This is a genomic window from Asticcacaulis aquaticus (assembly GCF_028550415.1).
GTDB lineage: Bacteria > Pseudomonadota > Alphaproteobacteria > Caulobacterales > Caulobacteraceae > Asticcacaulis > Asticcacaulis aquaticus.
On record NZ_JAQQKX010000002.1, the window covers coordinates 1 to 220,184 of the forward strand.

The 220,184-nt window shown below is 60.7% G+C and carries 234 protein-coding genes, 3 tRNA genes, 1 other RNA gene and 1 riboswitch (1 of these 239 running past the window's edge); of the genes, 93 read left to right on the plus strand and 145 right to left on the minus strand.

The genetic code is table 11. From position 1 onward, the window contains the following. Nucleotides 1–51: 51 nt before the first annotated feature. Entirely contained in the window at nt 52–363 is a 312-nt protein-coding gene (locus PQU92_RS02985) for an Arm DNA-binding domain-containing protein (protein ID WP_272746736.1), read from the minus strand. 161 nt (nt 364–524) lie between these two features. Next, nucleotides 525–601 (minus strand) — tRNA-Arg (locus PQU92_RS02990). 392 nt (nt 602–993) lie between these two features. Between PQU92_RS02990 and PQU92_RS02995 the strand changes: the two genes are divergently transcribed. The 3 genes from PQU92_RS02995 to PQU92_RS03005 are packed head-to-tail and all read left to right on the plus strand — an operon-like array spanning nt 994 to nt 4,027. Further along, nucleotides 994–3,429, plus strand: coding sequence for a helicase-related protein (locus PQU92_RS02995; protein WP_272746737.1), 2,436 nt, complete (start codon nt 994–996; stop codon nt 3,427–3,429). Nucleotides 3,430–3,482: 53 nt separating this feature from the next. Further along, nucleotides 3,483–3,734 carry a type II toxin-antitoxin system ParD family antitoxin gene (locus PQU92_RS03000; RefSeq protein ID WP_272746738.1) on the plus strand — a complete coding sequence of 84 codons (252 nt, stop codon included), beginning with the start codon at nt 3,483–3,485 and terminating at the stop codon, nt 3,732–3,734. Further along, on the plus strand, nt 3,731–4,027 hold the full coding sequence (locus tag PQU92_RS03005) for a type II toxin-antitoxin system RelE/ParE family toxin (RefSeq protein ID WP_272746739.1): 297 nt from the start codon (nt 3,731–3,733) through the stop codon (nt 4,025–4,027). The genes PQU92_RS03000 and PQU92_RS03005 overlap by 4 nt, the downstream gene beginning before the upstream one ends. On the opposite strand, the gene PQU92_RS03010 is transcribed toward PQU92_RS03005, so the two are convergent. Beyond that, nucleotides 4,022–5,098: a calcium:cation antiporter gene (locus PQU92_RS03010; protein WP_272746740.1), complete on the minus strand. Its 1,077-nt coding sequence runs from the start codon at nt 5,096–5,098 to the stop codon at nt 4,022–4,024. The two genes, PQU92_RS03005 and PQU92_RS03010, sit on opposite strands and share 6 nt — an antisense overlap. A gap of 136 nt (nt 5,099–5,234) precedes the next feature. Between PQU92_RS03010 and PQU92_RS03015 the strand changes: the two genes are divergently transcribed. The 4 genes from PQU92_RS03015 to PQU92_RS03030 all read left to right on the plus strand — a co-directional run bounded on the left by PQU92_RS03015 (nt 5,235) and on the right by PQU92_RS03030 (nt 7,994). Further along, nucleotides 5,235–5,528, plus strand: coding sequence for an RNA-binding S4 domain-containing protein (locus PQU92_RS03015; RefSeq protein WP_272746741.1), 294 nt, complete (start codon nt 5,235–5,237; stop codon nt 5,526–5,528). 238 nt (nt 5,529–5,766) lie between these two features. Then, nucleotides 5,767–6,108: a ferredoxin FdxA gene (gene fdxA, locus PQU92_RS03020; protein ID WP_272746742.1), complete on the plus strand. Its 342-nt coding sequence runs from the start codon at nt 5,767–5,769 to the stop codon at nt 6,106–6,108. Nucleotides 6,109–6,123: 15 nt separating this feature from the next. Beyond that, on the plus strand, nt 6,124–6,795 hold the full coding sequence (locus PQU92_RS03025; protein ID WP_272746743.1) for a trimeric intracellular cation channel family protein: 672 nt from the start codon (nt 6,124–6,126) through the stop codon (nt 6,793–6,795). Between the two features lie 686 nt (nt 6,796–7,481). Next, on the plus strand, nt 7,482–7,994 hold the full coding sequence (locus PQU92_RS03030; protein ID WP_023461325.1) for a CarD family transcriptional regulator: 513 nt from the start codon (nt 7,482–7,484) through the stop codon (nt 7,992–7,994). 55 nt (nt 7,995–8,049) lie between these two features. Here PQU92_RS03030 and PQU92_RS03035 read toward each other — a convergent pair whose 3' ends face one another. Continuing rightward, nucleotides 8,050–10,143, minus strand: coding sequence for a catalase (locus tag PQU92_RS03035; protein ID WP_272746744.1), 2,094 nt, complete (start codon nt 10,141–10,143; stop codon nt 8,050–8,052). A 219-nt stretch (nt 10,144–10,362) separates the two neighbouring features. Here PQU92_RS03035 and rpmB point away from each other — a divergent pair, with 219 nt between their 5' ends. Beyond that, nucleotides 10,363–10,659, plus strand: coding sequence for a 50S ribosomal protein L28 (rpmB, locus tag PQU92_RS03040; protein ID WP_272746745.1), 297 nt, complete (start codon nt 10,363–10,365; stop codon nt 10,657–10,659). A gap of 61 nt (nt 10,660–10,720) precedes the next feature. On the opposite strand, the gene PQU92_RS03045 is transcribed toward rpmB, so the two are convergent. The 3 genes from PQU92_RS03045 to cobS form a co-directional block, all read right to left on the minus strand. Then, complete coding sequence (locus PQU92_RS03045; RefSeq protein WP_272746746.1) at nt 10,721–11,674, minus strand: esterase-like activity of phytase family protein; 954 nt, start codon at nt 11,672–11,674, stop codon at nt 10,721–10,723. A 137-nt stretch (nt 11,675–11,811) separates the two neighbouring features. After that, nucleotides 11,812–13,680 (minus strand): cobaltochelatase subunit CobT, encoded by a 1,869-nt coding sequence (gene cobT / locus PQU92_RS03050; RefSeq protein ID WP_272747066.1) that lies wholly within the window; start codon nt 13,678–13,680, stop codon nt 11,812–11,814. A 142-nt stretch (nt 13,681–13,822) separates the two neighbouring features. After that, nucleotides 13,823–14,830: a cobaltochelatase subunit CobS gene (gene cobS / locus PQU92_RS03055; RefSeq protein ID WP_272746747.1), complete on the minus strand. Its 1,008-nt coding sequence runs from the start codon at nt 14,828–14,830 to the stop codon at nt 13,823–13,825. Between the two features lie 167 nt (nt 14,831–14,997). Here cobS and PQU92_RS03060 point away from each other — a divergent pair, with 167 nt between their 5' ends. Next, on the plus strand, nt 14,998–15,309 hold the full coding sequence (locus PQU92_RS03060) for a hypothetical protein (RefSeq protein ID WP_272746748.1): 312 nt from the start codon (nt 14,998–15,000) through the stop codon (nt 15,307–15,309). Here the strand turns inward: PQU92_RS03060 and PQU92_RS03065 are convergent. Further along, nucleotides 15,306–15,755, minus strand: a complete 450-nt coding sequence (locus PQU92_RS03065; protein WP_272746749.1) for a GFA family protein — start codon at nt 15,753–15,755, stop codon at nt 15,306–15,308. The genes PQU92_RS03060 and PQU92_RS03065 overlap by 4 nt on opposite strands. Before the next feature lie 52 nt (nt 15,756–15,807). Next, nucleotides 15,808–16,473: a J domain-containing protein gene (locus PQU92_RS03070; RefSeq protein ID WP_272746750.1), complete on the minus strand. Its 666-nt coding sequence runs from the start codon at nt 16,471–16,473 to the stop codon at nt 15,808–15,810. Nucleotides 16,474–16,559: 86 nt separating this feature from the next. Here PQU92_RS03070 and PQU92_RS03075 point away from each other — a divergent pair, with 86 nt between their 5' ends. Further along, the gene (locus PQU92_RS03075; protein ID WP_272746751.1) at nt 16,560–16,841 is read left to right on the plus strand and encodes a BolA family protein; all 282 of its coding nucleotides are present in this window, start codon (nt 16,560–16,562) and stop codon (nt 16,839–16,841) included. 63 nt (nt 16,842–16,904) lie between these two features. On the opposite strand, the gene PQU92_RS03080 is transcribed toward PQU92_RS03075, so the two are convergent. Both PQU92_RS03080 and PQU92_RS03085 read right to left on the minus strand, forming a co-directional pair. Beyond that, a complete protein-coding gene (locus tag PQU92_RS03080; protein WP_272746752.1) occupies nt 16,905–17,294 on the minus strand; it encodes a hypothetical protein in 390 nt (129 codons plus the stop codon). Nucleotides 17,295–17,388: 94 nt separating this feature from the next. Continuing rightward, nucleotides 17,389–18,006: an alpha/beta hydrolase gene (locus PQU92_RS03085; RefSeq protein WP_272746753.1), complete on the minus strand. Its 618-nt coding sequence runs from the start codon at nt 18,004–18,006 to the stop codon at nt 17,389–17,391. A gap of 84 nt (nt 18,007–18,090) precedes the next feature. On the opposite strand from PQU92_RS03085, the gene PQU92_RS03090 reads away from it, so the two are divergent. Continuing rightward, the gene (locus tag PQU92_RS03090) at nt 18,091–19,029 is read left to right on the plus strand and encodes a DMT family transporter (RefSeq protein ID WP_272746754.1); all 939 of its coding nucleotides are present in this window, start codon (nt 18,091–18,093) and stop codon (nt 19,027–19,029) included. Here PQU92_RS03090 and PQU92_RS03095 read toward each other — a convergent pair whose 3' ends face one another. From PQU92_RS03095 to PQU92_RS03110, 4 genes are all read right to left on the minus strand, one after another. Next, a complete protein-coding gene (locus PQU92_RS03095) occupies nt 19,030–19,425 on the minus strand; it encodes a hypothetical protein (protein WP_272746755.1) in 396 nt (131 codons plus the stop codon). A 60-nt stretch (nt 19,426–19,485) separates the two neighbouring features. Next, nucleotides 19,486–20,274, minus strand: a complete 789-nt coding sequence (locus PQU92_RS03100) for a site-2 protease family protein (RefSeq protein WP_272746756.1) — start codon at nt 20,272–20,274, stop codon at nt 19,486–19,488. A gap of 70 nt (nt 20,275–20,344) precedes the next feature. Then, nucleotides 20,345–22,564 carry a 3-hydroxyacyl-CoA dehydrogenase NAD-binding domain-containing protein gene (locus PQU92_RS03105; RefSeq protein WP_272746757.1) on the minus strand — a complete coding sequence of 740 codons (2,220 nt, stop codon included), beginning with the start codon at nt 22,562–22,564 and terminating at the stop codon, nt 20,345–20,347. Between the two features lie 22 nt (nt 22,565–22,586). After that, the gene (locus PQU92_RS03110; protein ID WP_272746758.1) at nt 22,587–23,804 is read right to left on the minus strand and encodes an acetyl-CoA C-acetyltransferase; all 1,218 of its coding nucleotides are present in this window, start codon (nt 23,802–23,804) and stop codon (nt 22,587–22,589) included. A 304-nt stretch (nt 23,805–24,108) separates the two neighbouring features. Here PQU92_RS03110 and PQU92_RS03115 point away from each other — a divergent pair, with 304 nt between their 5' ends. From PQU92_RS03115 to PQU92_RS03125, 3 genes are all read left to right on the plus strand, one after another. Then, nucleotides 24,109–24,984: an SMP-30/gluconolactonase/LRE family protein gene (locus PQU92_RS03115; RefSeq protein ID WP_272746759.1), complete on the plus strand. Its 876-nt coding sequence runs from the start codon at nt 24,109–24,111 to the stop codon at nt 24,982–24,984. Nucleotides 24,985–25,134: 150 nt separating this feature from the next. After that, entirely contained in the window at nt 25,135–26,046 is a 912-nt protein-coding gene (locus PQU92_RS03120; RefSeq protein ID WP_272746760.1) for a 2-dehydro-3-deoxygalactonokinase, read from the plus strand. Between the two features lie 11 nt (nt 26,047–26,057). After that, a complete protein-coding gene (locus tag PQU92_RS03125) occupies nt 26,058–26,696 on the plus strand; it encodes a 2-dehydro-3-deoxy-6-phosphogalactonate aldolase (protein ID WP_272746761.1) in 639 nt (212 codons plus the stop codon). 65 nt (nt 26,697–26,761) lie between these two features. Here the strand turns inward: PQU92_RS03125 and PQU92_RS03130 are convergent, their stop codons facing one another. Beyond that, nucleotides 26,762–27,175, minus strand: coding sequence for a winged helix-turn-helix transcriptional regulator (locus PQU92_RS03130; RefSeq protein WP_272746762.1), 414 nt, complete (start codon nt 27,173–27,175; stop codon nt 26,762–26,764). A 100-nt stretch (nt 27,176–27,275) separates the two neighbouring features. On the opposite strand from PQU92_RS03130, the gene PQU92_RS03135 reads away from it, so the two are divergent. Both PQU92_RS03135 and PQU92_RS03140 read left to right on the plus strand, forming a co-directional pair. After that, nucleotides 27,276–28,121 (plus strand): SDR family oxidoreductase, encoded by an 846-nt coding sequence (locus PQU92_RS03135; protein WP_272746763.1) that lies wholly within the window; start codon nt 27,276–27,278, stop codon nt 28,119–28,121. Nucleotides 28,122–28,173: 52 nt separating this feature from the next. Continuing rightward, a complete protein-coding gene (locus PQU92_RS03140; RefSeq protein ID WP_272746764.1) occupies nt 28,174–28,686 on the plus strand; it encodes a GNAT family N-acetyltransferase in 513 nt (170 codons plus the stop codon). Here PQU92_RS03140 and PQU92_RS03145 read toward each other — a convergent pair whose 3' ends face one another. The 4 genes from PQU92_RS03145 to PQU92_RS03160 all read right to left on the minus strand — a co-directional run bounded on the left by PQU92_RS03145 (nt 28,687) and on the right by PQU92_RS03160 (nt 31,024). Next, nucleotides 28,687–29,154 carry an NUDIX domain-containing protein gene (locus tag PQU92_RS03145; RefSeq protein ID WP_272746765.1) on the minus strand — a complete coding sequence of 156 codons (468 nt, stop codon included), beginning with the start codon at nt 29,152–29,154 and terminating at the stop codon, nt 28,687–28,689. A 16-nt stretch (nt 29,155–29,170) separates the two neighbouring features. Next, complete coding sequence (locus PQU92_RS03150; protein WP_272746766.1) at nt 29,171–30,202, minus strand: phospholipase C/P1 nuclease family protein; 1,032 nt, start codon at nt 30,200–30,202, stop codon at nt 29,171–29,173. Nucleotides 30,203–30,232: 30 nt separating this feature from the next. Then, nucleotides 30,233–30,559, minus strand: a complete 327-nt coding sequence (locus tag PQU92_RS03155; protein WP_272746767.1) for a 2Fe-2S iron-sulfur cluster-binding protein — start codon at nt 30,557–30,559, stop codon at nt 30,233–30,235. 111 nt (nt 30,560–30,670) lie between these two features. Then, nucleotides 30,671–31,024 carry an Hpt domain-containing protein gene (locus PQU92_RS03160; RefSeq protein ID WP_272746768.1) on the minus strand — a complete coding sequence of 118 codons (354 nt, stop codon included), beginning with the start codon at nt 31,022–31,024 and terminating at the stop codon, nt 30,671–30,673. Between the two features lie 260 nt (nt 31,025–31,284). Between PQU92_RS03160 and PQU92_RS03165 the strand changes: the two genes are divergently transcribed. Then, nucleotides 31,285–31,360, plus strand: a tRNA-Lys gene (locus tag PQU92_RS03165). 78 nt (nt 31,361–31,438) lie between these two features. Here PQU92_RS03165 and PQU92_RS03170 read toward each other — a convergent pair. Continuing rightward, nucleotides 31,439–32,962, minus strand: a complete 1,524-nt coding sequence (locus tag PQU92_RS03170; RefSeq protein WP_272746769.1) for a PAS domain-containing hybrid sensor histidine kinase/response regulator — start codon at nt 32,960–32,962, stop codon at nt 31,439–31,441. A gap of 636 nt (nt 32,963–33,598) precedes the next feature. Here PQU92_RS03170 and PQU92_RS03175 point away from each other — a divergent pair. After that, a complete protein-coding gene (locus tag PQU92_RS03175; RefSeq protein ID WP_272746770.1) occupies nt 33,599–34,180 on the plus strand; it encodes a DUF4142 domain-containing protein in 582 nt (193 codons plus the stop codon). Between the two features lie 57 nt (nt 34,181–34,237). Here the strand turns inward: PQU92_RS03175 and PQU92_RS03180 are convergent, their stop codons facing one another. From PQU92_RS03180 to PQU92_RS03200, 5 genes are all read right to left on the minus strand, one after another. Further along, on the minus strand, nt 34,238–34,693 hold the full coding sequence (locus PQU92_RS03180; RefSeq protein ID WP_272746771.1) for a low affinity iron permease family protein: 456 nt from the start codon (nt 34,691–34,693) through the stop codon (nt 34,238–34,240). 125 nt (nt 34,694–34,818) lie between these two features. Then, nucleotides 34,819–36,270, minus strand: coding sequence for a bifunctional 2-methylcitrate dehydratase/aconitate hydratase (locus PQU92_RS03185; protein WP_272746772.1), 1,452 nt, complete (start codon nt 36,268–36,270; stop codon nt 34,819–34,821). 120 nt (nt 36,271–36,390) lie between these two features. Further along, the gene (prpC, locus tag PQU92_RS03190) at nt 36,391–37,566 is read right to left on the minus strand and encodes a bifunctional 2-methylcitrate synthase/citrate synthase (RefSeq protein ID WP_272746773.1); all 1,176 of its coding nucleotides are present in this window, start codon (nt 37,564–37,566) and stop codon (nt 36,391–36,393) included. 12 nt (nt 37,567–37,578) lie between these two features. Further along, nucleotides 37,579–38,457, minus strand: coding sequence for a methylisocitrate lyase (gene prpB, locus PQU92_RS03195; RefSeq protein WP_272746774.1), 879 nt, complete (start codon nt 38,455–38,457; stop codon nt 37,579–37,581). Nucleotides 38,458–38,499: 42 nt separating this feature from the next. Next, nucleotides 38,500–39,663, minus strand: a complete 1,164-nt coding sequence (locus PQU92_RS03200) for a thiolase domain-containing protein (protein ID WP_272746775.1) — start codon at nt 39,661–39,663, stop codon at nt 38,500–38,502. A 180-nt stretch (nt 39,664–39,843) separates the two neighbouring features. Between PQU92_RS03200 and PQU92_RS03205 the strand changes: the two genes are divergently transcribed. Next, nucleotides 39,844–41,370 carry a hypothetical protein gene (locus PQU92_RS03205; RefSeq protein WP_272746776.1) on the plus strand — a complete coding sequence of 509 codons (1,527 nt, stop codon included), beginning with the start codon at nt 39,844–39,846 and terminating at the stop codon, nt 41,368–41,370. A gap of 20 nt (nt 41,371–41,390) precedes the next feature. Here the strand turns inward: PQU92_RS03205 and PQU92_RS03210 are convergent, their stop codons facing one another. From PQU92_RS03210 to PQU92_RS03220, 3 genes are read right to left on the minus strand one after another with little or no spacing between them, the layout of a single operon-like run. Beyond that, nucleotides 41,391–42,320, minus strand: a complete 930-nt coding sequence (locus PQU92_RS03210) for a hypothetical protein (RefSeq protein WP_272746777.1) — start codon at nt 42,318–42,320, stop codon at nt 41,391–41,393. A 33-nt stretch (nt 42,321–42,353) separates the two neighbouring features. Further along, on the minus strand, nt 42,354–43,118 hold the full coding sequence (locus PQU92_RS03215) for a TrmH family RNA methyltransferase (protein ID WP_272746778.1): 765 nt from the start codon (nt 43,116–43,118) through the stop codon (nt 42,354–42,356). After that, entirely contained in the window at nt 43,108–44,250 is a 1,143-nt protein-coding gene (locus PQU92_RS03220; protein WP_272746779.1) for a mechanosensitive ion channel family protein, read from the minus strand. The genes PQU92_RS03215 and PQU92_RS03220 overlap by 11 nt, the downstream gene beginning before the upstream one ends. Nucleotides 44,251–44,387: 137 nt before the next feature. On the opposite strand from PQU92_RS03220, the gene PQU92_RS03225 reads away from it, so the two are divergent. The 4 genes from PQU92_RS03225 to PQU92_RS03240 all read left to right on the plus strand — a co-directional run bounded on the left by PQU92_RS03225 (nt 44,388) and on the right by PQU92_RS03240 (nt 49,841). Then, nucleotides 44,388–45,791 (plus strand): glutamine synthetase family protein, encoded by a 1,404-nt coding sequence (locus PQU92_RS03225; RefSeq protein ID WP_272746780.1) that lies wholly within the window; start codon nt 44,388–44,390, stop codon nt 45,789–45,791. Between the two features lie 140 nt (nt 45,792–45,931). Continuing rightward, nucleotides 45,932–47,221 (plus strand): NAD(P)/FAD-dependent oxidoreductase, encoded by a 1,290-nt coding sequence (locus PQU92_RS03230; RefSeq protein ID WP_272746781.1) that lies wholly within the window; start codon nt 45,932–45,934, stop codon nt 47,219–47,221. 318 nt (nt 47,222–47,539) lie between these two features. After that, nucleotides 47,540–48,580: a methyl-accepting chemotaxis protein gene (locus PQU92_RS03235; RefSeq protein ID WP_272746782.1), complete on the plus strand. Its 1,041-nt coding sequence runs from the start codon at nt 47,540–47,542 to the stop codon at nt 48,578–48,580. Nucleotides 48,581–48,635: 55 nt separating this feature from the next. Continuing rightward, entirely contained in the window at nt 48,636–49,841 is a 1,206-nt protein-coding gene (locus PQU92_RS03240) for an NAD(P)/FAD-dependent oxidoreductase (RefSeq protein ID WP_272746783.1), read from the plus strand. Here the strand turns inward: PQU92_RS03240 and PQU92_RS03245 are convergent. After that, a complete protein-coding gene (locus tag PQU92_RS03245) occupies nt 49,838–50,941 on the minus strand; it encodes a hypothetical protein (RefSeq protein ID WP_272746784.1) in 1,104 nt (367 codons plus the stop codon). The genes PQU92_RS03240 and PQU92_RS03245 overlap by 4 nt on opposite strands. A 155-nt stretch (nt 50,942–51,096) precedes the next feature. On the opposite strand from PQU92_RS03245, the gene PQU92_RS03250 reads away from it, so the two are divergent. After that, entirely contained in the window at nt 51,097–51,888 is a 792-nt protein-coding gene (locus tag PQU92_RS03250; protein WP_272746785.1) for a DUF3313 family protein, read from the plus strand. Here PQU92_RS03250 and PQU92_RS03255 read toward each other — a convergent pair. The 11 genes from PQU92_RS03255 to PQU92_RS03305 form a co-directional block, all read right to left on the minus strand. Then, nucleotides 51,885–53,276 (minus strand): aminotransferase, encoded by a 1,392-nt coding sequence (locus tag PQU92_RS03255; RefSeq protein WP_272746786.1) that lies wholly within the window; start codon nt 53,274–53,276, stop codon nt 51,885–51,887. The two genes, PQU92_RS03250 and PQU92_RS03255, sit on opposite strands and share 4 nt — an antisense overlap. Before the next feature lie 113 nt (nt 53,277–53,389). Then, nucleotides 53,390–54,142 carry a gamma-glutamyl-gamma-aminobutyrate hydrolase family protein gene (locus tag PQU92_RS03260; protein ID WP_272746787.1) on the minus strand — a complete coding sequence of 251 codons (753 nt, stop codon included), beginning with the start codon at nt 54,140–54,142 and terminating at the stop codon, nt 53,390–53,392. Nucleotides 54,143–54,145: 3 nt separating this feature from the next. Beyond that, nucleotides 54,146–55,264 (minus strand): ABC transporter ATP-binding protein, encoded by a 1,119-nt coding sequence (locus PQU92_RS03265; RefSeq protein WP_272746788.1) that lies wholly within the window; start codon nt 55,262–55,264, stop codon nt 54,146–54,148. After that, on the minus strand, nt 55,265–56,134 hold the full coding sequence (locus tag PQU92_RS03270; RefSeq protein WP_272746789.1) for an ABC transporter permease: 870 nt from the start codon (nt 56,132–56,134) through the stop codon (nt 55,265–55,267). It lies immediately after the preceding gene. Next, entirely contained in the window at nt 56,131–57,027 is an 897-nt protein-coding gene (locus tag PQU92_RS03275; RefSeq protein WP_272746790.1) for an ABC transporter permease, read from the minus strand. Before PQU92_RS03275 ends, PQU92_RS03270 begins: the two co-directional genes overlap by 4 nt. Nucleotides 57,028–57,221: 194 nt before the next feature. Beyond that, on the minus strand, nt 57,222–58,334 hold the full coding sequence (locus tag PQU92_RS03280; RefSeq protein WP_272746791.1) for an ABC transporter substrate-binding protein: 1,113 nt from the start codon (nt 58,332–58,334) through the stop codon (nt 57,222–57,224). A gap of 177 nt (nt 58,335–58,511) precedes the next feature. Beyond that, nucleotides 58,512–59,882 (minus strand): glutamine synthetase family protein, encoded by a 1,371-nt coding sequence (locus tag PQU92_RS03285; RefSeq protein ID WP_272747067.1) that lies wholly within the window; start codon nt 59,880–59,882, stop codon nt 58,512–58,514. A 44-nt stretch (nt 59,883–59,926) separates the two neighbouring features. Further along, entirely contained in the window at nt 59,927–61,279 is a 1,353-nt protein-coding gene (locus tag PQU92_RS03290; RefSeq protein WP_272746792.1) for a transaminase, read from the minus strand. A 147-nt stretch (nt 61,280–61,426) separates the two neighbouring features. Next, a complete protein-coding gene (locus PQU92_RS03295; RefSeq protein ID WP_272746793.1) occupies nt 61,427–62,875 on the minus strand; it encodes an NAD-dependent succinate-semialdehyde dehydrogenase in 1,449 nt (482 codons plus the stop codon). Nucleotides 62,876–62,879: 4 nt separating this feature from the next. Next, the gene (locus PQU92_RS03300; protein WP_272746794.1) at nt 62,880–64,400 is read right to left on the minus strand and encodes an aldehyde dehydrogenase; all 1,521 of its coding nucleotides are present in this window, start codon (nt 64,398–64,400) and stop codon (nt 62,880–62,882) included. Nucleotides 64,401–64,621: 221 nt separating this feature from the next. After that, nucleotides 64,622–65,269, minus strand: a complete 648-nt coding sequence (locus tag PQU92_RS03305) for a GntR family transcriptional regulator (RefSeq protein ID WP_272747068.1) — start codon at nt 65,267–65,269, stop codon at nt 64,622–64,624. A 159-nt stretch (nt 65,270–65,428) separates the two neighbouring features. Between PQU92_RS03305 and aptA the strand changes: the two genes are divergently transcribed. Further along, nucleotides 65,429–66,754 (plus strand): omega-aminotransferase AptA, encoded by a 1,326-nt coding sequence (gene aptA, locus PQU92_RS03310; RefSeq protein WP_272746795.1) that lies wholly within the window; start codon nt 65,429–65,431, stop codon nt 66,752–66,754. Here aptA and PQU92_RS03315 read toward each other — a convergent pair. Continuing rightward, a complete protein-coding gene (locus PQU92_RS03315; RefSeq protein ID WP_272746796.1) occupies nt 66,744–67,007 on the minus strand; it encodes a hypothetical protein in 264 nt (87 codons plus the stop codon). The two genes, aptA and PQU92_RS03315, sit on opposite strands and share 11 nt — an antisense overlap. 113 nt (nt 67,008–67,120) lie before the next feature. Between PQU92_RS03315 and PQU92_RS03320 the strand changes: the two genes are divergently transcribed. The 3 genes from PQU92_RS03320 to PQU92_RS03330 all read left to right on the plus strand — a co-directional run bounded on the left by PQU92_RS03320 (nt 67,121) and on the right by PQU92_RS03330 (nt 68,523). Beyond that, entirely contained in the window at nt 67,121–67,585 is a 465-nt protein-coding gene (locus PQU92_RS03320) for a hypothetical protein (protein WP_272746797.1), read from the plus strand. A 96-nt stretch (nt 67,586–67,681) separates the two neighbouring features. Next, nucleotides 67,682–67,766: transfer RNA gene (locus tag PQU92_RS03325), tRNA-Leu, on the plus strand. A gap of 169 nt (nt 67,767–67,935) precedes the next feature. Continuing rightward, nucleotides 67,936–68,523: a thymidine kinase gene (locus tag PQU92_RS03330; RefSeq protein ID WP_272746798.1), complete on the plus strand. Its 588-nt coding sequence runs from the start codon at nt 67,936–67,938 to the stop codon at nt 68,521–68,523. A gap of 21 nt (nt 68,524–68,544) precedes the next feature. Here PQU92_RS03330 and PQU92_RS03335 read toward each other — a convergent pair whose 3' ends face one another. The 3 genes from PQU92_RS03335 to PQU92_RS03345 all read right to left on the minus strand — a co-directional run bounded on the left by PQU92_RS03335 (nt 68,545) and on the right by PQU92_RS03345 (nt 70,733). Beyond that, nucleotides 68,545–69,339 carry a hypothetical protein gene (locus PQU92_RS03335; protein WP_272746799.1) on the minus strand — a complete coding sequence of 265 codons (795 nt, stop codon included), beginning with the start codon at nt 69,337–69,339 and terminating at the stop codon, nt 68,545–68,547. Then, nucleotides 69,336–70,103, minus strand: a complete 768-nt coding sequence (locus PQU92_RS03340) for a hypothetical protein (protein WP_272746800.1) — start codon at nt 70,101–70,103, stop codon at nt 69,336–69,338. Before PQU92_RS03340 ends, PQU92_RS03335 begins: the two co-directional genes overlap by 4 nt. Nucleotides 70,104–70,271: 168 nt before the next feature. Further along, complete coding sequence (locus PQU92_RS03345) at nt 70,272–70,733, minus strand: MarR family winged helix-turn-helix transcriptional regulator (RefSeq protein ID WP_272746801.1); 462 nt, start codon at nt 70,731–70,733, stop codon at nt 70,272–70,274. A gap of 269 nt (nt 70,734–71,002) precedes the next feature. Between PQU92_RS03345 and PQU92_RS03350 the strand changes: the two genes are divergently transcribed. The 4 genes from PQU92_RS03350 to PQU92_RS03365 all read left to right on the plus strand — a co-directional run bounded on the left by PQU92_RS03350 (nt 71,003) and on the right by PQU92_RS03365 (nt 73,204). Beyond that, nucleotides 71,003–71,578 (plus strand): YqaA family protein, encoded by a 576-nt coding sequence (locus PQU92_RS03350; protein WP_272746802.1) that lies wholly within the window; start codon nt 71,003–71,005, stop codon nt 71,576–71,578. A gap of 64 nt (nt 71,579–71,642) precedes the next feature. After that, a complete protein-coding gene (locus PQU92_RS03355; protein ID WP_272746803.1) occupies nt 71,643–72,182 on the plus strand; it encodes a disulfide bond formation protein B in 540 nt (179 codons plus the stop codon). A gap of 12 nt (nt 72,183–72,194) precedes the next feature. Then, nucleotides 72,195–72,758: a demethoxyubiquinone hydroxylase family protein gene (locus PQU92_RS03360; protein ID WP_272746804.1), complete on the plus strand. Its 564-nt coding sequence runs from the start codon at nt 72,195–72,197 to the stop codon at nt 72,756–72,758. Beyond that, nucleotides 72,755–73,204 (plus strand): DUF1003 domain-containing protein, encoded by a 450-nt coding sequence (locus PQU92_RS03365; protein WP_272746805.1) that lies wholly within the window; start codon nt 72,755–72,757, stop codon nt 73,202–73,204. The genes PQU92_RS03360 and PQU92_RS03365 overlap by 4 nt, the downstream gene beginning before the upstream one ends. 120 nt (nt 73,205–73,324) lie before the next feature. Here the strand turns inward: PQU92_RS03365 and PQU92_RS03370 are convergent, their stop codons facing one another. The 34 genes from PQU92_RS03370 to PQU92_RS03535 form a co-directional block, all read right to left on the minus strand. After that, entirely contained in the window at nt 73,325–74,737 is a 1,413-nt protein-coding gene (locus PQU92_RS03370) for a Do family serine endopeptidase (protein WP_272746806.1), read from the minus strand. Nucleotides 74,738–74,815: 78 nt separating this feature from the next. After that, nucleotides 74,816–75,541 carry a hypothetical protein gene (locus PQU92_RS03375; RefSeq protein WP_272746807.1) on the minus strand — a complete coding sequence of 242 codons (726 nt, stop codon included), beginning with the start codon at nt 75,539–75,541 and terminating at the stop codon, nt 74,816–74,818. Between the two features lie 9 nt (nt 75,542–75,550). Further along, a complete protein-coding gene (locus PQU92_RS03380; protein ID WP_272746808.1) occupies nt 75,551–76,825 on the minus strand; it encodes an MFS transporter in 1,275 nt (424 codons plus the stop codon). Nucleotides 76,826–76,832: 7 nt separating this feature from the next. After that, nucleotides 76,833–78,092, minus strand: a complete 1,260-nt coding sequence (locus PQU92_RS03385; RefSeq protein WP_272746809.1) for a TCR/Tet family MFS transporter — start codon at nt 78,090–78,092, stop codon at nt 76,833–76,835. Between the two features lie 61 nt (nt 78,093–78,153). After that, the gene (locus tag PQU92_RS03390; RefSeq protein ID WP_272746810.1) at nt 78,154–79,389 is read right to left on the minus strand and encodes an alkaline phosphatase family protein; all 1,236 of its coding nucleotides are present in this window, start codon (nt 79,387–79,389) and stop codon (nt 78,154–78,156) included. Nucleotides 79,390–79,527: 138 nt separating this feature from the next. Beyond that, a complete protein-coding gene (locus PQU92_RS03395) occupies nt 79,528–79,683 on the minus strand; it encodes a hypothetical protein (protein WP_272746811.1) in 156 nt (51 codons plus the stop codon). Between the two features lie 206 nt (nt 79,684–79,889). Then, nucleotides 79,890–80,309: a 50S ribosomal protein L17 gene (rplQ, locus tag PQU92_RS03400; protein ID WP_023463836.1), complete on the minus strand. Its 420-nt coding sequence runs from the start codon at nt 80,307–80,309 to the stop codon at nt 79,890–79,892. 236 nt (nt 80,310–80,545) lie between these two features. Continuing rightward, nucleotides 80,546–81,562 carry a DNA-directed RNA polymerase subunit alpha gene (locus tag PQU92_RS03405; protein ID WP_023463837.1) on the minus strand — a complete coding sequence of 339 codons (1,017 nt, stop codon included), beginning with the start codon at nt 81,560–81,562 and terminating at the stop codon, nt 80,546–80,548. A 72-nt stretch (nt 81,563–81,634) separates the two neighbouring features. After that, nucleotides 81,635–82,024, minus strand: coding sequence for a 30S ribosomal protein S11 (gene rpsK / locus PQU92_RS03410; RefSeq protein WP_013478481.1), 390 nt, complete (start codon nt 82,022–82,024; stop codon nt 81,635–81,637). Between the two features lie 15 nt (nt 82,025–82,039). Next, nucleotides 82,040–82,408, minus strand: a complete 369-nt coding sequence (rpsM, locus tag PQU92_RS03415) for a 30S ribosomal protein S13 (RefSeq protein WP_272746812.1) — start codon at nt 82,406–82,408, stop codon at nt 82,040–82,042. A 399-nt stretch (nt 82,409–82,807) separates the two neighbouring features. Continuing rightward, nucleotides 82,808–83,380, minus strand: a complete 573-nt coding sequence (locus tag PQU92_RS03420) for an adenylate kinase (protein WP_272746813.1) — start codon at nt 83,378–83,380, stop codon at nt 82,808–82,810. Continuing rightward, nucleotides 83,377–84,729: a preprotein translocase subunit SecY gene (gene secY, locus PQU92_RS03425; RefSeq protein WP_272746814.1), complete on the minus strand. Its 1,353-nt coding sequence runs from the start codon at nt 84,727–84,729 to the stop codon at nt 83,377–83,379. Before secY ends, PQU92_RS03420 begins: the two co-directional genes overlap by 4 nt. 192 nt (nt 84,730–84,921) lie before the next feature. Next, nucleotides 84,922–85,404, minus strand: a complete 483-nt coding sequence (gene rplO, locus PQU92_RS03430; RefSeq protein WP_272746815.1) for a 50S ribosomal protein L15 — start codon at nt 85,402–85,404, stop codon at nt 84,922–84,924. 147 nt (nt 85,405–85,551) lie between these two features. After that, nucleotides 85,552–85,728, minus strand: a complete 177-nt coding sequence (gene rpmD, locus PQU92_RS03435) for a 50S ribosomal protein L30 (protein ID WP_013478476.1) — start codon at nt 85,726–85,728, stop codon at nt 85,552–85,554. A 5-nt stretch (nt 85,729–85,733) separates the two neighbouring features. After that, nucleotides 85,734–86,309, minus strand: a complete 576-nt coding sequence (rpsE, locus tag PQU92_RS03440; protein ID WP_023463843.1) for a 30S ribosomal protein S5 — start codon at nt 86,307–86,309, stop codon at nt 85,734–85,736. Nucleotides 86,310–86,321: 12 nt separating this feature from the next. Then, the gene (gene rplR, locus PQU92_RS03445) at nt 86,322–86,675 is read right to left on the minus strand and encodes a 50S ribosomal protein L18 (protein WP_272746816.1); all 354 of its coding nucleotides are present in this window, start codon (nt 86,673–86,675) and stop codon (nt 86,322–86,324) included. Nucleotides 86,676–86,678: 3 nt separating this feature from the next. Continuing rightward, nucleotides 86,679–87,212 carry a 50S ribosomal protein L6 gene (gene rplF / locus PQU92_RS03450; RefSeq protein ID WP_272746817.1) on the minus strand — a complete coding sequence of 178 codons (534 nt, stop codon included), beginning with the start codon at nt 87,210–87,212 and terminating at the stop codon, nt 86,679–86,681. A 27-nt stretch (nt 87,213–87,239) separates the two neighbouring features. After that, nucleotides 87,240–87,638 carry a 30S ribosomal protein S8 gene (gene rpsH / locus PQU92_RS03455; RefSeq protein WP_023463846.1) on the minus strand — a complete coding sequence of 133 codons (399 nt, stop codon included), beginning with the start codon at nt 87,636–87,638 and terminating at the stop codon, nt 87,240–87,242. Between the two features lie 14 nt (nt 87,639–87,652). Next, complete coding sequence (gene rpsN / locus PQU92_RS03460) at nt 87,653–87,958, minus strand: 30S ribosomal protein S14 (protein ID WP_272746818.1); 306 nt, start codon at nt 87,956–87,958, stop codon at nt 87,653–87,655. A 17-nt stretch (nt 87,959–87,975) separates the two neighbouring features. Next, nucleotides 87,976–88,533, minus strand: a complete 558-nt coding sequence (gene rplE / locus PQU92_RS03465; protein ID WP_272746819.1) for a 50S ribosomal protein L5 — start codon at nt 88,531–88,533, stop codon at nt 87,976–87,978. Further along, nucleotides 88,526–88,840, minus strand: a complete 315-nt coding sequence (rplX, locus tag PQU92_RS03470; RefSeq protein WP_272746820.1) for a 50S ribosomal protein L24 — start codon at nt 88,838–88,840, stop codon at nt 88,526–88,528. Before rplX ends, rplE begins: the two co-directional genes overlap by 8 nt. A 3-nt stretch (nt 88,841–88,843) precedes the next feature. Next, nucleotides 88,844–89,212: a 50S ribosomal protein L14 gene (rplN, locus tag PQU92_RS03475; protein ID WP_192619727.1), complete on the minus strand. Its 369-nt coding sequence runs from the start codon at nt 89,210–89,212 to the stop codon at nt 88,844–88,846. Between the two features lie 247 nt (nt 89,213–89,459). Further along, nucleotides 89,460–89,699 carry a 30S ribosomal protein S17 gene (gene rpsQ, locus PQU92_RS03480; protein WP_272746821.1) on the minus strand — a complete coding sequence of 80 codons (240 nt, stop codon included), beginning with the start codon at nt 89,697–89,699 and terminating at the stop codon, nt 89,460–89,462. A gap of 12 nt (nt 89,700–89,711) precedes the next feature. Next, nucleotides 89,712–89,906, minus strand: coding sequence for a 50S ribosomal protein L29 (gene rpmC, locus PQU92_RS03485; protein WP_023463852.1), 195 nt, complete (start codon nt 89,904–89,906; stop codon nt 89,712–89,714). A gap of 4 nt (nt 89,907–89,910) precedes the next feature. Continuing rightward, nucleotides 89,911–90,345 carry a 50S ribosomal protein L16 gene (gene rplP / locus PQU92_RS03490; protein WP_272746822.1) on the minus strand — a complete coding sequence of 145 codons (435 nt, stop codon included), beginning with the start codon at nt 90,343–90,345 and terminating at the stop codon, nt 89,911–89,913. A gap of 5 nt (nt 90,346–90,350) precedes the next feature. Next, entirely contained in the window at nt 90,351–91,106 is a 756-nt protein-coding gene (gene rpsC, locus PQU92_RS03495) for a 30S ribosomal protein S3 (protein WP_272746823.1), read from the minus strand. Between the two features lies 1 nt (nt 91,107). Further along, on the minus strand, nt 91,108–91,491 hold the full coding sequence (gene rplV, locus PQU92_RS03500) for a 50S ribosomal protein L22 (protein WP_023463855.1): 384 nt from the start codon (nt 91,489–91,491) through the stop codon (nt 91,108–91,110). Between the two features lie 2 nt (nt 91,492–91,493). Next, on the minus strand, nt 91,494–91,772 hold the full coding sequence (gene rpsS, locus PQU92_RS03505; protein ID WP_023463856.1) for a 30S ribosomal protein S19: 279 nt from the start codon (nt 91,770–91,772) through the stop codon (nt 91,494–91,496). Between the two features lie 3 nt (nt 91,773–91,775). Continuing rightward, nucleotides 91,776–92,612 (minus strand): 50S ribosomal protein L2, encoded by an 837-nt coding sequence (gene rplB / locus PQU92_RS03510; RefSeq protein ID WP_272746824.1) that lies wholly within the window; start codon nt 92,610–92,612, stop codon nt 91,776–91,778. A 15-nt stretch (nt 92,613–92,627) separates the two neighbouring features. Then, nucleotides 92,628–92,924: a 50S ribosomal protein L23 gene (locus PQU92_RS03515; RefSeq protein ID WP_023463858.1), complete on the minus strand. Its 297-nt coding sequence runs from the start codon at nt 92,922–92,924 to the stop codon at nt 92,628–92,630. A gap of 5 nt (nt 92,925–92,929) precedes the next feature. After that, the gene (rplD, locus tag PQU92_RS03520; RefSeq protein ID WP_272746825.1) at nt 92,930–93,562 is read right to left on the minus strand and encodes a 50S ribosomal protein L4; all 633 of its coding nucleotides are present in this window, start codon (nt 93,560–93,562) and stop codon (nt 92,930–92,932) included. A gap of 2 nt (nt 93,563–93,564) precedes the next feature. Next, a complete protein-coding gene (rplC, locus tag PQU92_RS03525; RefSeq protein WP_023463860.1) occupies nt 93,565–94,308 on the minus strand; it encodes a 50S ribosomal protein L3 in 744 nt (247 codons plus the stop codon). Nucleotides 94,309–94,319: 11 nt separating this feature from the next. Next, nucleotides 94,320–94,628: a 30S ribosomal protein S10 gene (gene rpsJ, locus PQU92_RS03530; RefSeq protein ID WP_006273890.1), complete on the minus strand. Its 309-nt coding sequence runs from the start codon at nt 94,626–94,628 to the stop codon at nt 94,320–94,322. A gap of 399 nt (nt 94,629–95,027) precedes the next feature. Further along, entirely contained in the window at nt 95,028–96,209 is a 1,182-nt protein-coding gene (locus PQU92_RS03535; protein ID WP_272746826.1) for a GNAT family N-acetyltransferase, read from the minus strand. A 205-nt stretch (nt 96,210–96,414) separates the two neighbouring features. On the opposite strand from PQU92_RS03535, the gene PQU92_RS03540 reads away from it, so the two are divergent. Next, nucleotides 96,415–97,251, plus strand: coding sequence for a hypothetical protein (locus PQU92_RS03540; RefSeq protein WP_272746827.1), 837 nt, complete (start codon nt 96,415–96,417; stop codon nt 97,249–97,251). A gap of 124 nt (nt 97,252–97,375) precedes the next feature. Here the strand turns inward: PQU92_RS03540 and tuf are convergent, their stop codons facing one another. The 4 genes from tuf to rpsL form a co-directional block, all read right to left on the minus strand. Then, the gene (tuf, locus tag PQU92_RS03545) at nt 97,376–98,566 is read right to left on the minus strand and encodes an elongation factor Tu (RefSeq protein WP_272746491.1); all 1,191 of its coding nucleotides are present in this window, start codon (nt 98,564–98,566) and stop codon (nt 97,376–97,378) included. Nucleotides 98,567–98,659: 93 nt separating this feature from the next. Beyond that, nucleotides 98,660–100,738, minus strand: a complete 2,079-nt coding sequence (fusA, locus tag PQU92_RS03550; protein WP_272746828.1) for an elongation factor G — start codon at nt 100,736–100,738, stop codon at nt 98,660–98,662. Nucleotides 100,739–100,858: 120 nt separating this feature from the next. Continuing rightward, the gene (gene rpsG / locus PQU92_RS03555) at nt 100,859–101,332 is read right to left on the minus strand and encodes a 30S ribosomal protein S7 (RefSeq protein WP_272746829.1); all 474 of its coding nucleotides are present in this window, start codon (nt 101,330–101,332) and stop codon (nt 100,859–100,861) included. A 12-nt stretch (nt 101,333–101,344) separates the two neighbouring features. Next, complete coding sequence (gene rpsL, locus PQU92_RS03560) at nt 101,345–101,716, minus strand: 30S ribosomal protein S12 (RefSeq protein WP_023462129.1); 372 nt, start codon at nt 101,714–101,716, stop codon at nt 101,345–101,347. A gap of 325 nt (nt 101,717–102,041) precedes the next feature. Between rpsL and PQU92_RS03565 the strand changes: the two genes are divergently transcribed. Continuing rightward, nucleotides 102,042–102,515, plus strand: coding sequence for a hypothetical protein (locus PQU92_RS03565; protein WP_272746830.1), 474 nt, complete (start codon nt 102,042–102,044; stop codon nt 102,513–102,515). Nucleotides 102,516–102,608: 93 nt separating this feature from the next. On the opposite strand, the gene thiC is transcribed toward PQU92_RS03565, so the two are convergent. Further along, nucleotides 102,609–104,477, minus strand: a complete 1,869-nt coding sequence (gene thiC / locus PQU92_RS03570; protein ID WP_272746831.1) for a phosphomethylpyrimidine synthase ThiC — start codon at nt 104,475–104,477, stop codon at nt 102,609–102,611. Between the two features lie 78 nt (nt 104,478–104,555). Next, a riboswitch (TPP riboswitch) is annotated at nt 104,556–104,670 on the minus strand. Nucleotides 104,671–104,810: 140 nt separating this feature from the next. Here thiC and PQU92_RS03575 point away from each other — a divergent pair. The 8 genes from PQU92_RS03575 (at nt 104,811) to PQU92_RS03610 (ending at nt 110,796) form a co-directional block, all read left to right on the plus strand. Then, nucleotides 104,811–105,299, plus strand: coding sequence for a hypothetical protein (locus PQU92_RS03575; RefSeq protein WP_272746832.1), 489 nt, complete (start codon nt 104,811–104,813; stop codon nt 105,297–105,299). Between the two features lie 116 nt (nt 105,300–105,415). Then, nucleotides 105,416–106,255 (plus strand): TIGR00266 family protein, encoded by an 840-nt coding sequence (locus PQU92_RS03580; RefSeq protein WP_272746833.1) that lies wholly within the window; start codon nt 105,416–105,418, stop codon nt 106,253–106,255. Nucleotides 106,256–106,260: 5 nt separating this feature from the next. Then, complete coding sequence (gene cytX / locus PQU92_RS03585) at nt 106,261–107,556, plus strand: putative hydroxymethylpyrimidine transporter CytX (protein WP_272746834.1); 1,296 nt, start codon at nt 106,261–106,263, stop codon at nt 107,554–107,556. A 214-nt stretch (nt 107,557–107,770) separates the two neighbouring features. After that, entirely contained in the window at nt 107,771–108,016 is a 246-nt protein-coding gene (locus PQU92_RS03590; protein WP_272746835.1) for a hypothetical protein, read from the plus strand. A gap of 249 nt (nt 108,017–108,265) precedes the next feature. Continuing rightward, a complete protein-coding gene (locus PQU92_RS03595) occupies nt 108,266–108,409 on the plus strand; it encodes a hypothetical protein (protein ID WP_272746836.1) in 144 nt (47 codons plus the stop codon). Between the two features lie 186 nt (nt 108,410–108,595). Continuing rightward, nucleotides 108,596–108,949 carry a hypothetical protein gene (locus PQU92_RS03600; protein WP_272746837.1) on the plus strand — a complete coding sequence of 118 codons (354 nt, stop codon included), beginning with the start codon at nt 108,596–108,598 and terminating at the stop codon, nt 108,947–108,949. Nucleotides 108,950–108,996: 47 nt separating this feature from the next. Continuing rightward, nucleotides 108,997–109,521: a helix-turn-helix domain-containing protein gene (locus PQU92_RS03605; protein WP_272746838.1), complete on the plus strand. Its 525-nt coding sequence runs from the start codon at nt 108,997–108,999 to the stop codon at nt 109,519–109,521. 117 nt (nt 109,522–109,638) lie between these two features. Further along, on the plus strand, nt 109,639–110,796 hold the full coding sequence (locus tag PQU92_RS03610; RefSeq protein ID WP_272746839.1) for an MFS transporter: 1,158 nt from the start codon (nt 109,639–109,641) through the stop codon (nt 110,794–110,796). A 112-nt stretch (nt 110,797–110,908) separates the two neighbouring features. On the opposite strand, the gene PQU92_RS03615 is transcribed toward PQU92_RS03610, so the two are convergent. Further along, nucleotides 110,909–111,685, minus strand: coding sequence for an endonuclease/exonuclease/phosphatase family protein (locus tag PQU92_RS03615; RefSeq protein WP_272746840.1), 777 nt, complete (start codon nt 111,683–111,685; stop codon nt 110,909–110,911). Continuing rightward, the gene (locus PQU92_RS03620; RefSeq protein ID WP_272746841.1) at nt 111,685–112,701 is read right to left on the minus strand and encodes a phospholipase D-like domain-containing protein; all 1,017 of its coding nucleotides are present in this window, start codon (nt 112,699–112,701) and stop codon (nt 111,685–111,687) included. Before PQU92_RS03620 ends, PQU92_RS03615 begins: the two co-directional genes overlap by 1 nt. Before the next feature lie 141 nt (nt 112,702–112,842). Here PQU92_RS03620 and PQU92_RS03625 point away from each other — a divergent pair, with 141 nt between their 5' ends. Beyond that, complete coding sequence (locus tag PQU92_RS03625; protein ID WP_272746842.1) at nt 112,843–113,211, plus strand: hypothetical protein; 369 nt, start codon at nt 112,843–112,845, stop codon at nt 113,209–113,211. On the opposite strand, the gene PQU92_RS03630 is transcribed toward PQU92_RS03625, so the two are convergent. After that, nucleotides 113,208–114,002: a M12 family metallopeptidase gene (locus PQU92_RS03630; protein WP_272746843.1), complete on the minus strand. Its 795-nt coding sequence runs from the start codon at nt 114,000–114,002 to the stop codon at nt 113,208–113,210. The genes PQU92_RS03625 and PQU92_RS03630 overlap by 4 nt on opposite strands. A gap of 63 nt (nt 114,003–114,065) precedes the next feature. Between PQU92_RS03630 and PQU92_RS03635 the strand changes: the two genes are divergently transcribed. After that, the gene (locus PQU92_RS03635; protein ID WP_272746844.1) at nt 114,066–114,581 is read left to right on the plus strand and encodes a hypothetical protein; all 516 of its coding nucleotides are present in this window, start codon (nt 114,066–114,068) and stop codon (nt 114,579–114,581) included. A 165-nt stretch (nt 114,582–114,746) separates the two neighbouring features. Next, the gene (locus PQU92_RS03640; RefSeq protein WP_272746845.1) at nt 114,747–116,558 is read left to right on the plus strand and encodes a long-chain-acyl-CoA synthetase; all 1,812 of its coding nucleotides are present in this window, start codon (nt 114,747–114,749) and stop codon (nt 116,556–116,558) included. Between the two features lies 1 nt (nt 116,559). On the opposite strand, the gene PQU92_RS03645 is transcribed toward PQU92_RS03640, so the two are convergent. Together PQU92_RS03645 and PQU92_RS03650 are read right to left on the minus strand one after the other, a co-directional pair. Further along, entirely contained in the window at nt 116,560–116,814 is a 255-nt protein-coding gene (locus tag PQU92_RS03645; RefSeq protein WP_272746846.1) for a hypothetical protein, read from the minus strand. Between the two features lie 57 nt (nt 116,815–116,871). Then, entirely contained in the window at nt 116,872–117,168 is a 297-nt protein-coding gene (locus PQU92_RS03650) for a hypothetical protein (RefSeq protein WP_272746847.1), read from the minus strand. Nucleotides 117,169–117,317: 149 nt separating this feature from the next. On the opposite strand from PQU92_RS03650, the gene PQU92_RS03655 reads away from it, so the two are divergent. Together PQU92_RS03655 and PQU92_RS03660 are read left to right on the plus strand one after the other, a co-directional pair. Further along, on the plus strand, nt 117,318–118,550 hold the full coding sequence (locus PQU92_RS03655; RefSeq protein WP_272746848.1) for a tetratricopeptide repeat protein: 1,233 nt from the start codon (nt 117,318–117,320) through the stop codon (nt 118,548–118,550). 20 nt (nt 118,551–118,570) lie between these two features. Continuing rightward, the gene (locus PQU92_RS03660; protein WP_272746849.1) at nt 118,571–118,930 is read left to right on the plus strand and encodes a hypothetical protein; all 360 of its coding nucleotides are present in this window, start codon (nt 118,571–118,573) and stop codon (nt 118,928–118,930) included. A gap of 70 nt (nt 118,931–119,000) precedes the next feature. On the opposite strand, the gene PQU92_RS03665 is transcribed toward PQU92_RS03660, so the two are convergent. Next, nucleotides 119,001–121,523: a TonB-dependent receptor gene (locus tag PQU92_RS03665; protein ID WP_272746850.1), complete on the minus strand. Its 2,523-nt coding sequence runs from the start codon at nt 121,521–121,523 to the stop codon at nt 119,001–119,003. 344 nt (nt 121,524–121,867) lie between these two features. Continuing rightward, complete coding sequence (gene nhaA / locus PQU92_RS03670) at nt 121,868–123,049, minus strand: Na+/H+ antiporter NhaA (RefSeq protein WP_272746851.1); 1,182 nt, start codon at nt 123,047–123,049, stop codon at nt 121,868–121,870. 83 nt (nt 123,050–123,132) lie between these two features. On the opposite strand from nhaA, the gene PQU92_RS03675 reads away from it, so the two are divergent. Continuing rightward, entirely contained in the window at nt 123,133–124,560 is a 1,428-nt protein-coding gene (locus PQU92_RS03675) for a protein adenylyltransferase SelO family protein (RefSeq protein ID WP_272746852.1), read from the plus strand. Here the strand turns inward: PQU92_RS03675 and PQU92_RS03680 are convergent. The 6 genes from PQU92_RS03680 to PQU92_RS03705 all read right to left on the minus strand — a co-directional run bounded on the left by PQU92_RS03680 (nt 124,550) and on the right by PQU92_RS03705 (nt 130,202). Next, nucleotides 124,550–124,840: a type II toxin-antitoxin system RelE/ParE family toxin gene (locus PQU92_RS03680; protein WP_272746853.1), complete on the minus strand. Its 291-nt coding sequence runs from the start codon at nt 124,838–124,840 to the stop codon at nt 124,550–124,552. The genes PQU92_RS03675 and PQU92_RS03680 overlap by 11 nt on opposite strands. After that, a complete protein-coding gene (locus tag PQU92_RS03685; RefSeq protein ID WP_272746854.1) occupies nt 124,837–125,127 on the minus strand; it encodes a type II toxin-antitoxin system ParD family antitoxin in 291 nt (96 codons plus the stop codon). Before PQU92_RS03685 ends, PQU92_RS03680 begins: the two co-directional genes overlap by 4 nt. Before the next feature lie 42 nt (nt 125,128–125,169). Then, nucleotides 125,170–126,093, minus strand: coding sequence for a glutaminase (locus PQU92_RS03690; RefSeq protein ID WP_272746855.1), 924 nt, complete (start codon nt 126,091–126,093; stop codon nt 125,170–125,172). Nucleotides 126,094–126,221: 128 nt separating this feature from the next. After that, on the minus strand, nt 126,222–127,154 hold the full coding sequence (gene bla, locus PQU92_RS03695; protein WP_272746856.1) for a class A beta-lactamase: 933 nt from the start codon (nt 127,152–127,154) through the stop codon (nt 126,222–126,224). Then, nucleotides 127,155–129,227: a S9 family peptidase gene (locus PQU92_RS03700; protein WP_272746857.1), complete on the minus strand. Its 2,073-nt coding sequence runs from the start codon at nt 129,225–129,227 to the stop codon at nt 127,155–127,157. Between the two features lie 99 nt (nt 129,228–129,326). Further along, nucleotides 129,327–130,202, minus strand: a complete 876-nt coding sequence (locus PQU92_RS03705) for a rhamnogalacturonan acetylesterase (protein WP_272746858.1) — start codon at nt 130,200–130,202, stop codon at nt 129,327–129,329. A 186-nt stretch (nt 130,203–130,388) separates the two neighbouring features. On the opposite strand from PQU92_RS03705, the gene PQU92_RS03710 reads away from it, so the two are divergent. The 3 genes from PQU92_RS03710 (at nt 130,389) to PQU92_RS03720 (ending at nt 139,221) form a co-directional block, all read left to right on the plus strand. Continuing rightward, on the plus strand, nt 130,389–132,617 hold the full coding sequence (locus PQU92_RS03710; RefSeq protein WP_272747069.1) for an autotransporter assembly complex protein TamA: 2,229 nt from the start codon (nt 130,389–130,391) through the stop codon (nt 132,615–132,617). Further along, on the plus strand, nt 132,617–136,882 hold the full coding sequence (locus tag PQU92_RS03715; protein WP_272746859.1) for a translocation/assembly module TamB domain-containing protein: 4,266 nt from the start codon (nt 132,617–132,619) through the stop codon (nt 136,880–136,882). Before PQU92_RS03710 ends, PQU92_RS03715 begins: the two co-directional genes overlap by 1 nt. A 101-nt stretch (nt 136,883–136,983) precedes the next feature. Further along, nucleotides 136,984–139,221 (plus strand): bifunctional diguanylate cyclase/phosphodiesterase, encoded by a 2,238-nt coding sequence (locus tag PQU92_RS03720; RefSeq protein ID WP_272746860.1) that lies wholly within the window; start codon nt 136,984–136,986, stop codon nt 139,219–139,221. On the opposite strand, the gene PQU92_RS03725 is transcribed toward PQU92_RS03720, so the two are convergent. From PQU92_RS03725 to PQU92_RS03735, 3 genes are read right to left on the minus strand one after another with little or no spacing between them, the layout of a single operon-like run. Further along, a complete protein-coding gene (locus tag PQU92_RS03725; RefSeq protein WP_272746861.1) occupies nt 139,218–139,571 on the minus strand; it encodes a hypothetical protein in 354 nt (117 codons plus the stop codon). The two genes, PQU92_RS03720 and PQU92_RS03725, sit on opposite strands and share 4 nt — an antisense overlap. Continuing rightward, nucleotides 139,571–140,407 (minus strand): protein phosphatase 2C domain-containing protein, encoded by an 837-nt coding sequence (locus PQU92_RS03730; RefSeq protein WP_272746862.1) that lies wholly within the window; start codon nt 140,405–140,407, stop codon nt 139,571–139,573. Before PQU92_RS03730 ends, PQU92_RS03725 begins: the two co-directional genes overlap by 1 nt. Further along, nucleotides 140,404–140,811: an acyl-CoA thioesterase gene (locus tag PQU92_RS03735; protein WP_272746863.1), complete on the minus strand. Its 408-nt coding sequence runs from the start codon at nt 140,809–140,811 to the stop codon at nt 140,404–140,406. Before PQU92_RS03735 ends, PQU92_RS03730 begins: the two co-directional genes overlap by 4 nt. A 239-nt stretch (nt 140,812–141,050) precedes the next feature. Here PQU92_RS03735 and PQU92_RS03740 point away from each other — a divergent pair, with 239 nt between their 5' ends. After that, nucleotides 141,051–141,929 (plus strand): hypothetical protein, encoded by an 879-nt coding sequence (locus PQU92_RS03740; RefSeq protein WP_272746864.1) that lies wholly within the window; start codon nt 141,051–141,053, stop codon nt 141,927–141,929. 38 nt (nt 141,930–141,967) lie between these two features. Here PQU92_RS03740 and PQU92_RS03745 read toward each other — a convergent pair whose 3' ends face one another. The 3 genes from PQU92_RS03745 to PQU92_RS03755 form a co-directional block, all read right to left on the minus strand. After that, complete coding sequence (locus PQU92_RS03745) at nt 141,968–142,396, minus strand: YdcH family protein (protein ID WP_272746865.1); 429 nt, start codon at nt 142,394–142,396, stop codon at nt 141,968–141,970. 84 nt (nt 142,397–142,480) lie between these two features. Beyond that, nucleotides 142,481–142,981 carry a TIGR02444 family protein gene (locus tag PQU92_RS03750; protein WP_272746866.1) on the minus strand — a complete coding sequence of 167 codons (501 nt, stop codon included), beginning with the start codon at nt 142,979–142,981 and terminating at the stop codon, nt 142,481–142,483. Next, nucleotides 142,974–143,558 carry a UbiX family flavin prenyltransferase gene (locus PQU92_RS03755; protein ID WP_272746867.1) on the minus strand — a complete coding sequence of 195 codons (585 nt, stop codon included), beginning with the start codon at nt 143,556–143,558 and terminating at the stop codon, nt 142,974–142,976. The genes PQU92_RS03750 and PQU92_RS03755 overlap by 8 nt, the downstream gene beginning before the upstream one ends. Nucleotides 143,559–143,731: 173 nt before the next feature. Between PQU92_RS03755 and PQU92_RS03760 the strand changes: the two genes are divergently transcribed. After that, nucleotides 143,732–143,932, plus strand: a complete 201-nt coding sequence (locus PQU92_RS03760; RefSeq protein ID WP_023462083.1) for a DUF465 domain-containing protein — start codon at nt 143,732–143,734, stop codon at nt 143,930–143,932. Nucleotides 143,933–143,995: 63 nt separating this feature from the next. Here PQU92_RS03760 and PQU92_RS03765 read toward each other — a convergent pair whose 3' ends face one another. The 4 genes from PQU92_RS03765 to PQU92_RS03780 form a co-directional block, all read right to left on the minus strand. Next, nucleotides 143,996–144,697: a DUF1013 domain-containing protein gene (locus tag PQU92_RS03765; protein ID WP_272746868.1), complete on the minus strand. Its 702-nt coding sequence runs from the start codon at nt 144,695–144,697 to the stop codon at nt 143,996–143,998. A gap of 143 nt (nt 144,698–144,840) precedes the next feature. Continuing rightward, a complete protein-coding gene (locus tag PQU92_RS03770; protein WP_272746869.1) occupies nt 144,841–145,359 on the minus strand; it encodes a hypothetical protein in 519 nt (172 codons plus the stop codon). A 106-nt stretch (nt 145,360–145,465) separates the two neighbouring features. Continuing rightward, nucleotides 145,466–146,035: a hypothetical protein gene (locus PQU92_RS03775; protein ID WP_272746870.1), complete on the minus strand. Its 570-nt coding sequence runs from the start codon at nt 146,033–146,035 to the stop codon at nt 145,466–145,468. A 63-nt stretch (nt 146,036–146,098) separates the two neighbouring features. Beyond that, nucleotides 146,099–147,085, minus strand: coding sequence for an NAD(P)H-quinone oxidoreductase (locus tag PQU92_RS03780; protein WP_272746871.1), 987 nt, complete (start codon nt 147,083–147,085; stop codon nt 146,099–146,101). A gap of 109 nt (nt 147,086–147,194) precedes the next feature. Between PQU92_RS03780 and PQU92_RS03785 the strand changes: the two genes are divergently transcribed. The 3 genes from PQU92_RS03785 to thiE all read left to right on the plus strand — a co-directional run bounded on the left by PQU92_RS03785 (nt 147,195) and on the right by thiE (nt 148,736). Continuing rightward, nucleotides 147,195–147,416, plus strand: a complete 222-nt coding sequence (locus PQU92_RS03785) for a DUF1192 domain-containing protein (protein WP_272746872.1) — start codon at nt 147,195–147,197, stop codon at nt 147,414–147,416. A gap of 136 nt (nt 147,417–147,552) precedes the next feature. Then, entirely contained in the window at nt 147,553–148,071 is a 519-nt protein-coding gene (gene rcdA, locus PQU92_RS03790; protein WP_272746873.1) for a protease adaptor protein RcdA, read from the plus strand. Between the two features lie 41 nt (nt 148,072–148,112). Further along, complete coding sequence (gene thiE / locus PQU92_RS03795; protein WP_272746874.1) at nt 148,113–148,736, plus strand: thiamine phosphate synthase; 624 nt, start codon at nt 148,113–148,115, stop codon at nt 148,734–148,736. On the opposite strand, the gene PQU92_RS03800 is transcribed toward thiE, so the two are convergent. Beyond that, nucleotides 148,723–149,409 (minus strand): hypothetical protein, encoded by a 687-nt coding sequence (locus tag PQU92_RS03800; protein ID WP_272746875.1) that lies wholly within the window; start codon nt 149,407–149,409, stop codon nt 148,723–148,725. The two genes, thiE and PQU92_RS03800, sit on opposite strands and share 14 nt — an antisense overlap. A gap of 168 nt (nt 149,410–149,577) precedes the next feature. Between PQU92_RS03800 and efp the strand changes: the two genes are divergently transcribed. Together efp and PQU92_RS03810 are read left to right on the plus strand one after the other, a co-directional pair. Beyond that, nucleotides 149,578–150,147 carry an elongation factor P gene (efp, locus tag PQU92_RS03805; RefSeq protein WP_272746876.1) on the plus strand — a complete coding sequence of 190 codons (570 nt, stop codon included), beginning with the start codon at nt 149,578–149,580 and terminating at the stop codon, nt 150,145–150,147. A 180-nt stretch (nt 150,148–150,327) separates the two neighbouring features. Beyond that, on the plus strand, nt 150,328–151,122 hold the full coding sequence (locus tag PQU92_RS03810) for an inositol monophosphatase family protein (RefSeq protein WP_272746877.1): 795 nt from the start codon (nt 150,328–150,330) through the stop codon (nt 151,120–151,122). A 59-nt stretch (nt 151,123–151,181) separates the two neighbouring features. On the opposite strand, the gene PQU92_RS03815 is transcribed toward PQU92_RS03810, so the two are convergent. The 3 genes from PQU92_RS03815 to PQU92_RS03825 form a co-directional block, all read right to left on the minus strand. Then, a complete protein-coding gene (locus PQU92_RS03815) occupies nt 151,182–151,850 on the minus strand; it encodes a TetR/AcrR family transcriptional regulator (RefSeq protein WP_272746878.1) in 669 nt (222 codons plus the stop codon). A gap of 2 nt (nt 151,851–151,852) precedes the next feature. Beyond that, on the minus strand, nt 151,853–152,719 hold the full coding sequence (locus PQU92_RS03820) for an oxidoreductase (RefSeq protein WP_272746879.1): 867 nt from the start codon (nt 152,717–152,719) through the stop codon (nt 151,853–151,855). A 296-nt stretch (nt 152,720–153,015) separates the two neighbouring features. Further along, nucleotides 153,016–154,863 (minus strand): ABC transporter transmembrane domain-containing protein, encoded by a 1,848-nt coding sequence (locus tag PQU92_RS03825; protein WP_272746880.1) that lies wholly within the window; start codon nt 154,861–154,863, stop codon nt 153,016–153,018. A 133-nt stretch (nt 154,864–154,996) separates the two neighbouring features. Here PQU92_RS03825 and rpmE point away from each other — a divergent pair, with 133 nt between their 5' ends. Beyond that, nucleotides 154,997–155,221, plus strand: coding sequence for a 50S ribosomal protein L31 (gene rpmE, locus PQU92_RS03830; RefSeq protein ID WP_023462067.1), 225 nt, complete (start codon nt 154,997–154,999; stop codon nt 155,219–155,221). 67 nt (nt 155,222–155,288) lie between these two features. On the opposite strand, the gene PQU92_RS03835 is transcribed toward rpmE, so the two are convergent. Next, nucleotides 155,289–155,699, minus strand: a complete 411-nt coding sequence (locus PQU92_RS03835; protein ID WP_272746881.1) for a cupin domain-containing protein — start codon at nt 155,697–155,699, stop codon at nt 155,289–155,291. Between the two features lie 170 nt (nt 155,700–155,869). On the opposite strand from PQU92_RS03835, the gene argB reads away from it, so the two are divergent. The 5 genes from argB to dapD all read left to right on the plus strand — a co-directional run bounded on the left by argB (nt 155,870) and on the right by dapD (nt 159,875). Beyond that, complete coding sequence (gene argB, locus PQU92_RS03840) at nt 155,870–156,808, plus strand: acetylglutamate kinase (protein WP_272746882.1); 939 nt, start codon at nt 155,870–155,872, stop codon at nt 156,806–156,808. A gap of 239 nt (nt 156,809–157,047) precedes the next feature. Beyond that, complete coding sequence (locus PQU92_RS03845; protein WP_272746883.1) at nt 157,048–157,704, plus strand: pyrimidine 5'-nucleotidase; 657 nt, start codon at nt 157,048–157,050, stop codon at nt 157,702–157,704. An 82-nt stretch (nt 157,705–157,786) separates the two neighbouring features. Beyond that, nucleotides 157,787–158,152, plus strand: coding sequence for a hypothetical protein (locus tag PQU92_RS03850; RefSeq protein WP_272746884.1), 366 nt, complete (start codon nt 157,787–157,789; stop codon nt 158,150–158,152). After that, nucleotides 158,149–158,952 carry a DUF2145 domain-containing protein gene (locus PQU92_RS03855; RefSeq protein WP_272746885.1) on the plus strand — a complete coding sequence of 268 codons (804 nt, stop codon included), beginning with the start codon at nt 158,149–158,151 and terminating at the stop codon, nt 158,950–158,952. Before PQU92_RS03850 ends, PQU92_RS03855 begins: the two co-directional genes overlap by 4 nt. Before the next feature lie 62 nt (nt 158,953–159,014). Further along, nucleotides 159,015–159,875, plus strand: coding sequence for a 2,3,4,5-tetrahydropyridine-2,6-dicarboxylate N-succinyltransferase (dapD, locus tag PQU92_RS03860; RefSeq protein ID WP_272746886.1), 861 nt, complete (start codon nt 159,015–159,017; stop codon nt 159,873–159,875). A 38-nt stretch (nt 159,876–159,913) separates the two neighbouring features. Here the strand turns inward: dapD and PQU92_RS03865 are convergent, their stop codons facing one another. Continuing rightward, a complete protein-coding gene (locus tag PQU92_RS03865) occupies nt 159,914–160,573 on the minus strand; it encodes a YiiX/YebB-like N1pC/P60 family cysteine hydrolase (protein WP_272746887.1) in 660 nt (219 codons plus the stop codon). An 18-nt stretch (nt 160,574–160,591) separates the two neighbouring features. Continuing rightward, nucleotides 160,592–161,590: a ketol-acid reductoisomerase gene (gene ilvC / locus PQU92_RS03870; RefSeq protein ID WP_272746888.1), complete on the minus strand. Its 999-nt coding sequence runs from the start codon at nt 161,588–161,590 to the stop codon at nt 160,592–160,594. Nucleotides 161,591–161,648: 58 nt separating this feature from the next. On the opposite strand from ilvC, the gene PQU92_RS03875 reads away from it, so the two are divergent. Together PQU92_RS03875 and PQU92_RS03880 are read left to right on the plus strand one after the other, a co-directional pair. After that, the gene (locus PQU92_RS03875; protein ID WP_272746889.1) at nt 161,649–162,455 is read left to right on the plus strand and encodes a thymidylate synthase; all 807 of its coding nucleotides are present in this window, start codon (nt 161,649–161,651) and stop codon (nt 162,453–162,455) included. Between the two features lie 122 nt (nt 162,456–162,577). Further along, complete coding sequence (locus PQU92_RS03880; protein WP_272746890.1) at nt 162,578–163,096, plus strand: dihydrofolate reductase; 519 nt, start codon at nt 162,578–162,580, stop codon at nt 163,094–163,096. Nucleotides 163,097–163,130: 34 nt separating this feature from the next. Here the strand turns inward: PQU92_RS03880 and PQU92_RS03885 are convergent, their stop codons facing one another. The 4 genes from PQU92_RS03885 to PQU92_RS03900 all read right to left on the minus strand — a co-directional run bounded on the left by PQU92_RS03885 (nt 163,131) and on the right by PQU92_RS03900 (nt 168,183). Beyond that, a complete protein-coding gene (locus PQU92_RS03885) occupies nt 163,131–164,408 on the minus strand; it encodes a hypothetical protein (RefSeq protein ID WP_272746891.1) in 1,278 nt (425 codons plus the stop codon). 82 nt (nt 164,409–164,490) lie between these two features. Further along, complete coding sequence (locus tag PQU92_RS03890) at nt 164,491–165,582, minus strand: NADH:flavin oxidoreductase (RefSeq protein ID WP_272746892.1); 1,092 nt, start codon at nt 165,580–165,582, stop codon at nt 164,491–164,493. A 93-nt stretch (nt 165,583–165,675) separates the two neighbouring features. Further along, entirely contained in the window at nt 165,676–167,022 is a 1,347-nt protein-coding gene (locus PQU92_RS03895) for a tetratricopeptide repeat protein (RefSeq protein ID WP_272746893.1), read from the minus strand. 63 nt (nt 167,023–167,085) lie between these two features. Beyond that, complete coding sequence (locus PQU92_RS03900; RefSeq protein WP_272746894.1) at nt 167,086–168,183, minus strand: Mrp/NBP35 family ATP-binding protein; 1,098 nt, start codon at nt 168,181–168,183, stop codon at nt 167,086–167,088. A gap of 72 nt (nt 168,184–168,255) precedes the next feature. On the opposite strand from PQU92_RS03900, the gene miaA reads away from it, so the two are divergent. The 4 genes from miaA (at nt 168,256) to PQU92_RS03920 (ending at nt 173,333) form a co-directional block, all read left to right on the plus strand. Then, nucleotides 168,256–169,122: a tRNA (adenosine(37)-N6)-dimethylallyltransferase MiaA gene (miaA, locus tag PQU92_RS03905; protein ID WP_272746895.1), complete on the plus strand. Its 867-nt coding sequence runs from the start codon at nt 168,256–168,258 to the stop codon at nt 169,120–169,122. Between the two features lie 160 nt (nt 169,123–169,282). Then, nucleotides 169,283–170,440, plus strand: a complete 1,158-nt coding sequence (locus PQU92_RS03910) for an aldose epimerase family protein (RefSeq protein WP_272746896.1) — start codon at nt 169,283–169,285, stop codon at nt 170,438–170,440. 36 nt (nt 170,441–170,476) lie between these two features. Beyond that, complete coding sequence (locus PQU92_RS03915; RefSeq protein WP_272746897.1) at nt 170,477–172,288, plus strand: IlvD/Edd family dehydratase; 1,812 nt, start codon at nt 170,477–170,479, stop codon at nt 172,286–172,288. 223 nt (nt 172,289–172,511) lie between these two features. Further along, nucleotides 172,512–173,333, plus strand: a complete 822-nt coding sequence (locus tag PQU92_RS03920) for a HAMP domain-containing protein (RefSeq protein ID WP_272746898.1) — start codon at nt 172,512–172,514, stop codon at nt 173,331–173,333. Here the strand turns inward: PQU92_RS03920 and PQU92_RS03925 are convergent. Next, entirely contained in the window at nt 173,330–174,361 is a 1,032-nt protein-coding gene (locus PQU92_RS03925; RefSeq protein WP_272746899.1) for a sigma-54-dependent Fis family transcriptional regulator, read from the minus strand. The genes PQU92_RS03920 and PQU92_RS03925 overlap by 4 nt on opposite strands. Nucleotides 174,362–174,619: 258 nt before the next feature. Between PQU92_RS03925 and exaC the strand changes: the two genes are divergently transcribed. Continuing rightward, nucleotides 174,620–176,137 carry an acetaldehyde dehydrogenase ExaC gene (gene exaC / locus PQU92_RS03930; RefSeq protein ID WP_272746900.1) on the plus strand — a complete coding sequence of 506 codons (1,518 nt, stop codon included), beginning with the start codon at nt 174,620–174,622 and terminating at the stop codon, nt 176,135–176,137. Nucleotides 176,138–176,383: 246 nt separating this feature from the next. Beyond that, nucleotides 176,384–176,734: a transfer-messenger RNA gene (gene ssrA / locus PQU92_RS03935) on the plus strand. Nucleotides 176,735–176,977: 243 nt separating this feature from the next. Here the strand turns inward: ssrA and PQU92_RS03940 are convergent. Continuing rightward, entirely contained in the window at nt 176,978–178,333 is a 1,356-nt protein-coding gene (locus PQU92_RS03940; RefSeq protein WP_272746901.1) for a globin-coupled sensor protein, read from the minus strand. A gap of 219 nt (nt 178,334–178,552) precedes the next feature. On the opposite strand from PQU92_RS03940, the gene PQU92_RS03945 reads away from it, so the two are divergent. Continuing rightward, on the plus strand, nt 178,553–179,047 hold the full coding sequence (locus PQU92_RS03945; RefSeq protein ID WP_272746902.1) for an SspB family protein: 495 nt from the start codon (nt 178,553–178,555) through the stop codon (nt 179,045–179,047). A 70-nt stretch (nt 179,048–179,117) separates the two neighbouring features. Further along, nucleotides 179,118–181,259 carry a serine hydrolase domain-containing protein gene (locus PQU92_RS03950; RefSeq protein WP_272746903.1) on the plus strand — a complete coding sequence of 714 codons (2,142 nt, stop codon included), beginning with the start codon at nt 179,118–179,120 and terminating at the stop codon, nt 181,257–181,259. Nucleotides 181,260–181,360: 101 nt separating this feature from the next. Here PQU92_RS03950 and PQU92_RS03955 read toward each other — a convergent pair whose 3' ends face one another. The 4 genes from PQU92_RS03955 to PQU92_RS03970 form a co-directional block, all read right to left on the minus strand. Then, nucleotides 181,361–181,720 (minus strand): RusA family crossover junction endodeoxyribonuclease, encoded by a 360-nt coding sequence (locus tag PQU92_RS03955; protein ID WP_272746904.1) that lies wholly within the window; start codon nt 181,718–181,720, stop codon nt 181,361–181,363. Next, the gene (locus PQU92_RS03960) at nt 181,720–184,038 is read right to left on the minus strand and encodes an ATP-dependent helicase (RefSeq protein WP_272746905.1); all 2,319 of its coding nucleotides are present in this window, start codon (nt 184,036–184,038) and stop codon (nt 181,720–181,722) included. Before PQU92_RS03960 ends, PQU92_RS03955 begins: the two co-directional genes overlap by 1 nt. Before the next feature lie 87 nt (nt 184,039–184,125). Continuing rightward, nucleotides 184,126–184,365, minus strand: coding sequence for a ribbon-helix-helix domain-containing protein (locus PQU92_RS03965; RefSeq protein ID WP_272746906.1), 240 nt, complete (start codon nt 184,363–184,365; stop codon nt 184,126–184,128). A 162-nt stretch (nt 184,366–184,527) separates the two neighbouring features. After that, nucleotides 184,528–184,725: a DUF4169 family protein gene (locus PQU92_RS03970; RefSeq protein ID WP_272746907.1), complete on the minus strand. Its 198-nt coding sequence runs from the start codon at nt 184,723–184,725 to the stop codon at nt 184,528–184,530. 244 nt (nt 184,726–184,969) lie between these two features. Between PQU92_RS03970 and PQU92_RS03975 the strand changes: the two genes are divergently transcribed. From PQU92_RS03975 to PQU92_RS03985, 3 genes are all read left to right on the plus strand, one after another. Beyond that, nucleotides 184,970–185,368, plus strand: coding sequence for a YccF domain-containing protein (locus PQU92_RS03975; RefSeq protein WP_272746908.1), 399 nt, complete (start codon nt 184,970–184,972; stop codon nt 185,366–185,368). A 137-nt stretch (nt 185,369–185,505) separates the two neighbouring features. Further along, nucleotides 185,506–186,480, plus strand: coding sequence for an alpha/beta hydrolase (locus PQU92_RS03980; RefSeq protein WP_272746909.1), 975 nt, complete (start codon nt 185,506–185,508; stop codon nt 186,478–186,480). A gap of 169 nt (nt 186,481–186,649) precedes the next feature. Continuing rightward, nucleotides 186,650–187,585 (plus strand): GIN domain-containing protein, encoded by a 936-nt coding sequence (locus PQU92_RS03985; protein ID WP_272746910.1) that lies wholly within the window; start codon nt 186,650–186,652, stop codon nt 187,583–187,585. 25 nt (nt 187,586–187,610) lie between these two features. Here PQU92_RS03985 and PQU92_RS03990 read toward each other — a convergent pair whose 3' ends face one another. From PQU92_RS03990 to yidD, 3 genes are all read right to left on the minus strand, one after another. Then, a complete protein-coding gene (locus PQU92_RS03990) occupies nt 187,611–188,609 on the minus strand; it encodes a glycosyltransferase family 2 protein (protein WP_272746911.1) in 999 nt (332 codons plus the stop codon). 27 nt (nt 188,610–188,636) lie between these two features. Next, the gene (gene thrS / locus PQU92_RS03995; protein ID WP_272746912.1) at nt 188,637–190,562 is read right to left on the minus strand and encodes a threonine--tRNA ligase; all 1,926 of its coding nucleotides are present in this window, start codon (nt 190,560–190,562) and stop codon (nt 188,637–188,639) included. Between the two features lie 82 nt (nt 190,563–190,644). Continuing rightward, nucleotides 190,645–190,881 carry a membrane protein insertion efficiency factor YidD gene (gene yidD / locus PQU92_RS04000; protein ID WP_272746913.1) on the minus strand — a complete coding sequence of 79 codons (237 nt, stop codon included), beginning with the start codon at nt 190,879–190,881 and terminating at the stop codon, nt 190,645–190,647. A gap of 233 nt (nt 190,882–191,114) precedes the next feature. On the opposite strand from yidD, the gene PQU92_RS04005 reads away from it, so the two are divergent. Further along, nucleotides 191,115–191,837 (plus strand): hypothetical protein, encoded by a 723-nt coding sequence (locus tag PQU92_RS04005; RefSeq protein WP_272746914.1) that lies wholly within the window; start codon nt 191,115–191,117, stop codon nt 191,835–191,837. Nucleotides 191,838–191,888: 51 nt separating this feature from the next. Here PQU92_RS04005 and PQU92_RS04010 read toward each other — a convergent pair whose 3' ends face one another. From PQU92_RS04010 to cysS, 4 genes are all read right to left on the minus strand, one after another. Then, nucleotides 191,889–192,416 (minus strand): porin family protein, encoded by a 528-nt coding sequence (locus PQU92_RS04010; RefSeq protein ID WP_272746915.1) that lies wholly within the window; start codon nt 192,414–192,416, stop codon nt 191,889–191,891. Between the two features lie 148 nt (nt 192,417–192,564). Continuing rightward, nucleotides 192,565–192,993, minus strand: a complete 429-nt coding sequence (locus PQU92_RS04015) for an iron-sulfur cluster assembly scaffold protein (protein WP_272746916.1) — start codon at nt 192,991–192,993, stop codon at nt 192,565–192,567. 149 nt (nt 192,994–193,142) lie between these two features. Beyond that, complete coding sequence (locus PQU92_RS04020) at nt 193,143–193,580, minus strand: SRPBCC domain-containing protein (protein ID WP_272746917.1); 438 nt, start codon at nt 193,578–193,580, stop codon at nt 193,143–193,145. Nucleotides 193,581–193,583: 3 nt separating this feature from the next. Beyond that, nucleotides 193,584–194,981, minus strand: a complete 1,398-nt coding sequence (gene cysS, locus PQU92_RS04025) for a cysteine--tRNA ligase (RefSeq protein WP_272746918.1) — start codon at nt 194,979–194,981, stop codon at nt 193,584–193,586. Nucleotides 194,982–195,209: 228 nt separating this feature from the next. On the opposite strand from cysS, the gene folE reads away from it, so the two are divergent. The 4 genes from folE to rpoH all read left to right on the plus strand — a co-directional run bounded on the left by folE (nt 195,210) and on the right by rpoH (nt 198,770). Then, entirely contained in the window at nt 195,210–195,875 is a 666-nt protein-coding gene (gene folE / locus PQU92_RS04030) for a GTP cyclohydrolase I FolE (protein WP_272746919.1), read from the plus strand. Between the two features lie 175 nt (nt 195,876–196,050). After that, nucleotides 196,051–196,485, plus strand: coding sequence for a biopolymer transporter ExbD (locus PQU92_RS04035; protein ID WP_272746920.1), 435 nt, complete (start codon nt 196,051–196,053; stop codon nt 196,483–196,485). A gap of 202 nt (nt 196,486–196,687) precedes the next feature. Beyond that, complete coding sequence (locus tag PQU92_RS04040) at nt 196,688–197,686, plus strand: RluA family pseudouridine synthase (RefSeq protein WP_272746921.1); 999 nt, start codon at nt 196,688–196,690, stop codon at nt 197,684–197,686. 196 nt (nt 197,687–197,882) lie between these two features. After that, nucleotides 197,883–198,770, plus strand: a complete 888-nt coding sequence (gene rpoH / locus PQU92_RS04045) for an RNA polymerase sigma factor RpoH (RefSeq protein ID WP_438263801.1) — start codon at nt 197,883–197,885, stop codon at nt 198,768–198,770. A 46-nt stretch (nt 198,771–198,816) separates the two neighbouring features. Here the strand turns inward: rpoH and PQU92_RS04050 are convergent, their stop codons facing one another. From PQU92_RS04050 to PQU92_RS04065, 4 genes are all read right to left on the minus strand, one after another. Next, nucleotides 198,817–200,574 (minus strand): aspartyl protease family protein, encoded by a 1,758-nt coding sequence (locus PQU92_RS04050; RefSeq protein ID WP_272746923.1) that lies wholly within the window; start codon nt 200,572–200,574, stop codon nt 198,817–198,819. Nucleotides 200,575–200,646: 72 nt separating this feature from the next. Then, nucleotides 200,647–201,447: a response regulator gene (locus tag PQU92_RS04055; protein WP_272746924.1), complete on the minus strand. Its 801-nt coding sequence runs from the start codon at nt 201,445–201,447 to the stop codon at nt 200,647–200,649. Nucleotides 201,448–201,656: 209 nt separating this feature from the next. Next, nucleotides 201,657–202,946 (minus strand): adenylosuccinate synthase, encoded by a 1,290-nt coding sequence (locus PQU92_RS04060; RefSeq protein WP_272746925.1) that lies wholly within the window; start codon nt 202,944–202,946, stop codon nt 201,657–201,659. Between the two features lie 204 nt (nt 202,947–203,150). Then, complete coding sequence (locus PQU92_RS04065) at nt 203,151–204,323, minus strand: phosphoserine transaminase (protein WP_272746926.1); 1,173 nt, start codon at nt 204,321–204,323, stop codon at nt 203,151–203,153. A gap of 262 nt (nt 204,324–204,585) precedes the next feature. On the opposite strand from PQU92_RS04065, the gene PQU92_RS04070 reads away from it, so the two are divergent. Continuing rightward, complete coding sequence (locus PQU92_RS04070) at nt 204,586–204,984, plus strand: hypothetical protein (RefSeq protein ID WP_272746927.1); 399 nt, start codon at nt 204,586–204,588, stop codon at nt 204,982–204,984. A gap of 99 nt (nt 204,985–205,083) precedes the next feature. Here PQU92_RS04070 and PQU92_RS04075 read toward each other — a convergent pair whose 3' ends face one another. Both PQU92_RS04075 and thiD read right to left on the minus strand, forming a co-directional pair. Next, the gene (locus tag PQU92_RS04075) at nt 205,084–205,554 is read right to left on the minus strand and encodes a hypothetical protein (RefSeq protein WP_272746928.1); all 471 of its coding nucleotides are present in this window, start codon (nt 205,552–205,554) and stop codon (nt 205,084–205,086) included. Nucleotides 205,555–205,598: 44 nt separating this feature from the next. Beyond that, nucleotides 205,599–206,381 (minus strand): bifunctional hydroxymethylpyrimidine kinase/phosphomethylpyrimidine kinase, encoded by a 783-nt coding sequence (thiD, locus tag PQU92_RS04080; protein ID WP_272746929.1) that lies wholly within the window; start codon nt 206,379–206,381, stop codon nt 205,599–205,601. Between the two features lie 78 nt (nt 206,382–206,459). Between thiD and PQU92_RS04085 the strand changes: the two genes are divergently transcribed. Next, nucleotides 206,460–206,699, plus strand: a complete 240-nt coding sequence (locus PQU92_RS04085) for a DUF1653 domain-containing protein (protein ID WP_272746930.1) — start codon at nt 206,460–206,462, stop codon at nt 206,697–206,699. Nucleotides 206,700–206,741: 42 nt separating this feature from the next. Further along, nucleotides 206,742–207,107 carry a hypothetical protein gene (locus tag PQU92_RS04090; RefSeq protein ID WP_272746931.1) on the plus strand — a complete coding sequence of 122 codons (366 nt, stop codon included), beginning with the start codon at nt 206,742–206,744 and terminating at the stop codon, nt 207,105–207,107. On the opposite strand, the gene PQU92_RS04095 is transcribed toward PQU92_RS04090, so the two are convergent. From PQU92_RS04095 to murC, 5 genes are all read right to left on the minus strand, one after another. Further along, nucleotides 207,104–207,472 carry a hypothetical protein gene (locus PQU92_RS04095; protein WP_272746932.1) on the minus strand — a complete coding sequence of 123 codons (369 nt, stop codon included), beginning with the start codon at nt 207,470–207,472 and terminating at the stop codon, nt 207,104–207,106. The two genes, PQU92_RS04090 and PQU92_RS04095, sit on opposite strands and share 4 nt — an antisense overlap. A 162-nt stretch (nt 207,473–207,634) precedes the next feature. Further along, nucleotides 207,635–208,450 carry a dihydropteroate synthase gene (folP, locus tag PQU92_RS04100; protein ID WP_272746933.1) on the minus strand — a complete coding sequence of 272 codons (816 nt, stop codon included), beginning with the start codon at nt 208,448–208,450 and terminating at the stop codon, nt 207,635–207,637. Nucleotides 208,451–208,578: 128 nt separating this feature from the next. After that, nucleotides 208,579–209,481 carry a UDP-N-acetylmuramate dehydrogenase gene (gene murB, locus PQU92_RS04105; protein WP_438263802.1) on the minus strand — a complete coding sequence of 301 codons (903 nt, stop codon included), beginning with the start codon at nt 209,479–209,481 and terminating at the stop codon, nt 208,579–208,581. Between the two features lie 2 nt (nt 209,482–209,483). After that, the gene (locus PQU92_RS04110; RefSeq protein ID WP_272746934.1) at nt 209,484–209,927 is read right to left on the minus strand and encodes a GFA family protein; all 444 of its coding nucleotides are present in this window, start codon (nt 209,925–209,927) and stop codon (nt 209,484–209,486) included. Beyond that, the gene (gene murC / locus PQU92_RS04115; RefSeq protein ID WP_272746935.1) at nt 209,924–211,351 is read right to left on the minus strand and encodes a UDP-N-acetylmuramate--L-alanine ligase; all 1,428 of its coding nucleotides are present in this window, start codon (nt 211,349–211,351) and stop codon (nt 209,924–209,926) included. The genes PQU92_RS04110 and murC overlap by 4 nt, the downstream gene beginning before the upstream one ends. 150 nt (nt 211,352–211,501) lie before the next feature. Between murC and PQU92_RS04120 the strand changes: the two genes are divergently transcribed. Then, complete coding sequence (locus PQU92_RS04120; RefSeq protein WP_023462012.1) at nt 211,502–211,765, plus strand: ribbon-helix-helix domain-containing protein; 264 nt, start codon at nt 211,502–211,504, stop codon at nt 211,763–211,765. Further along, nucleotides 211,758–212,048, plus strand: coding sequence for a type II toxin-antitoxin system RelE/ParE family toxin (locus PQU92_RS04125; protein WP_272746936.1), 291 nt, complete (start codon nt 211,758–211,760; stop codon nt 212,046–212,048). Before PQU92_RS04120 ends, PQU92_RS04125 begins: the two co-directional genes overlap by 8 nt. Here the strand turns inward: PQU92_RS04125 and PQU92_RS04130 are convergent. The 3 genes from PQU92_RS04130 to PQU92_RS04140 form a co-directional block, all read right to left on the minus strand. Then, nucleotides 212,045–213,106: an AI-2E family transporter gene (locus PQU92_RS04130; protein WP_272746937.1), complete on the minus strand. Its 1,062-nt coding sequence runs from the start codon at nt 213,104–213,106 to the stop codon at nt 212,045–212,047. The genes PQU92_RS04125 and PQU92_RS04130 overlap by 4 nt on opposite strands. Before the next feature lie 70 nt (nt 213,107–213,176). Then, nucleotides 213,177–214,313 (minus strand): undecaprenyldiphospho-muramoylpentapeptide beta-N-acetylglucosaminyltransferase, encoded by a 1,137-nt coding sequence (murG, locus tag PQU92_RS04135; RefSeq protein ID WP_272746938.1) that lies wholly within the window; start codon nt 214,311–214,313, stop codon nt 213,177–213,179. 142 nt (nt 214,314–214,455) lie between these two features. Then, nucleotides 214,456–215,610: an FtsW/RodA/SpoVE family cell cycle protein gene (locus PQU92_RS04140; RefSeq protein ID WP_272746939.1), complete on the minus strand. Its 1,155-nt coding sequence runs from the start codon at nt 215,608–215,610 to the stop codon at nt 214,456–214,458. 188 nt (nt 215,611–215,798) lie between these two features. Here PQU92_RS04140 and PQU92_RS04145 point away from each other — a divergent pair, with 188 nt between their 5' ends. The 6 genes from PQU92_RS04145 to pheT form a co-directional block, all read left to right on the plus strand. Next, entirely contained in the window at nt 215,799–216,899 is a 1,101-nt protein-coding gene (locus PQU92_RS04145; protein ID WP_272746940.1) for a hypothetical protein, read from the plus strand. 144 nt (nt 216,900–217,043) lie between these two features. Then, nucleotides 217,044–217,241 carry a 50S ribosomal protein L35 gene (gene rpmI / locus PQU92_RS04150; RefSeq protein WP_023462006.1) on the plus strand — a complete coding sequence of 66 codons (198 nt, stop codon included), beginning with the start codon at nt 217,044–217,046 and terminating at the stop codon, nt 217,239–217,241. 18 nt (nt 217,242–217,259) lie between these two features. Beyond that, the gene (gene rplT, locus PQU92_RS04155) at nt 217,260–217,634 is read left to right on the plus strand and encodes a 50S ribosomal protein L20 (RefSeq protein ID WP_272746941.1); all 375 of its coding nucleotides are present in this window, start codon (nt 217,260–217,262) and stop codon (nt 217,632–217,634) included. 156 nt (nt 217,635–217,790) lie between these two features. Further along, nucleotides 217,791–218,864: a phenylalanine--tRNA ligase subunit alpha gene (gene pheS, locus PQU92_RS04160; protein ID WP_272746942.1), complete on the plus strand. Its 1,074-nt coding sequence runs from the start codon at nt 217,791–217,793 to the stop codon at nt 218,862–218,864. Further along, nucleotides 218,864–219,280 (plus strand): hypothetical protein, encoded by a 417-nt coding sequence (locus PQU92_RS04165; protein ID WP_272746943.1) that lies wholly within the window; start codon nt 218,864–218,866, stop codon nt 219,278–219,280. The genes pheS and PQU92_RS04165 overlap by 1 nt, the downstream gene beginning before the upstream one ends. Before the next feature lie 4 nt (nt 219,281–219,284). After that, nucleotides 219,285–220,184: the 5' portion of a phenylalanine--tRNA ligase subunit beta gene (gene pheT, locus PQU92_RS04170; RefSeq protein ID WP_272746944.1), read on the plus strand. 1,521 nt of this gene lie beyond the right edge of the window; the window shows 900 of its 2,421 coding nt (coding positions 1–900); it begins with the start codon at nt 219,285–219,287; the stop codon falls past the right edge of the window.

A 220,184-nucleotide genomic window follows, 5' to 3' on the forward strand; every position in this document is an offset into this window, starting at 1 on the left:
GCTTCTTGAACCCATTGGCAACATCCCACCAGCCGAGGCCGAACAACTCTACTACGCTGCCCTCGACACTTTAGAATTGGCCGCGTAACTTAAACCAATGAGCCTCCGGCAAAGCCGGGGCGGTTCAATACCCTGTATCTTCTGACGCTTGGCTTCATCACGCATCAGCCGTGCGTCACGTAACGAAACCAACGGATATGCACCAAAGGTCAAAAGCTGCTCTTTCCCAAGGTGATAATATTTATACCTCCAGATACGAGAGCCATTGCGCTTGATGAGAAGGTAAAGCCCCTCTCCATCAAAAACCTTTTGGTCCCTGTCGGTAGGTTTGAGACCACGAATCGCAATGTCCGTTAATGCCATGTGCCAATTTCCTGCCCATACCCCTACCCGCACCCCTAAAAATGAGCGGATTGAGGCGAACTAAAGCGAACTAAGGCGAACCACCCCAGCCTTTGAAAGGCATAACTTACTAAATTTTCTGATTTTTTTCAAGCCACGGCGAACCGTTGCGTGCCTTGCGATGGTGACCCCTGAGGGACTCGAACCCCCGACCTCTGCTTTAGGAAAGCCTTGCTCTATCCGGCTGAGCTAAGGGGCCACTTCAGTCGGTCCTAGCACAGGCCGCGCGGGCTTGAGAAGCCTTTGAACGTCCGGCACGCAAATTTCCGGGGACATATGCACCCCCGATTACTGACTCGACTCTCCGCACGACTCATCTCATAAAGTTAGCATAGCGATATGGTTAAGGCCGTTGCCACATACCATATATGGTATAGAACGAATCAGGCATCTGACGATGTCACTGATTCGGTCATGATTCGTTTCCCTGCTGTTCAGGGTGAACGCGACCTTGCGTTAACCTTCGCAAATCCCCATCTCCCGGCCTCATTTCCGCCTTCCCAAAGCCTCCGTGCGTGGGTTTCTTTCTGATCGCCTATTTGAATCCGAAAACCGTTGCACAGTTTTCGGAATAGGCTCTAAAACAGTGCCGTGCCCGATCTTTCGCATCCCCCTTCCGATCTGTTCGCCCGCGAAGAACGCGACCACCGCCTCGTTGCGGTGCTGGGACCCACCAATACCGGCAAGACCCACTACGCGCTTGAACGCATGATGGCACACGGCACCGGCATGATCGGCCTGCCCCTGCGCTTGCTGGCGCGCGAAATCTACGACCGGGTGGTCAAGGAAAAGGGCGTCAACGCCGTCGCCCTGATCACCGGCGAAGAAAAGATCATTCCTCGCCTGCCTGCCTATTTCATCTGCACGGTCGAGGCCATGCCGCTGGAGCGCCGCGTCGATTTTCTCGCCGTCGACGAAATCCAGCTCTGTGCCGATACTGAACGCGGGCACGTCTTTACCGACCGGTTGCTGCACGCGCGCGGCTATCAGGAAACCCTGTTCATGGGGGCCAAGACCTTTGCGCCCTTGTTCCGATCTCTGTTTCCGCACGCCGAAATCCTGTTCCGCGAGCGCCTGTCGCAGCTTAAATACGCCGGGCCGAAGAAGCTGACACGCCTGCCGCCGCGCACGGCCATCGTCGCCTTTTCGACCGAGCAGGTCTATGCCATCGCCGAGCTGATCCGCCGTCAGCGCGGCGGCGCGGCGGTGGTCATGGGCTCCTTGAGTCCCAAGACGCGCAACGCTCAGGTCGACCTTTTCCAGCGCGGCGAGGTCGATTTTCTGGTGGCTACCGATGCCATCGGCATGGGCCTGAACATGGATATCGACCATGTCGCGTTCGCAGGCCTCTCGAAGTTCGACGGCAAACGCACCCGCCCCCTCACCGCGCAGGAAGCCGCGCAGATCGCCGGTCGTGCCGGGCGATTCAAGAAAGAAGGCACGTTTGGGGTCACCGGCGATGCACCGGAAATGGACGAGGATCTGGTCGAGGCCATCGAGCACCACCGCTTCCTCAGCCTGACCGCCGCGCAGTGGCGGAACCACAAACTCGACTTTTCCTCGCTGGATCATCTGCTGAAAAGCCTGACCGCGCCGTCGCCCCTGCCCGCCCTGCATCTGGCCAAGGAGGCGCTGGACGAAAAGGCGCTGCGCCATCTGTCGCAGGACGAGGACATCGCGCTCAAGGCCCGCAACCCGGTATCTTTGCGCATCCTGTGGGAAGTCTGCCAGTTGCCGGACTTCCGTAAGGTGTCGCTGGACGAGCATCTGAAGATGGTCAGCTTCCTGTTCTGGTCGCGGATGCGGCCGGACGGCTTCGTGCAGGCGGACTGGTTCGATGAGCAACTGAGCCACCTCGACCGGCTTGAGGGCGATATCGATACCCTGTCCGGGCGGTTGTCGGGCGTGCGTACCCTGTCCTATATCGCCAACCGCACTAACTGGCTGAAAAACGCCGACCACTGGCGCGGGGCGACGCGCGACCTTGAGGCGCGCCTGTCAGACAAGCTGCACGAAGCCCTGATGAAGCGCTTCGTCGATCAGCGGACCAGCGCCCTGCTCAAGGCGCTCAACGCTTTCGAAACACCGAAGCCCGAGGTCACGGCGGCGGGCGAGGTCATCCTCGAAGGTCACACGGTCGGGCATTTGCGCGGCCTGAATTTCGTGCAGTCGTCCGGTGAAACCCTTGTCGAGGACAAGGCCCTGCGTCAGGCGGCCCATCGCGCGGTGACGCCGATCCTCAAGGACCGTCTGAATGAACTCAGTCAGGCACCGACAAAAACGCTGAGGCTGCACGGCGCGAATATATTGTGGCGGGGCGAGGTTGTCGGCCAGATCGAGCCATCGGACTACTTTAATCCAAAGGTTCGGCTGGAGTGTCAGACCGACCATGCCGCCTTGCAACAGCGCGTGGCCAAACGTCTGGTCGATTTCGTACGCCAGCAGGCCTTGCAGCAGTTGAAGCCCCTGCATCGCGTCTATCAGGCGTCCCGCGACGAGTCCCTGCCCGCCGCCGTGCGCGCCGTCGCCTATCAGCTCTATGAAAATGGCGGCATAGTCCTGCGCAGGGACGACAAACTAACGCCGGAGGAGCGCAAGGCGCTCCGCGATCTGGGCGTGCAGGCCAACCGCTTCGTGTGGACCCTGCCGCGCCTGCCGCATCACCTGATGCAAGCTTTCGGTGGCGCCCGCGATCATCCGCAACGGGCGCTTAGCCTGAAAGGTCTGGTGGCGGTGGCCGACCATAAGCCGGTGAAGTTGAAAACGCTGGCAGCCATCGACAAGGCTCTCTCGGAGTGCCAGTTTCACAAGGGCGCGGTCTATCTTAAACCCGACGCTCTAAAAGACATTGCCAATGACCGCCTGATGCAGGCGCTGGGCTTTGCCAAGACCGGGACGCACAGCTTCGGCGAAGGCGACGAACGGACCGGCTGGCGAACCAAATCCGCCGCCGCACCCAAAAAAGCAAAGCCGGAACCGGCCTACGTCAATCCATATTCGCCGTTCGCCGTCCTGCGCGCAAAGTGATTTGACAAAGTTTGCCATGAATTGCACGCTTCGTTGAAACGAAGGAGCGCACTATGGCCACGATGAACATTTCTTTGCCCGAACAGATGAAGGCCTGGGCCGAAGCGCAGGCCGAAACGGGTCGTTACAGCAATACCAGCGATTATGTGCGCGACCTGATCCGTCGGGATCAGGAGCGCTGGGAAAAAACAGCTGAACTTCAGAGCATTGTTGACCGCAGTCTGGCCAGCGGGATCAGCACGAAATCCATCAGCGAAATATGGGACGAAGCCAAAAAACGCTTTGAGCAAAGCGCCGCTCAATGAGTTACTGCCTTACCGAAACCGCTCGTGACGACATCGACAGACTTCTGTTCGACGGGATGACCCGTTTCGGTCTGCGCCAAGCCGAATCTTACTATCGTAATTTGGTTGAGCGGTTTGAGTTTCTTTCAAACAATCCACGGGCAGCGCCTGAACGAAAGGACGTTGAACCGCATGTTCACGTCCATCCTTTCGTCTCCCATGTTATCATCTACAAGATAGACGGTGATGACATAGTCATACTGAGCATTCGCAATGCTCGCGAAAACTGGCACGATCTGAACTGGTTATTATAACCCCAAAAACGACAGCATCAGGAACGCGCAGAACAACACAAAATGCGTCGTGCCTTCGATGGCGTTGGTCTGGCCGTCGTTGAGGTTTATGGCCGCGACCAGAAGCGTCAGGGCCGTCATGATGCTTTGCGCGGGCGTCAGGGCCATATGGATCTGCTGATTGTTGAATAGCGCCAGAAGCTCGATCACCGGCACGGTCAGGACCACGGTCGACAGCGATGCCCCCAGCGCGATATTGATCACGGGCTGCATCCGGTTGGCGAGCGCCGCGCGCATCGCCGTCAGGATTTCAGGGCTGGCCGAAATGGTCGCCACCGTCAGGGCCGAGAAAATCGGCGGGATGCCCGAGCCTTCAAGCCCGACATCCAGCGTCTTCGACATGACCTCGGCCAGCAAGCCGATCAGGATCAGTCCCGCTACCAGAATGATCGCCGAATGCGCTGTCTTGCCACCGTGGACGTGGCCTTCCTCGCCCGACGCCGCATAGGTATAGGAAAAGAAGTAGCTGTGCTTCGTCGTCTGGAGACGCAGGAACATGGCATACAGGAAGATCATGATGCCGATGGAGAACATCGAATAGACCTTCCAGTGGGCGACCGGCACGAACTCCGGCACCAGCATGGATACGCCCATTCCGGTCATGATCATGACGATATAGGTCTTGCCCGAGGCGTCGTTGTAGGGCTGCTCGCCGTGCTTGAGACCGCCCATGATGGCCGCGATGCCGATGATGCCGTTCATATCCAGCATTACCGCCGAATAGATGGTGTCGCGCGCCAGCGTCGGATTGTGCGCGTTCGATAGCATGATGGCCAGGATCACCACCTCGACCAGCACCGCCGAAAGAGTCAGGATCATGGTGCCGTAGGGCTCACCCACCTTTTCGGCGAGAATTTCTGCGTGGTGCGCTACCCGCAACGAGGCCATGATGATCACCGCGATCAGGGCCAGCGCCGCGATCAACGACACGGTTTGCCCCGCATGGATGATCGAATGCTCAAGCCACATGGCCACGACCGCGACGATCAGCGCGATCAGCAGGAAGGTTTCTTTCTTAAGCGCGGCCCACATGACGAATCCTCAACACCTCAAACTTGCAATCGGTTCCACGACTGCGGTATCGCGCCGCAAGAATCAATCTTTTTCGAGCTCGCTTTTGCATCCTTGTTTGATTTGACAATCCGGCGGCACCTTACATTATCGCCGCATGACCGAACCTGTTGAAACCTGTCGCATCGATGTCTGGTTATGGCGGGCGCGCTTTTTCAAGACCCGCGCCCTGTCGGCAAAATTCATCGAAGGCGGCACAATCCGACAGGACCGTTTCGGTCAGACGACGCGCCTGTCAAAACCCGGCCACGCCATCCGCCCCGGCGACCGCCTGATCTTCGCCGTGGGGGCCCGGCTGATCGACATCCGCATCCTCGATACCGGCGAGCGTCGCGGTCCGGCCAGCGAGGCCCAGACCCTTTATGAGCGGCTAGACGCCCCTACCGATTAGTCGCCGCAAGAACCGCGCCAAATCTCGCGAATGTCTTGCAGTCGCAAAGCCATGGCCCAGCTTAGTAAAATCCATGGCGCGGTTTAGTAAAAATCGAGCCCTGCCGAGGCCTTAAGCCTTGACACTGTGACGTGCAAAAGTCATGACGCCACTGTCCGGCGTATCGACTTTGCACCGGCGTCGCACCGTCTTTGTCCATCCCCCGGGGATGGGCCCTATTAAGGCCTCAAGAGTTCCGATGACCTATATCGTCACTGACCCCTGCGTGAAATGCAAGTTCATGGATTGCGTCGAAGTCTGTCCGGTGGACTGCTTCTACGAAGGCGAGAACTTCCTCGTCATCAATCCGGACGAATGCATCGACTGCGGCGTGTGCGAGCCGGAATGCCCCGTGGACGCCATCAAGCCGGACACCGAGGACGAGCCCGACGGCAAGTGGCTTGAGGTCAACTCGCAATATTCGCGCGTCTGGCCGAACATTTCGGTCAAGGGCACGCCGCCCGCCGATCGTGAAGAGTTCGAGCGCGAAACCGGCAAGTTTGAGAAGTACTTCTCGGAAAAGCCCGGCGACGGCAAGTAAGATCACGGGAACGCCATGCCGGTTCCCGATTCTCCCATCGACGCCCTGAACACGGCCCTCTACGGGCTCGATTACGCCGCCGTGGCTGTTTTCGGCGCGTCCGGCGCCATTGCCGCGGCAAGGGCCAAGCAGGACATCATTACCTTCGGTTTTTTCGCCGCCATCACCGGTGTCGGTGGCGGCACGCTGCGCGACGTCCTGATCGGTGCGCCGGTCTTCTGGGTACAGCGCCCCAGTTATATCATCATCTGTTTACTGGCGGCAGTGGCGGTCTGGGGACTTGCCCCGAAGAACGCCTCACCTCATCCCGACGGCAAGCCCGGCAAACGCCTGATGGCCATGATGTGGCTCGACGCACTGGGCATGGCCGCCTATGCGGTCGTCGGTGCAGCCAAGGCGCTTAATCTGGGGGTTGCGCCGTTTTCGGCCATCGTCATGGGGGTGCTGACGGCCGCCTTCGGCGGCGTCATTCGCGACGTTCTGGCCGGAGCACCGAATCTGCTGCTACGGCGCGACATCTATATTACCGCCGCGCTTCTGGGGGCGTGCGTGTTTGTCGGACTGCACCTGCTGGGCTTCAGCTTCTGGCCGGCAGGCCTGAGCGGATTCGCCGCCGCCTTTGCGCTGAGGGCCGCCGCGATTCACTGGTCGCTGTCCCTGCCCGCGTTCGGTTCGACCCGCCAATAGGCCACTCCATATGAAAAATTTATTTTCAGCGCCATCTCGCCCGACGACGCGCTGACGCTTCGCACCTTAATCACTATACTTTCATCCACAGAGTTTTTTGCCGATAACCGCTCCTACCGCAGGGTTAGAGTCGGCGTTGCCTAGGGATAGAGGCCTCCCATGGGCCGTTAACCCTCTTTTTACGCTTGGCTTATCTCGTTCCTGACGCCCCCAAGTTGTCCGTGTGAGTTTTCGCAGGACTCTATGCTTATATTTCAAAGTTTATGATCCCGCCCTCCGAACGGATTGCTTTATATACCGTCGTCGGACAGCGGTATCGTGGTAAATGCGCCTGTGACGGATACATGAAGTCCGCACCCTTTATTTTTGCGTATTTTTGTGATACACAGGACAGGTTCGATACGAGGACGCACCGACGTGACGTACCCCGCATCATCTTTCTTCACCTAAACGCCATGCGGGCGACCCCGCGCCGTGGCGTCTTCGACAAAGGTCGGATGACAGGCTTGTCTTAGCAGTATTCAATCCCGAAACAGACGGTGCGCTTCGCTTACGCGGGACATCGTTTTTTTGTGTGCGTGTGTACCCTCCTGGCTCTCCCCAGTCGCCGGGCCTACGGTCTCGACACGCTGAATACTACTGAGACGGACTGATATTCGCCCTCCTTACCAAGCGAGAGGACCGCAATGTCGACTTTAGCAGCAGAACTCGATTTCAACGTGGGCGACAAGGTCGTTTATCCGGCGCACGGCGTGGGCCAGGTGGCCGCCGTCGAAAGCCAGGAAGTGGCTGGTTACACCCTCGAAGTGTACGTCGTGACCTTCGACCACGAAAAAATGACCCTGCGCGTCCCGACCAAGAAAGCCAAGACCGCCGGCCTGCGCCATCTGGCCGCCGAAGCCGTCATGTCGCAGGCACTGGTGACCCTCAAGGGTCGCGCGCGCATCAAGCGCACCATGTGGTCGCGCCGCGCTCAGGAGTACGAAGCGAAGATCAACTCCGGCGACCTCGTCTCGATCGCCGAAGTGGTCCGCGACCTGCACCGCGCCGAAAACCAGCCGGAACAGTCCTATTCGGAGCGTCAGCTCTATGAATCGGCCCTGGACCGCATGGCCCGCGAAGTCGCCGCGATCGAAAAGATCGACCGCGACGCCGCCGTTGCCATCCTGAACAAGTCGCTGCAAAAAGCCGCCGCTTAAGTTTCTGTAGAACGAACAAAAAAGCCCCCGGAGACATCCGGGGGCTTTTTTGCTTTTAAGCCAGCGTCCGCACCTTCGGCTCGCGCGCCCAGTAGCGCTTTTTCGCTGCGTCGATGAAGTCGTCGATCAGCACCACACCCTCGTCATGCACCACCCCGGCCTTTTCGAGCAGCGGATGGGTTTCCGGGGTGTGGCCGATGGCCTTCAGGTGGCCGTAAGCGTTCATGATCCATTCGATCGTCGCGCCTTCGTTCATATGCCGCTTCACGCCTGCCTCCGACAGCAGCAGGAACACCGCGTCGAAGATCTGCGACGGCGTGCCCAGAAGCTGCCCATCGGCATCGGTCAGCGAGCCGTCCGACAGCGGGATATTGTGCAGCCGGACGCCGACCACAACCGGTTTGGCGCCCGCCGCCACGATATCGGCCTTGAGCCTGTCCAGCAGCCCCGCATCGGTTTCCTTGCAGATCAGGATGCCGACCGTGCGGCCTTCCAGCGTGTCTTTCATATTACGGTGGATGCTGAGCGCGGGGGACGGCTCAAGCTCTACCACCGCCCGCGCTGCCTCAGCTTTTGCGGGCAGTTCGATCCCCAGCCCTTCGGCGACGCGCTTAGCCAGACCTTCGTCGACATTACGTAGATTGGCAACCATCCGGCCCGGCACCTGCGCCAAGCCGACCTTCGACAGTTCGAACACAAAGGACGAGGCGATATGGGCCTGCTCCACCTCCGTCTGCGACACCCAGAACAGGCGCGCCTGCGAATAGTGGTCGGCGAAGAGTTCCGGACGAACACGCAGCTTGTCGCCCTGCTCGTCGCGGTCGTCGCGTCCGGGCGCAGTCCTGAACCCCGTCATTGGACATTCGCGCGGCCCGCCTTCTTCGCCGTGCGCCGCCAGGCTATTGGGCTCGTAATTGGCGCGGCCCTTGGGGACGTTCATCTGCATAAGGCCGTCGCGCTGGAAGTTCATCACCGGGCATTTCGGCGCATTAATCGGGATCTGGTGGAAATTGGCCGTCCCCAGCCGCGACTTCTGCGTATCGAGATAGGAGAACAGCCGCCCTTGCAGCAGCGGATCGTTGGTAAAGTCGATCCCGTCGACGATATTGGCCGGGCAATAGGCGACCTGTTCGGTCTCGGCGAAGAAGTTGTCCGGATTGCGGTCCAGCACCATCCGCCCGACAAGCTTCACCGGCACCAGTTCTTCGGGGATGATCTTGGTCGGGTCGAGTACGTCGTACGGCAGGCCGTCGGCCAGGTCCTGATCGAACAGTTGCAGGCCCAGCTCCCATTCCGGGAAGACGCCGGTGTCGATGGCCTCATAAAGATCGCGGCGGTGATAGTCGTTATCGGCGGCCTGAAGCTTCACCGCCTCATCCCACACTGTCGATTGCAGGCCGAGCTTCGGCTTCCAGTGGAACTTGACGAAGGTCGACTTTCCCTCAGCATTGATCAGCCGGAAGGTATGGATGCCGAAGCCTTCCATGGTGCGAAGACTGCGCGGGATCGTCCGGTCGGACATGGCCCACATCAGCATGTGTGTCGTTTCGGACATCAGCGACGCCCAGTCCCAGAAGGTGTCGTGTGCCGATCCGGCCTGCGGATAGCCCGAATTGGCTTCCATCTTCACGGCGTGGACCAGATCGGGGAACTTCATGGCATCCTGAATGAAGAAGATCGGGATATTGTTGCCGACCAGATCCCAGTTGCCTTCCTTGGTATAGAATTTCACCGCGAAGCCGCGCACGTCGCGGGGCGTGTCTACGCTGCCCGCGCCACCAGCGACGGTCGAAAAGCGCACGAAGACGGGGGTGCGCTCGCCCTTGCGCTGGAACAGGTCAGCGCGAGTGATGTCCGACAGCGACTCATAAAGCTCGAAATAGCCGTGCGCCGCCGAACCGCGCGCGTGGACGATTCGCTCCGGGATACGCTCGTGATCGAAATGGAATATCTTTTCGCGCAGAACGAAGTCTTCGAGCAGGGTCGGGCCGCGCGCCCCGGCCTTAAGGCTGTTCTGATTATCCGAAACGCGAATCCCCTGATTGGTCGTCAGGTGCCCGTCGGGCGTATGCGGGCCGGAATGATGGATTTGCTGATGGGTTTCGCCACCTGCCCCTGTCTTGGTATCGAATTTTGCCTTATCGTCCATGGTCTGTCGCCTCGGTGAAGTGGTTATGACCCGCCGCCGGGTGCAGCTTTCCGTCCTGCGCGATAAAGAATCACTGCGGTTTCATTTTTCCGTACCGGGACAGGCCGCACCGGGCTTTTCCCCTTGACGGCCCGACAGGCTTTGCCTATAGAACGCCCCTCTTAAGGCCGCAGTCCGCTGTGAGCCGTTGTCATTTTGTTTCTAGCCAAGGTGGATCCTATGTCGCGTCGTTGCGAACTCACCGGTGTCGGCCCGATGGTCGGCCACTCCGTGAGCCACTCAAACATCAAGACGAAGCGTCGCTTCCTGCCCTCGCTTCGTGAAACCGCGCTTCAATCCGAAGCCCTGAACCAGTCGTTCCGTCTGAAGATCAGCAATGCCGCTCTGCGCACGCTGGACTTCAAGGGCGGCCTCGACGCCTTCCTCGTCAAGGCTGACGACGCCGAGCTGTCGCTCCGCGCCCGTCGCCTGAAGAAGCAGATCAAGGCGAAGCTGGCTGAGAAAGCCGCGGCTTAAGATTTGGCTTTGAGCCGAACACGTAAAAAGGCCTCGAAGGTTCGCCTTCGGGGCCTTTTTATTATTTGTAGTCAAAGACTAGTAACCGCGTCGGATCATTGTCGCCGATGGGATCGCTGATCAGATATAGGCTGTAGCCTCCTCCGGGCTTGCGGACCGCCGAGACGCCTTCGTAATTGTCGTTAGGCATCGGCGGCTTGACTTCGAGAATCGTATCGACCAGCGTCAGGCGCGTGCCCTCAAGTTTCAAAAGCCGCAGCACGGTGCGTGCGCCGCTCCACGGCGTATAGTAGCGGTAAAGCGCCAAAATCTGATCCGGTTTGTCCACGTCCAGCGGCGCAATTGATACCAGCGCATAGCCGAACCCCGGCGTCGTCGGACCCACCAGCGTCGTGCATTTATAATCCTCCAGCCGGCAACGCCAGAAGCCGCCGGCCTCGGCCCCCAGAATCAGCGAGGTCTCACCGGGGAACTCCCGCACGAAGGTCACCGCCTCAAGCCCCTGATTGCCCGGCAATAGCGGCAAACCGTCCAGCGGCAGCCGTTCACCCTTGCCGCTCAAACCACCCGTCTCGGTGCTGTAAAGCAGCACACGGGCGTCGCCCTCGAACGAGACGTAATGATCGCCCGTCATCGGATCGAGCGCCATGTCTTCCGAATCGGACAGGGTCTTGTTGCCGAAGGGCTTGCCGTCCGCGCCTTTGAGCGCGTCGATGCTCAGGGGCCCGGCGCGTCCATTGGCAGGCATGATCATCCGCACATGGTCGCCGTAATCGCTGACGGCGTCGATCATAAGGCCATCCTTGCCCGGCGTCACGATCAGGTCCGACAGGCCCATCAGGCGCGACGTGCCCTGCCCCTTGGCCTCGTAACCGCCGACATAGCGTGCCTTCATGGACGGCGCGGCAACCTTGGGCAAAGGCGTAAAGGTGACGCTCGTCCCACCTTGGTAAGGGACAGGATTGGCGATGGCGGCGGTTACGATACCGAGCGTAAGAAAAGCTATCAGGCGCATGATATCTCCGACAAACCCCCTCTCCCTGCGGGGAGAGGGTTGGGGTGAGGGGGAAATGTTGAAGCTGAGCGCGCGGTTGACAGTTCCCCCTCACCTGCCCTGCGGGCATCCTCTCCCTCAGGGAGAGGAAAAACCGCTTACCGCCGTCCCGGCCCTGCCGTCTTTTCGTCGAACAGCTCGGCCAGCTTTTCGATCAGCGCCCCGCCCAGATGCTCGGCGTCGATCAGGGTCAGCGCCCGGCGATACCAGCGCGTCACGTCGTGCCCGATGCCGATGGCGGCCAGTTCGACCCGGCCCGAGCCCTCGATTTCGGCGATCACCTTACGCAGGTGGTTTTCCAGATAATGCCCCGTATTGACGCTCAGGGTCGAGTCGTCGACCGGCGCGCCATCGGAAATGACCATCAGAATCTTGCGCGACTCGCTGCGCGCCAACAGGCGTCCATAGGCCCATTGCAGGGCTTCGCCGTCGATATTTTCCTTGAGCAACCCCTCGCGCATCATCAGGCCGAGGTTCTTGTTGGCCCGGCGCCACGGATTGTCGGCGGCCTTGTAGATGATATGGCGCAGGTCGTTGAGCCGCCCCGGCGCCGCGGGCTTGCCTTCACGCACCCACTGCTCGCGCGATTGCCCGCCCTTCCACGCCTTGGTAGTAAAGCCCAAAATCTCGACCTTGACCCCGCAACGCTCCAGAGTCCGCGCCAGCACGTCGGCGCAGATTGCCGCGACCATGATCGGCCGCCCGCGCATCGACCCCGAATTGTCGAGCAGAAGCGTTACCACCGTGTCGCGGAACTCGGTGTCCTTTTCCTGCTTGAACGACAGGGGCGCCGAGGGGTCGATGATGACCCGCGTCAGCTTCGAGGCGTCAAGCACGCCCTCTTCGAGGTCGAAACTCCACGAGCGCGACTGCTGCGCCATCAGGCGGCGCTGCAAGCGGTTGGCCAGACGTGACACGACGTTCGACAGATTGGCTAGTTGCTGATTGAGGAACCCGCGCAGGCGCTCCAGCTCCTCAGGGTCGCATAAATCCTCGGCGGCGATCACCTCGTCGAAGGCCCGCGTGAAAACGTCGTAATCCTTGCGCTCACCCTTTTGCGGCGGCATCTGCTGCTGGCTCGCCTCGGCGGCCTCGCCGTCCACGACCTCGTCGGCGGAACCGTCCGCCAGAGACTGAGGATCGCCCGACATCTGGGTATAGTCGTCTTCGCCCTGCTGGGACTGATCGTCGCCGCCGGTCGGCTGCTCCTCGGTTTCGGGCTGAGACTCCCCCTCATCGTCCGAGTCGTCCTCGGCATCCGGTTCCGGCTCGCTGCCCTCGGCCTGCTCATCGTCGCCCTGGTCGTTCTTTTCTTCCTCGGCAGCGTCCTGAGAATCATCGGTCAGGTCGAGCGCGCGCAGCACCTCGCGCGCCTTCTGCGTAAAGGCCTTCTGGTCGTGGATCAGCTCGCCAAGTTCGCTCAGGCTCTGGCCGGTCTTGTCCTCGATTTCTTCGCGCAGCAGGTTGACTACGCGCTGCACGGGCTCCGGCACCGGATCGCCGATCAGCACTTCGCGTGCGATCAGGCCCAGTATGTCGCCCAGATTGAGGTCGTTGCGGTCTTCCTTGCGCGCAATGCCGCTGCGGTCGAGATCGGCCTCCAGCGCCGCGCGCAGGTTCTTGCGCACCCCGCCCATGGCGCGCGAGCCCACGGCTTCTAAGCGTACTTCTTCGAGGATATCGAAGGCTTCGGCACTGACGGTTTCGATGGGTCGAGCGCGCGAATGGACAATATTGTCGTGGTGCGCGACCTTGAGCGCCAGCCGGTCAGCCTGACCGCGCACGGTCGCCGATTGCCGCGCATTGAGGTCGCGCGGCGGATTGGGCAGGATCAGTTTCTGACCGTCATAACGCGGCCCGTCCGGCCCGAAGACGACTTCGAGTTCGGGATTTTCCGCCAGAGCGCGCGTCGAATGGATCAGCGCCTTGCGGAAGGGATCGGACAGAACGGTAACGGGTTTGGCCATTGTATCCTTCATCAAACCACCTCACCCGCAGGAGAGGGCTGGGCGCGGGCCTGCGAGGCTGAGGGGGAAAGTTCCGGTGTTAGGAAGCCCCCTCACCCGTCAGCTTCGCTGCCTCCCTCTCCCCAAAGGGGCGAGGGAAGTTCTATATAACCTTCACCTTCAGCGCGCTTTCCTTCACATCCGCACCGAAGCTACGCTGATAGAACTCCGCCAGCGTCGGGCGCTCCAGCTCATCGCACTTGTTGAGGAAGGTCAGGCGGAAGGCCAGTTCGGTGTCGTTGCCGAAGATCAGCGTGTTCTGCGCCCAGGTGATCACCGTCCGCGGCGACATGATCGTCGAGATATCGCCATTGGCAAAGGCCGAACGCGTCAGGTCGGCGACGCGCACCATGGCGTCGATCAAAGCGCGACGTTCCGGCGTGTCGAATTCCGGCAGCTTGGCCAGAACGATGCCCACCTCGGCCTCATGGCTGAGATAGTTGAGCGTCGTCACGATCGACCAGCGGTCCATCTGGCCCTGATTGATCTGCTGGGTGCCGTGATAAAGCCCCGTCGTGTCCCCCAGACCGATGGTGTTGGTCGTCGAAAACAGACGGAAATATTTATTCGGGCGGATGACCTTGTTCTGATCCAGCAGGGTCAGACGCCCCTGCGCTTCCAGCACGCGCTGGATGACGAACATCACGTCCGGACGCCCGGCGTCGTACTCGTCGAAGACCAGCGCCACGGGGCGTTGCAGCGACCACGGCAGGATGCCTTCCTTGAATTCGGTGACCTGCTGACCGTCCTTGAGCACGATGGCGTCCTTACCGATCAGGTCGATCCGCGAGACGTGGCTGTCGAGGTTGACGCGGACCAGCGGCCAGTTCAGGCGCGCGGCGATCTGCTCGATGTGGGTGGATTTGCCGGTGCCGTGGAAGCCCTGCACCATGACGCGGCGGTCATAGGCAAAGCCGGCGCAGATGGCGATGGTCGTTTGCGGATCGAATTTGTACGACTCGTCGATTTCGGGGACGTGTTCGTCGCGCGTCGAGAACGCCGGGACCTGCATATCCGAATCGACGCCAAATACGTCGCGGAGCGAGACCATCTTGTCCGGCGCAAAGCCCAGCAAGGGATCATTCAGGGTTTCAGGCGTGATGAGGGACATGATCGGCGGTCTTCCGGAAACAAACAATATAGTCGATTTTCAGCTAAGACCTCAGGCCTCAAGACACAACACCTAATGTCGGATTTCAGGCACTTTTTTGGCTGGCATGCCGAATTGCCTCTCTTATGCCAAACATATAGATTTATCGCCAATAACGGGGCGCGCGGATGAAGAACGACAGGTTTATTAATTATGCTATCTGGGGATTAATAGGGTGTGGCTACGCTTTTGCCACCCTGTTTCTTAAAACAAATGCCGAAGCCCTAGGTTGGCATACCATCCCGGTCAAACTCAAAAGTGAGTTGCCGTTTATCATCGTAATCCTATCGATTCCGCTGCTCATAGTCGCTTTTATAAAGCCGAAACGCCTTTGGTTTGCCGCTCCGTTGCTTGTATTAGCCGCATGGTTAACCGTGGAGCATATGACAAAGGCTGAATGCGGTGGGACGAATGACGACATTTGCGTTGTCGCCTACTAATCCCGGTCCGGGTGCTGATAGCTGATCAGCTTGTCAAGGAACGGCGCGGCGTCGATATCCTCCAGCGTCGTGCGCTCCGGTAGGGTGCGCAGACCGTCGACCCACGGCAACTTGCCCTCGGTACCGAACTGGATGACCGGGGCGATATCGCTGGGGTCGTCAAAGGCGGCGATGGACACCGCCACACCGTCGGGCGCTTCGTAGGTCAGGGGCGTGCCGCAGTCGGGGCAGAAGCCGCGCTGAACCAGATTAGAACTCTGGAAGCGTTTCGGCGCAGCTTTGGTCCAGATGAGCGTGGCTTCACGGGCGCTGACCAGCGGCGCGAAGACATTGCCATAGGCCTTCTGACACATGCGGCAATGACAGATCGAGGCGTGGCCAAGCTCGCCTTCGACACGGAAACGGACGGCTCCGCACTGGCATCCACCGGTTCTTGTGGCTGGCATTTCCCCCTCACCCGGCCCTTTGGGCCACCCTCTCCCTCAGGGAGAGGGGATTTTACGCCAAGCCCATCTTTTTCAAGACCTTGTAGGCTTTAATGACCCGTTGCAGCTTCTCTTCCGCCGAGCGGTCGCCGCCGTTATTATCCGGGTGGCAGCGCTTGAGCAGTTCCGTATAGGCGGCACGCACCACCTCGGGCGCCGCACCGGCCTCAAGGTCGAGATCGGCATAGGCGCCGCGTTCGATCTTGCCGTACTGACGCTGAACCGGCTCGCTGCCGGGCTTTTGCGGCGCGGCACCGGCGCCGAAGACGCTATGCGGGTCGTACATGCCCGCACCTTTGGTACGACCGGCGGTAAAGGCGGCGGCTTCTCGGCTGGCGGCCGAGGCGCGGAAAGCCCAGGTCGGACGGCCGCCGGTCATGGTCGCTTCGCGGTGCGACTTGGCCTCGCCTTCGCTCATCCCGGCGAAGAAGTTCCAGCTCTTGTTGTACTCGCCCGCATGGGCCTGACAGAAGTTATAGTATTCGTTCATCATTTCGCGCGATTTCGGCGCGCGCGCGGTGGCGGCCTTATGGCATTCCGGCCATTCGCAGCGAATCTGACCCGGCTTGAGCGACAGGACATCGTCCTCCGGACGCTTGCCATCCACTTCGCCTTCCTTCGGCGGGCGGATACGCATATCCAGACCAAATTTCGGTTTGTACTTATAACCTTCGCTCATAATGCCGAACGCAGCCCTTTAACTTTATACAGTGGTCCCATATAGGTCTCTGGAAGAGAACTATAAAGCCCCTTCGAGGTTAAATTATGGGTAAAACCAGTGACCGAATGATGGTCAAACTCACCGAGGCCTTATCGCCTGCACGCCTTGAAATACAGGACGACAGCGACAAGCATAAAGGTCATTCGGGCGCGCGTGAAGGGGGCGAAAGTCACTTTTCGCTCACGATCGTTTCCGAAGCGTTCGAAGGCCTCAACCGCGTGGCGCGTCAGCGGCTGGTCAATGCCGCCCTACGTGAAGAACTGGCCGGACCGGTCCATGCGCTGAGCATGACCACCCTCACCCCGGCGGAAGACACCCGAATCTGACACAAAAAGACCTCCGGCATTCGATGCCGGAGGTCTTTTTGTGTTTCGCGAAGACAGATATGCTTACAGCTTTTCGGTCTCCTCAAGGCAGTAACCTATATAGAAGACGCGCACATCTTCCGGCAGGCCCTGCACCGAATTGATGTCGTCGGTCAGCGGCTTGGTGATATAGGCATCCGACGTGACGCTGTTCTTTTCGGCTGCCTTGGCGATCCAGGCGACCGCGATGGTTTTCAGCAGTTCGACCTTCTTGGCCTTGTCCGGCCCTTCAGCCAGATTGCTCGAATTGACGAAGGCCAGGCCCATCACCCCGGCGCAGACCTCATACATTTCTTTCGAATTCTCGACCGGTTTGGTCTTGGCCCGCATTTTGGTGAGGTCGAGTGCCGAGGCCTGACCGGCGGCCAGAAGCGCGGCAGTAGCCGTAACGCTGATGATGATTTTCCTGAACATGACGGTGAAGCCCCTATGAATTTTGCCAAAAACCCTTGGATGTTCAGAGGCTAACCGATCGGGACGAACCGCACAAGCACTTCGCGTAACATGACTATATTTGTAATCCCGCGGTCCAGGCACGGACCAGAAACGCGGACGCCAGACGCGAACCGGATGCGTTGATCGAATGGGTCAGGCCATCGAGGATGTGGGCCTCGACCATGAGCCCCGCATCCGAAAGTCTGTGCGCGGCCCCTTCGGTCTCATTGTACGGAATGACATCGTCGTCACGCCCGTGGATCAGCAAAACCGGCGTGGGGGATGGCGTCAGCGGATCGGGCGTCGATAAACGTCCGGAAAACGCGACCACCGCCGCCACCGGCCAGCGCCCCGTCGCGATCGCATCCAGCGCCATGATCGAGCCCTGCGAAAAGCCGACCAGCGCCACCTGCGCCGGATCGTCGATGCCGTGTTTCGCCATGAGCGTCGTGATCGTTGCATCGAACGCCGGACGCGCCGCAGCCACACGCGCCGCCCGGTTTTCTGCCGTGACGCCCTTGACCGAGAACCACTGATGACCCGACACATGCGGCGACATATCGAAAGGTTCCGGCCCGTCCGGCGCTTCGAACACCGCATCCGGCAAAGTCTGCGCCCAATGTCGCGCCAAACCGATCAGGGCGGCACCTTCGGAACCCACCCCATGCAGAAAGATAACCAAGGTTTTCATTGCACACACACCATCGCTTTTCCCCCCTAAACCGTATAGACCGGCCACAGGCCGTTGCCAAAGCCTGTTTGTCGAGCAAAGCGCATGAATTTCAGCACGTTAAACGTCAAAACGTTTTTTCAGGACCGGACAACCGTCTTCCTCAGCGCTGTTCTGTGCTGTCTTTTGTGGGGTAGCGCCTTTCCGGCGATCAAGGTCGGCTATCAGCTTTTGTCGATCACCCGGGATCAAGTGCCGTCGCAACTGCTGTTCGCGGGCTGGCGCTTCGTCATTGCGGGACTGTTGTTACTGATCTTCGCGCAACTGACCGGACGTCCGGTATTTCGCCTGACGCGGCAACAGGCGTTCGATATCACCGTGCTGGGCCTTATCCAGACCGCCATTCAGTACGTCTTTTTTTACATAGGGCTGGCCCATGCCACCGGGGTGAAGTCGTCGATCATGAACGCCACCGGTGCGTTTTTCAGCGTCGTGCTGGCGCACGTCCTCTACCGTAACGACCGCCTGACGCCGCTGCGGACCTTAGGCTGTCTGATCGGTTTTGCCGGGGTGATGGTGGTCAATTTCAAGCCCGGCGCACTCGATATGGAGTTTTCGTTGCTGGGCGAAGGCTTCGTCGTCATCGCCGCCTTTATTCTGTCGGCGGCGTCGATCTACGGCAAGAAACTGTCGCAGACGGTCGACGCCGTGGTCATGACCGGCTGGCAACTGGGGATAGGTGGCGCGATTCTGGCTATAACGGGCGCAGGCTTCGGCGGTCATATGGACGGCATGGGCCTGCCCGCGATGGGCCTGCTGGTCTATATGGGGATATTGTCCGCCGTCGCCTTCTGTCTGTGGGGTATATTGCTCAAATACAACCCCGTCGGCCTTGTGGCGGCGTTTCAGTTCCTGATCCCGGTCTTCGGCGTGACCCTGTCGGCGCTGTTCCTGGGCGAAAGTATCTGGGCCTGGAAAAACGCCTTGTCGCTGGTGCTGGTCTGCGCCGGGATCTGGCTGGTGACGCGGTCGAAACCGGCGTGACTATTTGCTGAACCGCTGAACCATGCCTTCGGTGCGTTCAAGGCACTGCTGCACGTAGAAGGTCCGCGTATCGCTTTCGAGCGCCCCGAAATCGGCAACATCCTTCATCAGATAGGTTTCCATATAGGCCTTCATCTCGATGCCCTTGTTCTTGCCGGCCATGAAGGCCCACAGGGCACCGATCTTCAGAACGCCTTCGGCGCGCTCCTTGTCTTCGGCCGTCTGGGCAGACGACTGCGCCAGTTGCCCCAGCCACAGGGTCGTGGCGCTGCATACCGCGTATTCCTCCGTCGAATTGACCGGCGGCATGACCTTGTTCTTGAGCGCGGCGGTATCCAGTGCCAGAACAGGACCACTAAGGGCCGTCAGAGCGGCGGCAAGCATGACGATACGCATGGGCGTCTCCTAAGATATGATATTACCGACAGGTAGCATATGAAAGCCTCATCGGTTCCATTACAAACCCTGAGACCAGAAACGAAACTGCTCCATCGCGCCGTCAAGATCGGCCTCATTGACCCCCGCCCCCACCATGATCACGTGCGTCAACGGTGCAAATACCGCAATGGCTAGTACGACCACGACGATCAATACCAATGTGGACACCAGAGGTTTCTGCGACAACCGCCGAATACGATGATGCCAGCGCCCGGTCAGATAAGGCTCTATCGCCATATAACCATCCAGTCCCGGTATAGGCGTAATATTGATAAAGAAAGCGATCAGATTGAAAAAACCCAGCAAACCGATTGCCTGACGAAGAGGTGCCACGAAGGGACCGCCGATGCTTAACAGGGCATAGAGGGCAAACAGCGAGATCGACACTGCCAGCGTCGTACATGGACCGGCCAGAGCGACAATCGTCTGGGAGCGCGAACCTTTCAGAGCATTGAGATCGATCCTGACCGCGGCGCCCGGCAGGGGAATGCCGCCGAGGACCAGAATCACCAGGGGCAGGAAAAAACTCATCCGCTTTGATATGTAGCGCAGCGGATCGAGCGTCAGATATCCCCTGATCCGGGTCATATAGTCGCCTTCGCGGAAGGCCGACACAGCATGTGCATATTCATGCAGACAAACGCCGACGATCCATCCCACGACAACAAATCCGAAGGTCAATGGCCCCGCCGCGATGAAAGCCGGCGACGCGGGATTCGTCAGATACAACACAGGCAATACCGCCAGTCCGCAGGCAAAAAAGCCCCACAGGCCTAGCAACCACCAGAATCGAAAATGAACCTTCACCTTCCCCCCAATTGAAAAGGCGGACAGTCGCCTGCCCGCCTTTCCGGTTTAATGCCTCAAATCAACCGCTTCAAGCCGCCTTGGCTTCCTTTTTGCCGAACCGGCCATAGAAGGTCTCACCCTTGGTCGCCATGTCGCGCAGCAATTGCGGCGGCGTGAAGCGGTCGCCGTGTTTGGCCGCCAACGCGTCCAGTTCCTCGACGAATTTCGCCGCGCCGATGGCGTCGATCAGCGACACGATCCCGCCCGACCACGGCGCGAAGCCCCAGCCGAGGATCGAGCCGACATCGGCTTCGCGCGGATCGGTGATGACACCCTCCTCGAAGCAGCGCGCCGCCGTTACCGCCTGAATGTAGAGCAGACGCTTCTTGATCTCTTCGACCAGTTCCGGCTCAGCCTCAGCGGTCGTCACAGTGAACTTGTCGCTCAGGCCCGACCACAGGCTCTTGTTGCCACCCGCTTCGGGGTAGTCGTAGAAACCCTTGCCGTTCTTGCGGCCCAGACGCCCGTCGGCGACCATATCGGCCACCTCCTTCTCGCCGGGGATGGGCACATAGGCGTCGCCCATGGCTTTCGCCGTTTCCGACGTGATCTTGACCAGCAGATCGAGCGCCACATCGTCCATCATCTCCAGCGGCCCGCGCGGCATACCGGTCATGCGCCCGACATTGTCGATCAGCGCCGGGGCATAGCCTTCGGACCACAGATGCAGGCCTTCGGCGGTGAACGGAATGAAGCAGCGGTTGGCGAAGAAGAAGCGCGAATCGTTGACCACGATCGGCGTCTTCTTGATCTTCAGTACGTAATCCATCGCCTTGGCCAGAGTCGCATCCGACGTCTTATCCGTCGTGATGATCTCGACCAGCAGCATCTTGTCGACCGGCGAGAAAAAGTGGATGCCGATGAAGTTTTCCGGCTTGCCCGACGCCTTGCCCAGCAGCGAAATCGGAATGGTCGAGGTGTTGGAGCCGAAGATGGCGGTGTCGGCCTTGTCGCCTGCATAGAGTTTGGCCTCGGCGTCCTTGGTGACCGTGGCTTTCAGTTCGGCGTTTTCGAACACCGCTTCGATGACGAGGTCTGAGCCCGTGATTTGACCGTAATCCGGCGTCGGCACAATCAGGTCGAGGATGCCCTGCCCCTTTTCCGGCGTCATCTTGCCGCGCGACACGGCCTTCTTGATCAGGCCTTCGCAGTGCGCCTTGCCCTTGTCGGCAGCGGCCTGATCGCGGTCGATCAGGATAACCCTGATACCGGCCAGAGCCGAGACATAGGCGATACCCGCGCCCATCATCCCGGCGCCCAGCACCGCGACCTGCTGCGGATCGGTTTTCGGCTGACCCGCCGGACGACCGCCGCCCTTGCCAAGCGCCTGCATATTGAAGAAGAAGGTGCGGATCATCGCCTTGGCCTGCGGCGTTTGCAGGGTGTTGACGAAGTAACGGCTCTCGACGCGGATGGCCGTATCGAACGGCAGTTGCAGGCCCTCATAGACCGCGCGCATCAGGTTTACCACCGCCGGGTAATTGCCGTAAGATTGCTTGCGCAGCAAGGCGTTACCCATGATGAAGACCTGAGACCCCGCCGGATGATAGGGGCCACCGCCGGGGATTTTGTAGTCCTTCTTGTCCCACAGGGCGACGGCGTCACCTTTAGTCTTGATCCAGGTTTTCGCGGCCTCGACTTCTTGGCCGACCGGCACGACTTCATGGACGATACCGGCTTGCAGGGCCTCCTTCGGCTTGAAGCTCTTGCCTTCTGACATAGCCATCAACGCGGCCTGAGCGCCGATCAGGCGCGGCAGGCGCTGCGAGCCACCACCGCCGGGGAACAGGCCTATCTTGATTTCGGGCAGGCCGACCTGAGTCTTCGGGCCGTCGTTCAACACGCGGTAATGACAGGCCAGCGACAGCTCCAGACCACCGCCCAGCGCCAGACCGTTGATGGCCACCGCCACCGGCTTGCCGCAGGTTTCCAACTGACGATAGACACGATTCATCTCGAATGCCGCAGTAAAGCCCGCCTTAAGCGCGCCTTCCGGATCGTTAGGGTCCGATTTGGCTTCCCACGCTCCGCCCAGCATTTCTTCGAGGTCGGCACCGGCGCAGAAGCCGGTTGTCTTGCCCGAGGTGATAACCACGCCCTTGACCTCGACGTCGGTTTTGGCGCGTTCGGCGATAGCCGACAGGTCAGCGAGCGCCGACTTGGTGAAGGTATTCATCGACTTGCCCGGCACATCGAAAGTGGCCAGCAGGATGCCATCGGCGTCGAGTTCGGTTTTGAAGTTTTCCATTTTGTTTCTCCCTCGACCTTTCTTAAATCCGCTCGATAACCGTGGCCGTGGCCATGCCGCCGCCGACGCACAGCGTCACCAGCGCGGTCTGCTTGCCGGTGCGCTCAAGCTCGTCCAGCACCGTGCCGAGGATCATGGCACCCGTTGCGCCGAGCGGGTGGCCCATGGCGATGGCGCCGCCGCAGACATTGATCTTGTCATGCGGGATATCGAGGGTCTGCATGTAACGCAGAACGACTGAAGCGAAAGCTTCGTTCAGTTCGTAAAGGTCGATGTCCGACACGCTCATACCGAGACGTTTGAGCAACTTTTCGGTGACATAAGACGGCCCAGTCAGCATGATCGAGGGCTCCGAGCCGATCGATGCCATGCCCTTGATGCGGGCGCGGGGCTTGAGGCCTGTTTTCGCCGCCGACCCCGCCGAACCGATCAGCACTGCCGCCGAGCCATCGACGATGGCCGAAGAATTGCCGGGGGTATGGACGTGGTTGATGCGCTCCAGCTCCGGATAGCGCTGATTGATCACCGCATCGAAGGCCATTTCGCCCATCATGGCGAACGACGGATTGAGCCCGCCAAGGGTCTGCATGTCGGTATTCGGGCGGATGGTTTCGTCGCGATCCAGAAGCGTCACGCCCATCTGGTCCTTTACGGCCAGCACGGATTTGGCGAAGCGCTGGTCGGCCCAGCTTTGCGCCGAACGTTTGTGGCTTTCCACCGCATAGGCATCGACGTCATCGCGCGAAAAGCCCCACTTGGTGGCAATGGTATCCGCCGAGACGCCCTGCGGCACGAAATAGGACGGAAACGCGGCATTGACGTCGATAGCCCAGGCCCCGCCGTCCGAGCCCATCGGGATGCGGCTCATCGATTCGACGCCGCCACCGATGGCCATCTCGGCCTCGCCGGAAATGACCTTGGCCGCCGCCATGTTAATGGCTTCGAGGCCCGACGCGCAGAAACGGTTGATCTGTACGCCGCCGGTCGTCTGAGCATAACCCGCCGCCAGCACCGCCGCGCGGGCGATATCGCCGCCCTGTTCGCCGACCGGCGTCACGCAGCCGAATACCACGTCGTCGACCAGCGACGTATCGAGATTGTTGCGGTCTTTCAACCCTTTCAGCACCTGCCGCGACAGCTCCAGCGCCGTCACTTCGTGCAGTTTGCCGTCCTTCTTGCCCTTGCCGCGCGGCGTGCGCACCGCGTCATAAATATAAGCTCCCGGCGCCAGATCTGGCATGGACATCCTCCTGAGAATAATTTTTGCTGTCGCACATCCGGTCCAAAAACCGCCTCACACCTTTTAGGATGCGCTTTGGTGCCATTAGTTGCGCGCTCTTTACGCAAACGTCAAGATAGACGTAAGGTAACATTCCCGAGACTTTTTATTATCTCATTGAAAGAAATATGAATTATTTCCATTTAAAGCCCAGCAGCGTACGCAATTGCGCCACGTCCTTAATTATCATACAAACTTGACCCCTTGCGAGCTTTCCTATAGTCGGACAAAAAAGGCCAACCGTACAAAAACAAGGGAACGCTTAATGTCCAGTCCGCTCGATACCATCCTCCGCCGTACCCCGCCGGGCGCGGCTCTGGGCGAAGGCCTGTTATGGTCGCGCCGCGACGCCTGCGTCTATTGGGTCGATATTCTCGGCAACAAGCTGCATGCTTATTATCTGGCCGATGGATCGTCGAAGACCTGGTATTTTCCCGAGCATATCGGTTGGGTCATCGAGCGCCAGCAGGGCGGCTTCATCGCGGGCCTGATGAGCGGTTTTTACGAACTGCGCCTCGATCCGTTCATCCTGAAACACATCGCCAACCCCTTCCCGCATGAGCCCGGCAACCGCCTCAACGACGCCAAGGCCGACGATCAGGGCCGCATTTGGGCCGGTTCGATGCACAAACCGCAAACGCAGAAGTCCGGCGCGCTGTACCGCCTCGATACCGACCTGACACACCGCGAAATCGACGGCCCCTATCAGGTCGCCAATGGCCCCACCTTCTCACCCGATCACTCGAAAATCTATCATACGGACTCAGGCGAAAACGACGTCTTCGTCTTCGATATCGAGGGCGGCGAAGCCGTCAACAAGCGCCTGTTCGTCCACTTCCCCGACGAATGGGGTTCGCCCGACGGCATGACTACCGACGCGCAGGGCGGCATCTGGATCGCCCATTGGGGCGGCGGCAAGGTTAGCCGCTTCCGTCCCGATGCCTCGCTCGACTTCTCGGTCGAACTCCCCGCAAAGCAAATCACCAATATCTGTTTCGCAGGCGATAAGCTCGACCGTGTCTTCGTGACCTCGGCTGCCGTCGATCAGCCCGCCGATCGTGAAGCAGGGACTTTGTTTGAAATCCCAAGTGAACTCCTGCGCGGCCATACCGGCCTTGAACCGCAGAAGTTTGGGGGGTAGGAACGCCCATGCCTTCTCCCCGTAACGGGGAGAAGGTGGCGCAAAGACGAACGTCTTTGGGCCGGATGAGGGGCTTCCCCCTCTGACTTTTGCCCCTCACCCCAGCCCTCTCCCCGTAAACGGGGCGAGGGGGCAAACGGAGCCTCGCCCATGACCACACCTTCGCTGATCGCCGCCGACTGGGGCACCACCAATTTCCGCCTGTTCCTCTACGACGAAGCGGGCAAGGTCATTGCGCGCCACGCCGCCAATATCGGCCTGAAGAACCTTGGCGTCCTGACCTTCGAACAGGCGCTGCTCAGCGTCCTGAAAGACGAGTTCGCCGGTCTGGAACACCTGCCTTTCCTGCTGTCGGGCATGGTTGGCTCGCGTCAGGGCTGGGTCGAAGCGCCCTATGCCGCCTGCCCAGCCGATCTCCAGACCCTCGTTGACGGCCTTGTCCGCGCCCCGTCGGAAAAGCTCGACGTCTCCATCGTCCCCGGCCTGTTCGCCGAAAGCCCCGGCACGGGCCTTCTCAACGTCATGCGCGGTGAGGAAACCCAGATTTTCGGACTGTTGAAAAGCGATCCGACCGACGGTTTCATGGTCCTGCCGGGTACGCACTCCAAATGGGCCCTGATCCGCGACGGTCAGGTGCAGTCCTTCTCGACGCACATGACCGGTGAAATGTTCCAGGTCCTCAAGGCGCATTCGATCCTCGGCGTGCTTATGGAAAACAGCACTGACAATGAGGAGGCCTTCCTCAAAGGTATCGAGCGCGGCATGTACAACCGCGCCTTCCTGTCGGTCATCTTCTCGGTCCGCACCGAAGCCCTGTTCAACAATATCGCGCCCGCGCACCTGTCGGCCTATCTGTCGGGCATCCTGATCGGCTCGGAAATCATCGCCGAGCTGGAGCGCCACGGCCCCTCGCCCGTGCGCCTGGTCGGCGACGGCGCACTGGTCGATCTCTACGAAAAGGCCCTCGCCTTTGCCGGCTTCAAGGACGTGACGCGCTTCGACGGCAATGCCGCCTCCGAGGCCGGCCTGTGGGCCATCCATAAACTGCGCACCGCGCAATAAGGAACTACGACATGACTCTCATCGAACAATGGCGGGATATCCTGAAAACCCTGCCGCTCGTCGCCATCCTGCGTGGCCTGACGCCCGAAGAGGCCCTGCCGGTCGGTGACGCCCTGATCGACGCCGGGTTCAAGATCGTCGAGGTGCCGCTCAATTCGCCGCAGCCATTCGACTCGATCGCCAAGCTGGCGACGCATCTGGGCTCGAAGGCCATCGTCGGCGCGGGCACGGTGCTCAAGCTCGACGACGTGCAGAAGCTGAAGGACGTCGGCGGTCAGATTTGTATCTCGCCCAACACCAATGTCGAGGTCATCCGCTACGCCAAGGCGCTGGGCCTGATCTCCTTCCCGGCCTTTTTCACCGCGACCGAAGCGTTTCAGGCCATCGACGCCGGGGCCGACGCGCTGAAACTGTTCCCTGCCGAACTGGCCGGCACCAAGGGCCTCAAGGCGCTGAAAGCCGTCCTGCCGCGCACCCTGCCGGTCTTCCCGGTCGGCGGTGTCGAGCCCGGCAATATGAAGGAATTCCTCGACGCGGGCGCCGCCGGTTTCGGCATCGGTTCCAGCGTCTATAAGCCCGGCGACACGCCCGAAATCGTCCACGCCAAGGCCACGGCCTTCGTCGAAGGCTGGAAAGCATTGCGGGGGTAATAAAAATCCTTCCCCGTTCACGGGGAAGGATGTTTGAGAACCTTGGCCCCGTTAACGGGGAAAGATTATTCCGCCCCCTCCTCATACACCTTTCGCGCCTCGACGATCTTAGGGTGATTGTCGACCGCCCAAGCGACGAGCGCGCTCAAAGGCGGCATGATCGACTCACCCAACTCTGTCAGGCGGTATTCGACGCTCGGCGGCACCGTCGGAAAAACATGGCGGCTGATATAACCGTCACGTTGCAGGTCGCGCAAAGTCTGGGTCAGCATCCGCTGCGAAATATCCGGCACGGCGCGTTTCAACTCTCCGAAACGATGCGGCTTGGTCGACAGGGTTAGCAGCATCAGGCTCGACCACTTGCCACCGATATGGTCCATCACGTCGCGCACCGGACAATTGGCCATATCGAACCCCGCGTTCAGCACGGCTTCGGCGACGCTAGGGGCCTCTCCGTCCGCCAATAGTTCCCTTTTCATCCCTATCTCCCGAAATAGTGCCGTCTTTACACCCCAACATAGCTTCTTATTTTATACCTGATCTCAAATTGAGACTATAGGAAAATTCAAGGAGCTTAACATGTCCACCCTGCTCGTCACCGGCGCATCCGGCCAACTCGGTCAACTGGTCCTCAAGGCCCTCGAAGGCACGTCCCACACGGTCATCGCCGGGTCGCGCGATCCGTCGAAACTTACCACGACCTTTACCACGCGCACCGTCGATTTCGACGCGCCCGACACCCTGACCGAAGCCTTCGCAGGCGTCGACCACCTGCTGTTGATCTCGACCGACGCACTTGCCGTGCCGGGCCAGCGCCTCAAACAGCACACCGCCGCCGTCGAGGCCGCCAAGGCCGCAGGCGTCAAACACATCGTCTATACCTCGCTGCCGAATGCCGAGCCGGGCAACAAGATCACCTTCGCGCCCGATCACTACGGCACCGAACAGGCCATCAAGGCGTCAGGCATCGCCCATACGATCCTGCGTAACGATTGGTACATCGAGAACCTGTTGATGAGTCTGCCGCACGCGCTGGACACCGGCGCGTTCTACACCTCGGCGCCCGACGGCCGTGTGGCCTATGTGGCGCGCGAAGACGCCGCCCGCGCGGCGGCTGCGGCGCTCACCGACGCCCTAGAAGGCACCTTCACCATCACCGGCCCGGAAGCCCTGACCTATGGCGAGGTTGTTGCCCTCGCCTCCGACATTACCGGCAAACCCGTCAATGTCATCGCGGTCACCGACGAACAATATAAGGGTGGCCTGCAACAGGCGGGCCTGCCCGGCTTCGTCGCCGACATGCTGACCTCTGCCGAAGCCGCTATCCGCGCGGGCCAGCTCGACGGCGTTACCCATGCCGTGCAGACCCTGACCGGTCAGGCACCAAAGACCGTCAAGGACGTGCTGTCAGCCCTGCTGAAATAACGGCCACACATGAGCATGGTGAAGCTTTTCGCTTTGGTGTAAGAGCCTCACCATGCTGATTCATTCCGTTCAGGCCTCCGACATCCCCGCCCTGTCCGCGCTCGCCAAGGCGACGTTCACGGACACGTTCGGCCACCTCTATCCGACGGACGACCTGAACGCCTATCTCGATAAGGCCTACGCGCCGGACGTGCTACTCAGGGAAATCGACGAAGCCGATCAGTTCTGGCGCATCGTCTATGACGAGGCCCACATGGCTATCGCCTATATTCAGGCGGGTCCGGTCGGTCTGCCCCACATCGAAGCCGACAAACATACGCAGGGTGAAATCAAACGCCTTTACGTGGCCACCTCGGCGCAGGGGCGCGGTCTGGGCAAAAGGCTGCTGGAACTGGGGCTCGATTATCTTAAAGCCCGTTACGACGACGCCCCGCAATGGGTCGGCGTATGGAGCGAAAACCACCGGGCGCAGAAGCTCTATCTCGGTTACGGCTTCAAGCGCGTTGGCGATTACGGCTTCAAGGTCGGGCGCACGACGGATTTCGAATTTATCCTACGGCGCTAACTATCCGCGACCCCGTAGCCACATCAGCAAGGCCCAGGCATAGCCGTCCTTCTCCAGCCGCTTGAGCGCCTCCAGCGGTCGCATCCAGACCAACTCGTGATCGGCCTCGGTCTTGGCTTCCGGCTTATCGCCGACGATCACCGCCTCGTAGAAATGGGCGTGGTTGGCGAAGGCGTAACCTTCGGCATTGACAAAATACTGCAACACCTCGCCCGCCGCCGCACCGGGAGCGATCTCGACCCCGGCTTCTTCGAGAAATTCGCGTTTCAACGCCTCGGCGTGGGATTCCCCCGCCTCGATCGCGCCGCCGGGGAAGTCGTATTTGAAATGACTGTAGCCCTGCTGAACCAGGGCGATATAGCCGTCACGCAGGACTATGCCATAGGCGGCGGCGCGGGGTTTGTAATCCAGCCCCGCCCGCCGGTCGCCGAAGGCCCGCAGCGCCCCAGATATCCGACTTTCAGACATCCTACTTTTAGGCATCCTACTTGTTGTCTTCGCCGCGCAGCGACTGCCAGAAGTCGCCCTTGTTGGCCAACAGGTCTTCGTAGGTCATGGTCGGATAGCCGAAGGTCATGGTCTTGGAATCGCGCCACGCATCCGTCAGCACGTCGCGCAGGTCCGATGCGCCCTGCGCGATACGACCCTTCATGAAGTCGATGCCGCGCTTGTCGCCCTCGGCAAAACCGCCGTCCTTGTAGAGCTGATACATCGGAACGACATAGGTCCAGTTGCGGTCCAGCTTGGCGTCGAAGCAGCGCTCGGTCTTGAGCGTACACGATTCCGGCGCCACTAGTGCCCCGCGGATCATCTCGTTGGTGATCCCGGCGCTGACGAAGGCGCTTTCCAGCGGCCCGTGGATCTTCTCCAGTGTGAAGCCCTGCGGGTTGGGATATTCCTCGCCCCAGCCGTTATAGTGGATCGACAGGTGCAGCGGCTGCGAGGCATCGCCGACATAGTGCGACAGGATGCCGATATCACGCAAGGTCAGGGCCTCACGACGACGAATGGCGGTGCGCAGCCATTCCTTTTTTGCCGCGTCGGTTTCCTTGGCTTCGACATGGGTCAGGGCGCGCCAGTAGGCGAAATCCTTGACCACCTGCTGATAGGCATCGACCAGCGCATAGTTCAGATAGCCCGACTTCCACGGCATGACATTCTTCGTCCGCAGAAGCGCGTCGAAATCGGAACGCGATTGCGGCACCTCCTGAAGCTTCACGCCCGCCAGAGTCTTGCCTTCGTCATCGAGGTCGATGAAGTGTGCGGAATCGCGCTCGAAGTCGTGGACCTTACCCGCGCCCTTCCAGTTGTCGGGCTCGTTCGAATAGGCACCGATATCGCCGATGCCTTCGGGTGAGCGCAGAAAGGCCGGCATATAGGCCGGTAACGCGCGCGCCGCCTCTTCGCCGACGATGCGGTGACCCGTCGGCCCCCAGGCCTGCGCCCCCGACGAAATCGATGTGGCACACAGCAGGGCCGCACCGGCCATCAGGATCGAACGAACGGTATTACGCATGAAAGCACCTTGCACTTGCGGGGATTTGACTTAGCCTTCGGGCGCGAGCGTGACCTCAAGCCCGTCGAGGTCATCGCGCATCAGGATCTGGCACGACAGACGCGAATTACGCTTGACGACAAAGGCTTCGTCAAGCTTTTCCTCTTCCTCGTCGCTCTTTTCGATCAGCTTGTCCGTCCATTTCGGATCGACATAGACGTGGCAGGTGGCGCATTCCAGCGCCCCGCCGCACTCGGCCTTGATCGGCAGGCCGTTGTCGCGGATGATTTCCATGATCCGCCAGCCTTCAATTGCCGGCAGGTTATGCACGACACCGTCGCGGTCGGTACACAGGATATGGAGTTCGTCGTCGCTCATCTTGGCCTCGGCTTAGAGCGCATCCCGAAAAGTGTTCGCGGTTTTTCGGATTAAGATGCGCGGCAGAAATGCCAAGGCTTTAATGCGCACACCGCCGATTGCCAAGCGTTTTTAGACCCGCAGAGCCTTGAGTTGCAGGCCGTGCACATAGGCGGCCACGTCGATCAGGGCCGCGTCAAGCGCCGTTTTCAGCTTTTCAAGTCGCCCCTGCGCCCCTTCGAGGTCGCCCTTCTCCACCGCCTCGGCGGCTGCCGACAGGGCATTGGCGCCGATCCCGGCCGCCGCCCCTTTCAGGGTGTGGGCGGCGTCGCGCCACCCGGCGTGAGAGGTGTTCAGCAGGGGCGCCCAGATCTCGGCCTGTTGCTGAAACAGGCGCAGCACCTCTTCCATCACTTCGATATCGTTACGCGTATAGGACTCCAGATAGGAAAAATCCACTGCGCCGCTCAAATCCCTGAAAGCCATGCCTACCCCTTACTCATAAAGCTACGAGTTGTATAAAATACGCGCAAAGGTTTAACGAATTCCAACGTTCTGCGACTCTTTTTCATCCATATGAAGATTCGTTAGGAATTTCATCCGCATCTTGCCTAGAAACCAGCCATCCACAGGTCAAACGCAAAATAATTCAAATAACGCTTGAAACCGCCGAAAAAATTCGTATGTTCCGCCCCTCACCGCCGGGGATCACCAAGTCTCCAGTCACGGCGGTTCTGAAATAGTGTGGGTGTGTAGCTCAGTTGGTAGAGCAGCTGACTCTTAATCAGCGGGTCCACGGTTCGAGTCCGTGCCCACCCACCATTTCAATTCCTTACACTGTAAGGTTTTTCACGACTTTCCCAATTAGAACAAAACCGCCAACTGTGACCGAAACGCGGATCACAGCGCCTGTGGAATCGTGGGGCGAATGAGGTCACCCAGCAGGGTCTGGAATTGCGTCGGCTCGAACGGCTTCGGGATAAAGCCGGTCATGCCGGCATCGTAGCATTTCTGACGATCAGAATCGCCCACATGGGCCGTCATGGCGATGATAGGCGTTGGTCGCAATCCGCGCATGTCTTCGATTTCACGGATGCGCCGCGTACTTTCATAGCCGTCCATACCGGGCATCTGGACGTCCATCAGGATCACGTCATAGTCGCACTGTTCACTGCGGCGTACGGCTTCCATGCCGTTGCGCGCTACGTCGTAGCCGAAACCGAGCCGGTCGAGCAACGTCGTCACCACCAGAATATTGGGTTCGTAATCATCGACGACCAGCGCATTCCTGTGGGCGCGAACAACGCTGACATCGGGCCGGCGCGCCAGTGCCGCCCGCAACGGGTCGTGCTGGATCAACAGGTCGACGGAAAAGCTAGACCCCAGACCCAGCGTGCTTTTGACGCGGATCAGCCCGCCCATCTGCCGGGCGATGGCCTGACTGATCGACAGGCCCAGCCCCGATCCCCCGTAACGGCGGGTCATGGAGGCGTCGGCCTGTATGAACTTGTCGAAAATCAGCGGCAATACCTCGTCGCTGATGCCGATGCCCGTGTCGATAACCTCGAACAGGAGCCGCGACGCGTTAGCGCCCACATCCACAGCGGTCACCCGCAGATCGACCGACCCGCTTTCGGTGAATTTCAGCGCGTTGGACACCAGATTGGTGAGAATTTGCTGAAGCCGCAAGGCATCGCCCCGGTAAAACTCGCGGACGGGACCGCTGAGCGACACATTCAGCGCGACACCTTTTTGCGTAGCGGACAAGCGCTGCGGGCCAACCGTATGTTCGATTAGTTCGGGCAGGTTGAAATCGTTGATTTCAAGCTCCATCGCGCCGTTTTCCAACCGGGAAAAGTCGAGCAGATTGTTGATCAGCCCCAGCAGATTATCGCCGCTTTGCTTTAAAACCGCGATATATTCCTGTTGCTTCGGCGTCAGATTGTCCGACATGGCCAGGATATGCGTCAGGCCGATAACCGCATTCATCGGGGTTCTGAGTTCGTGGCTCATATTGGCCATGAATTCTTCGCGGCGGCGGCCGACCTCGGCCAGCAGGGCCTCGGTCGCCTTTTGCTGGCTGATATCGCGGGCGACCTTGGACGCCCCGATGACGCGTCCCGTAGAGTCGCGGATCGGCGACACGGTCAGCGACAGATGGACCAGCTGACCGAACTTGCCAACGCGGATGGTTTCGAAATGATCGATACGTTCGCCCCGGCGCACCTGACCGATGATGTGGGTTTCTTCGTCGCGCTTGTCGTGCGGAATAATAAGGGTGATGTGCTGGCCGATGGCTTCTTCGGCGGTATAGCCAAAAATGCGGTGAGCCGAGTCGTTCCACGCGGTAATGATGCCATCCAGCGTCTTGCCGATAATCGCATCGTCGGAAGACGCCACGATCGCGGCCAGATAGCTGCGCATATGTTCAAGATCGGGCTCTCCCCGGAGGCCTGAGTCCGATACTGGCTCACCCATATAGTCACCCCACCTGTACGCACAGCGCGTCGATTTTTATAAAAAACGCGCTTTACATCTATATATTGCCCTTTGAAATCCGACAAGAAATTAACCTTTAAAGAATTGATTTTATAAGATTATTTATAAAATCCTTATTTTTCACAACTACGGCATTACGCTCTCTTTTCAATGAAGAAAAAGAAATGCAACCCTTGCGATAATTTTCCACTGAAACAATCGATCGCATGCCCATCGGTGCGCCCTGGCATCATTAACCTGCCCGAACCTGTGATCCGTTAGATCCCTGCGTCATATTCACGTCGATCTCAGTTAGGAAGCGCACAGTCTTCGGGTGCTCGTGGACAGCATGACCATCGCCCCGCAGCTAATCAATTGCTATTTATGGCTTTTTCACGAAACCCAACAGGAAGGACGGGGCCTTCTTATGCGACGCCCACTAGGTTGCCCGTGCTGTTCGTTATCCCGCATCAGAGGCGTTACCCTGCCCTTAACGGCAACGACACCCGTCATAGCGGCATTAAAACGATAAATATCGCGCGTTTATCCGCCCCGGATAGTGCCCTATTGGAGAGAAACATAATGATCCTGAAGAAAACCCTGCTGACCGCCTCGCTCGCCGGTTTCCTGGCCGTCGCCGCCTGCTCCTCGCCCAAGGAAGAGGCCGCCGAAGAGGCGTCTGAGAGCGCATCGGAAAGCGTCACTTCGGTCTATGACAGCGCCTCGTCCTCGGCGTCCGAAAACGTCGATTTCGCCGGTCGTGCCACGGTCGCGGGCCTGTTCGAGATCGAGTCGAGCAAGCTGGCCATCGAACGTACGAAGAATGCCGACCTAAAGGCCTTCGCCCAGCGCATGGTCACCGACCAAACCAAGGCCGCAACCGAACTCAAGACCGCCATTACGGCTGCCGGTCTGACCCCGCCGAAGGAAGGCCTCGACGAGGAGCATGCCAACCTGCTCAACGATCTGAAAAACGCCAAACCGGAAGAGTTCGACGCCAAATATATCGATGCCCAGCAAAAGGCGCACGACAAGACGGTCGATCTGTTCGAAAAGGAATCGAAGGACGGTCAGGCGGGACCGGTAAAGGATTTCGCCACCAAGACCATGCCGACGCTTCAGTCGCACCACGACGCCATCAAGGCGATCGACGAAAAGTACTAAACCGCGATAAAATGAGAGAGAAGCGCCGTCCCGTCATGGGGCGGCGTTTTTATGTGATCAGCCCAGTGCCTTCGCCGCTTTCTCGCTGGCCTCCTTATGCGCAGCGGCCTCCTTTTCATCGCCTCCCTCGCGCGCCTTGGCGGCCAGACGCTCATAATGTTTTTGCAGGTCTGCCAGTTCCTTCTCGCTCATGTTTTCCATGTCGATATAGGCCGTATTGGCGTTTTTCGCCGCCCGGATCAGTTCGTCGAGCTTCAACTGCATGATCTTGGAATCGCGGTTCTGGGTATTCTGGATCAGAAACACCATCAGAAAGGTGACGATGGTCGTGCCCGTATTAATGACCAGTTGCCAGGTATCGGAGAACCCGAATAGCGGCCCGGTGACGACCCACAGGATCACCACCCCCGCCGCCAGACCGAAGGCCGCGGGGCTGCCGGTGGCGACCGCTGCGGCTTGCGCAAAACAAACGAACCAACCCTTCTTTTCTGTCTTTTCAGTCTCTTGTGCCATGATGTCTCACCTTGGAATGTGAGCCAAGGCTGGCCGTCGGAGCGTAAGAAAGCAATGACGTGCCAAAGCATTTTCAGGCAAAGTGGACACCGGTTTGCCGTAAGGAAATGCGATAAAACAAAAACTTAGATTACATACAGATCGACATACTCATGCACAGGTGTGTTTTCGAGCCGCGTCTGGTCGAGACTGAGGGCATAGATTGCGTCCTGCTGCTTCTTCGGAAAACGGCGGGCGAGATTGGTTCTGAACTTGGCCTCAAGCAGCGGGATGCCTTCCTCGCGGCGACGCTTGTGGCCGATAGGGTATTCAACGACGATTTCGTCCATCGTCGTGCCATCGGTGAATTCGACAGTCAGACCATTGGCGATCGAGCGCTTTTTCGGGTCGTGATAGTCGGCGGTAAAGGCCGGGTCTTCATGACAGACGATCCTGTCACGCAAGACGTCGATACGGGGATCGAAGGCGACATCGTCCTCGTAATCCGCCGCCGTCAGCCGCCCGAAAATCAGCGGCACAGCGACCATATACTGGATGCAGTGATCGCGGTCGGCAGGGTTGTTGAGCGGACCTTTCTTGTCGATTATGCGGACGCACGCCTCGTGTGTGCGGATCGAAACGCGAGCGATGTCATCAATCGTTTTCCCGCGCGCCTTAAGGTCGAAATGCAGGCGCATGGCCGCTTCGACGGCGGTCTGGGAATGGAATTCCGCCGGATAGCTGATCTTGAACAGAATGTGTTCCATGACGTAGTGGCCATAGGGTCGCTGGAATGAAAACGCCTGGCCTTTAAAGGAAACATCGTAGAAGCCCCAGGTCTTCGCGGTCAGAGCCGAGGGATAGCCCATCTCGCCCTTCTGCACCATCAGGGCCAGCCGCACCGCGCGTGAGGTGGCATCCCCCGCCGCCCACGACTTGCGCGACCCGGTATTGGGGGCGTGACGATAGGTACGCAAGGCCTGTCCATCGACGAAGGCCAGCGACACGGCGTCTATGATCTCATCACGCGTCAGGCCCAGCATCTGCGCCACCACCGCCGTCGAGGCGACCTTTACGAGGATGACGTGGTCGAGGCCGACACGATTGAAACTGTTATCGAGCGCCAGCACCCCCTGAATCTCATGTGCTTTGATCATGGCGCGAAGGACGTCCTTCATCAGCAGCGGCTTTTTACCCTTCGCCACGTTGTTGCGCGATATCCAGTCGGCCACGGCAAGGATGCCGCCGAGATTATCCGACGGATGCCCCCACTCCGCCGCCAGCCAGGTGTCGTTGAAGTCGAGCCAGCGGATCATGGCACCGATGTTGAATGCCGCCTGAATGGGATCGAGCTGGAACTGCGTACCCGGCACCTTTGCGCCGTGCGGCACGACGGTGCCCGGCACGATCGGGCCGAGCAGCTTGGTGCAGGCGGGATAGTCGAGCGCCTCCAGCCCGCAACCCAGCGTGTCGATCAGACAGTTGCGTGCGGTCTCGAACGCCAGACCGGAGTCGATATTGTAATCGAGCACGTAGTCGGCGATGTCGACGAAAACGCGGTCGGATTCGGGGCGGATATTTGAGATATGTGTGGACATGAGATTCTCCTGCATCCCTCCCTGTTTACGGGGAGGGGGGACCGCGAAGCGGTGGGTGGGGGAAGCCCCCTTCCGTCAGCGCTGCGCGCTGCCACCTTCCCTGTGAACGGGGAAGGATGTTTAATCGCGTTCCTCGATCTTCACGAACGCCCGATCCTCAGGACCGGTATAGTTCGCGCTCGGGCGAATGATCTTGCCGTCGATGCGCTGCTCGATCACGTGCGCCGACCAGCCGGCCGTCCGCGCAATGGCAAACAGAGGCGTGAACATCGCCGTCGGCACGCCCATCCGGTGATAGGAGACCGCCGAAAACCAGTCGAGATTGGGGAACATTGTCTTGGCGTCCCACATCACGCTTTCCAGTCGCTCGGCGATCGAGAACATCTTCATCGAATTTTGCTCGGCGCTCAGGTCGCGCGCCACGGTCTTGATCACCTCATTGCGCGGGTCCGACACCGTATAGACCGGATGCCCGAAGCCGATCACGACCTCTTTGTTGGCGACCCGCTGACGAATATCCGCTTCCGCTGCATCGGCGTTGTCGTAACGCTTCTGGATCTCGAAGGCGACTTCATTGGCACCGCCGTGCTTCGGCCCACGCAGCGCCCCGATCGCCCCGGCGATGCACGAATACATGTCAGACCCCGTCCCGGCGATAACCCGCCCGGCAAACGTCGAGGCGTTGAATTCGTGCTCGGCATAGAGGATCAGCGAGACGTGCATGGCCTTCACCCAGCTTGCGCGCGGCGTTTGCCCGTGCAGCAGGTGCAGGAAATGCCCGCCGATCGAGTCATCGTCGGTCTCGACTTCGATGCGCTTACCGTTGTGACTGTAGTGGTACCAGTAGAGCAGCATCGACCCCAGCGAGGCCATTAGCTTGTCGGCGATATCGCGTGCCGAGGGGGCATTATGGTCGTCCTTTTCCGGCGCCAGACAGCCCAACAGCGACACCCCGGTGCGCATCACGTCCATCGGGTGCGCCGAAGGTGGGATGTTCTCCAGCACCGACTTCAGGCTGACCGGCAGCCCCCGTAAGGCCTTCAGCTTGGTCTTGTAGGCGTCCAGTTCGGACTGCGTCGGCAAGGCCCCGTGGACCAGCAGATAGGCCACCTCCTCGAACTCGCACCCTTGCGCTAGGTCGAGGATATCGTAGCCGCGATAGGCCAGATCGTTGCCGGTGCGCCCGACGGTACACAGGGCGGTATTGCCCGCCGCCATGCCCGACAGGGCGACAGATTTCTTGGGCTTGAAGGCCGTCGTCGCCTCCCCCTTGGGCAGCTCAGTCACTGCGCTCATAAACGTCTCCACCTATTTGTTTTTATTGAACATCGCATCAAGGCGATCTTCGAAGTCGTAGTAGCCGATGCGCTGATAAAGCTCGTCGCGCGTCTGCATAGTGTCGAGCACGGCCTTCTGATGACCGTCGCGACGGATGGCCTCATAGACGGCCTGGGCGGCCTTGTTCATCGCCCGGAATGCCGACAGGGGGTAAAGCTGGATCGCCACACCGGCAGACGCCAGTTCTTCGCGGGTAAACAAAGGCGTCCTGCCGAATTCGGTGATATTGGCCAGCACCGGCACCTTCACGGCGTCTGCGAATTTACGATAGGTCTCAAGGTCGTAGGCCGCTTCGGCGAAAATGCCGTCGGCCCCGGCTTCGACGCACCTGATGGCCCGCTCGATGGCCGCATCGACGCCGTCCACCGCAATCGCATCGGTGCGAGCGATCAGGAAAAAGTCCGGATCGGTCTTCGCATTGGCCGCCGCCTTGACGCGATCAACCATTTCATCTGTGGAGACAATCTCCTTCCCCGGACGATGGCCACAGCGCTTGGCGCCCACCTGATCCTCGATATGGCACGCCGCAGCCCCGGCCTTGATCAGCGCCTTGACCGTGCGTTCGATGTTAAACGCCGACGGCCCGAAGCCGGTGTCGATATCGACCAGCAGCGGCAGGTCGCAGACATCGGTGATACGCCTGACGTCGATCAGCACGTCCTCAAGGCCGCTGATACCGAGGTCGGGCATTCCCAGCGAGCCCGCCGCGACCCCGCCTCCGGACAGGTAGATGGCCTTATACCCGGCCCTTTTGGCTAACAAGGCATGGTTGGCATTGATCGCGCCGATGACCTGCAAGGGCTGTTCGGCGTTGAGCGCGTTTCGAAATTTCGTACCGGGTGATGTCATAAAATCCTCATCTGCCCTCCACCTCGCACGCGGGGAGAGGGGTTAGTTCAAACGCTCCAGAATACTCGCATAATTGGCTACCGCACCGCCGCCCATATTGAACACAGCCCCAAGTTCGGTGCCCGGCACCTGCATCTCACCCGCTTCACCGGTCAGTTGCCGCGCCGCCATCACATGCATCGACACGCCCGTCGCCCCGACCGGATGCCCCTTGGCTTTCAGGCCACCGGACATATTGGTCGGCAACACGCCCTGTCGCCCCGTGCCACCGGCGACGATGAACTCCGCCCCCTGCCCCCTGGCCGCCAGCCCCATGGCCTCGGCCACCAGCACCTCGGCGATGGTGAAACAATCGTGGACCTCGGCAAAGCCCAGTTCCGACACCGTCACACCTGCCTGTTCGTAGGCTTTCGCAAAGGCCAGACGCGGACCGGTGAAATCGAGGAGATCCTTTTGCGACAAGGGCAGCAGATCATTGATCTGTACCGCCGCGCGGAAACCGACCGCGCGCTTGAACTCTTCCGCCCGATCGGTGCGCACAAGCACCACCGCTGCCGCGCCGTCCGAGACCAGCGAACAATCGGTCATCTTCAACGGATCGGAAATCAGCGGGTTTTTGTCGGAAACGGTATGGCAGAACTCGACCGACAGCGGTTTGCGCAACTGCGCCAGAGGATTATGCAGCGCCGCCGCGTGGTTCTTGGCCGCCACATGCGCCATGGCCAGGGTCGGATCGCCGTATCTTTCTGCATAAGCTTTGGCATAGCGCGCAAAGATATCCGGAAACGACAGCCCCGCCTCTTCCTTCTGATAGCTGGCCATGCCCAGCGACCGCGTCACGCCCGCGCCATCGAGGTCGGTCATTTTCTCGGCCCCGACGACCAGCGCCACGTCAATACGGCCTGAGGCTATGGCATCCATCGCCGCATACAGCGCCGCCGATCCCGAGGCACAGGCATTTTCATAACGCGTCGCGGGCTTGTAGCGCAGGCCGTTATCGGCGCCCAAAACCATCGACGAACAAAATCCGTCCGGTGTCAGCCCGGCATTGTAGAGCCCGAGAAACACGGCATCGACATCGTTGCCCGCGATTCCGGCATCGCTCAGCGCCTCACGCGCCGCCGCCTGAATCAGGTCTTCCAGCGACTGGCCGGTGAGCCGTCCGAACGGCGTGTGGCCCCATCCGACCATAGCGGCCTTAGGCATACCCACTCCTGTGTTTTCGCCGGATCAATCCGGCATCCCTGCCGTGCCACACAACTTATATTGTTGCATTTGCCACTAAATTAGACACCCTGCCCTTGCGTCAGTCAAGCCCATGCGCTGGCACAACTGCGTGACCGCCCGCACTGCATTTTTATTTCGCATCTGCGAAGGTCAGCTACCATGCGCAAACCCTTTTCCATTCCGCTGAACCAGACCGCCTTCGCGGCCGGCCTGATACTGCTCGCCTTCGGGCTGGTGGCGTGGATCGTATTGTCACCCGCCGCAGTGCATGGCCTCTATAATTCCGATATCCTCCTACCCGCCGCCCTGCACGACAACGCCTTTACACGCCCCAACGGCTATATGGGGTTTCAGCAGGCGCGCATCCTCAGCTTCTTTCCCGATCAGGCCGTCTATCATCCTATGGCCCTTCTGACCGGCGATCCGCGCGCGGCTTTTTTCGGCTATGCGGTGATCTCGTTCCTCGCCCTGACCTGGGTCGGCGCCACCGCCATTCATCAACTCGATCCCAACATCAGGGTGCCCACAGCGGCGCTTGCCTTCGCACTGGTGTTCACGCTGCTGACCTTTGGCTTGAAGCAGGTGCCCGGCCTCAGCCCGCCCTACGACGCCCTGCTGTTCCCGGTCAATCATTCCGGTCCGCTGATCGTGTCGATCTGGCTGTTCACGCGCTTGAAGGCACCCCTGAAACCGCAAATGCTTCTGTTGTCGGCGATAATCTTTCTGACCAGCCTGTCGGATGCGCTATTCCTGCTGTTCGCCGTCGCGCCTTTAGGGCTCGCCGCTCTGACACGGCTGGATTTCGTCAGCCCGCGCGCGCTCCTGCGCTCGCTATGGCGCGAAAAGACCTATGCCGGTCTGATGGCATTCGGCCTGTGCGGCGTCGGCGCGTCCAGCCTCTTCTTTTCACAGGGCGCGCCGCCCCTGACGGTTCAGGCCGTCGTCGACGCATTGCGCCTCCTCCGCCACGACCTTCTGTCGCTCAATCCGTTCAATCTGTATTATCTGATCGGACTTGTTGTGCTTGTCGGCGTGGTGACGGAAGTTGTCAAACGGTCCGGCGATGCCCGCCGCCAGATGATCTATGTCGCTGCCGCCATGAGCCTGCCGATCGGGTTTTTTGTCGTCTACTACGGCGGTCAGGGTGCCTCGCGCTACCTGATGGCCCTGTTTGTCTGGCCGCTGATCCTGCTGAGCGGCGCTTTGGCAAGGCACCTGCGCAAAGGCCGCCGGGTCATCCTCGCGGGCAGCCTTGTCGGGCTGGCCGCCGGAACCGCGGCCCATGGCAGCGCTATCCCCGCACTCAACTGGCGCGACCCGGTCGAGACCTGCCTGAGCCGGTATCCATCCCTCACACGCGGGTTAGCCGCCTTCTGGGTGGCGCGGCCGATCTCGGTATCCAGCGACTTCCGCCTGCGCACCGAGCAAATTAGTCCCGACGGCCAGCCCTATGTCTGGGGCAACGACCCGTGGTGGTACTGGCATGGCGCCGACGGTACGCCTGCGCGGTTCGACTTCATCGTCATGAAGGACCTTGACGAGGCCGCTATCCGTGCGAAGTACGGCGATCCGGCCCGCGTCATTCAGTGCCCGACGACGGCGGTCTGGATGTACGACGATCCCGCCCGCGTGGCGGAAACTCTGGTACGCGACGCAACGCGCTTGAAACGTCAGATCAGGCTATGATTTATTCCACCCGCGTCACCTTAGGCCGCACCGTTTAACTTCGCTCTCGCCGCGTCTCTCTCTGCCTTGGACACCCCCCAAATATCTCGGCCCCTTTCAATCTCCTGCATGATCTCGGGGGTAGCACAATACGCTCGGTCAAAAGCATTCAGTGCCTCCGGATTTTCCCTCTTATAGAAACATATCCGTGCCGCATCCCATGGCCGCATCATATCCAGCGGCTCAGACCGGCGGTCACCCCGCACCAAAACCACATGCAGACGCTTAAGATAGTCAACCAAAGCCCAGCGATTGCGCTTCTTTTCGTCACGCAACTCAAAGGCTTCTTCGCGTGTCACCGGCAATCCCTTCGACAAAGCTTCGACATTCAACGCATCGTAAACAGCCTGTGCCTTGTCGAATTCACCCAGTTCCCGGTAGGCGTTCATTACCCGCAACCGGATCGCCAGCCATGTCTCGTCCTCCGGTTTGGCCGGAAGAGTTTCGGCCAAATTTAAGAAAGCCCGCTGATACCTCATCTTGAGAACAGCATCGTCATCGGCTTCCCAACTTGCATTCAGCAAATACCAGACGATCTTTTCCGATTTCGGATTCAGAGCCTTCTCGATCCACGCCACACGAAAGAACGGCGTATCGGTCTCACGCAGAGCCTGATATTCAGCCGACGCCAGAAGCCCTTCAAGCGCCTTGATTTCGGCCTTGGTAAATTCACGATACATGATGAGCCCATTGTCGGGACAGATCGGCGGCGTTACCGGAAACTCACCGGACCCGTAGGGTTTGCCGTCCGGACGCTGCCCCCATGTCGAATAGGACATGTAGAACGAATGCTCGAACGACTTTCCACCGACGGGACATTTGAGCTCCTGGGGCGGCGCAATAGTGCTCGCGGTGGTAGACGCCGCGCTCGCCAGCAAAGCCACCGCAGCCGTTAAAATCCATGTGCGCATAATCCCCCCCCGAACCTGAAACTTCGCGGCACACTATAGGCGCGAAAAATAATACAGTACAATCCCGCTGGTGGTCGCGACATTAAGGCTGTCGAAACCACCGTGCATGTCGATGCGCACCGTTTCGCACGCGGCCATGATGTCGGCGCTCAGCCCCGGGCCTTCGGCACCGAACAGTACCGCCGAGCGGGCGGCAGGCACCACCGTCTCCAGCGTCATCGCCCCCGAGGGCGTCAGGGCATAGGGCGTCAGGTCCAGCGCTTTCAGCGTCCCAACTACGTCATCGACGCGATAGTGCGGCACTTCGAGCACGCCGCCGACGCTAACGCGGATCGCCTTGCGGTACAAAGGATCGCAGCAGGTCTCATCCAGCACCACGGCATCGACGCCGAAAGCCGCCGCGTTACGCATCAGCCCGCCCATATTATCGGTATTGCTGATCCCGCAAAGGACCAGAACCCGCGCCCGGTTGCCACTCACGCGTTGGGTCAAGGTCTGTTTGGGCGCATATCGCCCCAGTGCCAGATAGCCACGATGGATCGGAAACCCGGCCACAGCGTCCATGACAGCTTGCGGCACGACATAGACCGGCGCATCAGGCAAATGCGCCAATCCCGGCAATCGCTCCGGCGTTGTCAAAACGCTGACCGTTTCTGCCACCGGCGAGGTAAACAACCGCTCCAGCACGACCTTGCCTTCGGCCATGAACAGGCCGTTCCTCCCCGTAAGGTCACGGTCTTTCACATCGCGATAGAGCACAAGACGGGTGTCGTCAGGGTCGGTGATTTCAAACAGCATTCGTCACGGTGGCGGCGGAATCGGCGGGGTCGGATATATCCGCCTTTAACCGCTTCCGCCCCGCATCGCCAGCCTCTTCGACCACGGCTCGCGTTTTCGGCAAGGCTTCGGGGTAGCGGGCATTGATAAAGGCCACCATGTTTTCGCGCACATAGCACCTCAGGTCAAAGGCCGTCGGCGAGTCGGCGGCGCTGACCAGAATGCGGATCTTCACCACATCGGGATAGGTCTCGGTCATCTGCACGACCTGCACCTGCTGATCCCACAGGTCGGTTTTCGCCAGAAGTTCCAGCAGGTGTGCCCGCAGAGGCTCGACCGGCAGGCTGTAGTCGGCATAGAGCTCGACGGTGCCGATGATGCTGGCCGAGGTCCGCGTCCAGTTCTGAAATGGCTTCTCGATAAAATAGCCGATGGGCAGGACCAGCCGCCGTAGGTCCCATATGCGCACCACGACATAGGTCAGGGTGATCTCCTCGACCCAGCCCCACTCGCCCTCAACCACGACGGCGTCCTCCAGCCGGATCGGCTGGGTGATGGCGATCTGAATACCCGCCAGCAGATTGCCGAGCGTCTTTTGCGCCGCGAAGCCGATGACAATGCCCGCCACCCCCGCCGAGGCCAGCAGACTGACGCCCAGCCCGCGCAGTTCGTCGAACAGCAGGAAGATCGCCGCCAGCGTCAGCACCACCAGCAGGAAGGTCGCCAGCCGCCGCGCCAGCATGATCTGGGTATGGACGCGCCGCGCTTTCAGATTGTCACGCACCGTAATATCGTGACGGCGCGAGATCGAGACACTGACGATATCGATGGCGCACAGGGCCAGCCAGTAGATCAGGACGATGGTCAGGAACTTGGTGACCGTTATCACCACGTCTCCATCCATGAGCTCGGGCCAGAATATGCGGATCGCGACAAATACGGCCAGCACCGGCATGGCCGTATAGAGCGGGCGCTTCAACCTCTCGACATCGAAGCGGTACAGTGCCGTCGCATGGCGCTTCGCCCGCCAGCGCGCAAAAGCCATGACCAGCCACGCCACCAGAAACGCCGCCGCATAGGTCATGACGACCATGGCCGACACGGCAACCCACAGTGGCAGGCCTTCGAAATAGTGAGTTAGAAGCAAACGCATCGGCACACGCCCTCGACAACGGCCGCAAATTGTGATCACACTAGAGGACTGATTGCGGGGTTGGAATCTGGGGTGCCACGCGCCATCATCCAACTTAGAATCCTGCCGCATCAAAAATCCATATTCCTGTGTGACTCATGAAATCGAAGTCCAAACGCCCGCAGACCGGCTTTTCCAAGCGCGGGGCAGCGAACGTCTCCGAAGCCGGTGCCTGGCTGGCCGAGCAGAATATCGAAGAGATCGAGTGCATGGTGCCTGACCTTGCCGGGGTGGCGCGCGGCAAGATCATGCCCGTGCGCAAATTCTTGACCACGGCGGCGATGAACCTGCCGCTGTCGATCTTCTATCAGGATATTACCGGCGACTTCCCCGACCTCGAAGGCATTGTCGGCACGGTGCAGTCCGACACCGACATCTTCCTGCAGCCCGATTTCAATACGCTGGCTACCGTGCCGTGGGCGACCGACCCCACCGCGCAGATCATCCACGACGCCTATCACCCGGATGGCCGTCCGGTCGAGGAAAGCCCGCGTCAGGTCCTGCGCAAGGTGCTGGCTCTGTATCACGAACGCGGCTGGAAACCGATCATCGCGCCGGAGCTGGAATTCTATCTGGTCGAAAAGAATATCGATCCCGACTATGCCCTAAAACCCCCTATCGGACGGTCGGGGCGGCCGGAAACCGGGCGTCAGGGCTATTCGATTTCCGCGGTCAACGAGTTCGACAGCCTGTTCGAGGACATGTACGAATATTCGGAGTCGCAGGGCCTTGAGATCGACACCCTGATCCACGAATCCGGCGTGGCCCAGATGGAAATCAACCTGCGCCACGGCGATCCGCTCGAACTGGCCGATCAGGTCTTCATGTTCAAGCGCACGATCAAGGAAACGGCGCTGGAGCACGACATCTACGCCACCTTCATGGCCAAGCCGATGGCGCTGGAACCGGGCTCGGCCATGCACATCCACCAGTCGATCGTCGATATGAAGACCGGCCAGAACCTGTTTTCCGACCCGAAGACGGGCGAGCCGACACCCTTGTTTTTCAGCTTTATCGCCGGTCATCAGGTCCACCTGCCCGCCGCGACCTCGCTGCTGGCGCCCTATGTCAATTCGTACCGCCGCCTGTCCAAGGGATCGGGCGCACCGGTCAATACACACTGGGGCTTCGACAACCGCACGGCGGGCCTGCGCGTGCCGCCATCGGACGCCGATAACCGCCGCCTGGAGTGTCGTATTCCATCGTCGGACGCCAATCCGTACCTGGCCATCGCCGCGACGCTGGCCTGCGGGTATCTGGGGATGATCAAGGCGATGACGCCCGACGCACCGGTCGATAGCGACGTATCGAACGATCCGTCCGCCGACCTGCCCTACTCGCTGATTCAGGCGGTCATCAAACTGGAGCGCAGCGAAGAATTGCGCGAGATTTTAGGCGCGCAGTTCGTCACGGCCTATGCGCGGGTCAAGCACCACGAGTACGAAACCTTCATGCGCACCATCAGCCCGTGGGAACGCGAGTTTTTGTTGTTGAATGTGTAAGTATTCCCTTCTCCCCGTTTACGGGGAGAAGGTGGCCCGATAGGGCCGGATGAGGGGCATAACCCCTTTTCATTGTAAGCCACCGTTAGAAGCCCTCACCCCAACCCTCTCCCCGCATGCGGGGAGAGGGGGTAAGTCATATGACCCAGACCGCCAAAAATACCGGACATCCTGACAATTCGTGGTACGCCGACACCGCGCTCATTACGGCATTCCCGGCATTCGGCGGCACGCAGACCACGGACATCGCCATTATCGGCGGCGGCTATACCGGCCTCGGCGCAGCGCTGGAACTGGCCCAGCGTGGCGTCTCGGTCACCCTCCTCGAAGGCGCCCAGATCGGCTCCGGCGCTTCGGGACGTAACGGCGGGCAGATTCACACCGGTCAGCGCGTCGATCCGCAAACCCTCGTGTCGCAACTGGGTTCGGACGCCGCCCGCGAACTGTGGGACATGGCCGAAGCCGCCAAGGCGCACCTGTTCGACCTGATCAATAGGCATGATATCGACTGCGACCTCCGCCACGGTCTGATCCATAGCTGGCACAAGCCGCGCTTTGCCGATGACGACCACGCCTATGCCGATTTCGTCAGCCAGACTTACGGTTACGACAAGTTGTCCCTGATGAACCGCGAAGCCGTCGCGGTCGAGCTAGGCACCGACGTCTATCACGGCGGGCTGTTCGACGCGGGTGCCGGCCATCTGCACCCGCTTAAATTCGCTCTCGGCATGGCCCGCACCGCGCAAGCCGCGGGGGCGGCACTCTACGAACATAGCCGCGTCCACAGCTATCATCGTTCAGGCGACGACTATGACCTGCACATTGGCGACGGTCACCGCCTGAGATGCCGTAAGCTCCTGATCTGCGGCAATGGCTACATGCAGGGGCTGGACCGTGAGATCGACCGCCATGTCGTACCGATCAATAATTTCATCCTGACGACCGAACCCCTGCCGGACCGGACGATCCTGCCGCACGACTATGCGGCAGCGGATTCGCGCTTCGTCGTCAATTACTGGCGACGGACCGCCGATAACCGGTTGCTGTTCGGCGGCGGCGAAAACTACACGCCGTGGTTCCCCAAGGATATAAAGGCCTTCGTCCGCCGCAACCTGCTGAAAATCTATCCGCAACTGGACACGGTCAAAGTCACTCACGCCTGGGGGGGGACGCTGGCCATAACGCTTAGCCGCGCGCCCTTCGTTCGCGCCCTGTCGCCCGACTGTCTGGTCAGCGCCGGCTACAGCGGTCAGGGCGTCGTCCTGGCCCCCTATTTCGGCAAATTGCTCGCACATGCAGCATTGGGCGACCACCATGATATCAAGCTTTTGTCGCAACTCAGACCGCCCGCCTTCCCCGGTGGGCCTCTCCTGAGAACACCCGCCCTGATAGCGGGCCTCAGCTGGTACGCGCTGCGCGATCGCCTGTAATCCTTATGGTACAAGGGCGTATCAAAGTTTCCATCGCAACGCTTTCCGTTGCGTAAGATATCATTATGTGACTTCTTTGCGACAATTTAAGAACGAATATCCATTTTACGTGTAAAAACAAAACGCACCCCCCCAATCACTTAACCCGTTGTTAACCGCCCTGCGCGCCATGCTTCTATTGCGCCGCAACAGGTCAACGAGGATCTCAGGCGTACTGTCTGAGTGGCTTAAAGTTTACATCCTGCACCTCCCACCTCTCTGTGTGTCCGGCCCCGTTGCCGCACCGCATGACCTTGCTTGCAACGAAGGAAGCTGTTCATGTCCGCCTTTTCTCAGCCCGCTGCGGCTGTCACCCTGTCCGACATTCTGGCCCAGACCTCCAAGGCCAAGACGATCACCAGCAACAAGGTCAAGGACATCCGCGCCGTAACCGGCAAACTGCGTATTCTGGCGCTCAACGCCCTGATCGAAGCCAAGCATGCGGGGGAAAAAGGCGCCGGGTTTTCCGTGGTCGCCGACGAGGTCCGCGCCATCTCGACCGAGGTCGAAGGGCTGGCCAAGGATCTGGGGAATGAAATCGTGACGCTGGAATCTCTGACTCAGGACATGGCTCACGCCAGTCAGGGCGCGCGCCTGATGGATCTGGCGCTCAATGCCATCGAACTGATCGACCGCAACCTTTATGAGCGCACCTGCGACGTGCGCTGGTGGGCGACCGACTCGGCGCTTTGTCAGGCCGCCGCCGAACCCGTCGTCGCGCGTACTGACTACGCTAGCCAGCGCCTCGGCGTCATTCTCGATTCCTACACCGTCTATATCGATCTGTGGCTGTGCGACCTCGATGGCAATATCATCGCCAACGGCCGCCCCGACACCCACCGCGTCATCGGTCAGAACGTGAAAAGCCGCCCGTGGTTTGCCCGCGCCGCGAGCTTACGCAGCGGACAGGACTTCGCCGTCGCCGATATCACAACCGAACCCCTCCTCAACGGCGCTCAGGTCGCCACCTACGCCACCGGGGTGCGCCGCGACGGCGATGTCAATGGCGAGTTGCTGGGCGTTCTGGGCATCCAGTTCGACTGGCAGCCTCAGGCCGCCTCGATCACCCAGGGGGTACGCCTGTCTGACGAAGAACGTCGTAACACCCGTGTCCTGCTGATCGATGGCGATGGCGTGGTTATTGCGGCGTCGGACGGCAAGGGCATACTGAACGAACGTATCCGCCTGAAAACCGAGGGCAAGGGCTTCGGCCACTATATCGATCCCGTATCGCGCGCCATGGTCGCCTTTCACAAGACCCCTGGCTACGAAACCTATTCCGGGTTGGGCTGGTACGGCGTTATCATTCAGGAATCCTAGAATCCCGACGGCGATTCTGATCGATCCCTGATGCGGCCCCCGCCAATGTGGGGGCATGAACGCATCCAAAGATCTGCGCACCGGCGATCCGGTGTGGCTCTCGCATCCCGTACCGCGACTGGGCACCGGCGCGCTGAAACGTGACCGCAGGACCGATATTGTCATCATCGGCGCGGGCGTCACCGGGGCCATGGCCGCCGAAGCCCTCACCGACGAAGGCTTCCGTGTCATCGTACTGGACCGCCGGCCGCCGCTGAAAGGCTCGACGGCGGCGACCACGGCGCTGTTGCAGTACGAGATCGACAACCCCTTGACCGAACTGACCCGGCAGATCGGTCACGACAAGGCTTGCCGGGCGTGGCGACGCTCAAAACTGGCACTGGACAGTCTGGCCGCGCGGGTCGAGCTTCTTGGCATCCCTTGCGCCATGAAGCGCAGCGCCTCGCTCTACCTCAGTGGCAATGTCCTCGATCCGGGCGGCTTGAAACGCGAAGGCGAGATGCGCCGGGCTATCGGCCTGCCCAACGACTATCTGACGCGGAAGGGATTGGCCGAGCGTTTCGGCATCGACCGCGCCGCCGCCCTTCTGACGACGCAGAATCTGACGGTTCAGCCTTTGCGCATGGCCGCGGGGTTCCATCGCGCCGCGATGTCACGCGGTGCCGAAATTCTTTGTCCGGTCGAGGTTGCAGCCGTGGAAACCCATCGCGATGGCGTGACCCTGCGCACCCGAAACGGCCCTGTTATCGAAGCGCGTTACCTGATCTATGCCACAGGCTATGAGACCCCGACGGCAATCCGCCAGAGCCGCCATTCGATCCATTCGACCTATGCCATCGCCACCAAACCGCAGCCGGACAAGCTGTGGCCGGAACAGGTCATGATCTGGGAGGCGTCCGATCCCTACCTCTATATGCGCACAACATCCGACGGACGCGTCATTTGCGGCGGCGAGGACGAAGCCTTTTCCAATGCCGATCACCGCGATAGCCTGTTAACCGGAAAAACGAAGCGGCTGGAAGAAAAGCTGAAGACGATGTTCCCTCAGCTGGATACCCGCGCCGATTTCGCGTGGTGCGGCTCGTTCGGCGCCAGCCTCACCGGACTGCCGACCATCGGCGCGGTGCCGGGCATGAAGAATGTCTTCGCCATCCTCGCCTATGGCGGCAACGGTATTACCTTTTCACGGCTGGCGGCTGAAATCCTCAGTGCCGCTTTGTCCGGGCACGAAGACCCGGACGCCGAACTGTTCAGGTTCTAACGGTTTTTCCCGCCCGGCTCTGAAGGCAGGGCCGTGAAGCGCTTCACCAGACCGGCCGTAAGACCGCCCAGCGTCTGTTCCATCGCTTTCGGCAACACCACCGGATCCAGCGTGATCTCATAGGTCTTGGTCGAATAGGAGCCGCCGGTGCCCGTCGCAAAGCCGATCATCATACCCGCCGCATCCCCCAGCTTGGCCTTCTTGGACGTCACGTCCTTAAAGGCCAATACCGGGTTTTCGGCGGGCAGGACCGTCGTATTGAGCACCAGTTGCTGCTTGGTGCCGTCGACCTGAGGGAACGGCATGAACCACAGGCGCGAGCGTTCGGGGATGACCTGCATGGCCGCATCCCCCTTGATATTGACCACCCCGTCGCCAAAGATATTGGAGTATTTGCCGCCGCCTTCGCCCTTGATCTGGACGAAGCCCACCGCCAGTTCGATGCCGACCACCCCGGCTTTCAATTGCGTCGGCAGGGCGTATTCCTGCGTCGCGCGGCCCATGGCGTCGCCTACCTGGGCAAAGGCCGCAAACCCGCCCTTGCCGCTGAATCGGATATCGTCGGCAGCGATATAGACCCCCTTGCCGCTGGGGCCATAGAAGGTTGATTTACCGCGCTTGCCCGTATCGGCGACCATCGGCGTGGGCTTCATATTGGCGCTCAATTTGCGCCAGGCCTCGGCCTGCCCCACCTCAGCGTCGGTGACGATGACAAAACCGGCCGCCGTCAGGGCATCGATATATTGTTTGTACAATGTATCCACCGCCGCCTGTACCGCGGCCTGATCGATTCCGGCCACCTTGAAGGTTGAATCGGCAGTCGCATTGGCGTGGTACTTGCGGTCTTCCTCGTGCGCGCCGTCCTCTTCCAGAAGCTCGACCTGAAACACCGGCAGGACGCGGCTGCCCGCCGCAATCGAAGCCTTGCCGTAGCGCGTAAAGAGGGTCGCCGCCTTGGCTTCACCTTCCGCTACGGTGGACAGGGTCGTGACCGCCGCCTTCTTGTCCTTGGCGGCCCAGGCGGGCGAACCCGCGGCAAGGGCAAGCGTCCCGGCAATACCGGTAAGCGTGGCGCGGCGAGAGATAGATGATTGGTTCAACGTCAATTCCCCTGATCGCATTTCAATAAATATCAGCGTTCGACGAAATACCGTCTCAGTTCAAATGACAAACTCTGTAATCCGGATACGTACCGGCACGTATTGATCCTTTAGCTGCCTGATTACAGGGTCGGCGCACATATAGAGGATCGCTCATGCCACTGAAATTCATCGCCACGCTAATCGGCGCCCTCTCACTATCCGCCTGTGCCAGCGCGCCCCTGACCGATGCCTCAAGCTTGTCGGCGACGGACAATCTGAAGCCGGGCAAAACAGGACGCACGACGACGAAAGAGTATCGCGACACAACGGCATTGAACGGCGTCAAGCGTGTCTATCTGCACCCCACACGTCTGATGACGGGATCGAGTACGCGCTACACTTTGAAAGATAACGAGCGGCTTCTGGTGCTGACCGAAGTCGAAGCGCAACTGTGTTTCGAACTGGCCGAACGCTACGAGATCGTGGCCGATGCCGCATTAAGCGATGCTCAGGTCCATTCGGCAGTCACGTGGTTTGAGCCGACCGGCACCGCAGGATCAGGGGCCGCAGCCGCCCTCAATTTCTTTATCCCCGGTCCGCTGGGCTTGCGCGTCCCCGGTTCTCTGGGCGGGCTGGCGGCGGAGGCTGAACTGAAGCAAGGCAAGACGCAGGTCGCCGCCGTCGTCTGGGCGCGTCAGGCACAGGCGCTGGGGACCGACTCGCCGTCCCTGTCGCGGCTGGGAGATGCTTTGCAATTCGCCGAACCGTTCGGCGACGATGCGGCGCGGGTCATGTCGCCGGAGCCCCTGCCTGCCAAACGCACCTATACTACGACCAATGATCCGTGCCTGAAATACGGCGGTCGCATCAATGAAACAGGGTTTGTGCTGGACCGGGTGACCGGCGTCTATATCCCGACCGACCGCACCAAGGCCATGGAAAAAACCAAGTTTCAGAAGAACTAAAGCGCCCGCAATTGCGGCTCGGCTTCGTTGAGCGAGGCCTCGATAGTCGACACCAGTTGATCGATCTCGGCCTCGCTGATGATCAGCGGCGGGCACATGACGATCGAGTCGCGGATGCCGCGCACCATCAACCCGTTCTTGATGCAGATGTCGCGGACCAGCGGCCCGGCGGTGCCCTCAGTTCCTTTGAAACGTGTATTGGTACCTTTTTCAGCGACGATTTCCACCGCCCCGATCAGGCCGAGAGAGCGCACTTCGCCGACCAGCGGATGGGCGGCGAGGCGTTGCAATGCCTGAGCCAGATAGGGTCCGGTGACCTCACGCGTGCGAGCGATCAGGTCTTCGCGCTCCATGATCTCGATATTGCGCAGCGCCACGGCAGCCGCCGTCGGGTGGCCGGAATAGGTATAGCCGTGGACGAAATCGCCGCCGGTTTTCAGCACCTCCACAATCGCGCCCGATACGCCGACCGCCGAGATCGGCAGATAGCCCGACGACAGGCCCTTGGCCATGGCGATGATATCGGGTTTGACGCCGTAATGCTGATGGCCGAACCACTGCCCCAGACGCCCGAAGCCGCAGATGACCTCGTCGCAGATGAGTAGAATACCGTATTTGCGGCACAGGGCCTCAACCTTCGGCCAGTAGGTTTCCGGAGGGATGATCACGCCACCCGCGCCCTGCACCGGCTCGCCGATAAAGGCGGCGATCTTATCCGGCCCGACGCTGAGGATGCGATCCTCGATATCCTTGACACAGGCGTCGGCAAAGGCGATCGGGTCTTCGCCAAAGCCTTCGTTGAACATGTAGGGCTGACGGACGTGCTCGATCCCCGGCACCAGTGGCCCGCCCTGAGTGTGCATGAAGCTCATACCGCCCAGCGACATGCCGGCCACTGTCGAACCATGATAGGCGTTGCGGCGGCTGATGATGACATTACGTTCCGGCTCGCCTTTCAGCGTCCAGTAGTGACGGACCAGACGCAATACCGTGTCGTTGGCCTCAGACCCCGACGAATTGAAAAAGACGTGCTTGAGGTCCGGATTGCCTTCGGACATCTTGTCGGCGATCTTGGCCGCCAGACGGATGGCCGGTTCGGTCGCCGTCTTGAAAAAGGTGTTGTAATAGGGCAGTTCCAGCATCTGCTGATAGGCGACTTCGGCCAGTTCCGTGCGGCCGTAACCGACATTGACGCACCACAGCCCGGCCATGCCATCGAGCAGCGATTTTCCGTCGATATCCGTGATCACACAGCCTTCCGCATGGGTGATGATGCGGCTGCCGCCGAGGTCTTCGAGCAGTTGGTAGTCGGCCTGCGCGGGCAGATGGTGGGCCAGGTCCAGCGCCTTTAGTTCGGTGGATTCGTTGTGGCTTGCAGGAACGGGCATGACGGACCTTCGGAAATAAATCGGAAAGACAGCACTATAGCTGTACGGCAGACTATGGAAACAGTCTAATTGCAATCGGCAGCAAAATTGTGATCACAATTTTAATTGCCCGCTCAAATCGGATGACCGCGCAACGCCGCGCCCATCAGTTCGAAAAAGGTCTGCCGATCGCGGTAACGCTCCGGTTGCCATTCGGGATGCCACTGCACGCCCAATACCTGCGCGCCGCCAATATTGGCGCTGAAGCCTTCTATGATGCCGTCAGGCGCGACGGCTTCGACGGTCAGGCCCTCCCCCAGCCTGTCGACACCCTGAAAATGTACAGAATTGACGGTTAGCCAGTCGTGCAGAACCGCCCGCGCCAGCACACCGCCCGGCGTCAGGGCTACTTCATGCCTGTGGTTGAACATGGAGTCGAAGGCGACGTCGGCAGGGGCATGGTGGTCGATGCGGTTGGAGCCCGGCGCCGCCTGCCCCAGATCGCGGCGCAAGGTTCCGCCGAGCGCCACATTGATCTCCTGAAAGCCACGGCAAATGCCGAAAACCGGCTTACCCGCAATGATCAGGCTTTCGATCAGACTCAGGGCCACCTCGTCACGCGCCGGATCGAACGGTCCCTCGCCGTCGGCTTGTCCGTAGCGGTGCGCTTCAACATTCGACGGCGAACCCGTCAGCAGCAGTCCATCTAATCGCGACGCCACGGCCTGCGCATCGAAATAGCCGGTAATGGCCGGGATCAACAGCGCCGAACACTGGCCATAGGTCATGGCCGCCCGCACGTAACGATCCATGACCGCCTGCGCCATTTCGACGCCGAAATCGCGGTGGCAGCACATGATGCCGACGACCGGGAGCGGCTCACGCATGGCTTAACTCAGCAGAGCCGCAGGGGCGCAGGCATTGAATGACAGCCACACCTTTTCGTCCCACGTAAAGTCTTCCTGATCCCAGCGTGTCAGGTTCGAACGCAGAACCTTGACCATACGACCGCTTTCCAGTTCGACCTCATAGACCGTTTCCGAGCCCAGATAGGTCATCAGGCGGATCGTCCCGGCGACAATATTGTAACCGTCGGGCGCGTCTTCCATCTTGGCCGGTTTGTGGTCGAACTTGTCCATCTCGATCTTTTCCGGCCGCAGCGCCGCCCAGACGGTCGCCCCGGTCGCGCCGGTCACGCCGTGGTCAAGATAGATATCGCCGACGTCCTTCGTTTTGATGATCGCATGGTCCGGCTCGTCGATATCGAGCGTCCCTTCGAACAGGTTCACGCTGCCGATAAAGTCGGCCACGAAGCGCGAATTGGGGAACTCATAGAGATCGAACGGCGTCGCCACCTGTTGCAGCAGCCCACGGTTCATCACGGCGCAGCGCGTGGCCATGGCCAGGGCCTCGTCCTGATCGTGGGTGACCATGATAAAGGTGATGCCGACCTTTTCCTGAAGCAGCGACAGCTCCGTCCGCATGGCATCGCGCAATTTCGCATCCAGCGCCGACAAAGGCTCATCGAGCAGCAGGACGCGCGGCTTCTTGACCAGAGCCCGGGCCAGCGCCACGCGCTGCCGCTGACCGCCCGACATCTGGTCCGGCTTGCGCGGCCCGAAACCGGCCAGCTTGACCAGTTCCAGCGCTTCCTCGGCGCGGGCACGGGCCTCTGAACCGCCGATGCCGTCCATCTTGAGACCATAGGCGACGTTGTCGAGCACGGTCATGTGCGGGAACACGGCGTAGGACTGAAACACCATATTGACCGGGCGCTTGTTCGGCGGCGTCGTCGAGACATCCTGCCCATCGATCAGGACACGGCCTTCGGTCGGCATTTCGAACCCGGCCAGCATGCGCAGCAGCGTGGTCTTGCCACAACCCGACGGGCCGAGCAGCGAGAAGAACTCCCCTTCCTTGATGTCGAGCGAGACGTTGTCGACGGCGGTATTCTTGCCGAAGCGCTTGGAGACGTTCTCGAAACTGATGATGGTTTTGGCTTCGGACATTTACTTTTTCTCCGTGCCGTGGCCGGCGGTCAGGGCGTCAGAGCCCTGAAATTTGAGCGCAAGGAAGGTCAGCAGCACCGTAACGACGATCAGGATGGTCGAGGCGGCATTGACCTCGGGCGTCACCGAGAAGCGTACCATCGAATAGACCTTAACCGGGAAGGTCACCGTGTCCGGTCCCGCCGTAAAGAAGGTGATGACGAAATCATCGAGCGACAGGGTGAAGGCCAGAAGCGCCCCGGCGATCAACGACGGCTTGATGTGCGGAATGACCACGTCCATCAAAGCGCGGAAATCGCTGGCCCCCAGATCCTTGGCGGCTTCTTCGAGCTCGCGGTTGAACGAGGCCAGACGCGCCCGCACAACCACCGCCACGAACGGGAAGCTGAAGGAGACGTGGGCAATGATGATGGCCCCGAGGTTCAACGGCCACGGCAGGCCCTGCGGCCAGGGCAGCACCTTGGCGAAAAAGACGAGCATACCGACGCCCATGCAGATTTCCGGCACCACGATCGGCACGGCCAGCGCCCCGTCGAATAGGGTCTTGCCGCCGAACCTGAACCGCCACAGGACTATGGCGGCCATGGCCCCGACAATCACCGAAAGGATCGTCGAGCACAGCGCAATGGTCAACGAATTGCCGAACGCCGTGATCAAGCTCTCATTGGTCAGGGCCTTCTGGTAATATTTGAGCGTGAAACCCTTCCAGATCGTGGTCGAACGCGAGTCGTTGAAGCTGAACACCATCAGGGTCAGCAAAGGGCCGTAAAGGAAGATGGTAACGCCGATCAGCCAGGCCTGAATCGGCCAGCGGCGCAGATATTCCAGCGGCGCAGGCGGCATCTTGCGCGGTTTGATAGCGGTTGTCATGCGACCCTCTTTCTGGCGCGGGCCTCCAAAACGCCCTGAACGGCGATGGCAATAAAGGTCAGGTAGACGAGCAGGAACGACAGCGCCGCCCCGAACGGCCAGTTATTGGCGCGCTTGAACTGAGATTCGATGACATTGGCGATCATCTGTGAATCCGGCCCGCCGAGCAGGTCGGGCGTCAGGTAAGACCCCAGCGCCGGGATGAAGGTGATCAGGATACCCGACGCGATCCCCGCCCCGGCCATCGGTATGACGACGTTGAACAGGGTGCGGATATGCCCGGCGCCAAGATCGAGCGAGGCCTCCAGCAGCGACTTATCCAGCCGGTCGAGCGCTGAATAGAGCGGCAGGATCATGAACGGCAGGTTGACGAAGACAAGCCCGAACACCACGGCGAAATTGTTATTGAGCAAGGCCAGCGGTTCGAACACGCCCAAAGCGCCGCCGGTCATGCCGTTGACGCTGTTATGGACCATTTCAAGGCCCATATTGATCAGGCCCTTGGTGCGTAAAACCGCGATCAGGGCATAGGTGCGGATCAGCAGGTTGGTCATGAACGGCAGCATGACCAGCAGCAGCAGCCACGGTTTCAGCTTGTCCGAAGCAAAAGTGATCGCCAGCGCGACCGGAAAACCGATAACCAGACACAGGAACGTCGTCAGACCTGCTATCCAGAACGATTTAACGAAAATATTGAGATAGAGCGGTGAAAAAGCATGGGCGTAGTTCGACCACGTACCGGTAAAGGCAATGTCGACCAGCCCGTCGTTCTGCCCGAACGAATAGAGCCACACGATGCTCAGAGGGGCGATGAAGAACACCACCAGCCAGAACAGGGGCGCGCTGAGGAGCGTCAGGAAGAGCCCCTTCGCCTGCCGCCAGGATTGTTCCATAACCACCTCCCTATCTTACCTACTCCCCCGGCGTGCCGGGGGAGGTGGATGGCCGCAGGCCAGACGGAGGGGGGCTTGCGATGTTTCAACAATTACGACGGTTGAAATTAAGAGCCCCCACCACCGCATCTAGCCGCGTAAACGCGGCGTCGTGCGGTCCCCCTCCCCAGCAAGCTGGGGAGGTATTAGATCGACTACGCCTCTTCTTCTGCCGGCATACCCGCCGCCGCACGGACGCGCGTGATCAGCTCTTCCATCTTCTGCGCCATTTCGGCACCGGCAAAAGCCGCGTATTCGCACTTGGCGAGAGCCTCGGCGGGCGGGAAGATGATCGGGTTGTTCTTGTAGCTGTCCGGCATCAGAGCCTTGGCGGCCAGATTCGGCGTCGGATACTTGATCTCGGTCGAAATCGCCGCACCCGCCTTGGCATCGAGCAGATAGTTGATGAAGGCGTGCGCTTCGTCTGGCATAGGTGCGCCGACCGGGATAGCCAGCGTATCGGCGTTGAACTGCGAGCCTTCGACCGGCACCACGAAATCCAGTTCCGGCATTTCGGCCTTCTTCTGCGCGATGTCGCCGTTATATTCAATGACCACATCGACGTCACCACCGGCCAGCAGGTCCTGCCCGTCGTCGGAATGGAAGCGCAGGATATTGCCCGCCTTGACCTGCTTCGTCAGCAGGGCCTCGACATCTGCGAGCACCTTGTCGTCCAGCGCATTGACGCTGTGGCCCAGATATTTGGCCGCCAGACGCACGAGGTCACCGGCTTCGGATAACCACGCGATCTTCTTAGCATAGGTGTCGGAGTCGAAGACGTATTTCCACGAATCCGGGATCTTGCCGTCCTTCATGGTCTTGGTGTTATAGCCGATGCCCAGCACCAACCAGGTGTAGGGCATGGAGAATTTGCGGCCCGGATCGTAGGGCGGATTGAGGAAGGCCGGATCGACGTTCTTGAGGTTCGGAATTTTCGCATGGTCCAGCGGCATGAGCAAATTGGCCTGGCTCATGCGCTCGACGAAGTCGTTCGACGGCACAATGACGTCGAAGCCCGAATTACCGGCCTTCAGCTTGGCAAACAGTTCGTCGTTCGAGGCGAACAGGCTCATATTGACAGGTGTGCCGGTGGCTTTTTCGAAATCGCCGAGCGTCGTCGGCCCGATATAGGTGTCCCAGTTATAGAAGTTCAGCTTCTTCTTGGCCGGTTCGCAACCCGCGAGACCGCCGAAGCTGATGCCCATCGCGGCGGCGCCAAGGCCTTGCAGGATCGAACGGCGCGAGGCCGGGATTTTCGGAAAAGTCATGTCCCCATCTCCTTCAAGGCTTCAAACGCCGCCCTTTACGGGACGGGCGACGCGGTGGTGCTGAACCATTGGAGAGCCTTATCCAGCCCCCCTGAATGTGACGATAAGTTAACAGAATACGGGAATGACCTTCTGTCAACCGCGTTCTGTGATCACGTTCGCAAATGCGGTAATTATTTACGCGTTTCTCAGATACCAGTCGTAGTCCAGTTCGGTCACCTCCTCGAAGAAACGCGCCTGTTCCGTCTTCTTGACCTTGACGTACATGTCGACGAAGCGGTCCCCCAGATAGTCGCGCAGGACCGCTGATTTATCGAGATAATCGACCGCCGCGTACCAGTTGGTCGGCAGGGTCGCGCCGGTTTCCGCCGCCACGGCATAGCCGTTGCCGACCACCGCCGGGCCGGGATCGGTTTTCTGTGTGATGCCGTGATGCGCACAGGCGAGAATCGCCGCCAGTACCAGATAGGGGTTACCGTCCGCCCCGGCGACGCGGTGTTCGACGTGACGCGTGTGGGCTGGACCCGCGGTAACGCGAAGGCTGACCGTGCGGTTATTCACCCCCCAGGTCAGGCCGACCGGCGCGTAGGAATTGGCTTTGAAGCGCTTGAAGCTGTTAGCCCCCGGCGCGAGGATACCCATGCAGTCGGCAAGGTGATCTTTCATCCCGCCGATCATGGTTTTCAGCAACTCCGAACCTTCCGGGTGTTCGGCGGCGCACAGATTCTTGCCGTCTTTGTCGGCCACCGACACATGGACGTGGAAGCCGGATCCGGCGCGATCGGCCCACGGCTTGGCCATGAAGGTCGCCTCGATACCGAGGCTGAGCGCCACGCCCTTGGCCATGCGCTTGTACAGCACCGCATCGTCGGCGGCGCGCAGGGCGTCGGGCTTGTGCTTTAGTGTGAGTTCGACCTGACCCGGCGCGAACTCGGAAATGGCCCCTTCGAGCGGAATATTCATGACATCCGCCGTCTCCCACAGGGTGCGGAAGAACTCGCCGTGCGCCTCGACCTCGGGAAGGCCATAGACCTGAATGCCCTTGGGCGTCTCGCCGGTGTTGAAGCCGCGCGCGGGAACGAGTTGCCCGTCCTTGCGCTCGATATCGACGAGGTAATATTCCAGTTCGCACGCCACCACCGGCGTCAGACCATCGGCTTTATAGCGATCCAACACCCCTTGCAGGACATGGCGCGGATCGAGATCGTTCGGCGTGCCGTCAAGCTCATAGAGCGACAGCATAACCTGCCCCACGTCGTCGCCCAGCCACGGCGCGGGCGTCAGCGTCCCCGGCACCGGGCGCGCCACCCGATCCGCATCGCCATCTTCCCAGACAAGGCCGGTGTCCTCGCAATCGGCCCCCAGCGTATCGACCACCAGAATCGACCCCGGCAGGAAGCGCCCATATTCATAGATCGGCAAAAGTTCGTGCCGCCGCAGCCGCTTGCCGCGCGGGACCCCGGTCATAGAGGTAAACAGAATCTCGAAATAGTTTATCTCAGGGTGCGCATCGAGAAAGGCCTTGGCTTCATCGACAGTGGCGACCATGGGGTGCGGGGGTAGTGACATTGGGCTCTCTTTCGTCCTCCCGCCTACGCGGCAGAGGATGTGAAACGCTTATATTCGATACTAAAAGCTTCGATGGCGTCGACCAGCCGCTTAACCGCTTCCGGTGTCGTTTTCGGCGAGATCAGCATCATATTGTGAAACGGCGCGATCAGAACGCCCCGGTTGATCAGGTACAGATGAAACGCTTTTAACAGAGCCGGATCAAGGGCCTTGCGCATGGTTTGCGCGTCGCGCGGGGCAGGCGACGCAAAGACCAGTTCAGCCCGCGCGCCGACATGCACGACGCTCCAGTCGAGTTCCTGCCGCCAGATGACGCAACGCAGTTGGGCGACCAGACTTTCCGCGCCCTTCTGCATGTAGTCGTAGGCCGGACGGGTCATGATTTCGGTCAGCATGGTCCTGATGCCGCTCATGGCCAAAGCATTCCCGGACAGGGTCGTGCCGATACCCGAAGACCCGCCGCCGATGGCTGTTTGTGCGGCGTCCATGCGCGCGGCAACCTCAGCGCTCACGCCCCAGACGGCGGCAGGAATCCCCCCCGCGATGGCCTTGCCGATCACCAGCATATCGGCGCGCAGGTCGTGTTCTTTGACATAACCGCCATAGCCCGACGACAGGGTATGGGTTTCATCATAGACTAGCAGCGTACCGGTACGGTCGCACAGGTCGCGCAAGGCCTGATGATAGCCTTCGTCCGGCAATATCATGCCGCAATTGGTCATCACCGGTTCGAGCAGTACGCAGGCAATATTGTTGCCCGCCAGGGCACTTTCCATCGCCGTCAGGTCATTGAACGGCACGACGACCGTGTGTTGGGTCAGGTCGATGACCTGCCCGATCAAACCGGGTTTGGCGACCGTCTGGCCGTCCTTCAGCACCACGAAGGCGTCATCGACCATGCCATGATAGGCACCGTCGATAATCAGGATTGTGTCGCGCTGGGTAATCGCCCGCGCCCAGCGGATCGCCGCACGGTTGGCGTCGGATGCTGTCGTCGCGCATTGCCACAACGGCAAGCCGAACCGTTCGGAGAGCAACCGCCCGACCTCGACGCTGTCCGCCGTCGGCAGCATGAAGCCGACGCCCTGCCCCGCCTGCCGGGTTATCGCGGCTTGCAGTTCTTCGCGCCCGTGACCGAACATCGACGGCGTGTCGCCCAGGCAGAAATCGTCATAGGCGTAACCGTCGACGTCCCACAGGGTCGCGTCCTTGGCACGGGTGGCAAATAGCGGCACCGGCGAGGCCCAGTCGTCCATCCAGTGCAACGGCACGCCCCCGCGCCACACGGCCTGAGCCTCGGCGGCGTGTGCGAGGGTCTTGGGGTGCATGGCGTTGAAGATCGCGGTTTGTTCGGCGATTAAGTCAGCGAGGGACAAAAGTGGCCCCCTCCGTCAGCGACTTCGCGCTGACACCTCCCCCGTTACGCCCTGAAAGGCTTACAGGGGAGGATGAAAGCATTACATCCTCCCCTGCGATAGCGGGGGAGGTGGCGGCGAAGCCGACGGAGTGGGCAAAACCTACCCTCACCCCAACCCCGCTATGCTGATGAACTTGGTCTCCAGAAACTCCTCAAGTCCCTCGGTTGCTCCTTCGCGGCCGATGCCGGATTCCTTGACGCCGCCAAACGGTGCGACCTCGGTAGACATCACGCCGTCGTTCAATCCGACCATGCCCGCCTCAATTGCCTTCACGACCCGCAGACCGCGTGTGATATCCTGCGTAAAGGCATAGGCCGCCAACCCGAACGGCGTGTCGTTAGCCAGAGCGATCCCCTCCTCCTCCGTATCGAACGGATAGAGCGCGGCGACCGGGCCGAAGATTTCCTCCTCGAACATCTGCATGTCGCGCGTCACGCCGGTCAGGACGGTGGCCGGATAATAGAGCGGCCCCTGCGCATCGACCTGCCCGCCGAGTGCGATCCTGGCCCCCTTCGACACGGCGTCCTCGACCAGCCGCACGACCTTATCGATGGCCTTCTGATTAATCAGCGGCCCAAGACCTGTGCTTTCCTCATAGCCCGGTCCGGATTTGAGTTTAGCGGCTTCAGCGACGAACCTTTCGACAAACGCGTCGTAAATCCCGCGCTGAACGAAGATGCGGTTGGCGCAGACGCAGGTCTGACCCGAATTGCGGAATTTCGACGCCGCCGCGCCCGCGACCGCCAGATCGAGATCGGCGTCGTCGAACACCACCACTGGCGCATTGCCACCCAGCTCCAGCGATATCTTTTTCACCGTCGTGGCGCATTGGGCGTAGAGTTTTTTGCCGACCGGCGTCGAGCCGGTGAAAGAGAACTTCTTGATCCGCGCGTCCGACGTCAGCACGGCACCGATATCCGCCGAATGAGTCGTGGTGATGATGGCGATCAGGCCGTCCGGCACGCCCGCGTCTTTGGCCAGACGCTTAAGCGCAATGGCACAGATCGGCGTATCCTCCGACGGCTTGACCACCGCCGCGCAACCTGCCGCCAGTGCGGGCCCCAGCTTGCGCGTAATCATCGACAGCGGGAAGTTCCACGGCGTAATCGCGCCAACGACACCGACCGGCTGGCTGATGGTCAGCAACTGCTTGCCGTCGGCCGTGGCCGGGATGGTGCGGCCATAGGCGCGCTTGCCCTCTTCGGCGAACCATTCAATGAAGCCGGCCGCATAGGCGACTTCGCCACGCGCCTCCTTGATGGCGCGGCCCTGCTCCAGCGACACCAGAAGCCCCAAGGCCTCCTGATGCTTCATGATGACGGCGTACCAGGCTTCCATGACTTTAGCGCGCGCCTTGGCGGTCAGGGCGGCCCAGGCGGGCATGGCTTTTTCAGCCACAGCGATGGCCGCTTCGGTGTCGGCAGCCGTCATTTCGCGCACATAGGCCAGCACGTCGCCGGTCGAAGGGTTATGGACCGCAAAATGCGGCCACGACGGCGGCGTCAGGCTGATATCTTCGCCGAGCAGATCGATAAGGGCGGGAGTCAATTTCATAGTTCTATGCCTTGAACGTTATGGAAACGGCCTTGAGGTCGGCATACTTATATAGGGCGTGCAGGCTGCGATCGCGACCGAAGCCCGACTGTTTAAATCCACCGAACGGCATGGTGATGTCGCAGGCATCCCACCCATTGACCCAGACCAGACCCGCCTTCAGCGCCTTGGTGGCCCGCATGGCGCGGTCAAGGCTGGCGGTCCACACCCCCGACGCCAGTCCGTAAACCGTGTCGTTGGCCAGTCGGTAAGCCTCGGCCTCATCGGTGAAGGCTAAAACCGAAAGGACCGGCCCGAACACCTCTTCCCTCGCCAGCACATTGTCGGCGGTAATATCGAGCAGCGACGGCTCGACATAGAAGCCGCCCGTTTCGGTTTGTACGCGGTGGCCGCCCAGCAGCAGACGCCCACCGTCGGCCTGTCCCTTGTCGATATAGCCGAGCGCCGTGTGCATCTGACGTTCAGAAATCATCGCCCCAAACTGCGTGGCCGGATCGAAGGGATCGCCGACTTTGATCGATTTGGCCACGGCGATGACTTTTTCGACGAAGGCGTCCTTGATCGAGGCCTCGACGAACAGGCGCGAGGCCGCCGTACACACCTGCCCCTGATTGTAGAACACCCCCCACGCCGCATTCTGCGCAGCGGCATCAAGGGCGGCGCAATCGGCAAAGACAATCTGCGGCGACTTACCGCCCAGCTCCAGCGACACGCGCTTGAGGTTCGAATCCGCCGCCGCCCTCATCAATTGCCGCCCGACCGGACCGGAGCCGGTAAAGGCGATCATATCGACATCCATATGCCGGGCGAGTGCATCCCCTGCCTCGTGCCCTAAGCCCGTGACAACGTTGAACACGCCAGCGGGCACCCCGGCCTCGACCGCCAGCGCGGCTACATAGAGCGCCGTCATGGACGATAGTTCCGCCGGTTTCAGCACCACCGAATTGCCCATGGCCAGGGCGGGGGCAACCTTCCACATGGCCATGTGCAGCGGGAAATTCCACGGCACGATGGCGCCGATCACCCCTAACGGCTCATGCACCGCATAGGACAGGCGGTTGTCCGGCGTCGGTCCGACCTCGCCATATATCTTGTCGAGCGCTTCGGCGTAATAGCGCGTCGTGTTGATGGCCAGAGGGATATCGACAGCGCGGCTGTCGCGGATCGGCTTACCGGTGTCGAGCGTCTCCAAAAGCGCCAGATTTTCAGCGTGGGCGCTCATCAGGTCGGCCAGCTTGTGCAGAACCTGCTTACGCGCTTTCGGGGCCAGACGGGTCCAGCGCCCGTCCTCGAACGCGGTGCGCGCAGCGATCACGGCGGTGTCGACATCAGCAGCATCACAGGCGGCAATGCGGTTGATCAACGTACCGTCGCGAGGGGTGTGGTTATCGAAGGTTTTGCCGGATCGGGCATCAACCCAGCTACCGCCGATGAAAGCCTGAGCAGGCTTGGCGACCGCGCTCAAGGCGGCCATCACACCGTCGAGGTCCGTGGCGGGCGACAGGGGAGTCGAAAACGCGCTCATGACAACAACCTCCGAAACTGTGATCACAGATGGAGCATGACGCACAATATCATGTCAAGCTTTCATCCTCCCCTGTAGCAAAGCGTACGGGGGAGGTGCCGAGCAAGCGAAGCGCGTCGAGGCGGAGGGGGCAAACCATGCGCAGAAACGCCTCCTCCGTCGGCTCATTTCATTCGCCGCCACCTCCCCCGCTTTGCCCAAAGGCTCGCAGGGGAGAATGACTAACCCTTCAACGCCTCAAGCATCAGTTCCATGCCCTCGTGCACGTCCTCCGCCATATGCTGACGGACGGCGGCGTGATCGCCGGTCTCCAAAGCCTTGATCAGTTCCTGATGGTGGTCCTGCGGCAATTGCACCGTCCCCAGTCGCCCGAACACGACCCGCATGAACGGCCCCGATTGCAACCACAGGGTCCGCGCCATATCGAGGAACAGGTCGGCTTCGGCGAGGTTATACAGGCGGAAATGGAAGGCGTAATTGGCCTTCATATAGCCGTCGACATCGCCCTTCGACAGCGCCGCCATCAGGCGTTCATCATCGTTTTTAAGCTCGACAATAACGTCGCGGGTAATTTTCTGCGCGCCCAAAAAGGCCAGTTCCGGCTCGACCCACTGCCGCGCCGTCATAAGTTGCAACAGGCGATTTTCGCTTAAAGACGGCACGCGCAGGCGCTTGTTCGACGGCTGCAACTCCAGCGCCTTTTGCGCGATCAGACGGCGCACGGCCTCGCGCACGGGCATGGGACTGACGTTCAACTCGTTGGCCAGGGTGCGCAGCGATACCGACTTGCCCGGCGGAATCTGCCCCTGAATGAGCGACTCGGCCAGGGCCTCATAGACCTGATCGTGGATCGAGGTGTCGTCGTCCATGCTCAGGGGAAACTGATTCAAGCCCGGATAACCCATACTGTATTCATGACCTCAAAAATGTGATCACGATTTTACGCCGCGCGTCACAATAGACTGGAAGCGAAATCTATAGCCTGTATGCTCGGTTCCGACAAATCCCATCTTTACATGAGCCCCCCGATGGACGACCGCCTCCCCTCCCCTGACGCGATGCAATCTTTCTGGATGCCGTTCACGCCCAACCGCGCCTTCAAATCCGGCCGCCATAAGCTGCTGGTCGAGGCCGATGGCATGTTCTACAAAAGCCACGACGGTCGCGAGATTCTGGACGCAACCTCAGGCCTCTGGTGCTCCAATGCCGGGCATAACCGCCCGAAAATCACCGCCGCGATTCAGAAACAGGCCGCGACTATGGACTTCGCGCCGACCTTCAACATAGCACACCCGCTGGCCTTCGAGTTCACGCACAAACTGTCCGGCATCCTGCCCTACGACCTCAAAAAAATCTTCCTGACCAATTCGGGATCGGAGGCCGCTGATACCGCGTTGAAGATCGCCCTGGCCTATCACCGGATGCGCGGGCAAGGCGCCAAGACACGCCTGATCGGTCGTGAACGCGCCTATCACGGCACGGGCTTCGGTGGCATCAGCGTCGGCGGCCTCGTCAAGAACCGCATGTCTTTCGGTACGCTACTGACGGGCGTCGATCACCTGCCACATACACACCTGCCGGAAAATGTCTTCACCAAGGGTGAGCCCGAACACGGCGCGGACCTCGCCGACGCTCTGGAACGGATTGTCGCCCTGCACGACGCCAGCACCATCGCCGCCGTCATTGTCGAGCCCGTCGCCGGATCGACCGGCGTCCTGATCCCGCCCAAAGGCTATCTGAAACGCCTGCGCGAGCTATGCGACAAGCACGATATCCTGCTTATTTTCGATGAAGTGATCACCGGCTTCGGGCGTCTGGGCGCGGCCTTCGGGGCCGACTATTTCGGCGTGCGGCCCGACCTTTTGTGCATGGCCAAGGGCATCACCAATGCCACCGTGCCGATGGGCGCGGTCGCCGTGTCGAACCGCATCTACGACACCTTCATGCAGGCGTCAGACACCCCGATCGAGCTGTTCCACGGCTATACCTATTCCGGCCATCCACTGGCCTGCGCTGCCGGGATCGCCACGCTGGAAACCTACGAAGACGAAGGCCTGTTCGCCCGCGCCGCTGACATGGCGCCCTATTGGCAAGACGCCGTGCACAGTTTGCGTGATGCCAGACACGTCATCGACATCCGTAATCTGGGCCTTGTCGCCGGGATCGAACTGCAACCTCGCGAAGGCGCGGCAACCGCCCGGGCGCTGGAGGTTTTCGACCGCTGCTTCGACGACGGCCTGCTGATCCGCGTGACGGGTGATATCATCGCCATGTCACCGCCTCTGATCGTCGAAAAGCCGCAGATCGACCGGATGATCGAGACCATCCGCTACGCTTTGGCCGTTACAGAATAGACGTCACCACCGCAAACAGCCCAAACGCCGCGCAGCCCAGCACGTTCATCCACCGCCCGCCAAGCTTTCTGACCTGCGGATGAAAGCGCGCGACGAACAGGACCAACACCAACCCCAGGGCCCATTGCCCCACCGGATCGCTCTGCCCCATCAGGATGAAACCACCCCAGATAAACAACAGCCACAGCAACCAGTATAGCGGCGCGCTGACCACACCCAGCATATGCCACAGGGCTTCGGCGAAGGTTTTCATAAATCGCGCTCGTTTTTATGATTTTCTTACGGAATCAGGCCGATATCCTTGCCCTAAAGGCCGTCAAAGCGCCATAGTGTGACGGCTCATTCTTTTCACCTCCGGGGCTCGCCATGTTTAACCTGTCCGAACAACTCAGCGAACTGCGCGACTCCATCATCGCTGTTGTCCTGCTGGTCGCCGCCGCCATTCTGGGCGTCGCCTGGGCCAGTATTGGCCTGTTCAATGCCCTGCAAATCTGGCTCGGTCCGGTATGGGGGCCGGTAGCGCTAGGGGCAGCAATGATCCTGCCGCTGGCGATCTACATGTTGATCAAACGCCTGACCAAGGAAGAAAAAAAGCGTCAACAGACGCTTGCGAAACAACAGACACAAGCCTTCTATACCCAATCTTCGGTGGTCCATATCCAACGTATCCTCGATGCGCTCAAGGGTCGCTCGCCGGTACTGGCGACCGTGGGCGCGGTGATCGCCGGGTTCCTCGCCTCGAAATTCCCGTCCATGCTGGCGGTCCTGTCGGAAATCATCGGTGCCTGGGGCGACGACGTGAAGCGCAAGACCGCCGAACACGACGACTGAGGGCACAGGGGATAGCCGGTTTTTCCGGCTTGCACGGCGGCTTAAAACTCGATAACAACGGCGCTCTTGTCGGACGCGCCTGTTGTCTGGCCCTGTGCCCCTGTGGTGAAATTGGTAGACGCGCCGGATTCAAAATCCGGTACCGCGAGGTGTGTCGGTTCGAGTCCGACCGGGGGCACCATTTCTTTTGAAAATCAAAGCTAACCCCGGGTTCCGGGTCTTTGCGGACGTCGTCCTTGGGGGGGCATCAAACTGTCTGAAAATCGTATGCGGACCGTCTCGTCACGCCTTCCCTCGACGGACGACTCACCGAATAAATCTGTCACATAAGTCATGTGGCGGAGGAATCCATGTACGGCAAACTCACGGTTATCTGCGGCCCCATGTTCGCCGGAAAGACGACCGAACTGCTGAAACGCATCCTCTGGGCCCGCAACGGCGAAAACAAGAACGTCCTGGTGCTCAAGACGGCCTTTGACAATCGTTACGCCGATACCCGCGTCGTCTCCCACAACGGCCTGTCCGCCGACGCCAAGGCCATTCGCCGTTTCGCCGATATCGCCGATCTGTCCCGCGAAGCCGAACTGGTCTGCCTCGACGAAGTGCAGTTTTTCACCGGCATGGATATGGACGTCGTCGAATTCGTGTCCGACCTGCTGCATGGCGGCCGCGATATCGTCGTCGCCGGTCTCGATACCAACTGGAAAGGCGAGCCCTTCCCGGCCACGGCGCTGCTGATGGCCATGGCAGACGAGGTGATCAAGCTCAAGGCCCACTGCTCGGTCTGCGGACAGCCCGCCTATAAGTCCTTCAAAAAATTACAGGATGGACGCGAAATCGTGCTCGGTAACTCCGACATCTACGAAGCCCGCTGCAATCAGCACTGGATCGCGGAAAGAATCGACCGGCCACAAGAGATCGCGGCCGCGCACGCCTGAGGCACCCGTCAGACCACCATGTTAGGCCAGCATGTTCTTCTTGTGCTTGGCCAGCTTCCCCTTGGCCGGGCCCGGCGGCAACGGCGGCAGGTCATCCGCCCCCGATACCGCTGCGGGCGCGTCGACAGTCACCACCACCGTGTCGCTAACCGCCTTCGATTTGCGGCTTTTCGGACGCGATTTCGGCGGCGTCGGTGTGGCGGGCGCCGGTGTACCGCGGCTCAGATGCTGAAGCGCGTGCGCCGCCGAACGCGAACGGCTCAACTCGGCCTGAGCGCCTTCGATCAGACCGAGGACGGCTGTCTCGTCCGACCAGACGGCGTGAAAACCCTGCAAGGCCTGCCAGACCGCCACCCGATGCTCGTCGGCGGTCATGTCGGCCTTTACCTTCGTCGGTTTTTCCGGCTTTACCTCGCCCGGTACGGGGTCGGGCTCATCCACGGCCTTGGCCAGATCCTCGAACAGCTTTCCGCTCTTGTCTTTGAGTACCAGCAGGCTGCCCAATCGCGCTTCGACGGTCGCCGACAGTTCACGGGCGTATTCTATCTGGATAGCGCCCGAGGCATGGACGGCGCGCAGCAGAGCCAGATTGATGCTGTCATAGATCGCCTTCGCCGACGCCTTGCGCCGTGCCTCCAGCCGCGCCCGCGCAAAGCTGCGCGTCAGCCCATAAAAGACCGCGCACAGTAGCAGGCCGAGCACAACCAGCCCGCCCAGCAGCATGAGCGTATGGCCATCCAGGATCACGGTCGCGACGCTGCGCGGACCGTCGCCAAAGGGATCGCCGAAATCTTCGGGGGCGTCGGAATACCTCATCGGATATAGCCCTGTCCCGGATCGGCGGTACCCGCGCCCGGCAGGGTTTCGGGCGGATGGAACGGCGGCGATTGGTTAAGCTGCTTCTGCACGGCGGCATATTGCGCCGTCATCAGCGTCAGATCGCGCCACTGCGCGGCCAGCTTTTGCAGCAGCAGCCATACCTTCGTCGCCTTGTCGAAGCCGGGCGCAGATGCCTTCTTCGCCTCGGCCTTGCCGGGATAATTCACGTCGCCGCCCATGGCACCGATCGCCTGCACCGGTGCGCGTCCGTCGGGATCGGCGGTGACGGCACCGCCTTGGTTGACCGCGATATTGATGACGGTGCCGCCCGACATACCCGCTGCGGTCGCTGCCGACGTCTTGGCCTTGTCGGCCTCGACCTCCTTGATGGCCGAGGCGGCCTTGATCAGGGCGCCGTGGTGTTTAGACACCAGGTCCACAAGGGCATTGGTATTGGGAAACAAACGGTCATTGGTGGCGATCACGTCCCGCGCATTGTCCACCACCTGGGCCTGAGAACCGGATACAGAGCGCGTCACCGCCAGCCACAGGGCCTTGACGCCGGATTTGAGATCGTAAAAGCCCTCAGGACCGCTTTTGCTGCCGGCGACAGCACCGGCCAGAATCATCACAAGGCAAAAGACAGCCCCCGCGATCCAGATCAACCCCCCGCTCCACCACAGGCGCACCAAGGTGTCCCACAGGGTGGGGTCGTAAAAGCCGTCGGGCGGCGTGTTGTACTCATCCCCGCTGTACCGCATACGCCCCTGAAACCTCCCCCTCTTCCAGCCTCTCGCGAGTTACACGATCCTGTTGAAACGGGTTAACAGATTGCCGCGCGGTGCGCCAGACGGTTCGCGCGTTTTCATAGGCAAGTGGGCCCGCATTGCATCAATGCGGGCCCACTATGATATTCATATGGGATAGGCTTAACGCTCGGCCTTGCTCTGGGTCTTGAGCGCCGATTCCTCGACCCGGCGCAGCAGATCCTTGAGCGTATTGATTTCCTCTGCCGACAGATTGGCCAGCACTTCCTTTTCGAATTCCACCGCCGACGGGGCGACATCGTTGAACAGGCGCTGACCTTCGGGCGTGAGAATCAGGTGGTGCGAACGTCCATCGTGTTCGTGCGGGGCGCGGGTGATCAGGCGGCGCTTGGCCAGGGCCTGAGCGGCGCGCGAAATGGTCACCTTATCCATGCCCGTGCGCTTGACCAACGCCTGCTGGGTCGACGGGCCGTCTTCGTTCAGCACCCAGATCAGCCGCCATTCCGGTATCTTAAGACCGTAGAGACTGTCATAGGCCGTCGAAATCAGCGCGCTGACGGCATTCGACGCCACGGAAAGCCTGTAGGGAAGATAGTTATCAAGCGAAAGCTTACTGTACGGCATACCGGTTTCCTGTCCTGAGGTTCCGGGAAGATGCGTCGTAACCGGACAAATATCAAATGAGTTTTTATTAATCCTTTATCCAAGGTGGCTAATGAAAACGCGATCGGCGTTATCGGATATCACGTCATTATTTCGCCACGACCGCAGCGCAGACAGCGCACACAATATTTTCGCGCTGCAACAGGCTGTGAGGCGACAAAGCGCCACGCACCTGATATGGGGGCGCGATCAGCGCGGCCACTGCGTTGAAAAGCCAAGGAAACGTTACGTTGCTTCGTCCCCTTTACGACTGGACCCTGAAACAGGCCGCCAAACCCAATGCCGAAAAGGTGCTGGCCGCGATTTCCTTCGCCGAAAGTTCGTTCTTCCCGATCCCGCCCGACGTCATGCTGGCGCCTATGGCGCTGGCCAAGCCGGAAAAAGCCTATCGCTTCGCCCTGATCTGCACGATCGCCTCGGTGCTGGGCGGTCTGTTCGGCTATGCCATCGGTTATTTCCTTGAACCGGTCGGCCTGTGGCTGCTGAAGATGATGGGCCATGGCGACGGTCTGGCGCACTTTCGCCATTTCATGGACGAATGGGGCATGTGGGTGATTCTCGGCAAGGGCCTGACGCCGATCCCGTTCAAGCTGGTCACCATCGCTTCGGGTCTGGCGCACTTCAATCTTGGTATGTTCATCTTCAGTTGCGTGGTGACGCGCGGCGCGCGCTTCTACCTGACCGCCTTCCTGCTGCAGCGTTTCGGCCCGCAGGCCAAGGAACTGATCGAAAAGCGCATCAATCTGGTTGCCGCCGTCTGCGTCGGCGTGCTGGTGCTGGGTATCGTGGCGATAAAGTTTATTTAAGCGCGATTGCCATTTCGGCGATCCCCTATAAACTGCGCCGCGATTGAATGCTTAAGGATTGACGATGAAGGCCGTACTGTTTTTTAGCCGCTGGTGGTCGGTCATCGCCCTGGTCAGCGCGCTGAGCCTTCTGGGCGCCGCCCATGCCTTTCAAACCTTCGGCGACCTCAATCCCTGTCACCTGTGCCTGAAACAGCGCGACATCTACTGGATCGCGGTCGGCGTGTCGCTGGTGGCGACCGTATGGGCGGTATTTACCGGTGCCAAGGGGCCGCCGCGCGTCTTCTCATTTGTCCTGTTCGCCATCTTCGCCACGGGATGCGCCATCGCCGTCTTCCACGCCGGCGGCGAGCTGAAATGGTGGGCCCTGCCCGCCACCTGCACCGGTTCGTCGGACGACGTGTCAATCGATTCGATCGCCGCCATGCTGTCGGGTGCCAATATCAAGGCGCCGCAGTGCGACGTTGTGGCCTGGAGCTTTCTCGGCCTGAGCATGGCAGGGTGGAATGCCGTGATTTCGGGTGTTCTGGCCGTTCTCAGCCTGATTGCTTCTCTGCGGCTGCAACTCTATTACCGCCTGTCCCAGCGTCAGGTGCGTAGCTAAGGATTCTTGTCTATGAGCGCCTTCCGAACCGTTCCCCCTAAGCCCGGCGCGGGCGAGCGCGAACGGCGGCTGCATGAGATCCTGCGCGTCGATCACGCCGGAGAACTGGCCGCCGTCCATATCTACCGCGCTCAGGCCGCGGTTTTTGGCGCGACACCGCAAAAGGCCCTGAGCGACGACCTCAAACGCATGGAAGGCGAAGAGCAGGTCCACCTCGACCGTTTTGAGTCACTGATGCGCGAACGTCAGGTACGCCCGACCCTGATGACACCCGTGTGGCGTCTGGCGGCGCTGGGCCTCGGGGCGACCACGGCCCTGCTTGGCGAAAAGGCCGCCCATGCCTGCACCGAAGCGGTCGAAAGCGTCATTTCCGACCACTATCAGGCCCAGATCGACGAGACCCGCGCCCGCGATCCGGAGTTGGCCGCCGAGCTTCAGCAGTTCCGCGACGACGAACTGCGCCACCACGACCACGCCATCGAGGAAGGCGCACACGAAGCGCCGCTCTATCCCCTGTTGTCGGCTGTGATCAAGGGCGGCTGCAAGCTGGCTATCCGGATCAGCGAAAAGATATGAGCCACCATGTCCCGAAACCGCCGCACCTCGCGTCCGATGTGCCGCTGGGGGCGCGCATGGCCGACAGGGTGGCCGCCGTCGTCGGTTCGTGGACGTTCCTGATCGTACAATCGGCGATCCTGTTAAGCTGGATCGTGCTCAACAGCATCGCCTGGATTCGGGGCTGGGACCCGTATCCGTTTATCCTGCTCAATCTGGTTCTGTCGTTTCAGGCGGCCTTCACCGCCCCAATCATCATGATGTCGCAGAACCGGCAGTCGGAGGTCGACCGGCAAAAGGCCGAGGCCGATTACCACGTCAACATCAAGGCCGAGGAGGATATCTGCGGCCTGCACGAGAAGATGGACCTGCTGCGTGAACAGGACGTGGCGCGGCTGATCGGCCTGCTGGAAACCGTGATCGAGGACAACCGTTCCTTACGCGAAGAACTGGCGAAGCGGGATTAATTCCCTTCGCCCTGTTTACGGGGAGAAGGTGGCGAGAAGCGACGGATGAGGGGCGAGTCACACAAGGAAAGTGGCCATTCCCCCTAACCCTCTCCCCGCACGCAGGGAGAGGGGATTATATTAAAACTGCGCCGTGATGTTCTGGCCGCCGCGATTGATCGTCACCACGTACCGGCCCTTGACCGATTTAAGCACCGTCTCAAGCTGCGCGGTCGAGGTGATCGCCTGACCATTGACGTCCTTGACGATATCGCCCGGACGGAAGCCCGCTGCCGCCGCGTAGGACCGGCCCGACAGGCTGTAGACCATGACGCCTTTCGACGCCGCGAAGGGATCGAGGCCCAGTTCATCGGCCACAGCCGGCGACAAATTGACCACGGTCGCCCCGGTTAGCGGGAAATTACCGGTCAGGGCGCGCTGATCTTTCGGCGCGCCGGTCGGGGCCACGACCCTGGCATTGAGATTGAGTATCTTCCCGGCCCGCACGACATTCAAGGCCGCATTGCCGTTGACGCCCAGCAGACTGACGCGATAGTTCAACGTCTTGGGGTCATTGACCGGCTCGCCATTGACGCTGAGGACGACGTCGCCGGTCTTCAGGCCCGCCTGATCCGCCGGACCGCCCGCATACACGTCGGAGACCAGGACGCCGTCGGGCTTGGACAGGCCCAGCGACCGCGCAATGTCGGAGGTCACCGGGTCGCCCTTGGCCCCCAGCCACGGCCGGACCAGGGTCGATTTGCCGCCGAGCGCCGTATCGACTGCCCGCTTCACCACGGCCGCCGGAATGGCGAAACCAACCCCGGCCGACGAGCCTGACCGCGACAGGATGAAGGAGTTGATACCGATCAGGTCGCCATCCATGTCGATCAGCGCCCCGCCGGAATTGCCGGGATTGATCGCCGCATCGGTCTGGATGAAGGCGCCTTCGGCATCGGTCGTACGATCCACTGCCGAAATGATGCCGTTGGTCACGGTCTGACCGACGCCGAACGGGTTGCCGATGGCCAGCACCAGATCGCCGACCTCAAGGTCGTGCCCGTCATCGACCTTGATCGTCGGAAACTTCTCCCCGTTGGCTTCCAGCTTGAGAATGGCCAGATCGGTACGCTCGTCCGCCAGCAGGACCTTGGCCGGGAATTCGCGGCGGTCGCTGAGGACGACCATCAGCTCCTGCCCGCCCTGCACGACGTGATTGTTGGTGACGATGATGCCGTCGCCGCGCACGATGACGCCCGACCCGAGCGATTTCTCGACGCGCGCCTGAGGCTGACCGCCGCCGAACATCTGCCAGAACGGATCGACCTGCTGACGCGTGATGCGCTGGGCATAGACATTGACCACGGCGGGGGCTGTTTGTTTGACCACGGGCGCGAAGGATGACTTCATCGTACCGGCGTCGCCCGGCACCTTGCGATTGGCGGGCGCCGGGGCTTCGTGGAAGCCCTGATAATCCTGCGACTTGCCCTCCCCCGGCGAACAGGCCGCCAGAAGTGCAAAGGCGGATACCATCAGGGCGGATTTCATCGTCATCGAAGCCATCTCTGTAAAGGTCGTCATGGCCTATAATGTAAAAACCATCGTGGCGACTTCAAGGCGCACTCAAAGAGGTCATTTTTTAAATACAAAGCTGGAAAGCGTTACAGATGCCGGTCGTACCGAAAGGTCCGGCTGCAATGTTTTTAAAAATATCGTAGCTGCCGCAAAACGTTCGTCTTCTTCTTTTGCCGGTACGAAACCTTTGAGAGACTGACCATTGAGAACCTGAGGAATGGACGGCGACCTCAACATTTTTCCGTCTTTGACAGCCTGAAACACCGTCGCTCGGTCTGCCGACGGGATAAGCGTGCCGACATAGACGACTTCACCTTCTGAAAGATGAAGTTTCAGAGTTTGCGCGTCGAGTATCAGATGCCAAGCGCCCTGAACCATAAAGGTTTGCAAGGTAATCTCGCCGACGGGCACATAGCCCGTAAGCCACCGACGACCCGTTGCAGAGTCGAAATAAGCGTCTCCATCTATAGTCGAAAATTTTTTGCGACCGTCCACTTCCGCGTAGAAGCTCAATGCATAAAAATTGGGCTGATTGTACTGCCAGTGAAAAAAATCAACGCGCTTTTTGAACTTATCCGGATTGGTTGCTTTTATAGCAGCCCACTCGGGATCGTCTTCGAGGCGTTGTGCCAACACCTTCCACTCTATGTAATCGGCATCCGCGACATCGAAAACGATGATTGCCCGATCCTTTTTAGGGGATAGCTTTGGCTGATCTTCGGCCAAGGCCAGCGTAGGTGCCAAAGATAAGACAAAAAGTAGCAGTGCAAATATACGGCGCATCGGCCCTCCTTAAAACAGCGGTTCGCCATCGTGGTGGATATTCGGCGCTTTTGGCGGCGCGGGTTCACCCTTGGCACGGTCCTTAACCCCCAGCGCCATCAGCAGCGCCACCAGCAGGGTCAACGCCGCCGCAAAGAAGGCCGCACCGCTCCACACCCTATCGACGCCGGGGCGCGTCATCACCGACAATATATAGCCGAAGACGAACGGCGCTATGATGCCCGACAGCGACATCAGGCTCGACAGCGCGCCTTGCAAGAGCCCCTGCTCGTCTACCTTGACCCGCGTCGTCATCAGCGATTGCAGGGCCGCATTGGTCATGCCCCAGAACCCCATCAGCGGGATCGAAAACAGGAAGATGTGCCAGTTGGTGTTGTAACCATAACTGATGAACCCCAGCAGACCGCACAGCAACCCCACCACCAGAGTGGCCTTCTCGCCGATGGTCCTGACGACGATGCCGGTCAGCCCCCCCTGCACGATGATCGCCCAGACGGCGTAATAGGCCATGGCCAGCCCCACCTCGCGCTGCCCCCAGCCCAGCCGGTAGCTGGCGTACAGCACAAACGTCGCCGGAATGACGTGGTGGGCGAAGTTCGATACCATGCTGATAAGAGCCATACGCATGACGCTTTTGGCGCGCCACAGGAACAGGATAGAGGCGACGGGATTGGCGTCTTTCAGACTGAACGGCTTGCGGTGGGCCTTGTCGAGCGATTCCGGCAGGACCAGCGCCCCGTAGATGGCGTTGACGAGACTGAGCAGACCCGCGACCCAGAACGGCAGGCGCAGGTCGATATCACCCAGCAAGCCGCCGAGCGTCGGCCCCAGTACGAAGCCCAGCCCGAAGGCGGCGCCGACATAGCCGTACATCTGCGCGCGCTCATCGGGTTCGGAAATATCGCTGATATAGGCGTAGGCCGTGGTGATCGACGACGAGGTCACGCCATTGAGCACCCGCCCGATCAGCAGGCACCACAGGTTGGGCGCAATCGCCATGATCAGATAATCGAGCGCCAGCCCCAGATTGGACAAAAGGATGATCGGTCGCCGCCCGAAGCGATCGGACAGGGCCCCTAAGATCGGCGAGCAACCGAACTGCGTCAGGCCCCACAGGCTGTTGAACAGGCCGCTCCACCACCCGGCCGCCGACACCGTGCCGACAAAACCCTGAATGAGGTGCGGCAGGACCGGAATGGCGATCCCCAGCGCCACCATATCGAGGCACACCGTGATAAAGATGAACAGGACGCCCGGTTTCAGGCGCTTATGATCCCCCCCCATGACAGCCTCAGTGCATCGATGCAGAAGGCGCGGCAGACCCCGGACGGATCACCGCCTTGACCGTGGTGCCGATCAGCAGGCCCGCGCACAGGATCGCCGAGGCCAGCACGAAACAGGCGCCGGCAAAAGCCAGTGGCAGGTGCGACGAGGTCGAGACCGCGAACACCGCGCCGAAGACGATGGGGGCAAAGATGCTGGCGGTCGACATCAGGCTCATATTGGCGCCTTGCAGCGTCCCCTGCTCCTGCGGCGCGACCTTCGACGTCATCAGGGCCTGCACCGACGGCCCGGCCAGTCCCCACAGGCTCATCAGCGGCACGAACAGGATATAGGCCTGCCAGGTCGGTGCCAGTCCGTAGCCCAGAAAGCCGATCACACCGAAGGTCAGGCCCAGCAGCATGGCCTTCTTCTCACCGACGGCCTTGACCACGCGACCGGTCAGCAGGGCCTGCACCACGGCACTGCATATGCCCACCCCGGCCAGAGTCCAGCCGACTTCCTTGGCCCCCCAGTTAAAGCGCAGGGCGGCATAAAGCACGAAGGTCGTCGGCAGAGCGCTATGGGCGAAATTGACCGTCAGATTGATCAGGGCCAGCCGCATCAGGTCGGCATTCTTCATCAGAAACTTCGCCGCACCCAACGGATGCGCGGTGCGGAACGAAAATGGCTTGCGGTTTTCGGGGCTGAGCGACTCCGGCAGGACGAAGAGACCATAGACGAAGTTCAGCAGGCTCAGGCCCGCTGCCACATAGAAGGGCAAACGCGGCTCGATATCCCCCAGCACACCACCCAGCAAAGGCCCCAGCACGAAGCCGACACCAAAGGCCGCCCCCATCAGACCGAAATACTTCGCCCGGTTTTCCGGCGCGGTGACATCCGAAATATAGGCATAGGCCGTCGAAATACTGGCCGAGGTGATGCCGTTGATCAGACGGCCCAGCAACAGCCAGCCGAGGCCCGGCGCCAGCGCCATCAGCAGATAGTCCGCGCCCAGCCCGAAATTCGACAGGAGGACGACCGGGCGGCGACCGAAACGATCCGACAGCGCCCCGATGACCGGCGAAGCGAAGAACTGCATCAGGCCCCACATCGAACCGAACAGGCCCAGCCAGTAGCCCGAGCGCGACACGTCACCGACAAAATCGGCGATCAGCGACGGCAGGACGGGAATGATCAGGCCCAGCGCCACGATATCGAGGCACACGGTGACAAAGATGAAAGGCACCGCGGCCTTATGGCGACGCGACAGGTCCGGGGCTTGGCTCACTTAGGGGGCTCGCGTTTGCGTAGATCGGGGCGACCTTCATAGGGGAATTCGATCGGCTTGGCTACTGCCTCAGGACGGGCGTCAGCGTCGCTATCCGACCATCGCTTTTCTCCGCTTTCAGACGCAACAGATGCATGACCAGGGGATAGACCGCCACATTGTCGAAGGTGTCCAGCCTGACCCCGGCCCTGATATCCGGCCCGAAAGCGATCAGGCACGTCGCCATTTCCGTCTCATACGGATCGTAGCCGTGGCTGCCGCCCTGAGGTTTCGGCATCCAGTTATCTTTCGACGGTGAGACGATATAACTGCCTGGGTTGGCGAGGCAGACAATCGCCGGGACGCGGACATGCGTGCCGTAATGGAATTTCGCGGGAATCTTTGCCTTGGGCCAGCAGGTCATATGGGCATGGGGCTTGAGCAGTATCGCATCCAGTTCGGCCTCATGCCCCTTCACATAGTTGAAACCAGCGATCTGACCCGACGGGACCAGTTCGTATATGCCCTGTGGCAACAGATCGGCAATCTTGATGAAGGTCTCCGGGCGGTGCTTAGTCATACCGTGATCGCCAACGATGATCAGATTGACCTTGCCCCACAGGCCGCGCTTCTGAAGATCGGCGATCAGATATCCAATCGCCGCATCGACGCTTTTCAACGCTGTATCCACTTCCGGCGCGTCGGGTCCGAAGTCGTGCCCGGCGTGATCGACATCGCTGAAATAGAGCGTCAGGGCGCGCGGTCGTTCGGCCTCGGGCACATCCATCCACGCCATGCCGCGCGTCACCACGTCCAGCGGCGGGACGTGGTCCTCGAACTTGGAATAGAGGCTCGGGCGCAGACCGTGGATTTCGGCTTCCGATCCCGGCCAGAACATCGTAGCGACGACCATGCCCTGCTCACGCGCGCTGACCCAGAACGGCTTGGCATCATTCCACCAGAAGCCGTCAGTCACCGCCTCATTATTCGACAGCTTGAAGGTCACGCCGGGTTTTCGCGCATCGCGCATGGTATTGCCGACGATACCGTGGTGATCGGGCCGCATCCCTGTCACCAGCGTATAGTGATTGGGAAAGGTCAGGCTGGGGAAGCTGGGGCGCATGGCGCCGGTAGCCCCGTTATCGGCCAGATATTTGAGGTTCGGCGTCAGGTCGCGGTCCATATAGTCGGCGCGCCAACCATCAATGGAAATCAGGATCAAGGTGTTCGGCGGACCTCTGTCCGCCATGGGTACCGTCGCGCAGGCCGACAGAAGGAGCAGGAAAAGCCCACTGATCCACAATTTCGCTGCCCGCATAAGCGACTCCTTACCGATAATTCCCTTAGCTTAGTTAAGAAGCACGACGGACGGATGACAAGCGAAACTGTTTCATTGACAACGAAAAAGCCCCCGGCTTCCACCGGAGGCTTTCAAATGGCTGTAAAGGCCTTGCGTTTAATCGCAGGCGCGCACGGCGTCGAGCACCGGCTGACTGTACGGTTCCACCTCGGACGCCGCCTGAACAGTGGCGTGGGTGTATTCCGTCATGGCTTCGGACGTGCTGATGGCACCCTCATATTCATAACGGTCGGCGAGAGTCTCTGTCGGCATAGTGAACCTCCTCGTCTGTTTGGAAAAACCGGTGGCGAGCGAAAGCGCTAAATCCACACTGGGACGATAGGGTATAAATCGCAAAGGACGAAGTCACATAAACGCCGCAATCGATCACAGCCGCGTTAACAGAAGTTTATAAAAGACTAAGGGCCGCTGACATCCGTCAACGGCCCTTATTGAATAACCCATTGAAGGGGTAATTCTTATTCTTCGCCGTCGGCTTCGACCGCGAAGACCGGGCCCGAATCCTTGCCCTTGGCGGTTTCATCACGATCGACGAATTCAATGACAGCCATGGCGGCGTTATCGCCGTGACGGAAACCGGCCTTCAGGATGCGGATATAGCCGCCGTTACGGTCGGCGTAGCGCTTGGCCAGCACATCGAACAGCTTGGCGACCTGCGGCACGTCGCGGACGCGCGAGATGGCGATGCGGCGGTCGTGCAGGGTGCCCGACTTGGCCAGCGTGACCAGCTTTTCGACGAAGGGACGCAGTTCCTTGGCTTTCGGCAGGGTGGTGACGATCTGTTCGTGCTTGATGAGCGAAGCCGACATGTTGGCGAACATGGCGATGCGGTGCGAGGTGGTGCGACCGAGCTTGCGGTAACCGGTACCGTGACGCATGAGAATTCTCCATAAGATCACGCCGCACACGGGCTGTGCGTGACCCCAAAAACGAGCCCGAAGACAAAGGTCAAAGGCCGACGGCCCCTGCCCGCTTCGAACGTCCATCACATGATGGAAATTACCGGGACAAGGTTTTGGTCTTTCCCGGTAAATGATCGGGCAAATTACCCTCTCATAAAAAGGCAAAGGCCCGAACCTTGCGGATCGAGCCTCTTTTAGTCTTGTCAGAAGTCTTAAATCTGATCTTCGAACTTCTTCGCCAGGTCTTCCACATTTTCGGGCGGCCAGTTCGGCACATCCATGCCGAGCGACAGACCCATCGAGGACAGAACTTCCTTGATTTCGTTCAGCGACTTGCGGCCAAAGTTCGGAGTACGGAGCATTTCCGATTCCGTCTTCTGGATCAGGTCGCCGATATAGACGATGTTGTCGTTCTTCAGGCAGTTGGCCGAACGGACGCTGAGTTCCAGTTCATCGACCTTCTTGAGCAGGGCCGGGTTGAACGGCAGCTCAGGCTTACCCTCTTCGACGACAGCCGGCTTCGGCTCTTCGAAGGTGATGAAGATCTGGAGCTGGTCCTGCAGGATGCGCGCGGCATAGGCCACGGCGTCCACCGGCGTCACCGCGGCGTTGGTTTCGACTTCCAGCACCAGCTTGTCGTAGTCGAGCGACTGACCCTGGCGGGTCGGCTCAACCTTGTAGGCGACCTTCTTGACCGGCGAATAGAGTGCGTCGACGGCGATAAGGCCGATGGGCGCGTCTTCCGGGCGCAGACGGTCGGCCGGGACGTAGCCCTTGCCGGTCTGAACGGTGAATTCCATGCGCACCGACGCACCTTCATCGAGGGTGCAGATCACGTGATCGGGGTTCAGCACTTCGATGTCCGACGGAACGTCGATCATGCCGGCGGTCACAGGACCGGCCGACGAGGCGCGCAGAACCATGCGCTTGGGGCCTTCCGCATGCATGCGGAGCGCCAGTTGCTTGATATTGAGGATAATGTCGACCACGTCTTCGCGAACGCCCTCGATAGAGGAGAATTCGTGAACGACACCGTCGATTTGGACCGCCGTCACCGCCGCCCCTTGCAGGGAGGAGAGGAGCACGCGGCGCAGAGCATTGCCGAGCGTCACGCCAAAGCCGCGTTCCAGAGGTTCCGCCACAAGACGCATCTTGCGCTGGGAATCCTGACCGGACTCGATTTGGGGCTTCTCGGGACGAATAAGCTGCTGCCAGTTTCTTTCGATCATTGCGTCCCTCAGACGAGAATGGTTGCCCCCGGCTTGCGGCCAGGGGCAACGGAAAAGGGGTAGAAGTAGGTATTAAACGCGACGACGCTTCGGCGGACGGCAGCCGTTGTGCGGGATCGGGGTCACGTCACGGATGGTCGTGATCGTGAAGCCGACGGCCTGCAGGGCGCGCAGAGCCGATTCACGGCCCGAACCCGGACCGGCGACGCTGACTTCCAGCGTCTTCACACCGTGCTCGATCGCCTTCTTGCCGGCGTCTTCGGCTGCAACCTGGGCAGCGTACGGGGTCGACTTGCGCGAACCCTTGAAGCCCATGTGACCGGCCGACGACCACGAAATCGCATTACCCTGCGCGTCCGTGATGGTGATCATGGTGTTGTTGAACGAGGCGTTGACGTGAGCCACACCCGAGGTGATGTTCTTGCGTTCGCGCTTTTTAACGCGTGAAGGTTCTTTAGCCATAGGTCAGAATCCCGCTTACTTCTTCTTGCCGGCGATGGGCTTCGCCGGACCCTTGCGGGTACGGGCGTTGGTGTGAGTGCGCTGACCGCGGACCGGCAGGCCCTTACGGTGACGCAGGCCGCGGTAGCAGGCCAGGTCCATCAGACGCTTGATGTTCATCGAGACTTCGCGGCGCAGATCACCCTCGACCAGATAGTCACGGTCGATGGTTTCGCGGATCTGCAGCACTTCGGCGTCCGAGAGCTGGTTGACGCGGCGGGCGTCTTCGATGCCCACCTTTTCCACGATTTCCTTGGCCTTTTGCTGGCCAATGCCGTGGATATATTGGAGCGCGATGAGAACGCGCTTGTTGGTCGGTATATTGACGCCTGCGATACGGGCCACGTCTGAATCTCCTGAACGTGTCTGACTTGCACGTTAAAATGCGAAAGGTGACACGCCAGCCACCCATGCAATCCATGTTTGGATCGTGGGATAACCGGGCGCCTTTCGCGGAAGCTGCCCCTTATACAGAGGGTTTCGCTCCCGTCAATGGGTAGGATTGAGATATTGTCAAGATTCAAACGTGAATCCCGATCATATCCCGGTGAGTAAGCGATTAAAGCGTTCCGGCAGGAGGTGAAGGCCATCCGAAGCGCTTTAGAGTAGAATTCCGGTTCACGCCGGAAGGATGATGAGCCCCGCCCTAAGGCGATTCTCATCGGTGGAAACCGAAGTTTCCGAAACTTTGTTTGCGCCTCATGTGTTTCCCAAAACCGGGAATCACTTTTGGGCATGAGGCTTTTAACTAACCAAGGCCGACAAAGCGGCTTCGACGCGCGCCGAGACCTCCTCGACCGACCCCATGCCGTCGACCTCGACCAGCTTACCCTGCGCCGCATAGTACGGCAGGAGCGGCGCGGTCTGGGCATTATAGGTCGCCAGACGGTCCTTGTAGGTCGCCGGATTGTCGTCCGAGCGGCCCTGTTCGGCAAAACGCTTTTCGATACGCTCGATCAGAGCGTTTTCATCGACCTTGAGACGCACAACCACATCGATCGGCGCGTCGCGCTCGATCAGGATGGCATCCAGCGCCTCGGCTTGCGCCAGGGTACGCGGGAAGCCGTCGAAAATGGCGCCGCCCGCCGCTTCTGCCGCCGGGAGGTTGGCCTTGATCAGGTCGATAACGATGTCGTCCGACACCAGACCGCCGATATCGAGGATCGACTTGACCTTCTGGCCCAGTTCCGATCCGGCAGCGATGGCCGCCCGCAGCATGTCACCGGTCGACAGCTGGACCAGATTGTGGGCGACGACGAGGCGCTTTGCTTGCGTTCCCTTGCCTGCGGCAGGCGGTCCGAAAAGAATGAGGTTCATCGGCCGCGCCCTCCCCGCGCTTTGGATTTCTTGATCAGGCCGTCATACTGGTGCGCCAGAAGATGCGACTGAATCTGCGCCACGGTGTCCATAGTCACGGTCACGACGATGAGGATCGAGGTGCCGCCGAAATAGAAGTTGTTGCCGAGGTTCGAGCTGAGGATTTCCGGCAGCAGGCAAACCGCGGTGATATAGGCGGCGCCGATGACGGTGATGCGCGTTAGGACGAAATCGAGATATTCGGCGGTGCGCTTGCCCGGGCGGATACCCGGCAGGAAGCCTCCGTACTTGCGCAGATTTTCCGCCGTCTCGTCCGGATTGAACACCAGCGAGGTGTAGAGGAAACAGAAGAAGATGATCAGGAAGGCATAGAGCGCGATGAACAGCGGTTGCCCGTGGTTCAGCATGGCGGTCACCGACGGCAGCCAGGACAGCCATTCCGGCACCTTGGTCGGATCCTTGGCCAGGAAGGCCGCCGCGGTCGTCGGCAACAGCAGGAGCGACGAGGCGAAGATCGGCGGAATGACCCCGGCGGTATTGACCTTGAGCGGCATGAAGGACGACTCGCCGCCCATGATGCGATTGCCGACCTGACGCTTCGGGTACTGCACCAGCAGACGGCGCTGCGAGCGTTCCATGAAGACGATGAAAACGATCGTGGCGACCAGCACCAGAACCAGCAACAACAGGATGCCCGCCGAAATCTGGCCTTCCTTCGACAAGGACAGCAGGTTGCCCATGGTGCGCGGCAGAACGGCGACGATACCGGCGAAGATGATCAGCGACGTGCCGTTGCCGACCCCGCGCGAGGTGATCTGCTCGCCCAGCCACATCAGGAACAGGGTGCCACCCGTGAGGGTGACAACCGAGGAAATGATAAACATCGGACCGGGATCGAGCGCCAGACCGTTGGCCTGCATCCCTGCGGCGATGGAGAAGGATTGCACCAGCGCCAGGATCAGCGCGAGGTAACGGGTATATTGGTTGAGCTGCTTGCGGCCGGCCTCCCCGCCCTCCTTCTTCAGCTTTTCCCACGGCGGATAGACCGACTGCATGAGCTGAACGATGATGGAGGCCGAGATATACGGCATGATGTTCAGGGCGAAGATCGCCATGCGCTCGACGGCACCGCCGGAGAACATGTTGAACATGCCGAGAATGCCCTTGGACTGCTCGGAAAACGACTGAGCGAAGGCGTTGATGTCGATGCCCGGAATGGGGATATAGGTCCCCAGACGATAGACGATCAAAGCCCCAAGGGTGAAAAGAAGACGTTTATGAAGCTCGGTCGCCTTGGCGAAGGAACCGAAATTCATATTGGCCGCTAATTGTTCAGCCGCAGATGCCATAAAAACCTCAAGTCATGGGCGGACGCGCGTTTGGCGATTCCAGCCCTTCGTGTACCACCCTTACGGGCCCCGCATCCCATTGTCAAAGCGGCGATTTGCCGACTTTAGTCGTGGGACTGGATCGCATATGGGCACGAGTGCCGCAAAATGCCGCGCTCAGGCGCATAACGCCTGAGCGCGTGACATTTTTGCTTAGGCTTCTTCGGTCTTGGCCGGACGCTTTTGCGTCAGCGAGCCACCGGCGGCCTCGACGGCCTTCACGGCCGACGCGGTGGCCGAATAGACCGACAGGGTCACCTTCGAGGTCAGTTCGCCTTCGCCCAGCAGACGCACGCCGTCCAGTTCACGACGGATGATACCCGCGGCCTTGAGGGCAGCGGCGTCAATCGGCGCCGATGCGTCGATCTTGCCCGCGTCGATCGCCTGTTGCAGGCGCCACAGGTTGACTTCGGCGAATTCCTTGCGGTTTAGGCTGTTGAAGCCGCGCTTCGGCATACGCATATAGAGCGGCATCTGGCCGCCTTCGAAGCCCAGCAGCGAAACGCCGGTACGGGACTTCTGACCCTTGACGCCGCGACCGGCGGTCTTGCCCTTGCCCGAACCCGGGCCACGGCCAACGCGCATGCGGCCCTTGGTCGAACCTTCGTTATCGCGGATTTCGTTCAGCTTGGTCATGTTGATTGCCTTTCTGACTAATTTAGCGCCGACGGAAACCGCCGACTCGGCTGAAATTGCGGAACTGTTAAGAAATACAGCTCTCATAAATAGCAAAACGCCCCGGCATTGCTGCCGGGGCGTCTAAACTTAATCGGTTAGTCCGACCTACTCGACGATTTCGATGAGGTGGGCGACCTTGGCGATCATGCCGCGAACCGAGGGGGTGTCTTCCAGGGTGGAGACGCGACCCATCTTGTTCAGGCCCAGACCGGCGAGCGTAGCGCGCTGGTCCTTGGTGCGGCGAATGGGCGAACCCGTTTGCTTGACAGTGACTTGAGCCATGATGATTAGCCCTCGATGGATTCAGGCGACGACGCGCCATCGTTGCGGCGGGTCAGGATGTCGCCAACCTTCTTACCACGCTTGGCGGCGATCTGACGGGGCGAAGACTGCACCTTCAGAGCCTCGAACGTGGCTCGCACCATGTTGTAGGGGTTCGACGAGCCGAGCGACTTGCCGACGACGTCGGAGACGCCGAGGGTTTCGAGCACGGCACGCATCGGACCGCCCGCGATCACGCCGGTGCCCGGAGGGGCCGCGCGGAGCTGGATCTTGCCGGCGCCCCAACGACCGTAGCCGTCGTGGTGCAGGGTGCGGGATTCGCGAAGCGGCACGCGGACGAGCGACTTCTTGGCTTCTTCGGTCGCCTTGCGGATGGCTTCCGGAACTTCACGGGCCTTGCCGTGACCGAAGCCAACGCGACCCTTTTGGTCACCGACGACCATCAGAGCGGCGAACGAGAAACGACGGCCACCCTTCACGGTAGCGGCGACGCGGTTGATGTGGACCAGCTTTTCTACGAACTCCGAAGGTTCTTCGGTACGATCGCGGCGGTCATTGCGGTTTTCGCTGGGACGAGCCATTGAATGTACCCCTTAGAAGTTGAGACCGGCTTCGCGCGCGGCATCCGCCAACGCCTTCACCCGGCCGTGATAGATGTAACCGCCACGGTCAAAGACGACGTCCTTGATACCGGCTTCGACAGCGCGCTGGGCAACCAGCTTGCCGACTTCGGCGGCGGCGGCGGCGTTCGAACCACGCTTGGCTTCCGCTTCCAGCGACGAGGCGGAGGCAACGGTCTTGCCGTTCAGGTCGTCGATGACCTGAGCGTAGATGTTCTTGTCCGAACGGAAGACCGACAGACGCGGGCGGCCGTTGGAGAGCTTCTTCAGGCGCGTACGGTTACGTTGCGCGCGACGAGCCATTTGTTCACGAGGAGAGAGAGCCATGACTTACTTCTTCTTCCCTTCCTTGCGGCGAACCTTCTCGCCGGCATAACGCACACCCTTGGCCTTGTAGGGCTCAGGCGGACGGATCTTGCGGATCTTCGCGGCCAGTTCACCGACGACTTGCTTGTCGATGCCCTGGATCTTGATTTCCGTTTGCTTCGGCACGACGAAGGTGACACCGGCGGGCGGCGCGACTTCGACGGGGTGCGAGAAGCCGAGCGACAGTTCCAGGTTCGCGCCCTTCATGGCGGCGCGGTAACCGACGCCGACCAGTTCGAGGCTCGATTCGAAGCCTTCGGTCACGCCCTTCACCATATTGGCGATCAGGGTGCGCGAAAGGCCCCACATCGAACGGTGACGCGCCGTTTCGCCACGGGGGGCGACGGACAGCGAACCCGCTTCCTGCTTCACTTCGATTTCTTCAACGACGGTCCAGTTCAGTTGACCCTTGGGGCCCTTGACCGTGATGGCTTGGCCATCGAGCGTGATGGTCACACCCGACGGCACTGCGATGGCTTTTTTACCAATCCGTGACATGGTCTTAATTTCCTAACAGCCGACGTCTTAGTAGACGCGGCAGAGGACTTCGCCGCCGACGTTGTTTTCGCGGGCTGCGTTGTCAGACATGACGCCCTTGGGCGTGGACAGGATCGAGATGCCGAGACCGTTCTTGACGGGCTTCAGATCTGCGATCGACGAATAGACGCGACGACCCGGCTTGGAGACGCGGGCGATGTCCGCGATAACCGGTTGATCGTCGAAGTACTTCAGTTCGATTTCGAACTGCGGGAACTCACCCGGCACTTCCAGCAGCTCGTAGCCGCGGATGTAGCCTTCGTCCTTGAGAACGTCGAGCACGCGGGCGCGCAGCTTCGAGGCGGGGGTGAGCACCTTGGAACGCTTGCGCATGGCGGCGTTCTTGATGCGGGCGATCAGGTCGCTCAGGGGATCAGAGATAAACATGTTTCGATCTTCCCTTACCAGCTGGCCTTGGTCATGCCGGGGATTTGACCCTCGTTGGCCAGCTTGCGCAGGCTAACGCGGCTCATGCTGAGCTTGCGGTAGAAAGCGCGCGGACGGCCGGTGACTTCACAGCGGTTGCGGATGCGGGTGGGCGCCGAGTTGCGGGGCAGCTTGGCGAGCTTGAGGCGGGCGGCGAAGCGCTCTTCCAGAGGAAGCGACTCGTCCACGGCGGCGGCCTTGAGGGCCTCGCGCTTGGCGGCGTACTTGTCGACGAGCTTCTTGACCATCTCGTTGCGGTTGACAGCAGATTTCTTAGCCATTGTCTTAATTTCTCCGCTTACGAGGTGAACGGGAACTGGAAGTGCTTCAGAAGCGCCTTGGCTTCTTTGTCGCTCTTCGCCGTGGTGCAGACAACGATGTCCATGCCCCACATCTGATCGATCTGGTCGTAGTTGATTTCCGGGAACACGATGTGTTCCTTCAGGCCCATGGCGTAGTTGCCACGGCCGTCGAACGAGTTACCGTTCAGACCACGGAAATCCTTCACGCGCGGCAGCGCGATCGTGATCAGGCGGTCGAGGAATTCGTACATACGATCCTTGCGTAGGGTGACCTTGGCGCCGATCGTCATGCCTTCGCGCAGCTTGAAGCCGGCGATGGACTTACGGGCCTTGGTTTCCGCCGGCTTCTGACCGGTGATGGCAGCGAGGTCGGCAACAGCGGCGCGGACCTTCTTGGAGTCGGCCACGGCTTCACCGATACCCATGTTCACGACGATCTTGTCGAGCTTGGGGACCTGCATTTCGTTCGTGTAGCCGAACTCTTCCTTAAGGGCGGCCCGGACGGTCTCCAGGTAAACGCTCTTCAGGCGCGGAGTGTACTTTTGATCAGCCATTGATGACAGCTCCCGTCGTCTTGGCGAAACGGACCTTCTTGTCACCTTCGATGCGGAAACCGACGCGGGTCGGCTTACCAGCGGCGTCGGCGATGGCGACGTTCGACAGGTGGAGCGAGGCTTCCTTGTTGATGATGCCGCCCTGCGGGTTCGTCTGCGAGGCGCGCGTATGGCGCTGGACGATGTTGATACCCTGAACGACGACGCGGTTCTCGGTCGGGAGAACCTTCAGGACGGTGCCCGAACGGCCCTTGTCCTTGCCCGTGAGGACGACGACCTTGTCGCCTTTTTTGATCTTAGCAGCCATAGCTTAGATGACCTCCGGCGCCAGCGAGATGATCTTCATGTGGTTCTTGGCGCGAAGCTCGCGCGGCACCGGGCCGAAGATACGCGTGCCGATAGGCTCGCTCGACTTGTTAACGATGACGGCAGCGTTGGTGTCGAAACGGATAACCGAGCCGTCCTTGCGCTGGATGTCCTTGGACGTGCGAACGACGATGGCGCGCAGAACGTCACCCTTCTTCACGCGACCACGGGGGATCGCTTCCTTAACCGAGACGACGATCAGGTCACCCACCGAGGCGTAACGGCGCTTGGAGCCGCCCAACACCTTGATGCACATGACCCGGCGCGCGCCCGAATTATCGGCAACGTCCAGATTAGTTTGCATCTGAATCATAATTCAAACTTTCCAAAATCTCGCAAAAGGCCCCTGCCCTTGCAGGCCGGGCTTTCCACGATAACGATAGAGATTCCGAGGAAGCGGGCCTTAAACCCTATTTCCCCGGAATAAGCAAACGGAAAAATGCCCGACGAAACGATCTGCCGTTATTTGGCAAAAGTTTCGCGAGCATTCCCCGAAATCAACGTCTGCGGAAGGTATTCCGAATGTGCCGGAACCAAACCACAAATGCTTAAATCAAGACTTAGGCAGCGTCCTTGGGAAGCACTTCCCAGGTCTTCAGCTTCGACTTGGGCGCGCATTCGATGATGCGGGCGGCGTCGCCGGTCTTGTAGGTGTTGTTCTCATCGTGGGCGTGGTAGCGCTTCGAAACGCGAACCGGCTTCTTGAAAAGCGGGTGCATAACGGTGCGTTCCACCTTTACGACGATGGTCTTGTTGCCCTTATCGGAAACAACCAGACCTTCAAGAATGCGCTTGGGCATGGTCTATTCCTTTTAGGCGGACTTCTGAGCGTTCAGAAGCGATTTGATGCGGGCGACGTCCTTGCGGATTTCGTTCACGCGGTGGGTCTTTTCCAGCTGGCCGGTGGCCTTCTGGAAACGCAGGTTGAACTGTTCCTTTTTGAGGTTCAGCAGTTCTTCCTGGAGCTGGTCCGAGGTCTTGCCCCGAAGATCGGCAATCTTGGTCATGATCTTACTCCGCAGCCGCCGCGATGCCGGCGTCGAGACGGGTCACGACGCGGGTGCTGACGGGCAGCTTCGCCGCACCGAGACGCAGGGCCTCACGCGCGATATCGTCCGGCACGCCGTCGATTTCAAAGAGGATACGACCGGGGGCCACGCGGGCCGCCCAGTAATCCACGGCACCCTTACCTTTACCCATCCGGACTTCGGCGGGCTTGCCCGTGACCGGGAGGTCAGGGAAGATACGGATCCACACGCGGCCCTGACGCTTCATTTGACGCGTGATGGCCCGACGGGCGGCTTCGATCTGACGGGCGGTCAGGCGCTCAGGCTCGACCGTCTTCAGACCGTAGGAACCAAAGTTCAGCGTATAGCCGCCCTTGGCATTACCGTGGATGCGGCCCTTGAAGGCCTTACGGTATTTTGTGCGCTTAGGAAGCAGCATAGCGATTAGGCCTCCTTATTGTTGCGATCGCGGCGCGGGCCACGGTTGTTACGGTCACCGCGCTCAGGACGCTCGTTGGACGACGGGCCAGAGGCTTCGTTCGCCCAGCGCTTGTCCTGCGCCATCGGATCGTGCTCCAGCACTTCACCCTTGAAGATCCACACCTTGACACCGATGATGCCGTAGGTGGTCAGGGCTTCGGCGAAACCGAAATCGATGTCGGCGCGCAGGGTGTGCAAAGGCACGCGGCCTTCACGGTACCATTCCATACGGGCGATTTCCGCACCGCCGAGACGGCCCGACAGGTTCATACGGATGCCCTTGGCGCCCAGACGCATGGCCGACTGGATCGAACGCTTCATGGCGCGGCGGAAAGCGACGCGGCGCTCCAGCTGCTGGCAGATCGATTCGGCGACCAGTTGCGAGTCGACTTCCGGCTTGCGGATTTCGACCAGGTTCAGGAACACTTCACCATCGGTGATGGCGGAGACGTCCTTGCGCAGCTTGTCGATGTCGGCGCCCTTCTTGCCGATCACGACGCCCGGACGGGCGGCGTAGATCGTCACGCGGCACTTCTTGTGCGGACGCTCGATGATGATGCGCGACACGCCGGCGGCGTTCAGCTTTTCCTTCAGAACCTTACGGATCTTCAGGTCCTGGTGAAGCAGCTTGGCATATTCCTGACGGGCAGCGAACCAGCGCGAATCCCAGGTGCGGTTGACGCCGAGGCGCAGACCGATCGGATTGACTTTCTGACCCATGTTATGCGGCCTCCGCGCCAGCTTCACGGACGACGATCGTCAGTTCCGAGAAGGGTTTCAGGATACGCGAAGAGCGACCGCGGGCGCGGGACGCAAAACGCTTCATGACGATGTTCTTGCCCACATAGGCTTCGGCAACGAACAGATTGTCGATGTCGAGGTTGTGGTTGTTTTCGGCGTTCGAAATCGCCGAATACAGGGCCTTGCGCACGTCACCGGCGATACGCTTGTGCGAGAATTCCAGCTCGTTCAGCGCGCGTTGAACCTTGAGGCCACGGATAGACTGGGCGACGAGGTTCAGCTTGTACGGGCTGATACGGATGGAAACCAGCTTGGCGCGGGCTTCGGTCGGCTTGACGCGACGCGGATTGGACGTTTGCGACATGCTTACTTCCTCTTCGCCTTCTTGTCAGCGGCGTGGCCGGGGAAGTTCCGCGTAGGCGAAAATTCACCAAGCTTCATGCCGACCATGTCTTCCGACACGAGCACGGGGACGTGCTTCTGACCGTTATAAACACCAAAGGTGAGCCCCACGAACTGGGGCATGATGACAGACCGGCGCGACCACGTCTTGATGACGTCCTTGCGACCGGAGTCCTGAGCCGTTTCCGCCTTCTTGAGAAGGTGGCCATCGACGAAAGGACCTTTCCATACGGAGCGAGCCATGGATTAGCGAGCCTTCTTAAGGTGACGCGAGCGGATGATGAATTTATCCGTCGCTTTGTTGGTACGGGTCTTGCGGCCCTTGGTCGGCTTGCCCCACGGGGTAACCGGGTTACGACCACCGGAAGTACGGCCTTCACCACCACCGTGCGGGTGGTCGATCGGGTTCATGGCCACGCCGCGGACGTGCGGGCGGAAGCCCATGTGACGCTTGCGACCGGCCTTGCCGAGGCTTTCGTTCATGTGGTCCGGGTTGGACACGGCACCGATGGTGGCCATGCAGGTGTCAAGCACCATGCGCAGCTCGCCCGAACCCAGACGGATCTGAGCGTAACCAGCGTCACGACCGACCAGCTGGGCGTAAGCGCCAGCCGAACGGGCCAGCTGACCACCCTTGAGGGGCTTCAGCTCGATATTGTGGATGATCGTACCGATCGGCAGGGCGCGCAGCGGAGCCGCGTTGCCGGGCTTCACGTCGACCTTTTCCGAAGCGATGACCTGATCACCGGCCTTCAGGCGTTGCGGGGCCAGGATATAGGCCTTTTCGCCGTCGGCATAGTTGACCAGCGCGATGAACGCGGTGCGGTTCGGATCGTATTCCAGACGCTCGACCGTACCGACGACGTCGAACTTGCGACGCTTGAAGTCGATGATGCGGTAAAGCTTCTTCGCGCCACCGCCACGGAAGCGGACGGCGATACGGCCACCGGCGCCACGACCGCCCGACTTCGTCAGACCTTCGACGAGCGACTTTTCCGGACGACCCTTGTGCAGTTCGGAACGGTCAACGAGAACCAGTTCGCGACGGCCGGGCGAGGTCGGATTAAAATGCTTCAAAGCCATTGTTAAAACCTCCCCTTACAGACCGGTGGTGATGTCGATCGATTGGCCCTCTTCGAGGGTGACAATCGCTTTTTTGACATCGTTGCGACGGCCCATGATGCCCTTGAAGCGCTTGGTTTTGCCCTTCGTGACCACCGTGTTGACCTTGACGACCTTGACGTTGAAGAGCGCTTCAACGGCCGAGGCCACTTCGTCCTTCGAAGCGTCCAGCGCCACCTTGAAGACGACCTTGTTCTGCTCCGAAAGCAGGGTCGACTTTTCAGTGATGTGCGGGCTCAGAAGCACGTCGTAATTGCGAATAGTAGCAGCCATAACGATTAGGCCTCCACTTTGAAGCGGGCTTCGATCGCTTCAACCGCCGACTTCGTCAGAACCAGCGTCTGGCGGCGCAGGATGTCGTAGACATTCAGGCCAGCCGACGGCAGGACGTCGATGTTCGGGATGTTGCGCGAAGCGAGGGCGAAGTTGGTGTCAACTTCCGGACCCGCGATGAACAGAGCGTTCTTCAGGCCGAGCGTTTCGAACTGGGCGCGAAGAGCGGCGGTCTTGGGAGCGGCCAGGACGGCCTGATCGAGAACGATCAGCGAGCCGGACTTGACCTTCGACGACAGAGCGTGACGCAGGCCCAGAGCACGGACCTTCTTCTGCAGGTCGAACGCATGCGAGCGAACGACCGGACCGAAGGCGCGCGAACCGCCGACGAATTGCGGGGCACGGCGCGAACCGTGACGAGCGCCGCCGGAGCCCTTTTGCTTGTACATCTTCTTACCCGTACGAGAATTCTCGTTGCGGGTCTGAACCTTGTGCGTACCGGCACGGCGCTTGGCCAGCTGCCAGTTGACGACGCGGGCCAGGATGTCCGAGCGGATCTCGTCGATGCCGAAGACGGCGTCGGACAGATCGATCGAACCGGCCTTGCCGTTGTCGAGGGTGATGACTTCGAGTTTCATGATTATTCAGCTCCCTCTTCTTGAGCAGGAGCTTCCTCAGCTTGAACCGGGGCCGTGTCGGCCACAGCAGCCTTCTTCAGACCAGCCGGGAACGGCAGACCCGCAGGAGCGGCCTTCTTGACGGCGTCGCGGATCTTCACGAACGAACCTTCCGCACCCGGGACAGCGCCACGGATGAAGATCAGGCCGCGCTCGGCGTCCACGCGAACGACTTCGAGGTTGAGGGTCGTGACGGTTTCGACACCGTAGTGACCGGCCATCTTCTTACCCGGGAAGGTACGGCCCGGATCCTGACGGTTACCCGTCGAACCGTGGGCACGGTGAGAGACCGAAACACCGTGGGTGGCGCGCATGCCGCCGAAGTTCCAGCGCTTCATGGCACCGGCAAAACCCTTACCGATGGTCGTGCCCTGGATGTCGACCTTCTGACCTTCGGCGAAGTGATCGGCCGACAGTTCAGCGCCGACTTCGACGAGAGCGTCTTCCGACACGCGGAATTCAGCGAGGATCGCCTTGGGCTCGACCTGCGCCTTGGCGAAACGCACGCGCTCGGGGTTCGAGGTGTTCTTGGCTTTCTTGGCACCGGCGCCCAGTTGCAGCGCGGTGTAGCCGTCCTTGTCCTTCGTACGCTGAGCGACGACCTGACAGCCTTCGAGCGAGAGAACGGTGACGGGAGTGTGCAGGCCCTGCGCGTCGAAATAACGCGTCATGCCCAGCTTCTTGGCGAGTAGACCGGTTCTTTTCATGGTCCGGCCCCTTAAATCTTGATCTCGACGTCCACGCCAGCGGACAGGTCGAGCTTCATCAGCGCGTCAACGGTCTGCGGGGTAGGATCGACGATATCGAGCACGCGCTTGTGCGTACGGATTTCGAATTGTTCACGGGACTTCTTGTCGACGTGCGGCGAACGGTTCACGGTGAAGCGTTCAATCAGCGTCGGCAGGGGGATGGGTCCCCGCACGGTGGCACCGGTGCGCTTGGCCGTATTTACGATTTCGCGTGTGGAATGATCCAGTACGCGGTGATCGAAGGCCTTGAGCCTGATGCGGATATTCTGACGATCCATATCGCTCTTATTCCAAGTTAAAGGGTTTGCGTATCCCGCGTCCGTTGAACCATTTCAAAGACCGGCTTCGACCCCGAAATGAGACCGACGCGATATCCGCAAAAAACAAAGCCACGCAGGGGTTGCCTGCGAGGCCATTCGGAAAGTCTGAACAGAGTCACCTGAAACCAGATGAGGCCGCACGACTTAATTTCGTAGTATGCGGAACGCGTTTAAGACCAAGGTCTCACGGCCGATCCAACAGAGGTCGCGTATATGCCTAAGGAGTCCGCCCGCGTCAACCCCTTAAGGCACAAAAGTTATACCCCACGGCGATATTCCGCGATCAGGGCCTCAAATACAGAAAAGCCCGGTCGAACCAAAGGCCAGACCGGGCGTTTTACATATATTTACGACCGTCTAAAGATCCGCTGCATCGTTCGCCGCGGCCGCCGTCACAGCCCGGTTTACAGGAGACTGGCGCAAGCGGTCGAAACCACGCCGCATCAAAGCCTGAAAAGCATGGCGGCGCCCCTTGGGGCAGGTTTCGCAGGCGCGAATCACCCGCAGGCGACGACGCAGGGATAAACGCAGGCCCTTGAGGCGCGGCGACAGGTTTTCCATCATATCCCCGACGGCACTCAATATATGAGGGCGCGCCGTCACGACGCCTTCAAGGCAGGTCTGTGCCGGTGAGGTCATGGTGTGCTTATAGCTTTCACCACCCGCGCCGAAATCGACGCGCGTTACGCCCATGGCTGCACCGTGCTCCATAATCTTGAGCGCCAGAATAATTCCAGGGCTGTAACGGTGGTAGGCTTCGGCATAGGCCGGGAACCAGAAATGGATGTAGTCCCCACGCATCAGACAAATTTCGGCGGCGACCAGATGATTGCCTTCGCGCAACACACCAACGCGCAGACCGAAGCCCTCATCCTGACGATGCGCCAGCTGACTGAGGAGCTTCAGCGTCCAGCCGCAGCCGAAGACGTCGTGCATGCCGGAGCGCGCATATTGTTCACGCTTCTGGTCGATAACCCATTGCAGCAGGTCCGGCGTCACACGTTCGAACGAAAACTGAAAACCGCCGAAATCGCGCTCGGCATTGCGCCCGCAACGCCCGAGGTTTTTGTAAAACTTGTGATGTAACGCCTTCTGACGGGCGAAATAGGCGTCGTATCCCTCGGACAGATCAGCTATCTGACTCACGACGCTAAGGGTCCGCGCCCGCGGGGCCATACCCCCTACCCACCCCTGGAATTCCAGCCGGTCGGCTTTCAGGGTTTTCAATAACAGGGAGTAGTCTACCTCCAGCCCCGCCTCGCCGATAATGCCGTGATAGTCTGTCAGCGGTGCCCCCAGGGGCTGAAGCGTGCGTCCGCGCATCTGATAAGGGAGGAAGCCGGCGACTTCGCCCGTTTCATCGCGCAGGCGCGCCACATAGGCGTCTGGGACGCTCTGACCGATATCCATAACGTAGCGTACGTCGAAGTAAGGGCCGATCATGTCCGGACGGCGCGCGGTGAAGCTCTCCCACGCGGCAATATCGTCGCCGGTCAGGCCGTCAGGCGCGACCACCTCGATCGATTTCAATCTGGACATTCGGTTAACCCCATCTCGGCTTCGTACATGTCTGTATCAGGACGAGGTTTAAATGCGCCTAACAGTCAGGGTTAACGATCCGCAACCCTTTGCCGTGAGCGGTAATGTCACACACGATACACGCGTTGCGACGGCGCAAACCACATCGATTCCTGAGGCGTTGAATCGCCTATTATCCATGGCTGTATGTGTGTTAGAGCGAAGTATGAACACGGACCTGGAACGCCAAAAGATCGAAGTGGTTTTACGCGCGGAGGGCATCGACCCCGGGCAGCCGGGCTTCTATGCTCACCCGGCATTCGTCGCCCGGTGCGCGACCGACCCGGCCTTTATCGAACTCTACGCCCGCTGGGTCGATCTGCGTCCGGTCGAGGCCGGTTACGAGGCCCGGGTGCGCGATGTCGTGCCGCGCCTGTGCGACATCATCCTCTCCACGCTTAAGGCCGACGGTTGGGAAGGCGCCTGTGTCGAAGCCGCGTCGATGATGATCCGTATGCTGGAACGGCTAGGCATATGGAGCTACGGCATATTGGGTTCGACCACGTTCATCGTCGAACCCGAAGGCATCTGGTGCGGGTTTTACCGTCACGATTTTCAGGACTTCCCGATGGCCGTTCTGGGGCATGCCTGGCTGGTCGTCCCGCCCCTGCGCCTGATCGATCCAACCGTTTCGCAGCAGTGCTGGGGGGATGACCCTATCCGCAATTATCTGCCGAAATTCATCGCGACCGACGGGGTAACGGATGTCACTCCGGATGTCAGCGATGTGATCAGCCGCCGGATGCGCGACTATTTCGCTTCGATGGACGACTACTGGGACGACAATCTGCATCTGCGCCTGCAGCCGAATCTGCCGGTCTTTGCCGAGCACTTTCCCGCCGTCCAGTACCAGCGCGAGCATCTGATCACGCGGTACGTGCCGATCAATATTCATTTACCCGATGCGCCGCTCGAAGCGCTGAACAGCGATGGTCATATGGGCCGTCCGGCGATCGATATTTGGCGCGATCTGGTCGCTCCGGCCTTTGGCGTAGAACCGTAGAGGCCTTACCTCTTCCGACGCAAACAGCAAAAAAGCCCGCTGAGGTTTCTCAGCGGGCTTTCATTTGGTCTGTGACAGTCATGGGGTGTGGGGTCGAGACCCCACGACCTTTTGACGTCGCTTATTAGGCGAGGATCTTGGCAACGACGCCGGCGCCGACGGTACGGCCGCCTTCACGGATAGCGAAGCGCAGCTTCTCTTCCATGGCGATCGGCGTGATCAGCTCGACGTCCAGCTCGGCGTTGTCGCCCGGCATGATCATCTCGACGCCTTCCTTCAGCTTCACGATACCCGTCACGTCGGTCGTGCGGAAGTAGAACTGCGGACGGTAGTTGGTGAAGAACGGCGTGTGACGACCGCCTTCTTCCTTCGTCAGGATGTAGGCTTCGGCGATGAACTTGGTGTGCGGGGTGATCGAACCCGGCTTGCACAGAACCTGACCGCGCTCGACGTCTTCGCGCTTGGTGCCGCGCAGCAGAACGCCGACGTTGTCGCCAGCTTCACCCTGATCGAGCAGCTTGCGGAACATTTCGACGCCCGTGCAGGTCGTCTTCTGAACCGGACGGATGCCGACGATTTCGACTTCTTCACCGACCTTAACGATACCGCGCTCGACGCGGCCGGTCACAACCGTACCACGGCCCGAGATCGAGAACACGTCTTCAACCGGCATCAGGAACGGCTGGTCGATCGGACGCGCCGGCTGCGGGATGTACTCGTCAACCGTCTTCATCAGTTCCAGAACGCGCTGTTCGCCGATTTCCGGGTTCACGCCGTCGGTCGCGGCCTTGGCCGAGCCCTTGGTGATGGGGATATCGTCGCCCGGGAACTGGTACGACGACAGAAGTTCACGAACTTCCATTTCGACGAGTTCCAGCAGTTCTTCGTCGTCGACCAGGTCGACCTTGTTCATGAACACGACCAGGGCCGGCACGCCGACCTGACGGGCCAGCAGGATGTGCTCGCGCGTTTGCGGCATCGGGCCGTCAGCGGCCGAAACGACCAGGATCGCGCCGTCCATCTGAGCCGCGCCGGTGATCATGTTCTTCACGTAGTCGGCGTGACCCGGGCAGTCGACGTGCGCATAGTGACGGTTTTCCGTCTCATATTCCACGTGCGCCGTGTTGATCGTGATGCCGCGGGCCTTTTCTTCCGGCGCCGCGTCGATGTCTTCGTACTTCTTCGCCGTCGCGCCGCCCGACTTCGCCAGCGTCATCGTGATCGCCGCCGTCAGGGTCGTCTTGCCGTGGTCAACGTGACCAATCGTGCCGATGTTGCAGTGCGGCTTGCTGCGGTTGAATTTTTCCTTGGCCATTTTTCAATTCCGCGTATGCGGACCTTCATTTGCGTAGGGTTGATTACGTAAGGAGCGGCCCGTAGCACAGTCCGCGCTACGGGCCAATAGTTTTTAGGCGTACTTCTTGATCACTTCGTCGGCGACGTGCTGCGGCACGGGCTCGTAGTGATCGTAGACCATCGAGAACTGCGCACGGCCTTGCGACATACCGCGCAGGGTATTCACGTAGCCGAACATGTTCGCGAGCGGCACGAAGGCATCCACGACGATGGCGTTACCGCGCATGTCCTGGCCCTGAATCATGCCGCGACGGCCGTTCAGATCGCCGATGACCGAACCCAGATACTCTTCCGGGGTCACGACTTCGACCTTCATGATCGGCTCAAGCAGCTTCGGGCCGCCCTTTTCGCGCAGTTCCTTGAAGGCCGCGCGCGAGGCGATTTCGAAGGCGAGGACCGAGGAGTCGACGTCGTGGTACGCGCCGTCGATCAGGGTCGCCTTGAAGTCGATCAGCGGGAAACCGGCCAGCAGACCGTTTTCCTTGGCCGATTCGAGGCCCTTGGTGACGCCCGGGATGTATTCCTTGGGGACCGCGCCGCCGACGATGGCCGACTCGAACACGAAGCCCGTGCCGGGCTCGCCCGGTTCGAAAACCAGCTTGATGCGGGCGAACTGACCCGTACCACCGGTTTGCTTCTTGTGCGTGTAGTCGATTTCCGCCTTGCGGGTGATCGATTCACGATAGGCCACCTGCGGCGCGCCGATATTGGCTTCGACCTTGTAGGTCCGCTTCAGGATGTCGATCTTGATGTCGAGGTGTAGTTCGCCCATGCCCTTCAGGATCGTCTGGCCCGACTCGTGGTCGGTCGAAACGGTGAAGGACGGATCTTCGGACGCCAGCTTGGCCAGGGCGACGCCCAGCTTTTCCTGGTCGGCCTTCGACTTGGGTTCGACGGCGATTTCGATAACCGGGGCCGGGAACTCCATGCGTTCCAGGATGACCGGCGACTTCAGCGGATCGCAGAGGGTGTCACCCGTGCGGGTGTCCTTCAGGCCAGCCAGAGCGACGATGTCGCCGGCATAGGCTTCCTTGATGTCTTCGCGGTTGTTGGAGTGCATGAGCAGCATGCGGCCAACGCGCTCGCGCTTGTCGCGCGTCGAGTTGAGCAGGCCCATACCGGCTTCCATCTTGCCCGAATACAGACGGCAGAAGGTCAGCGAACCGACGAAGGGGTCGTCCATGATCTTGAACGCCAGAACCGACAGGGGCTCTTCGTCCGAAGCCTTACGGGTGACTTCTTCTTCGGTCTTGTAGTCGATGCCCTTGGTCGGCGGAATATCGACCGGCGACGGCAGGTAGTCGACGACGGCGTCGAGGAGCGTCTGCACGCCCTTGTTCTTGAACGCCGAACCGCAGAGGATCGGGTAGAAGGCGCCGGTGAGGACGGCCTTACGGATGCACTTCTTGATGGTCGCTTCGTCCGGCTCGTTGCCTTCGAGGTAAGCTTCCATGGCTTCGTCGTCGAGTTCGACGGCGTTGTCGATCAGGTACTGACGGGCTTCGTTGGCCTTGTCGACCAGGTCGGCCGGGATCGGCACGTCCTTGTACGAGGCACCCAGACCGTCGTTGTCCCAGACCACGCCGGTCATGCGGACGATGTCGACCAGACCGGTCAGGTTCGATTCCGAACCGATCGGGAACTGGATCGGCACAGCCTTGGCGCCGAGACGGTCGCGGATCGACTGAACCGACTTGTCGAAGTCGGCGCCGATCTTGTCCATCTTATTGACGTACACGATGCGCGGCACCTTGTACTTGTCGGCCTGACGCCAGACGGTTTCGGTTTGCGGCTCGACGCCGGCGTTACCGTCCAGAACCGTGACCGCGCCATCGAGCACGCGGAGCGAACGCTCCACTTCGATGGTGAAGTCCACGTGACCCGGGGTGTCGATGATGTTCAGGCGCTTGCCTTCCCAGAAGGCGGTCGTCGCGGCGGACGTGATCGTGATGCCGCGCTCCTGCTCCTGCTCCATCCAGTCCATCGTGGCGGCGCCATCGTGGACTTCGCCGATCTTGTGGCTCTTGCCGGTGTAGTAGAGGATACGTTCCGTGGTCGTGGTCTTGCCGGCGTCGATGTGCGCCATGATACCAAAGTTACGGTAGTCCTCGATTTTGTGACTGCGGGGCATGATACGGGCCTCAGACAAATAAGGATAATGGGAATGTAGTTCGCGCGGGTGCGTTATCTAACCAACGACCCGCGCGTTATAGTTCAAATATGACGGGAGCATGACACCCCCGCCAGCCGCTTACCAGCGGTAGTGAGCGAAGGCGCGGTTCGCTTCGGCCATCTTGTGGGTGTCTTCGCGCTTCTTGACCGCGGTGCCGCGGTTGTTGGAGGCGTCGAGCAGCTCACCGGCCAGCTTTTCCGTCATGGTGTTCTCACCACGCTTGCGCGCGGCGTTGACCAGCCAGCGGATCGCCAGGGCACGGCGACGGTCCGGACGGACTTCGACGGGGACCTGATAGGTCGCACCACCGACGCGGCGCGAACGCACTTCGATCGAGGGCGAAACGTTGTCGAGGGCCGCGTGGAAGGTCTCGATCGCGGTCGCGTCCTTCTTCTTGGCTTCGAGGATGTCGAAAGCACCATAGATGATGTTTTCGGCAACGGCTTTTTTGCCTTCGTACATGACGTAGTTCATGAACTTGGTGACCACTAGATCGCCGAACTTGGGATCGGGCAGAACTTCGCGCTTCTCGGCGCGGTGACGACGTGACATGTGATCGTCTCCTTACTTCGGACGCTTCGCACCGTAGTGCGAACGGCGTTGCTTACGGTTCTTCACGCCTTGCGTGTCGAGCACGCCGCGCAGGATGTGGTAACGGACGCCCGGAAGGTCCTTCACGCGGCCGCCGCGGATCAGAACCACCGAGTGTTCCTGAAGATTGTGGCCGACGCCCGGGATGTAGCACACCGATTCGATGCCCGAGGTCAGACGGACCTTGGCGACCTTACGAAGCGCCGAGTTCGGCTTCTTCGGGGTGGTGGTGTAAACGCGGGTGCAAACGCCGCGGCGCTGGGGCGAACCCTTCAGGGCCGGCACCTTGTTGCGCTTCGGCGGGGCCTTGCGCGGCTTACGGATAAGCTGGTTAATCGTGGGCATATCATGCTCTCGTATAGGGAACCTGTGCCGTTTGGCCGGAGGGTTCCGGGTTGAAATACGGCCGTTTGGCCGGTCGTGATCGAGGGCCCATATCGACAAACACAAAAGCCGCAACCTGCGCTTTGGAGGTTACGGCGGGCACACAGGCCCTGCATAATTCGGCATGGGGAACGGACTTTTGCGGGCCCGACCTCAAAAAGATTGCGCGGCTATACAGGCGCGGCCCCTGCGGGTCAAGCGGGATTCATGAAACCCGTCATATAGATGGCGGCCTTAACCCTATTGCTTGATAAAAGCGTAAAGCTTCTATGGCACATTGTCATACATGACGCCCCGCAAGGCTCCCTTATTCCGTCATCTGATGCCTATCGCCGGATGGGTGTTCATGGGCGTGTGGTTGTCAATGCTGAGCCTGTTCACATGGCTCTTTCTTCGCGATGGCGGCTTTCATCAGTTTCCGGCCGAAATCGAACTCGGCATCATGGGTCTGTTCTGGCTCTTCGGCATAGGGGGTGGGGGACAATTCTTCGACCTTCCCATTGTATGGCTGAAAATGGACGGCAACTATCTGCGCGTTCGGCGACAGTGGCTGCTGACAGCGAAAACAACGATGATCCCGCTAGACGCCGTGCCTTCACCCATCCTGCGCGAAAGCCGCGACGAGAGTGAGCCGTATTTTCATTGTGTGCTGACCCTGTCCGAAGGCGATTCAGTCGTCTTCAGTGAGCACCGCGACCGTCAGGATGCCGAAAACGCCCTCGCCCATTTTCGCGATGCCGTCTCACAAGGGCAAGTATAAGAAAAGGCGTGGGGTCATGGACCCCACACCTCTTAACTGGTAGATAAACGGTTCAGCCCGCTCCAAGTTACGGGTGCAGGGTCCGTGACGCTGCTATTGCGCTGGCTCTACCGGAAGATAGACCTCCGAACCCAGCGCCTTGAACTTCTTCGACATCTCGCTCATGCCGGAGCTTTGTTCAACAACGGCGGCCTCAAGGTCGGCCTTCTCGTTATCCGTCATGTTTGCCGCGTAATCGCGAACCTCCTGGGTGATCTTCATCGAGCAGAACTTCGGGCCGCACATCGAGCAGAAGTGCGCCGTCTTGTGCGCTTCCTTCGGTAGGGTCTCGTCGTGGAAGGCCCGCGCCGTGTCCGGGTCGAGGCCGAGATTGAACTGATCCTCCCAACGGAAGTCGAACCGCGCCCGGCTGAGGGCGTCGTCCCAGGCGCGCGCCGCCGGGTGCCCCTTGGCGAGGTCGGCGGCGTGGGCGGCGATCTTGTAGGTGATCACCCCCGTCTTGACGTCGTTGCGATCCGGCAGCCCTAGATGTTCCTTCGGAGTCACATAGCAGAGCATGGCCGTGCCGAACCAGCCGATCATCGCCGCACCGATGCCCGACGTGATGTGGTCGTAGCCCGGCGCGATGTCGGTCGTCAGTGGGCCCAAGGTATAGAAGGGCGCTTCGCCGCATGTGGCGAGTTGCTTGTCCATATTGGCCTTGATCTTGTGCATCGGCACGTGGCCAGGGCCTTCGATCATCACCTGACAGCCTTTTTTCCACGCGATCTGGGTCAACTCACCCAGCGTCTCCAGCTCGGCGAACTGCGCGCGATCGTTGGCATCGGCGATCGAGCCCGGACGCAGACCGTCCCCCAACGAGAACGTGACATCATATTCGCGCATGATGTCGCAGATTTCCTCGAAATGCGTATAGAGGAAGTTCTCCTTATGGTGCGCCAGACACCACTTGGCCATGATCGAGCCACCGCGCGACACGATGCCGGTGACGCGGTTGGCGGTCAGGTGGACATAGGCCAGACGCACCCCGGCATGGATGGTGAAATAGTCGACGCCCTGTTGGGCCTGTTCGATCAGTGTGTCCCGGTAGACTTCCCAGGTCAGGTCTTCGGCAACGCCGTTGACCTTTTCCAGCGCCTGATAAATCGGCACCGTGCCGATGGGGTTCGGCGAATTGCGCAGAATCCATTCACGGATATTGTGGATGTTGCGGCCCGTCGACAGGTCCATGACGTTGTCGGCACCCCAGCGGATCGCCCACACCATCTTGTCAACCTCCTCTTCCATCGACGAGGTGACGGCGGAATTGCCGATATTGGCGTTGATCTTCACAAGGAAGTTGCGGCCGATGATCATCGGCTCGACTTCGGCGTGGTTGATATTGGCCGGGATAACCGCACGGCCACGGGCTACTTCGTCGCGGACGAATTCCGGAGTGATGAAGTCAGGGATAGACGCCCCGAAATCTTCGCCGTCGCGGATCACTTCGGCGTCGGCCTTGCGGCGGATATTTTCGCGGATGGCGATATATTCCATCTCGGCCGTGACGATCCCGGCGCGCGCATATTCGAGCTGGGTGACCATCTTGCCCGGCTTGCCACGCATGACCTTGGGCAGGTTCGGGAACTCCGGCGCCAGACGATCGGCGGAAACATTGCCGTTATCCTCAGGCTTCACGGCGCGGCCTTCGATGAATTCGACGTCGCCGCGATCGAGCACCAGCTGTTCGCGCACGCGCGGCAGGCCCTTGTCGATCTCAGGCACAAAACCGGCTTCGGTATAGGGACCGGTCGAGTCGTAGAGGCTGACCGGCGGCTCATTGGCCTCTTTTTGCAGCGCCACTTCGCGGAACGGTACGCGGATGTCGGGGAACAGGACGCCCGGCTCATAGACCTTGGTCGAACCGGGGAACGGAGACGCTTCAACCTTGATCGGCTTCAGCTCTTTAATAGGCTTGTTCATTGTGTAATCCCTTTAAAACAAAGGGATCATGCGCGTCAGGTGCTATGGTCCACGGGCGGGTTGCTGAAAACGCGGCTGCCCGAGGCTGTACTCACTCCCTTCGCCGGCATGACCCGGATCAGGTTCGGCGGGTTTACGGAAGCTTGTCCGATTCTCAGCCCGCTTTGACGCGCGGACACCCCGGTGAACGAAGCGCTGAATTTAAAGGAAGGGCGACCGGGGGGCAAGGGGAATGTCACACGTCTATCTCGCAGCGACTCTCTTTACGTCTTCGTAAACTTCCGGGCGCAGACTTATCCACAGAAGGGTCGTTCAGAGCCCGGAGGAAATCGCATGACCGGACACGAACCCTTACGCACCGTGTCGGAGCAGGAACTGCATATGAAGGTTGGTGCCTATGATGAACTGCGCCACCCACACGGCTATATCTACCCGAAAGAGCGCCACCATTGGTACTGGTTCGCCGGGATCGGGGCGTCCATCGCGCTGACAGGGGCCATCTTCTGGGGTTATGCGCTCTATGAACGCGGTGCGACCCCGGTTTGTGCCTCAAGCCTTGTCGATCGTTCCGTATCTCCCAATGGCGGTCTGGTGGCCGAAATCCGGCAAGTGTCTTGTCTCGGCGGCGCACCGGACTTGCGCGTCGTGGTGCATGAGGTCGATGACACCGCCGATATCCCGGCCATTTCAGCCTTTGAGGCCGGGACCGAGGTGCGTCTGCGCTGGCTGAGCGACGACGAACTGGCCATGGCCAAGCAAGGCGGGCGGGTGTGGTTCTTCAAGACCCACTGGAAGGCGGTGCGGGTGCATCTGGCGGGATAGCCTCGGAAACGATTGCGCTGCGGAGGATCAGCACCCTGTCCGATTTTTAACGAAAAGCCGCTTCCCTTTGCCGCCAGTCGCGTTAAACCTGTGCCGATATAACGCAGGAGCCTCCCATGTTCGGCAATTCATCCGTCCCCACCACCCACCACGGTCGTCAGGCTGGTGTCGCCGACGACATCGACTTCGATATCAAAGGGCAGGAACTGCAATTCGTCGAGATCGAACTCGATCCGGGCGAAAGCGCCATCGCCGAAGCCGGGGCTATGGTGTGGAAAGACGCCTCGGTCGGCATGACCACCGTCTTCGGCGACGGATCAGGTCAGCAAAAAGGCTTCATGGGCGCGCTGCTCGGCGCGGGCAAGCGTCTGGTCACCGGCGAGAGCCTGTTCACAACCGTCTTCACCCATAATGGCCACGGCAAGGCGCGTGTTGCCTTTGGCGCGCCGGTGCCGGGGGCCATCGTGCCGCTCAAGCTGTCGGACGTCGGCGGTCGTCTGATCTGTCAAAAGGACTCGTTTCTCGCCGCTGCCAAGGGCGTGTCGCTCGGCATCGCGTTTCAGAAGCGCGTCATGACCGGCCTGTTCGGCGGTGAAGGCTTCATCATGCAGAAGCTCGAAGGCGACGGCTGGGTCTTCGTGCAGTTCGGCGGCATGGTCATCGAGCGCGAACTGAAAGCCGGTGAGCAATTGCATGTCGATACGGGCTGCGTCGCGGCCTTTACGGATACGGTCGATTTCGACCTCGTACAGGCGGGCGGCGTCAAGTCGATGCTGTTCGGCGGCGAAGGCGTCTTCTTTGCGCAACTGACCGGGCCGGGCAAGGTGTGGATTCAGTCCCTGCCCTTCTCGCGTCTGGCCGGGCGCATCGTCGCGACGGCGGGCGGCGGCGGGTCCAACCGCGGCGAAGGCTCGGTGCTGGGCGGCCTCGGCGACCTGATCGGCGGGAATAACTAAAACCAATGTCCCAACCCGACTCCTACGATCCCTTCGTTCCCGCGCCCGCTGACAAGCGTGTCCTGAGCACGCGCGATGCGTTTTCCCTGTGGTTCTCGCTCGGCATCGGCCTGCTGGTCCTGCAAGCCGGAGCCTATCTGGTGCCCGGCCTGTCCCTGCCTCAGGCGCTGCTGGCCATTGTGGTCGGCAGCGGCATAGGGGCGATCCTGCTGGCGCTGGCCGGGGTCGTCGGGGCGGATACCGGTCTGGCCACTATGGCGGGGCTTAGGCCGACACTCGGCATTCGCGGTGCTCATGTCGCGGCCGTTCTCAATATCCTGCAACTGATCGGCTGGGGCGCGTTCGAGATCATCGCCATGCGCGACGCGGCAAGCACCCTGTCGCAAAACGCCTTTGGTGCCAGCTTACCGATCCTGTGGACGCTGGTCTTCGGGGTGGCGGCCACAGCCCTGGCCATCATGGGACCGTTGAGCTTCATCCGCCGCCTGCTGCGTAAATATGGGCTGTGGATTCTGCTGGCCGGGGCCGCATGGATGACCTTTGCCCTCCTGTCCAGCGGCGACCTGAGCGCCGCCTTCGCCCAGCCCGGCGATGGCTCGCTGGCCTTTGGCGGTGCCGTCGATCTGGTTATCGCCATGCCGCTCAGCTGGTTGCCGCTAATCGCTGACTATGCGCGCTTCGGTAAATCGCCGGGTGCCATGTTCAAAGGCAGCGCCGCAGGTTACGCGCTCGCCAATATCTGGTTCTTTTCGCTGGGCGCTGCCTATGCCCTGAGCGCCGGACAAAGCGCCGACAATATGCTGTTGTCGGCTCTGGCGACCACCGGCGGTGGGCTGGCCCTGCTGTTCATCCTGATCGATGAGACCGACAATATCTTCGCCGATATCTTCTCGGCGGCAACCTCGCTGGCCAGCCTGATCAAGGCCCACATCCGCCATCTGGTGATCGGTTTCGGCGTCCTGTGCACCGGGATTGCCTTGTTCGTGCCAATGACGCAGTTCCTGACGTTTCTTTACGCCATCGGTTCGGTCTTCACGCCGCTCTACGGCGTGTTTCTGGTCGATCACTTCATTGTCCGCAAACGTCAGGTCGTGGCGTCGGAAATCCACAGCCTGAAAGGCCCCTACGCCTTCACGCTGGGCATCAGCCTGACGGCGTTTGCGGCCTGGAGCCTGGGCGTCGCCACCTACTATGCGGTACTGAACATCATGCCGTCTCTGGGCGCGACCCTGCCCGCCTTTGCGGTGTCGGCCATCAGCTACTGGGGGTTGGCACGGCTGACACGCCGGGCTTCCCGCTAAAGGGCCCCTAAAAACGCGGCCTGACACCTTTTTTATCCCCGGCGACCACCTGTGGCAGCGTCTTTTGATGGCGCTCGGCGTATTCTAAACGGGCATGAAAAAGCGAACCGAATTACACGAGGCCCGTAAAGGGTGAGTGTAAACCAGCGGCCCGGCCTGAGTTTCCCCCGGCTCAGACCGGGCCGTTCTGTCTTCAAGAAGGATCGAACCCCGCATGTCCACGCCCGTTTCCCCTGCCATCAAAGCCGACGAAACCAAGACCGACACCGCCGATGTGCGTGAACATTTCAAACGCGACAGACCCCATGAGGGCAAGCCGGGCCAGCCTTATGGCGATGAAACCGAAGCCCGAGACGAGCGCCACAAACCGCACACCGATCAAGGCAGAGGGTTGAGCAATGATCGTTACACCAAAAGCGATTCCGACCAGCCAAAGGTGAGCCGCAATACCGCGCGCTAAACAGCATTTCCGTGCGGACGACAAAAACGGTAACAATTGCAACTTGTAATTAGACGCGATCTACCCTATATGGGTGAGATCAAACGCCGATAGGCGCCCGGCAAGACCGCACCCATAAGCGGACCGGCGCCCACGGACAGCCTCTGTTCTTATCCCGTTCGATCGCCGCCTGACCTGCCGGCGTCCAAACCCATTCTGTCCCAAAAAGACGACCGCGCGGACAAACCGCCGGACAAAGGAGTAATTCCCATGGCTCATGCCTATGCCCATCCACGGCCTTCCGACCCGCGAACGCTTGCCGCCAAGGCCAGCCGTCAGGCGGAACCGAAGGCCACCATGCCCGGCTTTACGCCACGCGCCCTGCGCCGCCTCGTCGCAGCCATGATCGACTGAGACATTTCCTGTCATAAAGACAAAACTTCGAAACAGGTCGATCTGATATCCCCCCATGATCGACGACGGTTTGAAGACCAGGTGCGCCCATATAGCGCCCTGATTTGACTCTCAAACTTACAGGATTTGCAACTTTGGTCCCGGACCTGAGTTTGCTATTCTGTACCGGTTCAAAAGGGGTCTATCATGAAATCGCTCTTATCCGCCTGTTTTGCCCTTGCGCTCGCCGCTGCCGTGCCAGCTGAGGCCGCGTCTACGGCGTTGGAACAATCGCGCGCCATTTCAACCGATCTCAAGGCATCAATGAATGAGATGACCGAGGCGTCGAAGGCCGGTGACATGAAGCGCGCCTGCGCCGCGTCGCGCCGCTCGGTTGACCTGCTCGATCAGTATATCGTCAAGTTCAAGGAAATCCGCGATGCAAACAAGAGCGCTGATGCCGACAAACTGGCCGAAGCCGATCTGATGCACGCCAAGCTCTCCAATCAACACACCGAACTGAAAGGTTTGAGCGACGCGATCTGCGCCAAGGCAGGTTAGGTCGCGCGGTCATTGACGCACGGGACGGGGGCTGGCAAAATTACGCCATGCCCCGCCCCGCCTCCCCTTTGCGCCGTCTGCGCCTGCTGAAAGGCCTCAAGCAAAGCCATCTGGCCGAGCTGATGGGCGTGGCGCAGACCACCGTGTCGCGCTGGGAAAGTGGCGCACTCGATTTGCCCGAAGATCAGTGGCGCAAGGCCCAAAGCCTGCTGGCTGACTCGGCGCAGGACGCCATTCTCAAGCGACTGGTCGAGTCCTCGACCCTCAGCCTGCATCTGATCGACGACCGGACGCACGATCTGCTGGCGGTATCGGCCTCACGCGAAAACCGCTGGAACGCCAAACCGGGCGCGTTTTTGGGCAAGACCCTGATCGGATTCGCCACCCCGGAAATCCTCGCCGCCGAAGCTTCGCTGCGCGATCTCGGCTGGTACGACGACCGTGTCACGCGGCTTGAGGTCGAGACCGGGCCCAATCATAATCCGGTCGTGCCGATCATCCAAAGCCGTCTGATCTGGGAACGCGTCCGCCTGTCCGATGGTCGCGCCGCGCGATTGGTAACGACCTTATAAACACAGCTCTCTCCGTCATTTGCTTCGCAAATGCCACCTCCCCCGTACGCTGTGCTACAGGGGAGCACGCATATCTTATGCGTTGATCCGTACGGCGGGACACCCTATCGAACGCGCATGAATATTCCCGCACACTGGCGTCACATTATCCTGCTCTGGCTGATCGGCGTGCTCGCCGCCGCCGAACTCGGCAAGTTCGCGTCTCTGGCCCCGGTCATCCGAGAAGATCTCGGCTTGTCACTGGTACAGGCCGGGTGGCTGGTCTCGCTGATCGAGACCGGCGGCGCGACGCAGGGCCTGATCGCCGGGCTGCTGATCGGACGGTTGGGCAGCCGCAAGGCCCTGATCATCGGCGTCACCTTGCTGACGGTCGCGGGCATCGCCGAGGCCCTGTCGGCGTCAGTCTGGCCGTTGTTCGCCGCGCGCGTGGTCGAAAGCGCCGGTTACTTGCTGATCGTCATCGCCGCACCGTCCCTGATCACCCACGTCGCCCGGCCGCAGGATCAGGCCCACGCCCTGACCTTATGGAGCACCTTCGTCCCCGCCGGTTTCGCCATCGGTATGATCCTGAGCGGCATCGCCCTCACCTTAAGTAACTGGACCGGGGCCTTGTGGCTGTGGGCCATGGTCGCGGTCGTGGCTCTGATCGCTGCGTGGCGCTCGCCCCCGATGGAGATCAAAACCGACACCAAATTCAGCCTGCCCGTCCCGGCGGTGTGGCTCCTGTGCGGTGGATTCGGGTTCTATACGACGCTGTTCGTCGGCCTGATTGCCATGTTCCCGGCGTTTCTGATCGCGCATGGCCTGACGCCGACCTCTGCGGCAACCGTGACGGGCATAGCGTCGGCGGTAACGCTGGGTGGCGCGTGGGTTGCCGGTCAAGCCTTGCATAGCGGTGACCGCGCCCGCTGGATCGCGCTGGGGGGCGGTTTGCTGATCCCCGCCGCCCTGAGTCTGCTGATCTTCGCGGGCGGGCATCCCCTGTGGCTGTCGGTCCTGATCGTCGCCTTGAATGCCGTATCGGGGATCGCATCGAGCATCGTCTTCGCCCGACTGCCGAAGATGAGCCCGGTGTTCGATGCCGCGGCCGCCAACGGCGTCCTGACGCAGTTCGGCGCGGGCGGCTCACTGATCGGCCCGCCTCTACTGGCCTTTATTGCCGGACACTTGGGCTGGAGCGCGGTCGGGCTTGCGGTGGTCGTGGGCTCGCTTTGTGCGTTGGGCCTGATGGTGCTGGCCGAACGCATGGCAAGGCGTGCGATGAACCAAGGCTAAGGGTTGGCCACGAAAAACACGAAAAGCACAAAAATCCTCGCGCGAAGCGCCTTAAAGCCTTTCAGAATGCACATGAGTAAGGGCGCTTCGCGCGGTATATCTAACCTGCTTTTTAGTGCTTTTCGTGTTTTTCGTGGTCAAAATCTACTTCCTCGACCAGTAACGCTGCGTGATCCGAAAAGGGCTGCGGGATCACCTGCATGGCCAGCCGCCCCTCCAGCGAGGTCGAACACACACACAGATCCAGCAAATGTCGCCAGCGGTGGAAGCTGAAAGTCGTCGTATCCGTCGCATTGAGTAACATCAGATCGCCCCCATCCAGCAAGGGTGCCAGTTCCTCCAGTCCATTGAAGGTGTTGAAATCGGCCAGGATCATCACCTCGCCACCCGCCGCGTCGATCCACTCGCGCATCTGCTGGAACTGCTTCTCGCGTACCGGACGTTGCAGCGAAAAGTGCGTGAAAAACAGCGTCAGCCCTTCGCGCAACACAATGCGGTGTACCAGCCGTTTCGAGCCATCGCGAAAATAGAGATAGTCGAACGCAAACGGCTGTTTCGCGATGAAGGCGTTGCTCTTGCCATGATGGAACGGCAGGCGGGTCAGGTGGCTGTCGGGACCGTACTTCCCCTCGATATCGTAGACCGTGTAGTCCTGACACATCAGGGCCTGAACCTGATTGAAGCCGCCGGAATGGACCGACCCCTGATCCAGTTCGACGAGGCAGCACAGGTCCGGCGTTTCGCGGTCGATAATCTGGCGGAACTGCGCCAGCACGGCTTTCTGCGCCGCCGGTGACTGATAGACGTGGCGAAAGGCCTTGGTGACATGGTGATAGAGGCTGCCCGAAATCCCGGTGGCATAGCCCAGATTGGAAAACAGAATGCGCATCAGGCGGTCTCCATCGCGTCCGACGCCACCACGTCTCCCAACACAAGACAATGCTGACGGTCGGTCTCGAAATGCGATGCCAGGATCGCCACCACGCCGGGATCGCGCACCACCATATTGGCTTCACGATTGAGATGCAGGCTGAGAACATCGAAATTGCAGCTCCCGACCGTGCCCCAGTCGCCGTCAATCACCGCATATTTGGCGTGCAGGGTTGTGCCCTGATAGACCAGCACCTCGAAACCCAGCTTCAGCCATTTGAACTTCAACCGCTTCGTCATGAAATCGGCGGAACGCACATCGGTCTTGCCGGACAGCATGAGGTGGATCGACACGCCCCGGTCCTGCGCCGCCAGCAAGGCGTCGCGCAACCGTTTCGGCGGAAAAAAATAGGGCGTGGCGATGCGAATCGAATGACGCGCGCGCTCGACCGCCTGCAACAGCGACTCGTAGATCTGCCCGTAGCGATCTTCGGGGATCTGCACCGCATAGGACCGCGGCCCGGCAATCGCTTCGGGCGGCAGGTCGCGATCGGCCCACCCCCGCGTCAGCCGCGTCCACAGACGTTCGAAATCGGCCTCGGCGGCCTTGGAAATATCGGGCGTCAGCACCACCTGCGTATCGCGCCAGCCGCGCATATATTCGGCCAGCCCCATGCTGCCCAGAAGCGTCAAACGACCGTCGACGTGCAGGGTCTTGACGTGGGTGCGAGGGAACCATTTCCACGGGGTAAATATCTGCCAGAACCGCAGACCACCGAAGAAGATGACCTGCGCGCCCGCCTGTCGCAAGGCAGTGATAGCGTCAGACCCACGCAGGGTCCGACTGCCGAAAGCGTCGAGAATGACCCGAACCCGCACGCCTTCACGGGCCTTGCGCCCCAGAAGATCGAGAAAATCGCGGCCCATTTCGTCGTCGCGCACGATATATTGCTCGAAGTCGATGGACACCTTCGCTTCGGCGGTGGCGCGCGTCAGATTGTACCACGCCTCCTCGGCGCTGAGATGGAACTGCATGACTCGCAGCCTAACACGGCTCAAAATAAAAATCGCATATGACTGTGTGGGCGCCGGTACCACGCCGTTGCATTACAGGTTTTGTCAGTTGAACGGTCAGGACGGACGTCACACAACGCCGTTTTCAACGAAAGGTTCGCCATGAAAACCGCCGCGACGATCACCCTTCTGGCCCTTGGCCTGAGCACCCCTCTCATGGCCGCCGAAAGCACACTGAAGGCGCGCGAAGCCGAAGCCATCGCCTTGCATAAGAAAGATCAGGAACTGGCCTACAAGATCGAGGATGACTTCAAGCGCGGCGACAAGGCCACGGCCTGCGCCGGCCTCAGACAGAGCGTCGAGCAGCGCCGATGGATCGCTACGACCGTGGCCGGGATTCAGGCTGAACTGAAAAGCGGCAAGGCGTCGGCGGCCGATATCGCGGCCTTCCCGCAGATCGACGAAAACGTCGAAGCCACGGCGCTGAACCTCAAACACGTTGAACAGGACCTCGCTTCGAAGTGCGGTTAAGCACGCGGCTCCAAACCGTGGAACCGCCGCACGACGTCGGCGTCCAGCTTCGATATGGCGCACTTCTGTCCCACCTTGCGACAGCGTTCAGCCCGTTGTGAAAACTGCGGCAGACAGGTTTTGAGCGCTGCCTTACCCTTGTCCGACAGGCTGAAAATACGCGCCCAGCGCGGGTCTTCGCGATGGCGCGGGGCCTGATTGGCCAGGTAGTGCATCAGGGAACACGGGTCGTAATCGGAGGCGTATTTTACCCGTGCGACGGCCGGGAAAGATAGTCTGACATCCCGGCAAACTGCTGTACCGACACCGCAGGTTTTCAGTAAATCGCGTAGAAACGGCTCGATCGTCAGATAGGTGTCACGGTCGGGCCTCTGGTGTTCGTGCATAAGGCCCAGCACGTGCCCGATTTCGTGCAGCACGGCACCGTAGGGCACACCGCGTTCAATGGTGACGCGATTACCCAGCGGCAAATGTCCGATGGTCGCCGTGGTCGCGTCACCGTCGCGGATCACCAGCGTGTCCAACCGGTTGCGGGGATCATAGATAAAACGCACGCCCGACGCCCGGTGCCAGTCGTCCATCGCCTGACAGGCCAGCCGCGCCTGTGCGCCTTTGGGCCAACGGTCCCAGCCGGTGCAATCTCGCCCTTTGGCCCCGGCGCGCGCCAGCAACGGCGCCTCGATACGGTAAGGCACCACGCCGTCTTTCCACGGCTGCGCCCAATCGGGCACGGCGGCGGCCTGCGCCGCACCGGCCCACAGCATCATGACCGCAAAAATAAGGTATTTCACGCCTTCCCCTCGCCCGAATTGCCGCCTACCTTACGCGCAATTATGACATTTCAAAGGTTTCCCATGCGCGCCCTTCTTACCGCCGCCCTCGTCCTCGTCGCCGCCCCCGTCTTCGCGCAGGACGCCGCACCCAAGACCGAAAAGCCCGTGTGCCCGACAACGCCCGCCATGACCGGAGAATTCGCCCACTGGATGCACGCTGGTCCAGTGACGGCCACGGTTGATGCCAAAGGCGCACCGCTGCTGAAAGTCGGCACCCCGCTCAAAGTCACCCTGCTCGATTCGACGCGCGTCACCTATAAGCGCGCGCGCGCCACACAGCCGACGACCCCGGTCTATTCCGGCACCCTGTCGCTGAAAATCGACACAGCGGGGCAGTACGGCATCGCCGCCGGGGCCGGGGTGTGGATCGACGTCGAAAAAGACGGCAAGACCCTGTCGTCCAACAAGCACGGTCACGGCCCGGATTGCTCGGGCGTGCGCAAGATCGTCGAGTTTGCGCTGGAGCCCGGCACCTATACGGTGCATCTGGTCGATAACAAGGAACCGACGATCACCGTGATGGCGGTGTCCAGATAACAGGTGTCTAAACACCTGAAAATCTTTGCCTTCCTTCCCTTGCGGTAACGGAAAATACTTTCCGTTCACGTCAATTTTACACTGGCCAAACGCTTAATCCGGGCTATGCTGTTCCCAAGGAAACGATACAGTTTCCACCCAGAGACAGGGCAGCGGAGACCCACCATGAACCTGATGGCCATGGCCAAGCGCGAGTTCATTTTCCTCAAGCGTCTATTGCGCCTGCTCAAGCGCGTGAAGACGGTCGATCCGGCCTCGTCCAATCTCGTTTGCGACGATTTCGAAGCCGTCGTCGACCGTTTCAAGGACCAGCCGGCCCTTCTGTTCGAAGGCAAGACCCTGACCTATGGCGAACTGGACGGCATGGCCAACCGCTTCGCCCACTGGGCGCGGGCGCGTGGCCTGAAAACGGGCGATACGGTCGCGCTGCTCATGCCCAACCGGCCGGAATATATCGCCATCTGGCTGGGCCTGAACAAGCTGGGCGTCGTCACCGCCCTGATCAATAATTCCCTGACCGGGTCCGGCCTGGCCCACTGCATCAATATCTCCGGTGCCAGCCTGACCGTGGTGGATACCTCTACTCAGGTGGCGTTTACCGACATCGAAGCGACCCTGTCGCGCCATCAGGGCCTGTGGATTCTCGACCTGCCCAAGGAAGAGGAAACCAACACCCGCCATTCGCTCAGCCACGCCCTCAAGGGGCAGAGCAGCGTCCGCCCGGATCACGCCCATCGCGCCCATCTCAAGGCGCACGACCCGGCCATGTATATCTATACGTCGGGCACGACGGGCCTACCCAAGGCCGCCAAGATCACCAATGCCCGCGCCCAGTTGTATATGAAGGCCTTCGCCGGACTGACCCATATGAAGCCCGGCGAGCGGCTTTATAACACCCTACCGCTGTACCATTCGACCGGCGGCCTGTGCGGTACGGGCGCGGCTCTGCTCAACGGCGCGTCGATGGTCATCAAGCGCAAGTTCTCGGCCTCGGCCTTCTGGCACGACGTGCGCACGCTCGACTGCACCCATATCGTCTATATCGGCGAGTTGTGCCGCTATCTGATCAATTCGCCGCCGTCGCCCGATCCGACGGATGAGATGAAGCACCGGATCAAGATGGCGTTCGGCAACGGCATGCGGCCCGAGGTCTGGGACGAATTCAAGAAACGCTTCAACGTGCCGATCATCGTCGAGTTCTACGGCTCGACCGAAGGCAATGTGTCGCTGTTCAACCTCGACGGCCATTCCGGCGCCATTGGCCGCGCCCCGGCATACCTGCGCAGTTCGTTCAATATCCGGCTGGTCAAATTCGACATCGAATCCGAACTGCCCGAACGCCGCGCCAATGGCCTGTGCATCGAGTGCAAACCGGGCGAGATCGGCGAGGCCATCGGCGCCATCGGCACCGATGCCCGCCATGCCTATACCGGCTATGCCGACAAGGCAGCCTCGGAAAAGAAGATCCTGCACGACGTCTTCAAGCCCGGCGACGCCTGGTTCCGTACCGGCGACCTGATGAAGATGGACAAGGACGGCTATATCTATTTCGTCGACCGTATCGGGGACACCTTCCGCTTCAAGGGCGAAAACGTCTCAACGTCCGAGGTATCGGAATGCTGCGCCCGCGCGCAGGGCGTCGATGAAGCGATCGTCTATGGCGTGCCCGTGCCGCACTACGACGGTAAGGCCGGGATGGTGTCGCTGATCGTCGATGACAGCTTCTCCATCGAAGCCTTCGGCCACCACGTCTACACCAATCTACCGGTCTATGCCCGGCCGCGTTTCGTGCGCCTGCTCCAGCACGTCGAGACGACGGGCACGTTCAAATACAAGAAGATGGATCTGGTCATCGCCGGTTTCGACCCGGCTAAAACCGACGACCCGCTCTATGTGATGAAGATGGACGCCACCGACTACACGCCGATGACCGAGGCCTGCATGCAGCTTATCGAAAGCGGCCAATACCGTATGTAGCTTAGAGGGAAGCGAGGCCCATCAGCATCACGCCCGCGCCGCCGACAAGACCCGTAAATGCGGTCGCAATGTGCCAACCCAGCGCGTAAAGGAAATCCAGACGCCCTTCCGCCCAATCTACCGGCGGCTCGTCATTGAACAGGGCCGCGATACCGAACGGCCTTACGGCCCCACGACTGACAGCACGCCAGACCTGAAACGCAGAATAAAGCCCCGCCGGAAAAACCAGCGTTGCCAGAAAAATATACAGCATCATCCCCCGCATTGTGAAAACGGCACCGGGAGAAACGCCCGATGCCGCTCAGTCTAATTATTAATCCCGGCGCAGCAGCAGCCCGACCACAAGGCCCGCCGCGGCGGCGATGGCCAGAGAGGCCCCCGGATGACGACGGATCTGGCGACGGACGATCTTGGTCTTGTCCTGAGCTTCGTCGCGGGCGTCTTCCAGCAGGTCCTGCAGCCGGTCGATCGTCCCGTTGATCTTTTCACGCGTGGAATCCGAGACGTGCAGCTTGTCTTCGAGGAATTCCAGCGCGTCGGCCAGCGAGCGGGTCTTCTTTTCCGTCACCTCGGCAGCGGTATCGAGAGCGGCTTTTACATTGTCGGGCATGGGGACCTCCTGTTGGACAACGACTTCAATATAGCGTCTGCCGTATAAATTTTCACCCCTCTATCATTACAAATCAACCTTACAGCCTTTGTAAATTGTGGCAAACGCCCCTGACGCGTACCCCTGAGACGCACTCAGGGAACGATGTTATGGACATTATGAAAGCGCTTGTGGCCGCCGCTTCGCTGCTGGCCCTGATGCCTGTCGCGGCACACGCGGCATGGGGGGCGGCGGACGACGAAGCTAACCGTCAGCGCATGATGAACTCGATGCGTCAGCAGCAGGCCGACAACGACCGCCGGTCGTTCGAACGCCAGCAGCAACAGCAGCAGAGCATGTACAACAAGAATCTGGAGCGTCCGGCCGGTGGAGGGTCGTCCTATTCAGGTAGTTCGTCGTCGGGCGGGGCGTTCAATTCCTATCAACGCGAAGACCCCGTCGATACCGGCCCCCAAAGCGTGGTCAAATCCTACCGCTTCGTCATCTACGTCAAGGAAACCGAGGCCCAGACCATCGCCCGCCTTGAGAAAGAAGCGGCCGCCGGGAATATGCTGTCGCAGTTCAATCTGGGGCGCGTCTACTACACCGGCTATGCGACGGCGCGCGACGATGCGAAGGCGCGCAAATGGTTCGGGGCCGCCGCCAGACAGGGCCACGTCCCTTCGGCGGCCCAGTACGGCATGATGAACATGAACGCTCAGGGCGGGCCCGCCGACCGCGCCGAGGGCATGAAATATCTCAAATTAGCATCCGACAAAGGCGATACCTACGCCATGTCGCTCTATGGTTTCTTCCTGCTGGACGAGCGCAAGTTCGAGGAAGGCCTGCGGATGCCGGACGCCGTGGCCCTGCTGACCAAGGCCGCCGACGGCGGTGAAGTCATCGCTCAGGCGGCGCTGGGGCGCTTCGTCTATTATCTGGGCGTCGGCGCGCCGCTGAACGCCGATCTGGCGGTCAAGTACCTGACGCTGGCGGCTGACAATGGCGATCCGGGTTCGATGGACGATCTCGGCGAACTCTATATGGGCGGGTCGAACGGCCTCGTCAAACAGGACACCAAGGAAGGCCTGCGCCTGATCAAGGCCTCGGCCGATGGCGGCTTTGCCCGCGCCCAGTACCTCTACGGCCTGATGCTGTTGCAGGGCAAACTGCTGCCGCTCGATGCCCCGACCGGGCTCAGCTACGTCAAAAAGGCCGCCGAAAACGGTCATGCCGACGGGCAGTACATCTATGCCGACTGCCTCTATTTCGGCACGGGCACAGCCAAGAACGTCGTGGAATCGGCCCGCTGGTACGGCAAGGCCGCCGCCCAGGGCCACAAGGAGTCGATCGAGATCATGAAAGAACCCGAAATGATCGAGGCCGCCAAAAAGCTATCTTAACGTCAACAAAGGAACGACCTATGAAACTGCTTAGTATCGCCGCTGCCGTCGCCGCCCTGCTCGTCCTGCCTGCCGTGGCCTCCGCCGCCGATGGCTACGTCACCTGTCAGGCGCATCAGGCCGACAAGAACCGCGTCCTCTACACCGTCGCCTTCCCGGCCAACAAGGCCGATACCGACGCCCTGTGGACCAAGTTTGTCGCCAAGCTGGCCGACAGCGGCTACACCAAGAGCATGTATTCGACCGAGGCCTCGCCGGTGACCGGCATCTGCAACTGGGAAAAGACCGCCGCCGAGGCCAATACCAAGACCGAGAATTTCAAGGCGGCCTTCGTGGCCAAGGGCGCCAACACCATGGGCGTTTCGGGCTTTCCGGAATAGGTGAACATTATCCTGTAAAAAAGCCCCGCTGTCGCCAGCGGGGCTTTTCTTGTTCCACCTTCAGGCAGGTTTAGTACTTCACGCGCAGGGTCACACCATAGGTGCGCGGCTGGCCCATGAAGGCATCGTAGGTGTTGGTATCGGTCGCCGCATTATAGTAGGTGCCCGGGTTCGAGCCGCCCGTCTGAACGGTCGTCGTGTTGGCGAAGCCCGTGCCTTGCAGCGGGGCATTGATAACGACCTGCTTGTAGGTCTCATCCGTCAGGTTCTGCGCCCAGAATTCCAGCATCCACTTCTGATCCGACGCACCGATACCGATACGGCCATTGAGCAGGGTATAGCTGTCCTGCATCTTGTACGGGATCAGATCCGAGCCGGTATTGTATTCCGACGAATACTTGGCCGACAGGTTGCCGCTGAGGCGCAGGTTGGACGCCACATTACCCGACCAGGTGACCGCCAGCGTGCTGGTCCATTTAGGCGCGAACGACATCTGCGAGCCCGGGAGCAGCGATAGCTGCGGGAAACGGGCCGGGTTCGACAGGTCCGAAGCCGTGAAGGTGCCGTACTTGGTGTCGGCGTAGGCGACGCCGCCCTGCACCGACAGACCCCGGATCGGCGTCGTCCAGTAGATATCGGCATCGACGCCCTTCGATTTCAGCTCGGGGATCGACTCGACCACGAAAGCCGTACCGAGGAAGGTATTGAGCTGGAAGTCCTTATAGGCCTGATCGAAGGCGGTGATGTTGAACAGCAGCTTGTTGCTGAACAGCGAGGTCTTCAGGCCGACTTCGTAGGAATCGACCGTCTCAGGCTTGAAATACAGGTTCGTGTCGGGTGTGATGCCGGTCTGGGCGCGGTCGAGGTTGTAACCGCCGCCCTTGTACCCGCGTGCGAACGAGCCATAGGCCATGACGTTTTCGTTGAAGCGGTAGGCGCCTTTCAGCGTGCCCGACCATTCCTTCTCCTCGACATCGTTGGCGACCCGGCGGTTATTGAAGGCGGCATTACCCCAGAAGGTACACATATTGCCGACCACCGTCGGGCGCGAGGCCGCCGGGATCGAGGCCCACAGGCCGACCGGCGTATTGCCCAGAATGCCCGAGCGCGAAATCGCCGATGCACAGCCGACGCCCGAATCCGAGTTGGAATAGACCGCCGTCATCTCCTTCTTTTCCTGCGTGTAGCGCAGGCCCAGTGTGACTTCGAAGGCGTCGGTGAACTTGTAGCTGTTGTTGGTGAACAGGGCCAGCGATCGCGACTGTTGCGTGTAGTGATCGAGCGCGCCCTCACCCGGCGTATAGGAGGTGCCGACCGCGCGGCCGGTCAGCAGGGACACCATCGGCAGCGAGGTCGATTGCCCCAGCGCCTGAGCCAGCAGAATCGACAGGTAGGTTTCGTACTGCGTCCCGTACACATAAGAATCCGTGCGGGTCAGGTCTTCGTCCGTAAAGAAGGCCCCAACCAGCCAGTTCAGCTTGTCATTGCCGCCGGCCAGTCGCAGTTCCTGCGAGAAGGTGTCGAACTGGGCGCGGAAGTCGCCATTATCGCGGCGATAGAGGATGTCGGCGCCGGAATAGTCGATGTCCTGACCGTTGGTGTTCTTCCATTTACGCACGCCGGTGACCGAGGTCAGGGTCGAATCGAGCCAGTCGAGCTTGAGATTGGCTTCGACCGAAATGCCGCCGTCGGTGATCTGCTGGGTCGTGTCGCGGTTGGCGTAGGCCAGACGCTTTTCCGGGTCTGCGGTCGTCGCGACGCCATTATTGGCGGTCAGCGAATTGATGATGGCGCCGGTCGGACCGGTACGCGTCTGCACGGTGGCGCAGCAATATTCATCACGCTTGGTATAGTCGGCGATGACGCGGATCTTGTGCGCGCCCGGCGTGAACAGCAACTGACCGCGCACGGTGTAGAAGTCCTGCGTCGCGTCTTCCTTGACACCACGCGGACCGATGCCGGTATTGACGTCGTAATAGCCACCGCGTTCACGGCTGGCCACGTAGAGGCGGCCCGCCACAAGGTCTTCGGCCAGAGGACCGGTCACGGAGGCCGACACGCCCTTACCGTCATAGTTCGAAACGCTGACCTCACCATCGGCCATGAAAGCAAACTTCGGCTCCTGGGTAATAATATTGATCACGCCCGCCGAAGTGTTTTTGCCGAACAGGGTGCCCTGCGGCCCTTTCAGGACTTCAATGCGGCCGATTTCACCGAGGTCGCCGAAACCGACGCCGTTGCGCGGACGGTAAACGCCGTCGATGACCACGCCGACCGAAGATTCCATGCCGGGGTTGTCGCCGACCGTACCGACGCCGCGGATACGGGCCGTAGTCAGGGTTTCGTTCTGCGTCGAGGTAACCGTCAGGCCGGGGGTCAGGACCTGCATGTCCTTGATGTCGCGCACGCCTGCGTCCTGAAGCAGCTTGGCCGACAAGGTGGTGACGACGATCGGCACATCCTGCAGCGACTGCTCGCGCTTCTGGGCGGTGACGGTGATGGTCGTAACGGGCTCGTCCTGAGCCTGAGCGTCTTGCGCATAGGCCGGGGTCAGCAGGGTAAATCCGAGGACCATGCCGGAGCAGGTGGCCATCAGGGTTTTATTAAAAAACGATGTGGTTTTTTGATTGTTCAGAGCGCGCATGCGTTTCCCCTAAGGTAACTTTTGTCGTCTCATAACCCACGTAAAGATTACGAAGGGTTAATAAGCGATACCTGTTCTCACCTGTTGTGCTTTAATTCTATTACGTAAGTCTGACCGCGGTCGATTACTTAAAGGCGATCATATGGCACATTCTTTAGCAAAGACAATTTGAAAAACATCTCGCAATTGCACATGAAACGGGCGCGAATCCTTGTGAAAACAGGCTTACGCGGCGTTAGCAACGGCAAGGCGCGTCTGGAAAAGCCAAGGAAATATTGACGGTTACGCAAACGTCAACTTATGCGCCGCGCCCGCGAAAGGACTATTGCGCCTGCACATCCCGACAGTAACGATCCCGTAATTACACCGAGCTTTATGGCATTTTGGGCACTTTCCGCATGGTCAGCAAAGGCCAGAGCCCCCAGAAACAGGCTCATGGTGAAGCCAATGCCGCACAGGAGACTCACTCCGTAAAGCTGCACGAAGTTGCCGCCTTCCGGTATGCGCGCCAGTCCGGATTTGATGGACAGCCATGCGATGCCGAACACGCCCAGTTGCTTGCCGAGGAAGAGGCCCAGCGCTACGCCGAGCATTTTCGGATCGAGTAAAGACGCGAACGACATACCGCTGAACGAAAAACCGGACGCCACGAAGGCAAAGAACGGCACGATGCCATAAGCCACCGGCGTATGCAGGTCGTGCATGATCGATTTCAGCAGGCTTTCTTCACCGCGTGCCGGCGCATCGAGGGTCACCATGAACGCGGCGGCCACCGCCGACAGCGAGGTGGATAGTCCGGCCTTCAAACTCAGGGCCCAGATCGCGATGAAGAGGACCGTATAAAGGCTTTTCAGGCCGCGCGGATACTTACGCAGGGCAAATTTCGCCAGCCCCATGGACAGCAGAAGTCCCATGATCCATACCAGCAGGCCGAACTTGAACCCCGTCGAATAAAACATACCGATCACCATCACAGCGCCGAGATCGTCGACAATGGCCAGCGTCAGCAGGAATACGCGCAGGGCATCGGGCAGTCCCTTGCCCACCACGGCAAACACCGCCAGCGCGAAGGCGATATCGGTGGCCATCGGTATAGACCAGCCCCGCAGATCCCCTCCGGGCAAGGCACCGTTAATCGCCACATAGACCAGCGCCGGCACGGCCATACCGCCGATAGCCCCCAGCACCGGCAAGGCCAGTTTGCGCGGGTTCGACAATTCGCCACGGAAAATTTCGTATTTGATTTCAAGCCCGACGACAAAGAAGAAGACCGCCATCAGGCCTTCCTTCGTCCATTTGAGGATCGACTTGTCCTCGGCCCAGCCGCCGACCATCACCGGCACATGATGATTGATGAAGTCGAAATAGATCGCCGCCCAGGGTGAATTGGCCCAGACGACCGCGATCAGCGCCGCCAGCCCCAGAACGAACCCTGCCCCGGCTTCGGTCTTCAGAAAATCGAGGGTGAATTTCATGGGAACTCCAAATCAAAATTGAATCGACAACTTATGCGAAGCGTAGCAAACCCCTACACCCTTCCCAAGCGAAACCGGACGCCATGCCCCCGAAATCGACCTATCGCCCTGATCCGCGCATGGAAACCTCCGGCCTGCCACTGTTCGACCGCGTGGCGGCCGCAGATTTTCCGCAGACGATCCTGCGCTACCGCAATGATCGCGCGGCGGCGAGTATCGGACTGGACATGAGCGACACTGAATGGATCGCGCATTTCGGGCGGTTTCAACCCCTGCCCGATAACCTTCCGGAGCCTCTGGCCCTGCGTTATCACGGCCATCAGTTTCGCCATTACAATCCCGATCTCGGCGATGGACGCGGCTTCCTCTTCGCCCAGATGCGTGATGGTGCGGATCGTCTCCTCGACCTCGGCACCAAGGGCTCGGGTCAAACGCCGTGGTCACGCGGTGGCGATGGACGGCTGACGCTCAAAGGCGGGGTGCGCGAAGTCCTGGCCACCGCCTATCTGGAGGCCCTCGGCGTCAATACCTCGAAGAGCTTTTCCCTGATCGAAACCGGCGAAGACCTGCGCCGTCACGACGAGCCGTCGCCGACACGCTCGGCGGTGCTGGTGCGTCTGTCGCACAGCCATATCCGTTTCGGGACCTTCGAGCGACTGGCCTATGTTAACGACCGGCTGGCTTTGGGTAATCTGACTCGTTATGTGGCGGAACTCTATTACCCGGAACTTGCACGGCTCGAAGGCCCTGACCTGACCCACGCCCTGTTCGATGCGGTCCTGACCAAGACGGCGCAACTGACGGCGCAGTGGATGTGCGCGGGGTTTGTCCACGGTGTGCTTAATACCGACAATATGAGCCTGACCGGCGAAAGCTTCGATTATGGACCCTACCGCGTCCTGCCGCATTACGAGCCCGGACTGGTGGCTGCCTATTTCGACGAAGGCGGGCTTTACGCCTATGCGCGGCAACCGGACGCGGTGTTCTGGAACCTGCACCAGTTGGCCCGTTGCCTGAGCCTGATCGGCGACAGCGCGCCGCTGATCGATAGCCTGAACGCCTTTACCGACCGCTATCAGACGGCGATGGCCGAAACCTTCTGCCGCCGGTTGAATATCGTCTCACAAGGGCTGGAGGCCGATACGGCATTGCTCGCCGCCGGGTTTAAGGTGTTGGAGACGCTCAAGCCGCAACCGCGCAGTTTCGAGGGCTTTTTCTTCGATTGGTTCGGAGGCGTAATGTCGGAAGGCCGCGCCTTGTCCGGTCCACGCGCCGAGGCCTATACGACCGATGCAGGACTGATGTGGCGTGAACGGTTGAAGGGCTACACGACTGCCGATCCCGACCGGCTCGATCATCCGTTCTTCACGCGCCCCGATCCGGCCACCCTGCTCTATGACGAGATCGAAGCCTTATGGGCACCGATTGCAGACCGGGATGACTGGTCGCTGTTCGAGGCGAAACTGGCTGAGATCGATGATTACAGGACGGCGTTGGCGCTTAACCCGTAAGCATATCGGCGTTCACCAATCGGGCGCTGTGCAGGATGCGGCTGACCCTCAGTTCCACCCCAGCCAGACGGTAGAAGATAGAATAGTTACCATAAGGTGCACGTCTGAACTCACCCAAACCTTCGATTTGAGCATAGCCGCGTGGCCGATCGCCTAAACCCAGACAGAAACTCTTAAGCTCAAGCGCAAAACGAACCGCTTGCACCGGGCTATCCTGTGCGATGAAATCCGCGACGTCTTCAAGATCAGCCAAGGCTTGGCGCGTTATGAAAACCATCATGCCGCAGCGTCGTCCTTGAGCATGGCCTGGTATTTGGCGATCAACTTATCGAAGGCTTCTTCGGCAGGCACGTAACCGCTCGCCTCGCCCTCATCGATCAGGGTTTTCAATTCGGCGATCTTCTGCTCGCGCTGCTGTTGCTTGTATTTCCAATCGCGCAGGGCTTCGCGGACGACTTCGGAGACTGATGCGTATTCACCGCCGTCCACCGCCTGACGGATCGTGGCGGCCATATCGGCGGTCAGAGCAATGCTGACCTTTTCGACGCGGGGCTTATCATCGGGCATGGCACGTCTCCAGTAGGAAATGGTAGTAATTTATACCACCGATCACAACACCGAACAATTGGTGATCTGGCTGAACGCCTCCAGAGCCGCGAAACCAACCACCGACGTGCCGAAACGATCCAGTTCCGGCGACCAGACGGCGATTGTCGCCTGACCGGGGATGACCGCGACGATGCCGCCGCCGACACCGCTTTTCGCAGGCAGCCCGACGCGATAGGCGAACGACCCCACCGAATCGTACAAGCCGCAGGTCAGCATCAGCGCATTGAGCCGCCGCGCCAGTCGTTCAGGGAACACCGTCTCCTCGACCACCGGCGAAAACCCGCCCGCCGCCAGAGGCAGGGCTGCACGCGCCAGATCGCGGCAGGAAATGGTGATCGCGCATTGGCGGCAATAGGCGGCAATGACCGCCTCGACGTCGTGCGTGATCGTGCCCGCGCCCTTCATCAGATTGGCGATGGCGCGGTTCTTATGCGCGGTCTCGACTTCAGATGCCGCCACGTCTTCGTCGATGGTCAGGGACGATTGCGCCAGAAAGCCCATATAGTCGCGCACCAGCGCATCGGAGCGCTTTGCCACCCGCATCAGCATATCGGTGACGGCCAGCGCCCCGGCATTGATAAACGGATTACGTGGCAAGCCCCCTTCGTGCTCCAACTGCGACAGGAAGTTGAACGGCGTCCCCGATGGCTCCTTGCCGACGCGGGTCCAAACCTCATCGCCGATACGGTTGAGCGCGATGCCCAGCGCGAACAGCTTGGTTACCGACTGCGCCGAAAAGGGCTCGTCAGCGTCGCCCACGACGTATTCGGCACCGGACACCATCTTGACCGCCATGCCGAACTTGCGCGGATCGACGCGTTGCAGTTCGGGGATATAGTCGGCGGGGCGGCCCTTGCCGAAATGCGGCTGCACGGTCTTTTCGACCTGCGACAGGACCTCTGCGATGGACAGTTCGTGTTTCATAGCACCTCTATACCCCCTCTCCCCGCAAGCGGGGAGAGGGCTGGGGTGAGGGGCCACTTTCTTTGTGCGACTCGCTCCTCATCCGGCCTTATCAGGCCACCTTCTCCCCGTAAACGGGGAGAAGGGAATTACGACGAGGCGCTCTCGCTGTCGAGGCTTTCGGCAAAGGCCAGGGCATCGACGACCAGCCGCGCGATATCGGCGACGATCGCGTTGCGGGCCTTGTCGTCCAGCGTCCCGCCGGTCGTATAGATGGCGAGGAAGATCGGTGCCGTTTCACCCGCCGGCCAGATCACCGCCACGTCGTTGACGGCACCATTAGCCCCGCGCCCGGTCTTGTGCCCCAAGGTCCAACCCTGCGGCAAACCAGCGGGGATCATGTTCGGCCCCGTCGTCGTCGCCTTCATCCAGTCGGTCAGCATCGACAGGCTTTTCGGCGTCAGCACATTGCCGGTAAACACTGTGCGCAGCAAACCGCTCATGGCGTCGGGCGTCGTTGTATCGCGCGCGTCGCCTTCGACATTGCTATTGAGTTCCGGCTCGGTGCGATCCAGCCGCGTCACTGTATCGCCCAGGCTTTGCACAAAGGCGGTCAACCCTGCCGGACCGCCGATCAGCGGCAGCAGCAGATTGGCCGCCGTATTGTCGGATACGGCCACCGTCGCCGCACAGAGATCACCGATCGTCATGCGGCCCTCGTCGAGGTGGATCGTGGTGACCGGCGCGTGATCGACAATATCGGCCTTTGAGTATTTGACCTCTTGCGCAACGGTCAGCTTGCCCTCATCGACAGATTTGAGGATCGCCGCGGCCAGCACCCACTTGAAGGTCGAGCACATGGCGAAACGTTCCGTCGAATTGATATTCAGGCTGCCGTCGGCGGCCGTGTCACCCACCATCCGCGTCGAGCTGGTCAGGGTCGACACCCCGATCCGGCCGCCGTGACGCGCCTGAATCTCCATCAGCCTCTTGCCGAGGTCGATCACGCGATTGACCTTTTCCGAACATCCGGTCAGGGCGAGCGCACCCGCCCCGGCCAATATCCCCCGCCGCGTCAGCATCTATTTCGCCTTCGTGTTTTCGTTCAGCCAGTCGAACACGGTGTTGTGCCACTTGAGCGAATTTTGCGGCTTGAGCACCCAGTGGTTCTCATCCGGGAAGCGCAGGAACTTCGATTTGACGCCGTTCATTTGCAGCGCGGTGAAGGTGCCGATCCCCTGTTCCGGGATGACGCGGAAGTCCTGATCCGAGTGGATGACCAGCATCGGCACCGACCAGTCCTTCGAATGGAGCGCCGGATTGAACTTGTCGTAGTTTTCCGGCTTTTCGTACACCGTACCGCCGTTTTCCCATTCCGAGAACCACAGCTCTTCGGTCGCGTAGCCCATCGAGCGGTTGTCGAACAGGCCGTCGTGGTTGACCAGGCACTTCCACGGTTCTTTCCACTGCGACGCGATCCAGTTGATCATGAAACCGCCATAGGACGCCCCCAACGCACAGGCGCGGTCCTTGTCGAGGAAATTGTACTTCGACAGGGCGAAGGCATAGCCCTTTTGCAGGTCTTCCAGCGGGCGGTCGCCCCAGTGCTGACTGATGGCGTCGGTGAAGCCCTGCCCGTAGCCGGTCGAACCATGGAAGTCGATCATGATCACCGCGTAACCGGCCCCGGCATAGGTTTCCGGGTTCCAGCGGTACGACCACGACTCGCCGAACGAACCCTGCGGCCCGCCATGGATCAGGAAGGCGATGGGATACTTTTGGCCTTCGACGTAATTGGCGGGTTTGAGGATATAGCCATGCACCGTCTCGTCGTTCCAGCCCTTGAACGAAAACTGCTCGAAGGCCCCGAAAGCGCGATTGCCGATCACCGCATCATTGATGGTGGTCAGCTTGGTCGCGCCATCGTCTATGAGTTTGGCCTTGGGCTGGGACACAAACAGTTGCGACGGGGTATCGAGGCTGCTCTTCATGAAGACGAAGCCGGTTTTCAGCGGCGCGAAGGCGTCCATATGCCCGCCCTTCGACAGCGGCGTGACCTTGTTTGTCGCGATATCGACCTGAAACAGCGGCGTCTTGCCGACGTCACCGGCAACGACATAGAGCGACTTGCCGTCAGCGGCCCATTTCAGGCTGTCGGCCGAGCGGTCCCAGTCGGCGGCAATCTGCTTCGTCTCACCGGTGGCCAGATTGCGCAGGAATATCTCGAATTGATCGGCCTCGAAACCTGCGCGCTTCATGGCGCGATAGGCCAGCCACTTGCCGTCAGGCGAGACTTCGGCCCCCGTGTCCCACGCCGTATTGGCCTCGGTCAGGTTGGTCTGAACCGTGGGGTTGGCGATATCGACCTTGTAGATGTCGAAATTGGTCGAGCGCGGCTCGTCCTTACCGGCGATGCGCACCGAATAATAGACGCTCTTGCCGTCGGGCGAGAAGCTGTATTCGCTCTCATCACCAAAGGGCTTGGACGGCACATCGCCATCGACTCCGGCGGTCAGCGATACGGCCTCACCCCCGGCCAGTGGAACGTAGAACAGGTGGTTTTGCGTCCCATCGGCCCAGGTGTCCCAGTGGCGGACGAACAGGCGATCATAGACAACGCCGGTCGACTTCTCGGCCTTCTTCGCCTCGGCGACTTTCAGCGTGCAGGCGATTTCATCGGTCTCGCAGGTCTCGGCGATAGCCAGCGCCACGACGACGCCCTTGCCGTCCGGCGACAGCTTGTAGGCCCCGACATCGAGCGCCAGTTTCGTGACCTGAACAGCCTCGGAGTCCTTCGTGTCGGTCTTCCACACCTGCATTGAGCCCGAGCGCGCCGAAAGGAAATAGAGCGCGCCATCGGCCCCCCACTGCGGCGACAGGGCCCCACCCTTCGAGGCCACCGTCAGGGGCTTCGAGGTTTTCGTCTTTAGGTCTGTCAGCCACAGACCGTTGACGCCCTTGCTCTTTTCCGCATTGAGCACGCGGACCTGAAACGCCGCGAAGCTCTCCGTCTTATCCACCGCAAGGCCTGATATGCGGTCGAGCGAGATCAGGTCTTCGTAGGTGAAGGGTTTTTTATCCTGAGCCTGAACGGGCAGACCGGTGAAAAGAACAGCCGTCCCTAGGGCGACAGAGGCGAGCAAACGGTGTTTCATGACGGGCACCCGATAGTTGCAACAGAAAGTGTGTCCGTTTTAGACGCCTGTTTCGGAATCCTGTCGAGTCTGTGCCCGCCCTGAGAAGATTAAAAAATGTTAATATACGGGCGCGCGCTCCGAAGGCCGCATCCCCGACGGTCCCGGCTCACCGACGGCGGGCGGTACGATATCGGGCGTCGCCGGCACCTTAGGCGATCGGATGAGGTACTTTTTCAACGGCGTGTTCAAACGCGTCAAACCGTCGATGACCAAGGCCGCATTGAACGCCGCACCGGCCCAGTTCGGGTGGACGTCTTCTTTCGGGGGAAAGAAGTCCGCCGTTACCTTTGCCTGCCCGATGACGTCATACCTGTCTGCAATCATGCCATTAAGCGGAATGAACAGCGCCTTTTCCTGTTCGGCGGCCTGCTGCGCCCACAAGGCATAATCCGTATCGTTGCGGTTGACCTTGTCGCCGGTCCAGCGGTTGCGCGGGATCAGCGATACGACGATCGGCACCGCCCCCTTCGCACGCACCTGCCGGATATATTCGCGCATATACCAGCCGTAGCTGTGGACCCCCTCGATCACCTTGCCCGCCTTGTCGGTCAGCGGTCCCGTCTCATCGCCATTGCCTTTCAGCGAGCCCTTGCTGTCATTATGCCCGAAAGCCATCATGACGTAGTCGCCGGGCCGGATCATCGGCACGACTTTCGCCCACAGATCCGGCGAGGTCTGGAAACTGCGCGACGAGGTGCCGCCCATGGCGTCATTGACGACATGCAGGCGCGACGTGTCGAAATAGTACTTCATCATGCGCCCCCAGCCGAATTGCCCGCCGGTCGCGCCATTGTCCTCACGCCCGTTGCGGACGGTGGAGTCGCCGATCAGAAACAAGGCGGGCTTGTCCTTCACCTCGGCCCAAGATGACGAGGCGATGACGGTGGTGGCTGCGGTCAATTGCAGCAGGCGGCGGCGAACGAAAGATGACATGGGTTTCCCTCAAATATTTATTGGTTTTGAGAGTGAAACGCCGGTCTCCGCCACAATCCGGCGATAAGCGGTAAATATTAGTGCTTTTTTATTTGCGAGCCGTTCTTATAGAGCCATTGTTTCGCCGCCTGACGTCGCGGCGGGGGTTTGCGGTATTTTTTGACAGGATTTTCGACCTTGCGCCTGGTGTTTCCAGCCTTTCTGGCCTTGACGTGGCTGACCGGCGAAGCGGCGGCGCAAACCGTGCCGCAACCGGTTCAGGATGCTCCTCCCGTCGATGAAACCCCGATCATCACCGATGAGGATTTCGAAAAGGCGCTGCCGTCCCTGACCGCGCCGAAACCCGTCCCGAAACCCGAAACGGATCAGGCGAAAGCCGGAGAAAAACTGCCTGACAAAACCACGGCTGAAAAAACGGAAGCTGAAAAGGAAACGCCACCCCCAACGCCTCCATTGTCGGCGCAGGTCGGCGGTCTCGAAGTCCTCGAATTGCCCGATTTCCCGCCCCTGACCGATCCGGAACTGAAGACCGATCTGGCGCCGCTGGAAAGTTTCAACCCCGATGCCGCCCCCGTCGGCGAGGCCATCGCCAACAACGATTCCGAAGTCCCGCCGCCCATCGCCTACGAATTGCACGTCGACGGTCTGGCGGCTCTGGGTCTTGAGGGCCGCTTCAAGGATCTCAGTGCGCTCGCCAGCGGCAAGGGCAAGGCCGACAACGCCGCCATGTTGCGTGCGCGCCTGACCGAAGACGAGCAAACCGCGCTCAAGCTACTGAAATCCGAAGGCTATTACGACGCCGTGGTCATAGCCCGCGTCGAAAATGCCGACATGGCCTCCAGTCAACCCCTCGGGCCTCAATCTGAAAATACCGCGCCGAAAAATGACGCCAATACGCCGCAACGCCGCCTGTCGGTGCTGGTCAACGCCAATGCCGGTGAGGCCTACAAGCTGTCCTCGGTCAAGGTCGTCGCCGATCCGACCGAGCCGCCCGATCTGGTGCGCAACGCCCTGCCGCTCAGCCCCGGCGACGTCATCGCCGCCGACCTTATCAAGTCGGCCGAGGCGAATGTGGCGCTGATTCTGCCTCAGGAAGGCTATCCCTTCGCTGAACTGGGGCTGCGCGACATTCTGATCGATCCGCAGACGCGAACCGGCGACTATACCTTGCCCGTCAAGACCGGACCGCGCGCCCGCTTTGGCGCCATCGTCAACGACACCAGCGGCGGGCGTCAGGCCTTCGGCCCCGACCACGTCCAGATTCTGTCGCGCTTCGAGACGGGCGACCTGTACGACAGTCGTGAGGTCGACGACCTGCGTCAGGCCATGACCGCCACCGGCCTGTTTACCTCGGTCGGCGTCGAACCGGTCCTCACCGATCGCAAGAACGCCGACGGCACGGCGGTGGTCGATCTCAAGGTAACGCAGAACGCCGGGCGGCCGCGGACCATCGCCGGCGATCTCGGCTTCTCCACCGGTCAGGGGGCACGCGCCGAAATCAACTGGACGCACCGCAATTTCCGTCCGCCCGAAGGCGCGCTGATCGCCAGTATCATCGTCGGCACGCAGGAGCAGGGCCTGAGCGGCACCTTCCGCCGCTCGAACGCCAAACGCCGCGACCGCACCTTCCAGTACGGCGCCTCCTTCAACCATCAGGCTTACGATTCCTACGAAGCCCAGACCGTCTCCCTGTCGACCAGCGTCTCGCGCGTCTCGACACCGCTGTGGCAAAAGCTGTGGACCTGGTCCTACGGGGCCGAGCTTCTGGCCACCCGCGAAACCGGTTTTTCCAAGACGCGCGGCGTCGATGTGCAGGACGACTATTTCTATGCCTCCCTGCCGCTCAAGCTGAATTACGACCGCACCGACAATCTGCTCAACCCGGCAAAAGGCTGGCGCGCGGGGGTGCAATCGACGCCGACCGTGACGCTCAACGGCCAGGGCGGCTATTTCGTCTCCAATATCGGCGACGTATCGTGGTATCGGCAGGTCTCGACCAAGTGGGTCGTCGCCGCGCGCGGACGCGTCGGCTCGATCTACGGCGCGGATACCGGCGTCATCGCCCCCTCGCGCAGACTCTATGCCGGCGGTGGCGGGTCGGTGCGCGGCTTCGGCTATCAGGAACTGGGCCCGCGTGACGCCAATAACAACCCGTTCGGTGGTCGCAGCGTCGTCGAAATGGCCGTCGAGGCGCGCTACCGCTTCGGCAATTTCGGCGTCGTGCCGTTTATCGACGCCGGGCAGGTCTACGACAAGGAATTCCCGGAATTCACCAATATCCGTTTCGGCGTGGGTATCGGCGCGCGCTACTACACCAATTTCGGCCCGGTGCGCATCGACATCGCCACCCCGATCAGCCGCCGCGACGGTGAATCGCCCGTCTCCCTCTATGTCGGTATCGGGCAGGCCTTCTGATGAGCAAACCGCCGAAAAAAACCTCAGATACGCCCGTTGAAACGCCGGAGATTGTGCCGCAGGACCATGCGCAAACCGAAACGGAGGATTTACCGCCGCCGGAACGTAAGACCCCGGAAAAGAAGCTGTTTCCCGTCAAAAAAGCCCTGTTGTGGACCGGTGGCGTATTGGGCGGCCTTGTCGTGCTGGCCGGTCTGACCGTCGCGGGACTGGACAGCGATCCCGGCAAGCGCTTTATCGTGTCTCAGATCGTCGGATTGAAGCCCGATAACGGGCTGAAAATCGGCATTGGTCGTATCGAAGGCTCGATCTATGGCGACATGACGATACACGACCTGACCGTCGCCGACCCGCAGGGCGTCTTCCTCAAAAGCCCGGCGGTGCGCCTGAACTGGAAGCCCTTCGCTCTCCTCAACAAGCACGTCGATGTGCGCGAACTGTCGTCGCCGCGCGTCGAGATGCTGCGCATGCCCGCGTTCAAGCCGACAGCCCCCACCGGCCCGTCCGAACCGTTCAAGCTACCCGACATCAGGATCAACGCCGAAAAAGTCGATTTCAAATCGATCTATTTGGCCGAACCGGTCACCGGTCAGGCCCAGACCCTGACGCTCACCGGCACGGCGCATATGCTCAAGGGTCGCGCCACCATCGATGCGCGCCTCAATGGCGATAAGGACGACCGCGCCGAGCTGAAACTCGACGCCCAGCCCGACGCCAATAAACTCAGCCTGTCGGGCATGGTCAATGCACCGCAAAAGGGGGCGATTGTCGGCCTGATCGGGCTCGATGCGCCATTGAACGCCACCCTGAGCGGCCAGGGCGACTGGAAGAACTGGACCGGCAAATTGGTCGGCACCACCGGCGAAGCCCAACTGACAGACCTGACCCTCACCGCGCGTGACGGTCTGTTCGGTATCAAAGGCACCGCGCGGCCTCAGGCCCTGATCCCGTCCACCGCCGACCTGTTCGCGCCGGCCGTCAGCATCGACCTCTCGACCACCTTCAAGGACCGCGTCGCCGACGGCACGCTCGCCCTCGCCTCCGATGCCCTGTCATTGGGCGCGAAAGGCCGCATCGATCTGGCCAAGGGCGAATTCGGCGAACTGAGCTTACGCGCCGACCTGTATAAGCCCGCCTCAGTGGCCAAGGGCCTGACCGGCAACGACGTGTCGGCGGATGTCTTGCTCGACGGACCGTTCAAGCGCCCGCTGATCGATTACAAGCTCAATGCCAAAACCATCGGCTTCAACGACGTGGTCGTGCATCAGCTCAAGGCCGAGGGTCGTTCGCGCCTCGACGGCGATCACATCCTGATCCCGGTCAAGGCGTCGGCGAAACACATCACCGGCCTCGATGCCGCGGCGGAGTCGCTGGTCAGCAATATTACGATCAATGGCGATCTGGCGTGGTCGGACGGCATGATCCTGTCGGACAATCTGAAAATCCGCTCGGACAAGATCAACGGTACCGCGATCATTCTGGCCCAGCCCAGCGAAGGCCGCTACGAAGGCGCGCTGAAAGGCAAGGTCAATCAGTATCTTGTCCCCGGCCTCGGCATCTTCAACCTGACCATCGACGCCGACCTCAAGCAACTAAACGTCGGCGGTTTCGGCATCGTCGGCAAGGTCGATGGCGAAAGCGTACGCCTCGACAATGGTGGGCTGCGCGACTTTATGGGGGGCAATTTCAAGTTCTCCGGTGGCATGAACACCACCGGCAGCGGCGACATCGTCCTGCAACGCCTGAACGTCACAGGACCCGATTTCCGCGTCACCTCGGCCAGCGGGCGCTACGCCAAAAATGGTACGCTGAATTTCAAGCTAACCGCCGAGTCCAAAAAATACGGCCCCCTCGCCGCCGATGTCGGCGGCACCATCAAGGCCCCCACGGCCACCCTGCGCGCCGCCAGCCCGGGCCTGGGCCTCGACCTGCAAAACGTCGTGGCGCGCCTGTCCACGACCGAAGCGGGTTACGTCATCAAGGCCGAAGGCGGCTCGAAATACGGCCCGCTGCTGGGCGATGTGGTCGTGCGCAAGGGCGACGGGCCCCTGACCATCGATATCAACACGGCTCAGGCCGCCGGCATCACCGCCAAGGGCACGGTCGTGCAATCCGACGCCGGTCCGTTCACCGGCACGATCTCGCTCACCGGTCAAGGGATCAACGGCACGGCGCGGCTGCAAGGCTTCGGCGCGACCCAAGGCGCTCAGATTTCCGCCCGCGCCAATAATTTCGTCGTCCCCGGCGTCGCCGATGTCCGCATCGGGCGAGCCATCATCGAGGCTACGGCCAAGCTGGAAGACCAGCCCACCATTCAGGGCGACATCCAGATCGCCGACCTGCGCTACGGCGGCAACTGGGTCCAAAAAGCCCGCGCGAAGGTCAACCTGACCGGGATGCGCGGCACGGTGCAGATGATCGCCAATGGCGACGCCGGCACCTCGTTCAACCTCGCCGCCAATGCCGAGGTCGCGCCGGACAATATTATCTTGGCGCTCAGTGGCCGCAGCGGTGCCGTGCCCTTCGCGCTCGAAGCCCCCGCTCGTGTCATCAAACAAGGCGAGGACTGGGTGCTGGCCCCCGCCGTGCTTTTGACCGCGCAGGGTAAGGTCAATCTGGCCGGGCGCTTCGGCAAGGTCATCCGGGCGCAGGCGCAGTTCACGCGCTTCGACCTCTCGATCCTCAACATCATCAATCCGGACCTCGGCATCAACGGCGCAGTCTCGGGCGGCCTGGACTACACCCAGCGGGGAGACGCCTTCCCCGAAGCGAAGATGCAGCTTGAGTTCGACAATATCACGCGTTCGACCATCGCCCGCGTCTCGACCCCGATCGACATCCAGATGGAAGGCACGCTGGGGTCGAACAACACCTCGGCGCGCGGGGTGATCCGTCAACAGGGTCTGGTTATCGGGCGCTACGACTTCCGCCTCGATCCGCAAGGTGGCGGGTCCTGGACCACGCAACTGATGAACGGCACGGTGCGCGGCGGCCTGCGCTATAACGGCCCCTCCAGCGCCCTGTTCTCGCTGGCCGGTCTTGCCGATCAGCAGATGACCGGCAATGTGGCCCTGGCCGCCGACGTGTCGGGCAGCCTCGGCTCGCCGCGCCTCAATGGTCTGGTCAAGGGCACCGGCCTGACCTACGAGCACCTGACCTTCGGCACCCGCATCCGCGATATCGCGCTGGAAGGCCGTTTCTCCAACGACCGGCTGGAGTTGCAGAAATTCGACGGTCGCGCGGGGTCCGGTACGGTGTCGGCGACCGGCTTCGTCGGTCTGTCGGCGGACGACAAGTTTCCGATGAAGCTTAATGCCAAACTCGACAATGCCCGTCTGGCGGCGTCGGACGCGGTGTCCTCGACCGTTTCCGGCACCATCGACGTCACCAACGACGCCCAGAGCGGCCCGTGGATCAGGGGCGACCTGCGCCTGCCCGAACTGCGCTACGCCGTGGTGTTTCAGGGGGCCTCCAAGGTCAACGAGCTTGAGGGTGTCCGCATCAAGGGCGTCGAGCTCAAGCCGCGGCAATCCGGCAATGCCGCACCGTCCCTGTGGAACCTCGACATCAAGGTCGCAGCGCAGAACCAGATATTCGTCACCGGCATGGGCCTTGAGTCCGAATGGAGCCTGAACCTTGCCGTGACCGGCTCCACGCAAAATCCGCGCGTGCTCGGTCGCCTTAACGCGTTGCGCGGCACCTACGCCTTCTCGGGCCGCGAATTCGACATCGACAAGGGCCAGATTCTCTTCGACGGCGGCAGCCTGACCAATCCGGAAATCGAGCTGACCGCCTCGACCGTCGTCGAGGACATCACCGGCACGATCAATGTGACCGGTCGCGCGCAGAACCCGCAGATCGCCTTTGGCTCCTCGCCGTCCCTGCCGCAGGACGAAGTCCTGTCGCGCATCCTGTTCGGGGAAAACGTCGCCAACCTGTCGGCCACTCAGGCGCTGCAACTGGCCGGATCGCTTCAGGCGCTCCAGGGCGGCGGCAACGGTCTCAACCCGCTGGGCAAGCTGCGTTCGGTGACCGGGATCGACCGCCTGCGCGTTCTGGGGGCCGATGCGACCGCCGGACGCGGCACGGCGCTGGCGGCGGGGCAGTACCTGACCAACGACATCTATGTCGAGATCGTCACCGACACCAAGGGCTTCACGGCGACCCAGATCGAGATCGCCCTGTCGCGCACCCTGTCGATCCTGACCCAAACCGGAACGACCAGCGGCACCAGTGTCAACCTCAGATATTCAAGGGACTACTAAGGCGAGCAAAAAAGGGTTGTTAACCATAGGGCTTACCCAAATATTCACCCTTCCCCTATAGATTGAGGCGATTGAATATCAGTTGTGTAAAGCGTACCCCTATGTCTGCATTTCCCGCTGCCCTGCCCATGCCCTTACCTATCCCATCGGGACCGGAGGAAATGGCCCTGCTCAAGGGCGTGGCCATCGAGGAGATCGACACGGCGGTCATCATTACCGACGCCGGCGGCCGCTTTCTCTATCTCAACCCCCGTTTCAGCGAATTGACTGGCTATCAGCCCGATGACGTGACCGGACGGGCGATACCCGACTTGTGCGCCCGCCATTCGGCGTCGTGCGGTCATATTCAGGACATCCTGTCGCGTGTACGCCTCAAGAGGCAATATTCGGGCGAAGTCCTGATCCACAACAAGGACGGCCACCCCATGTGGGTGGAACTCAACGCCACGGCGGTGCGCGACGCGCACAAACGCCAGCGCCTGATCGCCACCGTCACCGACATCACCTACGCCAAGCTGCACGACACGCTTCAGCGCAAGGTGCTGGAGGCCCTGCTAGAAGACCGCCCGCTGGTCGATACGCTGAACCTGATCTGTCATGAGGTCGAAACCCTTTTGCACGGCGTGACCATGTCGGTCCTGCGCATCGTCGACGACCGTCTGGTGCCGCTGGCCGGGCCGAACCTACCCGACTGGTACAACAACGCCATCAACGGCGTCCCCGTCGGTCCGGATCAGGGGTCGTGCGGCACGGCGGCGTTCCGCGGCGAGCCGGTGCTGGTCAACGATATCCCGACTGATCCTTTGTGGTCAGAATACCGCAAGGCCGTCGCGCCATTGGGTTTCCGCGCCTGCTGGTCCACGCCCATCAAGGACAAGTCGGGCACGGTGGTGGGCACCTTCGCCTTCTATGCGCCCAAGCCGCTGGTGCTCAACACCTTCACCCAGAGCATGGTCGATATCTGCTCGCGCCTGTGCTCGCTGGCGTTTGAGAAGTGCGCCTTTCAGGATCGCATCCAGTTTCTCGCGCACCACGACGCCCTGACCGGCCTGCCCAACCGCGCCTTCTTTCAGGCCCGCCTGGCCGAGGAAGCGACGCGCGCCACGCGGCAGAAGACGCAACTGGCCCTGCACATCATCGACCTCGACCGCTTCAAGGAGGTCAACGACACCCTGGGCCATCCCGTTGGCGACGAGGTGCTTAAGACGGTCGCGCGAACCCTGCGAACCCACGCCGCCCCCGGCGACGTCACCGCGCGTCTGGGTGGCGACGAGTTCGTCTTCCTGCAGGTCGGGATCACCGATCGCGCGCAGGCCGAGTTACGCGCCACGCAACTGATCGATGGCATCCGCGAGACCCTGTCGGCGCAGTTCGATCACCACGGCCCGCAAACCAGCGCCAGCGCCGGTTTCGCCCTGTTTCCCGACGAAGCACCGTCCTTCGATCACCTGATCCGCCATGCCGACATGGCACTCTACCGCGCCAAGACCGAAGGCCGTAACCGCTGGCGCGCCTTCGACGCCACCATGGCGCAGGCCCTGCTCTATCGCCGCCGGCTGGAAAGCGACCTGCGCGACGCGCTCGCTGCGGACGGTGAAGGCCTGTCCCTGGTCTATCAGCCGCAATTCTGTCTCAATGACAGCCGCATCATCGGTTATGAAGCTCTGGCGCGCTGGAAGCATCCGTCGTTCGGTGCCATCCCCCCCGCTGAATTCATCCCCATCGCCGAAGAGGCCGGGATGATCGCCGAACTGGGCGAATGGATTTTGAACCGCGCCTGCGATGCCGCCCGCGCGTGGGCAGATGATCTGACCATAGCCGTCAACCTCTCGCCCGCCCAGATTTTCGAAGGCGACCTGACCGCCTTCGTGAAGGCGACACTTGACCGTACCGGGCTTGATCCCGCACGGCTGGAACTCGAAGTCACCGAAGGCGTGCTGATCGACAATCCCGAGCGCGCCCTGCACGTCCTGCACGGCCTGAAGGACCTTGGTGTACGGATTTCGATGGACGATTTCGGCACCGGTTATTCGTCGCTGTCCTATCTGCAAACCTTCCCCTTCGATGCCATCAAGATCGACCGCAGCTTCACTCAGGGGCTCGACGAAACCCGCTCGAAGACCGGCCTGCACGCTGAAGCCATTGTTCGTGCCGTCATCGGTCTGGGTCACGCCATCGGTATCCCGGTCATCGCCGAGGGTGTCGAAACCCAGACGCAGTTCGACCGACTCAAGGCGTTGAAATGCGACGCGGTTCAGGGTTATCTCATCGGCAAGCCCATGCCGCACCTGATCGATCCACTGCCGGAATTCGACACAAAGATCGTGCGGATTGCTTAAGCAAGGATCGGGCTTAGGTCAGCCAGATTGCATGTAGTTAGATCGACCGCGTCATCAGGCGGATCGCCATATTGATAGGCTTCGAGGCACAAGGTTTGATCGTCTTCAAACCATAGAATAAAACCCATTAATACCAACTGCGTACCGACTTGGACTTCCAGATCAGGTAGGTAGAAACTTCTGGATTCAGGCGCAGGCCGAGACAACGGTAAAGGTGTAAGTGTCGTATAAAAGCCAACGCCTGTATTTTCCCGTGCGTGGACTACAGCCCCCGAAACCCACGAAAAAATTTCAGGAAAATTGCTGACCGAACCAAGCACATAAGATTCCAGGGGTATAAAATCTGACATTAAGGATTCGCTCCCGAGTCCAGATCGATCAGCACAAAGCTGGCGTCGTCGTGAGTCTTGAAACGCGGATAGGTCACGCCATCCGGATCGGCGCGTTCGATGGCGCGCAGACGCTCGGTCAGCACCGCGCCTTCGCCAACCAGCAGATCAGAGAAGACCTCATCGAACGGCACGCCATAGGTCTTCCACAGATCGTAAAACCCATCCGTCGCCATGAGGATATGCGTCACCTCGGCCACGGATATGCGGGTGATCTCCAGCCCTTTCAGGCAGGCCGGATCAAGGCTCAAGACCCAATAGCCCGCTTCGGTATTCATCAGAGCGCGCTTGTCTCGTAAAACCGGATCGAGCCACACCCGCGCCGTCTTGAGGTCCATAGGGCCCCGCTCGGCCTGAACGTGCTGCAAGACCTCCAGCGACTGCGCATCCAACGCTTCCAGCACGCCGCCGCCCAAAACGCGCCGCACACCGTCCGGTGCGATCAGCCACGCCTTGACGTCGCCCAGTGTAGCAATCTCCAGCCTGTCGCCATCCTGCCGCACCCAACACAGTCCCGCCGACGGCATGGCATAGGCTTCCGCAGCGACTGGCCCGAAGGTTTCATATTCGGCCCGCACCGCCGCGATGACCGAACGTAGACGATCTTCAATGGTACCGCTGGCCGTCTCCAACGCCGCCGACACCTTTTCGACCAGCCATCGTGCCTCGCTGACGTCGAATCGCGATGGCCCCAGCGATGTCGCCCCGTCGAGCAGCCACACGGCATCCGCCGAATGCCCGATCATGTCTTCGTTTTGCGGGCTGCCGCGATCCGATCCCTGCGCGATGACCTTCATTTGGGCATAAACCGGTCAAAGAATTCGCCGCGCGTCAGCTTCCCATTGATCTTGGCAATCACCTCTACGCGCGCCCGGATACACACCGCCTTATCCGACACCCGCACAATGCGCTGATCGAAGATAGCCTTCGCGCCCTTGCGGCTGACCGTGCTTTCGACATCGAAGACCTGCCCGCCGCTCAGCGAGTTCACGAAATCGATCTCCAAATGCGCCACCATCAGGTAAACCTGATCGCGCACCAGATCGGCAAAGGTCACCCCCTGCGCCTCAAGGAATTCATGCCGGGCATATTCCATATAGACGAGGTAATTGGCGTTATTGACCACGCCCTGCGCGTCGCATTCGGAGTCGCGGACTTTCAATGTGGTCACAAAGGTCGTGCCGTCGAAGCGGTTATGCATGAAGGGCCTCCAACGGCTCTTCTACCTCATTTCGCTTACAGGGAAATTACAAATTACGCCGAACACCGGCAGCGCATCAAGATCGCGAAAATCCTAACCTTATCCTCAGGTTACAACTTCATAAAACAGGAGGACGGTCATGGGCCGTGCGATTCTTCTCTGGCTGCTGGGCGTGCCGATTCCGGTCATCATCCTGCTGGCGCTTCTTTTCCGTTAAATCCTGAAACTGAGGACGCGTCATGCCTACTGCAACCCCAACGACCGAAGTCGTCGCAACCGATGACGACTATGAATATATCGATTACACCCCCGGCTCAGGGGCGTGCTGGCCAGCGATCATCGCCGGGGCCGTCGCCGCCACAGCCATCTCGTTAATCCTGCTGATGCTGGGGCAGGGACTCGGCCTGTCGTCCATTTCCCCGTGGCAGCCGATCCACGACACAGCGTTCAAACTGACGGCGGGCATCGCCATCTGGCTGATCGTCATGCAGTGGCTGTCTTCGGCGCTCGGCGGTTATCTCGCCGGTCGCCTGCGCAAAACCTATGTCGGCGTCGATAAGGACGAGGTCTTCTTCCGCGACACGGCGCAGGGCTTTCTGGCGTGGTGCGTGGCGACCCTGTTTACGGCGGCCGTTCTGGCCGGCGTCGCGGGGGCCGTCATCGGCACGGGCGTTCAGGCCACGGCAACCGTAGCGGCCAGCGCGGCCAAAGACTCCGATCCCGCCACGGCCTACTATGTCGATCAGCTTTATCGCCTGAACCCCAATGCTCAGGTCGCGGGGGCCCCTACGGGTCAGACCCTGCCCGACGTGACGGCGGAAACCGGCCGTATCCTCAGCTACAGTCTGGAAACCGGTGACGTGTCGTCCGCCGACAAGGCGTATCTGGCTTCGCTGGTCGCCGCGCGCACGGGCCTGACTCAGACCGAAGCCGCCGCCCGTGTCGACACCACCCTGTCTCAGGCGAAGACGGCTCGCGACATGGCGCTCAAAACCGCTGACGACGCGCGCAAGATGTGGGCCAAGGTCACGCTATATGCCTTCCTGTCGCTGCTCATCGGGGCGTTTATCGCCGCGGTCGGCGGTGCCATCGGTGGCCGCCAGCGCGATCAGGATTAAAGAAAACATCCTCCCCTGCGTAGCGGGGGAGGATGTTTTTAAGCAATGATATCCGGGCGGATGCGATCTTCCAGCGTACTGATCTGATCCCGAAGCGCCAGCTTCTTGCGCTTCAGGCGCGCAATCAGAATCTGATCCGGCATCGGCATGGTTTCCAGCGCCTGAATCGAATCGTCGAGATCCTTATGCTCCTGCTTCAGGATCGCCGCCTGCGCCCGGAGCGCCACCGTCTCGCCATTGATCGGCAGGGCGGAGACAGGATTGTCCAGTTCGCGATAGGAGGGTTCCAGATCGTCCGGCTGCGTATCCACGGTCTCGTCGGAGACCAGTTCTAGCGTCACCTTGTCCAGCTCTTCGCGATGACCGACCCGCCGCTCAAGGTCACCATTGGCGTCGGCCGGCGTGTTTTTCACCAGTTGCAGCGAATCGGGACGGAAAAGCGCGCGGATGTTGTTGTCATCGTGCATAGGGCTCAGCTCCGGTCATTCTGGACGGTCTGTTGATCACAAAGCCCCTGACACGGTTAATTTCCACACCCGATCAGAGTCTTTTCATTCAGGAGTATAGCTTAAAAAACCGCGCTCCGAAAGGGCGTCGCTCAAGGCATGAAGCGGATTTCGCGGCACCACCGGCGCCCACGCCCTGGCCACGCGAACAAGGTTGTCCTTCGCCTGTTGAAAAGCCAGTGCCTGACCTGTGGGCGAAATCAGGGCCGACAAGGCCGCCATCTGCTCGCGCTCGCCCAGAAGCTCGGCGGATTTGACCTGTTCCCGCACGCGGTGTTTGGCGTCCGGTTCGATGTCGCCGATCGGGCCCTTGATCTGACGGCGGATGGCGCGCAAGGGGCCGACCACGTGGTGGGCCCAGGCGCGCGAGATATCGGCAGCCGCCTCAGCCGTCTCCTCGTCCAGCGCTACCCCGACCGAGGCCGCCCACTGCGAGAACAGCAGCAGCGGTACATTCTGGCCATGCATGTCCTGTAAATCGAGGCACAGCCCGGCGACGCTTTCTGCTGCATAGGCTTTCACCGCCCAATTCCAGAAGTTACTCACCCGCTAAACCATTCCAACGCGTCATGGGCGCATCAAGCCCGAACAGGTCGAGCGAGCGCGCCACGGTCTGATCGACCATGTCCTGAAGGCTTTGCGGGCGCGTATAAAAGGCCGGCATGGGCGGAGCGACAATGGCCCCCATTTCGGTCACCGCCGCCATCGCGCGGATATGGCCCAGATGCAGCGGGCTTTCGCGCACCATCAGCACCAGCCGGCGACGCTCCTTGAGCACGACATCAGCGGCGCGGCTGATCAGGGTCGAGGTAACACCCGTGGCGATTTCGCCCATCGTCTTGACCGAGCACGGCGCGATCAGCATCCCCAGCGTTTTGTAAGAGCCCGACGCGATGGTTGCCCCAATGTCGCCGACCTTGTGTACGTGATCGGCCAGGGCATTGACCTCGGCGACCGACAGGTCGGTTTCCGCCGACAGGGACAGGGCGGCGGCCTTTGAGATGACCAGATGGCTCTCGACCTTGAGAGCCCTCAGCATACGGAGTGCGGTGATACCGTAGATCGCCCCCGACGCGCCAGAGATCGCGACGATAAGCCTCTGATTACTCTGGGAGGCGCTCATGGTTACTCCGTAAGAAACCCATAAAATTAAGCTTTTATTTGATTTGAATCTCGCAATTCCGTGAACGGATGTAATGGATTGTGATTACCGCGTCCAGCCTTTTGGGTGTTTGCTGAGGGGGTTCAGACACGGGTCTGGGCTGGACCTCTTACCCAATGTAAAGGAGACTGCCTATGAGCATCGAAGCGAGAGTGCGTGAACTTGATCATCGTCATCAGGTCCTGAAAGACACCATCGCCAAGGAATCGCGTTCGCCGTCGGCGGATGCCCTCTATCTCAAGGAACTCAAGCGTAAGAAGCTCAAGCTTAAGGACGAAATCGACAAGATTCGCGCAGATATGCGACAGGAACGGGTGCTTGAGACTCTCCAGTGATGGGGGGTGATGCACCATTCTAAAAAAAACGCCGGAGGTTAGCCTCCGGCGTTTTTTATTCACTTAATATTCGTCGTCGTCTTCCGGAGCCGATTTGGTCGAGGTGCCGAACACGTCCTCGACCGTCAGGTCGGCCTTGCGGGCGTAAGGATCTTCGTCCTCATAGGCCGGAACGACCGGGGCGGCGGGCTTCAGCGACGGATCGTCAAGCGGGATGCCCAGCTTTTCGGCCTGCTTGCGCTTGACATCGGCGGCCTTGCGCACGGCGGCATCGAGTTCGATCTGCGAGATCAGGCCCAGGGTCACCGGATCGACGGCGCGCAGATTGGCCGAGTTCCAGTGCGTACGGTTACGCACCTGCTCGATGGTGGTCTTGGTCGTGCCGAGCAGCTTGGAGATCTGCGCGTCGGTAACTTCCGGGTGGTTCTTGACGAACCAGTTGATGGCGTCCGGACGGTCCTGACGACGCGAGACCGGGGTATAGCGCGGGGCCTTCTTCTGCGGCTTGAGCAGTTCGGCGTGGCGGCTCTTGAGAGCCTGCATACGATAGGCCGGGGTCTTTTCGGCCTTGTCCAGCTCTTCGCGGGTCAACTGACCGTTGGCGATCGGATCGGAGCCGCGGATGTCGCGCGCCACTTCGCCATCGGCAATGCCCTTCACTTCCAGAAGGTGCAGGCCGCAGAAGGCGGCGATCTGCTCGAACGAAAGGCTCGTATTGTCGACCAGCCACACGGCGGTCGCTTTCGGCATAAGAATGTCGGACATGGATACCGTCTTTCAAAATCGGCGCGCGGAACAACAATTCCACGGACCACAAATAGCTACGCCCGGCCTTTGCGACCGGGCGTGGATGTTCCTGAGTTTGATATAAAACGATTTGTGCGCGAAGGAAACCCTATTTTACACGATCAGGCTTTGGCCTGACACAGGCCCTTGGCCGACGCTATCCCCTTGCTGTCGCGCATGATCGAGACCTCGAAGGGGCGATCCTGGGTCGTGGACGACGAAAGGGTGGCCAGATAGACCGCCCCGCGCGACCGGAAGCAATAGGTTTCCTGTACCCGCGTCCATTCACCCGACGTATAGGGATGATAGACGCCGAACGGGCTCAGCCTGTAGCCTCGCACCTCAAGGCTTTGCAGCAGCGCCCCCCGCAACTGCGCGCCATCCCCCTTGGCGGCGCTGATCGTACAGCCGCCGTTAGAGGTGGTCACGCTCAGGCCGATATCACCATGCGGTGGACGCGAATCGGTCATTTCGGCCTCGGCCTTGATCGCACCCTTGCCCAGACCTTTCAGGCAGCCCTGTTCAAGCGCATGGTTCATGGCTCCGGTCAGGTCGGCATCGGGCTGCGCCTGAGCGCCCGATGCCAGCGCCGCAAGCGCGATACCGCCGGTGCACAGTCTTACCGCAAAGTGTTTCCACATGACCCGAACCCTTCTGAAATCAGCCTTTGAGCCAATTGTCAGAGGTCGGACATAAGGAGTCGCAAGGGAATAGCGAATAAAAAATCAGAAACCGATAACCGTGTTTTTACGCCACACAGAGCCCTTTCTTCGCCGCCTCTCCTTCACGATCGGTCCAGATCGATACCTGAAGCGGCGTTCGGCTGCGATTGGCCGAGCTGGAAATCAGGATCATCCGCACGGCATCCCCATCGCGAACGCAATAACTTTCCTGAACATAGCTCCAGTCGCGGTCGCGCGTCGCCGGACCGTAATCGGCAAACGGCACGGGTTCGAGGCCCATATGGCTCAGGGTTTCCAGCACGGCGTCCCGCATGTCCGCACCGTTACCCAGCGTGCCGCGGATGTAGCAACCGCCACGCCCGTCACTTTTCACGGTGACATGCCCGCCGCCATAAAGCTTTTCCGCCTTGTCATCGCTGTCACCGGATACGTCCCTCTGAGTAACGGTGCGGCCATTGCGTCTGGAGTAGTCTTTCAGATTGCCGCCGTAACGCAACCAGGTCAGGCAACTCTGCTCGACGGCATAGGCGACCGTCTCCTGACTGGACGAAAACGGGTTGAGGCCGCCGGCCTGAACCGGGGCGGCAAGGCTCAAGACCGCGATCACCGCAGCCGCCGTTTTGAACATGCGCATGGATAGTCCCTCGAATTATCGTCCCCGGGAGCTACCTACCGTAAAGATGAACAATGTTCAATTCTAAAGTTCCAGCACGACCTTGCCGCTGTGTGCGCCAGAATCGAGAAACGCATGCGCAGCCCCGACTTCGGCAAAGGGGAACACCTTCGCCACTACGGGCCGGATCGCGCCCGCCTCGATCAGTGGCCACACCTTCGCCCGAACTTCGGCGGTCAGGCGCGCCTTTTCCTCCGGTGACCGCGGCCTGAGCATCGAACCGGTCAGGATGGCCTGTTTCTGCATGATGCGCGTCACATCGATTTCCGCCGTGTTGCCGCGCGCCATGCCGACCTGCACCAGCCGTCCCCTGGGTTTCAGACACAGGATGTTTTTCGCCACATAGTCCCCCGCCACGATATCAAGTATGACATCGGCCCCGCCCTCCGCCTTCACCGTGTCGATGAAATCACCCGCTGCCGTGTCGATGACGACATCGGCCCCCAGCGCCCTGACCCAGTCGATCCGTTCTGCCCCGCGCACCGTGGCGATGACCCTGGCCCCAACTGCCTTGCCCAGCATGACGGTCATCGAGCCGATGCCCGAATTGGCCCCATGGACCAGCACCGCCTCTCCGGCTTTCAGCCCACCATGCTCGATCAGGTTGGCATAGACGGTCAGCGAGACCTCCGGCAGGCTGGCGGCTTCGGCCAGCGACAGGCCTTTCGGCACGGGCAGAAGGTGACGGATATCGACACTGACATACGCCGCATAGCCGCCGCCATTGACCAGAGCGCAGACCTGGTCGCCGACTTTCCATCCAATGTCGTCGCCCCACTGGGGGTCGGGCACGATCTGTTCGATCACCCCCGCGACTTCGAGGCCCATGATCGGTGACGCGCCCGGCGGCGGCGGATAGAGCCCGCGCCGCTGCAAAATGTCCGGGCGATTGACTCCCGCATGGGTGACCCGAATTAACACATGCCCCCGCCCCGTTTCGGGACGTGCTACCTCGATTATGCACAAATCGGCGGCGGTTTTCCCGCCGTCACGCACAGCTACGGCTTTCATGGTGATTCGTTTTCCTTGCTTTTCTCGCGCCTTAGGGGTTTTATGACGCCAGCTTAAGGGCATTTGCGAACCGCGCACAATGCCCCCTTTTGGTTGTCCGGAGGTGGCGATGTCTGAAGACGAAACCGTACCCGCGTTCAAAACCGGCGCCGGACAGGCCTCCGCCCTGTTCGCCTTGGTGCACGAAGACCTGAGCGACTATGCCGTGACGGATCTGAAAGACAGGATCGCGGCGCTGGAGGGCGAAATCGTCCGTGCAAAGGCTATGGTAGAACGCAAGCAAAGCGGTCGCAGCGCCGCCGATGCCCTGTTCTCCTTCAAAGGGAATTAAGACTTTTTTATCCACACCCGTGGCACACAAAATGTGAGGCTTAGGGTGCGAATGGCACGCCGGTTGCAGACGTGACCTGCATATAAGTGGGCCGAAATAGGGCCTCTGTTTCGAGTTTGAAGAAAGATACGTTCCCATGTCTGATGCTGGCGTCGCACCGTTTGCCCAACGCGTTGATATTGTCCGCGATTTTGCCCGTTCGGACCTGTTCGACCGCACCTTCCGCGAAGGCATGGCCCTGGTCGAGGAAACCGCCGCCTATCTCGATGGCGACGGCCGCCGCGACTCGCGTATCCTCAGCCGCGAAGACGCCCTTCTATATGCCGGCGAATCCATGCGCCTGACGACGCGCCTGATGCAGATCGCCTCGTGGCTGCTGGTTCAGCGCGCCGTCCGCGAAGGCGACATGGAAGCCGCCGATGCCTGCGACGACAAATACCGCCTGTCACCCGCCAATGCGGTCGAGATCAACGAACAACTCACCATCCTGCCGGAAGGCCTGCTGACCCTGCTCGACCGTTCGAACCGCCTGTACGACCGTATTTCGCATATGGACAAGCGCATGTTCGTCGAAGCCGAGGCCGACCTGCCGATGGCCAATCCGGTGCTGGACCAGATGGCGCGCCTGCAAAACGCATTCGGCGTGTCGCTGTAAGCGGGCTTGCTCTCACGCACGGTTTCAGGCATTCCGTCGGCATGACCTGTCAGCTCTATCTCATCACCCCGCCACAAATCGCCGACCACGCCGCCTTCGCGAAGACGCTGGACGACGCCCTGTCGGCGGGCCCGGTCGCGGCGCTGCAAATCCGCCTCAAGGACGTGTCGCTCGACGAAATCCGCGCCCTGACGAAGCTGATCACGCCGATCGCCCATCGCCACGGCACGGCGGTGCTGATGAACGACCACGTCAATCTGGCGAAGGAACTGAGGCTCGACGGCGTCCATATCGGTCAGTCGGACACCTCGTACAGGGACGCCCGCAAGATGCTGGGCACTGAGGCCATGATCGGCGTCACCTGCCACAACAGCCGGCATCTGGCCATGGAAGCCGCCGAATCCGGCGCGGATTACGTGGCCTTCGGCGCGTTTTTCCCGACCTCGACCAAGACCGTCGAGCATATGGCCGAACTGGACACCCTGACCATCTGGCAGGAAACCATGGAAGTGCCCTGCGTCGCCATCGGCGGCATCACAGCCGACAATGCGGCTCAGGTCGCCGCCGCCGGCGCCGACTTCATTGCCGTATCAGGCGCGGTCTGGAACCACCCCGACGGCGACGGCGCAGGCGTAGCAACCTTACTCGCCGCTATTGCGGGTTAGCGGTCGCCGCCTCCGGGGACGGCCAGCCGACCGACAGACGCGACACCACCGGCTGAAGCGCCTGAAGATTGGCGTTGGTCGAGGGTATTTGCTGATCACCAACGATATCGCTGGTCAGGGCCTCGTTATGCCCCTTGGGCGGCGAAAACCGCAGACTCAGCACGCAACCGCCGTCGAGGGTATTCAACTTCCCGCCCTGAAAATCTGACGCATAGCCGCCATAGTCCCACTCGAAGCCATAGACCGTCAGGGGCCCGCCATTGGCGGCTTCGACATCCTTCAAGGGTGAACCGACGCGGATATTGCCGGGGCCGTACCATTGCACGGCCTCATCGCCGATACTGACATCGGCGACCTTCGTCTGTGCCTCGTCCCAGAAGGTGACGATCACCTTACGCGCCGGATCATTGGGGTAGATGACGACGGCATTTTCGGTCGAACCCTCCGGTCCCGGGACAGCTTCCTTTTTCGCATTGCCGGGAAAGGCTTTAAGGATCGCCTCGGCGGTCATGTCCTTAGTCACCGGTACGCCACACGACAGGGCCTGCACGCCCTTTTCGGCCACGGCTTCGACTGAGGTCCCATCACCGGCCCCCGGTGGCGTCTCATCCTTTTTCGAGCAGGCGGTGAGCGCCAGCAGGGCCAGTCCGCTCATGGTGATAGTTCTGAACATAAGACGCTCCCTTCGATTTGGCGCGCACGATGCGGCGCGTGAAATAAAAAGTCCATCGCCCTTTGGCCGCCTTTGCGAGGCCTTGCCTTTGGACGCCGTTACGGGTAGTAACGCGCGCAAGCTATTCCGGGTCTGCATGGCCCCTACTCTTTGACAAGTCATATCCTTATGCCCAAAATTAACGCCAATACGATCAAACCCGGCATGGTTCTGGAATATCAGGGCGGCCTGTGGTCGGTCGTCAAGACCGCTCACGTGAAGCCCGGCAAGGGCGGCGCCTTTGCTCAGGTCGAACTGAAGAACCTGATCACCGGCACCAAGCTCAACGAGCGCCTGCGTTCGGAAGACACGGTCGACCGCGTTACGCTGGAGCAAAAGGATCACCTGTACCTGTTCGAAGACGGCGACATGCTGGTCTTCATGGATCAGGAAAACTACGAGCAGATCAGCCTGCACAAGGATTGGGTCGGTGAAGACCAGATCCAGTACCTGCACGACGGCATGATCGTCATCCTCGAATTCCACGACGAGCGCCCGATCTCGATCACCCTGCCGGACACCGTGATCCTTGAGGTCATAGAAACCGAGCCCACCATCAAGGGTCAGACCGCGTCGTCGTCCTATAAGCCCGCCAAGGCTTCCAACGGCATGCGCGTCATGATCCCGCCGTTCATGGGCGTGGGCGAGCGCATCGTCGTCTCGACCGCCGACGGCGAATATATGAAGCGCGCCGACTAACCAACATCCTCCCCTGCGTGAGCGGGGGTATAGCGCCAGCGAAAGTACAGCTTTCGCCAGCGTTGGTCGCAACTTATTTGCGACGGAGGGGGCATTACCGACGGTTTTGCCCCCTCCGTCATTTCACTTCGCTCAATGCCACCTCCCCCGCTCACGCAGGGGAGGATGAAGGAAAACCCAATGGTTCTTCAATCCGCCCTCATTCAGGCTATGGTCTCCGCCATCCGCAAGTCCTGCAAAGGCGTGGCGCGCGACTTCGGCGAAGTCTCGGAACTTCAGGTCTCGCGCAAGGGCCCCGGCGACTTCGTCACCGCCGCCGACAAGCGCGTCGAAGCCGCCCTGTTCGAAGAGTTGCTGCGTTTGCGCCCCGGCTATGGCTTCCTCGGGGAAGAGCAAGGCGCCCACGAAGGCACCGACAAGACGCACCGCTGGATCGTCGATCCCATCGACGGCACGACCAACTTCATGCACGGCATCCCGGTCTTTGCCTGCACCGTCGCTCTGGAGCGCGAAGGTGAAATCGTCGCCGGGGTTACGTTCAATCCGGTGACCAACGACCTATACTGGGCCGAAAAGGGGAAGGGCGCTTACCACAATGACAAGCGCCTGCGCGTCTCGGCGCGCCGCAACCTCGACGAATGCCTGATCGCCACCGGCGCGCCGTTCATCGGCAAGACCGGCCACGCGCAATTCCTCAAGGACCTGCACCAGATCATGCAGCGCACGGTCGGCATCCGCCGTCTTGGCGCCTGCTCGCTCGACCTGGCCATGGTCGCCGCCGGTCGTGTCGACGGCTACTGGGAACGCGGCCTGAAACCGTGGGACATGGCGGCGGGCATCCTGCTGATCACCGAAGCGGGCGGCAAGGTCACCTCGATCGACTCCGATCAGTCGCCAATGGTCACCGGCGAGATGATCGCCTGCAATCTGGACCTTTACCCCGAATTCCTCGACAAGCTACATCTGGCGAAGTAAGTCGGATACCAAGCAACAAAAAAAGCCCGCCGGTCCGTACCGGCGGGCTTTTTTTGTTTTTACGCTTCGATCCAGACCTCGTCGTCAGTGACTCGCATGTTCGGTGCAAACCCTCTGAAAGCCGTCCTGACCAGCTTTTCGGCCTCTTCGGCGTTCATCATGTTGAACCGGCCGGACAGGAAGCGGAACATCATCGTCCCGTAGAGGATGTCGAGACCCATCTGACGGTCGATATTAGCGCAAATATCGCCACGGTCGACACCGCGCTGCCACATGACCGCCACCTCTTCCTTTCTTTGGGTAAGGAAGCGCTCCAGCAGCACCTCGTGGAAGTTGGCATCACCCTGCCCTTCGGCCAGAAGCTGCGCCAGGGTCCGGCCCGCCGGCGACGAATAGAAGGCCATGGCCTCGCGCACCTGAATCAGGAAGTCGCGCTCGGCCGAACCGGTATCGGGCGTTGCGACTTCCATCTTCACCCGCGCCATGAAGGCGTCAAACGCGATATAGGTCTTGTTCGGCCACCATTTATACAGGGTCGCCTTCGACACGCCCGCCTTCTTGGCGATGGCCTCGGCGGTCATTTCGCGCAAGGTCCCCTGCTCCAGCAATTCCATCGTCGCCTTGAGGATGGTATCGCGCGCACTTTCGGACCGCGGGCGCCCACGCGGACGCTTGACGGGCAGGACGGGTTCGGAAACGGCGGAGACGTCGCCGGTATAGGTGGTCATGATTACGCGGCCTTATCGGTCGAAAAGCTTACAGTACGCCAGGCCGCCAGTTCGGCCTGAAGGGTTTCCAGTTTCTTCACCGCCCGCTCATAGGCACCTTGGCCCAGCACGAGGTGCAGCGGCGGGTTGGCGGAGGTGACGGCGTTGAACATGGCCTCGGCGCCCAGCGCGGGATCGCCCGCCTGAACGCCATGGTTGGTGTCGCGGTAGCGGCGCGCCTGACCGGCGCTGACCTCATAGTCTTCGATGATACGCTGAGTCGCGCCCAGCGAACCGCCGAGAAAATCGGTGCGGAACGGGCCCGGCTCGATCACCGTGACGCCGATACCGAGCGGACGCAGTTCCTGCGCCAGAGCTTCGGACAGGCCTTCGACCGCAAACTTGCTGGCATTATAGAGGCCCCAGCCCGCGCTGCCGACAAGGCCGGCGATGGACGACAGATTGACGATATGGCCCTGACGGCGGGCGCGCATGTGCGGCAGGATGGCGCGCGTCACGCCCAGAAGGCCGAACAGATTGATGTCGAACAGAGCGCGCGTTTCCACGTCCGACGCTTCTTCGACAGCGCCGAGCAGGCCGAAACCGGCATTGTTGACGAGAATATCGATATGACCGAAGCAGTGCAGTGCCGTATCGACGGCGGCCTGAATGGCGGTCGCGTCATTGACATCCATTTCAAGCGCCACAAGCGCGTGGGCATGGTTGGGAAACGCTGCGCGCACGGCACCGGGGGTGCGCGAGGTGGCAACCACAAAATCACCGCGCTCCAGCGCGATGCGGGTCAGCTCGTGGCCGAAGCCCTGAGACGTGCCGGTGATGAACCAGACGCGATGCGCCTGATCCTCCGGTTCGAGAAGATCGTGTGACAAGGTGCAAATGTCCTGAACAGGCCTTTATGCGGGGGAGGAAAAGGCCATGAAAAACCGGCTCTTACGCCACGCGCCGGATGAGGACGATATAATACGGAACGTTTAGTATTTCAATTGTGCCCAGCCGTAAAAGATGATTTATTTTGCAACCAATTGTTTTTATTGGCGATAAAAATGCACGCTAGAGTTATATTTTACCGAGCAACGTTCCGTATGCGGTATAATAAAACCGTCACCTTTGATATCGCTAACGCGTCCGGAGTTTAAATTCGCGATTCAGGCGAATCGGACGGCGCTTAACTGTTAAATTGAAGCTCCGCCAGACGCGCATAAAGCCCGCCCTTCATCACCAGTTCGTCGTGCGATCCCTGTTCAACCACGCGGCCTTCGTCGATCACGACGATGCGGTCGGCTTTGAGGACCGTGGCCAGACGGTGAGCGATAACCAAAGTCGTGCGTTCGCTCATGGCTTCGTTCAGCGCATCCTGCACCAGACGCTCATTCTCGGCATCGAGCGCCGAGGTCGCCTCGTCGAGCAGCAGGACCGGCGCGCGGCGGACCAGGGCCCGCGCAATCGACAGACGCTGCTTCTGCCCGCCGGACAGCGATTTGGCGCGCTCGCCCAGAGCCGTACCGAATTTTTCCGGCAAGGCCTCGATGAAGCCCAGCGCCTGCGCCTTTTGCGCGGCCTCACGGATGTCCTCGTCGCTGGCGTCAGCGCGACCGAAGCGAATATTATCTGCCGCCGAGGCCGAAAACAGCGCCGCGTCCTGCGCCACCAGCGACAGACGCTCGCGCACGGCCTTCGGATCGGCCTTCGTGATATCGACGCCATCGAGCGAAATGGTGCCGCCGCTCATCTCGTAATAACGCAGCAGAAGCTTGAACACGGTCGACTTCCCGGCCCCTGACGGCCCGACCAACGCCACAGTCTCCCCCGCCTTTACATCGAGGCTGAACCCTTTCAGCACACGCTGATCCGGGCGCGCCGGATAGGCAAAATCGACATCCCTGAACACGATCTCGCCGCGCGCCGGTTCCGGCAGGGCCTGCGGATGCGCGGGCGCGACGATGGTAGACTTCGAGCCCAGAAGCTCATCGATACGCGCCATAGCGCCAGCGGCCTTTTGCACGTCGCCCCAGGTTTCCGACAGCGAACCGACTGAGCCCGCGACGAGTACCGACAACATGACGAACTGAATCAGCGTCCCTTCGGACATGTCCCCGGCGATGACCGCGCGCGACCCCAGCCACAACACGAAGGCCACACCGCCAAAGACCAGCGAGATAACCAGCGCCGTCATGAAGGCGCGTGCCCCCATGCGCTTGAGCGACAGTTTGAACGCGGTTTCCACGCCCTCAGCGAACCTACCGCGCGCATAGTCTTCGCGCACGAAGGCCTGCACAGTTTCGAGCGCATCCAGCGTCTCACCCGCGGTGCCGACGGCATTGGCGAAGCTGTCCTGCGTCTGCCGCGTCAGCTTGCCCACACGCTTGCCGAAGGTGAACAGTGGCACGAGCACGACCGGGAAGATGCACAGTACGAACAGGGTCAGTTTGGGGCTGACGAACATCAGCAGGATCAGGCCGCCGATGAACGAAATGCCGTTTCTCAGCGCTACCGAAATCGAGGTCGAAACCAGCGTATCGACGATCTGCAGATCGGTCGTCAGGCGCGACACGACTTCGCCCGTACGGATTTTCAGGAAAAAGCCGGGATCAAGGCTGAGGATATGGCTGAACACATCCTTGCGCAGATTGGCGACGACGCGCTCACCCAGCTTGGTGATATAGAAGTAGCGCAGGGCCGTCGCGAGCGCGAGCACCAGCGCCACCACGGCAACGATCAGGAACCAGAAGTTCAGTTGCGTGGCATTGCGCGACCCGAATCCGTTGTCGATCAGGAACCGCGACGCGCCCGTCAGGGCAAAGGTCGCCCCCGATGACAGCAGCAGGAACAGCACCGCCCCCAGCGCATCGATCCTCGAGGCCGCAATATAGGGCCACAGGTGAATCAGTGGTTTAAGGTCGCGGGTTTTCTCACGCCCGCCGGCGGCGGTATTGAGCTGTCCCACCAGCTCCGCGCCCGATCCGGGGCGGTCTTTATGGGCGTCTGCGGCGGTCGGCTGTGTCTGATCGGTCATAATGGGTTTCCTTAAAGGGTTATCCCTTGCGCCGCAACGCCGCTTCCTGTAAGGAGCGCCCTTCGCTATTCCCGGCATCACCTTTCTTTGCGTCCGCATCCCTGCTGGCCGGACGTTTTTAAGGATCAAAGACATGAAAAAAGACGGTCACCCCGACTATCACTGGATCACGGTCACCCTGACGGACGGTTCGTCCTATCAGACGCGTTCGACCTACGGCAAAGAAGGCGCCGTCCTGAACCTCGACATCGACCCCCGCACGCACCCGGCGTGGACCGGTGGCAACGGCACCCTGCTCGACCGCGCCGGTCGCGTATCGCGCTTCAACAACAAGTTCGGTGGCTTCCTTAAGAAGTAGTGGGCACCGCCCACAGGGACAACCGATCCTTGGAAATTATCCGGCTCAGGCAACTGGGCCGGATTTTTCATTCCGGCGCCCAACCGTCCGGCGCCATTTCAAATCCGGCAAATTCGAAGGCCGGTGCGACCGTGCATCCGACCAGAGTCCAGTCCCCCAGACTCTCCGCCGCCTGCCAGCCGCCCACCGGCACGACACCCTGAGGACGCTGACCGTTCAGAATATCAGGGCCAAGTATGATGTCCTCGCCACGCCCGCCATGGTGCAGGCTAAGCCGCAACGGTGCCCCCGCGTAATAGTGCCAGACCTCGACCGCGTCGATACGATGCCAGTGCGACCGCTCCCCCGCTTTCAGCAGATAATAGATCGCCGAAGACGCCGCCCGTCCGTCGTCTGCATCGCGAAAGGTCTCGGCATAGTGCCCGCCTTCGGGATGCGGCCTGAGATTCAAACGGGTGATGATGGCATCGGCGGTCATGAACGCTCCTTTGGCAGACGGCCCAGCCTAAGGCGATACACCCGCTTTGTCACTCAGGCTCAATAAACCGCATGACAGCCGCCCCCATATCCTGTATGCGCCGCGACATATACCTGTCACCCTTTGCTGATACGCCGGACGGCGTAATCCTGAGGTAATTTACACCCGAAATGATCAAGCAGACCCAATCCGACGCGCAACTCGAAGAAAAAGGCTGGGCCACCGCCCGTACACTGGCCGAGGCCCTGCCCTACATCCAGATCTACGACCGCGAAATCGTCACCATTAAATACGGTGGTCACGCCATGGGCGACGAAGCGGTAGCCAAGCTGTTCGCCTCGGATATCGTGCTGCTTAAGCTTCTGGGCATCCATCCGGTCGTCGTCCACGGCGGTGGGCCACAGATTTCGGCCATGCTCAATCGCGCGGGCGTCAAATCGACCTTCATTGACGGCCTGCGCGTCACCGACGAAGCGACGATGGAAATCGCCGAGATGGTCCTGTCGGGTGCGGTGAACAAGGAAATCGCCAACTGGATCACGCAGGCCGGGCGCGAAGCCGATGTGCGCGGCGTCGGCCTGTCGGGCAAGGACGCCGGCCTGCTGCTGGTCGATAAGGCCACGCGCACCAAAAAAGACCCGGACTCGATGATCGAACAGGTCGTCGATCTGGGCTATGTCGGCGAACCCAAGGTCGTCGACGATAAGCTGATCCGCACCCTGATCGGCGATGCCGAACACGACTACGTGCCGGTCATCGCCCCCATCGGCGTCAGCGAGGACGGCCACACCTACAACATCAACGCGGATACCGTCGCCGGGGCGGTCGCGGGTAAACTCAACGCCAAGCGCATGCTGCTGCTGACCGATATCGCGGGTGTGCTGGACGGTGACAAGGATCTGATCCGTCAGATGACGGTTTCCGAAGCGCGTCAGCTGATCGAGGACGGTGTCGCCGTCGGCGGCATGATCCCCAAGCTGGAAACGGCGATCGAGGCGATCAATGCCGGGGTCGAGGCCGTGGTTATCCTCGACGGCCGCCGCCCGCACGCCATGCTGGTCGAGCTGTTCACCGAACACGGTGCCGGTACGCTGATCACGCGGGACTGAGTTGATTTAAGAATTTTTAACCACGAAAAACACGAAAAGCACGAAAATGGTGCTGCAATTCCTGCGCGAAGCGCTGAGATGACTATATGCGCCACACAATCGTTAAAGCCCTTCGGGCTATATACTATCAACCTGCCTTTTCGTGTTTTTAGTGTTTTTCGTGGTCAAATCTTTCTGTGCTAACGCAACGCTTCGTCAAACTGCTTGAAATTTGAATGCCAAACACCGAAGCTTACGGGATGACCGTAACTTCTCCCGCTGCCCTGCCGCACGTCTCGACCTGGCTGTTCGACCTCGACAACACGCTCTATCCGCCCGAGGCCGAGGTGATGGCGCTGGTCGAAGGCAAGATGACCGCCTTCGTCATGCGTCAGACCGGACTGGCCAGACAGGAAGCCTTTGAGCTTCAGAAGAAGTACCTCTACGAGCACGGCACGACGCTGGCGGGGCTGATGGCCTATCACAGCATCGATCCCTATGCCTTCATGAACGAGGTCCACGACGTCTCGCTCGACAATCTCCTGCCCGATCACGACCTGAACGCCGCCATCACGGCCCTCGAAGGCCGCAAGCTGGTCTTCACCAATGGCGACGAGAACCACGCCTATCGCATCCTCGACAAGCTGGAGATGACGCACCTGTTCGAGGACGTGTTCCACCTGGGCCACGCCGATCTGATCCCCAAGCCGAACCTCGCCACCTTCCATCGCATGATGCAGAAACACGCGGTCACCGGTCCGGAAACGGCCTTCTTCGAAGACAGCCCGAAGAACCTCAGGCCCGCCCACGACCTGGGCATGACCACGATCCTCGTCGGGCCACACGCCGAAGCCAATACCGACGCTTTCATCCACGTCCGCGCCCCGTCGCTGAAAGCCTTTCTGTCCCAAAATTGAACGTCGTTCAAATTTAACTTGACGCGCGCTCGAAAATGAACAATGTTCACAATTGCCATTTGTGGCATTGGGAGTCCCGTTCATGTCCAGAACCCTAAGCCTCGCCTGTCTCATAACCGCTCTGGCCCTGCCTGCCGCCGCGCAGGACAGTCTGGAGAACGCCTCCCGGGCGTCCGGCCGGACCGCAAACGCCAGCGCCGAATTGTCGGGGGCCGGCGTGCTGGTCGCTGCAGGCAGCGTCGCCTTGCCGATCATTCTGGTCGGTGCCTCGGCCCAGAGCGGTGGCGAAGCCGTGCGCGATTCCGGCGAAACCCTGTGGGACGAAGCCAATGCCCCTTTGCCGGTCACGAAGGAAACCGTCGTCGCACAGGCCGCACCCGACGTGCCTTATGACGCACAAAAGCCCGCCAAACCGGCACAAAAGACACCCCAGAAGACAGCCCAGTGAAATCGCTCCCGGCCTTTCTGGCCGCGGGTCTGCTGCTGGTAACGCCTGCCTTCGCCGGCGACGAGTCGGGCGACAGCGCCGCCAATCCCGCTGTCCACCTCAGCCCGTCCGACGCCGCGCGCTTCGCCAAACAGATCGAGACCGACCTTGCCGCCAAAGGTGCGCGCGTCGCCATCGTCTTCCGCACCAGCCGACCGCGCGGCAAGTTACCCCCCGGCATCGCCTATACGCATGGCGCCTTCTGGGTCTATCGCGATATAGAGACCTCCGACGGTCGCGTCCTGAAGGGGTACGCGGTCTATAATCTCTACCATGGCGACGGCAAAACCCTGCCGGTCACCCGGTCATACCTCAAGCAGGATTTTCCGCTCAACTTCGCCGCGGTTACGGCCGAAAACGATGTCGGCATCATTATCCCGACGCCCGAAATGCAGCGCCGCCTCTACGGGCTGATCGGCACCCCGGCCTATGATCGCCTGCACATCCGCGACTATGCCCTGGTCTCGAACCCGTGGGATCCACGCTATCAGAACTGCGTCGAATTCCTGCTCGACGTGGTGGCGGCATCCGCGTGGGAAACGACATCTTACCCACAGATCAAGGCCAATCTCCGGGCCTATTTTCAACCGACGCTCGTCAAGGCCGGGTTCCTGCAGCGCGCGCTGGGACCGGCCGCCGACCCGCGTCTGAGAACGGACGACCACAAGGGCCCGGTCCGAACGGCGACCTATGAGAGCCTGTCGGCCTTCATGCTGGAACGGGGGCTGGCGGCACAGGCCTATATCCTCAACAGGGCTTGATCCATCAGGCCTAACCCTTTAAGGCCTCTCTCATTCCTTTTCCGATTGATGAGAGACCCGCCATGTCCGACCTCGCCGCCTTCCACGACGATATCGAAGCCGCCTGGGAAATCCGCGACACCCTGTCGCCGTCCACCACCGGTTCGGTCCGCGACGCCGTCGAAAAGGCGCTCGGTCTGCTCGACAACGGCCGCTTCCGCGTGGCCGAAAAGGTCGATGGCGAATGGGTCGTGCATCAGTGGCTGAAAAAAGCCGTCCTGCTGTCGTTCCGCCTCAATGCCAACGAACTGATGCACACGGGCCGGGGCCTGTTCGAGCAAGCCCCGATCGGGCCGTTCTGGGACAAGGTGCCGAACAAGTTCGCCAAGTGGAGCGCCGAAGACTATCAGGACGCCGGCTTCCGCTCGGTGCCGGGCGCCATCGTCCGCCACGGCGCGCACGTCGCTAAAAACGTCGTCCTGATGCCGTCCTTCGTCAATATCGGCGCCTATGTCGGCGAAGGCACCATGGTCGATACGTGGGCGACCGTCGGTTCCTGCGCCCAGATCGGCAAACACGTTCACCTGAGCGGCGGCGTCGGCATTGGTGGCGTGCTTGAGCCGCTGCAAGCCAACCCAACCATCATCGAGGACAACTGCTTCATCGGCGCGCGTTCCGAAGTCGTCGAAGGCGTCATCATCCGCGAAGGCTCGGTGCTGGGCATGGGCGTCTATATCGGTCAATCGACCCGCATCGTCGACCGCGCCACCGGCGAAGTCTTCTACGGCGAAGTCCCGCCCTATTCGGTCGTGGTCGCCGGTTCCATGCCGTCGTCGAACGACAAGAACCCGAACGCGCCGCACCTCTACTGCGCCGTCATCGTCAAACGGGTCGACGCCCAGACGCGCAGCAAGACCGGCATCAACGAACTGCTGCGGGACTAATCTTCTTCACCCTCCGAGGCTTCACCTCGGAGGGTGTTTCAGATCGGGTAGTTGGAGTAGATTTTCCGCACCTCGGCATCACGGGCGATGCTGACCGGTGTAACCAGTTCGCGCGACATAATGCGAGCGATACAGGCGTCGGGCGATAAGCCTTTGCAGTCCGGATCCTTAGCGGCGCGTTGCGCAATAAGTTTACGAGCTGCGCCTTCGCCGACGCCCAACTGACCGATAGGCTGCCGCTGCCCCAGTTCGATGCCAACCGGTTTAAACACCAGATAGGCCAGTTCGCTGCAATAGATGCTGCGATTATCGAACGAGAAATAGATATCATAAGGGCGACCGTACAACGCCTTAGCCGCAGCAAAGACTTTGCGTGTTTGGGCCTCGGTCAGCCGCTTTGGGCGATAGACGGCATAACGGGCAAACTTGCCGCGCGCAACCCATGCCTTGAGCGGCGTTTCCTTGACCGGCCCGACGGCCTCGACAACAACCCAGCCATCGGGCGTGCGTTTGACGATCCCCATATGTGTATAAAGGCTACGGCTGGCCAGCAGGATGGCTTTCGATTGCTGACTGCGCGAGGTTTGGAAAATCAGATCGCCGTCGCGCCATTCCGGCGTGGACGCATTCCAGCGCCAGACACTAACGGCCAGCCCGATACACAAAATGAGCCCGACGACTTTCCAGATTTTACCCATGTTCCCCCCTGACCGACGTTAGAGTTTAGCCTTATCCGCCACTTCGTCCAGATAACGCTTGGTATCATCCAGCGCGTTATTCGCCAGGGCCGCGCGGCGGCGCTTCAAATCCACCGCCCCCGCATCGTAATCGGCCATCAGAGCGCGCACGAAGTCACCCGACTGAACGTCTTTCAGCACGTCGTCCATCGCCGCTTTCGAGGCGTCACCGATGATGCGCGGGCCGGTCAGATAGGCCCCATATTCCGCCGTATTGGAAATCTTTTCGAAGCCCCCCGACATGCCGCGCTCCCACAACAGATCGACGACCAGCTTCAGTTCGTAACACGTCTCGAACCACGCCACTTCGCGCGGATAGCCCGCCGCGACCAGCGTATCGAAGGCCGTCGTGACCAGTTCGCGCGTCCCGCCGCATAGTACCACCTGCTCGCCGAACAGGTCACTTTCGCATTCGGCCTTCATGGTGGTCTCCAGTATCCCCTTGCGCCCGCAACCCAAGGCCGCCGCGAACGACAGGCCGATGGATTTGGCTTCACCTGTGGTATCCTGATGCACGGCGAACAGGCAGAAGACCCCCTCGCCCGCCTCATAGATGTCGCGGATGCGCGGCCCGATCCCCTTGGGTGAGACCAGCAACACATCCACATCTGCGGGCGGCGTGACCAGCCCGAAATTGACCGACAGGCCATGCGCGAAGATCAGGGCCTGACCGGCGCGCAGATGCGGATTGATCTGATCGCGGAACAGGGCCTGATGCGCCTCGTCCGAGGTCAGGATGACGATGACCTCGGCCCATTGAACACCCTCTTCGACCGTCACCACACTCAGGCCATCGGCCCACACTTTCGCGCGGGTATCGCTGTCGGGTTTAAGTGCGACCCTGATCTCGACCACGCCGGAATCGCGGGCATTGAGCGCCTGAGTCCGCCCCTGCGAGCCATAGCCAACGATGAGCAGTTTCTTGCCCCGTATGACGCTCAGGTCGCAATCGCGGTCGTAATAGACGGGCAATGACATGGGGCGAACTCCTCACTATAATCGTCGCAGAATCGTACCCCCTATAGAGTAGCGCGCCATGACCCGACACCCCGAATATCAGTATCTCGATCTCGTGCGCGACCTCATGGACAATGGCGTGACACGCATGGATCGCACAGGCACAGGCACGACCGGGGCGTTCGGGCGGCAGATTCGCTTCGATCTTTCAAAGGGTTTTCCGCTCCTCACCACCAAGCGGGTGCATTTCAAATCCGTGGCGGTCGAGCTTCTGTGGTTCCTGCGCGGTGACACCAATGTGAAGTACCTCAAGGACCACGGGGTTTCCATCTGGGACGAATGGGCCGATGAGAACGGCGACCTTGGTCCCGTCTATGGCAAGCAGTGGCGCAGTTGGGCCGCCCCCGACGGTCGCGTCATCGATCAGATGGCGCAGTTGATCGAGAACCTGAAGACCAATCCCTATTCCCGCCGCCACGTCATTTCAGCTTGGAACCCGTCCGAGGTCGAAGACATGGCTCTGCCGCCGTGCCACTGCCTGTTCCAGTTTTTCGTGGCCGAAGGGAAACTGTCGTGCCAGCTTTATCAGCGTTCGGCGGACGTGTTCTTAGGTGTGCCGTTCAATATCGCCTCCTACGCTCTGCTGACGCATATGGTGGCTCAAGCGGTCGGCCTTGAGGTCGGCGACTTCGTGCACAGCTTCGGCGACGTGCATTTGTATTCCAACCATATGGAACAGGCGACGACGCAACTGACCCGAAATCCGTTGCCGTTCCCGACGCTGAAACTAGCCCCCAAGACGGATTTGTTCGGGTTCGACTATGCCGATATCGAACTGATCGATTACCAGTCGCATGGCGCGTTGAAAGCGCCGGTGGCAGTATAACTTTTTCTTCGCCCCTGTGGGGAGAAGGTGCCGCAAAGCGGCGGATGAGGGGGCCACTCCTCTAGTGTTATCCCCCTCACCCTAACCCTCTCCCCATAGGGGCGAGGGGATTAAGGTTAAATATGCCCCGTCCCAAACTATCCCTTATCGTGGCCATGAGCGAAAACCGCGTCATCGGGCGCGACAACAGCTTGCCCTGGCATCTGCGATCCGACCTGAAAATGTTCAAAGCGATTACCCAGTTCAAGCCGATCATCATGGGCTCGAACACCTGGGACTCGCTGCCGCGCAAGCCGCTGCCGGGACGGCTGAACCTCGTCTGTTCGCGTGATCCTAAGTTCGAGGCCGAGGGGGCCGTGGTGTGCGAAACCCTGTTCGAGGCGATGGAGATCGCGCGCGAACACGCGGCGGACGACGGTGCGGATGAGGTGGTGGTCATCGGCGGCGCCAATATCTACGCTCAAACCATCGGCAAGGCCGACCGGCTCTATGTAACGCTGGTCCACACGACGCTGGACGGTGACGCGCATTTTCCGGAAATCGATCCGGCGGTGTGGACAGAAACCAAATCGGAGTTCGTCGAAAAAGGCGACGGCGACGATTTCGATTTCACGCTGAAGGTTTATGAGCGAAACCGGTAACCCCTTCTCCCCGTAACCGGGGAGAAGGGAAGTCCTAAAACCCGATCTTGGACTTGACGCCTTCCTTGATCATGTCGCCCAGCATCGACTTCTTCTTTTTCTTCTCTTCGGGCTTGGCCGAGGACGACGCTTCGGATTCGGCCTCCGCTTGCGCGCCACCCATCATGTCCTGCATCGACTGCCCCAGCAGCCCGCCAGTCGAGGAGCGATAGCGCACCTTGACCGTCCACTGGATATTCCACGGCACCTTCAAATCGGTGGGGCGCGGCGGATAGCTGAGATTGGTCTCGCCGCCAAACGCCGTCAGACTGAGCATCGATTGGGGCGCGGCCTTATAGACTTCGGCCGGCACGGCGCAGGTCGTGGTCTGCGGCGACAGTAGCACCTTTTGCGTCACCAGACGCTGAGCCTCCGCGGGTGGCAAATAATCGGCCATCAGGCTCATCGCCATCAGACCGGCCTGCGCCTCCGACGAACTCCAGAACACGAAGGTGTTGCCGTCGCCGCCGATGGTCGAGGCAAAATAGCCGGTCGAATTACCGACGGCGTTCCACGCCAGGTTTACCGCGCCCGATGCCACCGGGGCATTCGACGTCAGCTCCAGCGGCGCCATGAAATCCTGCTGGGGTGTCAGATTGAAGGCGATGTCCGGGCTGTAATTCCCCTTGATCGTATGCGCCCCGGCGATCGAGCTTTGTCCCGGCAGGCCCTTGTTGTGCTTGACGTTCGGCCATTCGCCATAGGTCGTCGAGGTCGACGGTAGCGGTCCGACAACGGTATTGATCTTCACCGTCGACGCCGTCAGTTTCTGAAACTCCGCCAGACGCGCGTCGGTCGCCGTCAGTTTCGACAGATCGACCACCACCGGCTGACCCGGACGGGCCTTTTCACCGCAACCCCAATAGATCAGAATCTTGCCCTTGGGTGGATCGTAGGTATGGGTGCCCGGCCCTTCCTCGACCTTCCCCGGTTTGGTGGGCGTGGTCTTGAAATAGAGCGGCAGGCTGGCCCCCATGCCAAGCGCCGACGGCACGAAGTGATCGGCCTTGGCCTCGCCCGTGGCGGCTGTTTTCGAGGAGAGTTCCAGCTTGAGGTCGTGGTGGACCTTATCGCCGCCGCCCATCATGGTGCTCATCATCGAGCCCATGCTCGGCTTGCCGCCACCGAGTGCGAAGCCGGTCCGCGTTGTGGTGTCCATCCAATATTCAGCCACCGGTCCGGTGACCACCTGTTTCGGCTGCGTCGCCGAATGGGCCGTCGTCAGGGCAAGGCCTGAGCTGGCCACAATCATAGCTGCGGTCTTGATACGCATGTCCCAACCCTTCCGATAATAACAATATGAACGACGTTATCCTAGGAAGGGTTGATGACAGCCGCAATACCAAATTGGGGAATTATACGAGGGTCGCCAAGGCCGAACGGTCGAACGGCTTCAATTCCTCGTGACGACCGGCGCTGATCTTGGTCAGCCACGTCGGATCACCCAGAATAGCGCGCCCCACGGCCACCAGATCGAAGTCGCCGCGATCCAGTCGACGCAACAGTTCCTCGATCCCCTGCGGGCTGGAATGCTCGCCACCGAAGGCGCTGATGAAGTCGCCGCTCAGGCCGACGCTGCCGACCGTGATCACCGGTGCGCCCGTCAGTTTCTTGACCCAGCCCGCAAAATTGAGATCCGAACCCTCGAATTCCGGCTCCCAGAAGCGGCGCTGCGAGGCATGGATGATGTCGGCACCGGCATCGAGCAGCGGACGCACCCAGGCTTCGAGATCGTTTTCGGTCGTCACGACGCGGGCATCATAAACCCCGCCCTTGAATTGCGAAATACGGATGATGATTGGATAGTCCGGCCCGACTTCGGCGCGGGCGGCCTTGATGACCTCAGACGCGAATTTTGTGCGCTCACCGATGGTCGGTCCGCCCCACTGATCGCCGCGGCGGTTGGTCTGATCCCAGAAAAACTCATCGATCAGGTAGCCGTGCGCGCCGTGCAGTTCGATGGCGTCGAACCCCAGCCGTTTAGCGTCACTCGCCGCGCACCCGAAGGCAGCAATGGAGTCGGCAATCGCCGCGTCGGTCATCGGCGCCCACTTTTGTTCGCCCGTCAGGCTCAGGCCTGATGGCGTATCCTTGGGGGCCGGATCGTAGCCGCTCTGGCTGGCCGCCGCGCCTGTGTGCCAGAGTTGCGGCGCGATACGCCCACCCTTAGCATGGACGGCTTCGACAACCTTGCCCCACGCTGTCAGCGCCTCGCCGAAGAAATTCGGGATATTGGGCTCGTTCTTCGAGGCCGGACGCTCGATCACCGTCCCTTCCGTGAGGATAAGGCCGATACCGTCCTCGGCGCGGCGCTCGTAATATCGGGTGACGTCATCGGTCGGCACGCCGCCGGGTGAAAACTGACGCGTCATGGGTGCCATGACCACGCGGTTCGGCAGGTTCAGCGATTTCAGGGCGTAGGGCGACAGAAGGGTGTTCAGCGACATGGGCGCGGCTCCGGCGGATAAGTAACCGATCCTGATATAGTTACGCTTTTCGCACCCGCAAGAAACACCCAAAGAAACGCCCTGTGGAAAAACTTAGCCGATGATCTTGGGGTAGGCCTTGAGCAAATTGACCTCCGCCCCTTCGGCGGCCTTGAGCAATTCCGGCGGCAGTTGCGATTTCAAAGCGTCGCGCGCAGCGCCCGCTTGCGGATGCCCGTTACGGGCCGCCACATCCAGCCAGACATAGGCATTGGCCTGATCGTTCGGTGTCTTGGCCGTGTCGTTGAGAAAATACTGGCCCAGCGCATATTGCGCCTCGACATGCCCTTCCCTGGCGGCGTCGAGCCATAATGTCTTGGCACCTATCCGGTCGTTAGCGGCATGGACCTTTTGTCCTTTTAGATACAGCGCTCGGGGATTGCGAGCAGAGACGGCATCATCCAGCCAAAGCGCGGCTCTTGCCTTGTCCATCACAACGCCCTCACCGCGATCGTATATCTCGGCAACCAGAAGCATTGCGTCCACATGGCCCGCACCACCTGCCTTTTCGAGAAGGTCCACGCCCCGTTTCTGATCCTTGGGCCCGGCCTCGCCGTTATACAGCAGGCGGCCGGCCTGATACCGCGCCTGCGCCAGACCGCGCGTTTCGACAGTACCCTTCGACGCGATCACCCGTTCCGCAATCGTCAAAGCCTCAGGTAGATTACGAAGCTGCGGATCGGGAAGCGTATAAAGATCGATCAGCCTCAGGGCACCCGTCAGGACAAAGTCAGGCATCACCGTATCGATCAAATCGCCCGCGCTGTCGTAACACAGGCGATGCCACTTCATAGCCTCATGCAGATCCTTAGCAACGCCATCGCCTTTGACGTAGAGCTCTGCCAGCAGACGGGTCGCAAGGCAGCGGTTATCGACTCCCAGACGCGGATTTGTGGCCATGCTGGTGATGAGGGCGATGCGCGCCTGTGGATCGGGCGCCATGCCGATCAGGACGTCCTGAGAGGTCGAAACCCCCAGATACATGGACTGGGTATAGAGTTCCGTTGCCTTCACTATATCGGCGGGAACCCCCAGCCCTTTGCGGTACATGTCCGCCAGATCATGGCAGCTTCGCAGCGCCTGCGGCGTCCGGTTCAGGCGTGTCGCCCGTTCCGGCAGGTTCTTGCTTTTTGCGCCCGTGGCGACGGCCTTGCTACAGTCCTTGTCATACCGCTTCAGAAGATAGGGATAATCCTTCTTCCGGATCGCTTCGGCCACGTCTGTATCGACCTGCGGCAGGGCAACGGCCTTTTCTGCGTCGCGACGCGCTCTATAATCCTGGGTTCCCGAAGCCGTCCCGTAGGTATCCTGAAAGTCGCGGGAACTCTGCGTCTGGGCTTCGGCCGTACAAGCCATCGCCGTCGTCAGCAGCACAATAGCCAAGGCTGTATTCGAATTCATATTCCCCCTCGATCACGCCTCCCCGGCGCGTATTATGCCCCTACACAAGCATGAAGCGCCTGCTTAGGTCAACTGCGCCCACAGAGCCTTCGCCATCTCATCGAACCGCTCGGCCATGACGCCGGTTTGCAAAGGTGCGGCATCGTCCGACGCTTGCCGTAAGCCCGGATCGAGCGGCACTTCGCCAAGGAACGGCAGGTCCAGCCCCTCGGCCATCCTGCGCGCGCCGCCGCGACCGAAAATCTCGATCGCCGTACCGTCGGCACCGAGGAAATAGGCCATGTTCTCGACGACCCCCAGCACCTTCGTCCCGGTTTTGCCGAACAGGGTCACGGCACGGCGGGCGTCGATCAGGGCCATGTCCTGCGGCGTGGAGACCACCACCGCGCCGTCGATCAGCGTCTTCTGCGTCAGGGTCAGTTGTACGTCGCCCGTACCCGGCGGCAGATCGACGATCAGCACATCGAGCGGGACATCAGCGCTACCCCATGCCGTCTGGGTCAGGAGTTGCGTCAGGGCCTGCGACGCCATCGGTCCGCGCCAGATCATCGCCTGATCGGCATCGACGAGGAAACCGACCGAATTGACCTTCAATCCGAAAGCCACCGGCGGCACCATATGCTTGTTATCGTCAAAGGTCGGCGGCGTGGTGATCCCCAGCATGACCGGCGCCGACGGCCCGTAGATATCGGCATCGAGCCAGCCGACACGCAGGCCGAGGCGTTTAAGGCCCAAAGCCAGATTGAGCGACACGGTCGACTTGCCGACCCCGCCCTTGCCGGAGCCCACGACGACGACGTGTCTGACGTGATCGGGACGCGCCGTGGCGACCGGCGCCTTCGGCTTGCCCTGATCAGCGGCCTGAGGCGAGAGCTTTGCTTTGGTTTCCGGACGCGGCTGAGTGGGCGCTTCGGTTTCGGCGGTCAGGACGACCTGCGCCTTCTCAATGCCCGGCAAACCAGCCAGCAGAGTCTCTGCAGCGTCCCGCACCGGCCCGAAGCGCGTCACTTCCTCTTGCGGCACCTCCAGCATGAAACCGACGCGACCCGGTGACAGGACCAGCCCGCGCACCAGCCCCGCCGCTGTCAGGCCTTTACCGGTCACCGGATCGGCAATCGTATCGAGGGCGTCGAGGACGGTCTGTTTGTCGAGGCTGGCCATTTTTGTCTATCCATACAGTGTTGTGCGCCGTATAGGCTGAAACGGAATTGGCACAACCTTTTTTCGCGTTTCATGACTGACAAAGCGCCTCACATTCTGTTGCTGGGCGGCCCGACAGCCTCGGGCAAATCCGCACGCGCCTTGGCATGGGCGGCTGAAACCGGCGGCGTCATCCTCAATGCCGACTCGATGCAGCTTTATCGCGATGTGCCGACCCTCACCGCCCGGCCCGATGCGGCCGATGAAACGCAGGCCCCGCATGTCCTGTACGGTGTGCTGGGACCGGATCAGTTATGGTCCACCGGCGACTGGGTTCGTGCGGCAACGCCCTATATCGAGGCGGCTTTGCGTGGGGAGCAGCCCCTGTGCATCGTCGGCGGCACCGGGCTTTATTTCCTCAGCCTGACGCGTGGGCTGGCCGAAATCCCTGAGATCGATGACGCGGTGCGACTCCGCGCGCGCCAGACCTACGAAAACGAAGGGGAAACCGTGGTGCGCGACCTGCTGCGCGCGCTTGATCCCGATGCGGCGGCGCGTATCGCCCCAAACGATCGTCAACGCCTGACCCGCGCGCTGGAAGTCGTCTGGCAGACCGGCACGGCGCTCAGCGACTGGCAGAAACGCAATGTGCCGCTTCTTCCGCAAGGCCGCTACAGGCTCGACATCCTGAAACCCGACCGCGACTGGCTCTATGCGCGTTGCGATCTGAGGTTCGATCTGATGCTGGCCCAAGGGGCATTGGATGAGGTCGAAACCCTTGTGGCCAGCAGCCTGCAAGCCGACTGGCCGATACTGCGTATCCTGGGTCTGGCGGAGTTGTGGGCGTATCTGCGCGGCGACATGACGCTCGATGCCGCCCGCGATCTGGCGAAACAGAAAACCCGCAACTACGCCAAGCGCCAGACGACCTTTTTCGGCAATCAGTTCGCGCAAAGATAATTACACCGTGACCGCAACCCCGCTTGATTTGTACGATAATTAATTTTATAAAGTTTTCTATTGTCTGACTAAAAACCAAGGTCTAATCATCACCATAAGCCGCGACAAGACGCGGCAGCGTGTTCAGGAAACGCAATCCCTTCATGGAAAGGCCTAAGGCATGACATTCTCCACCTCCACGGCGCTGGCCGCCGGTATCGTTCTGGCTGGCCTCGGCCTGACCACGGGCGCGTTCGCCGCCACCGCCACCAGCGAATCGTTCGGCAAGCTGGCCGACGGGACCGAGGTGAAGGCCGTCGTGCTGAAAAACGCCAAGGGCGTCACGGCCAAGGTCATTTCTTACGGCGCTACCCTGCAATCGCTGAAGACGCCCGACCGCGCCGGCAAGATCGCCGACGTCGTCATCGGCTACGACACGATCAACGGCTATGTCGAGACGCCGCAATATACGGGCGTCACGGTGGGCCGCTACGCCAACCGTATCGCCAAGGGCAAGTTCTCGATCGACGGCAAGGAATATACCCTGGCCACCAACAATAACGGCAACCACCTGCACGGTGGCCTTAAGGGCTGGGACAAGGTCAACTGGACTGTCAAGGACGTGAAGTCCGGCGGCGCGGCGGGGGCCGCCTCGGTGACGCTGGCCTATACCTCGCCCGACGGTGAGGAAGGCTATCCCGGCACGGTCAAGGTCGAGGTGACCTACACCCTCAGCGAGACCAACGACCTGACCGTCACCTACAAGGCGACGACCGACAAGCCGACCGTCATCAACCTGACCAACCACTCGCTGTTCAACCTCGGCGGCGTCAATTCGGGCCGCTCGGCGCTCGACGCCACGCTGCAACTGGAATCGGACGGTTATCTGCCGACATCGGACACCGCCATTCCGTCGGGTGAGATCACCCCGGTCAAGGGCACGCCGTTCGACTTTACCAAGCCGGCGCTGATCGACAGCCGCGTCCGCGACGCCCGCGACCCGCAGATCCTCGTCGGCCTCGGCATCGACCACAACTACGTCCTGCGCGGCGGTGTGACCAAGACCCCGCGTCTGGCCGTTACGCTCACCGACGCCAAGTCCGGTCGCGGTCTGAAAATCCTGACGACGGAACCGGGCATCCAGATGTACACCGGCAACTTCCTCGATGGTAAGGTCCCGGGCAAGGGCGGTCAGGTCACCCGCATGGGCGACGCCGTGGCCTTCGAAGCCCAGCACTTCCCCGACAGCCCGAACCAGCCGAAATTCCCGACCACGCGTCTGAACCCCGGCGAAACCTACACCCAGACGACGGTCCACCACCTGTACGTCACCAAATAATCCTTCTGTCTCTATATAAAAAAGATCCCCATACCGATGTCTCAGAACGCCGTACCCCGCTCCAAGACCACGCTGCGCTCGCGCCAGTGGTTCGACAATCCCGACAATGCCGACATGACCGCGCTTTATCTTGAGCGCTACATGAACTTCGGCCTGTCGCTGGAGGAGCTTCAGTCTGACAAGCCGATCATCGGCATTGCCCAGACGGGGTCGGACCTGAGCCCGTGCAACCGCCATCACCTCGAACTGGCCAAGCGCATTCGCGACGGGATCATCGAAGCCGGCGGCATCCCGCTGGAGTTCCCGGTCCACCCGATTCAGGAAACCGGCAAGCGCCCGACCGCCGGTCTCGACCGCAACCTGGCCTATCTCGGCCTCGTCGAGGTGATCTACGGCTACCCGCTCGACGGCGTCGTCCTGACGATCGGCTGCGACAAGACGACCCCAGCCTGCCTGATGGCCGCCGCCACCGTCAACATCCCGTCGATCGCCCTCAGCGTCGGGCCCATGCTCAATGGCTGGTACAAGGGTGAGCGTACCGGCTCCGGCACCATCGTATGGAAGGCCCGCGAACTGCTGGCCGCCGGTGAAATCGATTATCAGGGCTTCATCAAACTGGTCGCCTCCTCGGCCCCGTCCACCGGCTACTGCAACACCATGGGCACGGCGACGACCATGAACAGCCTGGCCGAAGCGCTGGGCATGCAACTCCCCTACTCCGCCGCCATCCCCGCACCGCACCGCGACCGTCAGGAATGCGCCTACCGCACCGGTCAGCGCATCGTCGACATGGTCCACGAAGACCTCAAGCCGTCGGACATCCTGACCAAGGAAGCCTTCATCAACGCCATCCGCGTCAATTCGGCCATCGGCGGCTCGACCAATGCCCCCATCCACCTCAACGCACTCGCCCGTCACATCGGCGTCGAGCTGAAAGTCGAGGAATGGCAGGAGTACGGCGAAGAGGTGCCGTTGCTGGTCAATCTGATGCCCGCCGGTGAATATCTAGGCGAAGACTACCACCATGCGGGCGGTGTTCCCGCGGTTGTGGGCCAGCTTATCAAGCAGGGCCTGATCTATGAGGGCGCGCTGACCGTCAACGGCAAGACCATTGGCGAGAACTGCAAGGACGCCATCATCGAGGACGAACGCGTCATCCGTCCGTTCGAGCAGCCGTTGAAACTGGCCGCCGGGTTCCGCGTCCTTAGCGGCAACCTGTTCGACAGCGCCGTCATGAAGTTCTCGGTCATCTCGCCGGAATTCCGCGAGCGCTACCTCTCCGATCCGGCCTCGCCCAACGCCTTCACCGGTCGCGCCATCGTTTTCGACGGCCCGGAAGACTATCACCACCGCATCGACGACGAGTCGCTGGCTATCGACGAACACTGCATCCTGTTCATGCGTGGTGCCGGTCCGATCGGCTATCCGGGGGCCGCCGAAGTCGTCAATATGCGCGCCCCGAACTACCTGCTCAAGCGCGGCGTGACCTCGCTGGCCTGTATCGGCGACGGTCGTCAGTCGGGCACGTCCGGGTCTCCGTCGATCCTCAACGCCTCGCCGGAAGCGGCGGCGGGCGGAAACCTCGCCATCCTGCAAACGGGCGACAAGGTCCGCGTCGATCTCAATGCCAACACGGTCAACGTCCTGATCTCCGACGCAGAGATCGCCGACCGCCGTACCGCCCTTGAGGCCGCCGGTGGCTTCCAGTACCCGGCGCACCAGACGCCGTGGCAGGAAATGCAGCGCGGTGTCGTCGGCCAGATGGGCTCGGGCATGGTGCTGGAAAACGCCGTCAAGTATCAGCGTATCGCTCAGATCGGCATCGGTGTCCCCCGCGACAACCACTGATTTTGGCACTAGGCCACGGGCCTAGGACCGTTACTTGGAACAGAATGAGCCGCCGGAGTTTTAACCTTCGGCGGTTTTTCTGCGCAATAAATTTCTGTAATTCTGGATATTGAGATTAATTGTCTTAAATATCCTTTTTACAATTTTCCTCTTACACTCACCTTGCCCCGCAGAATGGGCCGTCGTGCAAAGTCACGAACCATAGTTACCGAGAGGAACCGCCATGTCTATCCGCGCCCGCATCTTCGCGCTGGTCGCCGTCTTCGCGGCCATGGCGCTGGCCATAACCGCGCTGGGGCTGGTGACCATCGCCCAGTACCGCGACATGATCGGCGAATATGGCCGCGCCTATGAACATACCTACGATATCGAGCGCCTCAACCATCTCGTCAGCAATGTCGTCATGGAATCGCGCGGCATCTACAGCGCCCGCAATCAGGCCGAAGCCAACGATTTCGCGGGCAAGCTGACCGGCAATCTCGACGCCATGGAACTGCTGCTGGCCGACTGGCGCACATCGAAAGACCCGGACGATCGGGCGCGTTTGAAAACCACCGAACCGCTGGTCGGCAAGTTCATCAGCGTTCGCCGCAATCTGGCGGCACTGGCGACCCAACGGCGCATCGAAGAGGCGCGCGCGCTCGGCCTGACCGACCGCGCCGATCGCATCCGGTTCCAGTCGCATCTTGACGGGCTGGTGGCCGATTCACGCAAGGAACTGACCGCCAGTCAGGACCGGACCGCTGCCTTTAACGCCGACCGCACCATTACCTTCCTGCTGGCCGCCCTTCTGGCCATCGTTGTCATCAGTGTGGTGTCGCTGTGGCTGATCGTCAACTTCATCAACAAACCGTTGCGCCATCTGGCGGGAACGATCATCGGCCTGTCGGAAGGCCAGTTGGACACACCGGTTCCCGACACCGACGGCCAGGACGAACTGGCGCAGGTCTGGCGCGCCGTGGCCCGGTTGAAGGCCCATGCCATAGAAGCCGAGGCCGTGATAGAGGCCCAGCGCGAAGCCGACCGCCAGATACTTTTGGATTAGACAAGCCCGGCTTTGCGATAGATCGTCGAACGGTGAATGCCCAAGGCCCGCGCCGCCGCGCTGACATTACCGCCGTGAGCCTCAAGCGCCCGACGAATGGCGGCGGTTTCCACGTTGTCCAAAGTCTCTGCGGCGGCCAAAACCCCGCGCCCGCTATCGTCGCAACGGCTGAAATAGTCGCGCCCATCATGCCCCCTGAGCCGTCCGGTGCTATTCGGTGCACCATCGAACAGATCACCCAGACGCACCTGATCGAGATCGTCCCAGTTGCGCCCGATCAGCGACAGGCCGCGTCGGTTAGCGCCCACCACCACATCGTCGCGCAGGACCAATATGCCTTCGCGCACCGCGCCCAAAAGACCCGGATCGCTGTGAAAGCGCAGGGTGCGGCAATCCTCGAAACCTTCGCGGAACAGGCGGTGTTCGATCTGCTCGACCGCCAACCGCATCAAACCCAGCATGTGTGCGCCCTGTACGCTGGCGGGCGTCGAGATATCGAGCACCCCCAGCACCGCCCCGCGCGGATCGATGATCGGCGTGGCGGCGCAGCTTAAGACCCCATGCACCTGAAAATAATGTTCCGCGCCATTGACCGAGACGCCGCGCCGTTCGGCAATCGCCGTGCCGATGGCATTGGTCCCCGTGCCGTCCTCGCTCCACAGGGCGCCGGGACGCAGCGCCACTTCGGCGGCTTTTCCGGCGAAGGTCGCGTCTCCCACCGCATCGAGAATTTCACCCTTGGCATTGGTCAGAATGACGATCCCCGACAGGTCGCGCGCCTCCGAATAGAGCGCGTCCAGTTCCGGGCGGGAAATCCGGCGCAGAGCTTCATAGCGTTCATGCAGATGACGGATATCCGACGCGCTGGGGGCCTCGGCGGGTGGGGCCCGGCGCGCATCGAGGCCCATGTCGGCGCAACGCATCCACGAACGCAGAATGGCGTGATTGACCTGATCGACGGGCAGGCTGCGCTGCTCGAAAAACACCTTGCGCGCCGCTTCGACGCGAGCGGCATCCATGACGGTCATGAGCGTCTCCCGGTAGGTTCGGTCCATTCTTACGACCGGTTTGCGGCCATTATGCGCCCTCTTTTTTACCCTGTCACCTGTCGCAATTTGCGACACCTGCGACACCCCTGACGCAGGGCGCGACACCCCGCAAACCCTTACGATCACAAGGCGCGTGATGCCGCGCCGCAGCATCGCGGCTTTTGATTGCCGGACGGTTTCAGGCAGGCGCAGACTAAAATTCTCAGGGGAAACCAAACCATACGAAGGACAAAGCAAATGACCAAGCATGAACGCGATATTTCCGCCGCTACGCCGTTCAAGACGCGCTATGGCAATTTCATCGGCGGCGACTGGGTCGAGCCGGTCAATGGCCGTTACATGGACAATATTTCGCCGGTCAACGGACAGAAACTGTGCGAAGTCCCGCGCTCCGACGCGCAGGACATCGAACGCGCGCTCGACGCTGCGCACAAGGCGAAGGCCGCGTGGGGCCGGACCTCGGTCACCGAACGCTCGAACATCCTGCTCAGGATTGCCGACCGCATCGAAAGCCACCTCGCCACCATCGCCGAGGCCGAGACCTGGGACAATGGCAAGCCATTGCGGGAGACCACCGCCGCAGACATTCCGCTGGCTATCGACCACTTCCGTTACTTCGCCGGCTGCATCCGCGCGCAGGAAGGCTCGATCGGCGAACTGGACCACGATACCGTCGCCTATCATTTTCATGAGCCGCTGGGCGTGGTCGGTCAGATCATCCCTTGGAACTTCCCGATCCTGATGGCGGCGTGGAAGCTGGCGCCGGCGCTGGCCGCCGGGAACTGCGTCGTGCTGAAACCCGCAGAGCAGACCCCGGCCTCGATCCTTGTCGTGGCCGAATTGATCGCCGACCTGCTGCCGCCCGGCGTGCTCAACATCGTCAATGGTACCGGTATCGAGGCGGGCGCACCCCTGGCCAAAAGCCCGCGTATTGCCAAGATCGCCTTTACCGGCTCGACCGCCGTCGGCAAGGACATCATGCGTTCCGCCGCCGACAACCTGACCAACATCACACTGGAACTGGGGGGCAAGTCACCGAACGTTTTCTTCGCCGACGTGATGAACGAAGACGATGCCTTCCTCGACAAGGCGCTCGAAGGCTTCGCCTTCTTTGCGCTCAATCAGGGCGAGGTATGTACCTGCCCCTCGCGGGCGCTGGTCCACGAGTCGATCTACGACCGTTTTATGGAAAAGGCCATTGCCCGCGTCGAATCCATCACGCAGGGCGATCCGCTCGATATGGGCACGATGATCGGTGCGCAGGCCTCGCTGGAGCAATATACCAAGATCCAGCGCTATCTCGATATCGGCAAGTCCGAAGGTGCCAAGGTGCTGACCGGGGGCGAAGCCAACCGCCTCTCCGGCGACCTTAAGGACGGCTTCTACATCAAACCGACCATCTTCGAAGGTAACAACAGGATGCGCGTGTTTCAGGAGGAAATCTTTGGCCCCGTCGTGTCGGTAACCACCTTCAAGACCGTCGAGGAAGCCATCGAGATCGCTAACGATACGGTCTATGGCCTCGGCGCGGGCGTGTGGTCGCGCGACCAGAACATCGCCTACCGCGCCGGGCGCGGCATCGAAGCGGGCCGCGTGTGGACCAACTGCTACCATGCCTATCCTGCCCATGCGGCGTTCGGCGGCTACAAGCAGTCAGGCATCGGCCGCGAGACGCACAAGATGATGCTCGATCACTATCAGCAAACCAAGAACATCCTCGTCTCCTACGCGCCGCAGAAGCTTGGTTTCTTCTAACCCCGATACAGGGCGTCTCTCCCGGACGCCCTGACGCACGGCGCTTTGTCCCGAAGCGGGCCGTCCCCCAAAGCCCCTGAGGTCGTGCGCCCAGACCACGCTGCATTTTGAAGGAAATGCAGCGTGGTCTGGAGTCTTTGCGGGTCGCATGCTTGAGACGAAAAACCGGTTTCCACTTTTTCGCAGCATGCTCCAAGGCCGTCCGCTTAACCGCGGACGGCTTTTTTATGTGCATGAGGCCCCACCCCTCTTTCTTAATGACCAGAGAGCGCCTATATTCAAGGCGTTCCTTCGGGGACTATGGGGATAAACGCCCACGTAATAAGCGGACTGGACCCGGGTGCGATTCCCGGCGGCTCCACCATTTCTCCCTTACGGGATATCATGGGGCCGATCAGCATCGACAGACGTGTAAAGGTGTCGCCTTCTCTCAGTGTGAGCCTCTGTGATCGGCTCAAACATATAGTTGCGAACGATAACTTCGCTTCGGATGTCGCTCTTGCTGCGTAATGCGGCGGAGTAAATCCACCTAAACTCCTGAAGAATAAGCCCTTCAGGCGGGGCCCGGCGAGGGCCTGGCAACAGAACCTCGCCACTTCTCACACATTTAGTTCAGGCCCTCGCCTCTTTTTTGAGTGTCTTTGGGAGGGCCTGGCAACAGAACCTCGCCACTTCTCACACATTTAGTTCAGGCCCTCGCCTCTTTTTTGAGTGTCTTTGGGAGGGCCTGGCAACAGAACCTCGCCACTTCTCACACATCTAGTTCAGGCCGTCGCCTCTTTTTGAGTGTCTTTGGGGGGCCTGGCAACAGAACCCCATCAATTTCCAAAATTCCGGAATTTAAGACGCCTTGCGCAGGGTCTCGAAGAACCGTTCGACATGGGTCGTCAGTTGCTGCGATTGCGCCGTCAGGGTGCCCGCCGAACCGTCGACATCGCGGGTTGCTGCGCGGGTTTTCTGCACCGCCCCGTCAAGCGCGGAAATGTGATCGCTGAGGCGACCTGCCGCATCCGATACGTGCTGAATGCTGCCGGCGATTTCATTAGTAGCCGTCGATTGTTCCTCCATCGCTGCCGCGACCGAGGTCGTCGCCGCCTCGACGTCATTGACCGCAATGGCGATGTCGCGGATCGAGGCCACCGCGCGACCGGTCGAGGCCTGAATGGTCTGGATGTGGTTGCCGATTTCGGTCGTTGCCCGCGCCGTCTGATCGGCCAGCGCCTTGACTTCAGTCGCAACCACGGCAAAGCCCTTGCCCGCATCTCCGGCGCGGGCCGCTTCGATCGTGGCGTTGAGCGCCAGCAGATTGGTCTGGCTGGCGATACCCTGAATGAGGCCCAGAATTTCACCGATGCGGTTGACGGCGCCGGACAGTTGCGCCACCTCTTCGGAGGAGGTTTCGGCCATGGTGACGATGCGCCGCACATGTTGCGATGCGCCGGTCACCTGAGACGTGATTTCCTGAATCGACTTGGTCAGTTCTTCGGACGCCGCCGCCACCGATGACGCGTCCATCTGCGAGCGCGCGGCGACATCGGCCACGGTGCGCGAGGTGTCTTCGGTGATCCCGACCGTCTGGCCCAGGTCCTGCGACGTACCCTGAAGCTGGGCCGAGCTTTCGGCGAAGATACCGGCGATCTGATCGAAGGCCGTGCGGAAATCCTCGATGGCCGATTCGGTGGCGCGCGAACGGACACGGATCGCCTCCTCGCTGGCGTGCTGATAGGTCGAGATGGCGATATCGAGGTCGAGGAACACCGCCTTGATCACCGAGGTGAGCGACGCCCCCATGGCCTGAGTGCGGAAGCGGTTATGAACGGCCAGCACGGCGATGATTTCATCGAGCACGAACTGATAGGCCGCGACGTACCAGCGCGGCTCCAGACCGATGCGGTGGTGAGTCTGGCCGATGCGATAGGCCTGTTCGAAATAGGCCTCGCTGAACCCCGAGGTGAACAGGTTGCGCCAGTGGCTGATCTGGGCCCGTTGCAGGCGGTCTTCGTGGTCGCCGATCATGCGCGCCAGCGAGTCTTCGCGCTTCACATGCGCGTAGAAGGCGTTGAGGATGCGCGGCAGGTGCGGCTCCAGCACCGGCCACACCGTCTTCAAACGCATGATATCGGCCGGCGCGATCCGCGCAAACGCCAGACGGTGGGCATAGTTGGTGTCGACGACGGAAGCAGCGGAAGTCATCATGGTCGGTGCCTTACGGATCACTAAAACTCAAACGCGAATAATGCCGTTAAGACTCAACCTTTATGATTAATAAATCATTGCCGGACCTGCGACAGGTGGTCGCGGCATCCCCATTTTTTTAAGGTTCCATTACCATTTTTTGGTTTCGTTTCACCGGTGCCGTGCTAAGTCTTCTCATCTCACTCAGCGCATGAACCCTCAGCAGGTACCCAGAGTCAGATGTCAGATACGCCGGCCGTCATCGATCACATGGACTACGCCAACCTGACCCAGAACGCCCTGCGCGGCGTCATCCGTCAGGCGCTCCTGCGTGCGGCGCAACCCGGCGGCCTGCCCGGCGATCACCACTTCTATGTGACCTTCCTGACGCGCGCCGAGGGCGTCTCGATCCCCGACGACCTGCTGCAGCGCTATCCCAACGACATTACCATCGTCCTCCAGCATCAGTTCCGCGACCTCAAGGTCGAACAGGATCGCGTCAGCGTCACCCTGAGCTTCGGCGGCATGCCCAAGGTCTTGCGTTTCCCCTATGCGGCGATCACGCGTTTCTATGACCCCAGTGTGCAGTTCATCCTCGAATTCGAGGTCGAGGAGGCCGAAGAGGCCAATGACGACCTGATCACCGAGGCCGAAGACACGCCTGTCGAGCCGGTGAAAACCGACAGCGATGACGCCCCCAAGGTCGTCTCGCTCGATCAGTTCCGCAAGAAATAAACGGCCCTTTCGCGGAAAGCCAACCATGTCCGGGTTTCACGCTTCCCTCATAAAATTAACCAAACATCGCTTGCCGATTATAGCCGGTGTGATCGCCGCCCTTTGCCCGGTTGGTGCCTTCACCGCCGCGGTGCCACCACCGGTCGAAGTCCCTGTCGCCGCCGTTGATACCCCCCCGCCGCCGGTCAATCCGACGCCCCCGCCTCGCCGCCGGGTGGTGCCGCGCACGATCGTCTCCCCCGCCCCGCCGCCCATCGTCAACCGCCTCACCGGCACCCCGGTCAGTGCAGACGATATCGAAAATTTCACCGACGCCCTGATCCCGGCGCTGATGCAGCGCGACCACGTCGTGGGCGTCACCGTCGCCGTCGTGCAGGGCGATACGCCGGTCCTGATCAAGGGCTACGGCTATGACCGCCTGTCGCCGCGTCACGCAGTGGACGGTAATGCCAGCCTGTTCCGTATCGGCTCGATCACCAAGACCTTTACCTGGATCGTGGCGCGTCAGGAAATCGAGGCCGGGCGGCTGAAACTCGACGGTCCCGTCGCCGCGCACCTGCCACCGGACATTTTTCGTGACGATCGCCGCTATACCCGACCGCTGCGGATGCGCGATCTAATGGCCCATACCGGCGGCTTCGAGGATTCGTCGCTCGGCCACCTGTTCCGCCTCGATCAGGGCAGCATCGAATCGACCGACACCTATTTCCGTCGCCACGCACCCGACCGGGTGCGCGAACCCGGCGCCTTCGCCAGCTATTCCAACTATGGCGCCGCGCTCGCCGCCCGTGCCGCCGCCCATACGGCCAAGGCATCCGACGTCCCTACCCTTATGGAAGCCCGGATTTTCAGACCGCTGGGCCTCAATGCTACCACCTTGCGCGAACCCTATGACCCGGCGCTTATCAATGCCTCAGCCGCCGCCGAAGGCCTGCCCGCCCCTATGCCGGCGGCGCTGGCCGGACGCCTGTCGCAAGGCTACAGCTGGGACGGCGCGACCTGGAAAACCCAGCCTTTCGACTATGCCCTGCCGCTGGCCGGGGCGTTGAGCGGATCTTCGACCGCCGCCGATATGGGTCGCTACATGTCGCTGCTGCTCGGCGATGGGCAACTGAACGGTGTACAGCTTTTCGATGCCGGATCGGCCCGGGCCTTCCGTTCGCCCCTGCTGAGCATGCCCAACGGCTATAATGGCTGGGCCTCGGGCCTGCGCATCGGCGAAACCTCTCAGGGGCGCAAGACCTACGGCCATGCCGGCGCGACCCTGTGGTTCAACGCCAATATGATTCTGGTGCCGGAACTGGGCATCGGCATCTTCGTCGCCGCCAATACCGAAACCGGCGACGTCCTGACCCGCGCCTATCCGGAACTGCTGGTCCGCCATCTCGAAGGTGCCGCTACCACGGGACCGCGTCAACCTGCCCAGAGCTACGCCCGCAACCCTGCCTATTTCGACGCCCTGCGCGGCACCTATGTGTCTTCGCGCCGTGCCTACGGCGGGCTGGAAGGCGCGGTTACCCGCCTGATCAATACGGTCGAGGTTGACGTCGACAATGACGGCCGCCTGATCGTCGCCGCACAGGACGGCGCGTCCGCCTTCGTCACCACCTCGGCGCGCGGCTTTTTCGTCCCGCAGGAAATGAACCCGCTGGGGCCGCAGATCGGTTTCGAGAACCTGCATTTTCTGTTCAAGCCGCAGGGCGGCAAGGCCACCGCCTTTGAAACCTCGGCCAATATGGCGCGCTTCGAGCGCGTCGGATGGTATCATACCCCCGACTTCCTCTACAGCATGACCGCCCTGATGCTGGGGTCGTGCGTCATGGTCCTGATGGGACTCAGCCGTATCGGTCAACGCGACCATCCGACCGACCCGCAGATCATGGCGACGTGGATTTCCTATGCCACCGCCTTCGTATGGATACTGGCCATCGCCGTCTTCCAGAGCTGGAAAACGAGTCTCGACGGCGACCCCAGCGCCCTGTTCACGCGCTGGCCCAGCGGCCAGTTGCAACTGGCGTCGGGCATGGCGGTGCTCGCGTCGCTGGCGACCCTGTTCCAGTTGGGCAACCTCTATCGCGTCTACGAAGAGGCTCACTATCATGCCGATGGCTGGGCCCTGTGGCAGAAGACGGCGCACACGGCGCTCAATCTCGGCTGGTTGAGCTATGCGGTGCTGCTGATGTCATGGGGGGCGTTAACGCCGTGGGGGTAAGCCTCCGGCGGGCAGGGTCACAGACCCTGCACCCGTAGACAGTGGTCGCATGCTTGGCGCGAAAAACCGGTTTCCACTTTTTCGCAGCATGCTCTAACGATTCACCGCTTCAGCGCATAGACCCGGATGTGGATTTGCTCGCGCTCGCCTTCGAAGCGTTCGACCAGCAGCCGCGCCACCTGACTGTCGTCGTGAAACACAAACCCCTTGATCGCATCGAGCAGGGCCTTGGCCAGATTGTCGAGGTCCATCCACGGCGGATCGCCGATATGTTCCATGCGGATTTCCACCGCATGATCGCCCCAGGCCGGACGCGATCCGCGCCACTCCTTGCGGAAGAACTCATAGACCAGGGGCTTATAATACTTGGCCTGAGTCGTCAGGCCATCGATAAAGAGCTCCAGCCCATCGGCGGTTTCCCGCGCCCGCACCTTGCCCCAGACGGTCCAGCCTTCCGTCATCACGCCTTTTCCACGAAGCTGTCGATGACCTTTTTCTCACCCGACACGTCGAAGTCGACGATCAGCTTGTTGCCCTCGGTCTCCATCACTTCGCCATAACCGAACTTGGTGTGGAAAACGCGGGTGCCGATGGTGAAGCCCTTCGACGGCTGCGGTTTTGACGGCGCCACACGGTGCGGCGTGGGTTTGCGTTCCAGACGGCTCATATCGACGCCCGATAGGCGGTCGCTGAAGCTGTCGGTCTTTTTCTCGTGGTTCGGCTGATAGCCCGCGCGATCCCAACGCGATTCCTGCGACTGCCAGCCGGCCTGATTATAGCCGGTCTGCGACGACGCCTCGACGTGTTCGATCGGCATTTCATCGACGAAGCGCGACGGTATCTGGTTCGTCCAACGCCCGAAGACCTGCCGGTTGGCAACGAAACTGACCTTGGCCAGTTCGCGCGCCCGCGTCAGCCCGACATAGGCCAGACGCCGCTCTTCTTCGAGGCTTTTCAACCCACCCTCGTCCAGCGACCGTTGCGACGGGAAGACGCCCTCTTCCCAGCCCGGCAGGAAGACGACGGGGAACTCCAGCCCCTTGGCGGCGTGCAGAGTCGAGATGCGCACCGTGTCGTCGCCCCCCTTGCCCTCGATGTCCATGACCAGCGACACGTGTTCCAGATAGGATTCGAGGTTGTCGAAATCCTGCATGGAATTCATCATTTCCTTGAGGTTGTCGATGCGCGTCGCCCCCGACACCTTGTCGGCACGCTGCATGTCGTAATAGCCGCTGTCGGTCAGGACCACATCGAGCAGATTGTCGTGCGCGGTCTCTTTCGCGACGGCGACCCACTTGTCGTAGTCGCGCAGAAAGGCAATCAGGGGCGTCTTTGTCCGTGTCGGCAGTTCATCCGTCTGGACCAGATCGCGCACCGCGGCCATGACGCTTTGCCCGGCCAGTCGCGCCTGCATCAGAAGCTTTTGTACCGTCGCATCGCCGATGCCGCGCTTGGGGACATTGACGATACGCTCGAAGGCCAGATCGTCGTCCGGCGACTGGATCAGGCGCAGATAGGCCAGGGCGTCGCGGATTTCGGCGCGCTCGAAAAAGCGCGGGCCACCGACCACCGTATAGGGGATTTGCAGCATCAGAAACCGCTCTTCAAACGCCCGCATCTGGAACGAGGCGCGCACCAGCACGGCCATGTCCTGATAGCGGCGGCCCTGCTTTTTCAGGCGCTCGATGTCCTCGGCGACGTTCTGGGCCTCGGCCGCGCCGTCCCACAGACCGTTGACGCGAACCTTTTCACCGCCTTGCTGATCGGTGAACAGGGTCTTACCCAGACGCGCGCTGTTCGACTTGATCAACCCGGATGCCGCCGACAGGATGTGCTGTGTCGAGCGATAATTGCGCTCCAGTCGGATGACCTTGGCGCCCGGATAGTCGCGCTCGAACTTGAGGATATTATCGACCTCCGCACCACGCCAGCCATAGATCGACTGATCATCATCTCCCACGCAACAGAGGTTGCGGTCGGCATTGGTCAGCAGGCGGAGCCATAAATACTGGGCGACATTGGTGTCCTGATATTCGTCGACCAGCACATATTTGAATCGCCGATGGTACTGGGCCAGAATGTCCGGATTTTCGGTCAGGATTTTCAGCGTGTGCAGCAGCAAATCGCCGAAGTCACAGGCGTTGAGCACCCGCATCCGCTCCTGATACTCGGCGTAGATTTCCGCGCCTTTGTTGGAGGCGAACTGCGCCCCTTCGTCGGCGGTCATTTTCAGGACCTTGTCCGGCGTCAGACCCTTGTTCTTCCACTGATCGAGGAAGTGCGCCATGACCTTGGGCGGGAAGCGCTTCACGTCGATACGGCGCGCCTCCATGATCTGCTTCAGGAGGCGCGTCTGGTCGTCATCGTCGATGATGTTGAAGCTCGATTTGAGCCCGACCAGATCGGCGTGACGACGCAGGATCTGCGCGGCGATCGAGTGGAAGGTACCGAGATTCGACAGGTCGCTGGCCGAATGCCCGATCAGGCGCTCGGCCCGCTCGCGCATTTCGCGCGCAGCCTTGTTGGTGAAGGTGACGCAGAGGATTTCCCACGGCTTCGCCAGTCCCTGATTGAGGATATGGGCGATTCGCGTGGTCAGCACCCGCGTCTTGCCCGTCCCGGCCCCGGCCAGAACCAGCACCGGCCCCTGCGTCGAGCGCACGGCATCGGCCTGTTCAGCATTAAGTCCCTGAAAATAATCGACCGGACGGCCCGCGCCATTGACGGAGGCCTGCTGGCTGATCGAAAGACCGGAGTTCGGGATATCATCTGGAGTCATGATCGCAGTTTAGCCCGATCCGTGAACGGAACCAAACGGAAACATGCGCATCATGGATTTCAGCGGCGCTTATGCACAGGCCGCCCTCTAAACCTTCTTGCGTTTCACCGGCCCGCCCTTGCTCTGGACGAAGGCCAGGGCCGACAGGCGGCAGAACGACGCCAGCAGGCTTTCGCCGCGACGCGAATCCAGATCGGCGATCAGCGCCGCCAGACTGATTCGCTTGTCCTGCGCCATACTTTCGAGCACAGCCCAGAATTCCGGCTCCAGCGCCACCGATGTTGCGTGCCCCGCAAGGTTAACTGATCTCTTTTTCAAGCCCGGCATAGTGTCCCTCCTGATCCCAGGGCGCCCCCGATAGAGCATGAGTCCCGTCATGCCCGCCTTAGTGTATGTGAAGCAGATACATTTGCTTCATATGTACTTGTGGTATTATTAAACCACTGACATTTCTAAGATTATCGAGAGTTGGTTGTTTGGTGCAAAACGTCAACTCTTTTTATTTTCATCGCTTTTTCCGAGACGCAACTGATCCAGTTTTCGCATCTCCAGGCGTTCGTTTTCGCTTGCCGCCTGCCGGTCCCGGGCTGAAATGCCGTACACCACACGGTTTTGCGCCGCCGTCGCCTTTTTCTGGTCTTTCTGCCGGGCCTTTCTGGCCTTGTTCAGATTGATGACTTCACTCATCATACGCCTCGGTTTGCACTCTGATATCGTCCGGACACATCCCCATGGCCCGGCCGATTTATAAAACGTTTTTTCGTTTGCGGTCTGATTATACGCCAATACCATAACTTATGAAAGAATTTTAACGTGATCACAGCGCTAAACCCTTTATAATCTTGATTAAAACGCCGTTACGTCAACAAAATCAATGCCTCGTTCAATACCCTGCACGGCAGCAACTCAAGGCCTCATAAGAGAAAAAAGCATGACTCTCCTTCTCAACCTTCTGTGGTTCGTTTTCGGCGGCTTCGTGACCGGAATCGCCTGGCTGCTTGGCGGCTGCCTGCTGGCCATCACCATCGTCGGCCTGCCGTGGGCCGGGGCCGCCTTTCGCATCGCCGGGTTCAGCTTCTTCCCGTTCGGCAAGGCCATCGCCGACCGCGACCTGCATCTGGGGCGCGACGATCTCGGCACCGGCGTGTCCGGCGGGATTCTCAATATCGTGTGGATTCTGCTCGGCGGCTGGTACATCGCGCTGGGGCACCTGACCCTTGCGGTGGCGCAGGCGGTGACGATCATCGGCATCCCCTTCGCCATCAAGAACGTGCAACTGGCCTGGCTGGCGCTGGCCCCCGTCGGCAAGATCGTCGTTGAAAAGCCTTAGTCATCCGGTTAGAGCCCGTTCCAATTCAATGTGAACGGGCTCTAGGTTTTGCTCTGTCGCGCATTTGAGTCCAAAAACCGTTGCACACTTTTCGGAATGCGCTTTAAGCTTTCCCGATAAGATTACAGGGAAACGTCATGACCATCGACCGCCGCACGCTTCTGTCCGCAGGCCTGACATCCGGTCTGATTGCCACCTCTGCCGGTGCCGTTCATGCGACGACGCCACAGGAGGTCATGGGCCTGCCCGATACCACCGAATATATAGATCTGTGGCCCAAGGGCCCCGCAGGCCGCCTCAACCCGGCCCTGACCGAGACGTCTCCGGCATCGGGTGAACCTGCCATGCGCCGCACCTCCGGCATCGTCAATCCGCGCATGGCGGTTTACCGGCCGAAGACTCCAAACGGCAGCGCCATGCTGATCATTCCCGGCGGCGGCTACCGCATCGTGTCGATCGACAATGAGGGCCATTACATCGCGCGCTATCTGGCGGCCGCCGGTATCACCGCCTTCGTCCTCTTCTATCGCCTGCCCAACGAAGGGTGGGCCAATCAGGCCGATGTGCCTCTGACCGACGCCCAGCGCGCCATGCGTCTGATCCGCGCCAGAGCCAAGACCTACAACCTTGATCCGCAGAAGGTCGGCGCCATGGGGTTCAGCGCCGGGGGGCATCTGTGCTGTTCGCTGGCCACACGCTATGCCGCCTCCGTCTATACAGCGGTCGATGAAGCCGATGCACTCGACGCCCGCCCTGTCCTGTTTGCGCCTGTCTACCCGGTCGTCTCCATGCGCCCGGGCATCACCCATACGGGATCGCGCGACAACCTGATCGGGGCGACCGCCGAAGAAGCGAAGCTGGCGCTATATTCAACCGACGAGCAGGTCACGACCCAGACCCCGCCCGCCTTCATCGTCCATGCCGAGGACGACAAGACGGTGCCGGTGGAAAACAGCCTGCGCCTGCGCGCCGCCCTGCGCAAGGTCGGGGTTACGGTCGAAACCCATCTTTATCCCGAAGGCGGACACGGTTTCGGCCTGCGCAACCCCAAGGCGCAATGGGGTGAATTGTTCCTCAATTTCGCCAGAGGCCGCGGCCTGTTCAACGGATAAGGCGTTCAGGCGCGTATAATCTATTCGACAAACACCGAAACTTACGCCGCCCCGTGTATGACTCAAGTGTAACAATGTTAAATACGCTTCATGACAGAGGTTTAATTTGACCCACAGGACTATGTGCGGGATTTTTTAGCTCACATAATTGGTGGATAATCTGACCGTCATGCGCGTAACCCTGCTCCTTTTTGCTTTGCTTTCCCTGCCTGGACTGGCCCTGCCCGGACTGGCCCAGGCCGGTGAAGACCGCGTCGAGCTGAAAAACGTCGCGGCGCGCGTGATCGTCATTGCCCAGCCGCGCGCCGATGTCGATGTCCGCGTCAAGGCCGGGACCCGCGCCATGCCTCAGGTGACCGTCGCCCGTCAGAACAATGTCGTTCGTATCAATGGCAATGTCTCCCCCCGCAATCAGTCCTGCGGCGAAACGACCAATATCTTCGCCTTCAATTTCGCCGACAAGAACGTCACCACGGTCAAGGTATCGGGCATGGGACAGGTCAATCTTGGCGACCTGCCCGTCATCTATATCTATGCGCCGGAAAACCTCGAAATCGTCAGCCACGGGGCCGTCTACGGCTCGCTGAACGAGACGAGTTCGCTGAAACTCAGCGTGCATGGCTGCGGCGACTGGCGGCTGGGGCCCGTGCGCGGCGATCTTAAGCTCATGTCGACCGGGTCGGGCAATATCCACGGGCCCAATGCCGGACGGACCGAAATCGTCAGCGGCGGCTCCGGCGACATCATCATGGGCCCGGTGCGCAGCCTCAAGGTGTCGCAATCCGGCTCCGGCGACATCGTCACCGGTCCGGTCGCCGAGGGGCTGTCCGCCGCTCAGGCCGGGTCGGGCGATATGGCGATCGCCTCGGTCAACGGTCCGATCGAGGTCAGTCTGGCCGGATCGGGCGACGTCACCATCGCCCGCGGCCGCGCCCAGACGCTGAAGATCGCCATTGCGGGATCGGGCGACGTGCATTTCGGCGGCGAAGCCCACGCGGTCGAGGCCGCCATCGTCGGCTCAGGCGACATCTATGTCGCGCGCTCCACGGGTTCGGTGCAAAAGAAGGTGCTGGGCTCGGGCGAGGTCAGCATCGGCGGTCGCTGACACTTTTTGGCATATCGCTCTAAGATTACAGAATATCCGCGTCCTTGTCCTTGAGACGCTTGCGGACGGAGGCCCTAAGCACCGATACGCCGATAGTCAGTGGCGCGAGAGCCCATACATAGGCCTTGCGCCACACATTGTCGGCGCGTTTGTTGAAATAGTAGATCAGGCCGATGCCCTTGTTCATTTCCACAAAGATCGGCTCGACCCGCGAGGTGTGGCCTTCGTGGATGACCTCGGCCTTTGGATGGAATAGCACCGTGCCGCCCTTTTTTCGGATACGCCAGCATAGGTCGATATCTTCGACGTGCAGGAAGAAGCGCGTGTCGAAACCGCCCATGCCGAGGAAATCGGCCCGCGCCATAGTGAAGCAGGCGCCGGACACCACCGGAACGCTGATCGGTGCCTCGGGCAGGGGTTGATTCTCCTGATGGATTTCGTATTTCTTAAGGAACGGCAGTAACTTCGACAGTCGCAACAACGAGATAAGCGTCGTCACCGGCGTGACTTCGCCGCGCCGCGCGCCACGCTGTTCGGTCAGGTCCGAATTGAGCACACGCGCCCCGATCAAACAGGGCCGTGGCTGATGGAGGGCGGCTTCTACCATCGCTTCGACCGCGCCAGGGCACAGGTGCGCGTCAGGGTTGAGGAAAACCAGCCACGGCTGCGAGGCCAGTTGCGCCCCCAGATTGGCCGCGCGGGCAAAACCGATATTGCCATGCCCCTGCACCAGCAGGATGCGTTCATAGGACTGGTCCAGTTCGCGCAGCATTTCGGCGGTGTGCTCCGGCGAACCGTTGTCGATCAGCACCAGCTGCCGCACGGCCGGCTCGGCCAGAACGCGCTCGATGCTGTCAAACAGGATTTTGCCGGTGTGATAGGCGATCATGATAACGGTCACACCGCGCGTGTCGCGCGGCGCCACGATCGTTTCCGCCCCCTTGACCAGATCTACAACCTCTTCCGACGCCAGACGCTGCGCTTTAAGCAAATCACGGATCGACGGCGGAAGCGAATGCTGCATTGAAAATCGGCTTTTTAAAAATACGCGTCAGGTTTTTAAATCGGGCGGCAAGCACTCTTGGGTCAGGCGTGTGACGGCGTCGTCCACCGTCAGCAGGCTTTGCCCCTCCTGGCCCAGATAACGCAGGGCCACCTCTCCGGTTTCGGCTTCCTTCCGACCAACGACGGCAATGACCGGCACCTTGGCGAGCGAATGCTCGCGGATCTTGTAGTTGATCTTCTCATTCCTCAGATCGGTGTCAACCCTGATACCGCTTGCACGCAATTTTGCCGCGACCTGTTGCGCATAATCATTAGCATCCGAGGTAATCGGCGCAACCACAACCTGTACCGGGGCCAGCCATAAGGGGAACTTACCCCCGTAATTCTCGATCATGATACCGATAAAGCGCTCGAACGAGCCGAGAATGGCCCGGTGCAGCATTACCGGGCGCTGACGCGATCCGTCCTCGGCGACATATTCGGCATTGAGGCGTTCCGGCAGGACATAGTCGAGCTGGATCGTGCCGCAGGTCCACTGACGACCGATGGCGTCGCGGACCACAAAGTCGAGCTTCGGCGCATAGAAGGCCCCGTCGCCTTCGGCAATGACGGGTTCCACACCTGCAGCACGGGCGGCCTCCAGCATTTGCTGCTCGGCCTTGTCCCAGAATTCGTCGGAGCCCGCGCGCTGTTCAGGACGCGTGGCCAGCGCCACATATTCGGCCTGCATGTCGAGATCGGCATGGACCTGACGGCAGAGACGAATGAACGCCGCCGTTTCTTCGACGATCTGGTCTTCGCGGCAGAAGATGTGGGCGTCATCCTGCGTGAAGCCGCGCACGCGCATCAGACCATGCAAGCTGCCCGACGGCTCATAGCGGTGGCAGGCACCGAATTCGGCCATCCGGATCGGCAGTTCCTTGTAGGAGCGCAGGCCGACCTTGAAAATCTGCACGTGACCCGGGCAGTTCATCGGCTTGAGCGACAGGGTTTCGCCCTCGACCGTCTCGCAGACGAACATGTTCGGGCGGTACTTGTCCCAGTGACCGGACTTTTCCCAGAAGGTGCGATCCAGCACCTGCGGCGTCTTGACCTCGGTATAGCCGGCGGCATCGAGACGGCGGCGCATATAGGCCTCCAGCGTCCGCCACAGCGTCCAGCCGTGCGGGTGCCAGAAGACCATACCCCGGCCCTCTTCCTGCATGTGGAAGAGGTTCATCTGACGGCCCAGCTTGCGGTGGTCGCGCTTTTCGGCCTCTTCCAGACGCGTCACATAGGCCTGCAGGTCCTCTTCCGAGGCCCAGGCCGTGCCGTAGATGCGCTGAAGCTGCGCATTGTTGTGATCGCCGCGCCAGTAGGCCCCGGCCAGCTTGGTCAGCTTGAACGCCTTGCCCACAAAGCGCGAGGACGGCAGGTGCGGCCCGCGACACAGGTCTTTCCATTTATCGCCGTGACGATAGACGGTGATGGTTTCCGTGCCCGGCAGGTCGCGGATGATCTCGGCCTTGTAGTGCTCGCCGATTTCCTCGAAGTGTTTGATGGCGTCGGTGCGATCCCAGACCTCGCGCACGATCTTTTCGTCGCGATCGACGATTTCCTTCATCTTCTTTTCGATCTTCGGCAGATCGTCGAGGCTGAACGGCTCATCGCGGGCGAAGTCGTAATAGAAGCCGTCCTCGATCGCCGGACCGATGGTGACCTGCGTGCCGGGGAACAGTTCCTGCACGGCTTCGGCCAAAAGGTGCGCGGCGTCGTGACGGATGACCTCAAGCATTTCCGGCGCGTCGCGCGTCAGGATTTCGATGGCAGCGCTCTGATTGATCGGGCGGTCGTAATCGTAAAGCTCGCCGTCGAGCTTGATCAGCACGGCCTTCTTGGCCAGCGATTTCGACAGACCCTCCGCCACAGCCCGGCCGGTGGTCCCCGGCTCATAGGATCGAACGGCACCGTCGGGGAACGTAAGGTCTATCATTGTGTATTCTCTCGGTTCATCCCGCCCCTACAACAGGCTAGGATATTTATGTGAGCCGCACCCCTACGACAGGCGTCGGCGGTTAGGTTTCGCTTTTCGGCGGCACCGGATCATATCCGTGACCGCCGCCGGGACGACACCGGCAAATCCGTTTAACCCCCATCCATGACCCTTTTACCGGGCCGTGAACGATCATGGCCTGCGCCGTATATTCCGAACAGGTCGGTAAAAACCGGCAGGCCTGTCCGATAAAGGGCGACAGGGTCAGCTTATAGGCCCTGAGCCCTGCCATCACGGCCTTGGCATAGATGCGGCTCATTCCGCAATACCTTTAAGCGATATGCTGAAAAGTGTGCAGCGGTTTTGACTGCGTCGAACTGCGTTTCAGCTACAATATCGCGACAAAACAAAAAGCTACCGTAAGTCCATAGCGTGTTTGAGGTATTTGCGCGCGCAAGGCAACCGAAAAAGCCGCCTTAAAAAAGACATCACGTCATTATCACATTCATATCACGGAAACGTGAAACGGAAGCGTAAAACGAGGGAAGTGGGATGAAACGTTTAATAATCGTGGCTAGTCTGCTGGCCCTGACGGCTTGTACAAAACCGGCGCAAGAAGCGGCCATGGACAGGTCGATCGTCGGACCGGATATGGAAAAAGCCGGACCGTTCGGGAACTTCCGTCGCATCACCTTTGCCGCCGTTAGGGCCGAAGACACCCCCGCCGATTCGCAACTGATGCGTATAGAACTGGTCAAAGGCCGCGGTGAAGAGGTCGCGACGCTCTATAATCTCCTCTCGGACAGCAAGCCCTATCTGGCAGGCGTCACCTACCACGCCTTTGTGCCGGTCATTGCCGAGACCAATGCCGAGCGTCAGGATTACTGGATCGTCGGCATGAACCTGTCGCGTACCCCCGACCGATCCGTCTATTCCGTCATTCGCTTTACCCATGGCGCAAACTTCACGCCGGGCCAGACGGTGAAGGTCGATTATCTGAGCCTCGACTGTGACGACCTTGAAATCGCCCGACGCCCGGTCGCCTATTTCGCGCCGGAACCCCCTGAAGGCGCTGACGCCAGCGCGTCGGCGGGCGAGGACGCAGCGCCCGCCGAATTACCCGAATTCAAACCCGAGGCTGGAGAATGCGAATTCAACAGCCTGACCGAAGCCTATCGCGTAACCGCTGAGGTGCTGCGCCGTTACGATCAGATCAAGCATTTCGAGGACGTCCCGACGCCGCGCTGGCTGCCCTTGGTCGCGACGATTGAATAAAAAAAGGGCGCCCCATCGGAGCGCCCCTTCTCATTTCAAAGCTGCGTCGGCTTAGAAGCGACGCACATAGGACACCTGAACGGCGTCCATGCTGCCGTCATCCAGTTGATAACGGGTGAAGTCGCCACGAATGCCGTGAACGCCGCCCTTCGGGAAGTAGCGCAGACCGACACTGTAGGCCGGGCCCGTGTCGCTGTCGTCTGCCGAGACATTGCCGCTGGAAGCTTCGACGGAGACCTGCGAGAAGCCCACGCGTCCAACCAGATCGAGGTTTTCGCCGATCGGCGCCGAACCGACCAGATAAATGCCCGCCGTGTGCTTGATCTTCGCATCGACGTTCACCGTACCGACGCGATAGGTCTTTTCCGTGAGGCCGAGGCCGAATTCGGCTTCGACCGCGAAATTGCGGTTGAAGTTATAGCCGCCGGCCGCCTGAATGACGCCGAACTTTTCGCCATCGGCATCGACCTGACCGCCGCCGACCTGAAGATAGGTCGAACCGGCGTCCTGCGCCTGAGCCGAAACAGCCATACCCGCCAGAAGCGCGCTCGCCGCCAAAACCGTAACAATCTTAACCATTTGTTTCCCCATATGTTTTTGTGGAATGGCTTGCCTATCCGACGACCAAGCAAGCGTCAATCCTGAAAAAATACACAACCCCGCATTGCGGCGCACAACGTGCCATTCCGGCCACAGCCCTGTGGATGAACATTTTATGCGCGAAATTTTACGCCCGCACCGCCGCGTCGAGGGCCTGGGCGGTGGCTTCCAGCGCCAGAAGCGTCGAGGCGTGACGGGCGGGGAAATCCTTGACCGATTTGAGGATGGCGAAGTCGGCAAAGCGCTCCGGATAGGCGTAGTCCTCACCCTTGAGCATATGTTTCATGGCGTCGCGCGCGGCGATGATTTCGTCACGCGATGCGCCCACCACGGACTGACTGAGGATGGCGGCGGCGGCCTGCCCCAGGGCGCAGGCTTCGACCTCCTGTGCGAAGCCGGTGACGATGTCGTCGGAGAGCGTCACCTCGACATGGATGGTTGAACCGCACAGCTTCGCGGTCCGGTCGGCGCTGCCGTCGGGGTTCGCCAGCCGCCCGACGTGCCGAAGCTGCGTCGTCCGGCGTAAAATTTCACGGGAATAGAGTTCGTCGATCATGGCCCACTTTCCCTTCGCCCCTCCGGGGAGAAGGTGCCGTCCAATCCGCAGGATTGGCGGCGGATGAGGGGGAGTCGCAGGCACCGTTGCCCCCTCACCCCAGCCCTCTCCCCCGAGAGTCAAGAATTGGGGGGCGAGGGGGTTTACGATTATATCGCCCCTTCCGCCTTCGCCTTCAAGGCCTCGGCGAACTTATCGAAACCCTCGCGCAGGAACTTGCGATAGCGTTTGCCTTCGCGTTCGGACAAAAAGCCTGAAAACTGCGCCCCGATGGTGAAGTGACAGGCATTGTCCGACAGGATTTCGAACTCGTAGAAACGAATCAAAGAGCCTTCGTAGAACTTCTTGGGCACGCGGATATGGATGTGCGACAGCGGCGTCCAGTCCTCGACGAACCCGGCAATCTCCCACGTCCCCAGACCTTCATAATATTCTTCGAAACGCACCGGTGCCCCGAAACCCAGCCGACCTTCGGCGGACCTATGGATCGGGCTCCACGACGGCCAGCTATTGATATCGGCCATGATCTCGTAAGGGGTATCCACCGCCGTGGCGATGCCGATGCGTTTCTCGATTTTCAAAACCATGCCTTAAGCCCCTGTCTTTACCTTCCACGTCGCGCCGGTCGGGCCGTCCATGACCTCGACGTTCAGCGCGTTCAGCTCGTCGCGTATGCGGTCGGCCTCGGCCCAGTTCTTCGCCGCCCGCGCCTCCTTGCGCGCCACCAGCAGCGCCTCAACCTTGGCCGTCAGATCGTCATCGGCGCCGGCCTTGAACCAGGCATCGGCATCGCCTTGCAGCACCCCGAGCAAGGCCCCGGCCGCCAGCAGTTGCGCCTTCAGACGCGGCTTATCGGCAGCTTCCGCCGTCTCCAGCGCATTGGCCAGCACCGACAGTTCCGCCAGAGCCCGCGGCGTCGACAGGTCGTCGCACAGCGCCTCAAGCACCGCATCGGGCACCCCGGCCTCGACCTGTTCGACATCCGCTGCGCGACGCAAGGCCCCATACAAACCATCCAGCCGCTTATGCGTCTGGGTCAGCAGGTCCTGCGTCCAGTCGAGCGGCGCGCGGTAATGGGCCGACAGCAGCGCCACGCGCAGCACCTCGCCGGGGAAGTGCTTGATCAGTTCATGCACCAGTTGCACATTGCCTATCGACTTCGACATCTTCTCGGAATCCATGGTCAGGAAGCCGTTGTGCATCCAGTAGCGCGCATAGGTCTCCTCATTATGGGAATGACCATGTTGCGCACAAACGCCCTGCGCGATCTCATTCTCATGGTGCGGGAAGACTAGATCATGGCCACCGCCGTGGATATCGATCGGCAAACCGAGATTGGCTTCGATCATCGCCGAGCATTCGATATGCCAGCCGGGACGCCCCTCGCCCCACGGGCTTGGCCAGCGCGGCTCGCCGGGTTTCGACGGTTTCCACAGCACAAAGTCCTGCGGGTTTTTCTTATAGGGGGCGACCTCGACCCGCGCCCCAGCGATCATGTCGTCCAGCGAGCGGTTCGACAACGAGCCATAGGCCTTGTACGACTCGACATCGAACAGGACATGACCTTCCGCCGCATAGGCGTGGCCGTTGCGGACCAGCGCCGCGATCTGCGCCACGATGGCGTTCATGTTCTGCGTCACGCGCGGCTGAAGCGTCGGCTCCAGCGCGCCGAGCGCCTTCATGTCGGCATTATATATGTCGGCGAATTTCGAGGTGATGATGTCGATATCGACCCCCTCAGCGATGGCCTTCTGATTGATCTTGTCGTCGACGTCGGTGATGTTGCGGGCATAGACGACGTGCTGCTCGCCGTACAGGGCGCGCAATAGGCGGAACAACACGTCGAACACCACGACGGGTCGCGCATTACCGATATGGGCGTAATTATAGACGGTCGGGCCGCAGACATACATCGTCACGCGTTCGGGGTTTTTCGGAACAAATTCCGTCTTTTCGCGCTTCAGCGTGTCGTTGATCTTCAGTTTCATGACGATTTCGGTTGAACTCTTAAGGCTTTGCCCCATATAGACGCTGCGGCGGCTTACCACCAAGCGAATATGCACCGGAACACGTCCAAAAACGTGTTATATTCGTAAGCTGTTTCAGTTACGGCCCGACCTCGCCCGCGTAGCGAAGAGGTCAAAGAGGGATGCCACGCGTCATTCCGGAGCCTTCGCTTCGGCGCCACTCGGCCCTCCGGAGAAGAGTAGAGAATTATGGACAGTTTTGAACCCGAACACCGCGAATCCAACGATCCGCTGGTCGCCGCCCTCAATGCCACCCGCGCCAAGGGCTTTTCCGAAACCATCAATGTCGAGCGCCCGACCAAGGCGCAGGCCATGGACGCCGTAAAGACTTTGCTGGCCTGGGCCGGTGACGACCCGTCGCGTGAAGGCCTGATCGATACGCCCAAGCGCGTCGTCGAAGCCTACGAAGAGTGGTTTCAGGGCTATCAGGCCGATCCGGCCAAGGAACTGTCGCGCACCTTCGAAGACGTGCAGGGCTATGACGACATGGTCATGTTGCGTCAGATCGACGTCGAATCGCACTGCGAACACCATATGGCGGCGTTCCTCGGCAAGGCCTATGTCGCCTATATGCCGACCTCCAAGGTCGTCGGCATTTCGAAAATCGCCCGCGTGGTCGAAATCTTCTCCAAGCGCCTACAGACTCAGGAAACCCTGACCAAGCAGATCGCCGACGCCCTGGTCGATTCGCTGGCCCCGCTTGGCGTGGCCGTCCTGATCGACGCCGAGCATCAATGCATGTCGACCCGCGGCGTCCATCATAAGAACGTCACCACCGTCACCACGCGCTTCACCGGCGTCTTTAAGACCGATCTGGCGTTGCAGGACCGCTTTATGCGCTTCTGCCAATCCTAAACGCTTGCCGCCCTTGCGTTTCGCATTACCCCGGATACGGGAAATGTCGTAAACTCGTCATGAAGAATTTGTAATCTTGTGTGACCGAGGGGTTTACATTTGCGTTTGAGTTAGCCTAAATCGGGTATCTGAATTTTAGTGCCCGCCTCAGGCGCGGCCTCTAAGGGAGTTAAACATGGGCGCTAAGCTCGGTGGCGGTGGCGGTTCGCGCTATACCGTTGAACAGAATTCCGAAATCAACGTCACGCCGTTCGTTGACATCATGCTCGTGCTGCTGATCATCTTCATGGTGTCGGCGCCGATGGCCACCGTGTCGATCAAGCTCGACCTGCCGCCCGCAATCCCGAACCCCGTTCAAGTCGAACAAAAAGAGCCGGTGTTCATCTCGATTCAGGGCCCGGACGACATCTATATCGGCCCGAACAAGACCTCGCTGGCGACCCTGCCGGGCGATCTGACCGCGGCTCTGGCCTCGGCCAACCCGACCGAAGAGCGCGTTCTGGTCCGCGGCGACGCCGACATCGAATATAACGACTTCATGTCGGTGCTGAACGTCCTGCAGGACAACGGCTTCTTCAAGGTCGGCCTGATCAACGAAGACATCGAGTAGTCTTCGGCGATCCGACGAAAATCCGAACACGCCGGAAGTCCTGCTTCCGGCGTGTTTTTCGTTATAACCCCCTCTCCCTTGAGGGAGAGGGAAGCGCGTAGCGCAGGGTGAGGGGGAAATGTCAGCACCATACTCGTATCCGGCAGTTCCCCCTCACCCGGCCTGTCGGCCACCCTCTCCCTCAGGGAGAGGGGAGATATAAATGACCTCATACGATGACATAGATGATGACCTGCCATTCACCGATACCGGTGAGGTGCTTGAACTGGTCCTCACGCCCGATCTGTCAGGTGACCGGCTCGACCGTGCCCTGCTGCCGCTGCTGGGCGAGATGTCGCGCGCGCGCCTGCAGGCCCTGATCGCCGAGGGCCGCCTGAGCCTCGATGGCCAAGCCGTCACCGACGGCAAGCACAAGGCGAAAGCGGGCACCTATAGCCTCACCATCCCTGCGCCCGTTGCCGCCATCCCCGAACCGCAAGACCTCAGACTTGAGGTACTGTTCGAGGACGCCCACCTGATCGTCATCAACAAACCCGCCGGCATGGCCGCCCACCCTGCCCCCGGTACGCCTGATGGTACGCTGGTCAATGCCCTGCTCTTTCATTGCGGGGACACCCTGTCCGGCATTGGCGGCGTGCTGCGGCCGGGCATCGTCCACCGCCTCGACAAGGACACGTCGGGTGTCATGGTCGCCGCCAAGTCCGACGTCGCCCATCGCGGCCTGAGCGAACTCTTTTCCCGCCACGATATCGACCGCGCCTATGAGGCGCTGGTGCGCGGAACACCGAAATCGCCCAAAGGTACCGTCACCACGCGTATCGGCCGCTCACCGCACGACCGCAAGAAGATGGCCGTGCTGAAAGCCGGAGGCCGCGAAGCCATCACCCACTACCGTGTGCTGGAAAGCTTCGGCACCGCGGCCGCGCGCGTCCGCTGCACGCTGGAAACCGGGCGTACCCATCAAATTCGCGTGCACATGGCGCATCTGGGCTGTCCGTGCCTGGGCGATCCGGTCTATGGTTCGGGAGCCGCCGCCAAACCGGTCGCCGAGGCCCTACGCGAACAGGGTTTCGTCCGTCAGGCGCTGCATGCGGCGCATCTGGGCTTCGTGCACCCCCTTACCGGGGATAAGCTGAGCTTCGAAGCGCCCCTGCCAGAGGATATGGCGGGCCTCTATTCGGCGCTTGAAGGGCTGAATTAGAATTACCAACCGGTTCGCATAAAAATTTTTACTGACGGGGTCTTTATTTCCGAAAAGGAGTCCCTACATGGAAATGGAAGACAAGAGCATATCTTTTATCGCGGCCTCAAGGTTCGCGATTTTTTAGGGGGATATGCCGATGCCGAATACATCAGGAGCGCCGGGGACTACCCCGACCCTCGAAGGGGACACTCACATGGCCAGCAACGCCTTATCCATTCCCAATCCTTCGGCCCTGTCGCCCGATGGCGGCCTGAACCGTTACCTGTCGGAAATCCGTAAGTTCCCGATGCTGGCCAAGGACGAAGAGTTCATGCTGGCCAAACGCTGGTCCGAACACGAAGACCCCAAGGCCGCGCATAAGCTGGTCACTTCGCACCTGCGCCTCGTGGCCAAGATTGCCATGGGTTACCGCGGCTACGGCCTGCCGATCGGCGAAGTGATTTCCGAGGGCAATGTCGGCCTGATGCAGGCGGTCAAGAAGTTCGACCCCGACAAGGGCTTCCGTCTGGCCACCTACGCCATGTGGTGGATCAAGGCTTCGATCCAGGAATATGTTCTGCGCTCGTGGTCGCTGGTCAAGATGGGCACCACCGCCGCGCAGAAGAAGCTGTTCTTCAACCTGCGCAAGGTGAAGTCCGAAATCTCGGCCCTCGAAGAGGGCGACCTGCGCCACGAACACGTCGAACAGATTGCCACCAAGCTGGGCGTGACCGAGGACGAGGTCATCAGCATGAACCGCCGCATGTCGGCGGGCGATTCGTCGCTCAATGCCCCGCTGCGTGCCGCCGAAGGCGATTCGGAATGGCAGGACTGGCTGGTCGACGACAATACGCCGTCGCAGGAAAGCGTGCTGGCCGATTCGGAAGAATACAGCCTGCGCATGAGCCTGCTCGAAGAGGCCATGGGTGAACTGAACGATCGCGAAAAGGAAATCCTCAAGGCCCGCCGTTTGCAGGAAAATCCGACCACGCTCGAAGAACTGGCCGATCGTTTTGGCGTGTCGCGCGAACGCGTCCGTCAGATTGAGGTCCGCGCCTTCGAGAAGTTGCAAAAAGCGATGATGGCCTCAGCTCAGGCTTAAAGTTGAGATGAAAATCAAAGCCCCCGGAGCAATCCGGGGGCTTTTTTTATTTCTTCGCTGGCAAGCTCTTCTCGGTATAATCGAACAAACCATTGGGTTTGAGCCATACAACCCCTTGCGCATCGAGCACCATATCGAAGCGGCGGATGACGCCGATCCCGATCCAGCCGCCGTGGGGGCCCGCGTCCGTATCCGGATTGGCCGCCGGATCGACCATGGTCACCGGTGCCGGGTCGATGCGAAACGCCCCGATCTCCAGCGGACTGAGGCCGCCGAACCGCGCCTTGGCGACGGCCTCACCATTGCGCACCGACCGCTCTTCGGGCTTCACCGCCGCATCCCAGAAAGCGTGGGCCTTGACCGTCTGCGCCGGCAGATAGGCGCCATAGGCCACGCTGGTATCGTAAATGAGGGACATGTCCTTGCCCGCGACCCGCGACGGCACGGCCAGGCGGCCGGATGCGTCGCGCGTCATTGCCGTTTTCTCATAACCGGTCGTATCGGGCGTCGCCCCCACGAACAGGGTCATGTATCGGTGCTCGAAATTCAGCGCGCACGGCATAGACGTCAGGAAATCCGCACCGAGCATGATGGCGGCTTTCGGCACCTTCGCCGTCTTGAGCACCAGCCCCGGCCGCTTCGTACCGGCAAAATCGATGATCGAGCCATCGTAACCGCCCGCGACCTTTTTGAGGCCCAGAGCCGAGGCCGTCTCCTCGCCGACGGTACTGACGCCCTGCCCGGTTTTCAGGAAGGCCAATACCGGCTTGTCACCGACCTGCCCCCGGAAAATCAGGCGGCGATCCTCACCCAACTGGAAGGGGATGACCGGCTTTTCCGGCGTCGAGGTTGGCACGGCATCGGACACAACAACTTTTTCGGGCGGGGCCAGAGCCGCCATCTGCCCGCTCGACTTGACCAGCATCGTGCGCTCCGGCGTCACCGCCAGCACAAAACCGCTCAGGAACGGCGACCCTAGCAAACCCTGATAGGGGGCATCCTTGGCATGACCGGCCCGATCGTTCGGATCGCCCAGCACGACGGCCATGCGCGGCACCCAGATACCGCCGACCTGAATGTCCTTCACCTCGACCGTGCGCGACTTGAGCGTCTTGCCATTGACGCCGACGACGCTGCTCTCATTCAGCACCGGATACTTGTCCCACAGCTTGTTATCGCGGACGTAATCCCCATGAACGAACAGGGGCGAAGCTGCGCCCGTATCGAGCAGGCACGACAGGGCATGGCCCGCGAAGCCGATATCGACGATCACCGAATCGGAAAAGCCGCGGATATTGGTGCGGAAATAGCTTTTCAGCGGCGCAAACCCCTCCAGCGGCATGGCGCTGTTCAGGTAATAACGGATTTCCCGCGCCTGATAGTCGAGCTGACACGGCAGACGCAGCAGCAAATCGGCCGCCAGCAAGCCGTCGAAACCGAATTTCTCGATGCCTTCCGACGCGTAGATTTCCCACTCGCGCATCTTCAGCGCCGAACCGATGATGACTTCGGGAACGACGTAACGCGTCACGCGTTCTGATCCCTTGACGCTGCGGGCCATGGCGTCGCCGCCGGGCACCAGGCCAAGCTCCGAACCCAGCGATCGCCGCATGACCGTCATGCTGGCACCGGTATCGAGCATGAACCGGTACGGCCCCTTGCCGTTCAGCATGACCTGAATGACCGGCTTGTAGTCCTTCGACAGCTCGAACGGCACCCTGAGCACCTTGCCCTGGGCAAAGGCATTCCCGGCCAGCAGCCCGACGGCGGACGCACCGATACAGATATCGCGACGTGTTATCATGATTTCCCCCTGTTTATTTGAAGGGTTATCATGCCGCCGACGCAACTGTCACGCGTATATTTATGAAAACATTCAGGCCGCGCTGGGCGGCTTGCGGTCCTCGATCTTCATGAACTTGACCAGACTGTAGATCGCCGGCCGGATCGCTTCGAGATTGGGGACGTCCATGCGAAGCTGTGTCAGCACGACCTTCACATCTTCGCGGAACGACTGGCTGGCGATGGTCTTGCACGCCGGAACCAGCACTTCCAGCTGCGCATACATGGCGCGGCGGGCCTGCGCCGGATCGCTGGCATACTGTTCGTACGACGCCTTGAGGATGCGTACACCCTGCTCGATCTGCGCCAGTTTTTCGTCCCCCAGATCGGCAGCGCGCTTGCGCGGGCCGGTATAGTCGCCGGAGTTGAAACGGCGGCGGTCGGGACCGACATAACCCACGGCCTCGATCCACGGACGCGCTTTCAGCGACACGTGTTCGACGCGCTTTTGCAGGTCGCCCCAGGTGAAGGGCTTGCGCATGAATTCGTCGGCGCCGCAGTCGCGCACCTCGTTGAGCAGGCTGAGCGTCGCCTCGGTCGCGATGACGATCACCGGCGCCTTGCGGCAGGCGGCGTTCGACCGGCGCAGCTTCTTTACCAGATTGAGACTTTCGCATTCTTGCGGCTGATGGGCGCAGACGATCAGGCTGAAATTGTCGCCGACGACCTTGTCCTCGGCTTCGCGCGCATCCTTATAGAGCGTGATATGCTCGGCACCCAGCATCCGCAGCATGTCGGCCAGCATCCGCGCATAGTTGGGGTTCGTCTCCAGCAGCATAACCTGCTTGAGCGTCCGTTTCAGCTTTTGCGCTGTGGCTGGGTTTTGCCCGTACACACCTTACCTCGTTGAATTTCGAGGAAACCTTAGCAGACAGGCGTAAACAGGCGATTTACAACATATTATTTATCCCCTCTCCCTGAGGGAGAGGGGGGACAAAGACTTTAGTCTTTGGCCGGGTGAGGGGGAAAGGGTTGAACCGCGCGCGCGGATAGGCAGTTCCCCCTCACCCCGGCCCTCTCCCTCAGGGAGAGGGGGAAGTAAGCTTAGTCCTGAAACGGATCGCGCATGAGGATCGTGTCCTCGCGCTCCGGGCTCGTCGACAACAACGCCACCGGCGCGCCGATCAGTTCCTCGATACGGCGGACGTATTTTACGGCATTGCCCGGCAGGTCTTTCCACGAGCGCGCGCCCTGGGTCGATTCCGACCAGCCTTCCAGTTCTTCATAAACCGGCTCGATCCCGGCCTGCGCCTTGAACCCGGCGGGCAGGTAATCCAGCACCTTGTCGCCGACCTTGTAACCGACGCAGATCTTAAGCGTTTCGATACCGTCCAGCACGTCGAGCTTGGTCAGGGCCACGCCGTCGATACCGTTGATAGCGATCGACTGACGCGCCAGAACCGCATCGAGCCAGCCGCAACGACGGGCACGACCGGTGACCGTGCCGAACTCATGCCCGACACGCGAAATACGCTCGCCGATCTCGTCGAACAGCTCGGTCGGGAACGGACCCGAACCGACGCGCGTCGTATAGGCCTTCAAAATCCCCAGCACATAGCCCGCCGAGCGAGGCCCCATGCCCGACCCGGCGGCGGCCTGACCGGCAACCGTGTTGGACGAGGTGACGAACGGATAGGTACCGTGATCGATGTCGAGCAGCGCGCCCTGCGCCCCTTCGAACAGGATGCGCTTGCCTTCCGACTTGGCCTTGTCGAGCACGTACCAGACGGGCTTGGCAAAGGCGAGCAGACGCGGCGCAATCTCTTTCAACGAAGCCACCAGCGCAGCGGTATCGACTTCGGCCAGGCCCAGCCCCTTGCGCAGGGCGTTGTGGTGAGCCAGCAAGCGCTCGATCTTGGCATCCAGCGCTTCGAAATCTTCGAGGTCGGCAACACGGATGGCGCGGCGACCGACCTTGTCTTCGTAGGCCGGACCGATGCCGCGACCGGTGGTGCCGATCTTGCCGGCACCGGCGGCGGCTTCGCGCGCGGTGTCCAGTTCGCGGTGGATCGGCAGGATCAGGCAGGCATTGTCAGCCAGAACCAACAGGTCGGAGGTGATCTTCAGGCCCAGCGCCTCGACGCGGCCGATTTCATCGAACAGTGCCCACGGATCGACAACGACGCCGTTACCGATGACCGACAGCTTGCCCTGCACGACGCCCGATGGCAGCAGAGACAACTTATAGACCTTGCCGTCGACGACCAGGGTGTGACCGGCATTGTGGCCGCCCTGAAACCGCACCACCACGTCGGCACGATTGGACAGCCAGTCCACCAGCTTACCCTTACCTTCGTCGCCCCACTGGGCGCCTACAACGGTCACATTGGCCAAGACTATATTCTCCGCAAGACGAAACGCCTCTCCCGCAAATTGGGAGGGGTTCGGACATAAAAAATTCAGGCGGTTGCAGCCTATAGACTTAAAGAACCGCGTTGATAAGCCTTAAAAAGGCGTGACACCCAATTAAATCAGGAGGGCACTTTTTAGATTGGCAAAAAAAATCATACCTCCCCGCGCAAGCGCAGGGAGGTATAATCAGGCTATAACACCCTCAACCTTCAACGCCTCGACCGCTGCCGCATAGGCCCATTCCAGCCACGGCAGCAGCGCCTCGATATCGTCCGCCTCGACCGTGCAGCCGCACCACAGACGCAGGCCCGGCGGCGCAGCGCGATAGCCCGTCACGTCAAAGGCCACGCCCTCAAGTTCCAGCAGGCTGCCGACCTTGGCCGCCAGTTTTGCCTGCACATCGGCAGGCTGGGCGCGAATCGCCGGATCGATGAACTTCAGACAGACCGAGGTCGTTGAGCGCGTCTCCGGCACTTCGGCGACGAAATCGACCCATTCGGTCTGCTCGATCCAGTCGAACAGCACCTGCGCATTGCGTTCGCAGCGCCCGATCAGACCGTCGAGCCCGCCTTCGCGCTGCCCCCAGCGCAGGGCGTCGAGATAGTCCTCGATGACCAGAAACGAGAAGGTGTTGATGGCGTCGCCACCCATGATCGCCGGATCGGCAGCGTCTTTTTTCTTGAGGCGCAGCACCTTGGGGATCGGACGGCCCGAATCGAACGTATTCAGCCGCTCGATGGCCTTGGGCGACAGGACCAAGACGCCGATACCGGCCTCTCCACCCAGCGCCTTCTGGAACGAGAAGGTCGTCACATCGAGTTTGTCCCACGGCAGATCCATACAAAATGCCGCCGAGGTCGCATCACAAAGCACAAGCCCCTGATGACCATCTAGGAAATCGGCGTTCGGCACCTTGACACCCGAGGTCGTACCATTCCACGGAAAGACCAAATCGGCAGTTGGATCAATCTGCGTCAGGTCCGGCAACTGCCCGTAGGGCGCGCTGAGGACTTCGCAGTCGAGCTTGAGGTGTTGGGTGGCATCATCGGCCCACAACTGGCCGAAATTTTCGAAGGCCAGAAGCTGCACCTTGCGCGGCCCCAGCAGGTTCCACATGGCCGCTTCGAACGCACCGGTGTCGGAACCCGGCATCATGAACACCTTATAGTCCGCCGGGATGCCCAGAATTTCGCGCGTCATGTCGAGCGCCTGCCGGATACGGCCCACCGTGACCTTGGAACGGTTCGAACGACCCACCGGCGCGCCGGACAGAGCCTGCGGCGTCCAGCCGGGACGCTTGGCCGTCGGGCCCGAAGAGAACCACGGACGTTCAGGGGTGGTGGCTGGTTTGGCGCTCATCAACAAGCTCGCTTTCTCAGAGTAATGCCTCCGGTCAGCCCGGCTGACCGGCAAGCGCGACTGCGCGCCCGAGCTTATGCGAGGAGCCTCGCGGCGCTTGAGCGGAAACTGCGCGCCTTTTGCGACCAAACCTGTCGGAGAGCAAGGAAAAACATGAACTGAGAATGAACCGCACCGTTCAGGTTCGGTTCGAGTCGGGCGGTTTATAAAGGTCTCAACGCTGATCAACAGCGCTAACACACAGACCTAAAGGAGCCATACCATGCACACCAAGTTCAAGATGTTCGCCATCGCCGCCATTGCCACCGTTTCGGCTTCGGCCCTCTCCGTCCCCGCCCTGGCCGCCGGTCAGTACGACCGTGGCGACCGCTGGGACCGCCGCGAAGATGTCCGCGACCGTCGCGACAACCACGTCGACGCCCGTATCGACCGCCTCGAAGATCGTCTGGATCAGGGCCGCCGTTCGGGCCGCCTGACCCGCGCCGAGTTCGTCCGCCTCAACAGCGAACTGAACGGCATCGACAACCTGTCGCGTCAGTACGAGCGTTCGGGCCGCGGCATCGACAGCCGTGAAATGGCCAATCTCGACTACCGCCTCGACCGCTTCGAAACCAAGCTGCGCTGGGAGCGTAACGACCGCGACTACGGCATGCGCCGCTAACCCCTTCAGGTTGGGTGGTCCTGATCAAACGCCCCTCCAGAAGGTCAGAAAGGATGCGCTCTCCTACTCTCTCCCATCCCCGGGAGGGCGCATCCGACCTTACGACTTAAAGCTCTTCGATTTTTCAATTGCAATGATAGGCACGCCACGTTTTTGAAGTAATTTTTTGTAACTATATATCTCAAATCGGTCTATAAAAACACTAAACAATATAATTGAAGTAAATAAAATTATTGCCTCATAAACGGATACATTGAAATTAAAATCAAATAAATCAAAAAATATAAATCCAAGTGTGATAAAAATTGCTGCTGCAAAAATGTTTCTTATTAGAATCGAAAAATAAAACAGTGAAAAGAAATTTGAAAATTTAAAACTTACATCAGGATAATGGTAATTATTTTTAATCAGATTATGAATAACGACAATCAGAAGGCCAATGGCTCCCAAAAAACTGGGCAGCTCATAATCAAATCCATCAATTTTACCTTTAAAAACAATAGCAAACAGAATTGCACCGCCAACAAGCTTAGCTGCAAACGAAATTAAATTATCGCCCTTTAAATTCATCGCCCCCCCTTTCCAACTGACACTATGTGCGAGCTTAACCGAGCTTACAATACCCAGTTATGCCGCAGCGGACCATGCCCGTGCCCCAGATTAGGGGCCATCAAAATCGCCCCCAGAACATAGTCGCGCGCCATACCGACGCTTTCGCTCAGAGGGCGTTCCGTCGTAATCAGGGTCGCGCAGGCGCTGGCCAGAGTGCACCCCGTCCCGTGCGTATGCCGGGTTTCGACGCGCTTGGCGCTGTAGCGTTCGCCACCGTCCGGCGTCATCAGCCAGTCGACTACCTCATCGCCATCGATATGCCCGCCCTTCATCAGCACAGCCTTTGCGCCGAGTTCGAGCAAAGCCTCGCCGGCCTTGCGCTGAGACGCTTCATCGACGACCTCGATCCCGGTCAGCACCGCGGCTTCCGGCGCATTGGGCGTCAAGAGCCCCGCGCGCGGGATCAGCACCGACCGGATCGCCGAAATCGCTTCAGACGGCAGCAGCGGGTGCCCGCCCTTGGCCACCATCACCGGATCGACCACCACAAAGGCGTCGGGCGCTTCGTCGATCAGCGCCGCCACGGTCTCGACCACCTGAATCGTCCCCAGCATCCCCGTCTTGATCGCATCGGCGCCGATATCGCTGAGGCAGGCGCGGCCCTGCGCCGTGATGATAGCCTCCGGCACCGGCATGACATCGGTGACCCCCAACGTATTCTGAACCGTCAGGGCCGTGATCGCCGTCATGCCGTAACCGCCCAGGCACGTCACGGCTTTCAGGTCGGCCTGAATCCCCGCCCCGCCCGAAGGGTCCGAACCCGCGATGATCAGCACACGACGCATAGGTCACTCCTCAAACTGAATTGACTTTCATTAGTCACGACGGCTCGCTAAGGAAAGACGCAAATGGAGGCCTTTGCCATGAGCCGTGCGATTTCCGACTACGACAGCGCCTTACCGACCGGACTTTATCAGCATTACAAGGGCAAGACCTATGTGGTCTATGGCTCGGTAACCCACTCGGAAACCGAAGAGGTGCTGGTACTATACGCCCCCGTCGATCAGCCCTCTGGTGCCCGTTTATGGGTGCGTCCGCTGGCTATGTTCTGCGAATCCGTGGAAACTGAGGACGGACCGGTGCCCCGGTTTTTGAAGATATAAACTGATATCCCCTCGCCCCTATGGGGAGAGGGAATGATCGACATGCCCCGTAAGAAAACACCGCCCTCCCGCTGGAACGAACTTGAACCCGACGCCTTTGGCGAGACGGGCGATCCGCTGGTGCGCGTCATGCTGGGCAAGTTGGTCATCATCCGCCTGAACCAGATCGATGCCCGCGACGAACTGATCAGCTCGGAAATCATCGCCGGACGCGTCGTCCGCGCCAACCGCGCCGAAGGGTTCGTTTTGTCATTGGTCGGCCAGCGCAAAGGCGAGGAATTTTTCCTGCCGCTGGTCCCGCAGGCCTTCAAGCTGATCGATCCGGGCGACTACGGCCTAAGCTGCGGCACGCCGATCCGCGACCCGGATTTTCAGGCTGCCTTCGACATCTATGCAAATTCTAATTAGAAGCGTGACGCCAGGAAGGCGGCATCATAACCACCGGCCTTAGCCAGAGCCGCGACAATCAGCCCCAGCACGGCAAAACCGATGACCGGCAAAACAATCGACACAATATGATCGCCGACGGATTTGGCGGGCTTTTTAATCACCGCCGTTGCCGGTTTGACGGCGCTTTCGCTTGTCCACTCATAGGCCGGGACATCAAGTTCGACCGGGCCAGCCGTCACGGCGGCTACCGGCGCAGGCTCTGCCCCCAATTCTGGCACAACGGGCGCTTCAACGGCGGTATGCGAGAACTTCAGATTGCGCTTGGGCCGTTCAGCCAGAACGGTTTTCTCGAACTGAGGTTTTTTCGTCAGCACCCGCTTCATCAGATAATCCCGTATCCGCCCCACCTGAGCGCCGTTTCCGCAGCGCACCACAAAGGTTAACACGAGGCGGACGGCGTCTGTAAATAGGCTTAATCGCGGGGTTTCGTTTTTTTAAGACGAAACTATCGGAGTGTTACATTTCAAAGACATATCACTCGCCTGTCAGGTGAGTGCCTGCCACAGACGCAGAGCCTGCTTCATCGCCGCGACATCGTGGACGCGCAGCATCCGCGCCCCGTTCTGTGCGGCATAAAGATGCACGGCCATCGTCCCGCCGATCCGCTGAGTGGCATCGGACGCTGTGTCGCCCTCGCGCTCTTCCAGCGCCGCGATGAAACGCTTGCGCGACGCGGCCATCAGCAGCGGAAAGCCGTGCGACGCCAGACGCTCCGTCGCGCGGATCAGGGCGAGGTTGTGGTTTAGCGTCTTACCGAAACCGATACCGGGATCGAGCCAGATTTTCTCCCGCGCGATACCTGCCGCCATGGCCGCCTCGGCGCGGTCGAGCAGGTAGGCTTCGACCTCGGCCACCACGTCGTCGTAGTGCGGCGCGGCCTGCATGGTGCGCGGCTCGCCCTGCATGTGCATCAGGATAACGTCGGCGTTCAGTTCCGCAGCGGTAGTGAGGCTTTCCGGCGCATGGGTTAGGGCCGTCACATCGTTCCAGATCGTCGCCCCCGCTTTGAACGCCGCGCGCGCGACGTCGGGCTTGAGCGTGTCGATGCTGATCGGCCCGGGCCATTCGGCGCGAATGGCCTCGATCAAAGGCACCACCCTAGAAATCTCATCTTCGACCGACACCGGTGCGGCTCCGGGCCGGGTCGATTCCCCGCCGATATCGAGCACATCAGCCCCTTCGACGATCAACTGGCGCGCATGGCTCAACGGATCATAGGCCCCGCCGTCGGAAAACGAATCCGGCGTGGCGTTGATGATGCCCATGATGAGGGGGGCAAGGTTAGGGAGAATAGATAACATATTGCCGCCCTTCCCTTCTCCCTGAGGGAGAAGGTGGCCGATAGGCCGGATGAGGGGGAAATGGTAGAAACCGAGCCTTAATAGGCAGCTCCCCCTCACCCCAACCCTCTCCCTCAAGGGAGAGGGGGTTATTTTTTACCGATGCGCTTGATTTCCCAATGCAGATCGATGCCGAACTTGTCTTTCACCTCGGCGCGAACCGTGTCACCCAGACCTTCGAGGTCGGCCGCCGTCGCATCCTCGGCATTGATCATGAAGTTGGAATGCAGGTCCGAGAACTTGGCGCCGCCGAACAACTTGCCGCGCCAGCCCGCCTCGTCGACCAGCTTCCACGCCGAGTGACCTTCGGGGTTCTTGAACGTCGAGCCGCCGGTCTTTTCGCGGATCGGCTGGGTCGTTTCGCGGCGCGCGGTAATCGCTTCCATACGCTCGGTCACGGCCTCGACGCTGTCCGCACTCAATTCATAGGCAGCACCCAGTACGATTAGAGGGCTATGTTGCAAAATCGAATGTCTGTAGGCGAACTCAAGCTCAGCATTCGACATAATAAAGGCTTTTCCGGAGCGGTCCATGACACGTGCAGATAGCAGCACGTCTTTGGTTTCTCCGCCGTAACAGCCCGCATTCATCGTCACCGCCCCGCCAACCGTTCCGGGGATACCTGCATAGAACTCCAGCCCTGCAAGACCCGCTTTTGCGGCTGCCCTTGCTACCTGAGCATCTAGTGCCGCAGCACCCGCTGTAAGCCCCCACTCATCCGTTACAATCTGCGCGAAATTACGCCCCAGACGTACGACCACTCCGTCCAGCCCGCCGTCGCGGACCAGCAGGTTCGAGCCCACGCCGATCGGCGTCACCGGGATGGCCGGGTCGATTGTTTGCAGAAACGCCGCCAGATCGGCCTCGTCTTCGGGCAGGAAAATGACGTCCGCCGGACCGCCGACGCGGAACCAGGTGAACGGCGCCAGTTCGGCGTTCTTCACGATCTTGCCGCGCACGGCGGGGAGGCTATCGATCCAGTTTTCAGGCAAGCTCAGGGTAAACGCTCCTGCAAATTCACAAAACCCTCCGCGCGCTCATCAAGCTGCGTCGGTTCTTCCAGCGCGCCGTCGCACAGCGTGAGCGACGGCCATTTCGATTCGATACCGTGGTGCTGATCGAATGACACCGCGTTCGGATCATCGAGCGACCCCAGCGTCACATTGCACCACGTGCCCTTATTATAGGCGAAACTCAGCGGCGTCCCGCAGTCCCGGCAATAGCCCCGCGTCGCGACCGTCGAGGACGCATAAAAAGCGGGCTCGCCCTTCGTCCAGGCAAACTGATCCTTGTGCGCGCCGCTGAACGCCCCGAAGACGTTGCCGACCGCGCGCTGACACATGCGGCAGTGGCAGAAGCTGGCCGCGCCGGGCGCTACGGTAAAACCGTAACGCACCGCGCCGCACTGGCATCCGCCCTCGGCCACATAGCGGCTCACCCCGCAAGGCCTTCAAGCTGCGCCGGCAGGGCATAGGCCCACTGCGTGATGTCGCCCGCGCCGAGCAGGACCACGATATCGCCGGATTTCGCTTCCGCCGCGACGATACCGGCCAGCGCCGCCGGGCTTTCCAGCGCTACGGCGTTACGGTGACCAAAGCGGTGCAGGGCCTCGACCAGATCCTGCTTCGAGACGCCGTCGATCGGCTGTTCGCCCGCCGAATAGACATCGGCGACGATGACCATGTCGGCGTCGTGGAAGCAGGTCGAAAACTCGGTCATCAGGTCGCGCAGACGCGTATAACGGTGCGGCTGAACGACGGAGATAACGCGGCCGGAGCTGACCTGACGCGCCGCCTTGAGCACGGCGGCGATCTCGACCGGGTGGTGGCCATAGTCGTCGATGACGCGGATGCCGTTGACGACGCCCGTGGTGGTGAAGCGGCGCTTGACACCGCCGAAGCCTTCGAGGCCCTTGCGCACATCGGCTTCCGACACACCCAGCTCGCGGGCGATGGCGATGGCTGCGGTGGCGTTCGAGACGTTGTGGTTGCCGGTCATCGGCAGCTTCAGACCCGCCCAGGTGAAGGGTTCGACACCCGTGGGAGAGAAGACCACGTCGAAGGTCGCGCCTTCCGGGCCGAAGTCGATATTGGTACAGCGGACCTCCGCCTGCGGCGAGACGCCGTACGGGATCAGGCGGCGGTTTTCGACCTTGGCCGTCAGGGCCAGAACTTCCGGGTGATCGACGCAGACCGCAGCGAAACCGTAGAAGGGGATGTTCTCGACGAAATCGACAAAGCCCTTTTTGACGGCTTCGAAGTCGCCCCAGTGATCGAGGTGTTCGGCGTCGATATTGGTGACGATGGCCAGAGTCGATTTCAGGCGCAGGAACGAGCCGTCGGATTCGTCGGCCTCGACCACGATCCAGTCGCCGTCGCCGACCTTGGCATTGGTGCCGTAGGCGTTGATGATGCCGCCATTGACCACTGTCGGATCAAGCCCGCCCGCATCGAGCAGGGCCGCGACCATCGAGGTCGTCGTCGTCTTACCGTGCGTGCCGCCAACCGCGATGGAAAACTGCAGGCGCATCAGTTCCGCCAGCATCTCGGCGCGGCGCACCAGCGGGATACGGCGCGACCGCGCGGCGACCATTTCCGGATTGTCTTGCTTCACCGCCGTCGAATAGACCAGCGCCGACACGTCGTCGGTGACGTGGGCAGCTTCATGGCCGATGAAGATGGTCGCGCCCAGCTTTTGCAGGCGCTCGGTATTGCTTGATGCCTTGGCATCGGAGCCCTGGACCTTATAGCCGATCTTGATCATGATTTCGGCGATGCCGCTCATGCCGATGCCGCCGATACCGACGAAATGCACGGGACCGAGATCGAAGGGCGTCGGGCGAAGCTTGGAAGGCGAAATCATGCGGGAATCTTCGTAAATCACAGAGGGATATTTGCTTTAATCCATCCGATTCCACCTGTCACGGAGGATTTTGAGCTCGCCGCATAATCGGAATATTTGCGATCAGATCGGATTTGATGCTACTATGTGCACATTCACAGGAGCATCGCTATGGCCAAGTTTTCCATTTCCATGACCGACCGCATGGCCGCTACCGTTCAGGCCCGCGTCGAGGCTGGTGACTACAACAATGTCAGCGAATATTTCCGCGACTTGATCCGTCGCGACGCTGAAAAGCGCGAAGCCGAAGACCGGTTACGCGTCATCTTCGACGAAGCCGAAGCCAGTGGCGTGAGCGACAAGAGCTTCGACGAAATCTGGGACGAAGCCGAAGCAAACTATCTGAAACAGCAGGACGTCAAGCGCCATGCCTGAGTTCAGCCTCAGCGCTCAAGCGGGCCGCGATCTGATCGACATTTCACGATATACGTTCGAAACCTTCGGCCTGCCGCAGGCACGCATCTATCGACAGGAACTCTATGAGACCTTTGCCTCGATCGCACAGCACCCACTGATGGGCGCATCCTGCGACCACATACGTCCCGGCTTTCGCCGTCTGATGCACGGCTCGCATACGATCTATTACAAAGGCTTGCGTGGCGGCATCCGGATCATGCGCATCCTGCATCAATCGCAGGACCCGATGAAACACCTCTAACCCTTACCGACCTCGCCTGCGACCTGAGCCTCGGCGCCGTGATCGCCCAGCACCTCGCCGATATAGAACTTCATCACCAGCGTGTGCAGCACGACCGTCAGCGGTGTGGCAAACAGCACCCCCAACGGCCCCAGCAACGCGCCGAAGCCCAGAACCGCAAACAGGGTAATCACCGTCGGGATCGAGGCCACGTGTTTCTGCACCATCGGCGTGATGACGTTCGATTCAAGCTGAGACACACCGATATAGATCACCAGAGCGGCGATGAAGGTTGTGGAGCTTTCTGACGCCGCCAGAAGCAGGCCCGGACCGGCCGAGACCACCGGCCCGACGATCGGCACGAACTGCGCCAGACCGGACATCAGCCCCAAGGCTCCCGCCGAGGGCACCCCGGCCAGAGTCAGTCCCAGCGCCGTCAAAGACCCCACCAGCACCATCGAGAACAATTGCCCCAGCAGCCACAGACGCAAAGCCTTGCCGCTGAGGTTCAAGCCTTCGCGCACCCGCTCCTTCTGCGATTTGGGGAACAGGCGCACGATCCCGTCACGATAGCTGAGCGGCTGCATGGCAATGAAGATACCGGCGACGATCACCACCACCAGATTGGCAATCGACGAGGCGATTTCCCCGGCAATCTTGGGCACCAGCGACAGGACGCCGGACGCCTTCTGGCCCAGTTGATTGACCTGATCGAGGATCATCGCCCCGATGTCCGAGGCGCGAAGCTGCGTCTGAATGCGCTCCCAGGCGACCGGCAACTGCTCTGACAGAGTGTTGGTTTGCAGGACGATCTCGCGTCCGAAGAAGAACCCGGCGGCGACAATCAGCAGGATCAGAATGACCAATCCCAGCAGGACGGCCCAGCTTTCCTTGAATTTCAGATACTTGATGAAGGGCTCCGCCGTCGCGCGCAGCACGGTTGCCACGACGATGGCGCCGAACACCAGCAGCCACAGGCTGATCAGCTTGACCGCCAGCAGGCTCAGGGCGATGACCATGAGCAGGAACAGCGTCTTTTGCAGGAATGCGGTGTCGATCTTGTCGCGTTTGAAGAACATGGCGGCCCCCGTAATCAAATCAATCTAATCCGATTTGAGGGCAGCACCATCAGGAATCAATGTTGTAAAGTTATTCCTGCGCCTTTTTCTTTATCGTGCGCTCGACCAGATCGGCCAGAAGCTCCGCCGCGTCCGGACGCGCGACCGATTTGGCCGCGTCCGAGCGCTTTTTAAGCCCCGCCCCGCCCTCTTCGATCAGGCCGCGAATAGCGTCGGACAGGCTTTGTGCCGTTACGTCGTCCTCGCGCAGGACGACCGCGGCACCGGCTTCTTTCAGCACGGCGGCATTGTGGGTCTGGTGATCGTCGGCAGCGATCTTGAGTGGGATCAGGATCGACGGCTTGCCCGCCACGGCCAGTTCCGAACAGGTCGAAGCACCTGACCGCCCTATAACAATATGGGCGCGCCCCAACCGTTCAGCCATATTATCGAAGAACGGCGCGACTTCGGCGTCGATTTCGGCATCGGCATAGGTTTGGGTGGCGAATTCGATCTGCTCGGCGCGGGTTTGCTGCTCGACCTTGAGCAGGATGCGCAAGCTGACCGGCAATAAAGCCAGCGCCTGAGGCACGGTTTCGGACAGGATTTTCGCCCCCTGCGAGCCGCCGGTGATCAGCAGGCGAATCTCCCTATCGACCGCCGGGTAAGGCGCGTCGTACAAAGCTCGGATATCGGGGCGTACCGGATTGCCGACCACCTGTACCTGACCTTCCAGCGATGACGGGGCCATTTTCAGCACCGGGAACGCACAGGCCACCGCATCGACCTTGGCGCAGACCTGACGGTTCGAGCGCCCCAGCACCGAATTCTGCTCGTGCAGCAGGGTGACATCCTTGCGCCCCAACGCTGCCATCAGCGCCGGATAGGACGGATAGCCGCCGAAGCCGATCACCGCCCACGGCTTGAGGCGTTTGAAGGCCTTGGTCGCCTGTCGCGTACCGGCAAAGATTTTCAGCGCCGCCCTGGCCATGCCGACGACATCGCCCTTTTTGAAGGTCGCGGCCTCCAGCGACAAACGCTCGATGGCCGGGAATTTCTCGGCATAGGCCGCCCCACGCGCGTCCGACGCCAGCACCACCTGCCAGCCGCGTTTGATCAGTTCCCGCGCCAGAGCCTCGGCCGGGAACATGTGCCCGCCGGTGCCCCCTGCGGCGACGACGGCCAGCGGCGTTTCCGAGCGAGGTTTGAGTTTTTTAGTTTTGGCCATGAAGGTCTCGCATTCTTCCCCTCTCCCTGAGGGAGAGGGTGGCCTTTAGGCCGGGTGAGGGGGGAATGGTAAAACCGCGCTCGTAATTAGCAGTTCCCCCTCACCCCAGCCCTCTCCCTCAGGGAGAGGGGGAATTTGATACTTACCACTTCGTATGATCGTCCGGTTCGACTTCCGCCGGGCGTTTGCGCGTCAGGGCCAGAATCAACCCCATGCATAGCCCCATGGCCAGCAGCGACGACCCGCCGTAGGAGATGAACGGCAGGGTCATGCCCTTGGGCGGAATGACCTGCAAATTGACGCTGACATTGATCAGCACCTGCATCCCCAGCATGATGTAGAGACCCGACGTCGCGATCTGACGAAAGGTGTCCGGCATAGCCATGGCTTTCCACAGGCCGCGAATGACGACGAAGGCGAAGATCGAAATCAGCAGCAGCGACAGCCAAAGGCCGTATTCTTCCGCCGCCACCGAATAGATGAAGTCGGTGTGCATGTCGGGGATCAGGCGCTTCATAGTACCTTCGCCGACACCGGTTCCGGTCAGGCCGCCATGCGCAATCGCCGCCGCCGCGCGTTCGACCTGAAAGCGGTCGCCGGCAGGATCGATGAAGTCTTTAATACGATCGCGAAAGTGCGGAAGGATGAAATAGAGGCTGACCAGACCGGCGGCACCGGCTCCTGACAGCCCGACGATCCACCGTGTCGGCACCCCCGATATATAGAAGCAGGCCCCAAACGCGATGGTGATCAGGATCGACTGCCCCACATCGGGCTGGATCAGCAGCAGCGCGATACACAGGCCGTAGAGGCAAAAGGCGATCGTCACCCCCGGAACGCCCTTGCCCTTTTGCCCTTCGGCGAACATCCACGAGACCAGAACGATCAGGGCGGGTTTGATAAATTCCGACGGCTGAAGGCTGAAGAAGCCGAGGTCGAGCCAGCGTCGCCCCCCTTTGGACGTATGGCCGATCAGCGGCAGCAACGCCATGACGGTGATTGCGCCACCGTAGATGGCGACCGAGGCCCGGCGCACCCCCTTGAGCGAGAACATCGAAATGGCCAGCATCAAGCCGACCGAGGCGGCGGCAAACAGCAGGTGGCGCTGGGTGAAATAGAACTCGTTGGCAATGCCGATCTTGGGCGCAGCCACCGGCGACGACGAGAAGGAGAAGACCAGCCCCGCCAGAATGAGCAGCAGCACAAAGGCAAGCGTCAGTTTATCGACCGTCCACCACCACATCGCCAGCGGCGAACGGTCGGTACGCGTGAACGGATGGGCAAAGCCGGTAGCCATAAGCAAGCCACTTTCACAAAAACACGGGCACAAAGGCACGGGGCACAGATTTACAGGAGATGCGCCAGTGACGCCAGGCGCGAGAATCGCCGCAACACGGTTAATATGACGTTAAATCCGAGCGATCCAGACACTCGACACACAGGTTTTCGGCCTTATACTGCACCCCGGTCAAGGGGGGACCGGCCATGCGCATACTCATACTCTTTATGGCTATCGGCTTGTCGTTAATCGCTCCGGCAGCCGGGCATGCCGATGTGGCCAAATGGGACAGCCGGACCCTGTGCAGCGCCAGCTACGCCCAATGGGCGTGGAGCAATCCCAATCCGGACGAGGACATCCAACCGTCAACAACTGGCACAAAAGGGGTCTATACGAATATTCTGGCCTGCACGGTCGGCGACCATCATGTCCGCATCAACTGGCGCACGAAACCCAATCCCCTCTACCGCTGCGGGGCTACCGAAAACGGGATACTGAGCGCCTGGGTCGATGGCGTAAAGGTGGTGGATAAGGCCGCCTATGGCGATTATCAGGCCTGTCAGGGCGGCGACGCCAGAACGCTGGTCAAGCTCATTATCAACAAACAGCTTAACCTGACCCTGTGTGTCGGCGATCCGTTCGATAGCGATGTGAAGCCCGACTGCACCCTCACGCCGCTTATTCTGAACAAAAAGCCGCGTGAAGCGGTGTATGCGGCACCGCTAAAACCGACACCGCCCGCCCTGATCCTGCGCACCCGTCGAAATTCGGTCTGCGATGCGCTGACGACCGATCTGAACCGGCAGACGAAAGACCCGATTGCCGCCAGCGCCCTTGCCGGACCGCCCTCCAATTTCGGCAAGGACATCGATCTTTTCGAGCTCGATACGCCGATTGACAGGACGTTTAGCGCCGATATCGACAATGACGGCACGGCTGATCGCCTGCGGCTGCATTTCGAGCCGACGAAGCGAAATATCCCCGGTGTTTTTTCATGGCAAAGTGCCGCGCGGGGCCGGGACACCGTTATCGACGGCCGCGCGCTCGGCGACAAAACCCCCGACACCGAACTGATCGACGACCTGCGCTTCGTGAAGCTGAACGGACGCACCTATCTCTATCGCCTGACGCTCGGCCGGACCAATGGCTTCGTCGGCATAGAGACCGGTGAGGTCGAAGCCTATTTCGCGACCCTGGCCGATCTGGCGGCGGTCGAAACGCGGCAACTTTACGAACTCAGCCCCGATGGAAAGATCAGGCCGCTCTGCGGCTGGTCGCCGCGTCAACGCCCGGAAGAGTATCTGTAAAACATATCTGCGAAGACTCCGCTTGCACGGATAAATCTTTTCCTGTATCAGCCCCACCTTCCTACGGACTCGCCGGGCCAATGACATGCCTTGGCGGGTTTTCACCCCTTCCAAGAGGGCGGCCCTAACCCGGCCGTACAGCAAATGTCAAAACTGAAGACCAAATCGGGCGCCAAGAAGCGTTTCCGTTTCACGGCCTCGGGCAAGGTAAAGGCCGGCGTCGCCGGTAAGCGTCACCGCCTGATCTCGCACAACAGCAAGTATATCCGTCAGAACCGCGGTACGTCGGTCATGTCGGCGGCTGATACCGTGAAGATCAAATCCTACATGCCCTACGCCTAAGACGGAGACATTTGAACAATGGCACGCGTTAAAAGAGGCGTAACTTCCCACGCCAAGCACAAAAAAGTTCTGAAGCAGGCAAAAGGCTTTTACGGCCGCCGCAAGAACACCATCCGTACCGCCAAGGCGGCCGTCGATAAAGCCGGCCAATACGCCTACCGCGACCGCCGCGTCAACAAGCGCAACTTCCGCGCTCTGTGGATTCAGCGTATCAACGCGGCGGCCCGTCTGGAAGGCTTCACCTACTCGCAGTTCATCCACGGTCTGGCTCTGGCCGGCATCGAACTGGACCGCAAGTCGCTCTCGAACATCGCGATGGACGACGCCGTGGCCTTCAAGGCCATTGCCGATCAGGTCCGCGCCGCGCTCGACGCTGCTCCGGTCGCCGCTTAATCTGTTAAGCTGCTGAACGATTAAAACCCCGCGCTGGCAACGGCGCGGGGTTTTTCGTTTATCTCTCTTCCCTAACGCATAGCGGAGATAGAAAACGCTTCACTCGACGCCGATTGCGCACTAAACAGGCGCGACCAAAGTTTAAAGTGATCCGTGATGAGCAACTATTCCGATCTGGCTGCCGAAATCGAAGCCGAAATCCTGACCGCGCAAGACCTGGCGGCGCTCGACGCCGTCCGCGTCAGCGCCCTGGGCAAGACCGGGCGTATTTCCGGCCTGCTGAAAACGCTGGGCACCCTGCCGCCCGAAGAGCGCAAGGCCACCGGTGCCGCCATCAATGCCGTCCGTGACAGCGTTCAGGCGACGCTGGACGCCCGCAAGGACGTGCTGGAGGCAGAGCATCTGGCCAAACGCCTGCAATCCGAGCGCATCGACCTGTCGCTGCCGTCGGCCCCGCGCCCCAGGGGCGGTGTCCACCCGACCATGCAGGTCATGGACGAGATGGTCGCCATCTTCGCCGAGATGGGTTTCGAGGTAGCCGAAGGCCCGGATATCGAGGACGATTTCCACAACTTCACCGCCCTGAACTTCCCCGAGAAGCATCCGGCGCGCGAAATGCACGACACCTTCTTCTTTAACCCCGACGAACAGGGCGTGAGGAAGCTGCTGCGCACCCATACCTCGCCGGTGCAGATCCGCACCATGATCTCGGGCAAGCCACCGTTCCGCCTGATCGTGCCGGGCCGCGTCTTCCGCTGCGATAGCGATCAGACCCACACGCCGATGTTCCATCAGATCGAAGGCCTCGTCATCGACAAGGGCGCCCATATGGGTCACCTGAAATGGGTGCTGGAAACCTTTATCTCGCGCTTCTTCGAGACGAACGACGTCACGACGCAGTTCCGCCCGCACCACTTCCCCTTTACCGAGCCGTCCGCCGAACTGGACGTGCGCTGTTCGTGGGAAAAGGGCGAACTCAAGGTCGGCTCCGGCGACTCGTGGCTCGAAGTGCTGGGTTGCGGCATGGTCCACCCGAACGTGCTGAAATCGTGCGGCCTCGATCCCGACGAATATCAGGGCTTTGCCTGGGGCATGGGCGTCGATCGCCTCGCCATGCTGAAATACGGCGTGCCGGACCTCCGCGACATGTTCGCCGCCGATACGCGCTGGCTGTCGCACTACGGGTTTAGCGGATTCAATGCACCGAACCCGGCAAGCGGATTGAGCTAATGAACGAGCAGGAGCGATTGGAATATGAAACTACAGCCGAATGTTTTAGGCATAATCAAGGCCTAATTCATCAAGGCATTTCATCATATATCGCTCTTGCTGCCCCTCTCGCCGCCGTTTCACTAGCAAGTAATCTTGAACAATCGATCCGCTCTCTTGCCGCCTTTACTGGGTTTTTTACCTCAGTGCTTTGGGTGCTCATTTCCAGCAGGCTAATGATTTACAATCACCATCATTTCAAAAGATTGGTGCTTCTGGAGGGCCGAACACCGGGGTTCGCTGCTAAGGACGTCGAATTAAAAGAATTAGTCCCTTGGTTAAAAAAACTCCCCGGAACAACATATACCATACTAATCACCTACGCTTTTTGCGGTTCTCTCTTTCTAGGTTTTGCGACCTACATAATCTTCCGATAGAAAAATGAAATTCTCCCTGAGCTGGCTTAAAGATCACCTCGATACCGCCGCCGACATCCATGTAGTGGCCGCTGCCATGACCGCGGCAGGCCTTGAGGTCGAAGACGTCACCGATCCCTCGGCGAAGCTGAAACCCTTTACCGTCGCCAAGGTCGTCGAAGCCGCGCGCCACCCCAATGCCGACAAGCTTCAGGTGCTTCAGGTCGATACCGTCGACGGGCGCAAGGAAATCGTCTGCGGCGCGCCCAATGCCCGCGCCGGCCTGACCACCGTCTATGCCCCCATCGGCGCCTATGTGCCGGGCCTCGACGTGACCCTCGTCGAAAAGCCCGTGCGCGGCGTCGTGTCGAACGGCATGATGTGCTCCGCCGCCGAACTGGAACTCGATAGCGAGTCCGACGGCATCATGGAGCTTTCCGACGAACTTGCCGTCGGCACCCCGGTCACCGAGGTCTTCGGTGTGGAACCGGTCATCGACTTCGAAGTCACCCCCAACCGTCCCGACTGGCTGGGCGTCCACGGCATCGCCCGTGATCTGGCTGCCACGGGTCTGGGGGCATTCGCGGAAAAGGCCATCGCGCCGGTCGCGGGGGCTTTCCCCTGCCCGATCACCGTCAAGGTCGACGGCGACGCCTGCCCGCTGTTCTCCGGTCGCGTCATTCGCGGCGTGAAGAACGGTCTGTCGCCGAAGTGGTTGCAGGACAGGCTGACCTCGATCGGTCTGAAGCCGATTTCGGCGTTGGTCGATATCACCAACTACATGTCGTTCGACCGCGCCCGCCCTCTGCACGTCTATGACGTGGCGAAGCTGTCCGGTACCGTCATCGAAGCCCGCCTCGGCCACGACAACCCGGTCGCGGAGGGCGAACACGCCCACGCGCACGAGCAACTGATCGCGCTCGAC

Excerpts from the sequence above, each read along its gene's own strand:
- PQU92_RS04010 (WP_272746915.1), bottom strand. The coding sequence starts at position 192,416 with ATGGTTAAGATTGTTACGGTTTTGGCGGCGAGCGCGCTTCTGGCGGGT.
- PQU92_RS03755 (WP_272746867.1), bottom strand. The coding sequence starts at position 143,558 with ATGAGCGCCTCCCAGAGTAATCAGAGGCTTATCGTCGCGATCTCTGGC.
- rplE (WP_272746819.1), bottom strand. The coding sequence starts at position 88,533 with ATGGCTGATCAAAAGTACACTCCGCGCCTGAAGAGCGTTTACCTGGAG.
- PQU92_RS03285 (WP_272747067.1), bottom strand. The coding sequence starts at position 59,882 with ATGGTCGCCACTGTCGATGAAGCCAAGGCCTTTCTCGATGCGCACCCT.
- PQU92_RS03035 (WP_272746744.1), bottom strand. The coding sequence starts at position 10,143 with ATGGACGATAAGGCAAAATTCGATACCAAGACAGGGGCAGGTGGCGAA.
- PQU92_RS03080 (WP_272746752.1), bottom strand. The coding sequence starts at position 17,294 with ATGTTCAGGAAAATCATCATCAGCGTTACGGCTACTGCCGCGCTTCTG.
- PQU92_RS04065 (WP_272746926.1), bottom strand. The coding sequence starts at position 204,323 with ATGAGCGCCAAACCAGCCACCACCCCTGAACGTCCGTGGTTCTCTTCG.
- rpmI (WP_023462006.1), top strand. The coding sequence starts at position 217,044 with ATGTCAAAACTGAAGACCAAATCGGGCGCCAAGAAGCGTTTCCGTTTC.
- rpsS (WP_023463856.1), bottom strand. The coding sequence starts at position 91,772 with ATGGCTCGCTCCGTATGGAAAGGTCCTTTCGTCGATGGCCACCTTCTC.
- PQU92_RS03395 (WP_272746811.1), bottom strand. The coding sequence starts at position 79,683 with ATGCCGACAGAGACTCTCGCCGACCGTTATGAATATGAGGGTGCCATC.
- PQU92_RS03355 (WP_272746803.1), top strand. The coding sequence starts at position 71,643 with ATGAAGGCCGTACTGTTTTTTAGCCGCTGGTGGTCGGTCATCGCCCTG.
- PQU92_RS03910 (WP_272746896.1), top strand. The coding sequence starts at position 169,283 with ATGACATTCTCCACCTCCACGGCGCTGGCCGCCGGTATCGTTCTGGCT.
- PQU92_RS03160 (WP_272746768.1), bottom strand. The coding sequence starts at position 31,024 with ATGGCTTTCAGGGATTTGAGCGGCGCAGTGGATTTTTCCTATCTGGAG.
- PQU92_RS03605 (WP_272746838.1), top strand. The coding sequence starts at position 108,997 with ATGCCCCGCCCCGCCTCCCCTTTGCGCCGTCTGCGCCTGCTGAAAGGC.
- PQU92_RS03985 (WP_272746910.1), top strand. The coding sequence starts at position 186,650 with ATGCGCGTAACCCTGCTCCTTTTTGCTTTGCTTTCCCTGCCTGGACTG.
- bla (WP_272746856.1), bottom strand. The coding sequence starts at position 127,154 with ATGCTGACGCGGCGGGGGATATTGGCCGGGGCGGGTGCGCTCGCCCTG.
- PQU92_RS03780 (WP_272746871.1), bottom strand. The coding sequence starts at position 147,085 with ATGAAAGCCGTAGCTGTGCGTGACGGCGGGAAAACCGCCGCCGATTTG.
- PQU92_RS03675 (WP_272746852.1), top strand. The coding sequence starts at position 123,133 with ATGCCCCCGAAATCGACCTATCGCCCTGATCCGCGCATGGAAACCTCC.
- rpsN (WP_272746818.1), bottom strand. The coding sequence starts at position 87,958 with ATGGCTAAGAAATCTGCTGTCAACCGCAACGAGATGGTCAAGAAGCTC.
- PQU92_RS04165 (WP_272746943.1), top strand. The coding sequence starts at position 218,864 with ATGAACGAGCAGGAGCGATTGGAATATGAAACTACAGCCGAATGTTTT.
- PQU92_RS03720 (WP_272746860.1), top strand. The coding sequence starts at position 136,984 with ATGTCTGCATTTCCCGCTGCCCTGCCCATGCCCTTACCTATCCCATCG.
- PQU92_RS03785 (WP_272746872.1), top strand. The coding sequence starts at position 147,195 with ATGTCTGAAGACGAAACCGTACCCGCGTTCAAAACCGGCGCCGGACAG.
- PQU92_RS03885 (WP_272746891.1), bottom strand. The coding sequence starts at position 164,408 with ATGCGTATCAAGACCGCAGCTATGATTGTGGCCAGCTCAGGCCTTGCC.
- prpB (WP_272746774.1), bottom strand. The coding sequence starts at position 38,457 with ATGACATCACCCGGTACGAAATTTCGAAACGCGCTCAACGCCGAACAG.
- PQU92_RS04020 (WP_272746917.1), bottom strand. The coding sequence starts at position 193,580 with ATGGTTTTGAAAATCGAGAAACGCATCGGCATCGCCACGGCGGTGGAT.
- PQU92_RS02985 (WP_272746736.1), bottom strand. The coding sequence starts at position 363 with ATGGCATTAACGGACATTGCGATTCGTGGTCTCAAACCTACCGACAGG.
- PQU92_RS03575 (WP_272746832.1), top strand. The coding sequence starts at position 104,811 with ATGACCGGACACGAACCCTTACGCACCGTGTCGGAGCAGGAACTGCAT.
- PQU92_RS03955 (WP_272746904.1), bottom strand. The coding sequence starts at position 181,720 with ATGACGGAAGGCTGGACCGTCTGGGGCAAGGTGCGGGCGCGGGAAACC.
- PQU92_RS03535 (WP_272746826.1), bottom strand. The coding sequence starts at position 96,209 with ATGTCCAGATTGAAATCGATCGAGGTGGTCGCGCCTGACGGCCTGACC.
- PQU92_RS03590 (WP_272746835.1), top strand. The coding sequence starts at position 107,771 with ATGTCCACGCCCGTTTCCCCTGCCATCAAAGCCGACGAAACCAAGACC.
- PQU92_RS03265 (WP_272746788.1), bottom strand. The coding sequence starts at position 55,264 with ATGTCCGAAGCCAAAACCATCATCAGTTTCGAGAACGTCTCCAAGCGC.
- PQU92_RS03915 (WP_272746897.1), top strand. The coding sequence starts at position 170,477 with ATGTCTCAGAACGCCGTACCCCGCTCCAAGACCACGCTGCGCTCGCGC.
- PQU92_RS03110 (WP_272746758.1), bottom strand. The coding sequence starts at position 23,804 with ATGCCAGATCTGGCGCCGGGAGCTTATATTTATGACGCGGTGCGCACG.
- PQU92_RS03745 (WP_272746865.1), bottom strand. The coding sequence starts at position 142,396 with ATGCACGATGACAACAACATCCGCGCGCTTTTCCGTCCCGATTCGCTG.
- PQU92_RS03275 (WP_272746790.1), bottom strand. The coding sequence starts at position 57,027 with ATGGAACAATCCTGGCGGCAGGCGAAGGGGCTCTTCCTGACGCTCCTC.
- PQU92_RS03370 (WP_272746806.1), bottom strand. The coding sequence starts at position 74,737 with ATGACGATGAAATCCGCCCTGATGGTATCCGCCTTTGCACTTCTGGCG.
- rplP (WP_272746822.1), bottom strand. The coding sequence starts at position 90,345 with ATGCTGCTTCCTAAGCGCACAAAATACCGTAAGGCCTTCAAGGGCCGC.
- PQU92_RS03130 (WP_272746762.1), bottom strand. The coding sequence starts at position 27,175 with ATGAAAAGGGAACTATTGGCGGACGGAGAGGCCCCTAGCGTCGCCGAA.
- PQU92_RS04130 (WP_272746937.1), bottom strand. The coding sequence starts at position 213,106 with ATGTTCTTCAAACGCGACAAGATCGACACCGCATTCCTGCAAAAGACG.
- PQU92_RS03255 (WP_272746786.1), bottom strand. The coding sequence starts at position 53,276 with ATGCCCGTTCCTGCAAGCCACAACGAATCCACCGAACTAAAGGCGCTG.
- PQU92_RS03920 (WP_272746898.1), top strand. The coding sequence starts at position 172,512 with ATGTCTATCCGCGCCCGCATCTTCGCGCTGGTCGCCGTCTTCGCGGCC.
- rpmB (WP_272746745.1), top strand. The coding sequence starts at position 10,363 with ATGTCGCGTCGTTGCGAACTCACCGGTGTCGGCCCGATGGTCGGCCAC.
- nhaA (WP_272746851.1), bottom strand. The coding sequence starts at position 123,049 with ATGAAATTCACCCTCGATTTTCTGAAGACCGAAGCCGGGGCAGGGTTC.
- folE (WP_272746919.1), top strand. The coding sequence starts at position 195,210 with ATGGACAGTTTTGAACCCGAACACCGCGAATCCAACGATCCGCTGGTC.
- PQU92_RS03045 (WP_272746746.1), bottom strand. The coding sequence starts at position 11,674 with ATGCGCCTGATAGCTTTTCTTACGCTCGGTATCGTAACCGCCGCCATC.
- PQU92_RS03115 (WP_272746759.1), top strand. The coding sequence starts at position 24,109 with ATGTCCAGTCCGCTCGATACCATCCTCCGCCGTACCCCGCCGGGCGCG.
- PQU92_RS03225 (WP_272746780.1), top strand. The coding sequence starts at position 44,388 with ATGAAATCGAAGTCCAAACGCCCGCAGACCGGCTTTTCCAAGCGCGGG.
- PQU92_RS03185 (WP_272746772.1), bottom strand. The coding sequence starts at position 36,270 with ATGTCCACACATATCTCAAATATCCGCCCCGAATCCGACCGCGTTTTC.
- rpmC (WP_023463852.1), bottom strand. The coding sequence starts at position 89,906 with ATGACCAAGATTGCCGATCTTCGGGGCAAGACCTCGGACCAGCTCCAG.
- PQU92_RS03210 (WP_272746777.1), bottom strand. The coding sequence starts at position 42,320 with ATGCGCACATGGATTTTAACGGCTGCGGTGGCTTTGCTGGCGAGCGCG.
- PQU92_RS03540 (WP_272746827.1), top strand. The coding sequence starts at position 96,415 with ATGAACACGGACCTGGAACGCCAAAAGATCGAAGTGGTTTTACGCGCG.
- PQU92_RS03015 (WP_272746741.1), top strand. The coding sequence starts at position 5,235 with ATGACCGAACCTGTTGAAACCTGTCGCATCGATGTCTGGTTATGGCGG.
- rpoH (WP_438263801.1), top strand. The coding sequence starts at position 197,883 with ATGGCCAGCAACGCCTTATCCATTCCCAATCCTTCGGCCCTGTCGCCC.
- PQU92_RS03660 (WP_272746849.1), top strand. The coding sequence starts at position 118,571 with ATGAAACTGCTTAGTATCGCCGCTGCCGTCGCCGCCCTGCTCGTCCTG.
- yidD (WP_272746913.1), bottom strand. The coding sequence starts at position 190,881 with ATGAGCCGCATCTATGCCAAGGCCGTGATGGCAGGGCTCAGGGCCTAT.
- PQU92_RS04035 (WP_272746920.1), top strand. The coding sequence starts at position 196,051 with ATGGGCGCTAAGCTCGGTGGCGGTGGCGGTTCGCGCTATACCGTTGAA.
- PQU92_RS03965 (WP_272746906.1), bottom strand. The coding sequence starts at position 184,365 with ATGCCGGGCTTGAAAAAGAGATCAGTTAACCTTGCGGGGCACGCAACA.
- PQU92_RS03075 (WP_272746751.1), top strand. The coding sequence starts at position 16,560 with ATGGGTAAAACCAGTGACCGAATGATGGTCAAACTCACCGAGGCCTTA.
- PQU92_RS03155 (WP_272746767.1), bottom strand. The coding sequence starts at position 30,559 with ATGAGCGACGACGAACTCCATATCCTGTGTACCGACCGCGACGGTGTC.
- PQU92_RS03980 (WP_272746909.1), top strand. The coding sequence starts at position 185,506 with ATGACCATCGACCGCCGCACGCTTCTGTCCGCAGGCCTGACATCCGGT.
- PQU92_RS03215 (WP_272746778.1), bottom strand. The coding sequence starts at position 43,118 with ATGCTGTTTGAAATCACCGACCCTGACGACACCCGTCTTGTGCTCTAT.
- PQU92_RS03835 (WP_272746881.1), bottom strand. The coding sequence starts at position 155,699 with ATGACCGCCGATGCCATCATCACCCGTTTGAATCTCAGGCCGCATCCC.
- PQU92_RS03200 (WP_272746775.1), bottom strand. The coding sequence starts at position 39,663 with ATGCCTAAGGCCGCTATGGTCGGATGGGGCCACACGCCGTTCGGACGG.
- PQU92_RS03765 (WP_272746868.1), bottom strand. The coding sequence starts at position 144,697 with ATGTCCGACATTCTTATGCCGAAAGCGACCGCCGTGTGGCTGGTCGAC.
- PQU92_RS03315 (WP_272746796.1), bottom strand. The coding sequence starts at position 67,007 with ATGAAAACCTTCGCCGAAGCCCTGTGGCATATGCTGGGTGTGGTCAGC.
- PQU92_RS03095 (WP_272746755.1), bottom strand. The coding sequence starts at position 19,425 with ATGCGTATCGTCATGCTTGCCGCCGCTCTGACGGCCCTTAGTGGTCCT.
- PQU92_RS03180 (WP_272746771.1), bottom strand. The coding sequence starts at position 34,693 with ATGGCACAAGAGACTGAAAAGACAGAAAAGAAGGGTTGGTTCGTTTGT.
- PQU92_RS03175 (WP_272746770.1), top strand. The coding sequence starts at position 33,599 with ATGATCCTGAAGAAAACCCTGCTGACCGCCTCGCTCGCCGGTTTCCTG.
- PQU92_RS03120 (WP_272746760.1), top strand. The coding sequence starts at position 25,135 with ATGACCACACCTTCGCTGATCGCCGCCGACTGGGGCACCACCAATTTC.
- cysS (WP_272746918.1), bottom strand. The coding sequence starts at position 194,981 with ATGAAACTGAAGATCAACGACACGCTGAAGCGCGAAAAGACGGAATTT.
- PQU92_RS04075 (WP_272746928.1), bottom strand. The coding sequence starts at position 205,554 with ATGAATTTAAAGGGCGATAATTTAATTTCGTTTGCAGCTAAGCTTGTT.
- rpsC (WP_272746823.1), bottom strand. The coding sequence starts at position 91,106 with ATGGGTCAGAAAGTCAATCCGATCGGTCTGCGCCTCGGCGTCAACCGC.
- PQU92_RS03335 (WP_272746799.1), bottom strand. The coding sequence starts at position 69,339 with ATGAGGTATTCCGACGCCCCCGAAGATTTCGGCGATCCCTTTGGCGAC.
- PQU92_RS03145 (WP_272746765.1), bottom strand. The coding sequence starts at position 29,154 with ATGTCTGAAAGTCGGATATCTGGGGCGCTGCGGGCCTTCGGCGACCGG.
- PQU92_RS03580 (WP_272746833.1), top strand. The coding sequence starts at position 105,416 with ATGTTCGGCAATTCATCCGTCCCCACCACCCACCACGGTCGTCAGGCT.
- thiE (WP_272746874.1), top strand. The coding sequence starts at position 148,113 with ATGACCTGTCAGCTCTATCTCATCACCCCGCCACAAATCGCCGACCAC.
- PQU92_RS03645 (WP_272746846.1), bottom strand. The coding sequence starts at position 116,814 with ATGATGCTGTATATTTTTCTGGCAACGCTGGTTTTTCCGGCGGGGCTT.
- rplO (WP_272746815.1), bottom strand. The coding sequence starts at position 85,404 with ATGACCAAGCTGAACGAAATCCGCGATAACGAAGGTTCGACCAAGGGC.
- PQU92_RS03975 (WP_272746908.1), top strand. The coding sequence starts at position 184,970 with ATGACTCTCCTTCTCAACCTTCTGTGGTTCGTTTTCGGCGGCTTCGTG.
- PQU92_RS03140 (WP_272746764.1), top strand. The coding sequence starts at position 28,174 with ATGCTGATTCATTCCGTTCAGGCCTCCGACATCCCCGCCCTGTCCGCG.
- cobT (WP_272747066.1), bottom strand. The coding sequence starts at position 13,680 with ATGGCCAAACCCGTTACCGTTCTGTCCGATCCCTTCCGCAAGGCGCTG.
- thiC (WP_272746831.1), bottom strand. The coding sequence starts at position 104,477 with ATGAACAAGCCTATTAAAGAGCTGAAGCCGATCAAGGTTGAAGCGTCT.
- aptA (WP_272746795.1), top strand. The coding sequence starts at position 65,429 with ATGGACGACCGCCTCCCCTCCCCTGACGCGATGCAATCTTTCTGGATG.
- rplF (WP_272746817.1), bottom strand. The coding sequence starts at position 87,212 with ATGTCACGGATTGGTAAAAAAGCCATCGCAGTGCCGTCGGGTGTGACC.
- exaC (WP_272746900.1), top strand. The coding sequence starts at position 174,620 with ATGACCAAGCATGAACGCGATATTTCCGCCGCTACGCCGTTCAAGACG.
- PQU92_RS03565 (WP_272746830.1), top strand. The coding sequence starts at position 102,042 with ATGACGCCCCGCAAGGCTCCCTTATTCCGTCATCTGATGCCTATCGCC.
- PQU92_RS03025 (WP_272746743.1), top strand. The coding sequence starts at position 6,124 with ATGCCGGTTCCCGATTCTCCCATCGACGCCCTGAACACGGCCCTCTAC.
- PQU92_RS03815 (WP_272746878.1), bottom strand. The coding sequence starts at position 151,850 with ATGACCACCTATACCGGCGACGTCTCCGCCGTTTCCGAACCCGTCCTG.
- PQU92_RS03900 (WP_272746894.1), bottom strand. The coding sequence starts at position 168,183 with ATGGCCAGCCTCGACAAACAGACCGTCCTCGACGCCCTCGATACGATT.
- rplV (WP_023463855.1), bottom strand. The coding sequence starts at position 91,491 with ATGTCGCAAACGTCCAATCCGCGTCGCGTCAAGCCGACCGAAGCCCGC.
- PQU92_RS03890 (WP_272746892.1), bottom strand. The coding sequence starts at position 165,582 with ATGTCGCTGAACACCCTTCTGTCGCCCTACGCCCTGAAATCGCTGAAC.
- PQU92_RS03375 (WP_272746807.1), bottom strand. The coding sequence starts at position 75,541 with ATGCGCCGTATATTTGCACTGCTACTTTTTGTCTTATCTTTGGCACCT.
- murG (WP_272746938.1), bottom strand. The coding sequence starts at position 214,313 with ATGGCCAAAACTAAAAAACTCAAACCTCGCTCGGAAACGCCGCTGGCC.
- PQU92_RS03330 (WP_272746798.1), top strand. The coding sequence starts at position 67,936 with ATGTACGGCAAACTCACGGTTATCTGCGGCCCCATGTTCGCCGGAAAG.
- thrS (WP_272746912.1), bottom strand. The coding sequence starts at position 190,562 with ATGATAGACCTTACGTTCCCCGACGGTGCCGTTCGATCCTATGAGCCG.
- PQU92_RS03070 (WP_272746750.1), bottom strand. The coding sequence starts at position 16,473 with ATGAGCGAAGGTTATAAGTACAAACCGAAATTTGGTCTGGATATGCGT.
- PQU92_RS03635 (WP_272746844.1), top strand. The coding sequence starts at position 114,066 with ATGCGCGCCCTTCTTACCGCCGCCCTCGTCCTCGTCGCCGCCCCCGTC.
- rplD (WP_272746825.1), bottom strand. The coding sequence starts at position 93,562 with ATGAAACTCGAAGTCATCACCCTCGACAACGGCAAGGCCGGTTCGATC.
- pheS (WP_272746942.1), top strand. The coding sequence starts at position 217,791 with ATGAGCAACTATTCCGATCTGGCTGCCGAAATCGAAGCCGAAATCCTG.
- PQU92_RS03380 (WP_272746808.1), bottom strand. The coding sequence starts at position 76,825 with ATGGGGGGGGATCATAAGCGCCTGAAACCGGGCGTCCTGTTCATCTTT.
- PQU92_RS03125 (WP_272746761.1), top strand. The coding sequence starts at position 26,058 with ATGACTCTCATCGAACAATGGCGGGATATCCTGAAAACCCTGCCGCTC.
- PQU92_RS03235 (WP_272746782.1), top strand. The coding sequence starts at position 47,540 with ATGTCCGCCTTTTCTCAGCCCGCTGCGGCTGTCACCCTGTCCGACATT.
- PQU92_RS03065 (WP_272746749.1), bottom strand. The coding sequence starts at position 15,755 with ATGCCAGCCACAAGAACCGGTGGATGCCAGTGCGGAGCCGTCCGTTTC.
- miaA (WP_272746895.1), top strand. The coding sequence starts at position 168,256 with ATGACTGACAAAGCGCCTCACATTCTGTTGCTGGGCGGCCCGACAGCC.
- rpsQ (WP_272746821.1), bottom strand. The coding sequence starts at position 89,699 with ATGCCCAAGCGCATTCTTGAAGGTCTGGTTGTTTCCGATAAGGGCAAC.
- PQU92_RS04095 (WP_272746932.1), bottom strand. The coding sequence starts at position 207,472 with ATGAAGCGGGTGCTGACGAAAAAACCTCAGTTCGAGAAAACCGTTCTG.
- murC (WP_272746935.1), bottom strand. The coding sequence starts at position 211,351 with ATGATTTCGCCTTCCAAGCTTCGCCCGACGCCCTTCGATCTCGGTCCC.
- PQU92_RS03250 (WP_272746785.1), top strand. The coding sequence starts at position 51,097 with ATGCCACTGAAATTCATCGCCACGCTAATCGGCGCCCTCTCACTATCC.
- PQU92_RS03925 (WP_272746899.1), bottom strand. The coding sequence starts at position 174,361 with ATGACCGTCATGGATGCCGCTCGCGTCGAAGCGGCGCGCAAGGTGTTT.
- PQU92_RS03895 (WP_272746893.1), bottom strand. The coding sequence starts at position 167,022 with ATGAATTCGAATACAGCCTTGGCTATTGTGCTGCTGACGACGGCGATG.
- rpmE (WP_023462067.1), top strand. The coding sequence starts at position 154,997 with ATGAAAAAAGACGGTCACCCCGACTATCACTGGATCACGGTCACCCTG.
- PQU92_RS03320 (WP_272746797.1), top strand. The coding sequence starts at position 67,121 with ATGTTTAACCTGTCCGAACAACTCAGCGAACTGCGCGACTCCATCATC.
- PQU92_RS03725 (WP_272746861.1), bottom strand. The coding sequence starts at position 139,571 with ATGTCAGATTTTATACCCCTGGAATCTTATGTGCTTGGTTCGGTCAGC.
- PQU92_RS03875 (WP_272746889.1), top strand. The coding sequence starts at position 161,649 with ATGACCCGACACCCCGAATATCAGTATCTCGATCTCGTGCGCGACCTC.
- PQU92_RS03085 (WP_272746753.1), bottom strand. The coding sequence starts at position 18,006 with ATGAAAACCTTGGTTATCTTTCTGCATGGGGTGGGTTCCGAAGGTGCC.
- PQU92_RS04125 (WP_272746936.1), top strand. The coding sequence starts at position 211,758 with ATGCCTGAGTTCAGCCTCAGCGCTCAAGCGGGCCGCGATCTGATCGAC.
- rpsE (WP_023463843.1), bottom strand. The coding sequence starts at position 86,309 with ATGGCTCGTCCCAGCGAAAACCGCAATGACCGCCGCGATCGTACCGAA.
- fusA (WP_272746828.1), bottom strand. The coding sequence starts at position 100,738 with ATGCCCCGCAGTCACAAAATCGAGGACTACCGTAACTTTGGTATCATG.
- PQU92_RS03420 (WP_272746813.1), bottom strand. The coding sequence starts at position 83,380 with ATGAACCTCATTCTTTTCGGACCGCCTGCCGCAGGCAAGGGAACGCAA.
- PQU92_RS04120 (WP_023462012.1), top strand. The coding sequence starts at position 211,502 with ATGGCCAAGTTTTCCATTTCCATGACCGACCGCATGGCCGCTACCGTT.
- cobS (WP_272746747.1), bottom strand. The coding sequence starts at position 14,830 with ATGTCCCTCATCACGCCTGAAACCCTGAATGATCCCTTGCTGGGCTTT.
- rplT (WP_272746941.1), top strand. The coding sequence starts at position 217,260 with ATGGCACGCGTTAAAAGAGGCGTAACTTCCCACGCCAAGCACAAAAAA.
- PQU92_RS03810 (WP_272746877.1), top strand. The coding sequence starts at position 150,328 with ATGGTTCTTCAATCCGCCCTCATTCAGGCTATGGTCTCCGCCATCCGC.
- argB (WP_272746882.1), top strand. The coding sequence starts at position 155,870 with ATGATCAAGCAGACCCAATCCGACGCGCAACTCGAAGAAAAAGGCTGG.
- PQU92_RS03990 (WP_272746911.1), bottom strand. The coding sequence starts at position 188,609 with ATGCAGCATTCGCTTCCGCCGTCGATCCGTGATTTGCTTAAAGCGCAG.
- PQU92_RS03600 (WP_272746837.1), top strand. The coding sequence starts at position 108,596 with ATGAAATCGCTCTTATCCGCCTGTTTTGCCCTTGCGCTCGCCGCTGCC.
- cytX (WP_272746834.1), top strand. The coding sequence starts at position 106,261 with ATGTCCCAACCCGACTCCTACGATCCCTTCGTTCCCGCGCCCGCTGAC.
- rpsH (WP_023463846.1), bottom strand. The coding sequence starts at position 87,638 with ATGTTTATCTCTGATCCCCTGAGCGACCTGATCGCCCGCATCAAGAAC.
- PQU92_RS03640 (WP_272746845.1), top strand. The coding sequence starts at position 114,747 with ATGAACCTGATGGCCATGGCCAAGCGCGAGTTCATTTTCCTCAAGCGT.
- rplX (WP_272746820.1), bottom strand. The coding sequence starts at position 88,840 with ATGGCTGCTAAGATCAAAAAAGGCGACAAGGTCGTCGTCCTCACGGGC.
- PQU92_RS04140 (WP_272746939.1), bottom strand. The coding sequence starts at position 215,610 with ATGGCTACCGGCTTTGCCCATCCGTTCACGCGTACCGACCGTTCGCCG.
- PQU92_RS03405 (WP_023463837.1), bottom strand. The coding sequence starts at position 81,562 with ATGATCGAAAGAAACTGGCAGCAGCTTATTCGTCCCGAGAAGCCCCAA.
- efp (WP_272746876.1), top strand. The coding sequence starts at position 149,578 with ATGCCCAAAATTAACGCCAATACGATCAAACCCGGCATGGTTCTGGAA.
- PQU92_RS03515 (WP_023463858.1), bottom strand. The coding sequence starts at position 92,924 with ATGGCTGCTACTATTCGCAATTACGACGTGCTTCTGAGCCCGCACATC.
- rplC (WP_023463860.1), bottom strand. The coding sequence starts at position 94,308 with ATGAAAAGAACCGGTCTACTCGCCAAGAAGCTGGGCATGACGCGTTAT.
- rplR (WP_272746816.1), bottom strand. The coding sequence starts at position 86,675 with ATGGCTCTCTCTCCTCGTGAACAAATGGCTCGTCGCGCGCAACGTAAC.
- PQU92_RS03240 (WP_272746783.1), top strand. The coding sequence starts at position 48,636 with ATGAACGCATCCAAAGATCTGCGCACCGGCGATCCGGTGTGGCTCTCG.
- PQU92_RS03260 (WP_272746787.1), bottom strand. The coding sequence starts at position 54,142 with ATGCGTGAGCCGCTCCCGGTCGTCGGCATCATGTGCTGCCACCGCGAT.
- PQU92_RS03270 (WP_272746789.1), bottom strand. The coding sequence starts at position 56,134 with ATGACAACCGCTATCAAACCGCGCAAGATGCCGCCTGCGCCGCTGGAA.
- PQU92_RS03880 (WP_272746890.1), top strand. The coding sequence starts at position 162,578 with ATGCCCCGTCCCAAACTATCCCTTATCGTGGCCATGAGCGAAAACCGC.
- PQU92_RS04145 (WP_272746940.1), top strand. The coding sequence starts at position 215,799 with ATGCGCATACTCATACTCTTTATGGCTATCGGCTTGTCGTTAATCGCT.
- PQU92_RS03945 (WP_272746902.1), top strand. The coding sequence starts at position 178,553 with ATGTCAGATACGCCGGCCGTCATCGATCACATGGACTACGCCAACCTG.
- PQU92_RS04005 (WP_272746914.1), top strand. The coding sequence starts at position 191,115 with ATGAAACGTTTAATAATCGTGGCTAGTCTGCTGGCCCTGACGGCTTGT.
- PQU92_RS03735 (WP_272746863.1), bottom strand. The coding sequence starts at position 140,811 with ATGCATAACCGCTTCGACGGCACGACCTTTGTGACCACATTGAAAGTC.
- PQU92_RS03680 (WP_272746853.1), bottom strand. The coding sequence starts at position 124,840 with ATGATGGTTTTCATAACGCGCCAAGCCTTGGCTGATCTTGAAGACGTC.
- PQU92_RS03825 (WP_272746880.1), bottom strand. The coding sequence starts at position 154,863 with ATGACCGATCAGACACAGCCGACCGCCGCAGACGCCCATAAAGACCGC.
- PQU92_RS03775 (WP_272746870.1), bottom strand. The coding sequence starts at position 146,035 with ATGCGCATGTTCAAAACGGCGGCTGCGGTGATCGCGGTCTTGAGCCTT.
- PQU92_RS04015 (WP_272746916.1), bottom strand. The coding sequence starts at position 192,993 with ATGATCGACGAACTCTATTCCCGTGAAATTTTACGCCGGACGACGCAG.
- PQU92_RS03300 (WP_272746794.1), bottom strand. The coding sequence starts at position 64,400 with ATGAGCGCGTTTTCGACTCCCCTGTCGCCCGCCACGGACCTCGACGGT.
- PQU92_RS03030 (WP_023461325.1), top strand. The coding sequence starts at position 7,482 with ATGTCGACTTTAGCAGCAGAACTCGATTTCAACGTGGGCGACAAGGTC.
- rcdA (WP_272746873.1), top strand. The coding sequence starts at position 147,553 with ATGTCTGATGCTGGCGTCGCACCGTTTGCCCAACGCGTTGATATTGTC.
- PQU92_RS03740 (WP_272746864.1), top strand. The coding sequence starts at position 141,051 with ATGCCTACTGCAACCCCAACGACCGAAGTCGTCGCAACCGATGACGAC.
- PQU92_RS03865 (WP_272746887.1), bottom strand. The coding sequence starts at position 160,573 with ATGGGTAAAATCTGGAAAGTCGTCGGGCTCATTTTGTGTATCGGGCTG.
- PQU92_RS03345 (WP_272746801.1), bottom strand. The coding sequence starts at position 70,733 with ATGCCGTACAGTAAGCTTTCGCTTGATAACTATCTTCCCTACAGGCTT.
- PQU92_RS03010 (WP_272746740.1), bottom strand. The coding sequence starts at position 5,098 with ATGTGGGCCGCGCTTAAGAAAGAAACCTTCCTGCTGATCGCGCTGATC.
- PQU92_RS03650 (WP_272746847.1), bottom strand. The coding sequence starts at position 117,168 with ATGCCCGACAATGTAAAAGCCGCTCTCGATACCGCTGCCGAGGTGACG.
- secY (WP_272746814.1), bottom strand. The coding sequence starts at position 84,729 with ATGGCATCTGCGGCTGAACAATTAGCGGCCAATATGAATTTCGGTTCC.
- PQU92_RS03135 (WP_272746763.1), top strand. The coding sequence starts at position 27,276 with ATGTCCACCCTGCTCGTCACCGGCGCATCCGGCCAACTCGGTCAACTG.
- rpsL (WP_023462129.1), bottom strand. The coding sequence starts at position 101,716 with ATGCCCACGATTAACCAGCTTATCCGTAAGCCGCGCAAGGCCCCGCCG.
- PQU92_RS03365 (WP_272746805.1), top strand. The coding sequence starts at position 72,755 with ATGAGCCACCATGTCCCGAAACCGCCGCACCTCGCGTCCGATGTGCCG.
- PQU92_RS04070 (WP_272746927.1), top strand. The coding sequence starts at position 204,586 with ATGCACACCAAGTTCAAGATGTTCGCCATCGCCGCCATTGCCACCGTT.
- PQU92_RS03705 (WP_272746858.1), bottom strand. The coding sequence starts at position 130,202 with ATGTCATCTTTCGTTCGCCGCCGCCTGCTGCAATTGACCGCAGCCACC.
- rpmD (WP_013478476.1), bottom strand. The coding sequence starts at position 85,728 with ATGGCTCAAGTCACTGTCAAGCAAACGGGTTCGCCCATTCGCCGCACC.
- PQU92_RS03295 (WP_272746793.1), bottom strand. The coding sequence starts at position 62,875 with ATGAAATTGACTCCCGCCCTTATCGATCTGCTCGGCGAAGATATCAGC.
- PQU92_RS03770 (WP_272746869.1), bottom strand. The coding sequence starts at position 145,359 with ATGTGGAAACACTTTGCGGTAAGACTGTGCACCGGCGGTATCGCGCTT.
- PQU92_RS03685 (WP_272746854.1), bottom strand. The coding sequence starts at position 125,127 with ATGCCCGATGATAAGCCCCGCGTCGAAAAGGTCAGCATTGCTCTGACC.
- PQU92_RS03625 (WP_272746842.1), top strand. The coding sequence starts at position 112,843 with ATGAAAACCGCCGCGACGATCACCCTTCTGGCCCTTGGCCTGAGCACC.
- PQU92_RS03280 (WP_272746791.1), bottom strand. The coding sequence starts at position 58,334 with ATGACTTTTCCGAAAATCCCGGCCTCGCGCCGTTCGATCCTGCAAGGC.
- PQU92_RS04090 (WP_272746931.1), top strand. The coding sequence starts at position 206,742 with ATGCCCCGTAAGAAAACACCGCCCTCCCGCTGGAACGAACTTGAACCC.
- rplN (WP_192619727.1), bottom strand. The coding sequence starts at position 89,212 with ATGATTCAGATGCAAACTAATCTGGACGTTGCCGATAATTCGGGCGCG.
- PQU92_RS03390 (WP_272746810.1), bottom strand. The coding sequence starts at position 79,389 with ATGCGGGCAGCGAAATTGTGGATCAGTGGGCTTTTCCTGCTCCTTCTG.
- PQU92_RS04085 (WP_272746930.1), top strand. The coding sequence starts at position 206,460 with ATGAGCCGTGCGATTTCCGACTACGACAGCGCCTTACCGACCGGACTT.
- PQU92_RS03700 (WP_272746857.1), bottom strand. The coding sequence starts at position 129,227 with ATGAAACACCGTTTGCTCGCCTCTGTCGCCCTAGGGACGGCTGTTCTT.
- PQU92_RS03305 (WP_272747068.1), bottom strand. The coding sequence starts at position 65,269 with ATGGACGACGACACCTCGATCCACGATCAGGTCTATGAGGCCCTGGCC.
- PQU92_RS03060 (WP_272746748.1), top strand. The coding sequence starts at position 14,998 with ATGAAGAACGACAGGTTTATTAATTATGCTATCTGGGGATTAATAGGG.
- PQU92_RS03690 (WP_272746855.1), bottom strand. The coding sequence starts at position 126,093 with ATGAAACACGAACTGTCCATCGCAGAGGTCCTGTCGCAGGTCGAAAAG.
- PQU92_RS03615 (WP_272746840.1), bottom strand. The coding sequence starts at position 111,685 with ATGCGCATTCTGTTTTCCAATCTGGGCTATGCCACCGGGATTTCGGGC.
- PQU92_RS03665 (WP_272746850.1), bottom strand. The coding sequence starts at position 121,523 with ATGGCCACCTGCTCCGGCATGGTCCTCGGATTTACCCTGCTGACCCCG.
- rplQ (WP_023463836.1), bottom strand. The coding sequence starts at position 80,309 with ATGCGTCACGGTACCGGTTACCGCAAGCTCGGTCGCACCACCTCGCAC.
- PQU92_RS03940 (WP_272746901.1), bottom strand. The coding sequence starts at position 178,333 with ATGATGACTTCCGCTGCTTCCGTCGTCGACACCAACTATGCCCACCGT.
- PQU92_RS03850 (WP_272746884.1), top strand. The coding sequence starts at position 157,787 with ATGTCCAGAACCCTAAGCCTCGCCTGTCTCATAACCGCTCTGGCCCTG.
- rpsK (WP_013478481.1), bottom strand. The coding sequence starts at position 82,024 with ATGGCTAAAGAACCTTCACGCGTTAAAAAGCGCGAACGCAAGAACATC.
- PQU92_RS03205 (WP_272746776.1), top strand. The coding sequence starts at position 39,844 with ATGCGCAAACCCTTTTCCATTCCGCTGAACCAGACCGCCTTCGCGGCC.
- PQU92_RS03360 (WP_272746804.1), top strand. The coding sequence starts at position 72,195 with ATGAGCGCCTTCCGAACCGTTCCCCCTAAGCCCGGCGCGGGCGAGCGC.
- PQU92_RS03170 (WP_272746769.1), bottom strand. The coding sequence starts at position 32,962 with ATGCGCAGCTATCTGGCCGCGATCGTGGCGTCTTCCGACGATGCGATT.
- rpsG (WP_272746829.1), bottom strand. The coding sequence starts at position 101,332 with ATGTCACGTCGTCACCGCGCCGAGAAGCGCGAAGTTCTGCCCGATCCC.
- PQU92_RS04050 (WP_272746923.1), bottom strand. The coding sequence starts at position 200,574 with ATGATAACACGTCGCGATATCTGTATCGGTGCGTCCGCCGTCGGGCTG.
- dapD (WP_272746886.1), top strand. The coding sequence starts at position 159,015 with ATGTCCGACCTCGCCGCCTTCCACGACGATATCGAAGCCGCCTGGGAA.
- PQU92_RS03970 (WP_272746907.1), bottom strand. The coding sequence starts at position 184,725 with ATGAGTGAAGTCATCAATCTGAACAAGGCCAGAAAGGCCCGGCAGAAA.
- PQU92_RS03230 (WP_272746781.1), top strand. The coding sequence starts at position 45,932 with ATGACCCAGACCGCCAAAAATACCGGACATCCTGACAATTCGTGGTAC.
- PQU92_RS03960 (WP_272746905.1), bottom strand. The coding sequence starts at position 184,038 with ATGACTCCAGATGATATCCCGAACTCCGGTCTTTCGATCAGCCAGCAG.
- PQU92_RS03090 (WP_272746754.1), top strand. The coding sequence starts at position 18,091 with ATGAATTTCAGCACGTTAAACGTCAAAACGTTTTTTCAGGACCGGACA.
- prpC (WP_272746773.1), bottom strand. The coding sequence starts at position 37,566 with ATGAGCGCAGTGACTGAGCTGCCCAAGGGGGAGGCGACGACGGCCTTC.
- PQU92_RS03760 (WP_023462083.1), top strand. The coding sequence starts at position 143,732 with ATGAGCATCGAAGCGAGAGTGCGTGAACTTGATCATCGTCATCAGGTC.
- PQU92_RS03655 (WP_272746848.1), top strand. The coding sequence starts at position 117,318 with ATGGACATTATGAAAGCGCTTGTGGCCGCCGCTTCGCTGCTGGCCCTG.
- PQU92_RS03105 (WP_272746757.1), bottom strand. The coding sequence starts at position 22,564 with ATGGAAAACTTCAAAACCGAACTCGACGCCGATGGCATCCTGCTGGCC.
- rpsJ (WP_006273890.1), bottom strand. The coding sequence starts at position 94,628 with ATGGATCGTCAGAATATCCGCATCAGGCTCAAGGCCTTCGATCACCGC.
- fdxA (WP_272746742.1), top strand. The coding sequence starts at position 5,767 with ATGACCTATATCGTCACTGACCCCTGCGTGAAATGCAAGTTCATGGAT.
- PQU92_RS03005 (WP_272746739.1), top strand. The coding sequence starts at position 3,731 with ATGAGTTACTGCCTTACCGAAACCGCTCGTGACGACATCGACAGACTT.
- PQU92_RS03000 (WP_272746738.1), top strand. The coding sequence starts at position 3,483 with ATGGCCACGATGAACATTTCTTTGCCCGAACAGATGAAGGCCTGGGCC.
- PQU92_RS03800 (WP_272746875.1), bottom strand. The coding sequence starts at position 149,409 with ATGTTCAGAACTATCACCATGAGCGGACTGGCCCTGCTGGCGCTCACC.
- PQU92_RS04040 (WP_272746921.1), top strand. The coding sequence starts at position 196,688 with ATGACCTCATACGATGACATAGATGATGACCTGCCATTCACCGATACC.
- ilvC (WP_272746888.1), bottom strand. The coding sequence starts at position 161,590 with ATGTCATTGCCCGTCTATTACGACCGCGATTGCGACCTGAGCGTCATA.
- PQU92_RS03715 (WP_272746859.1), top strand. The coding sequence starts at position 132,617 with ATGAGCAAACCGCCGAAAAAAACCTCAGATACGCCCGTTGAAACGCCG.
- folP (WP_272746933.1), bottom strand. The coding sequence starts at position 208,450 with ATGTTATCTATTCTCCCTAACCTTGCCCCCCTCATCATGGGCATCATC.
- PQU92_RS03845 (WP_272746883.1), top strand. The coding sequence starts at position 157,048 with ATGACCGTAACTTCTCCCGCTGCCCTGCCGCACGTCTCGACCTGGCTG.
- PQU92_RS03610 (WP_272746839.1), top strand. The coding sequence starts at position 109,639 with ATGAATATTCCCGCACACTGGCGTCACATTATCCTGCTCTGGCTGATC.
- tuf (WP_272746491.1), bottom strand. The coding sequence starts at position 98,566 with ATGGCCAAGGAAAAATTCAACCGCAGCAAGCCGCACTGCAACATCGGC.
- thiD (WP_272746929.1), bottom strand. The coding sequence starts at position 206,381 with ATGCGTCGTGTGCTGATCATCGCGGGTTCGGACCCTTCGGGCGGGGCG.
- PQU92_RS03620 (WP_272746841.1), bottom strand. The coding sequence starts at position 112,701 with ATGCAGTTCCATCTCAGCGCCGAGGAGGCGTGGTACAATCTGACGCGC.
- PQU92_RS03730 (WP_272746862.1), bottom strand. The coding sequence starts at position 140,407 with ATGAAGGTCATCGCGCAGGGATCGGATCGCGGCAGCCCGCAAAACGAA.
- rplB (WP_272746824.1), bottom strand. The coding sequence starts at position 92,612 with ATGGCTTTGAAGCATTTTAATCCGACCTCGCCCGGCCGTCGCGAACTG.
- PQU92_RS03220 (WP_272746779.1), bottom strand. The coding sequence starts at position 44,250 with ATGCGTTTGCTTCTAACTCACTATTTCGAAGGCCTGCCACTGTGGGTT.
- PQU92_RS03595 (WP_272746836.1), top strand. The coding sequence starts at position 108,266 with ATGGCTCATGCCTATGCCCATCCACGGCCTTCCGACCCGCGAACGCTT.
- PQU92_RS03150 (WP_272746766.1), bottom strand. The coding sequence starts at position 30,202 with ATGCGTAATACCGTTCGTTCGATCCTGATGGCCGGTGCGGCCCTGCTG.
- PQU92_RS03340 (WP_272746800.1), bottom strand. The coding sequence starts at position 70,103 with ATGCGGTACAGCGGGGATGAGTACAACACGCCGCCCGACGGCTTTTAC.